The following is a 226,757-nucleotide window of genomic DNA, read 5'->3' on the forward strand; positions in this document are numbered from 1 at the left end:
TTCGATCAGCTCCCACTGAGCATCGGTCAGCACGGCAGAACGCGACATGCATCAACCATCACAGCCGACCGTGCCCACATTCAGGAGACACGCCCTAGTCCACGGCTCCGTCGAAGTCCGACCATCCCGCTGATGGGTGCGTGTCATAGCGCCGACGGCAGCCCTGCGCGAGACCGCGCCATGGGTCCAGTAGCCTGTCCCCGTTGGTCGGCCCGACAGGGCCTCGTTACAGCGAGGGTTAAAGCGACCCTTGCAGCGAGGTTTTCAGCGAGGGTTCCAGCCATGCCCCGCCCTCGTAGCTCAGGGGATAGAGCACCGCTCTCCTAAAGCGGGTGTCGCAGGTTCGAATCCTGCCGGGGGCACCACCAAGAATTTCGCAACCGAGCGGCCATCGCCCAGCTCTCGTCACCGAGCGACCAGGGCGACCGCTAATCCACGGATCCACGAGCCACCCTCACGACAGCACGCCGACCAGCTGCGCCACGGTCGGCGAACCGTCCCGCCCGTCCGGCGTCGTGAACACGCGACAGGCCAGGGCCGGCTGCTCCGTCCCCGAGGCGAACGGGTCCGTGCCGTCGATGAGGATCGTGGGCGAGCCGATGAAGTCGAGTCGCTCGGCGTCCTCGATGGTCTCGATCCGCACTCGCAGAATCGGCTCGTCCCCATGGCCCACTTCGGCCAGTGCCGAGCGGAGCCTCTCCTCGGCCATCACCCAGTTCGGGCACCCGTCGAAGTAGAGCAGCCGCACGTCCATCAGCCCATCATGCGCTCCGTGGACAGCAACGCGGACCGGGCCCGACTCGGTCACCTCGCAGCCGCAGCATCAGCGGCTCCCAGCTGGGTGGACGAAACGCTCGTCACACGACACTCGGTGCTCCTAGAGTCACTGCCATGGCGGGGCGTGGGCGGCTGGACTGCTCCCGACGATGACGACAGGCGTGGGGGCGGTGGAGACCTCGGGCCCTGCAGCCCTGCCCTCCCGCGTCACCCAGGATCTGGACGGCAAGGACACACCGGACATCTCCCCCGCCGCCACCCGGACGCGACGCCTCGTCCGCCTGGCCGCCATCGCCGTCGCCTACTACCTCGGCGCCCGCCTCGGCCTGAGCCTCTCGCTCGTCGGCAACGACGTGACCCCGTTCTGGCCGCCGACCGGTGTCGCCGTCGCCGCGCTCATCGTCTTCGGGCGGTCCTACTGGCCGGCCGTCGCCGTCGCGGCCCTTGCAGTCAACCTGCCGATCAGCGCCAACCCGCTGGCCGCGGCGGTCACGGCCGTCGGCAACACCCTCGCACCCGTCGTCGCGGTCACCCTCCTCCAGCGGGTGGGCTTCCGCCGCCAGCTCGACCGTCAGCGCGACGCCCTCGCGATCGTCTTCCTCGGCGCCCTCGCCAGCATGCTCGTCAGCGCGACGATCGGCGCGGCGACCCTCCTCGCCTCGGGCTCGATCACGACCGGGCAGCTGCCCGCGACCTGGGCTGTGTGGTGGACGGGCGACGCCATGGGCGTCCTCACCGTCGCGCCCTTCCTGCTGTGCCTGCCTCTCTTCTGGGAGCAGCGTCGCTGGCCGCTGCGGCTGTGGCTCGAGGCCATGGCGATCCTCATGGTGGCAACACTCGTCGTGGCGGCCGCCGTCACCACGGGGCTGCACATCTTCTTCCTCACCCTCCCGCTGCTGGGCTGGGCCGCCTGGCGCCTCCAGCTGCGAGGAGCCGCCCCTGCTGCGCTGATCGCCACCCTCCTCGCCACGGCGGCAGCCACCCGGCAGCGAGGTCCCTTCGAGGGCAAGACGCTGCTCGAGCAGATGGTGACGCTCCAGGCCTTCAACGCCTGCGTCGCGCTCACCTCCTTCTTCCTCGCCGCCCTCGTCAGCGAGCGCATGCAGACCGCCGCCGCCCTCGAGAAGGCCGCGTCCGAGCTCGAGCGACGGGTCGAGCAGCGCACCGCCCAGCTGTCGGCGGCCAACACCCGGCTCGTCCAGGAGATCCAGGAGCGCTCCGAGGCCCAGGAGCTGCTGAGCCACGAGGAGGCCCGGGCGCAGCGCGAGCACCAGATCGCCGAAACCCTGCAGCGCAGCCTCCTGCCCGACCGACTCCCCGACGTGCCCGGGGTCGCCCTCGCCGCGCGCTACGTGCCTGCGACGGCCGACGTGCAGGTCGGCGGCGACTGGTACGACGTCGTCCAGCTCCCTGGCGGCCTCATCGGACTCGCCATCGGCGACGTCGCGGGCCACGGCCTCACCGCCGCCGCGACGATGGTCCAGGTCCGGATGGCCCTGCGCGCGTACGCCCTCCAGGACCCGTCGCCACCCGCCGTCATGCGCGGCGTCCACCAGCTCGTCGCCCAGCTCCCGGTCCCCGAGATGGTCACCCTCATCTATCTCGTCTTCGACCCGGCCACGCGCCGCATCCGCTGGACCAACGCGGGCCACCCGCCTGCGCTCGCCTTCGCGGGTGGTCAGGGCACCTACCTCGAGGGCGCCCTCTCCCCTCCCGTCGGCGTCACCGTCGACGGCTCGTTCACCGAGGCCAGCCAGGTCCTGCCACCGGGGGCGACCCTCCTGCTCTACACCGACGGGCTCGTCGAGCGGCGCGGTGTCTCACTCACCGCCGGCCTCGACCGGCTCGACCGCGAGGCCTCCGCCGTCCCCGACGACGACATCGAGGCCCTCTGCGAGCGCCTCATCGACACCTTCCTCGACGAGGACCATATCGAGGACGACGTCGCGATCCTCGCCATGCGCCCCCTGCCGTCGGTCGACGGCGAGCTCGACGTCCGGCTGCCCGCCGAGGCCCGCAACCTCGTGCAGGTCCGCAGCGCCCTGCGCCGCTGGCTCAAGGAGGCCACCGTCTCCGAGGCCGACGTCAACGAGGTCCTCGTCGCCTGCGGGGAGGCCTGCGCCAACGTCGTGCAGCACGCCTACAGCGGGCAGGGGTCGGCCGGTGAGCTCGTCGTCGAGGCCCGGCTCGACGGCGACGCCCTCGAGGTGCGCATCCGTGACCACGGCCACTGGCGCCCCGCCGCCGACCGCGGCGGCGGCTGGGGACTCCAGCTCATGGACGCCCTCATGGACGACGTCGACGTCGAGCACACCCCCGGTGGCACCGACGTCCGCCTGCGCCGTCGCGTCCACGTGGGGGTCGAGGCATGAGCGACCTCGCCCGCGTCGACGCGCGCCGCGCCGGCACCACCCAGCTCGTCCGCATCACCGGCGAGCTCGACCTGTCCAACGCGCGCGAGCTCACCGACGCCCTCGGACACGCGGTCCCCGACGACGTCACGCTCGTCGTCGTCGACCTCAGCGGCACGACCTACCTCGACAGCGGCGGCATCGCCGCGTTCTTCCGCCTCTCCCAGCGACTACGGGACCGCCGACAGGACCTCCGGCTCGTCGTCCCCCACGACTCGCCCATCCGCGCCGTCGTCGAGCTGACCCGGCTGAGCCAGGTGATCCCCGTCGACGAGAGTGCCCCCGACCTCCCCGGCCAGATGGCGTATGCCGCCCTCCCGCCCGACGGCGCGCCCGCCCCGTCCCAGCCCCCACCCACCACAGACCTGCCCGATCCCGGGGACCCTGACCTGGCCGAGCCCGAGGGCGATCAGCGCAACGGGTAGCTGCCCGACCCGGGCAGCGTCGCTCCGGAGCGGTCGGTGAAGCGGGCCACGAGGTCCCCCGAGAGACGGGGCTGCACGCGGGTGACCTCGACGACGACCTCCCCGGCGCGCAGCCGCCCGTCGAACTGCGCCGTCGGCTGGCTCACGTGCTCGACGACCCGGGCGCCGTGCACGTCGCGCACCGAGGTGAGGAGCCAGCCGGCCGGCGCCGTCAGGTGCGCGAGATAGCCGCGGTCGCTCGGCGTGAACGTCAGGCTCGTCACCGTGCCGACCGGAGCGGGAGGCGGCGCGACCTTGGTCGTCGGGGTCGGCCGGCTGCTCGTCGGCGTCGGCGTCGTCGTCGGGCTCGGGCTCGGACGGCTCGTCGAGGTGGCACTCGTGCCGGTGGAGGTCGGTGCGGGGCGCGACGGCGGCCTCGTCTGCCGGTCGGCGCTCCCGCTCCGGCCGCCCGACGACCGGAAACGCGAGACGTTCTCGGCCGTCGCCATGCCGATCACCGGTCGCGGCGCGGTCGACGACGGCACCGACGAGCTCGTCGTCTCGGCCGGGTAGGGCGACTCCGTCCCGTCCACCGGTCCGGCCGACGAGTCCCGGCCCACCGGCGCGTCGGCCGAGACCCGTCCGGCCGGCTGGAGCTGGAGCAGGACGAGCGCCGTCGCGACGACGAGTGCAGCCGCAGCCAGCACCGCGGCCGCCGAGCGACCCGGCACCGACAGCACGCGACCGTTGACCCCGCCCGAGCCACCTCCGGGCCCACCTCCACTGACGTCGGCGGCGAACTCTGACAGGTCGTCGGCCCCGTCCATGAGCGAGGCCACGCCCACGGCGACCGGGATCGTGGCACCGCCCGTCGCTGCGACCGCACCCACGCCCGCTGCACCGGCGCCGACCGTGCCGTCGCCCACCGTGCCGTCGCCCACCGCGTCGGCGACACCGACCCCCGACGCCACCGCGAACGCCCCGGGCAGGAGCACCGGCGCGACGCGCAGCCGGATGGCCGCGTCGACGTCGACGACGTCGAGCACCGCTGCCCGGCACCGGGCGCAGCCGTCGAGGTGCTCGTCGACGCGCTCGCGAGCCTTGACCGGGAGCGAGTCGCGCACGTAGCCACCGAGATGGCGTCGCACCGCCCGACATTCGGCGTCGCCGGCGTTCGCGACGAGCTCGGAGAGGAAGGTCTGGCGCAGCCGCTCGCGTGCCCGCTTGCTCCGGCTCGCGATGCCGTTCGGCGTCGTGCCCAGCCCGGGGGCGATCTGGTGCGGCTTCTCCTCGTGCACGACCAGACGCCAGAGCAGCGACCGGGACTCGTCGGGCAGCGAACGCCAGGCCGCCCAGACGGCGTCGCGCTCCTCGGCGTCGACGGCCTCGTCCTCCGCCGAGGCAGCCGTGCGGGTGTCGACGGTCGTCTCGTCGTCGGTCAGCACGACCCGGTTCGTGTAGCGCCGCGCCACGTCGATGTTGGCGCGGCGCAACGTGCTGAGCAGGTAGGGCCGGAAGGCGGTGTCGGGCCCGCCCCCACCACGGAGGGCATCGAGGGTGCGGGTGAAGCTCTCGCTGACGAGGTCGTCGACGTCGCTCGGCGAGGCGACCCGGGAGGCGAGCCGTCGGGCCGCGGGCTCGTGCCGCGACCACAGCGCGGAGTAGGCGGCGTCGTCGCCCGCCCGAACCCGGTCGACGAGCGCCGCGTCGCTCTCGGGTCCGTCGACGCGTACGCCCTCGTCCGCCCCATCCACGGACTCGCCGCCGTGCTCGTCGTGCGCCCGCTCCACGATCTTCTGTCCCCCACCCGTACGCCGACGTCTCGTCGGCTGTCTCGACCCAAGCTCCAGCAGGGTGCGTGACCGGGCGCCGGGTCCCGTCCCCGACCCGTCGGCGCGTCAGCAACGCACCTCACGCATCCTCCCCCCTGGAGATGCGCGAGGGACCGAATCATGGCGCGACATGCCCGCGGATGTACAGGGTTGACGGCGTGCCGGGTGATTTGCGTGCGTTTGCGACACACCTCGGGCGCCGCTACGTCTTCCCCCGTGAGGCGCCGCGCCGGACGCGTGGGAGGGGACCCGGGCGAGCCGGTGGGGGCGACGACCGGCGCATCACGGACGGCGGCGACGGGCTGCGGTCCGACGGGTGGTGGGTGCTCCCGAGGAGGGGACGGGAGCACCCACCGACGCCCGGGCGGGCTTGCCCAAGATCCGGATCCGACCCGGACCTGCATGCGACGATGGAGACTCCACGACCCGTCACCCCAGGAGCAGCACATGACGGCGACCGACCCGAGCCACGGCTTCCTCAGCGAGCCGGCTCTGACACCGGAGCTCGAGGCCTACTTCGCGAGCGACGTCACCGACCATGGCTACGTCATGAACCTCAGCCGCGTCTGGGCCCAGTCGCCCGCGGCCCACGACACGCTTTTCGCGCTCCTGGCCGACATGGTCTCCGTCGCCGGCCTGAGCTTCCGGCAGCGCGGCATCCTCATCGCCGCGACCGCCTCGACCATCGGCGACTCCTACTGTGCGCTCGCGTGGGGTGGCCGCCTCGCCACCGCAGCCGGCGAGGAGGTCGCAGGCGCCGTGCTCCGCGGAGACGACGAGCCCCTCGACGCCGCCGACGCCGCCCTGGCGACGTGGGCCCGGACCGTGGCGAGCACCCCGAACGCCACCACTCCCGCCGATCTCGAGCCGTTGCGCGCCGTCGGCTTCGACGACCGGCAGATCTTCGCGATCACGGTCTTCGTCGCGCTGCGCCGAGCCTTCTCGACCGTCAACGACGCCCTCGGCCCGCTCCCCGACCACCAGCTTCGCGCCGACGCCCCACCCGCCGTGGACGACGCGGTCTCCTTCGGCCGCCCGGCCGCGGACCAGCCCTCCTGACCGAGGGCGTATGCCGTCCGCCCGGCTCCCCGGGTCGGGCACCCGGCCCGCGCGTTCGCGCTCAGACGGTCTGCGTGGCCACCCCGCGCAGCAGCGCGAGGTAGTCCTCGACCGGGTGGGCTCCGGTCACGGCGGCATACCCGTTGGCGACGACGAACGGCGTCGACGTCACACCCATGGACCGCGCCTGCTGCTCGTCCTCACGCACCTGTTCGGCGTACTCGTCGGAGGCGAGCACGGCCGACACCCGCCGCTCGTCGAGACCGCACTCGCCGGCGAGGCGCTGCAGGACCTCACGGTCGTCGATGGCGAGGCCCTCGCCGAAGTGCGCGGAGTGGAAGCGCTCGACCGCCGCGGAGCGCAGCGCGGGCCCGCCCATCTCGCCGGCGAGGGCGCAGAGCCGGTGCGCGTCGAAGGTGTTGGCGCGCACCGCGCGGTCCCAGTCGAAGACGAGGTCGTCGGCCTCGGCCACCTCGCTGGCCTTGGCGTTCATGAGCCGGCCGGCGCCCGCGTCGCCGCCGTGGCGCACCGAGAGGTGGTCGCTGACGGGCACGGAGCCACCGACCGGGACGTCCGGGTCGAGCTCGAAGGAGCGCAGGCGCACCGTGACGTCGTGCGGCCGCTCGAAGGCGGCAACGGCAGCCTCGACACGGCGCTTGGCGACCCACGAGTAGGGGCAGACCAGGTCGCTCCAGAGGTCGAGCTCGATGATGGTCGTGGACTCGGCAGCAGGCTGATCGGTCATCGACTCAGTCAACCACGGTGGCTGACGGGGCCGGAAAAGCGCTGCGCCCCCACCGGATCCGGTGGGGGCGCAGGGTGTGGCGTGAGAGGTGACCGCTCAGATGCGGCCGTACATCGACGGCGTCGTCCAGATGGAGTGGTTGCCGATGACGGTGCCGGGACGCTGGGCGTCGATCATGCGGCCCGGGCTGACGTAGATGCCCACGTGGTAGATCGGCGAGCCGAAGAAGACGAGGTCGCCGGGGCGCGGGTTGCTGACCGGGGTCGAGGCCGCGGCCTGCGCCGACGCGGTGCGCGGGATCGAGATGCCGGCCTGGCGGTAGACGTAGGACGTGAAGCCGGAGCAGTCGAAGCCGGAGGGCGTCGTGCCGCCGTAGACGTAGGGAACACCGAAGTACGACTGGGCGATGCCGATGATGCCCGTGGCGCTGGGGTTGGGCGCGACGTTGAGGGCGGCCCGGGTGGTCGAGCCGGAGCGCGACGCGCGCTGCTGGGTGGCCTCACGCTCGGCGGCGGCCTTCTCGGCGGCCTTCTTCGCGGCGCGCTCGGACTTGACCTGGACGTCCTCGATGACGACCGGCTTGACCGAGGCCTGCTTGAGGGCGGGCTTGGCGTAACCGATCGCCGACAGGGCGTTGCCGGCCTTGAGCGTGCCGACGGCGGGGCCGACGGCCGCGGGACCGGCGACCGTGCTGGCGGAGCCGTCAGCGGCGTTCGCGGTGCCGGCGAACGAAGCGACGAGACCACCCGAGGCCGCGACGATGGCGGCACCCTTCACGGCGGGCTGGGCCGACTCCTTGGCGATCGTCTTGAGCTCCGAGATCGCGTTGAAGCGACCGGGGGCGCGGTGGCGCCCGGGAACGTTCTGAGCCACGTTTGACCTCTCGACGCCTACGAGGTGAGCTGTCGGGTTCGGGCTGGAGGTACTGCCCGGCCTTCGCTCGGACCGGTCTCGGTCCACGGAGGGCTTCACCCCGAGGGCGTCTCTCGACGCCCGGAGAAAGTGGTTCCCCCGCTCCTGCCATGCGGTTCGTACTGAGCCTCAGGTCGATGGCAGGACTAGGCGGTCCGACCCGGGGCACTCACTCGACGGGGAGAGCAAGTTCGCCCACCGTACCCAAGTAGGAGTGCCTTGTCACCTTCGAGTTCCCGGAAGTCAAAGAAATTTCAGCGACCTCCGGACGGGGCCGGACGAGGTGTGGCAAGGCCTGCCAAAACGACCCGGCAAACCGGGGCATACCCTGCCGGATACGGCGTGTTCAGGCGGCCTGGCAGAAGACGTGGACGGCCACGTCGTCGGGCAGGGAGACGCCCGTGGACGGCTCGCTGCCCTCGCGGACGGCGACGACCCGGCCGCCGTCACGGACGACCTCGACGCGGGCGCCGGGCACGACGCCGGCACTCGTCAGCAGCGCGAGCGCCTCCGGGTCGACCTGGACGGGCTCACCGATGCGACGGATCGTCACGACCGTCGGCGCGGCCCCCACGGCGGCGGTCAGGGTGCTGAGGCCGGTGAGGAAGTCCTCGTCCTGGCGCACCCCGAGCTCCTCGAGACCGGGGATGGGGTTGCCGTAGGGCGACTCGAGCCCCTCGCCGATGAGGCCGAGGATCTTGCGCTCGACCTTCTCGGACATGACGTGCTCCCACCGGCAGGCCTCGTCGTGGGCGTACTCCCACTCGAGGCCGATGACGTCGACGAGCAGCCGCTCGGCGAGGCGGTGCTTGCGCATGACGCGGGTCGCGAGCAGCCGGCCGTGGTCGGACAGCTCGAGGTGACGGTCGCCCGAGACCGCGACGAGCCCGTCGCGCTCCATGCGGGCGACGGTCTGCGACACGGTGGGGCCCGAGTGGCCGAGACGCTCGGCGATGCGCGCGCGGAGGGGCACGATGCCCTCCTCCTCGAGCTCGAAGATGGTGCGCAGGTACATCTCGGTGGTGTCGATCAGGTCCGTCACGGTCATACCTTCTCAGAATCGGAGAGCGGTCAGGGACCGCCCGTCAGTGGCCCCGGCGTCGGCCCGGTCCTCGCGCGTCGGGTCGGGTCGTGCCGTGGCACCCAGATGCGCAGCCAGCCCGCCCCGACCACGGCACCCACGCCGAGCACGACGGCGGAGGCGCCGAGCGACATGATGGCGCTCAGCCCTGACAACGCCAGCGGACCCGCCGCCCTTCCCACGTCCGCGCAGAGCCGCCAACCGCCGAGGAACTGCGCGCGTCCGTCTGCGGGCGAGGCGTCGGCGCCCAGGGTCATGATGAGCCCCGCCCCGAGGCCGTTGCCGAGACCGAGCACGGTCGCCGCGGCCGTCACGGCGACGAGGCTCGTGGCGAGCGGGAGCAGCATCATGCCGAGGCCGAGCACGAGCATGCTGGGCACGGCGGCCGCGACCCGGCCGTGGCGGTCCATGAGCCAGCCCGAGGGGTAGAAGAGCGCCATGTCGAGCGCCCCGGCGACCCCGAAGACGAGCGACGTCTGTGCCGGGGAGAAGCCGACCGACTCGGCCCACAGCGGCACGAGGGCCTCGCGGATGGCGCGCGCCCCGGCCACGCACATGGCCCCGGTGCCGAGCGTCAGGAGGACGTGCCGGTGCTGCAGGAGCACGGATGCCACGCTGCGCGGCGGTCCGCCGCCCCGGATCCGGTGCGCCGAGCCGGTGATGTCCGGCGCGACGAGGACGAGGACGAACGCGGCGATGCTCGCGACGCCGCCGACGGCATACGCCGCCTCGGTGCCCCACCTCGCGATGACGAGCGATCCGATGAACGGGCCGACGAAGTAGCCGATGCGGTGCACGCCACCCAACGTCGACAGGGCCCGCGCCCGCATCGCCACCGGGACCGCCTCGGTGAGGTAGGCCTGCCGGGCCAGGCCGAAGAGCGAGCCGGCGAGCCCGATGACGAACACCCCGACGAAGAGCATGACGAGACCGCCGGCCAGAGCCGCGACGAGCATGCCCATGGCCTCGATCACGGCCGCGACGAGCAGCGCCCGGCGCTCCCCGATACGGGCCGCGAGGGCACCGGACGGCAGGTCGCCGAGCAGCTGACCCACGCCCAGCATCGCGACGAGCAGCGCCGCGACGCCGACCGAGGCGCCGAGCTCACGCGCCGACACGGCGATGATCGGGGACACCGCGCCCGCGCCCGTCGAGCCCAGGAGGGTGGGCCCGTAGGCCGACAGCGCGATGGCACGCAGGCTGCCGCTGCGCCCCTCCGCGCCGTCGCCCTGAATCTCGGTCACGCCACAGGACCCTAACGATCGGGTTACTCGGGTGGCCGGGCCGACCAGCCGACGAAAGCATTGGCCCGTGGCCGGGACTCAGAGGACGAGCAGACCGATGGCGGTGGAGGCGGCGTTGGCGGCGACGACCGCCAGCGCCACCGTCACCGCGTCCTCGCGCGCCCGCACCCGCCAGCCCGCGACGAGGAGCACGGTCTCCACGGCGGCGACGGCGACCTCCGCCCCCACGAGCTGCCACGGTGACCCGAAGCCCGTCGACACGGCATACAGCACGGGGTGGGTCACGACGTTGACGCCGACCGCGCCGACGAGCGCGCGGCCCCACCCGGCCCAGCCTGCCGCGCGCGCGAACGCCACGAGCACGGGCACCTCGACGGCCAGCGTCAGCGCCAGGGCCTGCAGCGCAGCGGGGCTCACCTCGTGACCGCGCGGCCCCGAGCGGGCGGCTCCGTGACCGACGCGCCCGACCCGGCCGTCGCGGTGCATCGTTCGAGCACCATCACGCTCCTCGTGCTGATGGCAGTCTGCCTCGCGCTCGCGATCGCCCTCGGGGCGCCGATCGCGACCGCCGTGATCGGTCTCATCCTCTTCGGCATCCTGCACAACCTCCTCGAGGTCCGCTACGTCGCGGGCCGCTTCGCCGGCCTGCTCGGGCGGCCCTTCCTCGAGCTGCTCGCCGCACTCGTCACCGGCATCGTGGTCTGCCGGCTCCTCGCCGGTGTGGTCGGGCGGCCCGCGCTGCTCGCCGAGATCGTGCTCGGCTACGTCATCCTCGCGGCTGCCGCCCGTCACGGGCTCGACGGCCGGCGGCGCGTCGCCGCCTGGGTCCTCGTCGGTGCCGCGGCTGCCGTCTCGCTGACCTTCCCGACGTACCACTTCGTCGTGCTGACCCACCTGCACAACGTCGTGCCCCTCTTCTTCCTCTGGGAGTGGTCGCGCCGGATCACTTCGCGTCGCGGGCGGCAGGCGTTCCGGGCCGTGCAGCTGCTGTGGGTCGTCGCCATCCCGGCGGTGGTCCTGCTCGGGTTCCTCGACGGGTGGCTCAGCGCCGACCCCGGCATCGTGCGCAGCGTCGTCGGCGACGGCCAGACCGTCCTCGCCGCGAGCGCCCCGCCGAGCGCCGCGGCGACGGTGCTCGGGATGCGCTTCCTCACCGTCTTCGCCTTCATGCAGACGATGCACTACGTCGTGTGGGTGGCGCTGCTCCCCCGCGTCGCTCCGGACGCCTCGGCGGCCTTCGAGGCCCGCGTGCCGTGGGTGACCGGTCCGCGGCTCTGGGCCGTCGGATTCGTCGCCGCCGCACTCTTCGCCGTCCTCTTCGGGCTCGACTTCGCCCAGGGCAAGACGTTGTATGCCGCCCTGGCAAGCTATCACGCCTACCTCGAGCTGCCCGTGCTGCTCGCCCTGCTCGTGGGGGCCCGCAGCCTGTCCTCGCCCTCCCGCTCCGCCGACCGCCGTGACGGCGCCGGCTCGGGGACCGGGACGACCCCGCCGACCCCGCCGACCCCCACACCGCCGACGCCGCTCCCTCCGGCGGGCGGCGGGTCACGCGGCGCCGAGCTGAGGCCCGAGGCCACGGCGGCGGTCGCCCCGGACACCGAGGTGGGGCCATGACGGTGCCCGTGTCTGTGGGACTGGCCGCGGCCCTGCCGGTGGACGCCACGGCACCGCCGGACGCGGCCTGGGGCCCGATGGTCGTCGTGGCGCTGGTCGTCGTCGCAGTCGTGGCCGCGGTCGTCGCCTTCGCCCGGATCAGCCGACGTCGGACCAGCGCCGACGACCCGACCCGCAGCGGTGCCGGCGCCGGTGTCGGTGGCGAAGCCGATGCCGGCGTAGGTGCTGGCGCCACGAGTGGCACGACGACCGACGACCCGCTGCCGACCGACCCGCAGCAGCACCGACCAGGGCAGCCCGGCGGTTCAGACGGCCCCGACGGCCCCGCCGGACAACCCTCGTAAAAGGTCTTGCCGCCCGTCAGGCCCCGACGTACGGTCGTGACATCGAAACCGAAGGGAGGTGATCCGAGAAGTGATTTCTTCCGGAGCGTGTGAGGTGGCCACGCGATAGCCGCGTCCCCATCCACACCATGGATGAAGCAGGGCAGTCCGACTCGTCGGGCTGCCCTGTTCCGTGTCCGGGGTGTGGGCGGGACTCAGGGCTGGAGACGCAGCCGCGTCCACGAGTCGGCGTCGGCGAGGTCGCCGTCGCCCGTGCGGCGGAAGACGATCCGGTCGTGGAGGCGGTTGCGCCGCCCGGCCCAGAACTCGACCTCGTCGCAGACGATGCGCCACCCGCCCCAGAAGTCCGGCACCGGCACGTCGTGATCGCTGCCCGTGTCGGGGAAGCGCTCGAGCACGTCCTGCCACTTGCGCTCGAGCTCGGCCCGGTCGGCGGCCGGGCGCGACTGGTCCGACGCCCAGGCCGACAGCCGCGAGCCGTAGGGCCGGGCGTCGAAGTAGGCCTCGACCTCGTCGCGGCCGACGAGCTCTGCCGTGCCCCGGAAGCGGATCGCGCGGTAGATGGCGGGCCAGGTCAGGGCCGCCGCGACACGAGGGTTGGACTGCAGGTGCTCGCTCTTGGCCGAGCCGAGGTTGGTCACGAAGCCCGGGCCGCGCTCGTCGAAGAAGCGCATGAGGACGGTGCGCACGTCCGGCGCGCCCGTCGCGTCGACGGTGGCCACCGAGATGGCGGTCGGCTCGGGCACGTCGTCGCGGTCCTCGGCGGCCGTGAGCGCGGCATCGACCCAGGCCCTGGCCTGAAGGTAGGGCGATGCGGCCACGTCGGACTCGACGAGGCCGTCGCCGGAGTAGTCGACGCGGCGTACGGCGGCGAGGCCCTCCCGGGCCGGCTCGCGAGATGAGCTGTCCATGACCCCACACTAGGGTTGGCCCGAGAAGGTCCGCGCGGACGTCAGGCCACGGCGCGCGCGGTCCCGGCGACAGCCCCGGCCCGTCCGGGGCGCTGTGAGGAGTCACCAACCATGGCAGGCAAGGGCAAGCTCGTCACCCAGACCGTCAAGCTCGGCATCAAGTACGGCCCCCAGATCTGGGTGGCCACGCAGGCGCTGCGCGAGCCCGCCAAGGAGGCCGCCAACAAGGCGATCTCGAGCGAGCGTGCTCGTCGCCAGGCGATGGCGCACGCGAAGTCGCTCGCCGACGGCAGCATCCTCAAGGTCTACAAGGGCGACGTCGCCCACTGGGTCGTCTTCAGCGGTGACGAGGCGGTCGGCGTCCACCCCGAGACCGACATGCTGCTGACGGCCCTCGTCGAGCGGGCCGACCTGACGAAGCGGATCCGGCCCGACGACAAGGTCAAGGCCACCGACCGCGCCAAGGACGCCGCCACTGCGGCGCTGCGTCGGGCCAAGCCCAACCAGATCAACTGACGCGCGCGCGGGGCGCAGCGTGCTCACGCCGCCCTGCGCTCAGTCGGCGACGAGGATCCCGAGCTCGGCCGCGAACGCGTCGGCGAGGTCGATGACCTGCGGGCGGCTCATCGTCGCGCCCTTGAGCCCGGCGAGACCCACCGGCGAACGGAGCGTGGCCCCAGAGAGGTCGAGCGCGGCATACGTCCCGCGACCGAAGGTCGGTGACACGAGCGTGCACCCCTCGAAGGTCAGGCCGTCGACGGTGGCTTCCTGGAGGTCGAGCTCGACGACGACGCAGTCGACGAAGGCGACGTCCTTGAGCCGGGCGCCGCGCAGGTTGAGGAAGTCGACCTTGCCGCCACGCACCGTGACGTCGCGCCACGTCGAGCCCCAGGCGGAGACGGCGGCCAGCCGGCACCCCTCGATGGTCGTCTCGATGATGCTCGCCTCGGCCAGCGTCACGCCGACGCCGCCCACGCGCTCCCACTCGCACTCCGACCAGCGCGAGCCCTCGAGGTGCGCCTCGTCGAGCGTGCCGCCGAGCACCGAGCACTCGAGGAACGAGTGGCCCTCGGCGTGGGTCCCGGTGAAGTCGGTGCCCTCGAAGCGGACCGCGTCGTGATGTTGGTCTCGGGTGGCGAACACGGCGTCACGAAACACGGTCTGGTCGGCGGCTGACGGCATACGGTGAGTCTGTCAGCCGGGACCGACGCCCACCGTCCGCATCCCGGCTGCGGCCTCCACACCGCGGTGGTACCGCCTGCACAGCAAGGACGCACATGGCAGACAGCACGCCCGACCCCGACTTCAAGCCAGGACTCGAGGGCGTCATCGCCTTCGAGTCGACCATTGCAGAGCCGGACAAGGAGGGTGGGGCGCTGCGCTACCGCGGTGTCGACATCAACGACCTCGTCGGGCACGTCGACTTCGCCCACGTGTGGGGCCTGCTCGTCGACAACGAGTTCGACCCCGGCCTGCCGCCGGCCGAGCCCTATCCCCTGCCCGTGCACACCGGGGACGTACGCGTCGACGTCCAGTCCGCGCTCGCCATGCTCGCACCGGTGTGGGGTTTCAAGCCGACGCTCGACATCGACGCCGACGAGGTGCGCGACAACCTCGCCCGCGCCGCCGTCATGGCCCTGTCGTTCGTCGGGCAGTCGGCCCGTGGGCTCGACAAGCCGATGGTCCCGCAGAGCGAGGTCGACAAGGCCCGCACCATCACCGAGCGCTTCATGATCCGCTGGCGCGGCGAGCCGGACCCGAAGCACGTGGAGGCCGTCGACGCCTACTGGGTCTCCGCCGCCGAGCACGGCATGAACGCCTCGACGTTCACCGCCCGCGTCATCACCTCGACCGGTGCCGACGTCGCCGCCGCGCTCTCGGGCGCCGTCGGGGCGATGTCCGGTCCGCTCCACGGTGGTGCACCCTCGCGCGTGCTCCACATGCTCGACGGGGTCGAGCAGCAGGGCGATGCCACGGCCTACGTCAAGGGCGTCCTCGACAAGGGCGAGCGCCTCATGGGCTTCGGCCACCGCGTCTACCGTGCCGAGGACCCCCGCGCCCGCGTGCTGCGCTCCGCGTGCGAGCGCCTCGGTGCGCCCCGCTACGAGGCCGCGGCCGCCCTCGAGAAGGCCGCGCTCGACGAGCTGCACGCCCGCCGACCCGACCGGGTGCTCGCGACGAACGTCGAGTTCTGGGCCGCCGTCATCCTCGACTTCGCGGAGGTCCCGCCGTCGATGTTCACGCCGATGTTCACGTGTGCGCGCACGGCCGGATGGTCCGCGCACATCCTCGAGCAGAAGCAGACCGGCCGGCTCATCCGGCCGTCGTCGCGCTACATCGGCGAGGGTCCGCGCAAGCCCGAGGACGTCGCCGGCTGGACGCCCGACATCTCCCACTGACAGCAGGCCCACCCCGTCGAGTGGCCCCGTCGTCACACCCGGGACTGGGACCGATGCGACCGCTGGGGCCACGCGGCCACTCGAGTGAGCGCGTCGCACCAGTCGAGCGATCGCGGCGTCCCAGGAGCGTGTGGCAGGTGGGACGACGGGGCCACTCGAGTGGGACCGGGCGCTCACTCGAGTGGGACCAGGCGCTCACTCGAGTGGTGACCGGCACTGAGCGGCGGTCGCCGCACCCGACGTCCCGCTGAGCTCTCGACGCGCGGACCTGCCCGCTCGCGCGTAGCCTCGCGAGCGGAGCCAGCAGGTCACCGAGTCGGGGAGTCAGCATGGTGCAGCGACTGCGAGTCCGAGGATCGATCGCCCTCGTCGGCGCCCTGGTCGCGGGAGGTGCGCTCGCCGTCCAGCCCACGCCCACGGCCGAGGCGGCGCCGACCCTCCAGGCCACGACGGTCGTGTCCGGCCTCAGCTACCCGTGGGACATCACCTGGGTCGGCGACCTCATGCTCTACGACCTGCGTGCCGGACAGGTCTGGAGCAAGCGAGGCGGCAACGCCCCTCGACGCGTCGCCATCTCGGGCTTCCCCTCGCTCTACGTCAACAGCGAGGGCGGCCTGCTCGGCATGGTCTCCGACCCATCCGCGGCGACGAACAAGCGCTTCTACACCTGCCAGGCCGTACGCGACTCGGCGGGCAACCCGCTCGACGTGCGCGTCCTGCGCTGGCGACTGACCGGCGACACCACCGCGGTCTCCGACGGGTCGCCGGTCGTCACCGGGCTGCCCGTCACGAGCGGTCGCCACTCCGGCTGCCGGCTGCGCTTCGGCGGTGACGGCAAGCTCTACGTCGGCACCGGCGACGCGGCCACGGGGACCAACCCTCAGAACCTCGGCTCGCTCGGCGGCAAGGTGCTCCGGGTCAACGCCAACGGCACGGTCCCGACCGACAACCCCTTCTACTCCCGCGGTGGCAACGCCCGCTACGTCTGGAACTACGGGCACCGCAACATCCAGGGACTCGCCGTGCGGCCCGGCACGACCGAGCTGTGGTCGGCCGAGCACGGCACGAGCCGCGACGACGAGATCAACCTCTCGGTCCGCGGCGGCAACTACGGCTGGGATCCCGTGCCCGGCTACGACGAGACCACCCCGATGACCGACCTCGGCAAGTTCCCGACCGCCCGCGTGGCCCTGTGGTCCTCGGGCGACCCGACCGTGGCGACGAGCGGGGCCACCTTCCTGCGCGGCTCGGCCTGGGGTGAGTGGCAGGGTGCTCTCGCCGTCGGCCTGCTCAAGGGCCAGGGCATCTACCTCATGCGCTTCAACCCGTCCCCCACGACGACCCGCCCCGCGACGGTGACCCGGATGGCGATCGCCCAGGGCTACGGCCGCATCCGAGCCGTGCAGCTCGGGCCCGACGGGGCGCTGTGGTTCACGACCTCCAACGGCACCGACGACAAGATCGTCCGCATCACCCCGAGAGCCACGGTGCCGAGACGGTCCGGCGGCAGCCTCATCTCGCCCGTCGGCGTCACCGCCGCGCGCACCGGGTCGCAGGTCACGACCTTCATCCGCGGCACCAACGACGCCGTCTCGTTCAAGCGCAGCACCAACGACGGGGCCTCGTGGGGTTCCTGGATCTCGGCCGGGGTCACCTCCACCGATGCACCGTCGGCGACGAGCTCACGCTCCGGGCGCGTCGACCTCTTCACCCGCAACAGCGCGAGGCAGCTCGTCCACACGTGGTACCAGGACGGCATACGCAAGGGGTCGGCCAACCTCGGCGGCACCGTCGTCGCCCAGCACGGGGCCTCGCTCGGCAACGGGACGATGGACGTCTTCGCCGTCGCGACCACCGGATCGGCCTGGCGCAAGCACTTCGACGGCACGCGGTGGAAAGGCTGGATCTCGGCGGGCGGGGTCTTCACGTCGGGCCTGTCCGCGTCGGCGAACCCCGCGAGCGGCGGCAACCTCGTGACGGGCCGCGGCACCAACGGTGCGACCTACGAGCGGACCTTCTACCCGACGACCGCGACGAGCAGCTGGGTCCAGCGCGGCGACAACCTCGCGGCGTGGTCCGACCGCGCCCTCGGCGACGCCTGGCCCGGTCGAGCCCTCGTCGCCGTCGGCAACGGGGTCGACGGCCGCGCGGTCGTCCAGCGCGGCAGCCTCCTCGTCGGGACACCTCAGGCCTTCACGTCGGCCCCCGACGTCGTGACGCGCGCCGACGGCACCTTCCTGCTCTTCGGCCGGGGCTCGGGCGGCGAGCTGCGGGTCTACGACGGGCGGGTCGGCGCCTTCACGAGCACGTCGCTCGGCGGCATCGTCCGCTGACGCCACCGGACCGGGCGCACCCACGCGTGCGCGCCGGTCTCAGGAGTGCGCGATGCACCGCGCACTCCTGGGGCCGAGGGCCACCTGCGGGACGAGCGCACACCTGCGCTCACGCTGCCCAACGTCGAGAGTCGACGATGGCTGCCTGGGTGCGAGCCCGGATGAGGGCGACGTCGTCGAGCGGGGGCCCAGACGTAGCGCGCGAAGAGCCACCCCTTGCGCCGCATGGCGTCCTCGCGCCGCTTCTCCCCGAAGGCGGCGCGCTTGTCGGCGTACTTCTCGGCGCCGTCGAACTCGACGAGGACCCGCGTGCCCTCGATCCGGAAGTCCGCGTACCGGTCCCCGACATCCGTGGCCACCTCGAACTGCGGCTCGAGCCGGTAGCCGAGGGCCCGCAGCCGGTGGCCGATGACGCTCTCCCCCGGCGACTCGATGCGCGGCGTCGGCCGCCACGAGGGCGCTGAGCGGCACCCCCTCCAACCCGGCCTGCACGACACCGACCGCGGTCGCCACCCGGTCGTCCGAGGTGCCGTGCGCGAGGCCGTATGCCGGGAGCGAGCGGTGGATCTTCACGTCGCGTCCGTGGCGCGTCGGGCCCACGCCGAGGGGTCAGCAGGCCGGCGCGCACGGCTCGCGCGACGGCAGCCGGGCCGTGGCCGGCAGCGCAGAGTCGGGCAGCGCTGACGACGTCGCGGTGGGCGAGCTGGTCGAGATCCATCGCCTCATGGTGGCGCGTCGGACGCCTCCGGCGCTCCGGGCCTGTGGACAGTGGTGACGCAGCACCCCGACGGTGCGGGTTCGTGCCAGAGATGCGCGTTCCGACGCGCACTCCTGGTGCGGGGACGCATCTCCCGAACCACCGCGCACCCCGCCCGCGCGCCGCGTGGGCGTCCACACATCGAGCAGCGATGTCCAAGGGGTGGGCACGTGGGGTTGAATGTCAGCGGTGACAACGGCGTCATCCGACCTCAACACGTCCGCCACGAGACCGTAGCGTGGCCGCACTTCGCAAGGGTGAATCCGTGACCGAAGCACCAGTCGTGACCCAGCCCATCACCATCCCGGCCGAGCTGCTGCCCGCCGACGGACGGTTCGGCTCCGGACCCTCGAAGGTCCGCCCCGAGCAGATCGACTACCTCAGCTCCCTCGGTCGCACGGTGCTCGGCACGTCACACCGCCAGGCGCCGGTCAAGAACCTCGTCGGCGAGGTCCGCCAGGGCCTGCGCGACCTCTTCTCCCTGCCCGACGGCTACGAGATCATCCTCGGCAACGGCGGCTCGACGGCGTTCTGGGACATCGCCGCCTTCGGCCTCGTCCGCGACCGCGCCCAGCACCTCGCCTTCGGGGAGTTCTCGAGCAAGTTCGGCAACGTCACGGCGGCAGCCCCCTTCCTCGGCGACCCGACGATCATCAAGGCCGACCCGGGCACGCTCGCCTCGCCGCGAGCCGAGGCGGGCATCGACGTCTACGCCTGGCCGCACAACGAGACCTCGACCGGCGTCATGGCCCCGGTCCAGCGCGTCGAGGGCGCCGACGACGACGCGCTCGTCCTCATCGACGCGACCTCCGGCGCCGGCGGCCTGCCCGTCGACATCACCCAGACCGACGTCTACTACTTCGCCCCGCAGAAGTGCTTCGCCTCCGACGGCGGCCTGTGGCTCGCGGCCTTCTCCCCCGCCGCGCTCGCCCGCGTCGACGAGATCGCCGCGACGGGCCGCTGGGTCCCCGACTTCTTCAGCCTGCCGACCGCGGTCGACAACTCGCTGAAGAACCAGACCTACAACACCCCCGCGCTGTCCACGCTCGCGCTCATGAAGAGCCAGCTCGACTGGATGAACGGCAACGGCGGGCTCGAGTTCACGACCGGTCGCACCGAGGACTCCTCGAGCCGCCTCTACGGCTGGGCCGAGCAGACCGACTGGACGACGCCGTACGTCGCCGACCCGGCTGCCCGCTCGCAGGTCGTCGGCACCATCGACCTCGACGACTCCATCGACGCCGCCGCGGTGGCCAGCACTCTGCGTGCCAACGGCATCGTCGACGTCGAGCCCTACCGCAAGCTCGGCCGCAACCAGCTGCGCGTGGCGATGTTCCCGGCCGTCGACCCCGAGGACGTCACGAAGCTGACGCAGGCGATCGACCACGTGGTCGCAGCACTCGGCTGACCGCCCGCCCGCGTCCCCAGAGGGCCAGCTCCCGTATGCCGGGCGCTGGCTCTCGGCGCGCACGCCCGCTGTGAGCGCGTGACCTTTGGGTACGTCCCTCGTTGATCCGTGCAGACCGCCAAAGGGGGCGGCCGTCGCTTCCGAGGAGTCACCATGGTCCGCATCGTCCGCGCAGGCACCACCGCGCGCCGGGTCGCTGCAGCCGTGCCGGTCATCGCCCTGGCGACCGCCGGCATCGCGTTCGCCGCCACCCGCGGCAGCGACACCGTCGCACCGACGTCGGCGATCACCGTGCCCGACCAGGCCATCACCGAGGGCAGCCCGCTCTACCCGCAGGCCGGCCCGGCGCCCGCGCCGATGCAGCTGCCCCCGATCTACCAGACCTTCACCCAGGACTACGCCCGCGTGAACGTGGCCGGGCCGGCCAAGGGCGCGATCATGGCGATCGACTCGCTCGCGCCGGTCCGCCTGGACGCGAACGGCATACCCGCGGTGGCCGTCACGGCCTACCAGCGCGCAGCCGGCGTCCTCGGCAGCATCAAGCCCGGGTGCGGCATCGACTGGGCCCTGCTCGGGGCCATCGGCCGCGTCGAGAGCAACCACGCGCGCTTCGGCGGCAACGTCCTCGACGCGAGCGGCATCGCCCGGCCCGGCATCATCGGCATCCCGCTCGACGGGTCCCGCGGCACGGCCCGCATCACCGACACCGACGGCGGTGCCCTCGACCGCGACACGACGTTCGACCGCGCCGTCGGCCCGATGCAGTTCATCCCGACGTCGTGGTCCATGGCGGGCCGTGACGGTGACGGCGACGGGGTCGCCAACCCGCAGAGCCTGACCGACGCGACCACCGGCGCGGGCGTCCTGCTCTGCTCGGGCGGCACCGACCTGCGCAATCCCGGTGCGGCCTACGACGCCGTGCTGCGCTACAACCACTCCGACTCCTACGTGCGCACGGTGCTGTCCATCGCCGACGCGTACCGCCGCGGCGTGGCCGTGGTCCCGATGAGCGCGATCCCCGCCGCCCGCCCCGCTGCCGGGAGTGGCTCGGCCACCCCCGAGGGCTCGGGCTTCGCGTATGCCGGTTCGCCGGCTCCCCGTTCGACGGCTTCGCCGAGCGCACGCCCCACACCGAGCTCCTCGGCGAAGCCGTCACCCGCACCGTCCAGCACCTCGAAGCCCTCGGCGTCACCGAAGCCGTCGGCGTCGCCCAAGCCGGTCCCGAAGCCGAAGCCCGGCGCGCCCGGCCTGCCGATCCCGCTGCCGTCGGTCCCCGCCGTCCCACTGCCGTCGGTGACGGTGCCGCTTCCGCCCGTGCCGAAGGTGCCCGTCCCGACCCTGCCGGCCGAGATCGTTCGGCTGCTCGCCCTGCCGCACCTGCCGCTGCTGAGCGGCGACCCCAAGGACCTCGTCCGGGTGCTCGACCCGCTCACCGCGAAGGTCGTCTGCGTCCTCGACACCAAGGTCGTGACGTGTCCCACCGGAGGTCTGCTCGGCTGAACGACCCCCGTCGGCCGAGCAGCACCCCTTACCGCGAGAGCGGCCGCCCGTCCGGGCGGCCGCTCTCGTCGTCTCGGCGGCAGGCGTCAGCCGCGCGTGACGGGGCGACCGTCAGGCGCCGGCGCCGGCGATGGGCGGCGCGGAGGCGTCGGCCTCCTCGCTGCTGGCCTCGCGGCGGAGGTACTCCTCGATGTTCTCGACGTCGGCGCGGTTGCGCCGGACGACGGTCAGCAGGTCGGACATCGAGCTGACCTCCTCGACCTGCTCCTTGATGAACCACTGCATGAACTGGTCGGACGCGAAGTCGTGCTCCTCGCGGGCGACGGCGGTCAGCGCGTTGATCTGGTCGCTGACGCGCTTCTCCTGGACCAGGGCGAGTTCGACGGGCTCGACGATGTCAGCGAAGGTGTTGGTCGGCGCGGCCACGCCCGGGATCGCCACCGTCGAGTCGGTGTCCAGGAGGTACTGGACCATCATCATCGCGTGGTCGCGCTCCTCGACCGCCTGCCGGTAGAAGAGCGCTGCCATCTGCGGCATCGTCAGGGTGTCGTAGTAGACCGCGATCGCGACGTACTGCTGGTGGGCGGCGTACTCGTGGCCGATCTGCTCGTTGAGCAGGTCGACGAACCTCTGGGCGGCCATGGTGGCTCCTCCGCACTGGTCTCGACGGGTGGGGCAGACGCCCATCCTAGGGACGCGGTCCGGTCCCGTTTGCGCCCGCCCACACGTCGGTCCGCACCGTGGGGAGGGGCCTGGCCCGGGTCGGGCCTCGCCCGACGGCTCAGCGGTTGACGAACGCGGCGATGACGGCGATGGCGATGAAGAGCACGAGCGCCGCGACCGTGATGCGGTGGCGGAACTTGAAGTTCACTTGGTCACCTCGGGGGCCGAGGACACCACCGAGGCGAGCTGGATCCGGAGTCGGGGGCGCCGCTGGGTCTGGATGGTCACCGCGACATTCTGCCGACGTGCGACCCAGAGTCCAACCGCGGCGAGGCTGAGGCCCACCGCGATGGTGCCGATGGCGATCGTCCAGCGGGGCCCCCAGACGTCACCGATCCACCCGATGACGGGCGCGCCGATGGGCGTGCCTCCCATGAAGATCGCCATGTAGAGGGCCATGACCCGTCCCCGCATCACCGGGTCGACGCTGACCTGGACCATGGCGTTGGCCGTGGTGAGCGCGGTCAGGGCGGCGAGGCCGGTCGGCACGAGGAAGACGGCGAACATGACGTAGTTCGGCGCCGTCGAGAGGAAGGCCGTCGACACCGTGAAGCCGGCGAGCGCGACGAGGAGGACCCGCATCCGGGGCCGGGCGCGACGGGCCGAGAGCAGGGCGGCGGTCAAGGAGCCGACCGCCATGATCGAGCCGAGCAGGCCGTACTCCCCCGGACCCTTGTCGAAGACCTTGGTGGCCATGAGCGCCATCGTCAGCTGGAAGTTCATCCCGAACGTCCCGAGGACGAAGACGAGCGCCATGATGAGCACGAGGTCGGGCCGTCCCTTGACGTAGCGCAGTCCCTCACGGATCTGACCCTTGCCTCGGGCGCGCGGTGAGGGCGTCAGCAGGCTGGTGTTCATCCGCAGGAGCGCCACGAGGACGAAGACGAAGGTCGCGGCGTTCACGTAGAGCGCGGGCGCGATGCCGAACCACGCGATGACGAGGCCGGCGACGGCGGGCCCGACGAGGCGGCCGAGGTTGAACGAGGCACTGTTGAGCGCGACGGCGTTGGGCAGGTGCTCGGTGTCGACCATCTCGGAGACGAACGTCTGCCGGGCCGGGTTGTCGACGGCCGTCGCGACGCCCTGGAGGAAGGCGAGGGCGTAGACGTGCCACAGCTCGACGACCCCGGCCGCGGTGAGCACCGCGAGCAGCAGGGCGGTGACGAGCAGCGCCGTCTGGGTGAGGAAGAGGATGCGCCGCTTCGGGAAGCGGTCGACGAGCATCCCCGCGAACGGCGCGAGGATGAGGAAGGGCAGGAACTGCAGTCCCGTGACGATGCCGAGCGCCGTCGACGAGTGGTCGGTGAGGACCGTGAGGACGAGCCAGTCCTGGGCGACGCGCCCCATCCACGTGCCGACGTTGGAGACGATCGCGCCGGAGGCGTAGATGCGGTAGTTCGGGATCGAGAGGGAGTGGAAGGTGGGGCTCATTCGCTGGCCACCTTGGCCAGCACGGCGGCGGCCCGCTGGAGCAGCTCGCGCTCGTCGTCGGTGAGCTGCTCGAAGCGCGAGAGCATCCACTCGTCGCGGTGCTTCCGGATCCGCTTGAGCGCCTTGCGGCCCTCGGGGGTCAGCGACAGGATCACCTGTCGGCCGTCGGTGGGGTCGTCGGCCCGGGCGACGTAGCCGCGCTCCACGAGCATGTTGGTCGTGCGCTTCATGCTCGGGGCGGACACGCGCTCGATGTCGGCCAGCTCGCTGTTGGTGCGGGCCGTGGCCTCGAGGCGGCAGAGCACGGAGAACTGGTGCGGGGGCAGCTCACGGTCGGACTCGAAACGGACCCGCCGCGAGATGCGCATGCAGGCGAGTCGGATGTCGTTGGAGAGTGAGACGAGCTCGGCTCTGGAGAGCCGGATGGTCGGGTTCTTGGCAGTCAAGGGCGGATCCTCGGAAGTGCAGTCTGGTGATGCTTAGCCTAACTCATTACCTCGGCTAACCATTCCCAACCCTGGACAGACCGGGCACGCTCCGATCCGCAGACCCGACGCGTGAAGGCCCCCTCCCGAGCGGGAGGAGGCCTTCACGGCATACGTGCTCTGGTGTGGTGTGGAGCGAACCGCCTTGTGCGGCAGCGTCACTCAGGTGAGCATCGACTCCAGCGGCGCCTTGATGAAGTAGACGACGAAGAACGCGGCGACGATCCACAGCAGCGGATGGATCTCGCGGCGCTTGCCACGAGCCATCTTGACGAGCACCCAGGCGATGAAGCCGGCGCCGATGCCGACGGTGATGTTGTAGGTGAACGGCATGAGCACGATGGTGAGGAAGGCCGGCAGGGCGACCTCCATGTCGTCCCAGTCGATGTTCTTGACCTGGGTCATCATGAGGAAGCCGACGATGACGAGCGCCGGGGCCGCCGCCTCGGACGGCACGACGGCGAAGAGCGGAGCGAGGAAGGTCGCGAGCAGGAAGAGCACGCCCGTCACGACCGACGCGAGGCCGGTGCGGGCCCCCTCCTCGACGCCCGACGCGGACTCGATGTAGGACGTGTTGCTGCTGACGCCACCGGCGCCACCCGCGATCGCGGCGACCGAGTCGACGACGAGGATGCGGTCGGTGTGCGGCGGGTTGCCGTCCTCGTCGAGGAGCTTGGCCTCGGTGCCGATCGCGACGACGGTTCCCATCGTGTCGAAGAAGTCGGCGAGCAGGAGCGAGAAGACGAACATGACGGCCGTGACGACGCCGATCTTCTCGAACGAGCCGAGCAGGCTGAACTGGCCGAGGATCCCGAGGTCCGGGGTGTTGGTGATCGAGTCGGGCAGCTTCGGCACGGTGAGGGCCCACGCCGACGGGTTGGTCAGGGCGCCCTTGTCGTCGAAGACCCGCGGGCCGATGCTGAAGACCGCCTCGAGCAGCATCGCGAGGACGGTCGCCGCGACGATGCCGATGAGGATCGCGCCCTTGACCTTGCGGATGAGCAGGACCGCGATGAGGAAGACGCCGACGACGAAGACGAGGGTCGGCCAGCCGTCGAGGCTACCGCCGATGCCGAGCTCGCTCGGGACCGAGCCGGGGGTCGTGGGACGGCGCGCGAAGCCGGCGTCGATGACGCCGATGTAGGCGATGAAGAGGCCGATGCCGACGGAGATCGCGACCTTGAGCGGCCCCGGGATCGCCTTGAAGACCGCCTTGCGGAAGCCGGTCAGCACGAGCACGAGGATGATGACACCCTCGATGACGACGAGGCCCATGAGGTCGGCGAAGGTGATCTTGTCGGCTGAGTGGGTGATGACCATGCCGGTGATGAGGCCGTTGATGCCGAGCCCCGCAGCCAGCGCGATCGGGAAGTTCGCGACGAGCCCCATGAGGATCGACATGACGCCGGCGATGACCGCCGTGCCGACCGCGACGAGGAGCTTGCTCTCGGTCAGGTCGGTCGTGCCACCGATCATGGTGCCCGAGCCGTCGACGACGCCCGAGAGGATGATGGGGTTGAGGACCACGATGTAGACCATCGTGAAGAAGGTGACGAAGCCGCCCCGGACCTCGCGAGCGACGGTCGACCCGCGCTCGGTGATCTTGAAGAAGCCGTCGAGCCCGGTCAGTGTGGGCGCTTTGCGTGTATCCGTCGACATGGCGCACACCCTAGTGGCGGCGCGTTTCGTGTGTGTGACGAGACCCTAGGCTGTCCACGTGACCGACGAGACCACCCCCGACGTGCCGACCGACGTGCCGTCCGCGGCGTCCGAGCCGACGACGCCGGAGCAGATCGCGCCGCTGCCCGTGCCGATGCTGCGGATCATCGAGGTCGGGCTCGCGGCGTGGGTCGTGGCCCTCGTCGTCATCCTCGCCGTGCCTGCCCTCCACGAGGGTGACCGCGACTGGTGGCCGTGGACGTGCGTGGCCGGCTTCGTGCTCGGCGCCATCGGCTGGGTCTACGTGTGGCGCGGGCGCGGCAACGCGAGCGACGCCGACTGAGCCGCACCCACCCCGGTCCCACCACCTCACCCACCGCCCCCGGGAAACGCACGAACCACCCGGGTATGCCGGGTGGTTCGTCGTGGTCGGGCGCGGTCAGTCGGTGACGGGGTCGTCCGAGCCGTGCGACTCCTCAGCCTGATCGGACTGCTCGGCCTGGTCCTCGTCGTCCCGGTCGACGCGCTCGGCCGGCTCGAGGTCGACCGCGAACTCGTCGACGATCGGCTCCCCGATCGGCGTCGGCTCGGGGTGGTCCAGGTCGGTCTCGGAGTGGGCCCCGCAGCCGTGGTCGAGCGAGACGACCCGGCCGTCGGACGGGCTCCACTCGTTGGCGCACACGCCGAACGTCGCGCGCAGCGCGCCGGCCATCGGCAGGAAGTATCCGCACGTCGTGCAGTGCTCGGTGGCCTTCGTCGCGATCTCGGCGGTCGGGCCGTGGTCGCCGTCGTACCAGCGGCTCGCCGCGACCTCCCGCCCCTCGGCGGAGAGCACGCGCGGGCGTCCGAGCCCGAGCTCGAAGAAGGCCATCTGGTCGACGTCCTCCTCGCCCGTGGCCTCGAAGCCGGCCTCGAGGTTGGGGTCGTCGGGGCGGAAGGGCAGCACGTCGCCGGCGCCGAGGTCTCCGGGAGCGAGCCGGTCGGCATACGGCAGCCACTCGGGCGCGAGGACGGCGTCGGGACCGGGCAGCAGGTTGGTCTCGCAGACCGTCGCCACCTTGGCGCGCGACACCCGGGCGACGCTGACGCCCCAGCGCCAGCCGCGGTAGCCCGGCGACGTGCACTCGAACCAGTGCATGCCGAGGCGCTCCTCGAGCAGGTCCATGCCGAGGTGCGCGCCGATGGTTCCGGGCTCGGCGACGTCCTCGAGGACGCTGCGGGCGAGGTCGGACGCGGCCAGCAGCACGGCGTCCGTCTTGGGGGCGGTGACGGTCATCAGCTCACTTCTCCAGCTCGTCCGCGAGGCCGCGCAGGGCGCGAGCGACGTTGGAGACGAGCTTGCGGTCGGGACGGCGTCCGGAGCGGTAGCCGTTGCCGACGCCGTCGAGGAGCTGCACGACGTCCTCGATGATGACGGTGAGCTCCTCCGGCGTCCTGCGGGTCTGTGCGGTCTTGTTGGCGGCGACGGACTGGACCGGGTCGAGCACCTTGACCGACAGCGCCTGGGCACCCTTGCGGCCCTCGACGATGCCGAACTCGACACGCACGCCCTTCTTCAGGGTCGTGACGCCCGCGGGGAGCGCGTTCGCGTGCAGGAAGACGTCCGCGCCCGAGTCCTCGGAGATGAATCCGAAGCCCTTGTCCGCGTCGTAGAACCTGACCTTGCCAGTCGGCACAGTCCACCTCGTTCAGATCTCGGTCGGCCGCGTCACGGCACGACTCGATGGCGCTCCTTGCGCTCCGCTCCAGCCTAACGGCTCGGGGCAAGCCGGATTCCGCGCCGCGCAGGCGCCGAGGCCCCGACCGCCGGCCGACCGACCTACGCTGGGGCATGCCCACGCCCCTGCACCTCGAGTCGTCCCGCGCCCTGCCCGTCGAGGTCGCCGACGCCTACGACCGCCTGCTCCCCCACCCGCTGACCGACCTCATGTCGCGGCGCTACGGGCTGCTGCCGCCGATCCGCGAGGTGCGCGACCAGACCGGTCCGTGGGGCGAGGTCGGGCAGACCCGGACCATCGCCCTGGCCGACGGCGGGACGATGCGCGAGCGCCTGACCGAGGTCGTGCGGCCCGAGCGCTTCGACTACGTGCTCACCGACTTCACCGGGGCGTTCAAGCCGCTCGTCTCACACGTCGACGGCCGCTGGGCCTTCGCGCCGGAGGGCACGGGCGTGCGGGTGACGTGGAGCTGGACGCTGCACCCGACGAGCACGTATGCCGCCCGCGTCCTACCGCTCGTCGGCCGGATGTGGCGGGGCTACGCACGTCAGGCCCTCGAGCAGACGTCGGACGTGCTGCTCGACCGCTGAGGCGTCACGTGGCCGGTCGGGCTGACGGGGTCAGGCCGGGGAGATGCCCCACGTGCCGGTCCACTCCTCGCCCGGGGCGAGCACGACGAGTCCGTGCCCGGAGTTGAAGGCGTCGGCCGGGCAGCTCATCGGCTCGACGGCGATGCCGACCTCGCCCTTGCGGTCCTCGGCGATCGCGGTGAAGACCTGCAGCCACGGGAAGGCGGCATCGGCCCAGAGCGTCGTCGTGCGGTCGGCGGCCGACACCGTGGCGCGCCACATGCCGTCGGGGTCGCGAAGGACGTCGGTGTAGGCGGTGTCGAGGCGCGCCTCGCCGACTGGGCGGCGATCGCGGAAGTCGTACGGCTCGCCGTCGACCGGACGGTTCGCGGCGGGGAGCAGTCGCTCGTCGACCTCGACCCACGTCGACCCCGGGATGCGCAGCTCCACGTCGGGCAGCAGGGTCTCGCCGATGGCGAGGTAGGGGTGGGCGCCGTAGCCGAAGGGCGCCTCCGACGGGCCGACGTTGCGGGCGGCCGTCGTCACGACGAGGCCCGAGTCGTCGAGCAGGTAGGTGGTGCGCAGGTCGAGGAAGTGGTCCCACCCCGGCTGCGGGTGCAGGCGGTAGCCCACGGTGACGCGGTCGTCCTCGAGCTCGATGAGCTCCCAGAGCGCCCAGCGCACGAGTCCGTGGCTCGCGTTGCCACGGGCGACCTCGGTGACCGACAGCTGGTGCTCGGTGCCTGCGAACGTGAAGCGCCCGTCGCGGATCCGGTTGGGCCAGGGCATGAGCTGCTGCCCTCGGCCGGACGCGCAGGTCTCGTCGGCGGCGTAGCCCGCGACGACGTCGACGCCGTCACGGGTGAACGTGCGCAGGCCGCCCCCGACCTCGACGACGGTCGCCTCGAACGGGCCGTGCCCGATGGTCCACTGCTGCCCGGTCGGGTGCGCCGGGGCGTTCTCGGCGGGTGTCGCCGGTGAGAGCGCGCTCATGGGGGCAACGCTAGCGGGCGCGTCCCAGGCGCGAGTCGGAGGCACGGCGTGCGGGCAGTAGGTTGGGAGGATGGCCACCTCGAGCCGGAGCCTCGCCGACGACATCCGCGGTCGCAGCGACGCAGAGCTCATCGACCTCGTGCTCGCGCGCCCGGATCTCGCGCGCCCCGCCCCGGCCGACCTGACGAGCCTCGCCGCCCGCGCCGGCACCCGGGCCAGCGTGCAACGCGCCGTCGAGGCGCTCGACCGCGGCCACCTGCAGGTGCTCGAGGCCGTCGTCGTCGCGGGCGACGCCGCCGAACGCAGCACGCTGCTGCACCTGCTCGGCACCGACGACGCCGCGACCGTCGACGCGATCGTGCAGGACCTGTGGCAGTCGGCCCTGCTCTGGCGCGGCGCCGACGGCGACCACGTCGTGCGCACCGTGCCCGAGGTCCTCGGCACGGCGGTCGCCGGGCTCGGCGCGCCGATGCGTGAGCTGCGGCCCTCGTCGCTCCCCGAGCACGCCGACCCCGACCACATCCGGGCCGCCGTCGCCGAGGCGCCCGACGACTCGCGGGCGATGCTCGAGCGGATGACGTGGGGGCCGGCCTTCGGCGTGCTGCCCACGGCCACGCCCGGACGCACGACGGCCCGGTGGCTGCTCGAGCACCACCTGCTCGTCCCCGTCTCGACCGACCGCGTCGCGCTCCCCCGCGAGGTCGGGCTCGTGCTGCGGCAAGGCCGCCTGCACCGGTCAGCCGAGCTGACGGCGCCCGACATCGAGGCCCGACCCGTCTCGCTCGTCGACGCAGCTGCCGGCGGTGCCGCGAGCGAGTGCCTGACCCACCTCGACGAGCTGGCCGCGACCTGGGGCGCCGAGCCACCCCGGGTGCTGCGCGCCGGCGGCCTGTCGGTGCGGGACCTCCGCGTCACCCAGATGGCGCTCGACCTCGACCCCGAGCACACCGCCTTCGTCGTCGAGCTGGCGTATGCCGCCGGGCTCGTCGCCGACGACGGCGAGGTCGTGCCGGTGTGGGCCCCCACGTCCGAGATCGACGAGTGGAGCTCGAGCGAGGCCGGGCACCGGTGGTCGACGCTGGCCGTGGCCTGGCTCGGGTCGACCCGAGCACCACACCTCGTCGGTCGGCGCAGCACGGGCACCGGGCCGGCCAACGCCCTCGGCCCCGACGTGCAGTGGCCGGCGATCCGTGCGATCCGCCGCGAGGTGCTGCGCGAGCTGGCGTCCCTCGAGCCGGGCCACGCTGCCGACCACACCTCGCTGCGCGAGCGCCTGGCGTGGCGCCGGCCGAACCGGTCCGCCGCCGTCCTCGACGAGGCCGTCGAGGCGGTGCTGCGCGAGAGCGAGTGGCTCGGCGTGACCGGTCGCGGCGCCCTGTCCGAGGCCGGCCGCGCGCTCGTCGCCCCGCTCCTCCCCCCGCCCGCACCCCCAGTTCGAGGTGGTGGCGCGAGCAAGGCGGGTGTCGCGAACACCTCGAACGGCAGGCGCCCCGCCCGCGGTCGAGGTGATCGCGCGAACGGCAGCGCTGCCGACATCACCTCGAACGGGCAGACGTCGGCCGAGCCGGGAGCCGTGGCCGAGGCCGTCGCCGCGGCGATGTCGGCCCACCTGCCCTCGCCCGTCGACCACATCCTCGTCCAGGCCGACCTCACCGCCGTCGCCCCCGGGCCGCTCGTCGGCGGCCTCGGGTCGTTCATGCGCCTCGCCGCCGACGTCGAGTCCCGCGGCGGCGCCACCGTCTACCGCTTCACCCCCGAGTCGGTGCGCCGCGCGCTCGACGCCGGGTGGACCGCGGCCGACTTCACCGAGACGGTGCGCCGGTCGAGCCGCACCCCGGTGCCGCAGCCGCTCGAGTACCTCGTCGCCGACGTCGCGCGCAAGCACGGCCAGACCCGGATCGGCGGCGCGGCGGCCTACATCCGGTCCGACGACGAGGCCGTGCTCGACACGATGCTCGCGTCGCGCGACCTCACGCCTCTCCGGCTGCGGCGGCTCGCGCCGACGGTGCTCGTCTCGTCGGCGGACCCGCGCGTCCTCGTCGAGCTCTTGCGCGACAACGGTTTCGCCCCCGTCCACGAGGGGCAGGACGGCGCCGTCGTCCACGCCGAGACACCTCGCCGACGGGCGGGTGCACGCCGCCGGGGTCCCGGTCCGATGGTCTCCCCGGTCGACCGGCCCTACACCCAGTCGCTCGTCGACGGGCTGCGCGCGGCCGAGGCGACCGCCGACCAGCGCCGCGTCGAGGACGAGACCCGACCCGGACCGCGCATCCAGGCGATGGACCCCGTCGTGACCCTCTCGCTGCTGCGTGACGCCGTCGCCGACCGGCACGGCGTCTGGATCGGCTACTCCGACGGCCACGGAGCCACGAGCCGCCACCTCATCCACCCGCAGAAGGTCGAGGGCGGCCGCGTCCGAGCCACCGACGAGTCCGGCCACGAGAAGTCGTTCTCGGTCCACCGCATCACCGGCGCGACGCTCGAGAGCTGAGCAGCCTTGGCAGGCAACGACGTCCGCGGGGGTCACCGGCCGGCATACGTGCTCCACGACCACCGGAAGCCGCGGCCGCACTTCGACCTGCGGCTCGAGGAGGAGGGCGTCCTGCGCTCGTGGGCGGTGCCCAAGGGCCTGCCGACGACGAGCCGGCACGACCGCCTGGCCGTCGCGGTCGACGACCACGACCTGGACCACCTGACCTACACCGACGAGCACAAGTCGGTCGCTGACACCGGCTGGTGGGAGGAGGAGTCCCGCGACGACCACCGGATCGTCTTCGTGCTCCACGGGCAGACCGGGTCACGCCGCTACGCCCTGATCCGGACCGACCGCGACTGGCTGCTCCACCTCACCAAGGACCAGCCCTCCGACTGACGCGTGGGCGGGTCAGGCGCCGGCGAGGGCGCGCACGACGTTGCTCGGCGACGGGCGGCCGAGCTGCTGCGCCATCCACACCGACGTCTCGACGAGTGCATCGAGGTCGACCCCGGTCTCGACGCCCGCGCCGTGCAGGGCCCAGACGAGGTCCTCGGTGGCGAGGTTGCCGGTCGCGGACTTCGCGTAGGGGCAGCCGCCCAGGCCCCCCGCGGCCGCGTCGACGACCGAGACGCCGTCGCCCAGGGCGGCCATCGTGTTGGCGAGCGCCTGACCGTACGTGTCGTGGAAGTGCACGGCGATGCGGTCGGTGCCGATGCCGCGGGCGTCGAGCGCCTCGAGGAGCCGGTGGACGTGGCCCGTCGTGCCGACGCCGATGGTGTCGCCGAGGCTCAGCTCGTGGCAGCCGAGGTCCATGAGCCGCTCGGCCGTGTCGACGACCTGCTCGATCGGCACCGGACCCTCCCACGGGTCGCCGAAGCACATCGAGACGTAGGCGCGCACCCACATCCCGTCAGCGAGGGCACGCTTCACGACCGGCTCGAACATGGCGTACTGCTCGCTCACCGACCGGTTGAGGTTCTTCTGCGCGAAGGTCTCGGTGGCCGAGCCGAAGATCGCGATCGCACCGAGCCCGAGCTCCTCGGCGCGGTCGAGGCCTCGCTCGTTGGGCACGAGGGCCGGACGGCGGCGCCCGAGCCCGTCGGCGCCGAGGCCGGCGAGCACCTCCTCGGCGTCACCCATCTGCGGCACCCACCTCGCCGGGACGAACGAGGTCGTCTCGATGGTGCCGAGCCCGGCAGCCTCGAGACGGCGGATGAACTCGACCTTCGTCGCGGCCGGGACGATCGTCTTCTCGTTCTGCAGGCCGTCGCGCGGACCGACCTCGTAGATCGTCACCTTCGGGGGCAGCCCCGTCGCCGCCTCGACCTGTGGGGATCGCATGCGCCCATACTGTCACCAGCACGCCCCGCGCCCGGGCCGAGGTATCGGCTCACGGGGGGCCCGACGGAATACCTCGACCCACGCTCGGAGTTGTCCCCACACGATGAATGACGGACCCCTGATCGTCCAGAGCGACAAGACCCTCCTCCTCGAGGTCGACCACCCGAACGCCGAGGCCGCACGCCGGGCCATCGCCCCGTTCGCCGAGCTCGAGCGTGCCCCGGAGCACGTGCACACCTACCGCATCACGCCGCTCGGCCTGTGGAACGCCCGCGCGGCCGGCCACGACGCCGAGCAGGTCGTCGACGCCCTCATCACCCACAGCCGGTATGCCGTGCCCAACGCGCTGCTCGTCGACGTGGCCGACACGATGGACCGCTACGGCCGCCTCACCCTCACCAAGGAGGGTCTGGCCGACAGCCCCGAGGGCACCCGGCTCGTGCTGCGCACGACCGACCGGCCCGTCCTCGAGGAGGTGCTGCGGCACAAGAAGATCAAGCCGCTGACCGGCGAGCGCCTCGACGACCTCGCCGTCGTCGTGCACCCGAGCGAGCGCGGCACCCTCAAGCAGGAGCTGCTCAAGGTCGGCTGGCCCGCCGAGGACCTCGCCGGCTACGTCGACGGTGAGGCCCACCCCATCGACCTCGACCAGGCCGACTGGCACCTGCGCCCCTACCAGCAGCACGCCGTCGACGGCTTCTGGCACGGGGGCTCCGGCGTCGTCGTCCTCCCCTGTGGCGCGGGCAAGACGCTCGTCGGCGCGGGCGCCATGGCCGCGGCCAAGGCTACGACCCTCATCCTCGTCACCAACACGGTCAGCGCGCGGCAGTGGAAGGACGAGCTGATCAAACGCACGACCCTGACCGAGGAGGAGATCGGCGAGTACTCCGGTGCGCGCAAGGAGATCCGCCCGGTCACGATCGCGACCTACCAGGTGCTGACGACGAAGCGGAAGGGTGCCTACGCGCACCTCGACCTGCTCGACGCCCGCGACTGGGGCCTCATCGTCTACGACGAGGTGCACCTGCTGCCGGCCCCGATCTTCCGGATGACCGCCGACCTGCAGGCGCGCCGCCGCCTCGGCCTCACCGCGACCCTCGTGCGCGAGGACGGCCGCGAGGCCGACGTCTTCAGCCTCATCGGCCCGAAGCGCTTCGACGCGCCGTGGAAGGACATCGAGGCCCAGGGCTACATCGCTCCCGCCGACTGCGTCGAGGTGCGCGTCACGCTGCCCGAGGGCCAGCGCCTCGCGTATGCCGTGAGCGAGCCCGAGGACCGCTACCGCCTCGCGTCGTGCTCCGACGCCAAGCTCCCCGTCGTCGAGACGCTGGCCGAGCAGCACGCCGGCGAGCCGACGCTCGTCATCGGGCAGTACCTCGACCAGCTCCACGAGGTGGCCGAGCGGCTCGGTGCCGAGGTCATCACCGGAGAGACGACGGTCAAGGAGCGCCAGCGCCTCTACGACGCCTTCCGCACGGGCGAGATCACGACGCTCGTCGTCAGCAAGGTCGCCAACTTCTCCATCGACCTGCCCGAGGCGAGCGTCGCGATCCAGATCAGCGGCACCTTCGGCTCGCGCCAGGAGGAGGCCCAGCGCCTCGGACGCGTCCTGCGCCCCAAGGGTGACGGGCGCACCGCGCACTTCTACACGATCGTCAGCCGCGACACGGTCGACGCCGACTTCGCCGCGCACCGACAGCGCTTCCTGGCCGAGCAGGGGTACGCGTACCGCATCGTCGACGCCGACGACCTCTGAGCCTCGGGGGCCGTCTCAACCCGTGACTCAATGAGGTCAGGCAAGCCTTACCTTTTTAGCATCGACGGCGTGGGCAAGCTCAAGGCCAAGGACGTGGCGAAGCTCAAGCCGAAGTCCACGTGCTGCAAGGACATCCCGCGGTGCACGAGGTGCCCCGTGGTGATCAAGCGACTGTGCGCGCAGGACTGCGCCTCGATGTGCGGCAAGGACTTCAAGAAGGCCCTCGCCAAGGCCCGCAAGCGCTGACCCGGCGCGCACCCACGAAAGGAATTCGCGACTCCCAGCGAACTCCCAGCGAACACCCTGACACTGGGACCGTGGACACCCAGACAGCTGCGGCACCCGAGGCTCGCCTGCTCGTCGTCGAGGACGAGCCGAACATCCGCGAGCTCCTCGCGACCTCACTCCGCTTCGCCGGCTTCGAGGTCGAGACGGCCGGTGACGGCACGACCGCCCTCGCCATGGCCGCCGAGTCCGAGCCCGACCTCGTCGTGCTCGACGTCATGCTCCCCGACGTCGACGGCTTCGAGGTGACCCGTCGCCTGCGCGACCGCGGCCGACAGCAGCCGATCGTCTTCGTCACCGCTCGCGACGCGACGGGCGACAAGATCCAGGGCCTCACCGTGGGCGGGGACGACTACGTCACCAAGCCGTTCAGCCTCGAGGAGGTCATCGCCCGCATCCGGGCGGTCCTGCGCCGCACCCGCGGGCAGGCCGACGACGGCGCCACGCTGCGCTTCCACGACCTCGAGCTCAACGAGGACAGCCACGAGGTGCGCCGCGGTGGCCGCATCATCGACCTGTCCCCCACCGAGTTCAAGCTGCTGCGCTACCTGCTGCTCAACCCCAACCGGGTGCTCTCCAAGCTGCAGATCCTCGACCACGTCTGGGACTACGACTTCCGCGGCGAGTCCGGCATCGTCGAGTCCTACATCTCCTACCTCCGGCGCAAGATCGATGCCGACGGCCCCTCGCTCATCCACACCAAGCGCGGCGTGGGTTACGTTCTCCGGGTGCCCCCAGAGCTGACCGCCTCCTGACCGGATGGCCGACCTGACCGCCCCGGCGGCCGACGCGACCGTCCCCGGCGCCGCGCTGCGCGGACGCTCCCTGACCCGGCGCCTGCGGGCCATGCCCCTGCGTTGGCGCCTGCTGGCCGTCACCCTCGGGCTCATCGCCGTGGCCCTTGCCGTCACCTCACTCGTGGTCAGCGCACTGCTGCGCGCCTACCTCGTCAACCAGACGGAGCAGGAGCTCGACGTCTACGCGGCAAGCCTGGCCTCGGTCGACCTCGCCGAGCTGCAGGTCACGGGCTCGCAGCTGCCGTCGAACTTCACCGCGAAGGTGCTCGACCTGGCGACCGGCAAGGTGACCAACCTGCGCGATGCCGCCCTGCTGGAGCCGACGACCCCGGCGCTGCCGATTCCCAGGATCACCGACGCGAACGTCCTCGAACCGTCGACCTTCCAGGTCGACTCCGCCACCGGTGACGGCCAGTGGCTCGCTCTCGCCAAGGTCAACGACGAGGGCACCGGGATCGTCGAGGTCGCGTTGCCCCTGCGGCCGCTCGAGGCCACCGTCGACCAGTTCCTGCTCTACGCCGGCGGGATCGGCGCCATCGCCCTGCTCGCCATCGCCCTGCTCGGCTGGTACCTCATCGCGCGCACCTTCCGGCCGCTGACCCGCATCGAGGACACCGCGGCCAAGATCGCCGTGGGCGACCTGACGCAGCGCATCGACGTGCCGGACACCGACGACGAGGTCGCGTCACTCTCCCGGTCGCTCAACGCGATGCTCGCCCGGATCGAGCAGAGCTTCGCCGTGCGCGAGGCCAACGAGGAGAAGATGCGCCGCTTCATCGCCGACGCCTCCCACGAGCTGCGCACGCCGCTCGCAGCCGTCGGCGGCTACGCCGAGCTCTACCGACAGGGTGCCCTGCCCACGACCGACGCCGTGACCGGCGCCATGGGGCGCATCGAGTCCGAGGCGCACCGGATGAGCGGGCTCGTCGAGGACCTGCTGACCCTCGCGCGCCTCGATGGCGAGCGCCCGCTCGAGCTGCAGACCGTCGACCTCGCCGTCCTCGCGGCCGACGCGGCCCAGGACGCGCGCACCATCGCGCCGGGCAGGCACATCGTCGCGACCGGCATCAACGGACCGATCGAGCCGACGGAGCTGCGGGCCGACGAGCACCAGCTGCGGCAGGTGGTGACCAACCTCGTGACCAACGCGCGCGTGCACACGCCCGACGGCACCCCCATCGAGATCCTCGTCGGACGGGTCGACGCCCAGCACGTCGCGCTCCACGTGCGCGACCACGGACACGGCATACCCGTCGACGCCCGCGCCGACGTCTTCGAGCGTTTCTACCGCGCCGACCGCAGCCGAAGCCGTGGCCAGGGCGGTGGCAACGGGCTCGGGCTGGCCATCGTCCACGCGATCATCGAGGCCCACGACGGCACGGTCCGGGTCGACGAGACTCCCGGCGGTGGAGCCACCGTCGTCGTCGAGCTCCCGATCACCCGGGCCACGAGTGAGCCACGTCACCATCGGTCGTCCCAAGGCACAGCGGATTCCTAGGAACACCACAACGTCATCCAAAGCTGGGCCGATGTCATGGAGACAACAGACCAGAGCGAGGAGGAGCCATGACCCTGGCACCTGAGGACCACACCCAGCAGATCCCGCAGGGCAGCTACTACAGCCAGTCCGCACCACCCGCGCCGCCGGCCCCGCCGACGCCGCCCCTGGGTGAGGGCAGCCGTCCGGCGCCCAAGCGCGAGAGCCGCGTCGGCCAGACCATCGGCGTCGCGCTGCTCGCAGCCGTCCTCGCGAGCGGTGGCACGTATGCCGTCACGCAGCTCGGCGACCAGGGCACCGCCGCGGCGACGACGTCCACCACGTCGACGACGAACCAGAACCAGGGCTCCTCGCCGACGGTCGTGCAGGGCAACGCCACCGCTCCCGACTGGACCGCGGTCTCCGCCGCCGTGACGCCGAGCGTCGTCAGCATCAACGTCACGACCCAGCAGGGGTCGGGCGCCGGCTCCGGCGTCGTCTTCGACAAGAGCGGCCACATCCTGACCAACAACCACGTCGTCGGCGACGCGACCGGCAACGGCGCCATCACCGTGACGCTGAACGACGGGCGCACCTACGGCGCGACCATCGTCGGCACGGACCCCTCGACCGACCTCGCCGTCATCACGCTGACCAACGGACCGAGCGACCTGACCCCGATCACCCTCGGGGACTCCGAGGCCCTCAAGGTCGGCGACCCGGCGATGGCCGTCGGCAACCCGCTCGGCCTGTCGGGCACCGTCACCACGGGCATCGTGTCGGCGCTCAACCGTCCGGTCAGCACCGGGACGGCGAGCGAGTCGCCCCTCGGTCAGCAGCAGACGTCCGGCGACGAGGTCGTGACGAACGCCATCCAGACGTCGGCCGCGATCAACCCGGGCAACTCCGGTGGCGCGCTCGTCAACGCCAAGGGCGAGCTCATCGGCATCAACAGCTCGATCGCGTCGCTGGGCCAGAGCTCGAGCGGCAGCCAGAGCGGCAACATCGGCATCGGCTTCGCCATCCCCGTCAAGGAGGCCAAGTCGATCGCCGACCAGCTCATCAAGAGCGGCAAGGCCCAGCACGCGTTCCTCGGGGTCAGCACCCGCGACACGGTGGTCTCCGACGGCAGCGCCAAGCGTGCCGGCGCCCAGGTCGTAGCCGTCAACGGCGGGACGCCCGCCGCGAACGCCGGCATCAAGAACGGCGACGTCATCATCGCCGTCGACGGTCAGCGCATCGACTCCGCGACGGCCCTCGTCGCCCAGATCCGCGAGATGACGGCCGGCGACAAGACCACGCTCACGGTGATCCGGGGCGGCGCCCGCCAGGACGTCCCCGTGACGCTCGCGGTCAAGCCGGCCAGCTCGAACTGACCCCTCCACTTCGCGCCGGGTCACGGACAGGGTGACGACACGCTGGACGTGACCCGGGCGAGGCCAACCTCCCCGGTCTCGTATGCCGTCGGGCTCGCGCCCGTCCCCACCACCACGCTCCTGGTGGCTCGGACGGTCGCCGGCCCGGCGGCATACCCTGTCTCCGGGCCGGGACCGCGGATTGGGGGCGGAGCGAGCCGCCCGCGTACCCTTGCGCGGTGAGTGAGACCGAGAACGAGCTGGACCCCGCTGCCGTCGTGCACCTCGACCCCGAGGACGTCGCGACTGCGGTGCGTGTGCTGGCCCTGGCGCCCTCGCTCGAGATCGACGACCCGGACTTCGAGACCCTGAAGCGGGCCGCTTCGCTGATGTACAAGCGGCTCAAGAAGGACCGGCGCAACGCGAAGACGTGGGCCGAGCGCAAGGCCGACCGGCAGGTCATCGAGTCGACGGCCACCGGATCCCCCATGCGGATCGACGATGAGACCAAGGGAATCCCCTTGGTCTCCAACGCAACCGGCGCCTTCGCCGGTGAGCTCATCAACCCGCGCGGGTGCTACATCTGCAAGACCGACTACACGCTCGTCGACGCGTTCTACCACTGGCTCTGCCCGGACTGCGCGGCTCGCTCGCACGCGAAGCGTGACCAGCGCACCGACCTCACGGGCAAGCGCGCCCTGCTCACCGGGGGCCGCGCGAAGATCGGGATGTACATCGCGCTGCGCCTGCTGCGCGACGGCGCCCACACGACGATCACGACGCGCTTCCCCAAGGACGCGATGCGCCGCTTCGCCGCCATGGAGGACTCGGCGGACTGGATCCACCGGCTCAAGATCGTCGGCATCGACCTGCGCGACCCCACCCAGGTCGTGGCCCTGACCGACGAGGTCAGCGCGGCCGGCCCGCTCGACATCCTCATCAACAACGCCGCCCAGACGGTGCGCCGCTCCCCCGGCGCCTACAGCAACCTCGTCGAACTCGAGTCGGCTCCGCTGCCCGACGGCGTGGCCCTGCCCGAGATGGTGACCTTCGACCGGATCAGCGAGGCGCACCCCGCCTCGATCGCCGGGGCGCTCGGCACCCACGCGATCGCCCACCACGACAGCGAGTCGGTCGAGCACGCGATCGCGGCCCAGACGGCCGCGTCGATGACAGCCCTGGCCCTGACCGCCGGGCACGCGAGCCTCGAGGCCCACCGGGCCGGCACCGCCGTCGACGCCGGCGGTCTGCTGCCCGACCTCCAGCGCACCAACTCGTGGACGCAGAAGGTCGAGGAGGTCGACCCGCTCGAGCTGCTCGAGGTGCAGCTGTGCAACTCGACGGCGCCCTTCATCCTCGTCTCGCGTCTGCGGCCGGCGATGCGGGCCGCGGTCGCGGGCGGCGCACGGCGGGCTTACGTCGTCAACGTGTCCGCCATGGAGGGGCAGTTCTCCCGCCGCTACAAGGGGCCCGGCCACCCACACACGAACATGGCCAAGGCCGCCCTCAACATGATGACCCGCACGAGCGCGGGCGAGATGTTCGAGACCGATCGCATCCTCATGACGGCCGTCGACACCGGCTGGATCACCGACGAGCGCCCGCACGACGAGAAGCTGCGCATCGCCGCCGAGGGCTGGCACGCCCCGCTCGACCTCGTCGACGGCGCCGCCCGCGTCTACGACCCGATCGTGCGCGGCGAGGCCGGCGAGGACCTCTACGGCTGTTTCGTCAAGGACTACGAGCCCAGCCCCTGGTGACCTCGGGCACCCCTAACCCCGCTATCGCGGTGGTTCGCCGGCGCCTGGTGCCGGGAGTCCACCGCGGAGTGACAGGGGAGGCCCCGTCACGGGCGGAGGCACAAACGCGACCCTCGGCCACCGCGGACACGGGTATGCCGTCGCGTGCCTCATCGGCGTAGCGTCCCGTCCATGATCACTGCCGTGCACAACCTCGTGTACTCCGACGACGCAGCGGCGACGCGCGCCTTCTTCCGCGACGTCCTCCAGTGGCCCTGCGTGACCGACGACGGCTCGGACGGCGCCGACGACACGAACGCCTGGCTCATCTTCGGGACCGGCCCGAGCGAGCTCGGGGTGCATCCGACGCGCGGGCCTGAGGGGTCGACGTGGTCGGCGCCGCGGCACCATGCGATCTCGCTCATGTGCGACGACCTGCGCTCGACGATGGACGAGCTCACCGCGCGCGGAGCGGTGTTCACGACCGAGCCCACGGACCACGGCTACGGCCTCGTCGTCATGCTGGCGATCCCGGGAGCCGACGAGATCCAGCTCTACGAACCACACCACACGACGGCCTACGACCGCTGACCGGCCGGCCCCGGCGTCCGGGGCACCTGTTCGTGGAGATCCTTCGGCACCTGGTGCCGGAAGATCTCCACGAACCAGCGGTCAGCGGAGAGGCTTGGCGTACCAGACCTCGGCGTAGTCGCCGTCGTTGAACGCCGGCACCTCGACGTAGCCCCGCCGGAGGTAGAGCGCGCGGGCCTCGACGAGGTCGAGGCGCGTGTCGAGCCGGACCGTCGTCGCACCGAGGTCACGCGCGGCCTCCTCCGCCGCGGCCAGCAGCGCCGCGGCCAGTCCGGACCCGCGCGCCTCGGGTCGCACGAACATCCGCTTCAGCTCCACGACGTCGGACCGGCCCGGGACGAGTCGGACACCGGCGCAGCCGACGAGCCGCGCCCCGGACCGGGCGACGACGAAGGCTCCCGTCGGTGGCGCGAGGTCGTCGCTCGGCATCTCCGCGAGGCTCCGCTCGATCTCCTCGGGCGTCGAGTCGCGGTCCTCGTGCAGCCGGAACCACCGGTCGCTGACGTCGACGAGGTAGTCGCGCAGCAAGATCGCCGACGCGGCCGACGTGACGTCGGCCCGCTCGACGACCCACCCGCCCCGGGACACCCGGCTCACCGATCGGCGGGCTCCGTGAGTGCGACGCCGTCGGCGATGACCTCCGTCATGAACGCGATGAGGTCACGGCGACGACGACCGGGGTCAGTGGCATACGTCGACGGGTCGTCGGGACGCTCCCGCACCCGGAGGCCCTCCTCGACGATCTCGCGGTGGTGCGGGTATGCCTCGCGTGCCCACCGACCCGCCCCCGACTTCGACGTGGGCTGCCCGGTGACGAGCAGGTGGACGAGCCGCGGCGCCCCCAGGGCACCCCACTCGGCGGCCTGGGGCAAGGACGCCTCCCGCGGGTGGTGCTCCATCGCCTCGAGCTGCGGGCGCCAGAAGGTGTCGAGGTTCTCGCGGGTGGAGTCGTGCAGCGCGGTGTCGTCACTCGCGATCGCGATGTCACGGATGTGCTTGCCGCGCAGCGTGATCCCGTGGTCACGCAGCTCGCGCCACGTGATCTCCTTGAGGTCGCAGTGGGTGCCGACGTCGAACCACTGGTGCAGGACGCCAGGTCCTTCGGGCACGTCGCCCGGAGCGCCGGCCAGGTCGCTCTCGAGAACGTAGAAGCCGTCGTAGTCGGGCTCGGGCCAGCGCTGGGCCAGCTCGCCGTGGACCTCCCGGAGCACCTCGACGTCCGCCTCGGTGGGGCGGCGAGTGGTGACCGCGACGAAGTCGATGTCGCTGCCGCCGTGGAACTCGCCGTCGAACCCGATCGAGCCGTGGAGGTGGAGACCGTCGAGCAGCCCCGGCAGGCGTTCGTCGAGGAGCGCGAGATGAGAGCCGCACACGTCGCGGACGACGTCCGGGAGCTCGTCGCGGGTCGGGACGCCCACCGCGGTCAGACGGCCGCGCCGAACGTCGCCCGCGACGCGAGGGCCTCACGCAGCTCGGCGTCGGCGTCGACGAGAGAGCGGTGGACCGCGGGGGTGAGGTCGTCACGCGCGATGGCCGCGGCGCTGAGCCGTGCCGTCTCGTCGTCGAAGACCCGCGGGAAGGCGACGAGGACGACGCGCGACAGGGCGTCCTCCCCGACCCAGGCCGACATCGCCGGGACGTCCGTGAAGTAGCGCGGCACGTAGTCGGCGACGAGGGCCGCGCCGGGCGCGACCCAGAAGCCGCGCGCGAGATGGACCATCTCGTAGTTGGAGCGGCCCTCGCGGCCGGTCAGCTGCTCCCACGCCCAGGCCTTGGCCTCCGCATCGGGCAGGCTCGCCCGGCACATCAGCGCGTTGAGGCCGCCCTGGAGGGTGTCGTCCTTGGCGCGGAACGCCTCCACCTCCGAGACCCCGATCAGCCCGCGCGCCGCGAGGTTGCGCACGACGATCCAGCGGAAGTCACCGTCGTCCTCGAGTCCGGCCGGCAGACCCTGACCGTCGGCCCACGCGCGCAGCAGGGCCTCGTCGTCGCTCGTGCCGGCGACGAGGCGGGCCGCGGCGAGCGACTCGGTCGTGCCGGCCGTGGCCCGCTCGAGCAGCCCCACCGCAGCCCGGTTGAGACGGGCCATGGCCGCCTCCTGCGACTCGCGCGGCACGAAGTACGGCACGATCCGGTGCTCGGCGTAGGCCGCGACCCGGGTCAGGATCGAGGAGTTCGCCTCGAGCGGCCACGCGGCGTCGAAGACGTCGAGGAAGGCCTCGGGCGAGACCGTCGCGCCGTGCACGCCGTCGATGAGCGCGGACCACACGACGGCGCGGGCCTGCTCGTCGGGGATCTGGCCGAGCTGGGACGGCAGCGCGGCCACGGTGGCGTCGGACAGGCGTACGCGAGCCCACGTCAGGTCGGACGCGTTGGGCACGACGACGGCGGGCTCCGGGGTCCCCTCGAGCCCGGCGAGGGTGGTCTCGGGTCCGGTGACGGTGGCCATGACACGACCGAGCTCGCGTCCGTCGGTCCACCCCGCGACGTCGAAGGCGTGCGGGCGGTCGGCCGGCCGGTCCGCCGGCGCCTCGCGGCGCACGACGGCCGACTCGACGACGCCTGCCTGCTCCTCGACGTCGACCGAGATCGTGTCGCGGTCGGCCGTCAGCAGCCAGGCCCGCGACCAGGCCTCGAGGTCCTTGCCGCTCGCGGTCTCGATCGCGGCGAGGAAGTCGGCGAGCGTGCCGTTGCCGTAGGACTTGTCGTTCAGGTAGGCGCGGACGCCGGCGATGAACTGGTCGTCACCGACGTACGCGATGAGCTGGCGCAGCGTGGCCGCGCCCTTGGCGTACGAGATGCCGTCGAAGTTCTGCAGCGCGCTCTGCGCGTCGAGCGCCTCGACGCCGGCGACGGGGTGGGTCGACGGGGAGCGCTCGGCGCCGTAGCCCCACACCTTGCGCACGATCGAGGAGTCGACCCAGGCGTCGGTGTACTCGGTGGCGTCGACGAGGCACCGGTGCGACATGTACTCGGCGAACGACTCGTTGAGCCAGAGGTCGTCCCACCACTTCATCGTCACGATGTCGCCGAACCACATGTGCGACATCTCGTGGCTGACGGTGTTGGCCCGGGTCAGCAGCTCGTCGCGCGTCGCTGCACCGCGGTAGAGGTACTGGTCGCGGAAGGTCACGCAGCCGGGGTTCTCCATCGCGCCGGCGTTGAACTCCGGCACGAAGACCTGGTGGTACTCGCCGAACGGGTAGCGGATGCCGAAGAGCCCGTGGAAGTAGTCGAACGACCGCTTCGTCACGTCGAAGAGCTCGGCCGCGTGCCGCTCGAGCGGCTCGCGCAGCGAGGCCCGCGCGTGGAGGCCCAGGGGTATGCCGTCGTGCTCGTCGTGGACGGAGACGTACGGTCCCGCGCACACGGTCATGAAGTACGTCGCGAGCGGCTTCGTCGTGGCGAGGCTCCACGTGCCGGCGCCCGCCTCGGAGGCGGCGCCGTTGCCGATGACCGTCCAGTCGAGGGGCGCGTGGACCATGACGTCGTAGGGCGCCTTGAGGTCGGGCTGGTCGAAGCAGGCGTAGACGCTCGGCGCGGCGTCGAGGAAGAGGTGGCCGTAGACGTAGTCGAGGTCGTCGGCGGGGTCGGTGGCCCGGTGCAGCCCCTGCCCGTCGTGGCTGTAGGCCATGGTCGCGGCCACGACGAGCTCGTTGTCGGCGGCCAGTCCCGCCAGTGGGAGGCGGCCGTCGACGACGCCGGCCGGGTCGAGCGACTCGCCGTTGAGCGAGATCGTCTCGACCGAGCGGGCCTTGAGGTCGATCCACGAGTCCGCGCCGGGCTCGGCGCACGTGAACCGGACGCTGGTGCGCGAGCCGAAGACCTCCGACCCCTGGTCGAGGTCGAGCTCGACGGCATACGACGTGACGGTGATCAGCGAGGATCGCTCGCGGGCTTCGGCAAGGGTGAGACTGCGCATAGGGGCGAGCCTGCCAGATCGACGGGCCCGCCGTCGCCGGGGTTGCCCCCTCGTCGTGTCGACCCCGCCCGGTCAGCGGTGGAGCGGACCGCCGGCCATGCTCTCGAGGCGCGCGATGCGCTGGTCCATCGGCGGGTGCGTCGAGAGGAACCGGGTGACGTCCTGCGCCCGGAAGGGGCTCGCGATCATCATGTGGCTCGCGTTGACGATGTCCTGGGAGGGTGCGAGCGGTGCGCGGGCGACGCCGGACTCGAGCTTGCGCAGGGCCGAGGCGAGAGCGAGCGGGTCACCGGTCAGCTTCGCGCCGTCCTCGTCGGCGTCGTACTCGCGGGTGCGGCTGATCGCCATCTGGATCATCATCGCGGCCATCGGCGCGAGCAGGCTCATCGCGAGCAGCGCGAACGGGTTGGGGCGGTCCTCGTCGGAGCCACCGCCGCCGAAGATGCTCGAGAACATCAGCATCTGGCCGATCGAGGTGATGACGCCGGCAACCGCGGCGGCGACCGAGCTGGTGAGGATGTCGCGGTTGTAGACGTGCATGAGCTCGTGACCGAGCACGCCGCGCAGCTCGCGCTCGTCGAGCAGGCCGAGGATGCCCTCGGTGCAGCAGACCGCGGCGTTCGACGGGTTGCGGCCCGTCGCGAAGGCGTTCGGCGCCTGGGTGGGGCTGATGTAGAGGCGCGGCATCGGCTTGCCGGCTGCCGTCGAGAGCTCGCGCACGATGCGGTACATCGCCGGCGCCTGCGCCTCGGAGACCGGGTAGGCGTGCATGGCCCGGATCGCGAGCTTGTCGCTGTTCCAGTAGCCGTAGAACGTCATCGCGACGCCGATCAGCGCGAAGAACCAGATGAAGCGCCCGCCACCGACGAGCGCGCCGATCCCGAGCAGCAGGGCCCAGATGCCGCCGAAGAGCGCGGCCGTCTTGAGCCCGTTGAAGTGGTTGTGCATGTCGGGTGAACGAGCGGCCTGGAGCGCGTGTTCCCACTGTGAATCCCCTGAGAGGTGACTGGGATCCACCTCGACGACCTCTGTGACCCAGATCTCGGTCAGACATCGTTGAACCGGCAACTTATCTACTACATGCGGTAGTAGTTTGGCGGTGTTGGGGAAACCGACATCCCATCCGATGAAAGAAGCACATGATGCGCAAGACACTCGACCGGCTGATCTCGTGGACGGGCCTCATCATGGCCGTCGTGCTGGCGGTGGCCGGCGCGCTTCTGATCTACGCGAGCAGCTTCGTCGCCAACAACGTCAAGGAGCAGCTGAGCCAGCAGAACATCACGATGCCGGCCGCCGCCGCGCTCGAGACCCAGGACCAGAAGGACGCCCTGCTGCAGTACGCCGGCCAGAAGATGGAGAACGGCGCCCAGGCCAAGGCCTTCGCCGACCACTACATCCTCGTGCACATGAACACCCAGGCGAACAACAAGACGTACTCGGAGGTGTCCGCCGAGTACATGTTGGCCGTCAAGGACCCGAACGCGGACCCGGCCCAGGTCACGGCCCTCGGCGACCTCCGCCAGAGCCTCTTCATGGGCAACACGCTCCGGGGCCTGCTGCTCAACGCCTACGCCTTCGGCACTATGGGCACGATCGCCCTCTGGGCCGGCATCGCCTCCTTCGTCGGAGCGGCCCTGCTGCTCGTGCTCTCGCTGCTCGGCCTGCGCCACGCCAAGACCGTCGAGGACGAGGCGACCGGTCTCGCGAAGCCGACCGAGCCCACGGGTGACGCCCGGGCGGTGCCCCAGACCGCCTGACCGCTCCACCGCTGACGACGACCCCGAGGCCCACGGCCTCGGGGTCGTCGTCAGCCGAGGAGGCGCAGGAGCAGGTCGGGCTGGACGCTGACGACGACGAGGATGGCCGACGCGAGGACGAGCCCGGCGACCATGACCGGTCGCCGCCGCGCGACGGCCACCGGGGCGGGACCCGGGCCTTCCGAGCCCGCGGCACCGGCCACCACGTCGGGGGCGGTGATCACGGCACGCAGCCAGCGCAGGTAGACGGCGACGCCGACGACGGCGTTGACCGCCGCGACGACCGCGAGCCAGACCCAGCCCTCGGCGACGACCGGCCGCAGGGCCGTGATCTTGCCGACGAGGCCGATGATGCCGGGCGGCAGTCCCGCGAGCGAGGTCAGCGCCAGGGCGAGCGCGCCGGCCCGCCACGGGCTGCGCTGCCACAGACCCTCGTAGGCCGCGATGGACCGCCCCTCCCCGGGCCGGTCGCGCAGGGTGACCGCGACGACGGCGAAGGCGACGAGCGTCGCGATGACGTAGGTGAGCAGGTAGGTGGCGCTGGCGCCGACGCCGAGCGCGGAGATGCTGACGAGCGGCAGCACGACCCACCCGGCCTGCGCGACCGTCGACCACGCGAGCAGGCGCACGACGTCGTCCTGGCGCAGCGCCATGAGGTTGCCGAGCGTCATGCTCAGTGAGGCGAGCAGCGCGATCGACACCAGGGCGGGCGTCCCGAGAGCGGCGACCGCGCGGAGCACGACGAGCAGTGCCGCGAGCGCCGCGATCTTGGAGACCGTCGCGAGGAACGTCGCGACGGGCACCGACGAGCCGGCGTATGCCGTGGGCGTCCACGCGTGGAACGGCACGAGCGAGAGCTTGAAGCCGACCCCGGCGACGACGAGGACCGTCGCCAGCGCGACGACGCCTCCCGAGACCGACGGGAAGACGACGGACGTCGGGGCGCCCGACGCGGCCGAGAACGCGCCACCGGAGGACAGCGCGGCGTCCGGGGTCAGGAACGGGCTTCCCGTCGCGGCGAACCAGAGGGCGACGCCGAGCACGAGCAGGGCGAAGGACACGAGGGACGTCACGAGCAGCTGGGTGGCGCCGGCCACGGCCGACCGGCGCCCGGAGAGGGCGACGAGCGCGATGACGGGCAGGGTCGCGAGCTCGAGGGCGACGAGCCACGTGCCGACGTCGCGGCTCGCTGCCACGACGATCGTGCCGGCGAGGGCCGCGAGGAGCAGTACGGCCTCGACCGGCTCACGGGTGCTGTCGGTCGGGCGCCGACGGCGGGTGCGGGGCCAGGCCAGGGCGATGCAGACGAGGGCGGAGACGGCGGCTGCGAGCTGGAGGGTGCTGCCGAGCGCATCGGCCTGCCACAGGCAGACCTGCGGCAGGCCGTCGACGCCGGCCGCCGTGGCGCCGCCCGTGGCCTGTCCGGTCCGACCGGTCAGGCAGAACGTCTCGCGCGTCGACCCGCCGCCGAGCGCGAGCCCGGGCACCGTGGCCACGGCGGACCCGAGCGCGGCCAGGGCGGCGACGGCATAAGGCACCTGGCGCAGGCGCGGGTTGACGAGATCGAGCACGAGCACGAGCACGAGCCCGGCGACCGGCAGGATCGCCGGAAGCAGGATGCTGTAGTCGATGGCGAGGCCCTTCACGGCGAGACCCCCAGTCCGGAGAGCAGGCCGGACGTCGCGGCGTCCGAGAGGCCGAGCAGCAGGTGCGGGAGCAGGCCGAGCGTGATGATGACCACGACGAGCGTCATGACGACCGCCCAACGGGCGCCACGGGCGTCCGCCACGGGCTCGGCCGCAGCCCCCTGCGCGGCGTCGCTGCCCTCACCCGCCCAGACGATGCGGGCGACCCGGAGCGCGTAGGCCGCCGCCAGCGCGAGCCCCACGGCACCGAGCACGACGCAGACGCGCAGGAGCGCGACGGGCCGGTCGGGGGCGGGCGACCACGCGGCGTACAACGCGAGGAACTCACCCCAGAAGCTGACGAGGCCCGGGAGCCCGAGCGCGGCCGCCAGGCCGACGACGAGGGCGAGGCCGAAGCGGGGAGCCTTGTCACGCAGGGCGGCCCGGGCGACGTGGAGGTCGGAGGACCCCCACTGCTCCTTGAGGTCGCCGACGATGAAGAAGAGGAGGGCCGCGACGACGCCGTGGGCGATGTTGCCGAAGAGCGCCGCCTGCAGTCCCGTCTCGCTGCCCGACGCGATGGCGAGGGCGACGAAGCCCATGTGCGCGACCGAGCTGTAGGCGATGAGGCGCTTGAGGTCGCGCTCGACGAGGCAGGCGAGCCCTCCCCAGAGGATGCCGACGACGCCGAGGATCGCGAGGACCGGACTCAGCTGCGCGACTCCTGCGGGCACGGTGCCGACCGCGAGCCGGACGATGCCGTAGGTGCCCATCTTGAGCAGGACGGCGGCGAGGAGCACCGAGCCGGCGGTGGGGGCGATGGTGTGCGCCGAGGGCAGCCACGTGTGCAGCGGCCACAGGGGCACCTTGATGCCGAGCCCGAGGAGCAGGATCGCGGCGATCGCGACCTGGAGCGGCCGGGACAGCCCGGCTCCGTGGCGCTCGGCGAGGACCGTGAGGTCGCTCGTGCCCTGGTGGTGGACGAGGAAGAGGATGCCGACGAGCATCAGCGTCGAGCCGAGCACCGTGAAGAGCACGAAGCGGCCGGCGGCGTCGGCGCGGGTCTCGTCGCGCACGTGGTCGTCGCCGAAGCGGCGGACGAGCACCCACATCGGCACGAGGACGACCTCGAAGGCGATGAAGAAGAGGATCGCGTCGCGCGCCATGAACGTGGCGAGCGCCCCCGCCTCGACGAGCAGGATGCAGCCGAGGAAGGTCGACCCGGTGCCTCCCTTGGGGATCGGCCCGGACAGGGCGTGCGCGACGACGGCGACGGTGAGCAGCGCGGTGAGGAGCACGAGGGCCGCCGAGATCCCGTCGACGCCGAAGTGCCACCGGACGCCGAGCGATCGGATCCACGGCACGTCCACCTCGTGGCGGCCCCACACGACGACGACGGCGAGCACCGCCGTGACGACGGTGGATCCGAGCGCGATGCCGCGCTCGACGGTGGACTCGCCGGGGATCGCGATGAGCGCGATCGCCGCGAGGAGCGGCAGCAGGAGCACGAGGGTCAGCGCCATGCGGCCACCCCCAGGACGGCGACGACCACGACGCCGACGAGCAGGCTGAGCAGCGACAGCGAGGGCACGGCGCGATGGCTCCGCTCCCCCGCCCGGCCGGCGGCCCGGGCGACGACGGCGGTCGCCCGCGGGTAGGCGTCGACGACGTCACGGTCCAGCGCCACGACGAGACGCGCGACCGCGGTGACCGCCCGGCCGAAGCCGACGTATGCCGTGTCGACGCCGAAGCCGCGCACCGCCGGCTCCCGGACGCGGCTGGGGATCCGGTCGGCGACGTCGAGCCGGCCGCGGTCGCTGAGGGACCACACGGCATACGCGGCGCCGGCGACGAGCAGGACGGACAGCAGGGCGCTGAGGAGCCCGACGTGCACACCACCGCGGAGGCTGGCGAGGAAGAGGGTGCCGACGACGGTGAGGGCGGCCAGGACGGACACGACGAGCGCGGCCGGGAGCGTGATGGGGGCGTGGCCGTGGGCGTGGACGCGCTCGACCTCGGCGTCGTCGGCGCTGTCGGTGGTGGTCACGACGGCGACGTCCTCCTCGGCGACGACGGCGGGCTCGACGTCGGGCAGACGGCCCGTCGCGGCCACGGGGGTGTCGAGCAGCAGCCAGGCGCGGGTGCAGTAGGCCGCCGTGAGGACGACGGTGACGAAGAGGGCGACGACGACGAGCCAGGCGCGGAAACCGCCACCACCCGTCGCGCCCTCGAGCGCGGCGTCGATGACGGTGTCCTTGGTGAAGAAGCCGATGAGCGGCGGTACGCCGGCGAGGGCGGCGAGGCCGATCCCCATCGACCAGCGCAAGGCGCCGGTCGGACGCAGTCGACCGCGCAGGGCGGCGACGGCGGTCGCGCCGGCGAGCACCGAGAGCCAGCCGGCCCCGAGGAAGAGCAGCGCCTTGAAGAAGGCGTGGCCGACGAGGTGCGCGATGCCGGCACCGGGCCCGAGCTCGGCCGGTGCCGCGGCGAGCGCCGAGAGCATGATCGCGATCTGGCTCAGGGTCGAGTAGGCGAGCATCCGCTTGAGGTCGGTCTGCACGAGCGCGAGCAGGGCGGCGTAGACCATGGTCACGGCTGTCAGGACGGCGAGCAGGGTGCGCGCGCCGTCGTGACCGGCGTAGAGCGAGAAGAGGCGGGCGATGACGTACGTGCCGGCTGCGACCATCGTCGCCGCGTGGATGAGGGCCGACGCCGGGGTCGGGCCCTCCATGGCGTCGGGGAGCCAGTCGTGGAACGGCACGAGACCCGACTTGCCGGCCACACCGATGACGATGCCGACGAGACCGATCGTGAGCAGCGTGCCGTCCCCGCCGGCCGTGAGCACGGCCATGAGGTCGGTCGACCGGGCCCGCACCGAGAGCGCGACGATGCCCACGACCATGGCGATGTCGGCCACGCGGGTGACGATGAAGGCCTTGTAGGCCGCTCGCCTCGCCGCCGCACGCTCGCTGTCGTGGCCGATGAGCAGCCACGAGCACCAGCCCATGACCTCCCAGCCGACGAGCATGAGCACGAGGTCGCCCGACTGGACGAGGAGCAGCATGCCGGCCGCGAAGAGCGAGACGGTCGCGGCGAACTGGCCGTAGCGGGGGTCGTCGCGGAGGTACCACGCGGTGAAGACCTGGATGCCGAGGACGACGAGGGCGACGACGAACGCCACGAGGCCCGAGACACGGTCGGAGAGCAGGTGCAGCGGCACGGAGAGGTCGCCGAGCGGGAGACTGCCGATCGACTCGATGTCGGCCGTGCGCGACGGTGCGACCCACTGGATGAGCCCGAGCACCGCGACGTAGGCCGACACCGACACGGCGACGGCCGCCGCGAGCCCGCGCCGGCGCCGCGTGAGCAGCCCCACGAGGGCCGCCAGCGCCGGGAGCACGATGATCATCCGAACGATCCAGCTCATGCGACGCCCTCCCCCGCTGCCGCCGGCTCACGCGTCGCGTCGTGCGGGTGGCCGTCCCGGTCCTCGGCGCGCGGGTCCTCGGCGTCGTCGGCGTCGCCGGTGTCGCCGGTGTCGTCGGCGTCCCCGGTGTCGTCGGTGTCGGCCCCGTAGCCGTCGCCGGCGTCGTCCGGCCCGTCGGTGAGGTCGGGAACCGCCGTGAGGTCGATGTGCCCCGTGCGGCGGAACATCACGAGGATGATCGCGAGCGCCACCGTGATCTCGGCGGCGGCGATCGTGATGACGAAGAGGGTGAGCACCGGACCGGCCGAGAGCGGCGCGCCCGGGCGGGACCCCGCCGTGACGAGCAGCAGGTTCGCGGCGTTGAGGATGAGCTCGACACCGATGAGGACGAGCACGGCGTTGCGGCGTGCGAGGACCCCGTAGACGCCGATGCCGGCCAGGAGCGCCGACAGGGCGGCCGGCAGCGAGAGGTGGATCATCCGCGACCGTCCGCCCGTGCTCCCGACGGGACGGTGGCCGGCCGGCGCGCGCCGTGGCCGCCGTCGCGGTGCAGGACCAGACGCGACACGGCGAAGGCGCCGATGAGCGCGACGAGGAGCAGCACCGAGAGCAGCTCGAAGGGCCAGACCCACGTGCCGAAGACCGCCTGTGCCACCTGCGGCGTGGTCGTCGTCGGGGTGTCGAGGTCGGCGGTCGCGCCGGAGAAGAGCGGGAGCAGGAGCGAGGCGAGCAGTGCGGTCGTCGCGGCGCCGAGGAGGGCCCCGGCGAGGCGCTGCCGCCACGGGGTGTCGATCTCGGCGTGGGGACCGATCGGCGCACGGGTCAGCATGAGCGCGAAGAGGACGAGCACGACGATGGCGCCGACGTAGACGAGCAGCTGGACGAGGCCGACGAGCTCCTGCCCGAGGACGAGGTAGGCACCCGCGAGTGAGCCGAGCGACACGAGCAGCCACAAGGCGGCGTGGACGACCTGCTTCGTCGTCACCGACAGCAGCGCCGACAGCGCCGTCACGGCGCCGACCGCGGTGAAGACGATGTCGCGGGTCGTCACTCGCTCCCCTCCTCGTCGGTCGACACCGTCGGCAGGACCTGGGTCGAGTCTCCTTGTGCCGCAGCCTGGTCCGCGGCCCGCTCGGCCTCGGCACCGTCGGCGGGCGGGAGGACCGAGGTCTGCTCGGCAGCCGAAAGGCTCTCGGTGGGCTCAGCGGCGGGCAGCGCGGCCGTCCGCTCGACCGCCGGCATGACCCGGGTCTGCTCGGCCGCCGGCTGAGCCGCCGGCTCGGGCGCGGCGAGCGGCGGCGGGGTCGTGGTCTCCCGGCGCACCCGCGTCGGTCGGGCCGCGGCCCCGGCACCGCGCGTACCTGCAGCGGCAGCGGCTGCTCCGGCGGACCCCCGGGCGGGCTTCGCCGCGGCCGTGACCTCGGCAGGGTCGGCACTGCCCGGGTCGAGAGCGGGCGGCGCCGGGACGGTGGCCATCCACGCGCCGAGGCGGTCCTTCTCGTGGAGCAGGTCGCGGATGTCGGTCTCGGCGTACTCGAACTCGGGGCTCCAGTGCAGCGCGTCGAACGGGCAGACCTCGATGCAGATGCCGCAGTACATGCAGAGCGAGAAGTCGATGGCGAAGCGGTCGAGGACGTTGCGCTGGCGGGCGCGGCCGCCGGGCGTCGTCGGCGGCAGCTCCTCCTTGTGCGAGTCGATGTAGATGCACCAGTCGGGGCACTCGCGCGCGCAGAGCATGCACGAGGTGCAGTTCTCCTCGGTCAGCGCGATGACGCCGCGTGACCGGGGCGGCAGCGCGGGTGAGACGTCGGGGTACTCGGCCGTGTGCGTGTGCCGGGTCAGCGACTTCGCCGTCGTCGCGAGTCCCTTGACGAGCCCCGGAATGATCCCTTCAGCCATGTCGCTCCACCCTCGATCGGTCGTCGGTCACGAGAAGACCACCACCCCGACGGCGGTCAGGGCGAGCTGGACGAGCGCCATCGGCACGAGCCACACCCAGGCGAGGCGCTGGAGCTGGTCCTCGCGCATGCGCGGCCACGACACGCGGAGCCAGATGACGACGACCGCGACGAGGAAGCCCTTGAGGACCGTCCACACCCAGCCGAGCCACTGCTCGAACGGCCCTGCCCAGCCGCCGAGGTAGAGCACGGCGAAGAGCAGCGACATGACGACGATGCCGGCGTACTCGGCGAGCAGGAAGAAGGCGAACCGCAGGCCGGTGTACTCGGTGAAGGCGCCGAAGACGATCTCGGAGTCGGCGAGCGGCATGTCGAACGGCGGGCGCTGCAGCTCGGCGAGGGCCGCGACGAGGAAGACGACGGCGCCGGGCAGCTGCCAGAGCAGCCACCACGGGTTCCACGCCTCCGCGATGGAGACGAGCGACAGGCTTCCGGCGGCGAGGGCGACCGAGGCGACCGCGAGGACCATCGGCAGCTCGTAGGACACGAGCTGCGCGGCGGCGCGCATCGCCCCGAGCAGGGAGTACTTGTTGGCCGAGGCCCACCCGGCCATGAGCGTGCCGATGACGCCGACCCCGATCACGGCGAGCACGAGCACGACGCTCGCGTCGACGTCGGCCCCGACGACCCGTGGCGAGAGCGGGATGACGGCGAGCGCCACGAGGTAGGGGATGAGCGCGACGAAGGGGGCGAGGCGGAAGACCCAGCGGTCGGCCCGGGCCGGAGTGATGTCCTCCTTCTGGACGAACTTCACCCCGTCGGCGACGAGCTGGGCCCACCCGTGGAAGCCACCGGCATACATCGGCCCGAGGCGACCCTGCATGTGCGCCATGACCTTGTGCTCGGTCTGGCCGACGAGCAGCGGCAGCACGAGGAAGGCGGCGAGCACCGCGACGGCGCGCAGCACGACCTCGAGCCAGGGAGCGAGGTCGCTCATCGCGGCCCCCACTCGGGTCCGGGCACGCCGGGCGCCTGGACGCGCCGGCGGCCGGGTGCACGGGCGGAGTCGTGGCCCTCGCCGGGCTCCTTGGCACCGGGCCAGGCCTTGCTGGCGCGAGCCGCGAGGACGAAGGACTTGCGCAGCGGCGTGCCCTCGAAGCCGTCCGGCAGCAGGAGCGGGCGCAGGCCGAGGCCGCTGCCGTCGTCGAAGCCGTCGAAGTCGATGCCGAACATCTCGTGGGTCTCGCGCTCGTGCCACGCCGCGCCCCGGAAGATCCCCGTCAACGACGGGACCGGCAGACCCCCGGTGACGCGAGTGCGCAGCAGCACCGACCTCAGCGCGCCCGGCGTGCGGGTGTCGAGCAGGTGGCAGACGACGTCGAAGCCCGCGTCGTCGCCCTCGCGGTCGGTCTCGTCGACGGCCGTCAGCCAGTCGAAGTACGCGTAGCCCTCCTCACGGAGCGAGAGCACCGTGCTCGACCACTCCCCGAACGGCACGTCACGCACGTCGGTGACCTTCACCGGCCGTCCTCCCCCGGCTTCGCGCCACGGCGCAGGAGGGGACGGCGGAGGTCGCCGGCGCTGCCGACGCGGGTGCCGGCATACCTGCCCTTGAGCTTCTGCGTCGACAGGCGCTCGGCGGCGATCTGCTCCTGGAGGCGGATGATGCCGTGCAGCAGCGCCTCGGGGCGCGGCGGGCAGCCGGGGACGTAGACGTCGACGGGCACGATCTGGTCGACGCCCTTCGTCACGGAGTAGGAGTCCCAGTAGGGGCCGCCGGAGTTGGAGCAGGCGCCGAAGGAGATGACGTACTTCGGCTCGGGCATCTGGTCGTAGAGGCGGCGGATCGCCGGGGCCATCTTGTCGGTGACGGTGCCCGAGACGACCATGAGGTCGGCCTGGCGCGGGCCCGGCGCGAAGGGGATGACGCCGAGGCGGATGAAGTCGTGACGACCCATCGAGGCCGCGATGAACTCGATGGCGCAGCAGGCGAGCCCGAAGTTGAAGACCCAGAGGGAGTAGCGGCGGCCCCAGTTGAGGACGACCTTGATCGGCTTGGGCGCGTGGGCGCCGAGGACGCCCATCGACGCCGGTCCGATGGTCGGCATCGGCAGGCTGACCGGCTGGCTCGCCGACTGGCCGGGCTGGCTCGGCGGCTGATCCATCACACCCACCTCAGCAGACCGCGGCGGCCCGCGTGGGCCAGGCCGAGCACGATGACGCCGATGAAGATGCCCATCTCGACGAGGCTCGCGCGGCCGAGGTCGGCGTCGCGGATGACGGTCGCCCACGGGAAGAGGTAGACCGCGTCGACGGCGAAGACGACGTAGAGGAAGGAGAAGACGAAGTAGCGGACCTTCGTCTGCGCCCAGCCCTCGCCGACCGGGTCGACACCGGACTCGTACGTCGCCAGCTTGGCCGCGTGGGGTGCGCGCGGGGCGAGGAGCCGTCGCACGAGCATCGCCGCCGTGACGAGCAGGACGCCCGCCCCCAGCACCGCTGCGACGGCCACGTACCCGGACATGACGGCCAGCCTATCCATGCCGGTACGCGAGTGGCACGGAGTGGTCAGCCGCATCCGGGCTACCCTGCGGCGCATGGTCGACAGGGGTGGACAAGACCGGGTGGGCTCGCCGCACGAGGCGACGACCCAGGTGCCCGACGACGTGCCCGACGACGCGCCGCTCGACGTGACGGACCCGGGCGTGGACCCGGACGTGGACCCCGGCCTGGACCCCGGCCTGGACCCGGGCGTCGACCCGGGCGTCGACCAGCTCGGCTGGGACGCCACCGCCCTCGTCGTGGCGCACGTGGTCCTCGCCCTCGGCATCGGGGCGGCGGTCGGCGCCGTCGGGGGGCGCTACCTCCGCGGTCGGCACGTCCCGGTGGGCGCCTCGGTGCGTTGACCGCGGCTCACCCTGTGTCGGCACCGCGTCGACCCGCGTCGTCCACGTTGTGGCAGGTGCACGATCTGAGGCCCGACGAGACATAGCATGGAAAGTGCCCGCCGCACAGGGCCCCGGGCAGTGAATCGTATGGAAGTTCGAGGACGTCGCAGAGCATGAGCGCCAAACTGGTCCAGAAGCTCGATCGCGTGGTCATCCGATTCGCCGGGGACTCCGGCGACGGCATGCAGCTCACCGGAGACCGCTTCACGTCGCAGACCGCACTGCTCGGCAACGACCTGTCGACGCTGCCGAACTTCCCCGCCGAGATCCGGGCGCCCCAAGGCACGCTGCCCGGCGTCTCGAGCTTCCAGCTGCACTTCGCCGACCACAACGTGCTGACGCCGGGTGACGCCCCCGACGTCCTCGTCGCGATGAACCCCGCCGCCCTCAAGGCCAACCTGCGCGACCTGCCGCGGGGCGCCGCGATCATCGTCAACACCGACGAGTTCACCAAGCGCAACCTCTCCAAGGTCGGCTACGTCGAGAACCCGCTCGACGACGGCTCGCTCGACAGCTACGACGTGCACCCGGTGGCCCTGACCTCGATCGCCGTCGAGGCCCTCGTGTCCTTCACCGACCTGACCCGCAAGGAGAAGGAGCGCGCGAAGAACATGTTCGCGCTCGGCCTGCTCTCGTGGCTCTACACCCGGCCCATGGACGGCACCGAGGCGTTCCTCAAGGCGAAGTTCGCCGACAAGCCCGAGATCCTCGAGGCCAACCTCGCCGCCCTGCGCGCGGGCTTCAACTACGGCGAGACCACCGAGGACTTCGCGGTCGCCTACGAGGTGGCCCCGGCCGCGATGCCGGCGGGCACCTACCGCAACGTCACCGGCAACGTCGCGCTGTCGCTCGGCCTCGTGGCCGCTGCGCACCGCGCACACCTGCCGCTCTTCCTCGGGAGCTACCCGATCACGCCGGCCTCCGACATCCTCCACACGCTCGCCGGGCTCAAGCGCTACGGCGTCGCGACGATGCAGGCCGAGGACGAGATCGCCGGTGTCGGCGCCGCCCTCGGTGCCAGCTTCGGCGGCGCGCTCGGTGTGACGACGACGTCGGGGCCCGGCCTCGCGCTCAAGGCCGAGACGATCGGCCTCGCCGTGTCGCTCGAGCTGCCGCTCATCGTCTGCGACATCCAGCGCGGCGGCCCCTCGACCGGCCTGCCGACCAAGACCGAGCAGGCCGACCTGCTCCAGGCGCTCTTCGGCCGCAACGGCGAGTCGCCGGTGGCCGTCGTCGCACCCGCGACGCCGGCCGACTGCTTCGACGTCGCCGTCGAGGCCGTGCGCATCGCGACGACCTACCGCACGCCCGTCATCGTGCTGTCCGACGGCTACCTCGCCAACGGCTCCGAGCCGTGGCGGCTGCCCCGCACGGCCGACCTGCCCGACATCGCCGTGGAGTTCGCGACCGAGCCCAACGCCGTGGACGACAAGGGCCAGCCGACCTTCCACCCCTACCTCCGCGACCCCGAGACGCTCGCCCGGCCGTGGGCGATCCCGGGCACACCGGGCCTCGAGCACCGGGTCGGGGGCATCGAGAAGGCGGACGTCACGGGCAACATCTCCTACGACCCCGACAACCACGACCACATGACGCGCCTGCGTCAGGCCAAGATCGACGGGATCGCCGACACCATCGAGCCGCTCGTCGTCGACGACCCGACCGACGACGCCGACGTCCTCGTCCTCGGCTGGGGCTCGACCTTCGGCCCCATCGCCGCGGGCGTCCGCCTGGCGCGGGCCACCGGAGCCCGCGTCGCCCAGGCGCACCTGCGCCACCTCAACCCCTTCCCCGCCAACACGGGCGACGTGCTCCGCTCCTACCAGCGCGTCATCGTGCCCGAGATGAACCTCGGCCAGCTCGCGATGCTGCTGCGGGCGAAGTACCTCGTCGACATCGAGTCGCACACCTCGGTGCGCGGCCTGCCGTTCCAGGCGGGCGAGCTCGCCGACGTCATCGCCACCGCGGTGGCGTCCGTCTCGGACGTGCCCCTGAAGGAGGCCGCCAAGTGACCACCGACCTGGGTATGCCGTCCAGCGGGCCAGGCGCCCCCGGTGCCCACGGCACCGCCGGCGTCCCACGCCTCACCGACGGCACCGCGCTGACGAAGAAGGACTTCACGTCCGACCAGGAGGTGCGCTGGTGCCCCGGGTGCGGGGACTACGCGATCCTCGCCGCCGTGCAGGGCTTCCTCCCCGAGCTCGGGCTCAAGCGCGAGAACATCGTCTTCGTCTCGGGCATCGGGTGCAGCTCGCGCTTCCCCTACTACCTCGACACCTACGGCATGCACTCGATCCACGGCCGTGCCCCGGCCATCGCGACCGGCCTCGCGGCGACGCGAGAGGACCTCTCGGTCTGGGTCGTCACCGGCGACGGCGACGCCCTGTCGATCGGTGGCAACCACCTCATCCACGCCCTGCGCCGCAACGTCAACCTCAAGATCCTGCTCTTCAACAACGAGATCTACGGCCTGACGAAGGGGCAGTACTCCCCCACCTCGCACGTCGGCCAGGTGACGAAGTCGACGCCGCTGGGCTCGCTCGACACGCCCTTCAACCCCGTGTCGCTCGCGCTCGGCGCCGAGGCGAGCTTCGTGGCCCGCACGATGGACTCCGACCGCCAACACCTGACGTCGGTGCTGCGTGCCGCGGCCGAGCACCGTGGGTCGGCGCTCGTCGAGATCTACCAGAACTGCCCGATCTTCAACGACGGCGTCTTCGACGTGCTCAAGGACCGCACCGAGGCGGCCGCCCGCATCCTGCACCTCGCCGACGGCGAGGAGGTCGGCACCGCCGAGACGGTCGTCGTGCGTGACGACCGCGGGTCGCTCGCCGTCGTGCCGCGCGCCGAGGCCGACCCGGCCCGAATCGTGCGCCACGACGAGTCGGCCCACGACCCGTCCGCGGCGTTCGCGCTCTCGCGGCTCGACAGCCCCGACCTCGGGCACGTCCCGATGGGGATCTTCCGCAACGTCCAGCGCCCGACCTACGACGACTCGCTGCGCGAGCAGATCGCCTCGGCCCGCACGGGTGAGGTCACGGACGCCGACATCGACGCCCTGCTCGCCGGTCGGGACACCTGGACCGTGGGGGCGTGACCGCGCGCGAGACCGCTCCGTCCCTCGCGCCGAGCGAGTCCGGCACGCGCGGGACGGGGTCGACGGCACCCCACGGCGAGGTCGGGCGGGGCACCCTGCTCGGCTTCGCGGCCTACGGCCTCTGGGGGCTCTTCCCGCTCTACTTCGACGCGCTCAAACCCGCCGGGCCGTGGGAGATCCTCGCCCACCGCATCCTCTGGACGCTGCTCTTCTGCGTCGTCGTGCTGCTCGTCGTGCGCGACCTCGGCTGGATCAGGCCGCTGCTGCGTCGGCCGCGGCTGCTCGCCGGCACCGCGGTGGCGGCGGTGCTCATCGCGGTCAACTGGGTCGTCTACGTCGCGGCCGTGACGTCGGGCAACACGTCCGAGGCCGCGCTCGGCTACTTCCTCAACCCCCTAGTCACGGTCGCCCTCGGCGTCGTCGTGCTCGGTGAGCGCCTCCGCGTCCTCCAGTGGGTGGCCGTCGGCATCGGTGTCGTCGCGGGCGTCTACCTCGGCGTCTCCGGCGGACGCGTGCCGTGGGTGGCCCTGACGCTGGCGGTGTCCTTCGCGCTCTACGGGCTGACGAAGAAGAAGGTCGGCGTCAGCCTCGACGCCATCCACGGGCTCACGGTCGAGACCGTCGTGCTCGCCCCCGTCGCCGTCGTGCTGCTGCTCGTCGTCGGCGCGCAGGGCGGCCTCGAGTTCGGCCTGCACGGTGGCGTGCACACGTCGCTGCTCGTCCTCTCCGGGCTGGTCACCGCGGTGCCGCTGCTGTGTTTCGCCGCCGCGGCGCGCCGCATCCCGCTCGTGTCGATCGGGCTCATCCAGTTCATCACCCCGGTCATGCAGCTGCTCTGCGCGGTGGTCCTGCTCGACGAGCACATGCCGTCCGAGCGGTGGATCGGCTTCGGCATCGTCTGGCTCGCGCTCGTCGTCCTCACCGTCGACTCGCTCCTCAGCCTGCGTGGCGCCCGGGCCGCGCGGCGCGACCTGCCCGTCGACGACTGCCCGCGCTGAGGAGCCATTCGTCGCACCCGCGGTGACAGACTGCCGGTGTGAGCGACGTCGTCCTGGGCTCCCGCACCGGTCGGTTCGTCATCGCCGCTGCCGTGCTCGGCTCGGGGATGGCCCTGCTCGACGGGACCGTCGTCAACGTCGCGCTCGTCCGGATCGGCGAGGAGCTCGGCGCGAGCCTCGCCGAGCTGCAGTGGATCACCAACGGCTACCTCCTCGCGCTCGCCTCGCTCATCCTCCTCGGCGGGTCGCTCGGTGACCGCTTCGGCCGCCGACGCGTCTTCGTCATCGGGGTCGTGTGGTTCACGGTGGCCTCCGCCGCCTGCGGTCTCGCGCAGTCACCCGTCCAGCTCATCGTCGGCCGGGTGCTCCAGGGCGTGGGAGGGGCGCTGCTGACGCCGGGCAGCCTGTCGATGATCCAGGCGTCCTTCCGTCCCGACGACCGCGGCAAGGCCATCGGCACGTGGTCCGGACTCGGCGGCATCGCCTCCGCCCTCGGGCCCTTCGTCGGCGGGTGGCTCGTGCAGTACGCGAGCTGGCGCTGGGCCTTCCTCGTCAACCTGCCCCTCGGCGCCGCGACCGTCTGGATCGCGCAGCTGCACGTCCCCGAGACCAGGGACGACCGTGCCGACCACCACTTCGACGTGACCGGCGCGGTGCTCGCGACGCTCGCCCTGGGAACGACGACCTTCGCCCTGATCCAGCACGAGTCGCTCGGAGCGACGGCGGCCACCGGGGTCGGGCTCGTCGGCCTCGCCATCGGCGCGGCGTTCGTCGTCGTCGAGCGCCGTATCTCACACCCGATGGTCCCGCCCGCTCTCTTCGCGTCGCGCCAGTTCAGCGCGGCCAACGCGATGACCCTGCTCGTGTATGCCGCCCTGGGCGCCGTCTTCTTCTTCCTCACCCTCCAGCTCCAGACCGTCCTCGGCTACGGCCCGCTGCTCGCCGGCATGGCCTCGCTGCCGGTCACCGTGCTCATGCTGCTCTTCGCGGCGCGGGGAGGTGCGCTCGCCTCCCGCATCGGGCCACGCCTGCCGATGACGGTCGGCCCGGTCGTGTGCGCGGTCGGCGCCCTCCTGCTGTCGGGTGTCGGCGCCGGCTCGACCTACTGGACCGGCGTCCTGCCCGGCATCTCCGTCTTCGGCCTCGGGCTCACCCTGCTCGTCGCGCCGCTGACGGCGACGGTCCTCGCCGCGGCTCCCGACCGCTACGCCGGCGTCGCCAGCGGGGTCAACAACGCCGTCGCGCGCGCGGGCAGTCTCCTCGCCGTCGCCGCACTGCCGGCCGTCGTCGGGCTCAGCGGCTCGGACTACGCCGTCCCCGAGGCCTTCTCGTCGGCGTACCGGACCGCGATGCTCCTGTGCGCCGGGATGCTCGCCGCCGGAGGTGTCGTGTCGTGGCTGCTCATCCGCAACCCCGCACCCGCGCCGTCCGGCACCGACGAGACGGGTGCCGAGCGGCAGGGGCGCGCCGCCGCAGCGGGGGCGACACGGCATACGCGAGCGGTTCCGGCCGGCTGGTCGTGCGCCGGCTCGGAGGGGTGCCCGGGGACGGCGCACCACCACGACGAGGACCTGCCCGCGCTGGGCGGGGCGCCGACCGGGCGCTGACGCAAGTCCGCCCCGCCCGGTCGGCCGCACTGTCAGGGCGTCGGGTCGGCCCAGCTCCCACCACGGATGTCGCTGTTGCCGAAGGTCGCCGGGCACGCCGCGAGGACGTCGGGCGGCGGCTTGGGGCTCGCCGTGTAGAGCGAGGCGCGGTACGAGTCGATCGCCGGGCAGTCGGCGGCGTGCGACGCGTCGTTCCAGACGCCGACCACGCCGTCGCGGGTCGCGGCCGCATAGACGTAGTCGCCGAGGAACTCGGCGGTCAGGCCGTTCTGGCTCGTCGCGCGCGGGTCGCCGACGGCGCTGCGGTCCAGTGACGACCACCCGCTCGGCACCCCGGCCACGATGTTCGCGTGCCAGACCTGACCGACGAGACCGCGGGACGACGCCGTGTCGTGCCGGTAGGGCGTCGTGAAGGCGTTGTCGACGACGTAGAGGTCGGTGCCGTCGGGAGACAGCGCCGGCGCGGTGTAGAGGGGGCGGTCCCCCGTCGGCAGCTCGAGCGCGGCCGGAGCGGTCCAGCTGGCGCCCGCCGTGGTGGAGCTCGTCCACAGCAGGCTCTCGTGGTCGAGTCCGGAGGCACCGTCTGCCCAGGTCATGACGATCTGGTTCGTGGCGCCGGCCCCGCTCGGGGCCCCGTTGGCGATGTCGACGCTCGGGCCTGCCGCCAGGTCGACGCGAGCTCCTGCGATCCCGTCCATGGTCGGGCGACCGAGCACGGGGTCGGTGACACCGGGCTCGGTGACCCGGGCGACGACCGTCGGGCCTGCCCAGTGGGCGCCGCCGTCGGTCGAGCGGTACATGAGCTGGAGATCGGTGCCCGCACGCCTGCCGATGCCGAAGACGTACACGTTGCCGTGGCTGTCCGTGCGGACCGTGCAGCCGTCAGGTTGCCCGTTGATCCCGTTGTCGGTCGCGGGGCCGACCTGCTTCGTCGTCCACGTGCCTCCGCCGTCCGTCGACCGCGCGACGATGAGGGGCGTCGGGAGGGCGTTGCCGCGGCTGTTGCTCCTGAACGAGGCCCAGCACACGTAGACGTTGCCGAAGAACCGACTCGACTCGGCGTTGTCGGCCCACACCTGCTCCTTGTCGGAGAACGTCGTCGACGACTGCTTGGAGATGATCACCGGGTCCTTCCACGCCGTGGCGTCACCCGCGGCTGCCGCGTGCGGGTCGTCGGTCCTCGACACCGCGATGGCCTCGAAGCCCTTGAAGGTCGCGGACTCCTTGTCCGCCGAGACGTTCGAGGTGAGGTTCGCGTAGTAGAGGCGCGAGCCGTTGACCCACGAGAACGTCCCGTCCGACGCCGGACGCGGGCCGAACGCGACCGCCGGGTCACCGTCCGAGACGAGTCCCTTCGCGGCGTAGCCGGGGAGCGTGCCGATGGGGCCGGGGTGCGCGGTGCAGGCCGCGGGTCCGAGGCAGTCACGGGCCGTGAGGCCGGTGTAGGTCGGCTGCGTCCACCCGCTGCCGCCGGTGAACGAGAAGTACACCCCGGAGACACCCACGCCGTCCGTGAAGGGGCAGGTGGTCGGGTCCCCGGCCGCGCACGACTCGTCGTCGATCTCGTCGTTGGCCCCGGCCGCGACGACGCTCGGGTCGTGGGCGTCGATCGCGACGGCGGGTTCGTTCTGCTTGTTCTGCGAGAAGGGGGTGGGCGGACTGGCGACGCTGACGATCTCGTCGGGTGGGGAGGCCACCGCGACCGCGGCTCCGGCGAGGGCGGTCGCGACGGACACGATGCACGCGGTGAGAACTCGACGGTGAGCCATGGCCTCTCCTCAGGGTGGTACGTCAAAGGATCGCGTCGGCGCCCGCACCGTCCAGCGTGCGCCCGCGACCCGGCATCCGACAAGGTCTACGGCGCGGATCTCGTCGGCGAGACGTGGATGATGGGGACATGAGCGACGTGTCAGCGCCAGGCTTCCGGACCGAGCACGACTCGATGGGCGAGGTACAGGTGCCCGCCGACGCGTTGTGGGGCGCGCAGACGGCGCGGGCCGTCGAGAACTTCCCGATCAGCGGGCAGCCGGTGCCGCCGGGCGTCGTCCACGCCCTCGCTCGGCTCAAGGCCGCCGCCGCCGACGTCAACGCCGAGCTCGGGGTCCTCGACGCCGATCGGGCCCGAGCCATCGCGGCGGCAGCCGGTGAGGTCGCGGACGGCGACCACGACGACGAGTTCCCGATCGACGTCTTCCAGACCGGGTCGGGCACCTCGACGAACATGAACGTCAACGAGGTCGTGGCACGGATCGCACACCTCGCGAGCGACCTCGACGTGCACCCCAACGACCACGTCAACGCCGGCCAGTCGAGCAACGACACGTTCCCCAGCGCGCTGCGCATCGCGGCGACGACGGCGAGCGTCCTCGACCTCGTGCCGGCGCTCGAGCACCTCGCGCTCGCCCTGGGCCGCAAGGAGACCGAGTTCGCCGACGTCGTCAAGGCCGGACGCACCCACCTCATGGACGCCGTGCCGGTGACGCTCGGGCAGGAGTTCGGCGGCTACCGGCGCCAGGTCGAGCTCGGCGCCAGCCGGGTGCGCAGCGCGGCGGAGGCGACGAGCGAGCTGCCCCTCGGTGGCACGGCCGCCGGAACCGGTCTCAACGCGGCACCCGGCTTTGCCCGCAAGGTGATCGAGCGGGTCTCGGGGGTCACCGGCATCCCGTTCCGCGAGGCCGCGAACCACTTCGAGGCGCAGTCGGCGCAGGACGCCGTCGTCGAGCTGTCCGGGGCGCTCAAGGTCGTGGCCGTGAGCCTGACGAAGATCTGCAACGACCTGCGCTGGATGAGCTCCGGGCCCCGCACGGGCCTCGGCGAGATCCACCTGCCCGACCTCCAGCCCGGGTCGAGCATCATGCCCGGCAAGGTGAACCCCGTCGTGCCCGAGGCGACCCTCATGGCGTGCGCGCAGGTCATCGGCAACGACGTCGTCATCACGACGGCCGGCGCTGCGGGCAACTTCGAGCTCAACGTCATGCTGCCGGTCATGGCCAAGAACGTCCTCGAGTCGATCGGGCTGCTCGCCTCGACGAGCCGCCTGCTCGCCGACCGCTGCGTCGACGGCATCACGGCCGAGGTCGAGCACGCGCGGGCCCTCGCCGAGGGCTCGCCCTCGATCGTCACGCCGCTCAACCGCTACCTCGGCTACGAGGCGGCGGCCGCGGTCGTCAAGCAGGCGGTCAAGGAGCGGCGCACGATCCGCGACGTCGTCATCGCGCAGGGTCACGTGGCCGACGGCAAGCTCACCGAGCAGCAGCTCGACGAGGCCCTCGACGTCCTCTCGATGACCCGCCCCGAGGACTGACGTCGAGGTCCCTGTGCGTTGAGTCATCCAGCGACCCAGCGTCCACCCGGCCACCGGCCGACCCGGCTGCCGGGGCGCTGAGTCACCTCACGGTGCAAGGCACAGGGCGCACGGCGCAACCCGGCCACGTCGGCCGTGTGCACGGTGAAGGTCCACGGCTGACGCGACCCCGCTCGCCGAGCAGCGGGAGGTCCCGCGATCAGCCGAGGAACTGGCTGACCGTGAAGACGGCGCCCTGCGGGTCGCGCACGACGGCGGTGCTCGTCCAGTCGCTGTCACCGGTGCGGATGACGGACCCGCCGAGCCGCGCGACACGCGCGGCCGCCGCGTCGCGCTCGGCGACGGTGAACGTCACGTGCCAACCCGGCTCGGCGGCCGGTGCGACGGGCACGACCCAGCCGATGGCGTCGGCAAAGCCCGGTGGCACCCTCGCCCCGGACTGTCGCTCGTGGATGTCGGGGTCGACCGTCGAGGCGAGGTGGTCGCCGTAGCCGGGCACACGGATCATCGTGGCGAAGCCGACGTCGGCGAACTCCCAGCCGAAGGCCCGGGCGTAGAACTGCTGCGCGGCCGCGGGCTCGTCGGTGTGCAGGTCGCTGAAGTTCCAGGCACCCGGGACGTTGGTCACCTGCGAGCCCAGACGTCGCCTAGCCTCCCAGAGGCGCACCTCGAGTCCCTGCGGGTCGCGCACGACGGCCGACCGGCCACCCTCGCCGGCAGCCGTCGGCGGTTGGACGACCGCTCCCCCGGCCTCCTCGACGCGGCTGGTCGCGGACTCGGCGTCGTCGACCGCGACGTAGGTGTGCCACCGGGGCGCTCCACCGCCATCACCACCGGCGTCCTCGGCCGCGGGTGTCGCGGGGCCGCCGAGCCCACCGACGTCCTGGCCGTCGAGCTGGGCGATGAGATAGCGGAACGGCACCCCCGGCGGGGTGGCCTCGGTGAACGTCCAGCCGAAGAGCCCGCTGTAGAAGTCGGCGGCGGCATCGACGTCGTCCTGCTCGGTGTCGACCCACGAGGTCACGCCCTCGGGGTAGGTCCTCTGCTCGGTCACGGCATCCTCCTCGGCGTCGGTGTGCGTCGTTCTCCACCGTAGGTGGGCCCGCCGACAGCCGTCGACGCACACGACGGTCGTCACCAGGTGCCGCCGAGCGGGAGCGCACGCCCCGCAGGCGGGCCCGTGCGGTCTACCGTCGGTGGATGACCCTGGACGACGTCGACGAGTACCTCCGGACGCTCGACGGGGTCCGCGCCAGACGCACCGACGGGCGCCGCGCGTGGTACGTCGACGGGCTGCTCGTGGCCCGAGCCGACGTTGCCGGCACGCTGCTCGTCCGCCTCGGCGGCCGCGACCGCGAGCAGCTCGTCAGCGCCCACCCCGACACCTTCGGCGTGCCGCCCCGGTGGGAGGCGCACGCCAAGCTGCAGGCCGACCTCACGGGCGACGAGGACGCCATCAGGCGCTCGCTGCGCCTCGCCTGGGAGCGACAGCGCTCGGCGCGCGCCGGCGCCTGAGTGGCGGACACGGCATACGCCATCGCTCGCCGGGACGGCGGCGCTCAGGCGCCGAGGACCCGCTCGAGGTAGGGATTGCCGAAGCGGCGCTCCGGGTCGACCCGGTTGCGGACCGCGAGGAAGTCGTCGAAGCGCGGGTAGACGCCGCGGAGGTAGTCGGCGTGGCGCGTGTGGAGCTTGCCCCAGTGCGGGCGACCGCCGTGGTTGACGGCGATGGCCTCGAAGGCGTCGAAGTAGGCACCTCGCCCCTGCCGGTGGTACTTGTGGATCGCGATGTAGCAGCTCTGGCGCTCGTAGGCCGTCGAGAGCCAGACGTCGTCGGCAGCGGCGACGCGGCACTCGACGGGGAAGGAGATGCGCTCGTCGTGGGTGTCGACCCACTCGCGCAGCTCGAGCAGCACCTCGGACAGGCTCGCGCGCGGGAAGGCCCACTCCGACTCCATGAAGCGCACCTCGCGCGCGGTGACGAAGACCTTGCGCGAGCTGTCGGTGAACTGGCGCTCGCTCAGGGCACGCGACGCGATGGCGTTGATGCTCCTCGTCGAGCGCGGCATCCGGGTGGCGACACGGTTGGTCAGCTCGAAGAAGCGGTTGCTCAGGAGGTCGTCGTCGAGCTTCTCGCGCCAGGCCGGCAGCGGGCGCCTCGCCGTGCCCTCGGGCACGCGGTTGTTGCGCTTGGTCAGGGCCCGGTCGGTGTGTGGGAACCAGTAGAACTCGAAGTGGTCGTTGGCCTCCGCCGAGACGTCTGCGTGGGCCAGCACGTCGGTGAGGGACTCGGGACGCTCGACGGCGTGGAGCAGGAAGGCGGGCACGACGGCGACGGTGATCTCGGTGACGATGCCGAGAGCTCCGAGCCCGAGACGGGCAGCCTGGAAGAGCTCGGGCTCGTGCGTCGGGGAGCACTCGACGAGAGACCCGTCGGCGAGGACGATGCGCAGCGCCCGGATGCCCGCGGACAGGCCCGTCAAGCGCAGACCGGTGCCGTGCGTCCCGGTGCCGGTGGCGCCGGCGAGGCTCTGCCGGTCGATGTCGCCGAGGTTGGGCAGCGCGTAGCCGAACGCCTCGAGCTCCTCGTTGAGGACGTGCAGCGGGGTGCCGGCGCGCACGGTGGCCTCGCCGCGCGTCGAGTCGATCGAGGTGACCCCGCTCAGGGCGCCGAGGCGCAGCTGCACCCCGTCGGTCACGGCGACGCCGGTGAACGAGTGACCGGCGCCGATCGCCTTGACCCGCAGCCCCCGGTCGGCAGCTCGCACGACCTCCTCGACGACCTCCGCCTCGCTGCGCGGCGTCGCCACGCGCGCGAGCTTCGAGGACTCCGTGCCGGCCCAGTTGGACCAGTCGATGCTGCGTACGACGCGACGCTTCACGCCACCCACGCTGTCAGCCAAAACACTGCCCTTCCCCACGATAGGTCGCGGCCCGTCCGACGACCCGGTCGCCTCCGTCGCTGCTGACGAGCGCGAACTCCGTGAAGCGCTCGGCCAGCTCCCCTGCCTTGGCGTGCCGGAACCATATCCGATCACCCAGTGAGAGCCGGTCGGCGCCCGGACCCTCGAGAGGCGTCTGCACCTCGCCCGCCCCCTCCCGCCGGAGCAGCGCGACCTCGTGCTCGGGCAGCGGGCTCGGCACGCGGGACCACCCGGGCGGCCCCGACGCGACGTAACCGCCGCCGTATGCCGTCACCATCCCTGCGCCGGGCCGGCGCACCACCGGGGCGGCGAAGTAGGCGGCCGGACGCAGCGACAGCGCGTCGTAGCCGTCGAAGAGGGTCGGCGCGAAGAGACCCGACCCCGCAGCGAGCTCGGTGAGCGACGGGTCGTGGTGCGTGACGTGCAGGCTGCCGGTCCCACCGCCGTTGACGAGCTCGAGGTCGGCGAGGGCGCGCGCGGCCGCGACGACCTCGGCCCGGCGGGTGCGCAGCTCGGCGTCGGACGCCTTCTTCATCCGGCGCACGACGGGCGAGGAGTCGGGCAGACCGGCGATCTGGGCGTCGTAGAACATGAGGCCGGCGACGACGAGGCCCCGCTCCTGGGCCCGACGGATGACCGCCTCGACGTCGGCCGGCGTGCGGGTGGGTGACCGGCGGACCCCCATGTGTGCGGGGCCGACCCGGAGCGACGCGTCGACGTCGATCGCCACGCGCAGACCCTCGTGGCCGGGCACCTCGCGGGCGATGAAGTCGACGTGCTCGACGCTGTCGACCATGACGACGACGGCCCGGGTCAGGGCGGGGTCGGCAGCGAGCTCGGCCAGAGCGGGGACGTCGACGCTCGGGTAGGCGACGAGGAGGTTGTCGTGACCGTCGCGGGCCCACCAGAGGGCCTCGCGCACGGCGTAGCACATCAGGCCCTCGAAGCCGCCGCGCCCGAGGGCCCGCTCGATGAGGGGTCTGCTGCGCAGCGACTTCGTCGCGATGCGGATCGGCACGCCCGCGGCGAGGTCGACGAGGGTCGCGGCGTTGGCGTCGAAGGCGTCGAGGTCGACGACGGCGAGCGGGCCGTGCAGGTCGGCGGTCGCCGCCGAGAGGCGCGCCGCGACGGGCGGCGACAGGCGGCGATGCATGGTCTGCACCCTACCCAGCGTCACCCCACCCCGTGACCCCCCGATCTCACTCGAGTTGGGGTGAGGGTGGTCGCGAGGGGACGTCAGCCGACGCGGTCGACGACGCTCATCGCCAGAGCCTGTAAGGCTGCCTTGGCGTCGCTGTCGGGCAGCGGGTCGAGCAGGGCCTGCGCCTCGCGGGCGACGGCATACGTCTCGTCGCGCGCGACCGCGAGGGCCGGGTGGGCCCGGAGGAGCCCGAGGGCCTCCGCCAGGGCCGCGTCGTCGTCGGTGAGGTCACCGTCGAGGAGCTCGAGCAGACGTGCGTCCGACGCATCGGCGGGATCGGCCGTGGCGCGAAACCGCAGCACGGCCAGGGTGTCGACGCCCTCGCGCAGGTCGGTGCCGGGGATCTTGCCGCTGTCGTCGGCGTCGGACGCGATGTCGATGAGGTCGTCGGCGAGCTGGAAGGCGATGCCGAGCTTCTCGCCGTAGGAGCGCATGATCTCGACCGACTCGGGCGAGCCGCCGCTGAACATGACGCCGTAGCGTCCGGCCGTCGCGATGAGCACGCCGGTCTTGTCGGCGAGGACACCGAGGTAGTAGTCGACCGGGTCGACGCCCTCGGGGCAGGGACGGTCGTCGCGGATCTGCCCGTTGCAGAGGCGGACGAACGTCTGGGCCTGGATGAGAACGGCCTCGGCGCCGAGACCCGCGACGAGCTCGGACGCCTTGCCGAAGAGCAGGTCGCCCACGAGGATCGCCGTCGAGTTGTCGTAGGCCGCGTTGACCGACGCGACACCACGCCGCACGCTCGCCTCGTCCATGACGTCGTCGTGGTACAGCGAGGCGAGGTGGGTCAGCTCGACACCTGCCGCAGCCGCGACGACGTCGTCGTTGATGCCCTCACCGAGCTCGGCCGCGAGGAGCGTCAGCAGCGGCCGGAACCGCTTGCCGCCCGCCGCGACGAGGTGCCCCGACGCGGCCGCGATGAACGGGTCGTCGTGGTCGACGACCTGCGTCAGCAGGGCGTCGACCCGGGCCAGGCCGTCACGCAGGCGTGCCGACAGGTCCGCAGTCGCCCCGGGGATCCCGAGGACCGGCGGGGTGGCGTGCGTCGTCATCGAGCCCCGTGACCGGACGGACGACCCTGCAGCCGTGGCTGAGCCGTCATCGGACGAACTGCGAGGCGCGGTCGGCCAGGTCGAGCAGCGCCGACGGCAGGACGCCGAGGGCGAGCGTGGCCAGGGTGCCGATGGCGATCGAGAACGTCGTCGAGACCGACGGGATGACGACCTCGACGGCGTCGTCGGGGGCGTCGCTGAAGAACATCAGGACGATGACCCGGGCGTAGACGAAGACCGTGATCGCGCTGCACAGGACACCGACGATCGCCAGGACCGTGCCGGTCGCGCCACCCGTGCCGATCGCCGCCGAGAAGACGCCGAACTTCGAGACGAAGCCCGAGGTCAGCGGGATGCCGGCGAAGGCGAGCATGAGGAAGGCGAACGCGCCGGCCACGACCGGGTAGCGCTTGCCGAGGCCGGCCCACTGCGACAGGTGCGTGGCCTCGGCGCCGTTCTGGCGCACGAGCGAGACGATGGCGAAGGCCGCGATCGTCGAGAAGCCGTAGGCGACGATGTAGAAGAGCACCGCGCCGACGCCCTTGCGGTCGAAGGCGAGGACACCGACGAGGATGAAGCCCGCGTGCGCGATCGAGGAGTAGGCGAGCAGGCGCTTCATGTCAGTCTGCGTCACCGACAGCACCGAACCGACGACCATGGTGAGCAGGGCGACGAGGACGAGCGCGTTGGTCCACTCCCAGCGGCCGGTGTCGAGGCCGACGTAGCCGAGGCGCAGGATCGCGCCGAACGCGGCGGCCTTGGTGCACGCGGCCATGAAGCCGGTGACCGGCGTCGGAGCGCCCTGGTAGACGTCGGGCGTCCACGCGTGGAACGGCACCGCGCCGACCTTGAAGAGGAGTCCGACGAAGACGAGGAACGCACCGGGCACCAGCAGGCCGTTCATCGCGAGCGGTCCGGCCGCGATCGCCTTGGACAGGTCACCGAAGTAGACCGAGCCGGCGTAGCCGTAGAGCAGGGCCGTGCCGAAGAGGAAGAAGGCCGAGCTGAAGGCACCGAGCAGGAAGTACTTCAGGGACGCCTCCTGCGAGAGGAGGCGGCGACGACGCGCCAGGCCCGAGAGGATGTAGAGCGGCAGCGAGAGCACCTCGAGGGCGACGAACATGCCGATGAGGTCGTTCGTCGTCGGGAAGAGCATCATGCCGAAGATCGCGAACATCGTCAGCGGGAAGACCTCGGACGTCAGCGCGCCCGCGCGGGCCGCCGCCGTCTCGGTGGCCGAGCCCGGCGTCGACGCACCGCTCGGGGTGAAGGCGTCGGGACCGACGCCGCCGAACCGCTCGGCCATCGTCAGGACGCCCAGGACACCCAGGAGCAGGATCGTGGCCTGCATGAACAGGGCCGGTCCGTCGATGGCCAGGGCGAAGAGCTGGCGGTTGGTCGAGCCGTCCGTCAGACCCATCGTCAGGCCCTGGTGCTTGGCCGCGAGGATGATCGCCGCGGCGGCCGCGAGCAGGCCCGCGACGGCGAGCGTCACCTGGATGGCGTGGCGACGCTCCCGCGAGGCGAACGCCTCGACGAGGACGCCGATGAGCGCCGTGCCGAAGACGATGAGCAACGGCAGGATCGCGAGGTAGTCGACGTTCGACTGCTGGAACGCTGCGGGAAGCGTGGGCAGCGCCAGCGGAGCGACGGCGGTCACTTCGAGCTCCCTTCGGCCACGGTGCCGGCCGGGTTGAGGTTCGGAACGGCTTGCTGGACGTGCGACAAGGTCTTGTCGACGGCCGGGTTGATCACGTTCAACGCGAGGTTCGGCAGGAAGCCGAGCACGACGAAGGCGGCGATCAACGGGGCGGCGACGAGCTTCTCGCGCGTCGTCAGGTCACGCACGGCGGTGAGGCCGCGACGGCCGCGCTCGTCGAGCCGGTCGTGCTCGCGCTCGCCCACGAGGCCCTCGGGCTTCGGGCCGGTCATGACCTTCTTGTACATGAGCAGGATGTAGAGCGCGGCGAGGATGATGCCGGACGTCGCGATGACCGTGGCCACCGGCTGCGTGGAGAAGCTGCCGACGAGCACGAGGAACTCCGAGACGAAGCTCGACAGGCCCGGGAGGGCCAGACCTGACAGGCCCGCGACGAGGAAGATGCCCGCGAGCGCAGGGGTGATGCGCTGCCACCCACCGAAGTCGGGGATGCGCTTGCTCCCCCTGCGCCGGACGAGCATCGCGGCGAAGAGGAACAGCGCCGCCGTCGAGAAGCCGTGGTTGACCATGTAGAGCGTCGAGCCGCCCTGGCCCACCGTCGTGAAGGCGAAGATCCCCAGCACGATGAAGCCGAAGTGGCTCACCGAGGTGTAGGACACGAGGCGCATCATGTCGGTCTGGCCGATCGCGAGGAGCGCACCGTAGATGACCGAGAGCACCGCGAGGGCCACGACGACGGGCGTCGCCCACGTGCTCGCCTCCGGGAAGAGCTGGAGGCAGAAGCGGATCATCCCGAACGTGCCGACCTTGTCGAGCACGCCGACGAGCAGCGTCGCCGTCGCGGGCGAGGACTCGGTGGCGGCGTCGGGCAGCCACGTGTGGAACGGCACCATCGGCGCCTTCACCGCGAAGGCGAAGAAGAAGCCGACGAAGAGCAGCCGCTCGGTGGTCGGGTCGAGCGAGAGACCCGTGAGGCGCTCGATGAGGAAGCCGTCGGTGCCGCCGGGGCCCTGCAGGTAGAGGGCGATGACGGCGACGAGCATGATGAGCCCGCCGGCCAGCGAGAAGAGGAGGAACTTCATCGCGGCGTACTGCCGGCGCGGCCCGCCGAAGCGGCCGATGAGGAAGTAGACCGGGATGAGCATGGCCTCGAAGAAGACGTAGAAGAGGAACACGTCGGTGGCGGCGAACACCCCGACCATGAACGTCTCGAGCACGAGGATGAGCGCGAAGTACGTCTTGACCCGCTGGCCGCCCCGGGGGCCAGCCTCCTCGGGCACGTCGTGCCAGGCGGCGAGCAGGCAGATCGGGGTCAGCACGAGCGCCATGAGGATGAGCACGAGCGCGATGCCGTCGACGCCGAGCGAGTAGCTGACGCCGAACTGCGGGATCCACGAGTGCTGCTCACCGAGCTGGAACTGCTTGCCGGAGGCACGGTCGAACTGCGTCGCGGCGATGATGCCGACGACGAGCGTGACGACGGAGAACCCGATCGCCATCCGCTTGGCGTTCTCGGCGCTCCCCGGCACGAAGGCGACGACGAGCGCGCCCACGAGAGGGATGAGGCCGAGGATCGTCAGCCAGGGGACGGTGGACATTGCGGTCATCAGGACATCACCCAAAGAGCACCGAGGATGGCGACGACACCAGCGAGCATCGTCAGGGCATAGGAGCGCGCGAAGCCGTTCTGCAGCTTGCGCAGGCGGGAGCTCGTCCCGCCGACGAGGGCGGCGAGGCCACCGGCCGCACCGTCCACGCCCTTGCTGTCGGCGAAGACGAGCGAGCGCGTGAGGTGGATGCCGGGCCGCATGAGGAGGGCCTCGTTGACCTGGTCCTGGTAGAGGTCCTTGCGCGCCGCCTGCGTGATCAGCGAGCCCGCCGGGGCCGTGACCGGCACCTCGTCACGCCAGTAGCGCAGCCACGCCAAGGCGCCACCGGCGGCGACGAGGACGAGCGTCAGGGCCATGAGGACCGGCACCGGGATGACCGGGTGGGCGCCCTCGGGCTCGGCGCCGGTGACCGGCTCGAGCCAGGAGGTGAAGAGTCCCGTCGGGCCGAGGATCAGACCGAGGAAGGCGGAGCCCACCGCGAGGACGATCATCGGGACCGTCATGAGCTTGCCCGACTCGTGCGGGTGCACGTCGTCGGTCCAGCGCTTCTTGCCGTGGAAGGTCATGAAGAACAGGCGCGACATGTAGAAGGCCGTGATGCCGGCACCGAGGAGGGCGGCCAGACCGAAGACCCACGGGCGCCAGCCCTCGCCGATGAAGGCGGCCTCGATGATCTTGTCCTTGGACCAGAAGCCCGAGAACGGGGGCACGCCGAGGATGGCGAGCCAGCCGACGGCGAACGTCGCCCACGTGATCTTCATGGCGCCGGACAGGCCGCCGAAGCGGCGCATGTCGACCTGGTCGTTCATGCCGTGCATGACCGACCCGGCCCCGAGGAACATCCCGGCCTTGAAGAACCCGTGCATGAGCAGGTGGAAGATCGCGAACGCGTAGCCGACCGGGCCGAGGCCTGCGGCGAGCATCATGTAGCCGATCTGGCTCATCGTCGAGGCCGCGAGGGCCTTCTTGATGTCGTCCTTGGCGCAACCGACGATCGCACCGAAGAGCAGCGTGATCGCGCCGACGATGACGACGACGAGCTGGGCCGTGGGCGCCGCCTCGAAGATCGGCGCCGAGCGCACGACGAGGTAGACGCCGGCGGTGACCATGGTCGCGGCGTGGATGAGCGCCGAGACCGGCGTCGGGCCGGCCATGGCGTCACCGAGCCAGCTCTGGAGCGGGAACTGCGCCGACTTGCCGCAGGCGCCGAGCAGGAGCATCAGGCCGATGGCCGTCATGAAGCCCTGGTTGGCGTTGCTGCCGGCCGCGCCGAGCACCGTCGCGAAGTCGACCGCACCGAAGTGGAAGAACATCACGATGATCGCGATGGACAGACCGAAGTCACCGACGCGGTTGGCGACGAACGCCTTGTTGGCCGCGGTCGCGTAGGCCGGGTTGTAGTTCCAGAAGCCGATGAGCAGGTAGCTCGCGAGGCCGACGCCCTCCCAGCCGACGTAGAGCAGCAGGTAGGAGTTGGCGAGGACGAGCAGCAGCATCGCCGCGACGAACAGGTTGAGGTAGGCGAAGAAGCGCCGCTTGTCGGCGTCGTGCTCCATGTACCCGATCGAGTAGACGTGGATGAGCGAGCCGACGAAGGTGATGAGCAGGACGAAGACCATGGACAGCTGGTCGACGAGCAGCCCCGCGCTCACCTTGAACGAGCCGGCGGCGATCCAGTCGAAGAGGTTGATGCCGACGGCGCGGTCCTCGGCACCACGGCCGAGCATCGCGAGGAAGACGAGCGCGCCGACGACGAACGCGCCCCAGGAGAGGGCGGTCGCGAGCACGGGCCCGAACCTGTCGGTGCGGCGGCCGCCGAGGAGAAGCACGGCGGCACCGAGCAGCGGCAGCGCGACGAGCAGCCACGCGTATGCCGTCACCCCGGTGGCGGCGTGCGCCTCACCTTCGTGCGTGGCGAGGCCCGCGGCATACGTGCTCAGCGTGCTCGACGAGCTCGCGAGCGTCTGGACGAGAGTTCCCATTCTGGCCGGCGCTCCTTACAGCTTCAGCAGGTTGGCGTCGTCGACCGAGGCCGAGCGGCGGGCGCGGAAGATCGCCATGATGATGGCGAGTCCCACGACGACCTCCGCGGCTGCGACGACCATGACGAACAGGGCCATGACCTGCCCGTCGAGGGCGCCGTGCATCCGGGAGAAGGTGACGAGGGCGAGGTTCGTCGCGTTGAGCATGAGCTCGACGCCCATGAAGACGATGATCGCGTTGCGTCGCACCAGCACTGCAGCCGCGCCGATGGCGAAGAGCAGCACCGAGAGGTAGACGTAGTGCATCGGGCTCACTTGGACCGACCTTCCTCGATCTCGCGCTCCATGTGGCGCTCGACGTCCTTGAAGCCGTCGGTCGTCGCGACCTGGTCACGGGCCACGAGGACGCGCGAGACGGACAGGTCGCTCGGCGTGCCGTCGGGCAGCAGCGCCGGGGTGTCGACCGCGTTGTGGCGGGCATAGACACCCGGCGCGGGCAGGCCCGCGACGTTCTTGTTGTCGCGGACGCGCTTGGCGGCCCACTCGGCCTGCGTGATGCGCGGCGTCAGGCGCTCGCGGTGCGCGAGCACCATGGCGCCGAGGGCGGCCGTGATGAGCAGGGCCGAGGTGACCTCGAAGATCCAGACGTACTGGCCGAAGATCAGCTCGGCGAGGCCCGTCACGTTGCCGGTCTCGGCGTTGGACGAGACGAGCTTGTCCATCCCGGCCTGCACCGTCTGCTCGTCCATGACGACGCGGCCCAGCGAGAAGACGAGGATGCCGGCGAGACCGATGACGAGCAGCAGCGCAGCCCAGCGCTGACCCTTGATCGTCTCGACGATCGAGTCGGACGAGTCGACGCCGACGAGCATGAGGACGAAGAGGAAGAGCATCATCACGGCGCCGGTGTAGACGAAGATCTGCACGATCCCGAGGAAGTCGGCCTTCTGCATGATGTAGAAGACGCCGAGGATGCACATGACCAGGGCCATGCCGAGGGCGGCGTGGACGGCCTTCTTGGCGAAGAGCAGGCCCAGCGCGGCGAGGACCGCGATCGGGGCGAGCACCCAGAAGCCGACGGCTTCGGCGGTGGAGGTCACGGGTTGGCCCCTTCCCTGGTCTCGGCTGCGGTCGGGTGGGTGGAGTGCACGAGGTCATGGGCCCCGGGCACCGCCGCCCCGACGTTGCCGGGCCCACCGGCATACGCGTCGTCCTCGTCGTCGGCCGCGTCGCGGGCGTCGACGTAGGCGCGCTGCGCGGCGGTCGGCTCGCTCACCTTGCCCTGGTAGTAGTCGCGCTCCTCGAGCCCGTCGGACATCGGGAACGGCGTCTGGAGCATGCCGCTCTGGAGCGGGGCGAGCAGCTGGTCCTTGGTGAAGATCAGCTTGCCGCGGTCGTTGTCGGCGAGCTCGTAGAAGTTCGTCATCGTCAGGGCGCGCGTCGGGCACGCCTCGATGCACAGGCCGCAGAAGATGCAGCGCAGGTAGTTGATCTGGTAGACGCGGCCGTAGCGCTCGCCCGGGCTGAAGCGGCCCTTGCCACCCTGGTCGAGCGGGGTGTCGTCGTTGTCGGCACCCTCGACGAGGATCGCGTCGGCCGGGCAGGCCCACGCGCACAGCTCGCAGCCGATGCACTTCTCGAGGCCGTCCGGGTAGCGGTTGAGCTGGTGGCGACCGTGGAAGCGCGGCGCCGTGGGGCGCGGCTTCTCGGGGTACTCCTCGGTCGCGACCTTGCGGAACATCGTGGAGAACGACACCCCGAAACCGGCCACCGGCGCGAAGAGCTCGGACAGGAAGCCCTTGCTGCGGTCGTCCTGACCGGGTCGCTGGTCACGGGGCGCGCCGACCTCCGAGCCCCTGCCGGGGCTCTGGGGTGACACGTCCTTGCCGACGGTGTCGTCAGCCATGGTCCTCCTCCTTGACGGCGGTCGAGGTGCTCGAGGTGCCGGCGGTCGTGAGCACGGGCTCGCGGGATGCCGCCAGCTGGTGGCCCGACCGGGTCGGCTCGTTGAGGCGCTGACCCGGCAGCGGCGGGACGGGGTAGCCGTCCTCGAAGGGGTCGATCTCCTCCGGCGGGGTCACGTCCTCGGCAGCGGCACGGGCGGCGCGCTTGTCGTCCCAGATCCACGCCGCGGCGAGGGCGATGACGGCGACGATGCTGACGATGACGACGGTCGCGACGGACAGCTCGCGCCCGGCGAAGGTCAGCTTGCTGTCACCGAGGAAGCCGAGCTGCGCGCCGCGGATGAAGGCGACGGCCACGACCCAGGCCAGGGTGATCGGGATGAGGAACTTCCAGCCGAAGCGCATGAACTGGTCGTAGCGGACACGCGGCAGCGAGCCACGCAGCCAGACGAACATGAACATGAACAGCCACAGCTTGGCGGTGAACCACAGCAGGCCCCACCAACCGCCGCCGAACATGTTGTCGTTGATCGCCGAGATGAACGGCGGGGCCTGCCAGCCACCGAGGAAGAGCGTGGTGGCCAGGGCCGAGACGGTGAACATGTTGACGTACTCGCCGAGGAAGAACATCGCGAAGCGCATCGAGGAGTACTCGGTGTGGAAGCCACCGGTCAGCTCACCCTCGCCCTCGGCGAGGTCGAACGGCAGGCGGTTGGTCTCGCCGACCATGGTGATGACGTAGACGGCGAAGCTGAAGAACGCCGGGAGGATGTACCAGAGCGAGCTCTGCGCCGAGACGATCGCCGAGGTCGACATCGACCCGCTGTAGAGGAAGATCGCGACGAGCGAGAGTCCCATGGCGATCTCGTAGCTGATGACCTGGGCGGTCGAGCGCAGGCCACCGAGCAGCGGGTAGGTCGAGCCGGAGCTCCACCCGGCGAGGATGATGCCGTAGACGCCGACCGAGGCGACGGCGAGCACGAGCAGCACGGCGACGGGGACGTCGGTGACCTGCAGCGGCGTCTCGTGGCCGAACATCGAGACGGTGCCGCCGACCGGGATGATCGCGAACGACACGAAGGCCATCGTCGCGGCGAGCAGCGGCGCGAGGGTGTAGATGAGCTTCTCGGCGTTGGCCGGCGTGATGTCTTCCTTGAGCATCGACTTCATGCCGTCGGCGAGCGTCTGGAGCAGACCGAAGGGACCGTTGCGGTTCGGGCCCGGGCGCTGCTGCATGCGGCCGATGACGCGGCGCTCGAACCAGATGACGAGCAGCGTCGAGACGAGCAGGTAGACGAAGATGCCGACGGCCTTGATCAGGGCCACCCACCACGGGGTGTCGCTGAAGTCGGCCGTGGGGTTCTCGGACACGGGCAGCGTGGCTGCCACCCCGTATGCGGTCAGGCCGAGGCTCATGCCGCACCACCCTTCGTGACGTGGACGCGGCCACCGGCGGCGGTGCCGAGGCCCGAGCGGATCGAGCAGTCCTGGTGGGTCGAGTCGCTGGTGGAACGCGAGTTGGTCGGGACCCAGACGACGCCGTCGACCATCCCCTCGGTGACGACGGCGGGCAGCGTGACGCTGCCGGCCGGGCCGGAGACCGTGACGTGGTCGCCCTCGACGAGCCCGAGCCCGGCGGCCGAGGCCTCGGACAGACGGGCCACGGCGAGCGGTGCGGTGCCGGCGAGGAACGGCTCGCCGTCCTGCATGCGGCCGGCGTCGAGGAGCGTGGCCCAGCTCGACAGGACGAAGTCGCCGCTCCCGTCGGGGGCCGTCGCGACGCGCTGGCCGTCGGGGGCGCTCGTGGCTCGGGCGCCACCCCACGGGCCGAGGGCCTCGAACTGGGCGTGGATCTCGCGCTGGGTGCGGGTCTCGAGGAAGACGCCCATCTCGCTCGCGAGCATGTCGAGGGCGCGGTGGTCGCTGACCGCGTTGGTCTCGAGGGCCTCGTCGAAGGCGCGGACGCGGCCTTCCCAGTTGACGTAGGTGCCGGTCTTCTCGGACTGCGAGGCGACGGGCAGCACGACGTCGGCGACGGCCGTGACCGGCGACTCGCGCAGCTCGAGCGAGACGACGAACGCCTTCTCGAGCGCCGCGGCGGCGGCCGGGTCACCGAGGTCGGACGGGTCGACACCACCGACGACGAGGGCCGCGATGTCGCCGGCCGCAGCGGCCGCGACGATGCCGGCCGTGTCGCGGGCCGGGGTGGCCGGGACCTGGTCGAGGTCCCACACGCGGGCGACCTCGGCGCGCGCCGATGCGTCGGAGACCGGGCGTCCGCCTGGCAGGAGCGCACCGAGCGCACCGGCCTCGAGGGCACCGCGCTCCCCCGCCCGACGCGGCACCCACGCGAGGCGGGCACCGGTGGCGGCGGCGAGGTCGGCCGCGGCGCGCAGGGCACCGGGCGAGGTGGCGAGGCGCTCACCGACGAGCACGACGCCGCCGGCACCGAGGGCCTCGCGGGCCTTCGCGCCGAGCTCGGTCGAGCCGAGGTCGGTCAGGGCCGAGGCCTCGTGGCCGGGGACGGTCGGCAGCAGCGTGCCGCCCACCTTGGTCAGGCCGCGCGTCGGGTGGGACGCGACGGCATACACCTGCGTCCGGTGCTTGCGGAACGCCTTGCGCAGGCGCAGGAAGACGATCGGGCTCTCGTCCTCGGGCTCGAAGCCCACGAGCAGGACGGCCTTGGCGGCCTCGAGGTCGGCATACGTGACGGCGCCGCCATCGGGTCCCGTGGCGGCGACGTGCTCGGCGAGGAAGGCGACCTCCTCGGCCGAGTGCGGTCGCGCCCGGAAGTCGACGTCGTTGGTGCCGAGCACGACGCGCGCGAACTTGCCGTAGGCGTAGGCGTCCTCGGCGGACACGCGTCCACCGACGAGCACGCCGGCCTTGGTGCCGGCGAGACCGGCCGCCGCGGCAGCGAGGGCCTCGGGCCAGCCGACGACCTGCAGCTCGCCGTCGGCGTCACGGACCATGGGCAGCTCGACGCGGTCGGGCAGCGTGGCGTACGTGAACGCCCACCGGCCCTTGTCGCAGTTCCACTCCTCGTTGACGGCCTGGTCCTCGGCCGCCATCCGGCGCAGCACGACGCCGCGGCGGTGGTCGGTGCGGGTCGCGCAGCCGCTCGCGCAGTGCTCGCAGACCGACGGCGTCGACACGAGGTCGAAGGGCCGGCTGCGGAAGCGGTAGGCCGCACCGGTCAGCGCGCCGACCGGGCAGATCTGGACGGTGTTGCCCGAGAAGTAGCTCTCGAACGGCTTCTCCTCGTAGATGCCGATCTGCTGGAGCGCACCGCGCTCGACGAGCGCGATGAACGGGTCACCGGCGACCTGGTCGGAGAAGCGGGTGCAGCGGGCGCAGAGCACGCAGCGCTCGCGGTCGAGCAGGACCTGCGAGGAGATGTTGACCGGCTTGGGGTAGGTGCGCTTGACGTCGTCGAAGCGCGACACCGGGCGGCCGGCGCTCATCGCCTGGTTCTGCAGGGGGCACTCGCCGCCCTTGTCGCAGACCGGGCAGTCGAGCGGGTGGTTGATGAGGAGCAGCTCCATGACGCCCTGCTGCGCCTTGTCGGCGACCTTGGACGTGGCCTGCGTGTTGACGACCATGCCCTCGGACACCGTCATCGTGCACGAGGCCTGCGGCTTCGGCATGGGGCGGACGTTGCCCTCGCGGTCAGGCATCGCGACGTCGACGAGGCACTGGCGGCACGCCCCGACGGGGTCGAGCAGCGGGTGGTCGCAGAAGCGCGGGATCTCGACGCCGATCGTCTCGGCGGCGCGGATGACGAGCGTGCCCTTGGGGACGCTGACGGGAACGCCGTCGATCGTCAGGCTGACGTGGTCGGGCGCCGTGGGCGCCTTCGTCTCCGTCGTGGCGGTCATGCGGACACCATCCCGCTGGACTCCTTGGTCTGGACGTCGAAGAGGACCGACTTCTCGGGCGGGAAGAGCTCGTGGGCCGGCGTGTGCATGCCGGCCTCGAACTCCTCGCGGAAGTACTGCACGGCCGAGGTGATCGGGCTCGTGGCCGCGTCACCGAGGGCGCAGAAGCTGCGACCGAGGATGTTGTCGCAGATGTCGACGAGCTTGTCGATGTCGTCCTGCGTGCCCTGGCCGTTCTCGATGCGGTTCATGATCTGGCGCAGCCACCACGTGCCCTCGCGGCACGGCGTGCACTTGCCGCACGACTCGTGGGCGTAGAAGTCGGTCCAGCGGGCGACGGCGCGCACGACCGACACGGTCTCGTCGAAGACCTGCAGGGCACGCGTGCCGAGCATCGAGCCGGCCGCGGCGACCGAGTCGAAGTCGAGGGGCACGTCGAGGTGCTGGTCGGTGAAGATCGGCGTCGAGCTGCCACCCGGCGTCCAGAACTTCAGCTTCTTGCCGCCGCGCATGCCGCCGGCGAGGTCGATGAGCTCGCGCATCGTGATGCCGAGCGGGGCCTCGAACTGGCCCGGGTTGGCGACGTGGCCCGAGAGGCTGAAGATGCCGAAGCCCGTGGACTTCTCGGTGCCCATGCCCTTGAACCAGTCGGAGCCCTCGAGGATGATCCCGGGCACCGAGGCGATGGACTCGACGTTGTTGACCGACGTCGGGCGGGCGTAGAGACCGGCGGCACCGGGGAACGGCGGCTTGAGGCGCGGCTGGCCGCGGCGACCTTCGAGCGAGTCGAGCAGCGCCGTCTCCTCGCCGCAGATGTAGGCGCCGGCGCCGGCGTGCACGGTGATGTCGACCTTGACGCCCTTGCCACCGACGTTGTCGCCGAGGTAGCCCGCGGCACGGGCCTCCTCGACGGCGCGCAGCAGGCGGCGGTAGACGTGGACGACCTCACCGCGGAGGTAGATGAACGCGTGCTCGCAGCCGATGGCGTACGAGGAGATGGCCACCCCCTCGATGAGCGCGTGCGGGTTGGCCATCATGAGCGGCACGTCCTTGCACGTGCCCGGCTCGGACTCGTCGGCGTTGACGACGAGGTAGCGCGGGCCGCCGTCGGGCGGCGCCATGAACGACCACTTCATGCCGGTCGGGAAGCCGGCACCACCACGGCCACGGATGCTGGAGTCCTTGACGGCGTCGATGATCGCCTGCGGCTCCATGTCGAGCGCCTTGGTCAGGGCCTTGTAGCCGTCGTGGCGCTCGTAGGTCGCGAGGGTCCAGGACTGCGGGTCGTCCCAGAACTTCGTGAGGATCGGGGTCAGGGTGTCGGTCACTGCGATCCGTCCTTCCCGTCGGGCTGCGACGAGTGCGAGCCGTTGCTGCTGTTGGCACCAGGGGCGACCCAGCCGCGGTCGTTGGCGATCTTGAGACCGAGCAGGGACGCCGGACCGGCGCCCACGCCCTCGTCGGCGCGGCCGTCCTCGAAGCCCGCGAGGACCCGCGAGACCTCCTTGAACGTGCAGACCTTGGCGGCGCCGCGCGTCGGGGCGACGTCCTTGCCGGCGCGAAGGTCCTCGACGAGGCCGATCGTGCTCTCCGGCGTCTGGTTGTCGAAGAACTCCCAGTTGGCCATGACGACCGGCGCGTAGTCGCACGCGGCGTTGCACTCGACGCGCTCGAGGGTGATCCTGCCGTCGTCGGTCGTCTCGTCGTGGCCGATGCCGAGGTGCTCGGAGAGCCGGTCGAAGATGAGGTCGCCGCCCATGACCGCACACAGCGTGTTGGTGCAGACGCCGACGGTGTAGTCACCGTTGGGGTGGCGCTTGTACTGCGTGTAGAAGGTGGCGACACCGCTCACCTCGGCCTCGGTGAGGTCGAGCACCTCCGCGCAGAAGCTCACGCCTCGGCCCGCGACGTAACCGTCGACCGACTGCACGAGGTGCAGCAGCGGCAGCAGCGCCGAGCGCTTCTGCGGGTAGCGCGAGATGACCTCGGCGGCGTCGACGTGCAGCTTCTCGAGGACGTCGGCGGCATACGGCGCCTTGGACTCGGGGCTGACGTGCAGGTGGCCTGACGCGTCGTGACCGCTCAACGGTCCACACCTCCCATGACGGGGTCGATCGAGGCCACGGCGACGATGACGTCGGCGATCTGGCTGCCTTCGCACATCGCGGCCACGGCCTGCAGGTTGTTGAAGCTCGGGTCGCGGAAGTGGGCGCGGTAGGGGCGCGTGCCCCCGTCGGAGACGACGTGGCAGCCGAGCTCGCCCTTCGGCGACTCGATGGCGACGTAGGCCTGTCCAGCCGGCACGCGGAAACCCTCGGTGACGAGCTTGAAGTGGTGGATCAGGGACTCCATCGAGGTGCCCATGATCTCGCGGATGTGGTCGAGGCTGTTGCCGAGACCGTCGCTGCCGAGCGCGAGCTGCGCCGGCCAGGCGATCTTCTTGTCGGCCACCATGACCGGGCCCTCGTTCGCCTGGAGGCGGTCGGTCGCCTGCTCGATGATCTTCAGCGACTCGTACATCTCGTCGATGCGGATCCGCAGGCGGCCGTAGGCGTCCTGGCTCGTGCGGGTCTTGATCTCGAAGTCGTAGGTCTCGTAGCCGCAGTAGGGGTCGAGCTTGCGCAGGTCGTGCGGCAGGCCGGTCGAGCGGAGCACCGGGCCGGTGATGCCGAGCGCCATGCAGCCGGCGAGGTTGAGCACGCCGACGTCGACGGTGCGGCCCTTGAGGATGGGGTTCTCGTTGAGCAGCGCCTCGAGCTCGCCGAGACCACGGCGCACCTCTGGGACCATCTCGCGGAGCGCGTCGATGGCGCCGGGCGGCAGGTCCTGCGCCACACCGCCGGGGCGGATGTAGGCGTTGTTCATGCGCAGGCCCGTGATCATCTCGATGACGCGGAGCAGTCGCTCGCGCTCGCGGAAGGCGACGGTCATGACCGTCGTCGCGCCCATCTCCATGCCACCGGTGCCGAGGCAGATGAGGTGGCTGCTGATGCGCGTCATCTCCATCATGAGCACGCGGATGACGTTGGCCCGCTCGGGGATCTGGTCCGTGATGCCGAGGAGCTTCTCGATGGCGAGGCAGTAGGCCGCCTCCTGGAACATGGGCGTGAGGTAGTCCATGCGCGTGCAGAACGTGACGCCCTGCACCCAGGTGCGGTACTCCATGTTCTTCTCGATGCCGGTGTGGAGGTAGCCGATGCCCGCGCGGGCCTCGGTCACCGTCTCGCCGTCGATCTCGAGGATGAGGCGGAGCACGCCGTGCGTCGACGGGTGCTGCGGCCCCATGTTGACGACGATGCGCTCCTCGCCGAGCGAGGTGGCCTCGTCGACGAGGTCGTTCCAGTCGCCGCCGGCGGCGTTGAAGACGTGGGCGCCCTCGCTGGCCTGCTCGTCGGCCACGGACGTGGCGTAGACGTCGTTGGCGCCGGGCTCCGGCACCTCGGTCTGGGTGAACTCGGTGTGCGTGCTCATCAGTTGTACGACCTCCGCTGGTCCGGCGGCGGGACGGTGGCGCCCTTGTACTCGACGGGGATGCCGCCGAGGGGGTAGTCCTTCCGCTGCGGGTGGCCCGGCCAGTCGTCGGGCATGAGGATTCGGGTGAGGGCCGGGTGGCCGTCGAACTCGATGCCGAACATGTCCCACGTCTCGCGCTCGTGCCAGTCGTTGGCCGGGTAGACGGAGACGATCGACGGGATGTGGCGGTCGTCGTCGGGGCACGAGACCTCGACGCGGACCCGCCGGCCGCCGTGGGTGATCGACAGGAAGTGGTAGACCGCGTGCAGCTCCTCGCCGGTGCGGTTCGGGTAGTGCACGCCCGAGACGCCGGTGACGATCTCGAAGCGCAGCGACGCGTCGTCGCGCAGGACGCGGGCGACGGCCAGCAGGTGCTCGCGGCGGACGTGGATCGTCATCTCGCCCCGGTCGACGACGACGCGGTCGACGGCCTCGCCGTAGGAGGCCGTGCCGCCGACGAGGCCACGCTCGAGGTTGTCGGCGATCTCGTCGAAGTAGCCGCCGTAGGGGCGCTCCGAGGCGCCGGCGACGAGGATCGGGCGGACGAGGCCGGAGTAGCCGGTCGTGTCGGCGCCCTGGGTCGCCCCGAACATGCCGTGGCGCACGCCGACGACCTCGGGCTCGGTCGCGCCGCCCGTCTGGGCGAGCTCGATCTCGTGGGGCGTCAGGCCGGAGGCCTGGTCCTTGGTCGTGTCGGCGTTCACGGCGTTCGTGTCGTCCTTCTTCTCCCCGTCGCTCATGCGAGGAGACCCTTCATCTGGTGCGTCGGCGTCGCGGAGAGGGCCGCGACCTCGGCGGCCTTGGCCGCCTCCTCGCGGTTGACGCCGAGCGGCGAGGTCTCGATCTGGTGGTGCAGCTCGATGATCGCGTTGAGCAGCATCTGCGGGCGCGGCGGGCAGCCGGGCAGGTAGATGTCGACCGGGATGATGTGGTCGACGCCCTGGACGATCGCGTAGTTGTTGAACATGCCGCCCGAGCTGGCGCACACACCCATCGAGATGACCCACTTGGGGTTGGGCATCTGGTCGTAGACCTGGCGCACGACAGGGGCCATCTTCTGGCTGACGCGACCGGCGACGATCATGAGGTCGGCCTGGCGCGGGGTCGCCGAGAAGCGCTCCATGCCGAACCGGGCGATGTCGTAGTCGGGCGTGCCCACGGCCATCATCTCGATGGCGCAGCACGCGAGGCCGAACGTGGCCGGCCAGATCGAGGCCTTGCGCATGTAGCCGGCGAGACCCTCGACGGTCGAGAGCAGGAACCCGGCTGGGAGCTTCTCTTCGAGACCCATTGCTTACTCCTTAACCTTTCCTGACGAACCCGGTGGACGCGTACCCGCTGGTGCGGGTGCTCACGTTTGCAACGGGCGTCAGTCCCACTCGAGGCCGCCGCGACGCCAGACGTAGGCGTACGCGACGAACACCGTGAGGATGAACAGGACCATCTCGACCAGCGCGAAGAGGCCGAGCTTGTTGAAGGCCACCGCGAACGGGTAGAGGAAGACGGACTCGATGTCGAAGATGATGAAGAGCATCGCCGTCAGGTAGTACTTGATCGGCACGCGGCCACCACCGGCCGCCTGGGGCGTCGGCTGGATGCCGCACTCGTACGCCTCGAGCTTGGCGCGGTTGTAGCGCTTGGGCCCGACGACGAGCGAGGTGAAGACCGACAGCGCGGCGAACGCGAAGCCGAGCCCCAGCATGAACAGGATCGGGACGTAGGAGTTCATCCGAGGTCACGTGCCTTTCGGTCGTGCTTGACGTGCGAAGCAGGGGCGCAGGTGCGCGGCGCACCCATCCTAGGGGCGTCGGCATCGATTGTGCTCGGCGTCACAATGGCGCCGACGGGCGGGTGGCTCATGCGCTCGGAGCCAGCCGCGAGAGGGTGTTGATGAGGCGGTCGCTCGCGCCCTTGCTCGCGGGGTCGGCGAGGTTGGCCATGATCTTGAGCAGGAGCGGCATGAGCTTCCTGCGGGGCAGGCCGTACTTCGTCGCGAGCCGCATGACCTCGGGGTTGCCGATGGCGTGGGCGAACCAGCGACCGAGCGTGAAGTAGCCGCCCAGCTCGTCCTTCATGACCTTGGGGTATGCCGCGAGCACCCGTTCGCGCGCAGCGTCGCTCGGGCGCGCCATGGCCTGGGCGACGAGCTCCGCGCCGAGGCGCGCGGCCTCGAGGGCGTAGTCGATGCCCTCGCCGTTGAAGGGGTTGACCATGCCACCGGAGTCGCCGACGAGGAGCAGGCCGTCGGCGTAGAGCGGGGTGCGGTTGAAGCCCATCGGCAGCGCGGCGCCGCGGATCGGACCGGCCGACTCGTCGTGCTCGAGCTGCCACTCGGGATTGATGTCCTCGACCCAGCGACGCATGACGTCCTTGTAGTCGGTCTTCTGGAAGGCCGAGGTGGTGTCGAGCGTGCCGAGGCCGACGTTGGTGCGGCCGTCCTCGAGCGGGAAGAGCCAGCCGTAGCCGGGCATGAGGATGCGGTTGCCGTCGTCGTCGCGGCTCCACAGCTCGAGGTGGCTCTCGAGGTAGTCGTCGCGCTTCGGCGTCGTGTAGTAGGCGCGGACGGCCACACCCATGACGCGGTCCTCGCGCTTGGGTCGGCCGACCGCGGTGGCGAGGCGGCTCGAGACGCCGTCGCTCGCGACGACGACGGGCGCACGGTAGGAGACGGTCTCGCCCGTCGCGCGGCCGGCGTCGTCGAGGCGCTTGGCCGTGACGCCGGTGACGCGGCCCGAGGAGTCGCGGAGCGGGGTGGAGACGCTCGTGCGCTCGTGGAGGCGCGCGCCCCGGGCCTCGGCGTGGCGGGCCAGGGTCTCGTCGAGCTGGGCGCGGGTGCGGACCATGCCGTAGCCCGGGAAGGCGTCGGACTCGGGCCAGTCGAGCTGCAGCGTGTGGCCGCCACCCTTGATGCGCAGGCCCTTGGTGCGCTGCCACCCCGTCGTGTCGACGCCGAGGGAGATGAGCTCCTTGGTCGCGCGGGGGGTCAGGCCGTCGCCGCAGATCTTGTCGCGGGGGAAGGCCGACTTCTCGAGGAGGACGACGTCGAGACCGTGGTCGGCCAGGTAGGCCGCCGTCGCGCTGCCGCCCGGACCGGCGCCGACGACGATGACGTCGGCCCGCTCGACGGGTGCAGCACCAGACCCCGAGGGGCTGGGCGCGACGCTCGAACTGGTCATGTCTCCCTGCACGCTTCCGAACCGCTTGTGAAGAACTTCACGAACTAACTTCGGGAGTCTATTCCCGCGATTTCGCGCTTGTCAGATAAGGCATGCCTAACTCTCGACAAGCCGGCGGTCAGCGCTTGGTGCCGTGGTGCAGCGCGACGATGCCGCCGGTCAGGTTGGTCCAGCCGACCTGCTGCCAGCCGGCCGCCTCGACGACGCGGGCGAGCTCGCCCTGCGGCGGCCACGCGCGGATCGACTCGGCGAGGTAGACGTAGGAGTCGGGGTTGCTCGACGTGCGGCGGGCGACCGGCGGGAGCGCGCGCATGAGGTAGTTCGAGTAGACGGTGCGGAAGACCTTGTTGACCGGCTGGCTGAACTCGCAGACGAGGAGTCGGCCGCCCGGCTTGGTGACGCGGAGGAACTCGCGCAGCGCGGTCTCGGCATCGGCGACGTTGCGCAGCCCGAAGCTCATCGTCACGACGTCGAAGCTCTCGTCGGCGAACGGCAGGCTCATCGCGTCGGCGGCCGTGAAGGCCATGTCCGGGCGACGCCGGCGGCCGACCCGCAGCATGCCGAGCGAGAAGTCGGCCGGGACGATCTCGATCTCCTCGTTGGCCCACGGCTCGCTCGACGTGCCCGTGCCCGCCGCGATGTCGAGGATGCGCTCCCCCGGCTTGGCGTCGACTGCCTTGACGACGGCCCGGCGCCACAGCCGGTCCTGCCCGAGCGAGAGCACGTCGTTGGTCACGTCGTACTTCTCGGCGACGGTGTCGAACATCGACGCGACGTCGACCGGCTTCTTGTCCAGCTGCGCACGGGTCATGCGCTCATCCTCGCACCCACGACGGGTGTGGGTCGGGTCGCACCGGCGACCACGCGAGCAGGGTGGCTCGCGATCGGCCGTAGAGTTGCCACCGATGTCCACGCTTCCCGCCCCCGAAGCGCCGTCCCCCGCCGCGGGACCGACGGTCGTCGTCCGCACGGTGCCCCTCGAGGCCGCGGACCCATTGCTGGCCTACCTCCCGGCCGACGTCCCGCACGACGAGCTGCTCTCGTGGGTGCGCCGAGGCGAGGGCCTCGTCGGCTGGGGGTCGGCACTGTCGTTCGAGGCCAACGGCGACAGCCGTTTCCGCGAGGCCGAGGCCTGGTGGCGCGAGGTCAGCCGGCACGCCGTCGTGCGCGACGAGGTGGGCCGCCCGGGCACGGGTCTCGTGTGCTTCGGCTCCTTCCCCTTCGCCTCCGACTCCGCCGAGGCGGCCCGGCTCGTCGTCCCCTCGACGATCGTCGGCCGTCGGGACGGGCAGACCTGGCTCACGACGGTCTCTCTCGAACCGCAGCTCACGCTGCTCGAGAAGCCCTCTGTCGCAAGCGATCCCGAGCCTCCTCGTGACGTCGCCTTCGCCGACGGCCAGGTGTCCCCCGCCGACTACGCCCATGCGGTCGCCGACGCCGTCCAGCGCATCGGGGCGGGTGAGGTCGACAAGGTCGTCCTCGCCCGCGACCTCGTCGCGACGGCCTCCGGCCCCATTGACCCGCGCTGGCTGCTGCGTCGCCTCGCCGAGCGCTACGAGAACACGTGGGTCTTCTCGGTGGCCGGTCTCGTCGGAGCAACCCCCGAGCTGCTCGTGCGCCGCGACCAGGGACTCATCACCTCGCGTGTGCTGGCCGGCACGATCCGCCGCACCGGCGACGACGCCAAGGACCTCGCCCTCGCGGCCTCGCTCGCCCGCTCGTCGAAGGACCTCGAGGAGCACGAGTACGCCGTGCGCTCCGTCGCCGAGGCCCTCGCCCCGCACTGCTCGTCGATGAACGTGCCCGAGGCACCGTTCGTGCTGCACCTGCCCAACGTCATGCACCTCGCGACCGACGTCGCCGCCGTCAGCGCCGACGAGGCCTCGGCCCTGACGCTCGCCGCGTCGCTGCACCCCTCGGCCGCCGTCGGCGGGACCCCCACGGCCCGCGCGGTCGAGCTGATCGGGGAGCTCGAGCACATGGACCGGGGGCGCTACGCCGGCCCGGTGGGCTGGATGGACGCCAGTGGCGACGGCGCGTGGGGCATCGCCCTCCGCAGCGGCGCCATCGATCCCGGCAACCCGTCACAGATCACGCTGTATGCCGGGTGCGGCATCGTCGCGGGGTCCGACCCCGAGTCCGAGGTGGCCGAGTCCAACGCCAAGCTCATCCCGATGCGCGACGCGCTCGCGAGCGACTGATCGGGGCGACGGTGACCGCTCGTCTGAGTGCGCCTGAGATCGCGCTGCACGTGCTCCAGCAGCTGTGGCTCGGCGGGGTGCGCGACGTCGTGCTGGCCCCGGGGTCGCGATCGGCACCCTTCGCCCTCGCCCTCGACGCGGCCGACCGGGCCGGCGACCTGCGCCTGCACGTGCGCGTCGACGAGCGGTCCGCGGGCTTTCTCGCGCTCGGTCTCGCCACCGGGTCACGCCGACCGGTCGCCGTCGTCACGACGTCGGGCACGGCCGTCGGCAACCTGCTCCCGGCGGTCATGGAGGCGCACCACACGGGGCGCCGGCTGGTCGTCGTCAGTGCCGACCGGCCCGACCACCTGCGGGGCACGGGCGCCAACCAGACGACCGACCAGGCCGGCATCTTCGGCACCTTTGCGCCGTGCCACGACCTCACGGCGGCCACGCCCGACGACGAGCTGGCCGGCCTCGTGGCACAGGCGTGCTCGCGACCCGGACCGACCCAGCTCAACGTCCAGCTCGACGGTGACCTGCTGCCCTCGGACGCCGACCCAACGACGTGGTGGCAGCGCCCGGCCGAGGAGCCCTCTCCTCCCTCCCTCCCCACCTCGATCGACCACCACAACTCCGCCCCGGCGGACCTCGGACGCGACACCGGAGCCGAACCTCACGACAAGTCCGCACCGGCGGACCTCCGACGCGAGACCGGAGCCGAACCCCACGACAAGTCCGCCCCGGCGGACGTTGCGCGCGCGGGCCGGGCCGGACGAGGCGTCGAGCCGTCGGTGTCGGTGCCGACCGACGGCGAGGTGCTGCCGCTCGGGCCGCGCACCGTCGTCGTCGCCGGTGACGACGCCGGACCGGCCGCACGCCTGCTCGCCGAGGCGGCGGGCTGGCCGCTCGTCGCGGAGCCCACCTCTGGGGCGCGCATCGGCCGGCAGGCCCTGCGCACCGGGCGGCTGCTGCTCACCACCGACCTGCGCGGGGACGTCGAGCGCGTCGTCGTCGTCGGCCACCCGACCCTGTCCCGCCCCGTCACGAGCCTCATCAGCGACCCGCACGTCGAGGTCCTCTCCGTCCGAGGTCGTGACGGCGTGGCCACCGACCCGGGCCGGGTGGCGCGCGTGCTCGACGTCGTGCCACGGGTCGAGGCCGCCGACGCCCCGGCCTGGTTCGACGCCTGGCGTGGCGCCGACCAGCGACTCGGCGCCCTAATCGATGCGGGACTCGTTGCGCCCGAGGGAGATCCGTCACGAGCCCCCGGGGACGGCGGCCTGTCGCCACTCGCCGTCGCGGCTGTCGTGGGCGCCGCGGTCGCCGCCGACACGACGCTCGTCGTCGGCTCGTCGAACCCCGTCCGCGACCTCGATGTCATGGCCACACCGTGGACGCCGCTCGAGCACCGCTTCGTCGTCGGCAACCGTGGTCTCGCCGGCATCGACGGCATGGTCTCGACGGCCGTCGGCGTCGCCCTCGGTCGCCCACGAGCCGCGCGCAGCATCGCCTACCTCGGCGACCTGACCTTCCTTCACGACACGAACGGCCTGCTCACGGGTCGCGGTCAGCGGCGGCCCGACCTCACCTTCGTCGTGCTCAGCGACGACGGGGGCGCGATCTTCAGCACCCTCGAGCAGGGCGACCGCCGCTACGCGCGTGCCTTCGAACGCGTCTTCGCGACCCCGCACGGCACCGACCTCGAGGCCTTGTGCGCGGCGCACCACACGGCATACGAACGCGTCGACGACCTCGGCCGGCTTGCCGAGGCGCTCGCCGAGTCCCCTTCTGGCACCAGGGTCCTCGAGGTCCCCGTCTCGCGGGCCGACCGCCGGGCCGAGGCCGCCTGGCTGCGCGAGCTGGCTCAGCAGGTCGTGACCCACCGCGACGACCGCCGCTGACCGGACCGGCGTCGGGTCAGCCCGGGGCGTCGGGGACCGGCCACTGGGACGGCGTGCCCGGCTCGGACCGCACCGCTGCTGCGACGAGCTCGGCACTGTCACGCGCCTCCCGCCCGTCGGGCAGGTGGACGGTGTCCTCGAGGCCGATGCGCACGTCGTAGCCCGCAGCCTGCGCCCAGCGCAGCACCCGCCAGGTCCAGCGCCCCTCACCGTGCACGAGGACCGGCACCGGCGACATGCCGAGCGCCGCGAGGATGCGCTCGGCCGCCCACGGCCCGTCGGAGCCGGGGGTCACACCCGGGATGAGCTCGACGAGCACCCGCTCGACCTGCCAGGGCCAGTTCGTCCCCACGTAGCGGCTGGCCGCCATGGGCGTCCAGATCCCCGCCTCGACGCCGGATCCGTTGTCGCGCAGGGCTGCCGCGACGTCCACGGCGCCCTCCTCGTGCCAGTTCACGCTCGCGCAGTCCGGGCCGCCGAGGTCCGGCGACGGCCACTCCGACACGTGGGCGAGCTTGCGGCGGGCGCTGTCGACGATGCCGTCGCGGGTCGAGACGCTGATGCGGAGCCCCGGCGTCGCAGCCCGGATCGCGCTGACGGCGTCGACGACGTGCCGGGTCTCGAGCGTCTCGCGGCCGGACTCGTCACGCGGGTGCACGTGCACCATGACGGCACCCGCCGCCACGGCGTCGGCCGCGGCGCGGGCGAGCTCGTCGGGCGTCTGCGGCACCGTGCGATGCTGGCCGCGGGTGCGGTCACCGTTGAGGCAGGCCTGGATCATCGGGGGCTTCCCTCGGCGAGCACGGTGTGGCAGCGCACGAGCCGGTCACGCCACCACTGCTGCCGGTCAGGTGGAGCCGCGAGGTCCGCGAGCGCGTCGGGGTCGGCCACGGCACGACCGACCCCCAGGAGACCGCCCGACGGACGCCACGGGTCCGCCGAGACGTCGCGCTCGAAGAGACCCACCGTGCCGAGGCCGCACGCGTGGTCGAGCGACGGCAGCGCCGCGGCGAGGGCCACCCCCGCAGCGATGCCGACGCTCGTGTCGAGCGCCGACGACACGACGGCGGGCAGCCCGCAGGCCTCGACGACACCGAGCGCCGACGCCACGCCACCGAGGGGTGCGACCTTGACGACGACGAGGTCCGCGGCACCGAGCCGGGCCACACGGATCGGGTCCTCGGCCTTGCGGATCGACTCGTCGGCCGCGATGAGCACGTCGATCCCGTTGCGTGCCAAGGCGGTTCGCAGCTCGACGAGGTCCTCGACGCTGGCACAGGGCTGCTCGGCGTACTCGAGGTCGTATGCCGTGAGCCGCCGCAGCGCCTCCGTGGCGGTCGCGACGTCCCACCCTCCGTTGGCATCGACCCGGATGTGCGCCGACGGACCCATCGCGGACCGGACTGCCGCGACCCGGTCGATGTCGTCGTCGAGCGTCTGGCCACGCTCGGCGACCTTCACCTTCGCCGTCGTGCACCCGTCGAAGCGCGCCAGGACCTCCGGCACCCGGTCGGGGCCGACGGCCGGCACGGTCGCGTTGACCCCCACGGCGTCGCGCACGGGAGCGGGCCACACGGCATACGCCGCCTCGAGGACCGCGGACAGCCAGCGCGCGGACTCGCGATCGGCGTACTCGACGAAAGGGCTGAACTCACCCCAGCCCGAGGGCCCTTCGAGGAGCAGGGCCTCGCGCACGTCGACGCCGCGGAAGCGCACCCGCATCGGCAGGGCGACGACGTGGGCCCGGGCGAGGAGCTCGTCGGCAGGAGGCAGCGTCGTCATGCCTCCATCATCACCGACGGCGCTTGGCGGGCGGGGAAGGCCTCGTGCCGGTCCTGCGTCGGGTCGGGCTGCGCCGGGACCGGCTGCGTCGGGGCGTGGTCGTCGTGCGGGAGCCCGCGGTCGTGGGAGCGACGGGCCCGACTGCCACAGGCGTGGCCGCGGGTGCGGCCGGCGGCGTGAGGGAGCACCCAGAGGAGCCCGAAGAGCCACCAGAGGCCGTGACCGGACGCACCGAGCGCGACGGCGATGAGCACGACTCCGGCGATGATGAGGTTGCGTGGCGAGAACACGTCGGTCTCCTCCGTCCGCGGGACCGGTCGGCCCCGTACTCCCTCGACGGTAGGCCTGCGAAGCCCGCCGGACCCGGTCCCTCTGTCAGCGCCTCCCCCTGACAGATGTCACCTCCGCCGGCCGGGACGGGGCGCTCACTCGACTGGGGCGGGGCGCTCACCTGAGTGGGAGAGGGGGCCGAGGACGACGTCGCGCGGGTCGTCGACGGCCACGGCGATGCGGTCGCGGAAGACCTGGCGCATCTGCGGGAGGGCGTCGAGGGGGAAGAACCGCGCGTCGGTCGACTCGTCGTCACCCGGTCGGGGCTCGCCCGAGACCCAGCGACACCGGAAGGTGTGGTCGAGGTACTGCCCGAGGTCGCCGTTGACGTGCGTCACGACGCCGCTCGCCGAGACCCAGACGAGCCGCTCGACCTCGGCGACGACGCACGCCTCCTCCTCGACCTCCCGGACGGCGGTGACGTGCGGGTCCTCGCCGGGGTCGACGATGCCGGTGACCGGCGTCCACGCGCCGTTGTCCGAGCGCTTGACGAGCAGCACCTCGTCGGCGCCGTCAGCGCTCGTGCGGAGCACGACCGCCGTGACCCCGGGCATCCAGAGCAGCTCCGTGCCGACCATGGTGCGCAGGTGGGAGACGTAGGGAGGGATCGGCATACGGCCGACCCTAACCCCGCCGATAGGGTCGGTCCGTGAGCAGCGAGCCGGGCCAGAGCGCCGTGTCCGAGACCTTCGACCCGAGTGAGTGGGCACCCGTCGAGGGCTTCGACCTGACCGACATCACCTACCACCGGCGCCGGCCCGTGGCCGGACGCCCGCACGCGGAGTCGGGGGTCGTGCGCATCGCCTTCGACCGGCCCGAGGTGCTCAACGCCTTCCGCCCGCACACCGTCGACGAGCTCTACCGCGCGCTCGACCACGCCCGCATGACGCCCGACGTCGGCGTCGTCCTGCTCACCGGCAACGGCCCGAGCCCCAAGGACGGCAAATGGGCCTTCTGCTCGGGCGGCGACCAGCGCATCCGCGGGCGCTCCGGCTACCAGTACGCCGAGGGCGAGACAGCCGACACCGTCGACGCGGCCCGCACGAAGGCCCAGGGCGGGCGACTCCACATCCTCGAGGTGCAGCGGCTCATCCGCACCATGCCCAAGGTCGTCATCGCCGTCGTGAACGGCTGGGCGGCCGGCGGCGGGCACTCCCTCCACGTCGTGTGCGACCTGACGATCGCGAGCCGAGAGCAGGCCCGCTTCAAGCAGACCGACGCCGACGTCGGCTCGTTCGACGCCGGCTACGGCAGCGCCTACCTCGCCAAGATGGTCGGCCAGAAGTTCGCCCGCGAGATCTTCTTCCTCGGGCGCACCTACTCCGCCGAGGACATGCAGCGGATGGGCGCCGTCAACATCGTCGCCGACCACGCCGACCTCGAGCGCGAGGCCCTGCAGGTCGCGACGGAGATCATGGGCAAGAGCCCGCAGGCGCAGCGGATGCTCAAGTTCGCCTTCAACCTCACCGACGACGGGCTCATGGGCCAGCAGGTCTTCGCCGGCGAGGCGACGCGCCTGGCCTACATGACCGACGAGGCCGTGGAGGGCCGCGACCAGTTCCTCGAGAAGCGCGAGCCCGACTGGTCGCCCTTCCCCTGGTACTTCTGACGCTCAGGGCCCGTCGACCAGGGCGACGGTGGCGGCCACGATCTGGCGCTGCGCCTCGGCCCGGCTGACCGTCGGGGTGCCGTCGCCGGGCTGGTCGCCGTAGTCACCGAAGTAGGAGTGCACGGCCCCCGTGACGGCGGTGTATGCCGTGTCGCCGGGCAGGAGCGGCCGGCTGGCCGCGATGTCGGCGGGCGTCGTGAAGCCGTCGCGGGTGCCGCTCACCGATGCGACGGCGAGGTCGGTGCGCTCGGCCATGGAGTCGACCGGATAGGACGCCCAGAGCACGAGTCCCTTGACGACGCCAGGGTGGTCGTGGGCGAACCCGGCCGCGACGACGCCGCCGAGGCTGTGCCCGGCGATCGTCCACGACGTCACCTCGGGATGACGGTCGATGAAGGCGTGGGGCGCCGTCGTGGCAAGGAAGCCGATGCCGAACGGCTGCTTGACGATGAAGACGATGACGCCCTGCCGGCTCACCTCCGACAGCATCGGCACGTAGGCGCGCGGGTCGACGCGGGCGCCGGGCTGGAAGATCAGGCCGCGGGTCGGCGTGCCGCTCGTCGGCGCGATGACGATGTGGGCCGGCGCGTCCATGACGCGGACGTCGGCGCTGCCGGACATCGCGGCCACGGCCTCGGGGGTCGCCCCGAAGGGCCGCAGCCAGACGAGCGCCCCGAGCACGACGACCGTGACCAGGACCCCGGCCACCCGGCCGACGACACGGAGCACCGGTCGCGCGGTCCGACGTCGCGGGTCCGGCTCCGAGCGGTCCCGCACGAGGAGCACGACGCCGATGAGACCGCTCGCCGCGAGCGCGATGACCTGGGCCGGGTTGCCGGCCAGCAGGACGGAGTGGTCGAGCAGGAAGAGCACGAGCGGCACGACGAGCCAGAGGACCCCGAGCACGACGGTGAACCGCGCGCGAGGGCGCCGTCGGGCCCCGGCCCCGGTCCCCGCCAGTCCCTCGTCCGGCACGGTCGTCACGTGCTGAGGGTAACCACGCCGGCGGGCCCAGCGGCGGCGTGGACGCCGGCATTCCGGAGGACGGACGTCCCGGCCGCGGCGAAGCCGGTGTCGGTCGCCCGCCGGCCCGCGGGACAGGGCAGGATGTTGGAGTGGAACCGAGCGACGACCGCCGCGCCAGCCCTGGCCGTCGTGCGCCCAGTTCCGCGCCACGTGGTCGCGCCGCAGCAGGCGCCCCGCACGGGACCGACGGATCGGCCGCACCCCCTCCCGCTCCCCCTCCCGTACCCGAGACCCCGGACGTGCCCGAGGGCGGCCGGCCCGCGGACTTCCGCCAGCCACCGCGCACGACCGCGGCCAACGCGACGCGCGCCGTCGGGCGCGGGCTCGGACGGGCCGCCACCGGCACCGCTCGCCTGACCGCACGCTCGGGTCGCTTCGCTGCCGCCAAGGCGCATGCGTACACCCACTCCGGCGGAGCCGGCGAGAGCGGTCTGGCCCGGATGACCGAGCTGCACGCGAGCCACACCGCGGGCGACACGATCATGACGCTGGCCCTGGCCGGCACCCTCTTCTTCAACCCGCAGACGGCCCAGGCCCGCGGCGACGTCGCGACGTTCCTGCTGCTCACGATGGTGCCCTTCGTCCTCGTCGCGCCGCTCATCGGGCCGCTCCTCGACCGCTTCTCGCACGGCCGGCGCTGGGCCATCGGCACGACGCTCGCCGTGCGGGCCTTCCTCTGCTGGGTGCTCGCCGAGGCCATCACCCACGACAGCAGCTGGCTCTTCCCCGCCGCGCTCGGGTGCCTCGTCGCCTCCCGGGCCTACACCATCACGCGCGCGGCAGCCGTCCCGCGGCTCCTGCCGCCGGGCACGACCCTCGTCAAGGCGAACTCCCGCGTCTCGATGGCCGGAGTCGTCGGCGCGGTCATCGGGGGCGCCCTGGGCGGGGTGGCGATGCTCGCCGGACCGTCCTGGGCCCTCCGCGTCGGCTTCGTCGTCTTCGTCGTCGCCACCGTCCAGGCGATCCGCCTCCCGGCGCGTGTCGACAGCTCGCTCGGCGAGGTCTCCATCGAGGACACGACCCCGATCCCGGTACGAGGCGCGCACGACGACGCGAGCGCACCCGGGGCCGGCTCGCTCCGCGGCACCCGGCGCGGCTGGGGCGACGACCCGGCCCGGCGGCATACGCCCTCGGACGGCGACGCGCTCACCGTCGACTCGCTGGGACCCCTCGGCCGCTTCCGCCGGCGCAAGCAGGCGATCCCCTGGCCGGTGATGCACGCCATGTGGTCGACGGGTGGCACCCGCGTGCTCACCGGCTTCCTCATCCTCTTCATGGCGTTCCTCGCCAAGGAGCACCCCATCGACGGCATCCGCGGCGAGCTCGTCCTCGCATTCATCGCGGTCGCCATCGGGGTCGGCAACGGCATGGGCAGCGTCGTCGGCAACGTCGTGCGCGACCAGCGGCCCGAGCGCATCGCCATGGTGTCGGTCCTCGCCGCGACGGTCTGCTGCGTCGCGACGGGCATCTGGTACGGCGTGTGGACGCTCGTCGTGCTCGGCTTCGTCCAGGGCATGTCGGCGCAGCTGTCCAAGCTGGGCTTCGACGCGCTCGTGCAGCGCGAGGTCCCCGAGAACGTCCGCACGTCGGTCTTCGCCTGGTCCGAGACGATGCTCCAGGTGCTGTGGGTCGTCGGCGGCACCCTCGGCATCGTGCTCCCGCTCAACCCCTACGTCGGCTTCCCCGTCTGCGCGGTCGCGCTCGTCTGGACCGTCGCCATGGCCGCGCGCCAGCGCCGGCGCGCCGCCCCCACCGCACCCCCGAGAGCGAGACGTGCCTGATGGCCGCGCCGTCCCCCCGCCCGCTGGCGGTCCCCGCCGGACCCGCCGTCCTCGACGTCCTGCCTGCCCTCGAGGCGGCCCTGACCGGCCGCTCCCCCGTGCTGCCGTATGCCGCCGACACCCCGCCGCCGACCGTGCCGTCCCACGACCCGGCCGAGCTCCCCGACGGTCTCGCGGTCGCGATCGGCACGTCGGGCTCGACCGGCCGGCCCAAGCGCGCGCTGCTGACGGCGGACGCCCTCGAGCGGTCGGCGTGGGCCACCCACCAGGTGCTCGGCGGCAGTGGCGCGTGGCTGCTCGCCATGCCGGCCCACCACGTGGCGGGGCTCCAGGTCCTGCTCCGGTCGCTCGCCTCGGGCGTGACGCCGGAGGTGCTCGACCTGCGCGACGGCTTCTCGGTCGCGGGCTTCGCGGAGGCCGCGGCCCTGGTGCGGCCCACGAGCGCGGCGCCCCGGCGCTACACCGCGCTCGTGCCGACGCAGCTGTCCCGTCTCGTCGACGACCCCGTCGGGCTCGACGCCCTGCGCACCTTCGACGGGGTGCTCGTCGGCGGCGCGGCCACGCCGCCCGCCCTCGTCGAGCGCTGCCGCTCGCTGGGCGTCGCGCTGAGCCTGACGTACGGCATGAGCGAGACGGCCGGCGGCTGCGTCTACGACGGCATCCCGCTGCCCGTCAGCAGGGTCCACGTCGACAACGACCGGCACGTCGTGCTCGGCGGCGACACCGTCGCGCACGGCTACCTCGGCGAGGCACGCCTCAGCCGTGACGCCTTCGCCGTCGACCCCGACGGCGTCCGGTGGTTCCGCACCGACGACCTCGGCCACTTCGACGACGACGGTCTGCTCGTCATCGACGGCCGCGCCGACGACGTCATCAACACCGGGGGCCTCAAGATCAACCCGGGAGTCGTCGAGGACGCCATGACCCGGCACCTCGACGACGTGCTCGACGTCGTCGTGCTCGGCCTCCCCGACCCCGAGTGGGGCGAGGCCGTCTGTGCCGCAGTGACGCTCGTCGACCCGACCGGCCACCTGACGACGCGCGCCGTCCGCGAGAGGCTGCGCGGCATCCTCCCCGACGCGGCGCTGCCGCGACGGGTCCTCGTGCTCGCCGAGATCCCCCAGCGCGGGCCCGGCAAACCCGATCGGGCCGCCATCCGACGCGCCGTGCAGGGCCTCGGCTGAGCGGTGGCAAGATGGGGGTGTCCCACCCGTCGCCGAAGGAGGTCGCCGTGCTGCGCGTCGTGCTGATCGCCCTCGTCGTCTTCGCCACGATCTACGCGCTGGTCGACTGCCTCCAGACCGATCGTCGGCTCGTGCGGATCATGCCCAAGACCGTCTGGCTGATCGCGGTGCTCGTGCCCGTGCTCGGCCCGGTCTTCTGGCTCGTCGCCGGGCGCAGCGACGCCCGGGGCGGCCCCGGTCCCGCGTCGCGCGGGCCCGGCCGCCGGCCGCCCGGGCCCCGAGGCCCGATGGGCCCCGACGACGACCCCGACTTCCTCCGCAAGCTGTAGAAGGACCCTCCGGAACTCCATGGCCACCCTGTCCCAGTGGATCGAGGGCGCTCGCCCCCGCACGCTGCCCGCCGCCGTCTCGCCCATCCTCGTCGGCACTGGTGCCGCCTACCAGACCGGTCACGTCGTCTGGGCGTACGCCGTCCTCGCCCTCGTCGTCGCCCTGGCCCTGCAGGTCGGGGTCAACTTCGCCAACGACTACTCCGACGGCATCCGCGGCACCGATGAGGTGCGCGTCGGGCCGGTGCGGCTCGTGGGCCAGCGGCTCGCCGCACCCCGCTCGGTCAAGATCGCGGCCTTCGCGTGCTTCTTCTTCGCCGCGCTCATGGGACTCGCGCTCGTCGGGCTGTCGGAGCTGTGGATCATGATCCCGATCGGCGCGGCCGCCATCGTCGCGGCCTGGTACTACACCGGCGGCACGCGGCCCTACGGCTATCTCGGCCTCGGCGAGGTCTTCGTCTTCGTCTTCTTCGGGCTCGTCGCGACCCTCGGCACCATGGCGACGATGACGCCGCCCACCGCCGCCGGCTGGTGGGGCGCCATCGGCGTCGGGTCGCTCGCCTCGGCGATCCTCGTCGCCAACAACCTGCGCGACATCCCGACCGACCGCGAGCACGGCAAGCGCACGCTCGCCGTGCGGATGGGCGAGTCAGGGACCCGGGCCTTCTACGTCGCGCTGATCGCCGTCGCCTTCGTCATGACGGGCCTCGCCTCGCTCACCTCGCCGTGGGCCCTGCTCGCGCTCCTCGCGGCGCCGCTCGTCGTGCGGCCGATGCAGGCCGTCGTCGGGCGCGCCACGGGGCCCGGCCTCATCCCGGCCCTGGCCGGCACGGGGCAGTTCCAGCTCGCCTGGTCGCTGCTGCTCGCCGTCGGCCTGGCGCTCGGCCGCGTCTGAGCCGGTGAACCGCCCAGCCGCTGAGCCGCTGCGCCGCAGCGGGTCGAGGTGATCCCTCGCGACCGGGCGCGACGGCATACCTCGGCATTCGGCTGACGGGAGCCACGTCCCGGTGCCACCGTGGACGCGTGTCCGAGGAGATCGACGTCGTCGTCATCGGGGCCGGGCAGGCGGGCCTCGCGACGAGCCACGAGCTCGACCAGCGCGGCGTCGAGCACGTCGTCCTCGAGGCGAGCGTGCCCGGGTCGTCGTGGCTCGGCCGGTGGGACAGCTTCACCCTCGTCGGCCCCAACCACACCGTCCGCCTGCCGGGCGCCGCCTATGCCGGCGACGACCCCGGCGGCTTCATGACCCGCACGGAGGTGGCCGGGCACCTGCAGGCGTATGCCGGCCGGCTCGGTCGGGTGCGCGAGGGGGTCCCCGTGCACGGGCTCTGGAGACGCGACGGCGCGTTCGAGCTGCGCACCGACGACGACACGATCCGCAGCCGCATCGTCGTCGTGGCGACAGGCGCCTACCAGCAGCCACTCCGACCGGCAGCGGTCGCCGGTCTCTCGCCGGACGTGCCGTGCATCGACGTGCTCGGCTACCGGAACCCGGGCGCGCTGCCCGACGGCGCGGTGCTCGTCGTGGGCAGCGGACAGAGCGCGTGCCAGATCGCCGAGGAGCTCGCGCTGTCGGGGCGGGACGTCGTCATGGCGTGCGGCAGGGCGCCGTGGTTCCTGCGGCGGGTCGGCGGCCGCGACCTCTTCGAGTGGCTGATGGACTCGAGCTTCTACGAGCAGACGCCCGACCAGCTACCGAGCCCGGCGGCGCGGCACGGCGCCAACGTCCAGGCGAGCGGCGCCGGCGGCGGTCACGACCTGCACTACCGGACGCTCGCCGCGCTCGCGGTGCGCCTCGTGGGACACCTCGTCGACATCGACGGCCACACGGCGCGCTTCGCGCCCGACCTGCCCGAGGTCATCGCCGCCGGCGACGCCGGGTTCGGGTTCGTGCGCGACACCATCGTCGCTGGGTGCCGGGAGCGCGGGATGCCGGCACCCGAGATCCCGGAGCCGGGCCCTCTCGACACGTCGGCGCCCACCGAGCTCGACCTGCGGGGCTTCGGAGCGGTCGTCGTGGCCACGGGCTTCCGCTCGCGCTACACCGAGTGGGTCGACGTCCCCGGGCTCGTCGACGAGCAGGGGTTCCCCGTGCACGTCGACGGCGAGAGCGTCGTGGCCCCCGACCTGCACTTCGTCGGCGTCCACTTCCTGCGCCGGCGCCGCTCGTCCCTGCTCTTCGGCGTCGGGGACGACGCCACGGCCACGGCCACCCGCATCGCCACCCGGCCCGGCCTCCCCACCTGACCCACCCCGCCCACTCGAGTGAGCGCCCCGTCCCACTCGACTGAGCGCTCCGTCACACGATCGTGGGACCGGTGTGACGGCGTACTCACTCGACTGTGGTTGGGCGCTCACTCGAGTGGATGTCGGCGCTCAGCGGTCGGCGTTGCGGGGGTCCTCGGTGGCCGCGGCACCCGTGGTGTCGGCGTCGCGGAGCGGGCGCTCGTCCTCGAGGTCCTCGGCGAACTCGTCGCTCGTCGGGTCGACCGCGTGCTTCGCCTCGAGCTTGGCCTCGTGGCGCTCGACGAGCTTGGCCGTGATCTCGTCGCGCATGCCGCGCAGCAGGATGTAGGACGCGGCCGCCGAGGCGATCGCCGAGGCACCGAGCAGGAGCACGGGGTTGTTGCGCAGGCCGATGAGCCAGAAGAGGAAGAGGAACCCGAAGAAGATGAGGATGCGGAGCAGGGAGTAACGGACCATGTCAGATCACCGTCACATGCCCGAGTAGTTGTGCATGCCCACGAAGGTCGAGACGAGGTTGACCAGCGTGAAGTTGATGATGACGGCGACGTAGCCCGCGAGCGCGATGTACATCGACTTGCGGTGGTCGACGCCGGCCGTCGCGCGGCCGTGCATGTAGGCGGCGTAGACCGTCCAGATGACGAAGGTCCAGACCTCCTTGGGGTCCCACTGCCAGTAGGCGCCCCAGGCCTGCTTGGCCCAGATGGCTCCCGCGATGAGCGTGAACGTCCAGAGGATGAAGGCCACCATGTTGAGGCTGTATGCCGTCCGCTCGAGCGAGGCGGACGACGGCAGCGACTCGATGAAGTTCGGCTTGGCCGGCGGCTTCTCCTCACGGCGCAGGCGCACGAGGTAGAGCAGGCCGACCGCGAAGGCCAGCGTGAAGAAGGCGACGGCGAGGAAGGCCACGGAGACGTGGATGCCGAGCCAGTAGGACTTGAGGGCCGGCATGAGCTCGCCGGCCTCGGTGTAGAGCACCGTCAGGGCGAGACCGAGGACGAGGAGGATGGGCGTGACGATGAAGACGCCGAGCCACTGCCAGTTGTTGCGCTTGGCGAGCACGCTGTAGGCGGCACCGACCGCCGCCGTGGCGGCCGTCGCGAACTCGAACATGTTGCCCCACGGCGGGCGGCCCACGGCGAGGCCGCGCATGAGCACCGACGCGACGAGCAGCGCCGACGCGAGGTAGGTGAGCATCAGGGCGATGCTGCCCCGCTGGCGGCTCTTGAGGCTCTCCTCGAAACCCGGTCCGGCAGCGTACGGCGTTGCCGGACGTCGCTCGGCCGGGGTCGGGGCGCCGGCACCGACGAGGACGCCCTCGCGCTCGTTGGCGGCGACCTCGGCACGGGACTCGGCGACGGCCTTCGAGTCGGCCACCTTCGGTGCTCGCGCGGCCAGGTGCCAGGTGAAGGCGAGCATGGCGAGCGTGTAGACGATCATCGACGCGTAGAGCGCGGCGTTGGCGTTGGCTGCGAGGTTCACGAGCGGTCGGTCCGTTCTGCAAGGCGGTCGTGCACGCCGGTCGTGATCGCGGAGACGATCGCGGCGAGCCCGGGGTCGGAGTCCTTCGAGAGGCCACCGATGGTGACCACGGTAGCCGGTCGCCCGTCGGCGCCGGCAGGGCTGTCGAGCGTGCCGCCGTCGGGGCCGTCGCCCGTGGTGGCGGGGGCCGGCCGCACGCGGACGAAGACGCGGCGGCGCTTGATCGTGAGCCCGAGGATCAGGCCGAGCGTCGCGAGGATCGCGCAGACGAGGCTGATCGGGGCGCCGGGGTCGGTGCGCACGGACAGGCCGGCGAAGCGCTTGACGCTGTCGAAGGTGATCGAGCCGCGGTCGCCCGGGAGCTGGTAGGTCTGGCCGGGCTTGAGGCGGATCAGCGCGGGCGAGCCGTCGGCCTTGGTGACCTGCTTCATCTCGTCGGTGTTGAGCGTGTAGACCGACTGCGGCGCGCCACCCGGGAAGAGGTTGCCCTCCCAGACCGAGAGCGCCACCTCGGGGTTGTTGGTGTCGGGGAAGATCGACACCGGCCCGTTGGTGAAGCTCGGCTCGGCGGTCGGCAGGAAGAAGCCGGTGAAGCCGAGCTGCTTCGGCGAGGCCGACGGCACCTTGATGACGCCGACCGAGCGGTAGTTGCCGTCCTGCGGCAGGAACGGCGTCGCCTCGCGGTAGAGCACGGAGCCCTTGGCGTCCTTGACCGTGATGACGGGCGTGTAGCCGTTGCCGAGCAGGAAGATGTCGGCGCCGTCGACGGTGATCGGGTGGTTGACCGAGACGTTCTCGCTGCTCTTCGGGGCGCCGGGCGAGCTCTGCAGCGTCGTCTGCGCGTCGAAGAGGCGCGGCGTGCCGAACGAGCGGCCGGGCGTCTCGTTGAACTCGACGTGGAGCTTGTCGAGCGAGAGGACGAAGGGCGGCAGCGTCTCGGTGTCGACCCACGGGCCGGGCGAGATCGTGTTGTAGGTGCCCGCGGACGACGCGAACTTGTCGCCCTCGGCGAGGATGATGTCGCCGCGCCAGCCGAGCAGGTGGCCGACCGCCATGCCGATGATGATGCCGGTCAGGGCCAGGTGGAAGAGCAGGTTGCCGGTCTCGCGGAGGTAGCCGGACTCGGCGGAGACGCTCGTCGCGTCGTGCGAGTGCAGCCGGAACCGCTTGCGCTTCAACACGGCCCGCGCAGCCGAAAGCGCCTCGTCGGGCGAGAGGGTCGTCGTGATCTCGGCGTGCTCGTCGAGACGCTTGAGCCGGGCGGGGGCGCGCGGCGGCCGCGAGCGCAGGGCCGACAGGTGCACCTTCGTGCGCGGCACGATGCAGCCGACGAGGGAGACGAAGAGCAGCAGGTAGATCGCCGAGAACCACGGCGACGCGTAGACGTCGAAGAAGCCGAGCTTGTCGAGCCACGGCGAGCTCGTCGGGTTCTGGGCGATGTAGTCGGCGACCCGGCCGGCGTCGATGTTGCGTTGCGGGAAGATCGAGCCCGGGACGGCGGCGATGGAGAGCAGCAGGAGCAGGAAGAGCGCCGTGCGCATGCTCGTCAGCTGGCGCCAGCCCCAGCGGAGCATCCCGATCGCGCCGAGGGTGGGAAGCGTCGGCTCCTGGCGGTCGGGACGCATCCCCGTGCGTATGCCGTCGCTGGGCGTCGCGCCGGCCGTGGCCTTCCGGGTTGCGGCCGCGTCGACGGACGTGTCGGCCGTGGCGGTGGCCTCGCCGGTGGTGGGGTCGGTGTCGGTGCTCATGTCAGATCGCCACCCGGAAGCCGTTGACGAGCCGCACCTGGAGCCAGACGATGACGTCCTCCCAGACCCCGGTCAGCATGAGCAGGCCCACGGCGACGAGGAGCAGGCCGCCGACGTTCTGAAGGGCGCGGCGGTGCCGACGCAGCCAGTCGCTCGCCGTGCCGGCGCGCTCCCACAGCGCCGCCATGAGCACGAACGGCAGACCCAGCCCGATCGAGTAGACGGCGGCGAGCGCGAGGCCGCGTCCGATCGAGCCGGACTCGGCCGAGATCGGAGCAGCCATGGCCTGGATGGCCCCGAGCGTCGGGCCCATGCACGGCGACCAGCCGATGGCGAAGGCGGCGCCGAGCAACGGTGCCCCCGCGAGTCCGGCACGCGGTCGCCAGCTCACCGGGGCGGCATACGACCGGCCGAGCCCGAGGAAGAGCAGACCCATGAGCAGGACCACGGCACCGCCGACGCGCAGCAGCGCGCTCTGGTGCTCGCGGAAGGCGAGGCCGACGGCAGAAACGGCAGCGGCCGCGATGAGGAAGACGACCGTGAAGCCGAGGACGAAGAGCAGCGCCCCGACGACGAGCCGCCCGCGCGACCGCTTCTCCAGCGACACGTCGGACAGACCGGTGACGTAGCCCAGGAAGCCGGGCACGAGAGGCAGCACGCACGGCGAGGCGAACGAGACGAACCCGGCCACGAGGGCGACGAGCCCCGCGGCGAGGAGTGACCCGGAGGCGAGCTCGGTACCCACGAGGACCTCAGGCCTTCTCGGCGAGGACGTCGTCGATGAGGCCGAGCAGGGTCGTCGTCGAGACAGGACCGGAGACACGCGCCGCGATGCGGGCCTGGTGGTCGAGCACGAGCGTCGTCGGGGTGGCGGAGGCCTTGCCCTGGAGGGAGAGGATCGGGACGCCGCCGTCGTAGGCCAGCGACGGGTAGGTCACCTTGTTGGCGGTCTGGAAGGCGAGCCCGGTCTCGGGGCCCTCGAGCTTGTCGAGGCCGATGAACTCGACCTTCTTGCCCTTCGACTGCACGGTCTCCCAGGCCTTCTGCAGCGCGGGCGTCTCCTCGATGCAGGGTGGGCACCACGAGCCCCAGACGTTGACGACGAGGACCGTGCCGGCGCGCTCGGCGCTGCTCCACGGCTTGCCCTCGAGGGTCGTGCCGTCGAGCTTCACCGGCTCGCCGCGGTCGGTGGCGGGCAGCTGCTCGATGGAGCCGTCGCCGGCGACGTAGCCCTTGCGGTCACCCGAGCGGGCTTGGTCCGCAACGGAGTTCGGGTCGGACGAGCAGGCGGCCGCGAACGTCACGAGGCCCCCGGCCATGGCCACGGCGCCCCACCGCAGTGCGGTGCGTCGGTCGAGGTGGTCCATCAGGCGCCCACGCTCTTGCTCGCCCTCGCGAGCAGCTCGGCGGCCGGCTCGGAGTACGTGATCGAGGCGAGCTCGTCGCCCCGGTAGGTCAGCGACGTCAGCGAGGCGAGCGTGCACTCGCGCTTGCGCGGGTCGTGCCAGAGGCGCCGTCCCTCGAGCTTGTTGCGCACGGTCCAGACCGGCAGCTGGTGGCTCACGACGACGGCCTCGTGTCCGCGGGCGGCGGCGCGCGCGTCGGCGACGGCCGCGAGCATGCGGGTCGCGATGTCCTCGTAGGGCTCGCCCCAGGAGGGCTTCGTGATGTCGCGGAAGAGGTGCCAGTTGCGCGGGTGGAGCAGGTCCTTGGGGCTGACCGACCGGCCCTCGAACTGGTTCTCGGACTCGATGACGCGCGCGTCGGTGGCGATCTCGACGTCGTGGTCGGCCGCGATGGGGGCCGCGGTCTCCTGGGCGCGTTCGAGCGGTGAGGCGACGACGTGGGTGATGTCATTGGCTCGGAGGTGGGCCGCGACGAGACACGCCATCTCCCGGCCGAGATCGGAGAGGTGGAAGCCGTCGAGGCGCCCGTAGAGCACGCCGTCGGGGTTGTGGACCTCACCGTGTCGCATGAGGTGCACGACCGTGAGGTCGTCGGCGCCCGGCGCCACCCCGCTCGTGCTCTCACCCATGGGCGACAGTCTCTCAAACGTCGTGCTCAGGACCGAATCCGCACCCGAGCCTGTGCACCCCCTGTGACGTGCAGCGACACCGAGCGGTGCCCCGCTGACGCGGCCCCACGCGTACGCCGTCGGTGGCGGTCCCCGACACCCGTGGCCGAGGTCACGCCGTCCGTGGGACGACCGGCGCCACGGACGGGGGCCGACCTACACTCCGTGACGTGTCGTGGTCACTCTGGCTGACGCTCGTCGCGACGGGCGCGCTCATCTCCTTCACCCCCGGGGCCGGCGCCGTCAACACGATGGCCAACTCGCTCGGGTCCGGCTGGACCCGCTCGATCTGGGGCATCCTCGGCCAGCAGGTCGCGCTGCTCGCCCACATCGCCGTCGTGGCCGCCGGCGTCGGCGTCCTCGTCGCGGGCTCACCGGTGCTCTTCAACCTCATCCGGTATGCCGGCGCCGCCTACCTCGTCTACCTCGGGATCCGCCAGTTCCGGTCGCGCGCCGCGGCGGCACGGGTGGGTGAGGTGCAGCGGGAGCCGGCGTGGTCGATGTTCCGCCGCGGTCTGCTCGTCAACCTCACCAACCCGAAGGCCGTCGTCTTCTTCCTCGCGTTCACGCCGCAGTTCATCCGGCCGGAGCAGCCCCTGCTGCCGCAGTACGCCGTGCTCGCCGCGACGGTGATCGCCATCGACGTCATCGTCATGTGGTTCTTCTTCGCCGCGGCGGCACGCGGGCTGGGGCGGCTGACCCAGCGCGAGTCGGGCCAGCGCACGCTCAACCGCGTCTTCGGCGGGCTCTTCGTCGGCGTCGGGGTGCTCCTCGCCGCCGTCCACTAGCGCCCGGACGACCGGCGTCAGACGAGCTCGGGCACGTCGAGGTGCGCGATGGCGAGGGAGAACTCGCCGATCTGGGTGATCCTCATGCCGGTCTCCTGCACGAGGTCGGCCCGCAGGCCCATCGCCGCGTTGCGGGTCGCCATCATCGCCTGCGGTGAGTCGTACGTCGCGGTGACGCACGTCCGTCCCGCGGCCCGGTCGACGAAGAGGCTGGCGCTGCAGAAGCCCTCGAGCTGCTCGACCCGCGGCATGATGCCCATCCGGAAGGCGTCGAGCATCCGGTCGACCATGGCCGGGTCGCCGTCGGTCCACGTCACCCGGGCGGCGCAGCCGTCGGCCACGCGGTGGTCACGGTGGAGGTAGGCGATCTCCCACTCCTCGACGGTGGCCTCACCGCCGAGCAGGTCGGCCGCCTGCCGTCGGAGCGGGACGACGGTGTCGGCGGTGGCGCGCATCGCGGCATCGTCACGCCAGGCCGTCGTGACGATGCACTGGCCGCTGATGCGGTCGGCGACCATGGACAGGCCCACGCAGCCGTCCATCGCCCTGACCTGCGGCATCACCACGTCCTGCACGTGTGCGATGCCGCTCTCGATCATGCCGGGACGGCCCAGGACCGTCGTGGAGCGTGCGTGCACGACCCCACCTCCCTCGGTCGGGGCGGCACCCCGACGGCGCCGCCGTCACCGACCAGCGTCCTCCTCGTGGGTCGAGCCCACAATCCCCGCTTGCCGTATGCCGTGTCGCCCGGTCCCCGCGCCCGTTCGAGGTGATCGCGGGCTCGCCCGTGGCGGCCGCGATCACGTCGAACCGGGGTCGCGCGAGGCGCCGGGTCGGCGGTCCGCAGGTCAGTCCGAGGTCGCGGCGGCCCGCGCTGCGGCCGGTAGGGCCGCGAGCACGTGGTCGACGGCCTCGTCGTCGTGCGAGGCCGAGACGAACCACGACTCGAAGGCGCTCGGCGGGAGGTGCACGCCCTGGCTCAGCATCGAGTGGAAGAACCGGCGGAAGGCGTCGCTGTCCTGGTCCCTGGCGTCGTCGTAGTTGGCGACGGCCCCGTCGCGGAAGAAGACCGAGAACATCGAGCCGGCCCACTGGATCCTGTGCGGCACCGAGGCCGCGGAGAGCTCGCTCGCGACGGCGTCGGCGATCGCGTGCGAGACGACGTCGAGGCGCTCGTACACGGCAGGCGTGCAGCCCTGGAGCGTCGCGAGGCCGGCAGCGGAGGCGACGGGGTTACCGGACAGAGTGCCGGCCTGGTAGACGGGCCCCTGCGGGGCGAGGAGCGCCATGACGTCGGCACGACCGCCGAAGGCCGCGGTCGGGAAGCCGCCGCCCATCACCTTGCCGAAGGTGAAGAGGTCGGGCGCCCCTGCGGCATAGGGTCCCTCGAGGCCGTAGAAGCCTGACGCGCTGCACCGGAAGCCCGTCATCACCTCGTCGGAGACGAGGAGGGCGCCGTGCGCCCTGGTGACGCGGAGCAGTGCCTCGGTGAAGCCGGGAGCCGGCGGGACGACGCCCATGTTGCCGGCCGCGGCCTCCGTGATGACGGCGGCGATCTCGTGGCCGCGCTCGGCGAACGCGGCCTCGAGGGCCGGGACGTCGTTGTAGGGCAAGACGATCGTCTCGCCGGCGCTCGAGCGCGGCACACCGGCGGAGTCGGGGAGGGCGAAGGTCGCGACACCCGAGCCCGCCGAGGCGAGGAGGGCGTCGACGTGACCGTGGTAGCAGCCGGCGAACTTGACGATGACGTCGCGGCCGGTGAAGCCGCGGGCGAGGCGGATGGCCGACATCGTCGCCTCGGTGCCGGAGTTGACGAGGCGCACCTGCTCGACGGGCTCGACCCGCCGGACGATCTCCTCGGCGAGGCGCACCTCGTTCTCGCTGGGCGTGCCGAACGAGAAGCCGTGAGCGGCCGCCTCGGTCACGGCGGCGAGGACGTCGGGATGCGCGTGGCCGAGGATCATCGGGCCCCACGAGCAGATCAGGTCGACGTAGCGCTTGCCGTCGACGTCGGTCAGCCACGGACCGGTCCCGCTCGCCATGAAGCGCGGCGTGCCGCCGACCGCCCGGAAGGCGCGCACCGGCGAGTTGACCCCACCGGGGATCACCTCGCTGGCCCGTGCCAGGAGCGCGGCGGACGCCGGGGCGTCGGTGGTCGTCTGGACGGTGACGGGCTGCGAGCTCATGCACCCAGTCTCTCAACCGATGCTGGGTGCGCCCCGCCGGGTCGTCAGTGGCCGCTCGTGCCGTTCGGGTCGAGGTGGTCACGCACGATGGCCATGGCGTCGCCGATCGCCGTGAACTGCGTCGCCGTCATGATGTCGACGAGGTTGGCGCGCACGCTCTGCACGTGGACGCGCGCGATGTCGCCGACCGCAGCCAGACCACCGGTCGTCAGGACGAGCTCGACGCCGCGCTTGTCGTCGGAGCACTGCTCGCGCGTCACCCAGCCGCGGTCCTCGAGCCGCTTCGCCGTGTGCGTCAGCCGGCTGCGCGACTGGACGACCATGGCCGCGAGCTCGGACATCCGGAGCCGGTGGTTCGGGCTCTCGGAGAGCATCGAGATGATCTCGTACTCGCTCAGCTGCAACCCGGCGTCGCCGAGCGCGTCGTCGAGCGCGCGCTCGAGCAGCCTCGTGCCGCGCAGGATGGCCCGCCACGACGCCTGCTCGGCGTCACTGAGCCACCGCACGCCGTCATCCCCTGTACCTGACATGTCAACCTCCTGCGATTGCACAGATGGTAGTGGTGTCAGGCGGTCCATTCGGCCACGTCGAGCGCGAAGTACGTCAGCACGACCTGCGCACCGGCGCGGCGGATCGAGGTGAGGGACTCGATCGCGGCGCTCCGGAGGTCGATCCAGCCGTTGGCCGCGGCCGCGTGGATCATGGAGTACTCGCCCGACACCTGGTAGGCCACGACCGGCACCGACGCCCGCTCGGCAGCGGCCGCGACGACGTCGAGGTAGGACATCGCCGGCTTGACCATGACCATGTCGGCGCCCTCGGCGATGTCGAGGTCGATCTCGCGGAGGGACTCCACGATGTTGGCCGGGTCCTGCTGGTAGGTGCGGCGGTCGCCCTGCAGGCTCGACTGGACGGCCTCGCGGAAGGGCCCGAAGAAGGCCGAGGCGTACTTGGCGGAGTAGGCGAGGATCACGGTGTCGGTGAGGCCTTCGGCGTCGAGCGCCTCGCGGATGACGGCGACCTGCCCGTCCATCATCCCGGAGGGCGCCACGACGTGGGCGCCCGCGCGAGCCTGCGCGACGGCCATCTCGGCGTAGAGGAGGTTGGTGGCGTCGTTGTCGACGCGACCGTGCTCGTCGAGCACGCCGCAGTGCCCGTGGTCGGTGAACTCGTCGAGGCACGTGTCGGCCATGACGACGAGGTCGTCACCGACGGCGTCGCGGACGGCACGCAGGGCGACGTTGAGGATGCCGTCGGGGTCGACGGCGCCCGAGCCGGTCGCGTCCTTCTCCTGCGGCACCCCGAAGAGCATGATCCCGCCGAGTCCGGCCGCGACGCAGCGGTGGGCGACCTCGACGACGCTCTCGAGCGTGTGCTGGTCGACGCCCGGCATGCTCGTGATCGGGCGCGGCTCCGTCAGGCCCTCGCCGACGAAGACGGGCAGCACGAGGTCACGCGGGTGCAGCCGGGTCTCGGCGACGAGGGATCGCAGGACGGGGGTCTGGCGCAGGCGACGGGGACGCTCGATCATCGGGGCCTCGTCTCAGCGGGCGCGGCGGCGCGAGGCCGGACGCTTGTCGCTGGGACGCTGCACCGACTGGCCCGCCTCGGCCGCCGCGACGGCGAGCCCGACGCCGTGGCCGGCGAGCGCGTCGACGAGGCTGAGGGCCGAGGCCTCGGGCGCGAGGACGTCGACCCGAAGGCCGTGCTCCTGCGCCGTCTTGGCCGTGGCCGGCCCGATGCATGCGACGACCGTTGCGGCGTGGGGCTTTCCGGCGATGCCGACGAGGTTGCGCACGGTCGAGCTCGACGTGAAGAGCACGGCGTCGTAGTCGCCGCCCTTGATGGCGTCGCGGATCGACGCGGCCGGCGGGGCGGCGCGGACCGTTCGGTAGGCCGTGACGTCGTCGACCTCCCAGCCCATGTCGCGCAGGCCGGCGACGAGCGTCTCGGTCGCGATGTCGGCGCGGGGCAGCAGCACGCGGTTGATCGGGTCGAGGACCTCGTCGAACTCGGGCCACGACTCGAGCAGGCCGGCAGCGGACTGCTCGCCCGCGGGCACGAGGTCGGGGTTGATGCCCCACTCGCGGAGAGCGGCGGCGGTGACGCCACCGACCGCGGCGACCTTGAGGCCGGCGAAGGCCCGGGCGTCGAGCCCGAACTCCTCGAAGCGCTCGCGCACGGCGCGTACGGCGTTGACCGAGGTGAAGCCGACCCACTCGTAGCGTCCGGTGACGAGGCCCTTGACGGCCTTCTCCATCTGCTGCGGCGTGCGCGGCGGCTCGACGGAGATGGTCGGCACGACGTCGGCCGTCGCGCCGTAGCCGGCGAGCCGGTCGACCATCGAGCCGGCCTGGGCCTGGGTGCGCGGCACGAGCACCTTCCAGCCGAAGAGCGGCTTGGACTCGAACCACGAGAACTCGTCACGCAGCCCGACGTTGGGAGACACGACGGCGAGCGACACCTGCAGCGGCTCCTTGCCACCGAAGATCCCGTCGGCGTCGCCGAGGGTCGTCGCGACCGAGGACTGGCGCACCGTGGTGCCGTATGCCGTCAGCGCCACGAGGGCGTCCGCCGGACGTCCTGCAGCGCGCAGCGCAGCGAGGGCGGCCCGGATGCCCTCGGTGCCGCCGAGCAGCACGAGGGTGTCGGTGTCGGCCGCGTAGGCGGACCAGTCGACGCCGGAGCGGTCGACGCCGACGACGTGGACGGCCCCGGTCGACTTCGAGGTCAGGGGCACTCCGGCATATGTGGGCCCGGCGGTGAGCGCCGACACCCCCGGCACGACGTCGTAGGTGATGCCGGCCTTGCGGCAGGCACGCACCTCCTCGACGAGGCCGTTGAAGGTCGCGGGGTCACCGTCCATGAGGCGCACGACGAGACCGCCGGGTGCGACCGACTTCGCGGCCTTGACGACGAGCTTGGCGCGCACCGCGTGGGTGAGCTCCTGGCCCTGCTCGCCGTGGCCGGCGTCGATGATCTCGACGTCGGGGCGGGCGTGCTCGAGCACGACGTCGTCGCGGGCGATCCGGTCGAGGATCACGACGTCGGCGGCAGCGAGCAGGTCGCGGCCGCGCAGCGTCATGAGGCCGGGATCGCCCGGTCCGGAGCCGACGAAGGCGACACACGCCGGCGTCGTCGCGTGGGTGGGAGTCGAGTCCGTCTGCTCTGACGGCTGGCGGGAAGGAGTCACGAAACTTGCTCCGGTTGGTGTGGGGCGTGGTCTGGGACAGGTCCAGCTGACGTGGCGACCTGGAGGTCGGCGGCGCCGTCCTCCAGCAGGATCCGGGCGAGGCGCGAGCCGAGAACCACCGGCTCGTCGTAGGGCCCGACGAGCGAGCGGCGCAGCGGGGCGGTGCCGTCCTCCGCGCCGGCGAAGGCACGCAGCGACAGCTCGAGGCCGTCGTCGCCCTCGACGACCTCGGCGAGCGCCCCGACGGGTGCGGTGCAACCGGCCTCGAGCGTCGCGAGCAGCGAGCGCTCGGCCTCGACGCAGGCTCGCGTGTCGGGGTCGTCGAGGACGGACACTGCGGCCACGACGTCGTCGCGGTCGGACCGGCACTCGACGGCGAGGGCGCCCTGACCCGGTGCCGGCAGCACCTGGATCGGGTCGATGACCTCGGTGGCCTCGTCGAGACGGCCGAGCCGGGCGAGACCGGCGCGTGCCAGCACGACGGCGTCGAGCGCACCCGAGGAGACGAATCCAATTCTGGTGTCGACGTTTCCGCGGATCGGCCGGATCTCGATGCCGAGCCCGAGCGCCGCGATCTGTGCCGTGCGACGCGGCGAGCCGGTGCCGACGACGGAACCGGCGGGCAGCTCGCCGAGCGTCAGCCCGTCGCGCGCCACGAGCACGTCGCGGCTGTCCTCGCGCACCGGCACGGCGGCGACGACGAGACCCGGCTCGGGCGCCGTCGGGAGGTCCTTGAGCGAGTGCACGGCGACGTCGATGCGACCGTCGAGCAGGGCTCGTCGGATGGCCGCGGCGAAGACGCCGGTGCCACCGATCGCGGTGAGCAGCTCGCCCGAGACGTCGCCCTCGGTCGTGATCTCGACGAGCTCGACCTCGTGGCCGGCCTCGCGGAGGCGGTCGGCCACCCACCCGGACTGGGTGGTGGCGAGGGCCGATCGGCGCGTGCCGAGACGCAGGGCGGTCATGGCTGGGCCCGCTTCGGCGGCGTGGACACGTTGGCGACGTCCTTGGGCTCGAGGTCGAAGAGCTCGCGCAGGGCGGCGGCGTAGTCGTCGCCGCTGCCCTCCATCGCGAACTCCTTGACCCGCATGGTCGGCGTGTGGAGCAGCTTCTCGACGATGCGGTGCACGGCGAGGCCGACCTCGGCACGGGTGGCCTCGTCGAGGCCGGGCAGCCGCTGGTCGAGCCGCTCCATCTCGGTCGCGACGAGGGCGGCGGCACGCGCGCGCAGCGCGGCGACGGTGGGCGCGACGGACTTCTCCATGCGGCGCGTCAGGTAGTCGGCGACCTCACCGGTGACGAGCTCGCGCACGCGGACGACCTGGGTCGTGTCGGCGCGGCCCTCGAGCAGGAGTCCCAGCGACTGGAGGTCGACGAGCGAGACGCCCGGGACGGCGTGCGGCCAGGAGACGACGGGCTCGACGTCGCGCGGGAGGGCCAGGTCGACGACGACCTGGGGTCGACCCCCGCGGCGGCTCGCGCTCGCGGCCAGCATGTCGGCCGTGATGACGTGGCCGACCGCCCCGGTGCACGTGACGACGAGGTCGCTCTCGGCGAGGACGTCGGTCAGGTCGTCCCAGGGACGGGCCACGCCGGACGTCGTGGCCGCGAGGCGCTCGGCACGCTCGGGCGTGCGGTTGACGATGGTGAGGGACCCGATGCCCTGGCGGCGGACGGTCGCGGCGGCGAGGCCGCTCATGCCACCGGCCCCGACGACCGCGGCGGCGACATCCTCGAGCGGGCCGAGGACCGCGGCCGCCTCCTCGAGCGCGATCTGCACGAGCGAGACGCTGTGCTGGTCGATGTCGGTCTCGGTGTGGGCGCGCTTGCCGACGCGCAGGGCGCCCTGGAAGAGCGCGTTGAGCGACTCCCCCACCTGACCCCGGCTCTGGGCCCCGGCGAGCGAGTCGCGCATCTGGCCGAGGATCTGGGCCTCGCCGACGGCCATCGAGTCGAGCCCGCAGGCGACGGTGAAGGCGTGGGCGACGGCGGCGTCGTCGTAGCGCACGTAGAGGTGGTCCGCGAGGGCCTCGGCACGGTCGGCGAGGGCGTCGGCCGGGTCGCCCGGCGGCAGGTCGGAGACGCGGCGCGCCCCCTCGGGCTCCTCGACCCCGGCAGCGAGGGCGAGCGCCTCACCGATGGCGGCGACGGCGGGGTGGAAGGCCGGCACCGACGCGTAGACCTCGAGGCGGTTGCACGTGGAGAGCACGACGGCCTCGGTGGCCGTGGCCGAGCTGAGCACGGAGGCGGCGATGGCCTCGGCACGGCCGGGACGCTCCGAGAGCGCCTCGAGCACCGACAGCGGGGCGGTGTGGTGGGACAGGCCGATGACGAGAAGGCTCATGGGGCGGCCACCGCCGACCGGAGGTCACCCGCGGCCAGCGACTTGCGCTGGGCGTGGAAGGCGAGGATCTGCAGCTCGGTCGAGAGGTCGACCCGGCGTACGTCCACACCGCTCGGGACGGAGAGCACCGCGGGCGCGAAGTTGAGGATCGAGCTGATGCCCGCGCCGACGAGGGCGTCGCAGACGGCCTGGGCGGCGGGGGCCGGCGTCGCGATGACGCCGATGGCGATGGGATCGACGGCGTGGTGCTCGGTGAGCTCGGCGAGCGGGCGGATCGCCACCCCGACGATCTTCTCGTCGGCGAGCGCGGGGTCGTCGTCGTAGAGACCGACGATGCGGAAGCCCTTGGTGACGAAGCCGGAGTAGGAGGCGAGCGCGTGCCCGAGGTTGCCCATCCCGACGATGGCGACGGGCCAGTCCTCGGTCAGACCGAGGGCGCGGGAGATCTCGAGGGCGAGCGTCTCGACGTCGTAGCCCACGCCGCGGACCCCGTAGGAGCCGAGGTGGCTGAGGTCCTTGCGCAGCTGCGCCGAGCGCACTCCGACCTCGGCCGCGAGCTCTTCCGACGAGACCGACAGAACGCCGTCCTCAGCGAGGCGCGAGAGCGTTCGGAGGTACTCGGGAAGCCGCGCGACGGTTGCGTCGGGGATCTCGCGACGCAGTGCTGGGTCGGCGGACACTCTTGCTCACCGGCTCCTCTCGAACGAGGCGTTCTCCCACACGTGGAGCACGTGGGGACCCGATCAGGCTAGACGTTTGTGAACCCATGCACAAAGTTGACTTCGACGGCCTACCACGGCATGGGATGCGCCGGTGAGGCAGGTCACCGGAGCGCGGCGCGCAGGCGTGCCTCGTCGACCCGCCAGAAGTCGTGGCGCCGCCCGTCGACGAACGTCACGGGGATCTGCTCGGCATAACGCCGCAGCAGCTCCGGGTCGTCGTCGACGGACTGCTCCTGCCAGGCCACGCCGAGCTCGCCGGTCACCCGCTCGACGACGGCGCGCGCCTCGTCGCACAGGTGGCATCCGGCGCGCCCGAGGAGGACGACCCGCGGTGGGACCCCGGCAGCCGGGACAGCGGGAGGGTCTGGAGCGTCGAGGGGAGGCTCGCTCGTCATGCCGACCACTGTAGGCACGCTCACGGCGCCGCACGTCGGGTGCACCACAAAACGTCGTCGGGGTCCCATCCGCGGGCGCATTCCGACAGACTGTCCACAATGCGCGCGAACAGGACGTCGGGTCGCCGGCCCCCACCTGTCCTTGCACCGGGAACGACCCCGGGGCGGGCGTCGATGACGCCTGCCTGCCCGGCACTGCCGGGCACGGTCCCGGCGATCCTCGCGCCCACGGCATACGCCCCGCCGACGTGGCGCTCGGCGCTCGACGCCATCTGGTCGGCCCTGGCCGATGCAGGCGCCGAGGGTGGCGGACTGACCCGCACCTCCCCGGGCTCCCCCGGCTCTGCCGGGTGGCGGCGGCACCCGGAGCGCGACGCCGACGAGCAGGCCCGCATCGCGGCCCTCGTCGAGCTCGCCCAGGGCGGCGACAAGGAGGCGTACGCCCAGCTCTACGACGTCTACGTCGACACGGTCTTCCGCTACGTGCTCGTCCGGGTCGCCAACCGCGCGCTCGCCGAGGACCTCACGTCCGAGACCTTCCTCCGGGCGATGCGCCGGATCGACTCGTTCACGTGGCAGGGCAAGGACATCGCGGCGTGGTTCGTCACCATCGCGCGCAACCTCATCGCCGACCACGTGAAGTCGGCGAAGTTCCGGTTCGAGGTGGCGACCGCCGACATGCGTGACGCCGACGAGCGGGTCGACGCCCCCGACACCGAGGTGCTGACCCGGCTGCGCGACGAGCGCCTCGTCTCGGCGATCAAGGAGCTCGGCTCCGACCAGGCCGAGTGCATCACCCTGCGCTTCCTCCAGGGACTCAGCCTCGCCGACACCGCGAAGATCCTCGACAAGTCCGAGGGTGCCGTCAAGCAGCTCCAGCTGCGCGCCACCCGGGCGCTGCGCAAGGCCCTCGAAGGAGCCGAGCTGTGATCCGCGTAACCCCACCGGCCCCCTCGTCGTTCTCATGGCGTAGGGACGGTGCGTGTGGGCCCGGACCGACGCTCGGCGCGCTGACCGGCGCGACCGTGGAACGTGTGAACGCAGGCGGCGGGGTGGCAGCGATGGCGGTGCTCCGGCCCCTGACGAACGACCCGCACCACCCACCCCTCGCCGCACCACGTGTCGTATGCCGTGCCGTGTCGTCCCAGCCGGGGCCGCCGGGTCGGGCGAGGGCACCCGGCACCCCCTGACGGGACGACCGACGAGGGGACCAGCACGACCAGCCAGCACACCGGCACCACGAACCAACGGACTCGAGAGACGGAGGAGGGACATGGACCTCGGTGCGAACGCCGATGGCGAGCTCCTCCAGCGCGCCCTCGAGGGCGAGCAGGTCTCCGAGCCCGGCATCCTCGAGCTCGTCGCGGTGCTGCACGCCGTGCAGGCCGTCGACCAGGCCGGCCTGGCGCCGCGGGCCGAGTTCGTCTCCGACCTGCGCGCCCGACTGCTGGCCGACGACGCCACCGCGGTCACTCCCCTCGTCCCCCTCGCACCCGCAGACCCGGTCGACGGCGACGAGGACGGACCCGCCCGAGCCGACGCCGCCGACGCCGCCGACGACGGTCCGCGCGACGGCGGCACCGTGTCGATCCTCCGCGTGGCGGCGCGGCCGCTGAAGTTCATCGCCGCCGCGGCCGCCAGCATCCTCGTCATCGGCGGCGCCCTCGGCTTCGCGTCCCGCTCGGCCGTGCCCGGCGACGCGCTCTACGGCGTCAAGCAGCTGCTCGACCGGGCCGCCGTCCAGCTGGCGGGCTCCCGCTACGACGAGGGCCTGACCTACCTCGCCCAGGCGCAGGAGCACATCGCCGATGCCCGCGACCTCATCGACGGAGGCTCGCCGTCGACGCACGACCTCGACACGGCCTACGACGCCGCGACGGACGCGACCGGCCGCGCCCAGACCATCCTCATGGAGGTCTACCGCACCGAGCACCGCGCTGACGCGCTGACCGAGCTGGCCGACTTCTACACCCGCGCCATCCCGCAGGTCGACGCGATGCGACCCCGGGTGCCCGCCGACTCGCTCGCGTCCTGGCAGCGTCTGCGGGACCTGCTCGGCGCGGGCCAGGTGGCGACCCTGAGGGAGCTGGCCGCCTGCGGCGTGTGCGGCGACCGAGCCACCCAGGCCCGACAGGCCCTGGCACGACTGCCCGGTGCGGTCCGGCCCAGCAGCCCGGTGAGCGGCACGTCCGCCCCGGGCACCGCGCCATCTCGACCCGGGGCCACAACGACCCCACGGCCCACCGGCTCGGCGCCGCGGCCCCCGGTGGTCACGGTGCCCGTCCCTGGCGGCGTGCCGGTGCCCGGCGTCTCCGTGCCCGGCGTCACCGTCACCGGCGGCGTCACCCTCCCCGGCGGCACGATCAACCTGCCCGGCGTCGGGGTCACGAGCTCGTCCGTCGCTGTCGGTGGCGGCGGAGTCACGCTCCCGGGTGCCACGGTCAGCCTGCCGGGGGTGGGCGTCACGTCCTCGACGATCAGGGTCGGCGGCGGTGGCGTCACGCTGCCCGGCGCGACGATCCCGCTGCCGTCGGTGACCCTCGGCGCCCCCACGGTGCCGGTGCCGCTACCGACGAAGATCCTGCCCTGACCTGAACGCGTGTCGGTCTCCTCGCGGTTCCGTCGCGACCGGCGGTCACGGGCGGGCGCCGGTCAGAGGAAGACGGACTTGCGCTGCATGAGCAGGCTGTAGAGCGTCTGCTGGATCGTCTCGCGCACCTGGTCGGTGAGGTCGAAGACGAGCATGGGGTCGTCGGCGGCGTCGGGCCCGAAGCTCGTGGTCTCGATGGGCGGCCCGAACTCGATGAGCCACTTGCTCGGCAGCGGCACCATGCCGAGGGGGCCGAGCAGCGGGAACGTCGGCGTGATCGGGGCGTAGGGCAGCCCGAGCAGCCGGGCGACGGCGGGCATGTTGCCGAGGATCGGGTAGATCTCCTCGGCCCCCACGATCGACACCGGCACGATCGGCACGCCGGCGCGCAGCGCGGCCGAGACGAACCCACCGCGGCCGAAGCGCTGCAGCTTGTAGCGCTCGCTGAACGGCTTGCCGACACCCTTGAAGCCCTCGGGCCAGACGCCGACGAGGGCGCCGCTGCTGAGGAGGCGCTCGGCGTCGGAGTTGGCCGCAAGGGTCGTGCCCGAGCGCCGGGCCATGGTGCCGATGAAGGGCATCTGGAAGACGAGGTCGGCGCCGAGCATCCGCAGGTGCCGGTTGCGTGGGTGCTCGTCGTAGACGGCCACCTGCGTCATGAGGGAGTCCATCGCGATGGTGCCGGAGTGGTTGCCGACGACGAGGGCTCCGCCGACGTCGGGGATGTTCTCGATGCCGCGCACCTCGACCCGGAACCACGAGCGGTAGAGCGGGCGCAGCAGCGGCAGGTGGACGTTGACGGTGTAGTCCTCGTCGAAGCCGAACTCGTCGACGACGTAGTCGCCCGTGAGCCGGCGCCGGAGGTAGGCAAGGGTCTCGGCGACCTGGCGCTCGACCTCCTCGGCGGGCACCCCGGCCGAGGTGGCGGCGGCGCGCAGCACGTTGACGGCGAGCTCCACGAGCTCGGCCGGGCCCGGGCGGGACTCCGAGCTGAGCTCGGCCCCGTCGAGCACCGCGCCGACGAGCTTCTCGGCCCGCGACTGCAGCCCCGACGTCAGCGCGTGCTCCCAGCCGCCTCCGTCTCCAGCGGGCGTATGCCGTGTCTCCGGCTCGGTCTCGGGGCGGACGCCGCGCTGGGCGACCTCCTCGACCGGCGGGACGGCACGCAGCCGGGCAGGCTCGCCCGCGCCCGCGCGACGGGGCGAACGCATCGACGCGCGGCTCGGCCTGGTCCGTGGCGGTGTCGGCTCGGCCGGAAGGGTGTCGGCGGGGTCCCCGGGCTCGGTGATGTCGGCGACCTCGAAGGCTTCGTCGGGCTCGGCGGACTCGAAGGCTTCGGCGGGTCCGGCGGCGTCACCCCCGTCGCTCGGGACCTCGTCGCGCGCGGACCGGCTCGACGGCGTCCGGACGGGGCGGGACTCGGGCTCGGTCGGGCCCTCGGTCACCGCTGCCTCGATGAGGTCGTCGGCGACGGTGTCGGCGCCCGCGCCGGTCGCGAGGCGTCGCGCGGCGCTCACCTCGACCGGCGCCGTGGGGATGAGGGGCGTCCCCGCGCGGCGCCGACGCTCGCCCGAGGCACGGGCCGCTCCGGCCGCGAAGGCTCCCCGGGCCGGGCGGCCCGAGGTCGCGACAGGCCTCTCGCTCGTGACCGTGGCCGGCTCGGCCTTCGTGGCCGGCGCGGTCCTCTTCGTCGTTTTCGGGGCCTTCGGGGTCTTAGGCGTCTTCGCCTTGGCCGGCTTCGCGGGCTTCGTCTTCGCCGACTTCGTCCCCGTCGGCTTCGTCCCCGTCGGCTTCTTCGGTGCGCCCGTCGTGGAGGTCGACGGCGCGGCCGTGGCCTTCGTCGTCTCAGCCGCGTCGGACGTCGTCGAGTCGGCGGCCTTGCTCGGGTCGGCGCTCACGGCTGGATCCTGTCGAAGACGCGGGAGAGGGCTGCGGCGGTGCCACCGGCGGCGTCGCTGACGACCTCGCCGACACCTTCGACGCCGGGCACGGCGGGCCGCAGGTGACGCGCGTAGTCCTCGAAGGCCTCTCGCGTGGTGAAGTGCGGCTCGAACTCGAGGACGGAGCGCATCCGGGTCGTGTCGAGACCCCGGCCGAAGGCGAGGAAGGTCAGCTGGTCTGACGAGAAGTCGGCGAAGCCGCTGCGCTTGACGATGGTGCCGATGAGACCGGCGGCCGAGAGCGGCACCGGGACGACGGGGCGCCGCGCGATGGCGGTGCACTGCGTCACGGTGAGGAAACCGTCGCCGGCGACGTTGACGATCCCGGCGGGCGGTCCGGTGGTCGCGAGGATCATGGCCGCCGTGGCGTCGTCCTCGTGGATGAACTGGAAGCGGGCGTCGTAGCCCAGTGGGATCGGCACGAGTGGCAGCGAGAAGTAGTCGGTGATGGCCGTGTGGATGCTCGGTCCCACGACGTTGGCCAGGCGCAGCATCGTGATCTCGACGTCGGGCCGGCGCCGCGAGAAGCCCCTGACGTAGCCCTCGACCTCCACGGAGTCCTTGCCGAATCCCGTGCGCGGCAGGGTCTTGGGGTTCATGTCCTCGCTGAACATCGCCGGGTCGCGGGGCGAGGAGCCGTAGACGGCAGCGGACGACTTCACGACGAGTCGCGAGACCGACTCGGACTTCTGGCACGCGGCGAGCAGCTGCATCGTGCCGATGACGTTGATCTCCTTCTGCGTCACCCGACCGCCGGAGTCCTTGGGCGTCGCGATGACGTTCATGTGCACGACCGTGTCGACCTCGGCCTGCGCCATGATGCGCCCGATCATCGGGTTGCGGATGTCGGCGCGCACGAACTCGGCCCGGCCGATGGAGTGCTTGGGCGGCACGACGTCGACGCCGAGGATGCGCTCGATCGACGGATCCGTCGAGAGCCTTCGGGCGTAGAGGCCACCGAGGTAGCGGGACACCCCCGTGACCAGGACGACCTTGGCCATCGGATCCTCCTGTCGTCGGTCGGTGCGGACGTCGTGCACGGGCGCTGCTCGATCGGGCTCGAGGATGGCGCGCGCTGCGGAGGAGTTCTCGCTCCCCCGCCCTCGCAGCCTACCGAGACCCTGCTCGATCCGTACCCGGGCGTGGCACCTGTTGGTCGGATGTGTCGAGGCTCTCCATCGGCGCTCCCGTCGGCCCTCGTCGAGGCTCGGTGTCCGACTGACCCCGGGAACGCGAACGACCCCCACCGGAGGTGAGGGTCGAGAGCGTGCGGGGCGATCCCGCCGGTATACCTGAGCTGGTCAGGTCACTTCTTGTTGCGACGCTGGTGGCGCGTCTTGCGCAGCAGCTTGCGGTGCTTCTTCTTCGCCATCCGCTTGCGGCGCTTCTTGATGACAGAACCCATGTTTGTCCTTGTCGTGAGACGTGTCCTCGAACTGAGCTGGTGCCGACCTGCGTCGACACCCCTCGGAGAAGGGTAGGTCGAACTTCACGAGCCGAACAGGCTCACAGGGTAGCGCGTGCGGGCTCCCTAACCCAAAAGCGCGTCGACGCGCCCACCTGCGCCAACGCCGAGGGGGCGGCCGGACCGGGTGGTCGCGGCCGCCCCCTCGGGTGCGTGGTGACGCTGCTGTCACGCGGTGTCGATGAAGGATGTCTGGAGGTACTTGTGCACCGCATCCTCCGGAACCCGGAAGGAGCGGCCGACGCGTACGGCCGGAAGGTCTCCGCCGTGGACGAGCCGGTAGACGGTCATCTTCGACACGCGCATGATCGAGGCGACCTCGGCGACGGTCAGAAACCGCACCTCGGCGAGCTGGCGCTCATTCGACATGTGTTACCCCGATCTTCGGTGGGTTTGCACCCGCGCGTCGACGGCTTCCCCTCCGGCGAAACTGCACGCAGGTGCAAGAAGCAACATTAGGGGCAGATGTGACTGGAGGGGAAGCGAACGAGAGAACGAATCGATCACGCGCAACTCGACACGCCGGTGAGATCACGTTGGATCTCCCGGCTCGTCATGGCTCCAGACGGTGCAGGTCACGCGGGAAGAGGGTGACCTCGCGGATGTTCTCGGCACCCGTCAGCCGCCCGACCCACCTTTCCAGACCGATGGCGAACCCGCCATGCGGAGGCATGCCGTGGGCGAAGGCGTCGAGGTAGCCGGCCAGGACCTCGGGGTCGGTCCCGGTGCGCTCCATCGCCGCGGCGTAGTCCGAGGGCCGGTGCAGGCGCTGCCCTCCGGTCGTCAGCTCGAGCCCGCGGAAGAGCAGGTCGAAGCTGTTGCTCCACCGCTCGTCGCCCGGCTGAGGGTGCGTGTAGAAGGGCCGCTTGCCCATCGGATAGCCCTCCACCGCAAGGAAGTCCGAGCCGTATGCCGTCTTGGCCCACTCGCTGAGCGCGCGTTCGTGCGCGGGGCTGAGGTCGGGCTCGTCCGGGTCGGCGCCGACCTTCGCGAGGGCGTCGCTGAAGTGGAGGACGGGGAACTGCTCCGGCACCTGCGGCAGCTCCACGCCCAGGAGCGCAGCGGCGTCGGCGGCATACTCCCGGATGCCCTCGACCATGCCCGCGATCGCCTCGCGCAGGACGGCGAGCACGTCGTGGTGGTCACGGATGAAGCCCAGCTCGGCGTCGAGCGAGGTGTACTGCGCGAGGTGGCGCACCGTGTCGTGCGGCTCGGCCCGGAAGACCGGACCGACCTCGAAGACCCGCTCGAAGACCCCGACGAGCATCTGCTTGTAGAGCTGCGGGCTCTGCGCGAGGTAGGCCGTGCGTCCGAAGTAGTCGACGGTGAAGACGTTGGCCCCCGACTCGGTGGCCGTGCCGACGAGCTTCGGGGTCGCGATCTCGGTGAACTCGAGGCTTCCGAGCGCAGCGCGGAAGCCTCGCATCGACGCGCTCGCGAGCTGCCAGGCAGCCCGGTGGCGCGGGTGGCGCAGGGTCACCGCCGCGTGGTCGAGGTGCGTGGGCAGCCCGGCGCCGAAGGTCGGGCGCCACAGCTCGGTGGGTGGCGCGACCGCCGGCTCGGTGAGCGCGGTGATCACCGGTTCCACGAGCTCGGCACCGCCGGGGGCCGACTCGTTGGCCGACACGGTGCCGGTCACCTCGACGACGGTCTCCTCGGGCAGACCCGAGAGCTGGTCGACGGTCTCGCGGTCCTTGACGACGACCTGGGCCAGGCCCGAGCGGTCGCGCAGCACGAGGAACGTGACGCTCGCGAGGACGCGGCGCCGGTGGATCCAGCCGGCGAGCGTGACCCGCTCGCCGGGTTCGACGGACGCGAGGTCCCGCGCGAGCACGCGCGGAGCAAGGGTCGTGGGTTGGGTTGGTTGCATTCCGTTCACCTCCAGAGGGTTGGTGCCCCGGAGGTGTGGGCGATGGGGAATGTCGCTGTGCCACCACACCTTCGCCGCCGCGGATCGCGGACGGCCTCTGGTCGTGCTCGGCTCAGGATCGTCAGGCCCGTCGTCGCCGTGCGCCAAGGGTAGGCGCTCAGCCCGCCGCCCACCAACCCGATTGTCAGGCCACGCCCGGCGCCGGCGTCCTCCCGGAGACAAGCAGCTACACGAGACGCAGACAACAGAGCCGCGGCGCCGACGTTGCCTGGACGCAGCGCAGCGAGCGAGGAACGAGCGAGCGAAGCGGAGGAAGGCAACGTCAAAGGGGCGCCGCGGCACGCGCCGCAGCGAAGCGAGGCGCCAAAGGCGCAGCGCAGCGAGCGAGGAACGAGCGAGCGAAGCGGAGGAAGGCGACGCCTGAAGGGCGCCGAGGCACGCGCGAAGCGAAGCGGAGCGCCAAGAACTCAGTCGAAGTGGACGTCGAGCCCGTGCAGCGGGAAGACGGCCGTGCGCGTCGCCATGACGGCGCGGTCGACCTCGCTCGCGGGGTCGTAGCCCATCTCCCACGAGCGCCACCAGAGCGGCCCGTCCTCGGCGGTCAGGTCGCCCATCCGTCGCGGACCCGGACGGCCGAAGATCTGCTCGACGTGGGCACGCCAGTCCTCGGGGACCGGGGTGCTCGTCGGGATCGGGGCGTGGGCGGCGATGGCCGTCAGGTGCGTCCACGTGCGGGGCACGACACCGATCACCTCGTAGCCGCCACCTCCGAGGGCGACCCAGCGGCCCTCGCACACCTCGTGCGAGAGGCGGTGGAGCGCGTCGGCCGCGGCCCGCTGCGCGTCGACCGTGACGGCGAAGTGCGCGAGGGGGTCCTCCGCGTGGGTGTCGCACCCGTGCTGGGTCACGAGCACGTCGGGCTTGAAGGCGCGGATGAGTGGCATGGCGACGGCGTGCAGGGCGCGCAGCCAGCCGGCGTCGCTGAGGCCGGGCGGCAGCGCGACGTTGACGGCGGTGCCCTCCGCGTCGGGACCACCGATGTCACTGGGCCACCCGGTGCCCGGGAAGAGGGCCCGGCCGGTCTCGTGGACCGAGATCGTCAGCACCCTGGGGTCGTCCCAGAAGATCCGCTCGACGCCGTCGCCGTGGTGCACGTCGACGTCGACGTAGGCGACACGTTCGGCGCCGTGGTCGAGGAGCCACTGGATGCCGACGGCGATGTCGTTGTAGACGCAGAAGCCACTCGCCTTGCCCCGCATCGCGTGATGCAGGCCGCCCGTGAAGTTCACGGCGTGCTCGGCCTCGCCCTCCCAGACGGCGCGACAGCTGTCGACCGTGCCGGACACGACCCGGGCGCTGGCATCGTGCATGTCGACGAAGGCCGGGTCGTCCTCGGTGCCGAGGCCGTACGCGTCGTCGGCAGCGGAGGGGTCGGTCGAGGCGGCCTTGACCGCGGCGACGTAGTCGTCGTCGTGGACGGTGGCCAGCAGCTCGTCGGTGGCCACCTCGGCGCCGACGACCTCGACGCCGTCGACGTCGAAGACACCGAGGGCGTCGCAGAGCCGGGCCGTGAGGTCCAGGCGAGCGGGCGCCATCGGGTGCGTGGGGCCGAAGTCGTACCTCGTGAAGGAGGAGTCCCAGACGACCCGGGCCTGAGTTGGCATGATTGAGACGCTATCGCGGAAACGCGCCACGGACGACGGAGGTAACACCCATGGGCCGCAACCGGCTCTTCGACGACGACGTCATCGTCATCGGGCTGGGACGCTTCGGCTCGGCCGTCGCTCTCGAGCTCACCAAGCTCGGCCACCGGGTCATCGCCGTCGAGCGCGACAACGCCATCGCCGAGAGCTACGTCAACAAGGTGGCCAAGGTCGTGCACGCCGACATGGCGCAGTCGACGGCACTCGACATGATCCGCCACGCGCAGCCGCGGATCGCGATCGTCGGCATCGGCTCGTCCGTCGAGTCGTCGGTCCTCGCAGCGGCCAACCTCGTCGACGCCGGCGTCCCCTCGATCTGGGCGAAGGCCCTCTCACCCGAGCACAAGCGCATCCTCGACCGCATCGGGGTGCACCACGTCATCTCGCCCGAGGCCGACTCCGGTCGCCGCGTGGCCCACCTCGTCAACGGCAAGATGCTCGACTACATCGAGTTCGACGACGGCTTCGCCATCGTCAAGCTGAAGCCGCCGGCCGAGACGATCGGCTTCACGCTGGAGCAGAGCCAGATCCGCCGCAAGTACGGCGTCACCGTCGTCGGCGTCAAGGCACCGGGCGAGGACTTCACGTACGCCGTCCCGCAGACGAAGATCTCGGCGCACCACATGCTCATCGTCAGCGGGCCCGTCGAGCTCATCGAGCGTTTCGCCGCGCGCCCCTGACGCCGGGCTCGTTTCCGGCACAGACGAACCCACCGTCCCGAGCGCGGGGACGGTGGGTTCGTGAAACGCATTGCGGCCGGAGCGCGCCGCCGGCTCAGAGGCGAAGCGTCGGTCCGTGGTCGACGCCGAGCGGCAGGACCATGGCGATCTCCTCCTCGCCGTCCTCCTCGCTGACGACACCCATCGGCCGGCGGTAGTCGGTGGGGCGGAAGCCCATGCCGCTCGCGAAGGCGACGGCACGGCCGTTCTCGGTGCCGACCCAGTAGACGAGGTGGGAGTGACCGCGCTCGGCGGCGAGGGAGGCGCCGTCCTTGACGAGGTGGGTGGCGACGCCCGAGCCGCGGGCCTCGGGGCGCACCCACAGCCCGAAGAGCTCGCCGGCCGTGCCGTCGCTCTCCTTGGCGGTGCCGATGCTCACCACGCCGACGGCGCGGCCGCCACGCTCGGCCACGAGCCGTGCGGAGCGCTGCATGCGTTCACGCCAGAAGTCCTCGCCATAGGACTCTTCCTCGTCGACCGAAGCCACGAACGCCTCGGGCGATTCACGCAGTGCGGCGAGGCGGACGGAACGGTAGTCCTCCCAGTCGTCCTCGCCGAGGGGACGCACGGTGATGTCGCTCATGGGTCCACCTTCGCACGACAGCCTGTCGGACCGCACCCGCGGGGCGGTGAACGTTCGGGTGCACCTCGGGACCGACTGGCCGACAGGGTGACTCAGAAGCGGTGGACCATCTCGATCTCGCGCAGGTCCGGGCGCCGCGGGTGGTCGTGGACCGCGCCGCTGCGCACGAACCCGCACCGCGCGTACAACCCCTCGGCGACCACGTTGGAGCTCGTCACCTCGAGCACGACCTCGGTCTTGCCGAGGCGCCTCGCCTGCTCGAGGACGGCTCGGACCAGGGCCTCGCCGACACCACGCCCGCGGGCCTCCGGGGCGACGTACATGCCGAACAGCGTTGCGGTCGTGGCCCGCTCGGGCTCCCAGTGGGAACCGAGCCCCGCGCTGCCGAGCACCCCCGAGGCGTCACGGGCCTGCACGAGCCAGGCGCCCTCGATCCGCTGGCGCCAGTCGGCCTCGTCGTAGGCGGCCTCGTCGGCATAGGTGAACCAGAAGGCGTCGGGGGCCTCCTGGAGCATCGCGAGCCGGACGTCGCGGTGCGACTCCCAGTCCTCCGGCGAGACGGGGTGCAGGTGGAGGCGCTGGTCGTGGGTGTGGGGCTCGGCCATCACCCCACGATGCCCTCAGACCTGCCCGGACGCCAGCTGTTTCGAGCGGGCCGCTGCGGCCTCGATGGCCGTGACGAACGCGGCCCGGACCTTGTGGTCGTCGAGCTGGCGCAGGGCCGCCACCGTCGTGCCGCCGGGCGAGCTGACCTGCTCGCGCAGGACCGTCGGGTGCTCCCGGGTCTCCTTGAGCATCGTCGCCGCCCCGTAGAGCGTCTGCACGACGAGCTCGGTGGCCGTGGCCCGCGGCAGACCGAGCACGACGCCGGCCTCGATCATCGCCTCGACGACGTAGAAGATGTAGGCGGGGCCGCTGCCGGAGATCGCCGTGACGGCGTCGAGGTGCTTCTCGGCGAGCCGGACGACCCGGCCGCACGAGCTGAGCAGCGCCTCGGCCTCGGCGAGGTGGTCGTCGGTGCAGTGGCTGCCGGGCGAGATGCCGGCCATCCCCTGGTCGACGAGCGCCGGGGTGTTGGGCATGACGCGGATGACCGACGTGCCCTCGGGCAGCCGCGACTCGAGGAACTCCGTCGTGATGCCGGCAGCCAGCGAGATGACGGCGTTGCCGGGGGCGACGTGGTCGTGGATCTCGTCGAGCAGCGCCGCCATGTCCTGCGGCTTGACGCACAGCACGAGCGTGTCGGCGACGTCGGCCGCCTCGGCGTTGGCCAGCACCCGCACCCCGTGGCGCTCGGCGAGGGCGTTGACCTTCTCCGGCGTGCGTCCGGTGACGACGAGGTCGCCGGGCGTGCGGCCCGAGCGGATGAGGCCGGAGACGAGGGTCTCGCCCATGACCCCCGCGCCGAAGATGGCCGTCGTCGTCATCGTGGGTCTCCGCTCAGCTCTTGGTCGCGACGCCGCGCAGGAAGAACATGACGTTGGCGGGCTTCTCGGCCATCCGGCGCATGAGGTAGCCGTACCACTCCTGGCCGTAGGGGATGTAGACGCGCATCTGGTCGCCGCGGTCGGAGATCCGCTTCTGCTCCTCGGGGCGGATGCCGTAGAGCATCTGGTACTCGAACGACCTCGGGTCGCGACCGGCCTGGCCCGCGAGCGCGCCGGCGATCTCGATGAGCCTCGGGTCGTGCGAGGCCACCATCGGGTAGCCCTCGCCCTGCATGAGGATCTTGAGGCACCGGACGTAGGACTTGTCGACGTCGGCTCCGGACTGGAAGGCGACCGACTCGGGCTCCTTGTAGGCGCCCTTGCAGAGCCGGACACGGGACCCGGCGTGGGCGAGGTCCCGGCAGTCGGCCTCGGTGCGGTAGAGGTAGGCCTGGACGACGGCGCCCACGGTCGGGAAGTCGGCCCGCAGCTCGCGCAGGGCGTCGAGGGTCAGGTCGGTGGTCGTGTGGTCCTCCATGTCGAGGGTCACGGTCGTGCCGCCCTGCTTGGCCAGCTCGCAGATCTCACGAGCGTGGTCGAGGGCGATGGCGTTGCCGTCGCCCGGCAGCGCCTGCCCGAGCGCGCTCAGCTTGAGCGATACCTCGACGGAGCCGCCCTCGGTGAGGCCCTGGTCGCGCAGCGCCGCCAGCAGCGAGAGGTAGGCGTCGCGCGTGTGCCGGGCCTGGGCGAGGTCGGTCGTGTCCTCGCCGAGGTAGTCGATCGTCGAGAGGCGGCCGGACGCCGCGATCTCGGAGGCGGCCCCGACGACGTCGGCACGCTCGGCACCGGGCACGAAGCGCTTGACGACCGAGCGCGACACGGGCGCCTTCTCGATGACGTCTCGGATCTTCTCCTGCTTGGACAGCTGCAGGAGCGAGTTGCGCAGCAGGTCGCTGGCGTCCACGGGGGCCTCCGGGTGGTGCTCGGGATGTCGCTCGGGTCACGGCGGCGGACGGTGGTGACCGTCCCGCCGGGCAAATCTACCGCCGCCGGCAGCCAGCGCCCGCCGGTCCCCTCCGCTCCTGCGGCACGCACGCCGCCCGCCCGGTCCCTCGGGGTCCTCCTCGGGGCATGCGGCAGACTCGCTGCCATGGCTCGCCCGACCGCCACCCGACGACCCGCGCCCGCCGCCCTCGCGGCCGCAGCGCTGCCTCTCGTGCTCGCCGCGTGCGGCCAGCCGGTCGCGACGCCGTCCGCCGCCACCAGCCCGGCAGGCGCGACCGGAACGGCAGGCGCCACCGGCGCCTCGACGAGCCCAGCCGCTGACGACGCGCCGCTCACGCCGCCCTCGAGCGTCGTGCCACCCCGCGTGCACGCCACCGCCGTCGTCACCTCCTACCTCCGTGGCCACGACCTCAGGGGGCTCACCCGCACGGACGACGAGTCGGTGACGGAGGCCGTCCTCACGTCGTGCCCGAACGGGCCCACCGTGGCCCGGGACGTCGGCCCGACGGCATACGCCCGCTCCTGGGAGGGGCCCGGAGGAGTCCGCGCCGACGTCGCCGCGATCACCTTCCCCGACCTCTCGTCGGCCGCGAAGGCGGCCGAGCCGCTGCTCGTCGCGGCGCAGGTGTGCCGGGCGCCCCGGCCGGCCAAGGGCGTCACGACGACCATCGCCAACCAGCGCCGCGACGTGGCGGAGGGTATGCCGCTCGGCCGGGTCGACGTGACCCGGACGTCCCCGGACGAGACGCGCCACGACTACGTCGGCGTCGTGCAGGTGGGCAACGTGCTCGTGCGCCTCACCTACTCGTCCGGCGACGCGAAGGTCGCCACCGACAAGGGCTCGACGGCGCTCGCGCTGCTGGCCCGGGACGTGCAGGGACTCTGATGTCCACGATCGACGACGCCGCCCTCGCCGCGCCCGGACCACTCGGCCTGAGCCTCGACGACCTCGGCGAGGCCCTCGGGGGTGCCGCGACCGTGCTGCGCGCCAACGCGATGGCTGCTGGCCTCGACGCACCCGTCCCCACGTGCCCCGACTGGACGGTGCTCGACCTCGTCGCCCACCAGGGCATGGTCCACCGCTGGGCCGCGAGCCACCTGCGCGGCGAGCCCGTCGAGCCGGAGCCGCTCGAGCGCGAGGGGCGCCGGTCCGCCGACGTGCTCGGCTGGTTCGACGACGGGGCGACGGCGCTGCTGCAGGCGATCGTCGATGCGCCGGACGACCTCGACGCGGTCGTGTTCCTCAAGGACGCGCCTGCCCCGCGGCTCTTCTGGACGCGCCGGCAGTGCCACGAGACGACGGTCCACGCCGTCGACGCGCTCGGGGCCCGGCTCGGACGGCCCGCGCGCGCCGACGAGACGTGGATCCGGCCCGCCGTCGCGCTCGACGGTATCGACGAGCTGCTCGTCGGCTTCGTCACCCGCCGCAAGGAGGGAGCCTCGCCCGGCGCCCCGACCCGGCTGCTCGTGCGCCCCGACGGCGCCGACGTCGCCTGGCTCGTCGACCTCGACACCGGCCGGCCGATCCGGACCAGCCGGGTCCGCTCGGGGTCCGGTGGTTCGGGTGGGGCCGACGCCGACCACGTCCTGGCCGGCGACCCCGTCGACCTCTACCTGCGGCTGTGGAGCCGCGGCGCTGCCGAGCCGGTCGAGCCCACGCGGCCCGTCACGGAGCTCGAGCGCTGGTGGCGCGAGAACATCTCGATCTCGTGGTGACCCCCGGGTCGACCACATAGCAGGATGGGCGCAGCACCCGGACCGCACCGTCGCGGCCCGGGGCCGTGCGACCAGAGGAGCTCGTATGCCGCAGGAGGGCATCGGACGGACCGTCCAGTCGGCCATCTACCGGGCCGGTGCCTTCGGCCGCCGCCCGGCGGTCCCGACCGACGGCACGCAGCTCGAGGCGGCGGCCCGCAAGGTCATGTCGAAGCGCGGGTTCGCCTACGTCGCAGGCTCGGCCGGCTCCGAGGCGAGCGCCGACGCGAACGTCTCAGCCTTCTCGAGGTGGCGCGTCGTGCCCCGGATGCTCGTCGACACGACCGAGCGCGACACGTCCGTCGAGCTCTTCGGGCGTCGCCACGAGAGCCCCTTCCTCGTCGCCCCGGTCGGGGTCCTGTCGATGGCCGACGACGAGGCCGACCTCGCCGTCGCCCGCGGCGCCCGCGAGCAGCGCGTCACCCAGATCCTCAGCACCCAGGCCTCGGTGCCGATGGAGGACGTCGCGCGCACCCTCGCCGGCTCGGGGCACTGGTACCAGCTCTACTGGAGCAGCGACGACGACCTCGTCGAGAGCCTCGTCTCGCGCGCCGAGGCGTGCGGCAGCGACGCCCTCGTCGTCACCCTCGACACGGCATACCTCGGCTGGCGTCCACGCGACCTCGACCTCGGGCACCTGCCGTTCGCCCGCGGCGAGGGCATCGCCCAGTACACGTCGGACCCCGTCTTCCAGCGGCTCGTCCGCGAGCGGGTGGCGGCCGCCGGGCCGGCGGTCCGACCGCGACCCACGCCGGCCGCGGTCGCGACGCTCGTGTCGATGAGCCGCAACCACCCGGGCGACACCCGGCACAACCTCACGGCGCCCGAGCCGCGCGCCGCGGTCGAGACGTTCCTCGACGTCTTCAGCCGACCCTCGCTGACGTGGGACGACCTACCGCGGCTGCGGGCCATGACGAGCCTGCCGATCGTGCTCAAGGGGATCCTGCACCCCGACGACGCCCGACGCGCCGTGGACGCCGGGGTCGACGGCGTCTACGTCTCCAACCACGGCGGCCGGCAGGTCGACCGGTCGGTCGCCGCGCTCGACGCCCTGCCCGGCGTCGTCGAGGCCGTGCGCGGTGCAGGGTCGGATGCGCCGATCGTCTTCGACAGCGGGATCCGTTGCGGCGCAGACGCGTTCGTCGCCCTGGCGCTGGGCGCGTCAGCCGTCGGCGTCGGGCGACCACACGTCTACGGTCTGGCCCTCGCCGGCGCCGACGGGGTGTCGGAGGTGCTGCGCAACCTGCGCGCCGAGCTCGACCTCCAGCTGGCGCTCACGGGGTGCACGTCGCTCGCCGACCTCACCCCGGAGCGCCTCGTGGCCGCGCCCTGACGCGACAAGGCGCCGCGCCGACCGTCGACGGGCCACGTGTGGCAGCCCGGTCACGGTCGAGAGGCCGCTTCTCGCCGCATGGAACCGGGTCGACGCCATCGGGGTTCGTCCCGGAGGATCGGGTCATGCCAGCCCTCGACCACCTGACCCGCGACGCCTACCCGAAGTCGAACGGCTACGACGCGAAGTGGCTCGTCGACCTCGACATGGGCCCCCACCCGCTGTGGCTGCTCGAGGACCTCGCCGCCGACCTCGACCTCCGGCCCGGCATGCGCGTCCTCGACCTCGGCTCGGGGCTGGGCGCGACGTCGGTCTTCCTCGCGCGGGAGTACGGCGTCAGCGTCGTGGCCGCCGACCTGTGGGTCGACCCCACCGAGGCTGCCGCGGTCTTCCGCAAGGAGGGCGTCGACGACCGCGTCCTCGCGATGCGGGTCGACGCGCACGCGCTCCCCTTCGGCCGGGGCTCGTTCGACGCCGTCCTGAGCATCGACGCGTGGGAGTACTTCGGCACCGGCGACCACTACCCGCCCTACCTCGCGACCTTCCTCAAGCCGGGCGGCCAGCTCGGGGTCGCGACGCCCGCCCTGACGACCGAGGTGCGCGAGCTGGGCGAGATCCCCGAGCACATCGACCGCGTCGTCGGCGCCGAGTCCGCGGCCTGGCACACGGCGGACTGGCTGCGCAGCCAGTGGGAGTTCAGCCGCGCCTTCACGACCGTCACGGCCCGCAACCAGCCGGACGCGTGCGCGAACTGGCTGCTGTGGGAACGTGCCGTCATGGAGCTCAAGGGACAGGCCAGCTCGCCGGTGCAGGGGATGCTCGAGGCCGACGGCGGCGCGTTCGTCACGTTCGCCCTCGTCACCGGGAGGGTCGCATGAGCCTCGACGCCACCGACCTCGAGCACCTGCGCCGGGCGGTCTCGCTCGCACGCCTCGCCCTGGAGCGCGGGGACGAGCCGTTCGGCTCCGTCCTCGTGTCGGGCGACGGCGAGGTGCTCTTCGAGGACCACAACCACGTCGTCGCGCTGGAGGCCACCCAGCACCCCGAGTTCGCCATCGCCCGCTGGGCGGGTGCCCACCTGACCGCCTCGGAGCGGGCGGCCGCGACGGTCTACACCTCGGGTGAGCACTGCCCCATGTGCTCGGCCGCGCACGCCTGGGTCGGCCTCGGCCGGATCGCGTATGCCGTGGGCTCGGCCCAGCTGACCGCGTGGCGGTCGGCGTGGGGCTCGGCCCCGTCCCCGGTCGCGGCGCTGTCGATCCGCGACGTCGTGCCGGGCGCGGTCGTCGACGGGCCGGCCCCCGAGCTCGAGGCCGAGGTCCGCGACCTCCACGACCGTTTCGCCCACCGAAAAGCCTGACCCCGCCACGAGGCGTACGCCAACCCAGCCAAGGCGCAGCTCTCGCGCCGACCCCCACCTTCGGGCGCCGCGGCCCCCAAACCGACGGGGTCAGGCGCCAAACCCCGCACCCTCGGGCGCCGCGGCCCCCAAACCGACGGTGCTGTGGAGAGCGCGGGCAGGGGTCCTCGCCCTTGGGAGATGGTCGGGCCATGACCCTGAACGAGGGACGGCCGTTTCTTCGGTCCGAGGCGAGACACCTGTCGGACGGCCAGCTGCGCCGCGGCTACCGGGCGCTCTTCCACGGGGTCTACGTCCGACATCGAACCCCGGTGGGCGACCTCGAGCTCGCCGAGGCCGCATTGCTGGTCGCCGAGCAAGGAAGCTACGTCTCGCACCACACGGCTGCCCGGCTCCTGGGGGCAGTGGCGCCCGACCACCCCGACGTCCATGTGACCTCGCGTCGGTTGCGGGTCAAGGGAGCCGGGTTGACGGGGCACCGGGCGAAGGCGGAGCAGCAGGTGGTGCTGTGGCGAGGCATCCGGATGACGTCGCCGGTGCAGACGTTCCTGGACCTGGCCCACTGCCTGACCCTCGTCGACCTGGTCGTGCTGGGTGACTCCTTGGTGCGGCGCCGACGGACGACCCCGGATGAGCTCGTGTCGGCTACCCGTGCCCGTCGAGGGCCGTACTCCCGACTGGCCCGCCGGGCAGCGGCGCTCGTCCGCGCGGGTGTCGACTCACCGATGGAGACGCGCCTGCGGCTGCTCATCGTCCTCGCCGGGCTTCCCGAGCCCGAGGTGGACCACCGGGTGCACGACGACGGCGGGACCTTGCTGCGGCGCTACGACCTCTCCTACCTCCCCTTCCGACTGATCATCGAGTACGACGGCAGGCAGCACGCCGAGTCGGACGAGCAGTGGCTCAGCGACATCGGCCGCGACGAGGCGCTGGACGACGAGCAGATCCGCCGGCTCGTGGTCGTGTCCCGGGACATCTACTCGACACCGGCGAACACGCTCGCGAGGATCACGCGGGCCATGCGCCGAGCAGGTATGCCGGTGCCCCGGCTCCGGCACGAGTGGCGCCGACACTTCCCGAGCAGGTCGGGCGACCTCGCCCTGCCGGCATGACCCGACCTCGGCGACCCGTGCGAGACGGAGGTGAAACGCGCCGGCAACAGAGCGGGCGGACACTGGGCGGGTACGACACGGCATACGCAAGGATCACGACACGCCTCACGGCATCTGTCCGCTCACGGCGAACAGCGGCTGAACCTGAGCCGATCACGCTCAGGATGGGGAACAGGAGGGACACCACCGGCGTTGGTCGGGGTGTGCTCGTCCACAGCGGGCACAGATAGCATCGAGATGTCTCTCGATCAGTCAGGAGAAGAACATGTTCGAACGGTTCACCGACAGGGCCCGAAGGGTGGTTGTCCTCGCGCAGGAGGAAGCTCGCCTGCTCAACCACAACTACATCGGGACCGAGCACATCCTCCTGGGTCTGATCCACGAAGGCGAAGGCGTCGCCGCGAAGGCCCTCGAATCGCTCGACATCTCGCTCGAAGCGGTCCGGGCCCAGGTCCAGGAGATCATCGGCCAGGGGCAGCAGGCCCCCACCGGTCACATTCCCTTCACGCCCCGCGCGAAGAAGGTCCTCGAGTACTCGCTCCGCGAGGCGCTCCAGCTCGGCCACAGCTACATCGGCACCGAGCACATCCTGCTCGGCCTGATCCGCGAGGGCGAGGGCGTCGCCGCCCAGGTCCTCGTCAAGCTCGGCGCGGAGCTCAACAAGGTCCGCCAGCAGGTCATCCAGCTGCTCTCCGGCTACCAGGGTGGCCAGGGCGGCGAGAAGGCCGGCGCCGGTGTCGGCCAGAGCCAGGCCGAGGGGACGCCCGCGGGCTCCCTCGTGCTCGACCAGTTCGGTCGCAACCTCACGCAGGCTGCCCGTGAGGGCAAGCTCGACCCGGTCATCGGCCGTGAGAAAGAGATCGAGCGGGTCATGCAGGTGCTGTCCCGCCGCACCAAGAACAACCCCGTCCTCATCGGCGAGCCCGGCGTCGGCAAGACCGCCGTCGTCGAGGGTCTCGCCCAGGACATCGTCAAGGGCGAGGTGCCCGAGACGCTCAAGGACAAGCAGCTCTACACCCTCGACCTCGGCTCGCTCGTGGCCGGCAGCCGCTACCGCGGTGACTTCGAGGAGCGGCTGAAGAAGGTCCTCAAGGAGATCCGCACCCGCGGCGACATCATCATCTTCATCGACGAGATCCACACGCTCGTCGGTGCAGGTGCCGCCGAGGGCGCCATCGACGCCGCGTCGATCCTCAAGCCGATGCTCGCGCGTGGTGAGCTGCAGACGATCGGTGCGACGACGCTCGACGAGTACCGCAAGCACATCGAGAAGGACTCGGCCCTCGAGCGGCGCTTCCAGCCGATCCAGGTGCAGGAGCCGACGCTGCCGCACGCGATCGAGATCCTCAAGGGTCTGCGTGACCGCTACGAGGCCCACCACCGCGTGACGATCACCGACGGTGCGCTCGTCGCGGCCGCCAACATGGCCGACCGCTACGTCAACGACCGCTTCCTGCCCGACAAGGCCATCGACCTCATCGACGAGGCGGGCGCGCGACTGCGCATCCGTCGGATGACGGCTCCGCCGGACCTGCGCGAGTTCGACGAGAAGATCGCCGCGCTCGTGCGCGAGAAGGAGTCGGCCATCGACGGCCAGGACTTCGAGCGCGCGGCCCGCGTCCGCGACGACGAGAAGCGCCTGCGCCAGGAGAAGGCCGCCCGTGAGGCCCAGTGGAAGTCGGGCGACATGGACGTCGTGGCCGAGGTCGACGAGGAGCTCATCGCCGAGGTCCTGGCGGCCAGCACCGGCATCCCGGTCTTCAAGCTGACCGAGGAGGAGTCGAGCCGACTGCTCCACATGGAGGACGAGCTGCACAAGCGCATCGTCGGCATGGACGACGCCGTCAAGGCGCTGTCCCAGGCGATCCGCCGCACCCGTGCAGGCCTCAAGGACCCGCGTCGTCCGGGTGGCTCGTTCATCTTCGCCGGCCCCACCGGTGTCGGTAAGACCGAGCTCGCCAAGACGCTCGCCGAGTTCCTCTTCGGCAGCGAGGACGCGCTGATCCAGCTCGACATGTCCGAGTACTCCGAGAAGCACACGGTGAGCCGCCTCTTCGGCTCGCCTCCCGGCTACGTCGGCTACGAGGAGGGCGGCCAGCTCACCGAGAAGGTGCGCCGCAAGCCGTTCTCCGTCGTGCTCTTCGACGAGGTCGAGAAGGCACACCCGGAGATCTTCAACTCGCTGCTGCAGGTGCTCGAGGACGGCCGCCTCACCGACTCGCAGGGTCGGATGGTCGACTTCAAGAACACCGTCATCATCATGACGACCAACCTCGGCACGCGGGACATCTCCAAGGCCAACATGGGCTTCTCGGCCGGACCCGACAGCCGCTCGGACTACGAGCGGATGAAGGCGAAGGTCACCGACGAGCTCAAGCAGCACTTCCGGCCCGAGTTCCTCAACCGTGTCGACGACACCATCGTCTTCCCGCACCTGAGCCGCGACGAGATCATCCAGATCGTCGACCTCGAGATCGCCAAGCTCGACAAGCGGCTCAAGGACAAGGACATGGGCATGGAGCTCACGCAGTCCGCCAAGGACCTGCTCGCCAAGAAGGGCTACGACCCCGTGCTCGGTGCGCGTCCGCTGCGCCGCACCATCCAGCGCGAGATCGAGGACGCCCTGTCGGAGCGGATCCTGTTCGGGGACTTCGCTTCCGGCCAGTACGTCAAGGTCGACACCGAGGGCGAGGGCAAGGCGGAGACGTTCACCTTCTCCGACATGGCCCACCCGGACGCCGCGCACCGCCCGGCCGACGACCTCCCGGAGCTTCCCGAGGGCGCTGCCCTCGACGAGGCGCTCGGGGTCAACATCACGGCCGGCCCGCCCGTGCCCGACGACCAGGTCTACCCCGACGCGGGGCTGACCGGCACGGAGCGCTGACCGCGGCGATCCGCCAGCACGGCCGAAGGGGCCGGGGACACACGTCCCCGGCCCCTTCGTCGTACGCCCGCGTCCCGGTCGTCATACCGGGGTCGTATGCCGTCCCGCCCGGGAGGCGACCACGGCCCGATGTGGGACCCGGCCCACCGCGGCGAGGCTGGGTCCATGAGCTACTACGACCCAGCCCGTACGCCGTCCGGTGCGCCCGAGCGCCCAGCCTTCCCAGCCTCCCCCACCCTCGCCCCACCTGTCAGCCCCACCGTCGGCCTCACCGGCGCCCAGGCCCCCTCGCGTCCGGCAGGGGCGCCGTCGCCCGACCCGGCCCGCGACCTCGTCGCCCGGGACCTCGTCATGACCTACGGCCGCTCCGGGGCCTCCGCCGGGCCGCCCGCGCTCGGCGGCGTCGACCTGACGATCCGCGCCGGCGAGAGCCTCGCCGTCATGGGGCCGTCCGGCTCCGGCAAGACGACGCTGCTGCACGTGCTCGCTGGGATCCTGCGACCGACCGGCGGCCAGGTGCTGTGGCGCGGCCGGGACATCGCACGGATGTCGGACCGCGAACGCACCGTGCTGCGCCGCGAGGACTTCGGCTTCGTCTTCCAGCAGGGAATGTTGCTGCCCGAGCTGCCGGCGATCGAGAACGTGGCCCTGCCGCTCATGCTCGGCGGGGTCAGGCGGTCGGAGGCGACGGCGCGGGCCGCGACGCTCTTCCACCCGCTCGGCCTCTCGGGGCTGGAGAAGCGCCGTCCGGGCGAGCTCTCGGGCGGCCAGGCGCAGCGGGTCGCCATCGCCCGCGCCCTCGTGGCCCGACCCGGGGTCGTCTTCGCCGACGAGCCGACCGGTGCGCTCGACCAGTCGACCAGCGCCGAGGTGATGCACCACCTGACGCAGCTCGCGGCGCACACCGGAGCCTCGCTCGTCGTCGTGACCCATGACGAGAACGTCGCCCGCTGGTGCCACGGCGTCGTGCGGGTCCGCGACGGTCGGATCGCTGGTGCAGACGCCGACGACCACGTCGCGGCCGGCCCGGTCCAGGCTGCGACCGCGGTGGCCAGGTGAGGGCCGCGACCGAGCTGTGGTGGCGCCTGCGGCGTGCGGGCGCGGCCGACAACCGGGTGCCCGGCATCCTCGCGGTGGTCTCGTTCGCCGTCGCGACGGCGGCCCTGGTCGTCTGCGTCGCCGGGCTCCACGCGTTCGAGGCGCGCAACCCCCTGCCGCCAGGCGGGCTCGAGGGCCACCTCAGCGACGAGGCGGCGCTCGGCAACCTCTATGTGACCCTCGCCTGGATCGCGACGACGTGCATGGTGATCCCGATCCTCACCCTCGGCGGCGTCGCCGCGCGTCTCGCGATCGCCCGCCGCGACCAGCGTCTGGCCGCGCTCCGTCTCGCCGGTGCGACGTCGGGGCAGGTCACCCTCATGACGCTGGCCGAGGCGGCCGCCCAGGCCGTCGTCGGTGCGCTGACAGGCGTCGTGCTCTACCTCGCCGTCCTCCCCCTCGTGGCCCGGCTGAGCTTCCAGGGCCGCCCTTTCGAGCTGCGCGAGCTGGTGCTGCCGCTGTGGCAGACGCTTGCCGTCGTCGCGGCAGTCGTCGTCGTGGCGGTCGTGTCCGGCGCGTCGAGCCTCGCCCGGGTGGCGATCAGCCCGCTCGGCGTGGCTGCCCGCACGAGCCCGAAGCGCCTGAGCGTCCTGCGGCTGCTCGTCGCCCTGGCCGCCGGAGCTGCGTGGGTGCTCGTCATCACCCCGATGAAGGAGCCGCAGCGGATGACGATCGTGCTCGTGCTCGGCGCGATGATCCTCGCCGTCAACACCGTCGGGCCGTGGGTGGTCATGGTGGCCGGCAGGGTCGCGGCCCGTCTCGCCCCGACCGCCGCGACGCTGCTGGCGGCCCGGCGCATCGCCGACGACCCGAAGAGCACGTGGCGCGCGGTCGGCGCCCTCGGCCTCGCCGTCGTCGTCGTGGGCTTCACGAGCCTCGCGCAGGTCGACGACCCGACGACTCCGCTCGAGCGCTACCTCGCCGACGACCTCGGCACGGGCGCGCTCGTCACCCTCGTGATCATCACCATCGTCGGCGCCACGTCGACGGGGGTCGTCCAGGCGGCCCGGGTGCTCGACCAGCGCGAGCAGTACCGCGCGCTGGCGCTCGCCGGCACGAGCGAGCGCTCGCTCCACCGGGCCCGCGCGCTCGAGGTCGCGCTCCCGCTGTCGATGACGATCGTGCTGTCGGCCGGCTTCGTGCTCGTGCTCATGCTGCCCTTCACGAGCGCCCTCGACAGCGGCCTCGTCGTGCGTTTCGTCGTGACCTCGGCCGTCGCCGGGGCGGTCGTCCTGGCGTCGGTGCTGGCGTCCCGGTCGCTCGTGCGGACGGCCTCCCGCGTCGCCTGAACCGGTCGTCTACGGTGGGGCGGTGACCTCCCCGCACCGCCCCACCGACGTCCGCCAGCGGCCTGCGATGCCCGCCGACACCCGTCGTCCGGCCCGCACGCGACGGTCCGTGGTGGCGCGCGCCGGGGCCGTTTCGGCGGTCGCAGCGGTGGCCCTCGCCGGCTGCTCGACGGGTGCGCCGAGCGGGACCGGCTCGCCGGCCGGAGCGTCCGCCTCGGCCGACGGCGCCGCGTCCGGGTCCGCCCCCTCCGAGGGGGTCCGCGTGAGCGGGGCGCCAACGCCCTTGGCTGCGCTGGTCTCGACGGTGTATGCCGGGGGCGACCTCACGCGTACGTCCTCCCCCTCCGCCGCGGCTGCCCTGAAGACGCGCAAGGCGGCCCCCGGCCCGGTCACGGCCAAGGCCCAGGTCGGCTCGTGGATGGGCACGCCCGTCGCCGTCGTCACCGCCGGCGACGACGTGACGCTCGCCGTCGGGCCGACGTGGAAGGTCGTCGGCGGCTGGTGGCCGTCGCTCGGGGTCGCGAAGCCGAGCCTCGGCGGCGGGCCGCGCTGGGTGCTCGCGATCGGGTCCGACGCCCGCAAGGGCCAGCCCCTCGAGCGCACCCGCGCCGACGTGCTCCAGGTCATCGGCATCGACGGCAAGGGTGGCGGCGGCGTCATGGGCATGGCCCGCGACCTGTGGGTCCCACTGGCGACCGGCGGCAAGGGCAAGATCAACTCGGCCATGGTGTTCGGCGGCCCCCGCGCGCAGGTGAGCACCGTCAGGTCCGTGACCGGCCTTCCCGTCGAGGGCTACGTCGTGCTCGGCTTCAGTGGCTTCAAGAAGATCGTCGACGACCAGGGCGGCATCCCGATCGTCATCCCCAAGACCGTCGTGGCCTCGCATGCCAAGAACCTCGTCATCAAGGCCGGGGCCCAGACCCTGTCCGGCGCCGAGGCCCTCGCCTACGCCCGCGAGCGTAAGACGTTGCCGGACGGGGACTTCGGCAGGTCGCGCCACCAGGGAGAGGTCATCCTCGCCGCCGCGATCAAGGCCAAGCTCGCCGGGCCGATCGCCATCCCGTCGGCGCTGACGAGCTTCAGCACGGTCGGCCGGAGCAACCTCTCGGCCGAGCAGATCCTCACCTTCACCGCCGGTCTCCATCAGCTGAGCCCGCTCCAGGTCGGCCGGGGCGTCGCCCAGGGCGCCTTCGGGTGGGCCGGCCAGCAGTCGATCGTCGTTCTCGGCAGGCAGGCCCGCACCCTCTTCGCCGAGTTCCGCGACGGGAACCTCTCGTGAGCGGCGGCGCGCCCGTCCTCCGGCGGGCCCGAACGTCCGACGTCCGCGCCATCCGGGCCCTCGTCGCGCCGCTGGCCGAGCGTCGGGTGCTCGTCAGCAAGGAGGCGGTCACCTACTTCGAGAGCCTCCAAGAGTTCCGCGTCGCCGACCTCGACGGCCGCGTCGTCGGCTGCGGCGCGCTTCACGTGATGTGGGAGGACCTCGCCGAGATCCGCACTCTCGCGGTGGCTCCCGACCAGCTCGGCACCGGTCTGGGCGGGCGCCTGCTCGAGGCGCTCGTCGAGGACGCGCGCGAGATCGGCGTCGAGCGACTCTTCTGCCTGACCTTCGAGACGGACTTCTTCGTCCGGCACGGCTTCGACGTCATCGAGGGCCAGGCCGTCCCGATGGACGTCTACGCCGAGCTGCTGCGCTCTTACGACGAGGGCGTCGCCGAGTTCCTCGACCTCGAGCGCGTCAAGCCCAACACCCTCGGCAACACCCGGATGCTCCGCACCCTCTGACCCCGCCCGCCGCTCCAGCACCCCTGCCGGGCGACGACCTCACTCGAGTGGCCACCCGGTCCCACCCGTCACACGACTGAAGTGGCACCTGAGGTCACGGGGCCACTCGACGGGTGGGACGGCATACGCCCCGTGGGCCGGGAGTATCCACGGGGCCACTCGACGGAGGGGGTCTGGTGTCAGGCGCGGCCGGAGGCGGCGTAGATGCGGCGCACCACGTCCTCGATGTCGGGCTCCTCGATCGTCAGGTCGCGCACCTCGTGGCGTGAGGAGACGTGGGCGAGCACGGCCGCGACCGTCGTGGCCTCGGCGTCGAACGAGAGCCGCTGTCGCAGGCCGTCCGACTCGCTCTCGACGAGGGTCGCTCCCGGGACGTCGTGCAGGTCCGGCGTGGGCTGGGCGAGGTCGATGACGAGGATGCGCTGCGCGCCGACGGTGCCCGCGAGCCCGGTCAGGGTGCCGTCGAAGGCGAGCCGGCCGCGGTCGACGACGAGGACCCGGTCACAGAGCCGTTCGATGTCGCCCATGTCGTGGGTGGTCAGCAGCAAGGTCGTGCCCTGCTCGCGGCGCTCGGCGACGAGGAACTCGCGCAACCGCTGCTTCGAGAGCACGTCGAGGCCGATCGTCGGCTCGTCGAGGATGAGCAGCTCCGGCGAGTGGAGCAGGGCGGCGGCGATCTCGGCACGCATCCGCTGGCCGAGCGACAGCGAGCGCACCGCCGTGCCCAGCTGCGGGCCCATCTCGAGCTGCTCGACGAGCAGGTCGGTGCGCGCCCGCGTCGCCGCCTCGTCCATCCGGTGGATCGCCCCGAGGATCGCGAAGGAGTCGCGCAAGGGCAGGTCCCACCACAGCTGCGAGCGCTGGCCGAAGACGACTCCGACCCGGCGCGCGACCTCCACCCGCTGTCGCATCGGGTCGAGCCCGCACGTGCGCACGTGACCGGAGGTCGGCTTGAGGATGCCGGTCAGCATCTTGATCGTCGTCGACTTCCCGGCACCGTTGGCGCCGATGTATCCGACCGCCTCGCCGGGCTCGACCGAGAAGGTCATCCGGTCGACGGCGCGCGTCTTCTTGAAGTCGCGCACGAGGTCGCGCGTCTCGATGATGCTCATCCGCCTGCTCCTTGGTAGTGACGAGTGCCGAGGCGCCAGCACGTGGCGGCGATGCCCCAGGCCAGCAGCCCGGCGACGGGGGTGAGCCACGCGAGCCAGGTCGGCGCGAGCGGGTCGTCGAGGCCGAGGATCGCGACAGCCGGGATGTAGGCGACGAAGGCCGTCGGCACGACGAACGTCCAGAAGATCCGCAACGGGTCGGGGAAGACCTGCTGGCTCTGCTGGGCGGCATACGACCCGCCGTAGGTGAAGGCGTTGGTGAACTCGGCACCGTCGACGAGGAAGAACTGGAGACCGCCAGCGGCCGTGAACAGGGCCGAGAAGATCGCGGTGCCGCTGACGACGGTGAGCACGATGAGCGCCACGGTGGCCGGCGACCAGGCGATGTCGGCGGTCGTCAGGGCGACGCCGAGGGCGACGAGGGCGACGGACAGCCGGCCGACTCTCCGGAGCGACAGGTCGCTCGTCATGAGCTGGGCCAGCAGCGGCAGCGGACGCACGTAGAAGGCATCGACCTGGCCGGCCCGGATGTAGCGCGGCAGCTGGTCGAGGTGACCGACGAACATGTCGGCGAGCGAGAAGGACAGGTTGGACAGGGCGAAGACGAGCAGGGCCGCCGTGAAGTCGAGCCCGCCGAGCACGTCGACGTTGTGGAAGATCACCCACACCTCGGCGAACTCGGCGAGGCCGACGCCGACGGTGCCGAGGATGTCGGTGACGAACGAGGCGCGGTACTGCATCTGCGCCCGCGCGCGGGACGCGAGCAGCACCCGGTAGGGGCGCAGCCGTTGGGAGAGGGTCGTGTCAGCCACCCTGCACCTCCAGCCGCCGACGGCCCGCGCGCAGCACGACCTGACCGAGGGCGAGCAGCGCGACGGCCCAGAAGACCTGCACCCCGACGGCCGACGCGATGTCGTCCCCGACGACGCGTCCGGCGAGGATGTCGATGGGGTTCTGCAGCATCGACGGGAAGGGCGACCAGTTGGCGATGGTGCGCAGCCAGTCCGGGAACCACGGCACCGGCAGGTAGAGACCGCAGAGCAGGCCACCGGTGATCATCCACAGCAGCGTGATGCCACGGATCTCGACGAGCCAGAACGCGAGCAGGTTGATGACGAAGTTGCCCGAGAAGGCCACGACCACGGCGAGCAGGATGGACACGGCGCCCGCGACCCAGCTGACGGCGGACGGTGGCCACGCCATGTCGAAGAGGAGGGCACCGAGCAGCAGCGCGGGCACTCCGCGGCCGATGAGGTTGATGCCCGCACGTCCGAGATCGCCTGCGAGATAGGCGATCTGCGGGTCGACCGGCCTCAGGAAGTCGACGGCGATGTCACCGGTGCGGACCCGGTCCTTGACCTCGGCGAAGCCCCAGAGGTTGACCGTGCCGAGCAGCGCCTGACCCCACCAGACGAACGCGATCGTCGTCGGGGCGTCGTAGCCGCCGATGGCCGTCCCGGCCGACGCGAGGGCGGCGAGCAGGATCGAGGCGCGGATGAAGCCGAAGACCGAGTTCGTCGTCATCCCGGCCAGCAGCGCCAGCCGGTACGTCGAGTGCCTCCTGAAGCCGGCTCGGACGAGCAGCCAGAAGGTCTTCACGACGCACGGACGGGGGCAGGCACAAGGGGCCACGCTACCGACGAGGCGGCCCGGGATCAACGCGAGGCGCCGGTGACATGCCGGCTCTCGTAGTCTGTCGCCCGTGGCCACCCTTCCCCGCGACCTCTCCCCCGAGGCCCTCGAATTCATGTCGGTGCGTCACCTCGCGACGCTGACGACCCTGCGGCCGGACGGCTCGCCCCACGTCGTGCCGGTCGGCTTCACGTGGGACCCCGAGATGTCGGTCGCCCGCGTCATCACGAGCCGCGGCAGCCGCAAGGCCCGCAACGCGCTCGCCGGGTGTGCCGCCGTGCTGTGCCAGGTCGACGGGCGCCACTGGCTCTCGCTCCAGGGCACCGCCCGCATCCTCGACGACCCGGCCTCGGTCACCGACGCCGAGCAGAGGTATGCCGCCCGCTACCGCGAGCCTCGCCCCAACCCCGAGCGCGTGGTGATCACGATCGACGTGCGCTCCGTCCTCGGCAACGTCTGACCCCGTCGCCCGCCCCACTCGAGTGAGCGCCCCGTCCCACTCGAGTGGCCGCCACGTCCCACGCGTCACACCCGTGCTGTGACCACGGGGCCACTCGACGATGAAAGGTGTGGGCGGTTGGGGCTCGTGGGACGGAGGGGCCACTCGAGTGGGGTTGGGCCCTCACTCGACTCGGCGGGTGGGGCGGGTGGAGTCCCTCAGGCGGGGAGGCGGAACCTCCGCCGCGACAAGGGCTCCACGAGGCCGTCGGCGACGAGCGAGTCGAGGCAGCGCATCACCTGCACGCGGTCGTCGGCGGAGTCCTCGAGACGGGTGAGCGGCAGGGCCGCGTGCGCGGCGCGCAGGCGGCGCAGCAGCTCACCGCGCACCTGCCGGTCGGTGCCGTGCCAGGCCTGGCCCCGCCGGGGCGGTCCGTCGTAGGCCGGCCGGCCCGCGACGTTCCAGGCGCACAGGTCGGCGACCGGGCACTCGTCGCAGCGTGGCCCACGGGCGACGCAGACGAGAGCCCCGAGCTCCATCACGGCGACGTTCCACGTGTTCGCGGCACCGCGGTCCGCCGGCATCGAGTCGGCGGCGAGTAGGGCCTCGGCGCGGTTGAGCGTGAGGTTCGGGAAGGCCTTGCCCTCGACCGTGCGGGCCAGCACGCGCCGGACGTTCGTGTCGACGACGACCTCGGGGATGCCGAAGGCGAAGCACGACACGGCGGCAGCCGTGTAGGCACCGACCCCGGGGAGCGCCAACAGGCCCTCCGGTGTGTTCGGCACCTCGCCACCGTGACGCTCGACCATGACCCGGGCCGCCTCGTGCAGCCGCAGAGCGCGCCGGGGGTAGCCGAGCCGCCCCCAGGCGCGCACCGCGTCACCCGGCGCAGCGGCCGCGAGGTCGGCCGGTGTCGGCCACCGCTCCATCCACTCGCGCCAGATCGGCTCGACGCGGGCGAGCGGGGTCTGCTGCGACATCACCTCGGAGAGGAAGACGCCCCATGGGCTGGCGTCCGGCGCCCGCCACGGCAGCTCCTTGCGCCCGGACTCGGCGTACCAGGCGTTGACGCGCTCGTGGAGCAGCGACAGCGGGACCTCGCGGGACGGCATACGGAACGATGCGGCGGCGGAGCCGGTCAGACGTAGCGCTCGAGGATGCTCGACTCGGCGAGCCGCGACAGGCCCTCGCGCACGGCGCGGGCACGGCCCTCACCGACGCCCTCGACGAGCATGAGGTCCTCGATGCCGGCGGCGAGCAGGCGCTGGAGCGACTCGAAGTGCGACACGAGCCGGTCGACGATCGCGGTGGGCAGGCGCGGCACCTTGGTCAGGAGGCGGTAGCCCTGCGGCGACACTGGGGCGTCGAGGCTGTCGCCGACGACCGAGAAGCCGACGGCGCGGGCACCTGCCGCGAGGTCGAGCAGCTCGACGGAGTTGAGGGCCTGGAGGTTGGCGAGCGCGTCGGCGACTGTGAGGCCCGACTTGGTCGCCGGGAGGTAGTCGCGGATGACGAGCTCGCGGTCGTTGCCGAGCCCGCCGACGAGCTCCTCGAGCTGGAGGCTGAGGAGGCGACCGTCGGTGCCGAGCTCGACGACGTAGTCCTGGATCTCGGCCGAGATGCGCCGCACCATCTCGAGGCGCTGGAGCACGGCGGTGACGTCGCGGATGGTGACGAGGTCCTCGATCTCGAGCGCGGACAGCGTGCCGGTGACCTCGTCGAGGCGGGCCTTGTAGCGCTCGAGGGTCTGGAGGGCCTGGTCGGCGCGCGAGAGCGTCGTGGGCGAGCCCTCGATGACGTGCCGGAGGTCGCCGACGTAGAGCGCGACGACGCCCATCGACTGGCTGACGGAGATGACGGGGAAGCCCGTCTGCTTGGCCACGCGCTCGGCCGTGCGGTGACGCGTGCCGGACTCGGTGGTCTCGATGCGGGAGTCGGGCACGAGCTGGGTGGCGGCGCGCAGGATGCGGGTGCCCTCGCGGTCGAGCACGACGGCGCCGTCCATCTTGCACAGCTCGCGCACGCGGGTCGCCGAGAACTCCATGTCGAGCACGAAGCCGCCCGTGCAGATCGAGTCGACCACGCGGTCGAAGCCGAGCACGATGAGGGCTCCGGTGCGTCCACGGAGGATGCGTTCGAGGCTGTCGCGCAGCTCCGTTCCGGGTGCCACGGCGGCGAGGGCCGCACGCAGCAGCAGCTCGTCGTTCCGGTCCATCACTTCCCTGTTCGCAATGGGGGCGCCGAGCGCGTCCACCCCGGTCGGTCGCAGTCTAGACGGTGCCGACGGCCGGTGCGCTCGTTGACCGTCCACCGGCGAGGCGTCCCATCGCCTCGATGGCCCGTGGGACGTCGGCGACCTCGACGGCACGGATCCCGGCGGGCACGGAGGAGTCGGACAGGCTGCCCGCGGGCACGAGGGCGTGGCGGAATCCGAGGCGGGCCGCCTCGGCGAGACGGCGGTCCAGACCGGTCACCCGACGGACCTCGCCGGCGAGGCCGACCTCGCCGAAGGCGACGACGTCGCTGGCGAGGGGCTTGTCGATGACGGACGACGCGACGGCGCAGACGATGGCGAGGTCGGCAGCGGGCTCGGTGATGCGCACCCCTCCGACGGTTGCCGCGAAGATGTCGCGCGAGCCGACCGGCGCCCCGGCCCGCTTGTCGAGGACGGCGATGATCATCGCGAGCCGCGAGGCGTCCAGACCGCTCGAGGTGCGTCGCGGCGACGGCAGCGTGGACGGTGCGACGAGCGCCTGCACCTCGGCGACGAGCGGTCGGCGACCCTCGAGGGTGACGGTGACGCACGTGCCAGGCACCGCGTGGTCACGCGTCGACAGGAAGAGCCCGCTCGGGTCGGCCAGCCCGGTGATGCCGACGTCGGACAGGTCGAAGCACCCGACCTCGTCGGTGGGGCCGAAGCGGTTCTTGACGGCGCGTACGAGGCGCAGCCGCGAGTGCCGGTCGCCCTCGAACTGGATGACGACGTCGACGAGGTGCTCGAGGACCCGGGGGCCGGCGATCGAGCCGTCCTTGGTCACGTGGCCGACGAGGAGCACGGCGGTGCCTCGCGCCTTGGCCGCCGCGATGAGGGCACCGGCGACCTCGCGGACCTGCGAGACGTTGCCGGCCTGGCCCTCGACGTCGGCACTCGCGATGGTCTGGACGGAGTCGACGACGAGCAGGCCCGGCGAGCGGGCCTCGACGTGGCCGAGCACGGTCGCGAGGTCGGTCTCGGCTGCGAGGTAGAGCGTGTCGGCCATCGCCGAGATGCGTTCGGCGCGCGTGCGCACCTGCGCGGCCGACTCCTCGCCGCTGATGTAGAGGACCTCGGAGCCCGACCGGGCCGCCCGGGCGGCGACGTCGAGCAGCAGCGTCGACTTGCCGACGCCGGGCTCCCCCGCGACGAGGACGACCCCGCCGGGGACGAGGCCACCGCCGAGCACGCGGTCGAACTCCGCCACGCCGGTGGGTCGCGCGGCCGCCCGGGTCACGTCGACGTCGGCGATGCGCAGGGCCGGGGTGACGACGGAGGCCGCCGTGGTGCGGGCGGCCGTGGGCGCACCCGTCTCGGCCACGGTGCCCCACGCCTGGCACTCGCCGCACCGACCGACCCACTTGGCGGTGGTCCACCCGCACTCACCGCAGCGGAAGCCGGGGGTGCGTCGGGTCGTCGTCCTCGTAGCCATGGCACGACCGTACGGTGGCGGTGCGACAGCGCTCGTGAGGGGCGGCCGTGGCGCCGTGAGAAAATGTCGGCATGGAATCGGTCATGCCCTATCTGCTCGCCATCGTCCCGACGGTCGGTGTGGGCGCGCTCTTCTACTTCGTCATCAAGAGCATCCTCGAGGGAGACCGTCGCGAGCGCCTCGCCCAGGCCAGGTGGGAGGCCGAGCACGACCGCCGCGAGGCTGCCGCGAACGAGGCGTCGCAGGCCGCCGCGCCGGGCGCCGAGGCCACCCCGACGACGGAGCGCTGAGCCCCGGAGCGCCGAGCGTCGAGCGCGTGTCGACGACCGCGCGTCGACAAAGGACCCGCCACGGCAGGAACACCGCCTTTCCGTCATTCCTGCACGCGTCGGTGCATCTCTTTAGCGGTCGACCGCGCCATTGTTTCGATGGAAATGCATTTACGGAGTCTTCGCGCTAAATTGATCGTGCCCCGCGAGTCGCGTATTCGCGGAATCCCCTCCGAATTAGCGAACAACTTCAGATGGAGAAACATGGCTCAGCGTGTCGAAGTGGTGTTGATCGATGACATCGACGGTGGAAAGGCTGCCGAGACGGTGACCTTCGCGCTCGATGGCGTCACCTACGAGATCGACCTGTCCGACAAGAATGCCCGCAAGCTTCGCGACGACCTCGCGACGTGGACCGGTCACGCACGTCGGGCGGGTTCGGCCAAGGCCGCCTCGCGTCGTCGCGCGGGCGCCGCCTCGGCCAAGCGCAGCGACCTCGGCGCGGTCCGTGAGTGGGCCCGCGCCAACGGCCACACCGTCTCGGACCGGGGCCGCATCTCGGCCGACGTCCAGGCGGCCTACGACAAGGCGCACTGACCCCGGTCGGCGACGCAACCGAGAGGGCCCGGCACTCCGACGTGCCGGGCCCTCTCGCACGCCATGGGGAGGGCGTATGCCGTCACGGCCTCGCGCGAGCGGGCCCCCTCGCCTCCCGGCTCGCCCACCGCAGCGGTCAGCCCGTGATCTCGGCTGCCAGGTCGCCGTCCCGGGCCACGCGGTCGAGCACCTCGTCGGCGGTCAGCTGCTCGAGCTCGCCGCCGTCGGCGCCCGCCTCGATCTCGTCCCACGACCGGGGCGCCGCCACGGTCGGGCGGTCACGGCCGCGCAGGGAGTAGGGACAGACCGTCGTCTTGGCGGCGACGTTCTGGCTCCAGTCGAGGAAGATCTTGCCCGGGCGCAGCTCCTTGGCCATCTTCCACACGACGAGGTCGGGGTGGGCCTTGGTCAGCTCCTGCGCGAGCTGCTGGACGGTGTCGCGGATCTCGTCGCTCGTGTGCGCGCCGGGCAGGACGGCATACAGCTGGAGTCCCTTGCTGCCACTCGTGACCGGGACGGTGTCGAGCCCGATGCGGCCGAGACGTTCGCGCACGACGAGCGCGACGCGGGCGCACTCGCGCAGACCGGTACCCGGCCCGGGGTCGAGGTCGATGACGAGCCGGTCGGGGCCCCGCGGCACGGCATCACGCCCCTCCCCCTCGTAGCGCCACTGGTGCACGTGGAGCTCGAGCGAGTTGAGGTTGGCGAAGAACGTCAGCCCGGCGAGGTCGTCGATGAGCGGGAAGACGGGGTCGCGCCCAGCGCGCCGGATCCACGCGGGCGTGCCGGCCGGGATGTTCTTCTCGAAGAACTGCATGTCGCCGACCCCGTGCGGGAAGCGGATCCGCGTCACTGCGCGGTCGCGGAGGTGGGGAAGGATCACCGGCGCGATGCGCGCGTAGTAGTCGATGACCTGGGCCTTGGTCGTGCCGGCCCTCGGGTACATCACCTTCTCGAGGCTCGACAGCTTCATCCGTCGGCCGTCGACCTCGACGGTCACCTTGGTCGGCACGTACGCCATCACTCACCGTCCCCGTGGTCGTCGACGTCACCGGGCGTGAGGTCGCTGCGCAGGCCCTTGTATGCCGGCTGGCGCAGTCTCCCCTGAGCGCTGAGTCCCAGCGACTGCACGTCGGCCACAAGCACCGGGTGAACCCACGTCGCGCCGTTCGAGTCCTCGGCGGGGACGTCTGTGGCGAAGGGCGACTCGGCCGACGTGAGAGCCTGGAGGTCGCGCATGAGGGCCTGCCCCGTCTTGCCGGCCAAGCCGGACCCGACGCGCCCTAGATAGCGCAGGCCGCCCGGCCCGGGGACCCCGACGAGGACGGCACCGAGACGGTTCGACACGGTCTGCGTGGCCTCGGGCCGCCAGCCGCCGATGACGACCGAGACGGTGCCGCGGTGGGGCGACTTGAGCCAGTGGGGAGAGCGGAGCCCGGGCACGTAGACGGAGTCGACGCGCTTGGACACGATGCCCTCGAGGCCCTGCTCCTTCGTCGCGGCGTGCAGCGTCGTCCCGTCGGCGAACGTCGGCGGCGTCTGCCAGCGCGCGGCGGCGAGCTCGAGTCGCTCGAGCGTGGCGCGCCGGTCGGTCCACGTGCGCGGCATGAGGTCGACTCCGTAGAGCCGCAGCAGGTCGAAGGTCATCAAGGTGACCGGCGCAGCCTCGGCGAGCATCGCGGCCCGGCGGGCGTCGGTGACGTGGAACCGCTCGGCCATCGCGGCGAACGACGGCACGCCGTCGCGCATCGAGACGATCTCGCCGTCCAGCAGCATGTCGGCGTACTCGTTCGCGAGCCCGCGCAGCTCCGGGAACGCGACGGTGACGTCGCGTTCCGTGCGGGAGAAGAGGCGCATCTCGCCGTCCACGACGTCGGCCAGCACCCGCATGCCGTCCCACTTGACCTCGTGCTGCCAGCGGTCGCCGACCGGAATCGTCGTCGTCGGCGTCGCGAGCATGGGGCGCATGGGTGCATTCTTGTTCTCATGCGAGCCATCTGGAAAGGCGCCGTGTCGTTCGGCCTCGTCAATGTGCCGGTCCGACTCTTTTCGGCGACCGAGAACCACGACGTGCAGTTCCGGCAGGTCCACGAGAAGGACGGCGGCCGCATCAAGTACCAACGCGTCTGCTCGATCGACGGCGAGGAGGTGCCCTACTCCGACATCGCCAAGGGCTACGAGGCCGCCGACGGGCAGATGGTCGTGCTGACCGACGAGGACCTCAAGAGCCTTCCGACGCGGTCGACGAAGGAGATCTCGATCGAGAAGTTCGTGCCGTCCGAGCAGATCGACCCGCTGCTCTTCGACAAGAGCTACTACCTCGAGCCCGACAAGACGGGCCTCAAGCCCTACGTGCTGCTCCGCGACGCGCTCGAGAAGGCCGACCGGATGGCGCTCGTCACCGTGTCGGTGCGCACCCGGATGACGCTCGCCGTGCTCCGCGTGCGCGACGGCGTCATCGTGCTCCAGACGCTGCTGTGGGCCGACGAGGTCCGCGCCCCCGAGTTCGAGTCCCTCTCGGAGGAGACGCACGCGACGGCCAAGGAGCTCGCCATGGCGTCGTCGCTCGTCGACTCGCTGTCGGGCGACTACGAGCCCGACGAGTTCGAGGACGACTACTCCGAGGCCGTGACCCAGCTCGTCGCGACGAAGATCGAGGGCGGCGACATCACCGAGATGCCCGAGGCCAAGGGCGAGGAGACCGAGGTCGTCGACCTGCTCGCGGCCCTGCAGCGCAGCGTCGACAAGGCCAAGGCCGCCAAGACCGGCGGCTCGAGCGCCTCCGACGCCGACTCCGACTCCGAGAAGCCCGCGAAGAAGACCGCTGCGAAGGCCACGGCCACGAAGGCCACGACGCAGAAGAGCGCGGCGAAGAAGACGACGGCCAAGAAGTCGACGGCCAAGACCACGGCGAAGAAGGCGGCCACCAAGAAGGCCAGCTGACCCGCCGGCTCCGCCCCGTCGCCGACCGCCCCGACCCCCGCCACGCGCGAAGGGTCGGGGCGACGTTCGTCACGCCGGACGGCATACGCCCTCGCGGTGGCGCGCGCTGCGCGAGGATGAAGGAGTGCGGACGGCGACGATCGACGAGCTCACCCAGCGGCTTCGAGCGCTCCCGGAGAACCCCCGTGTCGTCGTCAGCGGCAACATGGCGGTCCCCTGGGAGGCGGTCCGGGCGCTCGACGCGGCCCAGCCGAGCTACGTGCTCCACGCGCTCAACGCTCCCGCCGGGCTGCCCGACCGCGACGGCGTGACCGTCGAGACGTGCTTCGTCGGACCGGGTATGCGTCGGCACCCCCGGCTGCGCTACGTGCCCTCGCGCCTGTCGCTCGTGCCGCTGCTCTACGGCCGGGCGCTGCCGCCGGACGCCGTGCTGCTCCACTGCGCGCCGCCGCGCAACGGCCAGGTCAGCATGGGACTCGAGGTCAACGTCCTGCCCGCGGCCCTCGAGGCGTGCCGGGCCCGGGGCGGGCTCGTCGTCGCGGTCGTCAACCCGCAGATGCCCTACACGTTCGGCGACGCCCAGGTGCCGCTCGAGCACGTCGACCTCGTCGTCGAGGTCGACGCACCGCTGCCCTCGCACGCAGCGACCGAGCCCGACCCCGAGAGCCGGCTCATCGGCGAGCGCGTGGCGGCCATGGTCCAGGACGGCGCGACGATGCAGCTCGGCATCGGCGCGGTGCCCGACGCGACGCTGTCCGCGCTGACCTCGCGCCGCGGCATCCGGATGTGGACGGAGATGTTCTCCGACGGCGTGCTCGCCCTCGACGAGGCCGGCGCCCTCGACCCGGACCACCCGCTCGTCACGTCGTTCAGCTTCGGCTCGACCGACCTCTACGCGTGGCTCGACGGCAACCCACGCGTGCGGATGATGCGCACCGAGAAGACGAACGACCCCGGCCTCATCGCCTCGCAGCGGCAGATGACCTCGGTCAACACCGCCCTCGAGGTCGACCTCTTCGGCCAGGCCAACGCCTCGCGCATCAACGCGCGCATCCACTCCGGCTTCGGCGGGCAGACCGACTTCATCGTCGGCGCGCTGCACTCCGCGGGCGGCCAGTCGTTCATCGCGCTCCGCTCGTGGCACCCCCGCGCCGACGTGTCGACGATCGTGCCGCTGCTCGACGAGCCGGTCACGAGCTTCCAGCAGAGCGCGATCGTCACCGAGCAAGGGGTGGCGCCGCTGTGGGGTCGCAGCGAGACGGACCAGTGCCACGACATCATCGAGAACTGCGCCCACCCGCGGGTCCGCGACGACCTCTGGGAGGAAGCCCAGGCCCTCGGCCTCGCCTGAGCCCGCGCCTGCCCGACCGAGCCGTATGCCGGCCCCCACCACACTCGAGTGAGCGCCCCCACCGTCCCCGTCGAGTGAGCGCCCCGCAACAGTCGAGTGAGCAGCCCGCCACACCAGCCCCGCGGATCGTGGGACGGAGCGCTCCCTCGAATGGGACTGAGCGCTCACTCGAGTGAGGGCGGGGTGGCGCTCGTAGGGTGGCGGGATGAGTTCTGCGCCCCCGCCTGACGCCCCCGCTCCCGCCACCGACCCGGACCGGCGGCCGGTCGCGGTCGTCACCGGCGGCACGCGCGGCATCGGGCTCGCCCTCGTGCGCGACCTCGCCCCGACGCACCACCTCGTCGTCGGCGGGCGCAGCGCCGAGTCGGTCGCGGAGGTCGTCGCCTCGCTCCCGTCCGCCGAGGGGCTCGTCGCCGACCTCGCCGACTGCTCCCCCGGCGGGTCGCTCGACACCGCCCTCGCGGCGCTCCTCCCACGCCTGCCTCGGGTCGACGTGCTCGTCCACTCGGCCGGCGTCCTGCGCAACGGCACCGTCGCCGGCTCGCCCGTGCAGGACTGGGCCGACTCGATGACCGTCAACGTCGTCGCCGTCGCTGCCGTCACCCGAGCGCTCCTGCCTGCCCTGCGCGTCGCCCACGGCCTCGTCGTCACCGTGAACTCGGGCTCCGGCCTGACGGCGACCCCTGCCTCGGGCGCCTACTGCGCCTCGAAGTTCGCCCTCCGAGCGCTCACCGACTCGCTGCGGCAGGAGGAGCGCGAGCACGGCGTCCGCGTCACCTCGCTCCACCCCGGCCGGGTCGACACCGACATGCAGCGCGAACTCGTCGAGTTCGAGGGCGCCGAGTACGACCCGGGCTCCTACCTCGACGTCTCCTCGGTCGTCCGGGCCGCGCGCCTGGCCATCGACGCCGGCCCTGACGCGAGCGTCGACATGGTCTCGGTGCGCCCTCGTGGCTGGCGCCCCGCGACCGCCTGATCCTCCCGACGTCCCCGGAGAGGCCCCTTCCGGGCAACACACCGAGCAGGTCACAACCCACCGGGATCGGATCGCGGTGGGTTGTTACCTGCACGGTGTGTTGCCGGGTGGAGGCGGTCAGATGCGGCTGGCGCCTCGGGTCGGGACGAGGGAGAGCCGGGCGAAGGCCAGCGCCTCGGCGAGATCGACCTCGCGCTGGTCCCGCCCCACCTTGCGCGTCGACACCTCGACGACGACGTCGCCGCCCCAGCCGCTGTCGGCGAGGTGCTCGAGCACGGCTCCGCACGGCTCGCCACCGCGCCCGGGGACGAGGTGCTCGTCGAGGAACGAGCCGAGTCCGTCGGCGAGGTGCAGGTGCGCGAGTCGCGACCCGAGCGACTGCGCCATGAGCAGCGCGTCGGAGCCGGCGGTCGCCGTGTGCGAGAGGTCGAGCGTCACGTTGTCGTAGGGCTGGCCCACCGGGTCCCAGTGCGGGAGGTAGGCCATGACCTCGCGCCGCGCCGTGCGCCACGGATACATGTTCTCCACCGCGAGCCTGATCCCCGACTCGTGCTCACGCAGCGCCACCCCGTCGACGAACCCGGCGGCATACTCCCGCTGCCAGCGGAAGGGAGGGTGCAGCACGACGGTGCCGGCACCCACCTCGAGCGCGAGGTCGATGGAGCGGTCGACCTTGCCCCACGGGTCGGTCCCCCACACGCGCTGGGTCAGCAGCAGGGTCGGCGCGTGGACGGAGACGATCGGCAGGGCGTGCAGCTCCGACAGCGCCCGCAGGGCACCGGCCTCCTGCGTCACGGGGTCGGTCCAGACCATGACCTCGATCGCGTCGTAGCCGAGCCGCGCCGCGGTCGCGAAGGCGGTCGCCGCGTTGTCGGGGTAGAGCGAGGCGGTCGACAGTGCGACCCGGATGGTCATGCGGCCATTCTGCGCCACGCACCCGGGGCGGGTTCGGGCCGGGCCGTGCGTCCGCTGTGGATCCGGTGCGTCACGACGTCAGGTGGTCGAGGCGACGGAGGATGAGGCCCTCGCGCAGGGCCCACGGGCAGATGTCGAGCTGCTCGACCTGGAGCAGGTCGAGCGCGGCCTCGGCAACGAGCGCCCCCGCGTAGAGCTGGCGGGCGCGACCCTCGGAGACCCCGGGCAGGTTCGAGCGTGCGGCGGTGTCGAGCCGTCCGACGCGAGCCACGATCTCGTGGAGGTCGTCGCGCGAGAGCGTCCGCGGCACGAACGGGCCCTCGGCGCGCGGCGCGGCACCCGCGATGCGGGCGAGCGAGCGCATCGTCTTGGAGGTCCCGACCGCTCGGTCGGGGCTCCCGGACGTCAGCAGCGGTCGCACGTGCTCGGCGAGGCTCGACCGGACGTGTGCGCGCAGCTCGCGAGCGGCCAGCTCCGAGGGCGGGTCACCGGGCAGCCGCTCGCGGGTCAGGCGTCCGGCACCCAGCGGCAGGCTGAGGGCCACGTCGGGCTCCTCGTCGAGACCGCACGCCAGCTCGAGCGAGCCGCCGCCGATGTCGACGACGAGCAGGCGCCCGCTCGACCAGCCGAACCAGCGACGCACGGCGAGGAACGTCATCCGCGCCTCGTCCGCGCCGCTCAGGGCCTCGAGCTCGACGCCGGTCTCGGTGCGCACCCGCTCGATGATCGCCTCGCCGTTCGGCGACTCGCGCAGCGCCGACGTCGCGAAGGCGAAGAGGTCGCTGACGCCCTGGTCCTCCGCGACGTCGAGGCACTCGCGGATGAAGGCGACGAGCCGGTCGGCCGTCGCGTCGCTGACCCGGCCGTCGGCCTCGAGGCTCTCCGAGAGGCGCAGCTCGGTCTTGTGCGAGAAGGCAGGCAGCGGCTGCGCGCCGGGGTGTGCGTCGACGACGAGCAGGTGGACCGTGTTGGACCCGATGTCGATGACGCCCAGGCGCATGCCCCAACCCTAGTGCCGGGGCCGGCCGCGCCCTCACCCTCGGCCCTCCCCCGCCGAACGCGGCGTTCGACGGCGAACGCGCTGGCAGAACACTGAGTTCGCGACCGAACGCGGCGTTCGGTCGTGGCCGAGGGGGCGTCTTCCGTCGACCGAGGGGGCGTATGCCGTCAGGCGGAGCGGCGGCTCAGCGTGAGCGAGGCGAGGGCGAGGGCTCCGGCGATGAAGGCCGCGACGATGCCGAGGTCGCCGAGCACCGCGGTCACAGGGTCGGCATTGCGCGCGATCTCCTTCATCGCATCGACGGCGTAGGAGAGCGGCAGGACGTTGCTGACCCACTCGAGGACGGTCGGCAGCTGGTCGCGCGGGATGAGCAGCCCGCAGAGCAGGAACTGCGGCAGGAGGAAGGCGGGCATGAACTGCACCGCCTGGAACTCGGTGCGCGCGAAGCCGCTCGCGAGCAGGCCCAGCGCCGTGCCGAGGACGGCGTCGAACACCGCGACGACGACGAGCAGCCACACCGGCCCGGCAACGCCGAGACCGCACACCCAGACCGCGAATCCCGTTGCGATCACAGCCTGCACGACGGCGAGCGCTCCGAAGGCACCGGCATACCCGAGCATGAAGTCACCCTTGCCCATGGGCGTGGTCAGGAGACGCTCGAGCGTGCCGGACTGGCGCTCACGCAAGGTCGCGACGGAGGTGACGATGAACATCACGACCATCGGGAAGACGCCGAGCAGGGCCGGGCCGATCGCGTCGAAGACGGGCGTGCCGGTGTAGATCCACGCGAGCAGGCCGAGCAGGACGCACGGCACGACGATGATGAGGCCGATGGTGCGGTGGTCGGTGCGCACCTGGCGCAGGACGCGGCCGGAGGTGGCCGCGGTGAGTCCGGCGTTCACGACGAGCTCCTCTCTCCGGACCGGGCGGTCTCGGCGTCGATGAGGGCGAGGAAGGCGGCGTCGGCATCGACGGCGCCCGTCTGCTGGAGCAGCTCGGCAGGCGTGACGTCGGCGAGGACGCGACCCTCGCGGAGCAGCACGAGCCGGTCGCAGCGCGTCGCCTCGTCCATGACGTGGCTCGACACGACGAGCGAGTGTCCGCGGTCGGCGAGGTGGCGGAAGAGGTCCCACAGGTCACGGCGCAGGACCGGGTCGAGGCCGACGGTGGGCTCGTCGAGCACGAGCAGGCTCGGCCGGCCGACGAGCGCGGCGGCGAGGGAGACGCGGGACTCCTGACCACCCGAGAGGTCCTGGACGAGCTGGTCGGCGTAGGACACGAGGTCCACCTCGGCGAGGGTGCGGTCGACGGCCTCGCGCAGGGAGGCGCCGCGCAGACCGATGGCCCGACCGAAGTAGGTGACGTTGTCGCGGACGCTGAGGTCGGCATAGACGCTGGGACTCTGCGTGACGTAGCCGACGCGGTCGCGCAGCGTGGGCGAGCCCGCCGGATGGCCGAGGACCGTGACGGTGCCCGACTCGAGGATCTGCACGCCGACGATGCAGCGCATGAGCGTCGACTTGCCCGAGCCGGACGGCCCGAGCAGGCCGACCACCTGGCCAGCGGGGATCTCGAGGTCGAGGCCCGGGATGACCCGCCGCTTCCCGCGCACGGCCTGCAGGCCGCTCACGGCGACCGCCGGACCACTGTTATTCATCATGTGATGAAATCTACTCCTGCTCGGGCACCCTGTCCACGAGATGGTGCTGGAGGACGGGTCCGATGCGCTCGACGAGCTGCTCGCGCGTCGCGTCGGCCAGCGCCGGCACCCGGATGACGTAGCGCGCCACGACGAGCCCGATCATCTGCGACGCGGCCAGGGCCCCGCGCAGCTGCGGGTCCGAGGCCCCGGTGCTCGCGGCGATGCGGCCGAAGACCTCGCGCCCGAGGAACTCCCGCAGCATGCGCGCGGCCTCCTCGCTCGTCATGCTCGACCGGACGAGCGCCACGAGGGCGTCACGCCGCTCCGGCGGCTCCCAGACCGTCAGGAAGGTCTCGACGATCCGCCACCCGAGCCGGTCGACGTCACCCGACGTGATGCGCGCGATGAGCTCGGCCGGGTCGACCGGCACGTCGAGCGTGGCCGCGAAGAGGCCCGCCTTGCCCTCGAAGTAGTGGTGCACGAGCGCAGGGTCGACGCCGGCCTCACGGGCGATCCCGCGCATGCTCGCCTTGTCGTATCCCTTGGCCGCGAACGACTTTCGAGCGGCGTCGACGATCACCGCGCGCGTGTCGGTGCCGCCGGGACGGCGTCCGCGCCCCTTCGGCGTCGTCTCGCTGCCGGCTCTCGACGTCATGCCCACACGCTAGTCCTCGCCCGCGTCGACCCCTGGCGTATGCCGTCCGGCGGCGTCGCGCAGCACCGCCGCGGCCCGCTCGCCCCTGGCCCAGAGCGCCCAGCGGTAGGGCGTCGTGCCGTGCATCGCGTCGACGACGGTCGGGTCGGCGCCGACCTCGAGCAGCGCGGTGACGAGATCGACGTCGTCCATGAACGCCGCCCGGTGCAGAGCCGTGCGCCCGTCGCGGAGGCTATCGACGCGAGCACCGGCGGCGACGGCGGCGCGGACGGCTTCGGGCGTGGCCGCTCGGTGGATGTCAGGCACCCTCGGGTCACCCGGCCACGGGCCGGTGACCGGGATGCCGTCGCCCACGACATCGCCCGGTGCAAGGTGCTCGGAGCCCTCTGTCGCCAGACCGTGGGCGACGAGGAGCTCGAGGCGGTCGACGAAACCATGGGCGCGCGCCCAGTCGACCTGACGAGCGACCATCTCCTCGAGGGTCTCGGCGGGCTCGCCCGTGCGGCGGGCCCAGACGTCGGAGGAGGGCCGGCCGAGCCCGTGCTCGAGGAGCAGCTCGAGGTGGCTGTCGTCGCGGTTGAACATCCGGTTGTAGAGCGCCTGCCGGTCGTTGGGGTCGGCGCCGCGCTCGAGGAGCAGCTCGCCGAGCGCCCGCCACTGCGGGTGCCGGGGCTGGCGGCCCGGCCCCTGCTCGCCCTCACCGAAGACGCCGGTCAGCGCGGTGAAGGCGGTGGGCAGCCCCTGCCAGAGGTAGCCGCTGTCGGGGTCGGCCCCGGCATCGAGCAGCACCCGCACAGAGGAGACCGCGTCGCCCTGCGGCATCCGCGAGTAGACGACGTAGAGCAGGGGCGGCCATCGGAAGGGGCCGCCCTCTCGGGTCGCCGCTCCGCGGTCTGCGGCGACGTGCGATCGCAGGGCCTCCGCGTCGCCGGCGGCCGCCGCGACGAAGACGTCGCGGTTCACGAGTTCCGGATCGTCCGCGAGCAGCCGCGCTGCACGGGACCAGCGCTCGGGCTCGTCACGCTCGGTGTACGTCAGACACGCGAGCGCCGCTGCGAGAGACGCGAACTCGCCGGCGTCGACTGCGGTCGATGCCTCCGGCGCCGGGTCGAGAGCGGCGGGGTCGCGGCTCAGGTCCGCGGCCGCGGCGAGGTACGCGCGAAGCCGCGGCCAGCTCGCGAAGCCGAGCCGTCGCGCCACGACGAGCTGCGCGTCGGCCAGGGCGAAAGACGCCGTCTCGGCGGGCAGCCCCTCGGGATGAAATCGGGACACCAGGCTCAGTGCGACCGGTTGGGCGGACCGGACGGCGCGCTGCAGGCTGCGTGCATCGCGCCGCAGGTGCTCGAGGTCGGGGTTGGCGGGCAGGGACAGGGCCATGACGGCCTCCTCTCGTCGTGCCCGCGTGCGCTCGTCGGGCCGAAAGGAGGTCGGACCGCATTGCTGCCGTGCCCCAGGGAGGCTGAGCCCCTTCCCGCGCACCGGTGGCGACCTGGACGCCACGGTCAGCGTACGCCGCCGCCCGCACCCGGGGAAGCACACGGCATACGCACGCAGGGCCCGCTCGCGACGCACCATCCACGGGGTGGGCGTCGTCGGCGCGGTGGAAACGTCGGCGGCATAGGGTGAGCCGGTGGCTGAAGCACCTCTGGACCTCCCCCGCGTCTGGGTCGAGTTCACCGACCCCGCCGACACGAACCAGCGCTACCGGTGTGACCTGACCTGGCTGACGAGCAGCTGGACGTGCATCTTCGGCAGCGGCTGCCAGGGCATCTACGCCGGCCGGCCAGACGACGGGTGCTGCACCCTCGGCGCCCACTTCACCGAGAAGGACGACTGGAAGCGCGTCGCCAAGGCTGTCGAGGACCTCGGCGAGGACGAGTGGGAGTACCACTCGGTCGGCCGCGCCACGGGGAGCAAGGACGACTGGACCGAGAAGGAGGACGGCGCGCGCAAGACCAAGGTCGTCGACGGCGCCTGCATCTTCCTCAACCGACCCGGCTTCCCGGCAGGCGCCGGGTGCGCGCTGCACCAGCACGCGGTCCTCACGGGCGTCGAGCCGCACACCCTCAAGCCCGACGTGTGCTGGCAGCTGCCGATCCGCCGCACCTTCCGCACCGTCGAGCTGCCCGACGACTCGAGCTACCTCGAGGTGACGATCACCGAGTACGACCGCCGCGGCTGGGGCCCCGGCGGCCACGACCTCGACTGGTACTGCTCCGGCAACTCCGAGGCGCACGTCGGCCGCGAGCCGGTCTACCGCTCCAACGCGCCCGAGCTCACCGAGCTCATGGGACCGCTCGCCTACGCCGAGCTGGCGATCCGCGCCGAGGCGCACCTCGCCCAGGTCAAGGCTGTCCGCGCGCGCGGCGTGCGCAAGCTGCTGCCGCTGCTCGTGCACCCCGCCACGATCGAGGCACAGCGCAACCCATGAGCGACGAGTCCGGGATCATCCCCTCCCCCAACATCTGGGAGACGCCCGACGTCTACGAGGTCGAGAACCGCGGCGTCGACCGCGCCCACGTCATCGAGGACGCGATGCGGTCGGTCCTCGACTGGTTGGGTCTCGACGTCGTCGACATCGGGTGCGGCACGGGCTACCACCTGCCGTTCTTCGCCCGCGATGCACGCTCGGTCGTCGGCGTCGAGCCACACCCACCGCTCGCTTCGCTTGCGGCACAACGCATCTCGAGTATGCCGTCCGTCTCGGTCCGTGAGGAGGGCGCGGCTGCGATCGGGGTGGCCGACCGGTCGTTCGACGTGGCGCACGCACGGTGGGCGTACTTCTTCGGGCCCGGGTGCGAGCCCGGTCTCGCCGAGCTCGACCGCGTCATGCGGCCGGGCGGAGCGGCGTTCGTCGTCGACAACGACGCGACCCGCTCGACGTTCGGTCAGTGGTTCCGCCGGGCGCTGCCGGGCTACGACCCGCGCGCGGTCGAGCGCTTCTGGGAGCGGCAGGGCTGGCAGCGCGAGCGCCTCGACATCCGGTGGGACTTCGACTCGCGCGAGGACTTCGAGGCCGTCGTCGGCATCGAGTTCGCACCCGAGCACGCCGACCTCATCCTCGCCGAGCATCCCGACGCCACCGGCGTCGACTACGCCGTCAACCTCTGGCACCGACGCTACTGACGCCCGTCGAGAGGCCGGCTCGGGCCGCCCCCGACCCGTCGAGAGGCCGGACCCGGCGTGGTCATTCCTACCCATGCCCTGCGTCGGGGATGGGCACCGCTGCCGACGCGGTGACCGCCCTGCCCTTCCTACCGTCGAGACATCGACCACCGGGAGGACACCATGGAGACCATCGAGACCGTCATCGTCGGCGCCGGCCAGGCAGGGCTGGCCATGGCGCACGAGCTCGCCGAGCGGGGGCGCGAGTGCGTGCTCCTCGAGCGCAACGAGGCCGTCGGGGACGGCTGGCGCCAGCAGTACGACTCGCTCCGGCTCTACTCCTCCGTCCGGCACGACTCCCTGCCCGGGATGCCGTTCCCGGGCGACCCCCGGTCGTTCCCCGGCAAGGACGAGGTCGCGGCCTACCTCCAGTCGTATGCCGCCCGCTTCCGTCTGCCCGTTCGCCTCGGCGTGCGGGTGGAGCGGCTTGCAGCCGCGCCAGCGGGTGACGGATTCGTCGTCACGACCGACCGCGGCAGCATCGCCTGTCGCAACGTCGTCGTCGCGACAGGGACTTTCGGGCGGGCGCCGCACGTGCCGGCCTTCGCGGCCGACGTCGACGCGTCGATCCTCCAGCTGCACTCGAGCCAGTACCGGCGGCCCAGCCAGCTGCGCGAGGGGTCGGTGCTCGTCGTCGGCGCCTCGCACTCCGGCTGCGACATCGCCTACGAGCTCGCCGAGGGCCGGCGTACCGTGCTGGCCGGGCGTGACTGCGGCCAGATCCCCGTGCGCTGGGACACCCCCGCCGTGCACGTGGCGTTCCCCTTCCTGCTCTTCGCGTGGCGCCACGTGCTGACGCGCCGGACCCCGGTCGGCCGGAAGATGATGGCCGAGATCCGCCACCACGGCGGACCGATGCTCCGGGTCAAGCGGGAAGACCTCGCCGCGCGTGGTGTCGAGCGCCAGGTGCAGCGCGTCACCGGCGTGGCCGACGGACGCCCGACCCTCGACGACGGGACGGTCCTCGACGTCGCCAACGTCGTCTGGGCCACGGGGTTCGAGCAGCGCTTCGACTGGATCGACCTCCCCATCATCGGCGAGGACGGCTGGCCGCGGGAGTACCGCGGTGTCTCCACGGACGTGCCCGGCCTCTTCTTCTGCGGACTCGCCTTCCAGTATGCGTTCGCCTCGATGGTGCTGCCCGGCGTCGGTCGCGACGCGGCTCACGTGGCGGCCCACATCGCCAGGAGGTCGGCCGCACCCACCACGCCGATCGAGGTGGGCGCCGCTGCCGGGTGAGACCACCAGGGAGGTGCGGTGCCGGACCGGTCGAGGGCCTCGACCGGTTCGGTTCTCAGTGGTTCGGCGAGGTCAGGGCTGACGGCGTACGAGGTCGTGCTCGAAGGCGAAAGCCGCTGCGGCCGTGCGGCTCCCGACGTCGAGCTTGGTGAAGATGTTGCTCAGGTGGCGGGCCACGGTCCGGTCGCTCAGCACGAGCGCGGTCGCGATCTGGGCGTTGCTCCGGCCCTCGGCGACGAGGCCGAGCACCTCGACCTCGCGCTCGGTGAGGCCCGCGGGTCGCGTCCCGGGTGAGCCCAGCCGGTCGAGCGCGTCGACGTCGGGTCGGGCCCCGAGCGCCACGAGCACCTCGCGCGCCGACGCCAGTGACCGCCGGGCCGACTCGTCGTCGCCCAGCGCGAGGAGCGCCCGCCCGCCGGCCGCCTGGGCGAGCGCGGCCTCGTGCGGCACGTCGAGGCGCACCCAGGCCTGGTGCGCCTTGCGCAGGTAGGGCAGCGCACCCGCCGGGTCGCCGGCAGCCAGCTCGACGCGGCCCCAGGCCGTGGCCGCCGTCGCGGCGAGCACCTCTGACCCGAAGGACTCCGCGAGGCCGTCGAGCTCGCGAGCACCGTCCCGGGCTGCGTCGACGTCGTTCGCGGCAAGCAGGACGTCCACGGCGGCCGGCAGGATCCGGCTGCGTCGCACCGCCGGTCCCGGCTCACCGAGCAGCCTGCGCACCGCCGCGAGCGCGGCAGCCGTCCTCCCCCGGGCCAGCCAGAGCAGGGCCGACCCCGGCTGTGGGTCGTAGCCGTGCTCCGCACTCAGCTGGTAGGCCGCGTCGGCGGCCTCGAGGTCGCCGCGTAGGCGCAGCAGGTCGCCGCGTTCGCAGGCGGCCTGCCCGACGGCGTCGGTGGCACTCGCCAGCCGATAGCGCTCGATGGCCGCCGTGAGCTCGTCGAGCGCGGCGTCCCAGGCGCCGTGGGCGCGCATCACTTGGGCGCGGTGCAGGCTGCACTGCCCGGTGAAGGTCACGAGGCCTGGCTGGTCGGTGCACCAGCGGTGCAGCAGCTGCGTCCACTCGACGACGCGACGTAGGTCGGAGACCTCCTGACAGCCCTCGATGGCCGTGCAGTACACGTGCCCGAGCATGACCGGGGCCAGGGTCCGGGTCGTCGCCTCGAGCATCGACTCGTCGAGGAGGGAGAGACCATCGGTCACGCGGTCGCCGTAGATGGCCATCCGACCCTGAGCGCACAGCCCGGTCGCCAGCAGGCCTGCGTCGTCATGGCGTCGTCCGGCCTCGGTCGCCTCGAGCGCGCACGCGTGGGCCTCCGCGAAGCGACCCGCACCGAGGTGCGTGAACATCCGCGCGAACGCGACGTAGCCGGACTCCAGGCTCCCGTCGGGCAGTGCCGCGACGAGGCGCTCACCGCGGCTGAGCCACGCAGCTGCCGCAGAGTGGTCTCCGCTCGTGCGGCCGATCATCGACAGGTGGAAGGCGCACCGAGCGGCCCCTGCGGTGTCGTGCTCGGAAAGCCTGCCGTCGAAGGCCCGCCGATAGCGTTCGACGGCGTCCGTCATGCGTCCGAGCAGGTGCGCTGCCGCGGCGGACGACTCGAGGTCGTCGGCCGTCAGCCCCTCGGGCTCGACCGCGGACCACCGGTCGAGGGCGGCCGACCACTCACCGCGCTCGAACTCGGCTCTGGCGCGCACCAGCTCGTCGACGACACCCACGGCACCCTCCTGCCCCGCAGGCTACGCCCGCCGACGTGGCCTTTCGACGGGTTCAGTCGGTGAGGTCGAGGGCGATGTCGACGATGGGTGAGCTGTGCGTCAGGCCGCCGACCGACACGAAGTCGACCCCGGTCCCGGCGTACTCCCGCACGACGTCGAGCGTCAGACCACCGGTCGCCTCGATCTCGACGGGCTCGCCGGCGGCGCGGAGCAGGCCGACCGTCTCGCCGAGCACGTCGACGCTCATGTTGTCGCACATGATGAAGCGCGCCCCGGCGTCGTAGGCCTCCTGCGCCTCGGCCGGCGTCGTCACCTCGACCTGCACGTCGACGTCGGGGAAGCGCCCGCGGACGAGCGCATACGCCGCCGCCACCGAGCCGGCCGCGAGCTTGTGGTTGTCCTTGATCATCGCGACGTCGTAGAGACCCATGCGCTTGTTCGTGCCGCCGCCGCAGCGCACGGCGTACTTCTCGAGCCAGCGCATGCCCGGCGTCGTCTTGCGCGTGTCGAGGACCATCGTCGACGTGCCCTCGAGCGCGTCCGCCCAGCGACGGGTGTGGGTGGCCACGCCCGACAGCCGGCTCAGGATGTTGAGGATCGTCCGCTCGGCCACGAGGATCACCTGGGTGGGCCCGGACAGCCGCGCGATGACGTCGCCGCGCTCCAGCCGCGAGCCGTCGTCGCCCACGACCTCGACCGTCGGCACGTCACGGCCGAGCTGCTCCGCGACCGCCCCCAGCACGAGGCCGATGACCGGCACGCCTGCGACGACGCCCGGCGCCCGCGCGACGATCTCGGCCGTTCGCGTCTGGTCGAAGGGGATCGTCGCGAGCGTCGTCACGTCGACACCCTCGGGACCGAGGTCCTCACGGAGCGCGACCGTGACGAGCTCACGCGCCCACTCGTGCGGGAACCCGCTCAGTCCGTCGCCGCTCACTGCGTCTCCTCCGTCGATCCCACCCGTTGCGTATGCCGTCCAGCCCCGTTCGCGGGTCGCGCCCCGTCCGCGCGGTCCTCGTCGAGCACGTCGAGCGGCACCGAGCCGTCGAGGTCGAGGCCGTCGAGGTTCGAGCGGGGCACGGGCACGACCGTCGCCTCGAGCACGCCAGAGCCGGATCGCTGGAGGTGCACGTGGTGCAGGAAGTGCGCGTCGTCGCGGGCCGGGAAGTCCTCGCGCACGTGACCGCCACGGGTCTCGTCACGCAGCGCGGCGGCATACGTCAGCGCGCGCCCGAGGTGGAGCAGGTTGGTCGTCTCCCAGCTCTTGGGACCGCCCTGCTTGTCGGCGTCGTCGGCGACGGCGCGCGCCGCGAGCGCCGCGAGCGTCTCCTGCGTCGCGGCGAGCGACGCGGCTGAGCGCACCGTTCCGGCCCCCGACGTCATGGCGCGCTGCACGTCGAGGCGGCGCTTGCCGCGGATCAGCTCGGGCTCACCGACCGGTGCGACGGGCGTCGTCTCGGGGAGCTCGCCGGCGCCGAGCCGGGCCGTGAGGTCGTCGGCGATGCGGCGCGCGAAGACGAGCCCCTCGAGGAGCGAGTTGCTGGCGAGGCGGTTGGCGCCGTGGACGCCGGTGCACGAGGTCTCGCCGCACGCGTAGAGGCCCTCGAGCGAGGAGCGGCCGCGCAGGTCGGTGCGCACGCCACCGCTCGCGTAGTGCTGCGCGGGTGCGACCGGGAGCAGCTGGGTCGCAGGGTCGAAGCCGAGCTCGCGGCAGCGCTGGACGATCGAGGGGAAGCGCTGCTCGAGGAACTCGGCGCCGAGGTGGCGGCAGTCGAGGTAGACGTGGTCGGTGCCGGTCTCGCGCATCCGGGCGATGATGGCGCGGGCCACGACGTCGCGCGGCGCGAGGTCGGCGAGCGGGTGCTGGCCCTGCATGAAGCGCTCTCCCGCCTCGTCGACGAGGAAGGCGCCCTCGCCGCGGACCGCCTCGGAGATGAGCGGCTGCTGGCCGCGCGAGCCCTCGCCGAGCCACAGGACCGTCGGGTGGAACTGGACGAACTCGAGGTCGGCGAGCACGGCGCCGGCCCGCAGTGCGGCCGCCATGCCGTCTCCGGTCGCGACGGACGGGTTCGTCGTCGAGGCGTAGATCTGGCCGAGTCCACCGGTGGCGAGCACGACGGCACGGGCGTGGGCCGCGCCGACCCCGTCGACCTGCCCCTCGCCGATGACGTGGAGCGTCACGCCGCACACCCGGGCGTCCGCGTCGGTCAGCAGGTCGACGACGAGGGCGTGCTCGATCACCTCGATGCCGGGGTCGTCGCGCACGCGGTCGAGGGCGGCGATGAGGGCGCGGCTGATCTCGCGGCCCGTGGCGTCACCACCGGCATGGAGGATGCGGTCGCGGTGGTGCCCGCCCTCCCGGGTCAGGGACAGTCCGCCCGTGTCGCCACGGTCGAACTCGGCCCCGAGGGCGATGAGGTCCCAGACGGCGTCGGTGCCCTCGCGCACGAGCGCCTCGACGGCGTCGACGTCACAGAGGCCGACACCGGCGACGAGGGTGTCGTGGATGTGCTCGGCGGCACTGTCCTCGGGCGACATGACGGCGGCGATGCCGCCCTGCGCCCAGGCCGTCGAGCCCTCGTCGAGGACGGTCTTGGTCACGAGGAGCACGCGGTCGACGCGGCGCCTCAGCCGCAGGGCCGTCGTGAGGCCGGCGACGCCGGAGCCGACGACGATGACGTCGGCGGTGGCCGTCCAGCCGGGCGCGGGCGCACGCAGCCGCCGGGGGACGGTCACGTCGGGGAGCCCGCTCTGCGGCATACGGCTGGCCTCTCAGTCCTGGTACTCGTGGTGTCGCCCGGTGACGGCGGAGGTCAGCAGACCGAAGCCGTCGGGCACGTCACCTGCATCGTGCCCCACCTCGACGACGCGGTTGTCGTCGTCGACGAAGACGACCTGCGGCTCGAAGGTGCGTGCCTCGGCATCGTCCATCGCGGCGTACGCGATGATGATGACCGTGTCACCGGGCGAGATGAGCCGGGCCGCCGCGCCGTTGATGCAGACGATGCCGGTGCCGCGCTCGCCCTCGATCGCGTAGGTCGTCAGGCGGTTGCCGTTGTCGACGTCGACGACGTCGACCTGCTGGCCCGGCCACAGGTCGGCGGCGTCGAGCAGGTCGCGGTCGATCGTCAGGGAGCCGACGTAGTGCAGGTCGGCCTGCGTCACCGTGGCCCGGTGGATCTTCGAGTGGAGCATGAAGCGCTGCACGGCAGGGTTCCTCGGAATCGTCTGTGGTGGAGGGGGACTCAGGGCTGGGAGAAGGTCTCGAGCGCGCCGCCACCGGGGCCGACGAGCACCGGCAGGTTGTCGATGAGACGAGTCGTACCCACTCGGCCCGCCACGGCGAGGAGAGCCTCGCCGCGATACCACTCCGGCACGTCCTCGAGCGTGTCCGGGTGGACGAGCACGAGGTAGTCGACGAGCGCGAGCGGCTCGCGCACGAGCACGGCCCGGGCGGCACGACGGACGGCCGACGGGCCCTCGGGAGCGGCGTCGGCTCCCGCCCGCAGCGCGGCCGACAGGCACAGGGCCGTCTCGCGGTCGGAGTCGGTGAGGTAGGTGTTGCGGCTCGACATCGCGAGGCCGTCGGGCTCGCGGACGGTCGGCACCGCCACGACCCGCACCGGGAAGTCGAGGTCGCGGCACATCCGGCGGATGAGGAGCAGCTGTTGGGCGTCCTTCTGCCCGAAGTAGGCGGCGCTGCACCGGGTCAGGTGCATGAGCTTGCCGACGACGGTGAGCATGCCGTCGAAGTGGCCGGGACGCGACTGGCCCTCGAGGACGTCACCGAGCGGGCCGGCGGAGACGCGGACGCCCGGGTCGCCGTCGGGGTAGATGACGTCGGGAGTCGGGGCGAAGACGACGTCGACGCCCGCGGCCGTGCAGATCTCGAGGTCGGCGTCGAAGGTGCGCGGGTAGCGCGAGAGGTCCTCCTTGGGCCCGAACTGGAGCGGGTTGAGGAAGATCGTCACGACGACGTGGCGGTGGGTCTTGCGTGCCTGGTGGATGAGCGTCGCGTGCCCCTCGTGCAGCGCGCCCATCGTCATGACGACGGCGACGTCGTCGTCGTCGAGCGCCGACCGGGCCTCGTTCAGCTCGTCCCTCGTCCGCGCCACCACGGGCGACGCGGGGCGCGTGTCGGTGATGACGGCGGAGTCGGCGGTGTGGTCGCCGGCGCCGGTGGTCTCGCCGGTGGTCGTGCCGGGTGTCGTGCCGGTGGCGGTGGTGTCAGTCACGGTTGGTCCTCCTCGTGCGCGAGCAGCTCGAGCAGCGGGCCGGCGTCGGAGGCGCGGAGGCGTCCGCTGAGCAGCGCTCGCTGCGCCGTCGCGCGGGCCAGGGCGAGGTAAGTCGGGCGAATGTCCGGGGCGACCTTGCGCAGCATCGCGACGTGCCCGGCCACGGTACCGGCATCGCCGCGCGCGACCGGACCGGTGAGGGCTGCGTCACCCCGGCGGAGGGTGTTGGAGAGCGCGGCGGTCAGGAGCGGTTCGAGCACGCGCGCCGGGTCGTCGACGCCGGCCTCGCCGAGCAGCTGCATCGACTGGGCCACCAGTGTCACGAGGTGGTTCGAGCCGTGCGCGAGGGCCGCGTGGTAGGTGACGCGGTCCTCCTCGGCGATCCACACCGGGTCGCCGCCCATCTCGATGACGAGCGCCTCGCCGAGGGGCCGCGCGAGGTCGAGGGTCGTCACCCCGAAGCAGCAGTCGTGGAGCCGGTCGAGGTCGAGCTCGGTGCCGGTGAACGTCATCGCCGGGTGGATCGCGAGGGGCACGATGTCGCTGCCTGCCGCCGCCTCGAAGACCGAGATGCCGTGCGCTCCCGACGTGTGCATGACGAGCTGTCCGGGCGTGAAGGTGCCCGTGGTGCTGAGACCCGCGACGAGGTCGGCGAGGGCGTCGTCCGGCACGGCGAGGACCACGAGGTGGGCACCCGAGACGACCTCGGGGATCGGCTTGACCGGTACACCCGGCAGCAGCGTGGCCGCCCGTTCGCGGCTCTCCTCGCTCACGGCCGAGACGCCGCTGACGACGTGACCGGCTCGTGCGAGGGCGGCTCCGAGGACGGCGCCGACGCGACCGGCGCCCACGACGCCGACGTCGAAGCGCGCGGGACGCTCGTGCGGGGTGCTCACCCACGGCACGCTATCGCCTACAGTCGGCGGTCGTGGATCCCCTTCCCTGGCGCGAGGCGTGGCACGCGGCGTTGTATGCCGCCGGGCAGGGTTTCTACGTCACGCGCGGTGGGCCGGCGGCGCACTTCACGACGGCCGCGCACGGTCCGACGGGCGCGGCCCTGGCCCGGGCCCTGCTCAGACTCCCCGAGCACCCCGTCCGAGTGGTCGTGGACCTCGGCGCCGGACGCGGCGAGCTGGCCACGCACCTCGTCGAGGCCATGGACCCGACCGAGCCCCGCGCTCGGCGCACCCCCGACACCACGAGGGTGGTGGCGGTCGACGTCGTCGACCGCCCGGACGGGCTCGACGACCGGGTGGACTGGGTCCGCTCCCCCGGGGGCTCGGTCCTGCCGCCCGAGCTGACCGGCCTGCGCGACGCCCTCGTCATCGCCCACGAGTGGCTCGACGTCGTGCCGTGCACCGTCGCCGAGGTCGACACCGACGGCGTCCTGCGCGAGGTGCTCGTCGACCCGACGACCGGCGTGGAGTCGCTCGGCCCCCGGCTCCGCGACGCCGACCGGCGCTGGGCCGAGGCCCACTGGCCCACGAGCACGCCGGGCGACCGCCTCGAGATCGGCCTCGCCCGCGACGAGGCGTGGGCCGACCTCGTCTCCCGGGTCGAGGACGGGACGCTCATCGCCGTCGACTACGGCCACACGGCGACGGAACGTCCGTCCGGGGGGACGCTCACGGCATACGCCAGCGGTCGCCTGACGACGCCCGTGCCCGACGGCTCGTGCGACGTGACGGCCCATGTCGCGATGGACACCCTCGACGCCGACGAGGTGCTGAACCAGCGCGAGGCGCTGCAGGCGCTCGGGCTCACGGGCACCACGCCGCCGCACACGGTCGCGACGACCGACCCGCTCGCCTACCTCGCCGCGCTCGAGCGGGCGAGCATCGAGGCACGGCTGCTCGACCGGGACGGCTTCGGCGGCTTCCGGTGGGCGGTGAAGCGCGTCCGCGGGCACGACGTAACCTGAACGGCATGCGTCGTCTCGCCTCCGCGCTGCTCGCCCTCGGACTCCTCGTCGCCGTGCCGACCACCGCCTTCGCGCACGACGTCCTCGAGCGCACGAACCCCGCCGACGGCACGAGCGTCACGCAGCTGCCGGGCACCGTGGTGCTCACCTTCTCCGAGGCCCCGCTCGAGATCGGCACCCAGGTCGCCGTCAGCGGGCCGGCGGGACCCGTGTCGTCCGGCAGCCCGACGATCGAGGGCCGCGACGTGACGCAGGCGCTCGCGCCGAACGCGCCCGGCGGCGACTACACGGTGTCCTACCGCGTCACCTCCGACGACGGCCACCCCGTCACCGGCACGTTCTCCTTCCACGCGGCGATCGGGCTCGACGGGTCGACCGCCACGGCCGGTGCGACCGTGCACGTCAAGCCCGCCGCCGGCACCGACGACGCCCAGGGCTCGCCCCTCGTGCCGATCCTGCTCACCATCGTGGGCACCGTCGTGCTGCTCGGGGTCGGTGGCTTCCTCGTGCTGCGTGGCCGCGAGGCCGACCGCGCCTGACGCGGCCTGACGCGGCCGGTGAGCCGTCAGTCGGGTTCCGGCAGCGACTCCGGCAGCGACTCCGGCACCGGCTCGTGCTCGGGCAGGGGCTGGTTGAGGAACCAGCGGTGCCCGAACGGGTCGTGGAAGACGGCGAGCCGGCCGATCGGCGGGTTGTCCTCGGGTGCGCGGTCGACGGTGGCTCCCGCGTCGTGCACCCGGCGGCAGAGGGCGTCGACGTCGCTCACCGTGAGGTGCAGCGTGACGGCGTTGCCACGGCCCGGGTCCGGCGGGGCGACTCCCGCGGACTCGAACGCGTCGGACATCATCCACCGGGCGCCGTCGACAGCCAGCTCGCAGTGCCCGACGTGCCCGTCGTCCATGACGATCGGGTCGACGACGACCTCCGCGTCGAGGTGAGCGCGGTACCACTCGATCGCGGCCCGCGAGTCGGCCACGCAGATGTACGGCGTCAGCTCAGCCATGTCGTTCTCTCCTTCGGTCGGTGATCCGGTCAGGTCCTGCGCTCGGCGCGACGACGAGCCGCTCGTAGCCGCGCAGCACGAACGTCGGTCGCCGCACCGCGTCGACGACCTCGATCGGCCCGAGCCGTTCGAGGAGGGCTCGGGTCGAGATCTGCAGCTCCATCCGTGCCAGCGGCGCCCCGAGGCAGAAGTGGATGCCGGCGCCGAAGGCCAGGTGCGGGTTGGGCTCGCGCGATGCGTCGAAGTGGTCGGGGTCGGCGAAGACGGCGGGGTCGCGGTTGGCGGCCCCGAGCAGCGCCGCCACCTTCTGGCCGGCCCGGACCGTGACCCCGTGGAGCTCGACGTCGGCCGTGGCGGTGCGCTCGAAGAGGTGCAGCGGTGAGTCGTGCCGGAGCATCTCCTCGACGAGCCGCTCGACGGAGGCCTGGTCGTCGAGGGCGTTGAGCACCTCGTCACGCTCCCCCGCGTCGGCGAGCAGCGACGCCAGACCGTTGCCGAAGCCGTTGACGCTCGCCTCGTGCCCGGCGTTGAGCAGCAGCACGACCGTCGCGACGAGCTCGCGCGGCGAGAGGCGGTCGCCGCCGTCCCGCTCCTGGACGAGCGAGGTCAGCAGGTCCTCGCCGGGCGCGGCCGCCCGCTCCGCCGCGAGCGCGTCGACGTACGAGGCGAACTCGTCGCAGGCGCGCTGGGCGTCCCGCTGGGACTCGGGGTCAGGGTGGATCTCGTACATCCGGACGATGGCTTGGGACCAGTCCCGGAGCACCTTCCAGTCCGCGGTCGGCGCACCGAGCAGCTCACAGATGACGAGGACGGGCAGCGGCTCGGCGTAGGTGGAGATCACGTCGACCCGGCCGTCCCGGTCGAGGACCCGCTCGACGTCGTCGAGCAGCCCTGCCGCGATCTCCTCGACCCGCAGACGCAGCCGCGCGACGTGCCCCCGGGCGAACGCGCCGGCCACGAGGCGGCGCAGCCGCGTGTGCTTCGGCGGCTCCGAGTCGAGGATCGAGTCGGCGTGCAACCAGTCGAACGTCGTCCACGCGTCGTCACCCTCGGAGCGCGGCCGCAGGATCCGCCCGAGCCGCCGGTCACGCAGGACGTCGTTGGCAGCCGCGTGGGTCGTCGTCACCCAGAGGCCCAGACCCTCGTGCCACAGGACGGGCGCCTGCTCACGGGCGGCGGCGAGGGGCCCGTAGGGCTCGGTCACGAAGGCGGGGTCGCGCAGGTCGAACAGGTCGGTCACCCCCACACTCTGCCCGACCGGGCGTGCCCCCGGGAGGGGCCACACGGCATACGCCCTCCGCATGGGCCGTAGGCTCGGGCCCATGACGGAGACCACCGCCTCGTCGCCGAGCCGGCGTCAGGCCCTGACCGTCGGCATCGGCGCGGGCGGGCTCGCGACCGCCGACATGGTGCTCAACATCGGGCCTCAGCACCCCGCGACGCACGGCGTCCTCCGCCTGCGCATCGTCGTCGACGGCGAGCGGATCATCAGCGCCGAGCCGATCGTCGGCTACATGCACCGGGGCGCCGAGAAGCTCTTCGAGGTCCGCGACTACCGCCAGATCATCGTGCTCGCCAACCGGCACGACTGGCTCAGCGCCTTCTCCAACGAGCTCGGCGTCGTGCTCGGCGTCGAGCAGATGCTCGGCATGGAGGTGCCGGAGCGGGCCGTCTGGGCGCGCACCGCACTCGCCGAGCTCAACCGCGTGCTCAACCACCTGATGTTCCTCGGCTCCTACCCCCTCGAGCTCGGCGCCATCACGCCGGTCTTCCACGCGTTCCGCGAGCGCGAGGAGCTCCAGGCCGTCATGGAGGAGGTCTCCGGCGGGCGCATGCACTACATGTTCAACCGCGTCGGCGGGCTCAAGGAGGACCTCCCTGCCGGCTGGATGGGCCGCGTCGACAAGGCGATCGCCAACGTCCGCAAGCGCCTTCCCGACCTCGAGCGGCTCATCGTCGGCAACGAGATCCTCGAGGCCCGCACCCGGGGCGTCGGGGTGCTGCCGCTGGCCACCGTCCAGGCCTACGGCGTCTCGGGCCCCATCGCACGCGCCAGCGGCCTCGACGTCGACCTGCGCCGCGACGCGCCCTACCTCGCCTACGGGGAGCTCTTCGGCGACAAGGGCCCCGGCCGCGTCGTGACCCGCACCGCCGGCGACTGCCTCTCGCGCCTCGAGGTGCTGCTCGAGCAGGTGCACGTGTCGCTCGACCTCGCGCAGGCCTGTCTCGACCGGCTCGTCCAGCTGCCGCAGGGCCCGATCAACGTCAAGCTCCCCAAGGTGCTCAAGGTGCCCGAGGGCGAGATCTACTGCGCGACCGAGAACCCCCTCGGCTTCAACGGCTACTACCTCGTCTCGCGCGGCGAGAAGACCCCGTGGCGCCTCAAGCTGCGCTCGGCGTCGTTCAACAACGTCAGCGTGCTGAGCGAGATGCTGCCCGGCCAGCTCATCGCCGACATGGTCGCGATCCTCGGTTCGATGTTCTTCGTCGTCGGGGACGTCGACAAGTGAGGGGTCGTATGCCGTCCGCCCGGGTCTCGCGCGCGACGCTCCTCCGCGCCGCCGCCGTCACCGTCATCACCGCGACGGTGACGCTCGCGGCGGCCTGCTCCGACGAGGACACCGTGGACACGATCCCGCCGCCGTGGCCCGTCCGGACGACGACACCGGACGGGCCGCCCCGGCCGCCGTCGGTGTCGACCACGACGCCGGCACCCACCTCGACGATCACCGTCGCCGGCACCACGTAGGGCCCGGCCGCTCAGAAAGCCGGCACCCCGAGCACCCGCGGCCTGCCCGAGGCGATGTCGATGACCGGCCGCGTGCCGAGCGGCTGCGCCAGGTGCAGCCGTGCGGGGCGCGACGCGTAGTCGGCGGTGCAGGCCGTGTCCTTCGGCAGCGGCGGCGTCGTGCCGCCGACGACCACCATGTCGTCGAGCTCGACGACCTGCGCGACGAGACCCTCGTCGCAGCCTCCCCCGGCGATGCCGACGTCGACGGTCGCGCCCTCGACGCGCCTGAGCGAGTCCGCTCCGTGCAACCCGACCGGCACGTCGGGCAGACCGGGCAGCGGCCCTAGGTGCTGAGGCTGCGCGAACACCCCGTCGGCGACGGCGATCACCGAGATGGGGTGAGCGAGGCCGTCGACGGTGAGGCGCCAGACCGGCACGGTCGCGTCTCCCCCGCTCGTGCGCACCGCGGCCTCGACCAGTACCGCCTCGGACACGACGAGCCGGCACTGCGCGGCGGGGATGCCGTCACAGTCCCTGGGCTTGCTCAGAGCACCCTCGAGAGCACGGTCCAGGGCCGGGCGGACTCCGACGAGGTCGACCGGTCGAGACGAGCCGTCGGGCAGCCGGAGGGTCCCGGAGCCTGCGACAGCCTGGTCGACGGCCGGCGCGAGCGTGACGTGCCCGTAGGTCCACGCGACCTTCTGCTCGCCCGTGTCGAAGCCCTCGAGGAGCGCCCAGCTCGACAGGAGCACGGGTTGGGTGGGGACCGGCGGCGGGCCGGCGCGGCGTACGGCATCGGCGACCACCTTGGCGCGGTCGGCGAACTCGGCCGACGGAGCACGGACAGGCAGCATGCCGGGGTCCGGGCTCGGCAGGGGCGGCACCGGTGCCGAGGCCGTGGCATCGTGTGCCGGCACGCTGGTGCCGACGCCACCGTCCGCACGACCCGGAGCATCGGCCGAGCCGCATCCCGTCAGCAGCACGAGCCCCAGGGCCAACGTGCCCATCCTCGATACCGCGCGACGAGAGCCCCGTGACGTCATACCTGTGATGACAGCACGGGAACGCCGATCGTTGCATCCAAACCCGTCACGATCCGGCCACGCGTCACGCGTCAGCGGCGGGTGTCCGCCTCGCGCTCGTCCTCGTCCTCGTCGTCTCGCGGGCGGAGGCGGCACCAGTTCTGCACGACCATGCCGGCGACGGCGAGCAGCAGCGCGACGACGGCGTGCAGCACGAACGGCAGGATGCGGCCGCGCTGGGAGTCGACGTCGGCGTCGGGCAGCAGGACGAGGGCGTTGGCGAGGTACCAGCCGACGAGCACCGAGCCCGTGAGCGCGCCGGCCTGTCCGAGCACGAGCGTGCGGGCCGCGCGGAGCGGCGTGACGGCGGGGTTGGGCGCGCCGTCGCGGACCTTGCGCACCTGCCAGCCGGCGAGGACCAGCCCGCCGGTCAGGAAGAGCATCGCAGCGGCGCCGACCCAGCCGGGCTCGGGCACGGCGCTGCCGCCGGACATCATCCAGCGCAGCGCGAGCCACGCGACCACGGTCATGGCCAGTCCCGCGAGCACGAGAGTCGTGACGCGGATGCCGGAGTGTGGTCTCACTGCTGCTCCCATCGGGGACCGGGACGCACGCCCGATCGGTCGAGGTCGGCCAGCAGGTCGACCACTGGGCGTATGCCGTGGACACCCTCACCGACGCGCAGCGTGGCTCGCGGGTCGGCGTCGAGCCACGGCACGAGCACGAACGCCCGCTCGTGGGCCCGGGGGTGGGGCAGCGTGAGGCGCTTGTCGTCGCTCGTGACCTCGCGGTGGCCGCCGGGGTGGCCGTACTGGACGAGGTCGAGGTCGAGCGTCCTGGCGCCCCAACGCACCTCACGCGTGCGACCATGATCGGCCTCGATGCGGTGCAGCTCGGCGAGCAGGTCGGTGGGATGCAGCAGCGAGCGGCCCACGACGACGGCATTGAGGTACTCGGGCTGCTCGGGGCCACCGACGGGGTCGGTGGCCACGATGTCGGACACGCGGGTGAGGGTGAGCCCCGGTAGGGCGGTGAGGGCTGCGATGGCGTCGGTCAGCGTCTGGCCGCGGTCGCCGAGGTTGGTGCCGAGCGCGATGACGACATGGGCGGCGTTGCTGCGTGAGACCTGCACCTGGACGTCCGTGAACGGGTGACCGACCGGCGCTTCGGGCTTGTGCACGACGACCTCGACAGCGTCGACGAGGTCGTAGCGCAGGACGTCGTCGGCGATGACCTCGGCGAGGCGCTCGATGAGGTCGAACGAGGGACCCGTGATGCGGGCGACGACGTCGCTCGCGACCGCGGCGTAGTTGACGGTGGCGGCGAGGGCGTCGGTGCGACCGGCGGGCTCGAGGTCGAGCGTCATCGTGACGTCGACGAGGAACGTCTGCCCGTCGCGCTTCTCGGCGTCCAGCACGCCGTGGGTGCCGCGGGCGGAGACGCCCTGCAGCACGATGCGGTCGGTCATCGGTGAAGGCCTTCCGGGTCTGCAGAGTCGTCTGATTCGGGGTCGTCGGCCAGGTCGTCGGGGGCGTGCTCGAGTGCGGCCTGGACGACGGTCAGCGCGCGCACCGTGGAGGCCACGTCGTGGACGCGGACGCACCAGAGCCCCGCCATGGCGGCCATGACCGACGTGGCCGTCGTCTCGATGTCGCGCGCGGCCGCAGGCCGAGGGGCCTCACCCTCGTCGCGTCCCAGCCGTCCGAGGAAGGTCTTGCGCGAGGCGCCGAGCAGGATGGGCTGGCCGAGGTCGTGCAGCGCAGGGAGCGCGGCCATGAGGGTCCAGTTGTGGTCGGAGTTTTTGGCGAAGCCGAGACCCGGGTCGAGGACGAGGTGCTCCTCGTCGATGCCCCCTTCGAGGAGGGCGTCGCGCCGCTCCCCCAGCTCGTGCAGGACGTCCTCGACGACGTCGTCATAGACGGCGCGCGACTGCATCCCGGTGCTGTGCCCGCGCCAGTGCATCGCGATGTACGGCAGGCGGTTGGCGGCCACCCACGGGACCATGTCGGGGTCGGCGAGGCCACCCGAGACGTCGTTGACGATGGAGGCACCGGCGTCGACCGCAGCACGCGCGACCGAGGCGCGCATCGTGTCGACGGAGACCACGGCGCCGTCGGCGGCGAGGGCGGTCACGACGGGCACGACCCGGCGCAGCTCCTCCTCGACCGACGGGCGTTCGGCGCCGGGGCGGGTGGACTCGCCACCCACGTCGACGATGTCGGCGCCGGCCGCGAGCACGTCACGTCCGTGCGCGATGGCGGCGTCCTGCTCGAACCACTCCCCACCGTCGGAGAAGGAGTCGGGCGTGACGTTGACGACCCCCATGACGATCGTGCGGTCGCGCACGCCGAGCAGGGAGGTCGCGTCGAGGTCAGGACGGCGCGCGGTCATGGCCGCCATTGTGTCGCGGTCGGTGGTTCGGGTGTCGGGCCGTCGGTCACTTGTTGCCCTCGAGCATGAGCGCCATGGCCTCTGCTCGAGTGGCCGGGTCGCGCAGCTGGCCGCGCACCGCCGAGGTGATGGTGCTCGCGCCGGGCTTGCGGATGCCGCGCATCGACATGCAGAGGTGCTCGGCCTGGACGACGACGATGACGCCCTGCACGTCGAGGTGCTCGACGAGCGCGTCGGCGATCTGCGTCGTGAGCCGCTCCTGCACCTGCGGGCGCCGGGCGAAGACGTCGACGAGACGAGCGAGCTTGGACAGTCCGGTGACCCGCCCGTCCTTGCTCGGGATGTAGCCGACGTGCGCCACCCCGTGGAAGGGCACGAGGTGGTGCTCGCACGTGCTGTAGAGCTCGATGTCCCGCACGATGACGAGCTCCTGGTGGTCGATCTCGAACGTCGTGCGGAGCACGTCGGCCGCCGTCATGTCGAGGCCGGCGTAGATCTCGGCGAACGACCGGGCCACCCGGCCCGGGGTGTCGAGCAGGCCCTCGCGGTCGGGGTCCTCACCGATGGCGAGGAGCAGCTCCCGGACGGCCGCCTCGGCGCGCGGCTGGTCGATCGACACGCGTCAGCTCTTCTCGGTGGGGTTGACAGGGCGGTCGTCCGGCACCTCGATGACCTGCTCGGCGGGGTGCTCCTCGGCGAGGGGGTGCGCGCCGACGGCGGCCGCCTCGTCGATCTTGTCCTCGATGACGCGGTCGGCGGGCACCGGCGGGGGCAGGTGGCCGTTCTGGCCCGAGCCGTTCTGCGCGGCGATCTCGGCCGGCGTCAGGACCGGCGGACGGTCGCCGAGCTGGCGCGTCTGGGACGAGAGCCACGTCGGACGGGACGGCTGCTTGACGACCGGCTTGAAGAGCTCGGCGAGCTCGTGGACGTTGAGCGTCTCCTTCTCGAGCAGCTCGAGGACGAGGTGGTCGAGCAGGTCGCGGTTGGCGTTGATCGCCGCATACGCCTCGTCGTGGGCCGCGTCGATGAGCGAGCGGACCTCCTCGTCGACGATGCGGGCGACCTCCTCGGAGTAGTCGCGCTGGTGCCCCATGTCGCGACCGAGGAAGACCTCGCCGGTGCTCTGGCCGAGCTTGATGGCGCCGACCCGCTCGGACATGCCGAACTCGGTGACCATCTTGCGGGCCATGCCGGTGGCCTTCTCGATGTCGTTGCTGGCACCGGTGGTCGGCTCGCGGAAGACGATCTCCTCGGCGACGCGGCCACCGAGGGCGTACGCGAGCTGGTCGAGGATCTCGTTGCGCGTCGTGGAGTACTTGTCGTCGATCGGCATGACCATCGTGTAGCCGAGGGCCCGTCCACGCGGGAGGATCGTCACCTTCGTCACCGGGTCGGTGTGGTTGAGCGACGCGGCGACGAGGGCGTGGCCACCCTCGTGGTACGCCGTGATCTTGCGCTCCTTGGCCGACATGATGCGGGTGCGCTTCTGCGGGCCGGCGATGACGCGGTCGATGGCCTCGTCGAGGGCCTCGTTGTCGATGACCTTCTTGTCACCGCGGGCGGTGAGCAGGGCGGCCTCGTTGAGGACGTTGGCGAGGTCGGCGCCGGTGAAGCCGGGCGTGCGGCGGGCGACGGCGAGCAGGTCGACGTCGGCCGTGACGGGCTTGCCCTGGGCGTGCACCTCGAGGATGCGGTGCCGGCCGATCATGTCGGGCGCGTCGACGGCGATCTGGCGGTCGAAGCGGCCCGGACGCAGCAGAGCCGGGTCGAGGATGTCGGGGCGGTTGGTCGCCGCGATGAGGATGACGTTGGTCTTGACGTCGAAGCCGTCCATCTCGACGAGCAGCTGGTTGAGCGTCTGCTCGCGCTCGTCGTGACCGCCGCCCATGCCGGCGCCGCGGTGGCGTCCGACGGCGTCGATCTCGTCGACGAAGACGATGGCGGGCGCGTTGGCCTTGGCCTGCTCGAAGAGGTCGCGGACGCGGCTCGCGCCGACACCGACGAACATCTCGACGAAGTCGGAGCCGGAGATCGAGTAGAACGGCACGCCGGCCTCACCCGCGACGGCGCGGGCCAGGAGGGTCTTGCCGGTACCGGGCTGGCCGTAGAGCAGCACGCCCTTGGGGATCTTGGCGCCGACGGCGAGGAACTTCGCCGGCTCCTGGAGGAACTCCTTGATCTCCTGGAGCTCCTCGATGGCCTCGTCGCAGCCGGCGACGTCGGCGAAGGTGACCTTCGGGGTGTCCTTGGTGGCGAGCTTGGCGCGCGACTTGCCGAACTGCATGACGCGGTTGCCGCCGCCCTGCATCTGGCCCATGAGGAACCAGAAGAGGCCGAGGATGATGATGATCGGCAGGATCGAGAAGAGCAGCGAGCCGAACCAGCTGGGCTCGTCGATCTGGTCGTCGACGCCCTGTGCCGGCGGCTTGGCGTTGAGGGCCTCGACGACGTCGGTGCCGCGGGCGTCGACGTAGTAGGCGTAGACCGACTTCGCGTCCTTCACCGTGCCGTCGGGCGAGGTGTAGGGGGTCTTGAGGGTCAGCTCCATGCGCTCGTTGTTGAGCAGCTTGGCCGACTCGACGTTGCCGTCGGTGATCTGCTTCATGGCAGCCGAGGTGTCGATCCGGGGCGGGCCGGACTCGGAGAACATCATGCCGAAGACGAGCGCGCTGATGAGGACCAAGATCCACAACAGTGGTGTGCGCAGAATCCGCTTAGCGTCCATGTACGTGCGGGGCCTGTGGGGCCCCGGTCCTCCTGCTCGTCCGGTGAGTTTGTCCACCGGCACAACGTCCGGCGGACTACCAGTGTTCCGCATGCGGCGGGCCGGTGACGAACCAGCCCACGCAGGGTTGGACGCTCCCGTCCGCGGGCGGGCGCCGCTCGCGTATGCCGTGTGCCGTGCTCCCGGCCCAAAACCGGTTGCCGCACGCTCCTCCGCCTTGCTGCACTGGAGCGGTCGACGGTCCCGTCGACGTCAGGCACGGCCGAGGAGAGAGGCACCGGGATGCGCCGCAGCTTCATGTCACCCGAGCAGGTCACCCACACCTACGCACAGGACATGGAGCACCTTGGACACCCCACCCACCCCACCCCTGCGTCCCGGACGCACCCTCGGCCTCGGGATCCTCGCCCACGTTGACGCGGGCAAGACGAGCCTGACCGAACGTCTGCTCCTGCACGCCGGAGTCATCACCGAGCTCGGCAGCGTCGACGACGGCAGCACGCAGACCGACACGCTCGCGCTCGAGCGCGCCCGCGGGATCACGATCAAGGCCGCCGTCGTCTCCTTCGAGCTCGGCGGCCCCGACGACCCGGTCACGGTCAACCTCGTCGACACCCCGGGCCACTCGGACTTCATCGCGGAGGTCGAGCGCTCGCTGGCGGTGCTCGACGGAGCCGTGCTCGTCGTCTCCGCCGTGGAGGGCGTGCAGGCCCAGACCCGCGTGCTCATGCGGGCCCTGCAGCGGCTGCGCATCCCGACGGTGCTCTTCGTCAACAAGGTCGACCGCTCCGGCGCCCGCACCGACGCGGTCCTGCAGGAGGTCGTCGACCGGCTCGGCGTCACGCCGGTGCCACTCGTCCGGGTCGTCGACGAGGGCACGCGCGGCGCCGCCGTCGTCCCGGACGGCCTCATGGCCCTGGGCCTGGCGGCGCGGGGCCCGGTCGAGCGCGAGGGCGCGGACCGGGCCACCGCAGCTGCCCGCGAGCGCGTCGTCGAGGCGTTGAGCCGGGAGGACGACCGCCTGCTCGCGGACTGGCTCGATGCCCCGCACCGGGTCGACGGCTCTCGGCTGCGAGCAGGCCTCGGTGAGCAGACGGGCCGAGGTCTCGTGTGCCCCGTGCTCCACGGCTCGGCGATGACGGGGGCCGGCGTCGAGGAACTCGCCGTGGCCCTGCCGCACCTGCTGCCGGCGCGGACACCCGACCCCGAGGCGCCGCTCGCGGCCACCGTCTTCGCGGTCCAGCGCGGCGGCGCCGGTGAGAAGGTGGCCCTCGTCAGCGTCACGTCGGGCTGCCTGGCGGTGCGCGACCGGGTGCTCGTCCACGACGGTCGCACCGTCGGGACCATTGCATCGGACCCGGGCACACGGCATACGCCCTCGGTCTCCGGCGACGACGACGCGCGGTGCCGCGAAGAGCGGATCACCGGTCTCTCGGTGCACGCGCGCGGCGGGGTGCAGCGCGTCGCGCGGGTGCCCGCGGGGCGCATCGCGCGGGTCGTCGGGCTCGAGCTGGCCCGGATCGGCGACCTCGTCGGCGACGCCGCCCTCGCGCGGCCCCTCGTCCACGAGTTCTCGCCGCCCACCCTGGAGACGGTCGTCGAGGCGTGCGACGCCGCCGAGCGCGCGACCCTGCACACGGCGCTGACCCGGCTGGCGGAGCAGGACCCGCTCATCGACCTGCGGCACGACGAGGTGCGCGGCGAGACCCACGTGTCGCTCTACGGGGAGGTGCAGAAGGAGGTCATCGGCGCGACGCTCGAGGCGGAGTACGCCGTGACGGCGAGGTTCAGCACGACGACGGTCATCTGTCGCGAGCGGGTCACCGGTTCGGCGGCCGCGTTCGAGGTCATCGACGTGGCGCCGAACCCGTTCCTCGCGACGGTCGGTCTGCGCGTCGACCCCGGCCCTCCGGGCAGCGGCGTCTGCTTCGCCCTCGAGGTCGAGCTCGGCTCGATGCCGGCGTCGTTCTTCACCGCCGTCGAGGACACCGTCCGGGCGACGCTCGGACAGGGGCTGCACGGGTGGCCGGTCAACCACTGCGTCGTCACGATGACGCACTCGGGCTACTGGCCGCGGCAGAGCCACATGCACCAGAAGTTCGACGCGTCGATGTCGAGCACGGCCGGCGACTTCCGTGCCCTGACGCCGCTCGTGCTCATGGAGGCGCTGCGTCTCGCGGGCACGGCGGTCGAGGAACCGGTGCACCGATTCGACCTCGAGGTGCCGAGCGACGTGCTCGGTGCGGCGCTCTCGATGCTCGGCCACGTGCGGGCGACCCCACGCGAGACGGCCGTGCTCGGCCCGGTGACGCGGCTGCAGGGCGAGGTGCCGGCCGGGCGGTTGCACGAGCTGCAGCAGCGGGTGCCCGGCCTCACGAGCGGGCTCGGCGACCTCGTGACGGCGTTCGACGGCTACCGGCCCGTCGTCGGACCGGCGCCGACCCGGTCACGCACCGACCTCGACCCGCTCCACCGTCGGGAGTACCTCCTCCGCCTCGCCGGCAAGCTCTGACCCGCCGCGCCTCCCTCGACCGAACGCCGCGTTCGGTGCCGAACTCAGCGTCCTGACCGTGAGTTCGAGATCGAACGCGGCGTTCGGTCGAGCTGGGTGGGGTCAGGGGGTGGCGGCGCGGAGGGCCTCGAGGACCCGGCGGTCGATGCCGTCGGGGCTCAGGCGCGCCTCGTAGTTCGCGTTGCCCGCCCAGTCGGCGAGAGCCGTCGCGACGTCGGCGTCGGTGAACCCGGCCTGCGCCAGCCTGCCGCGCACCTCGTCGGCGAGCTCGCCCTCGAGCGGCGCGACGTCCTCGGGCCTGCCGAAGTACATGTCCCAGTCGGAGAGCAGGCGCCCGAGCTCGGTCACGGGGTCGGCGTGGTCGTCGACGCGCAGGTCGGCGAGCACCCCGCACGCGTCGTAGCCGGAACCCGGCTCGACGGCATACATGGCTGCGCTCTGGCGTCCGCGGGAGTCGCCACCGGCGGCGTCGCCGGCCACGAGGGCGGCGAGCAGACGCCGGGCGAGCGGCTGCCCTGCCGTCTCGTGCCAGGCGCGCTCCATCTCCTCGACGACCTCGGGCCCGGTGAGGATGTTGCCCTGGATGGCGTATGCCGTGTGGCCGTCGTCGCGGGCGACGCCGCCCGCCCAGTCGTTGCACTCCGAGCCCGTGAAGGTCGCGGCCGAGGCGAGCCCGACGACGCCCACCTGGCGGGTCTCGCGACCCTCGTCGAGCGCGGTCGCGGCCGCGAGCGCCTCGTCCGCGGGCTCGCCGGCAGCGAGGCGGCCGAGGAGCTCGTCGAGGTAGGCGACCCGGGCGAAGGACTGCGTCGCGACCGCGCCCACGCCGAGACGGGCGGCCGGGACGACCGCCCCGACCGCGAGGAACTTGCTCGCGACGGCGATGCCGTGGGCGTCACCCTGACGGGCGACGATCGAGAAGGTCACCGGAGGCCGCCGCGGTCAGGCGTAGACGTGCGGGGCGAGGGTGCCGACACAACGCAGGTTGCGGTACTTCTCGGCGTAGTCGAGGCCGTAGCCGACGACGAACTCGTTGGGGATGTCGAAGCCGACGTACTTGACCGGGATGTCGACCTTGACGACGTCGGGCTTGCGCAGCAGCGTGCAGATCTCGACCGAGGCGGGCTTGCGCGACTCGAGGTTGGACTTGATCCACGAGAGCGTCAGGCCGGAGTCGATGATGTCCTCGACGATGAGCACGTGGCGGCCGCTGATGTCGGTGTCGAGGTCCTTGAGGATGCGCACGACGCCCGAGGACTTCGTGCCGGAGCCGTAGGACGAGACCGCCATCCAGTCCATCGGTGCGGTGCCGGGCAGGGCGCGCATGAGGTCGGCCATGACGACGACGGCGCCCTTGAGGACGCCGACGAGGAGGAACTCCTTGCCCTCGTAGTCCCGCCAGATGTCGGCGGCGAGCTCGGAGAGGCGGGTCTGGATCTGCTCCTCGGTGAGCAGGACCTTGGCCAGGTCATCTCCCATGTGCTCGTGGTCCACGAAGGCTCCTCAGTGCGTTGCGGGGGGTGGTGCAGGGTCGTGCGGGGCGGGTCCATTCAACCGCACGCGGCTGGGTGCCGTCGCCGCCGGGGAAGCAGGCCGGGCCTGTCAGCCGAGCGGCCGCTCGAGCCACTCCTCCAGGCGGGCGTATGCCGTCGGCTCCGTCACGACGACGCCGCGGTCGCGCGCCACGGCCCCCCACACCGTCGGGTGGTGACGGGGCGGCCCAGCGGCTCTCGCGCACCGGGCTCAGGCGTTGGCGGTCTGTCGCAGCGGGCTGAAGACGATGGCCCCACCGGTGCGCGCGACGGCGATGCCGCCGGGCACGTGGAGCGGGCCCTGTCCGTGCCACGAGGTGAGGAGCGCGTCGAGCGACTCGACATGGGCGGCGCTGACGTCGGCGAGCGGTGCGCCGGCCTCGGCGGCGAGGATCCGCCAGACGCGCGTGCGGATCGCCCGTGGCAGGGCCGCGAGCGCGTCGAGGTCGACGCCCTCACCGCCAGGACCGCCGGGCAGGTCGGCCCGGGCCCGGACGGCCAGGCTCTCGAGGTAGTCGGCGTCCTCGCGCAGCAGGTCGGCACTGCGGGCCAGGGCTGCCCCGAAGCCGGGGCCGAGGTCGGACTCGAGGGTGGCGAGCAGCCGGCGGGCGCGGACCCTGCGGAACGAGTCGTCGCTGTTGTGCGGGTCGTCCCATGGGTCGATGCCGTAGGCCGCGCAGGCGGCCAGCGTCGTGGCGCGCGGCAGGCCGAGGAGGGGACGGACGAAGCGGTCGCGGCGCACCGGCATACCGCTCAGCGACCGCGCACCCGACCCGCGGGACAGGCCGAGGAGCACCTGTTCGGCCTGGTCGTCGCGGGTGTGGCCGATGAGCACCATGGACGCGCCGACGCGGTCGGCCGCGCCCTCGATGGCGGCGTAGCGGGCCGACCGGGCGTCGGCCTCGAGTCCGGCACCGCTCGTGCGCACGTCGGCGCGGACGACCTCGACGGGGTCGAGACCGATCTCGCGGCACAGGGCTGCGGCGTCCTCGGCGACCTGGGCCGAACGGTCCTGGAGGCCGTGGTCGACGACGACGGCACCGGCACGCACACCGGAGCGCGGCGCCTCGAAGGCGAGGGCCGCGGCGAGCGCCACGGAGTCGGGGCCGCCCGAGCACGCGACGAGGACGACACCGCCCTCGGGCACGTCGGCAAGGTGCTCACGCACCGCGAGCCGGGTGGCGGCGACGGCGGGGTCAGGACCGGGCATGTCTGCGGGACCTCGCATCGCTCACCCGTGGACCCGGCGCACCCAGGCGCCCGGATCGAGGATCTCGGCGGCCCGGGGCAACGTCTCCGGGGAGGACCACACGGCGTTGAAGCCGTCGCGGCCCACCTGGTCGGTGACGGCCCGGACGAAGACGGCGCCGTCGCGGTACTGACGCATCTTGGCCTCGAGACCGAGGAGCTTGCGCAGCAGGCGGTCGATGCCGACCGAGCTGCTGCGGCGCTCGTCGAACTTGCGGCGGATCTCGCCGACGCTCGGGATGACCTGGGGACCGACCGCGTCCATGACGACGTCGGCATGGCCCTCGAGCAGCGACATGACGGCGGTGAGCTCGGCGATCTGGGCCTTCTGCTCCGGGGTCGCGAAGAGCTGGCCGATGCCCTCGCCGGAGCTGAACACCTCGGGGAGGTTCTTCGTCAGCTGCTCGAACCGCTTGGAGAGGTCCTCGGGGGTCGGCGCGAGGTCGACGGCGAGCGCCTGGGTGCGGGCCACCATGTGGTCGCGCAGCCACGGCACCGCGGTGAACTGCACCCGGTGCGTCTCCTCGTGCATGGCGACCCAGCGGCGGAAGTCGGTCGGGTCGACCTCGAGGCGTCGCTCGGTGGCGACGATGTTGGGGGCGACGAGGAGGAGCCGAGGCGTGCCGCCGGGTGCGAGGTCGTACTGTCCGAGCACCTTGCTCGACAGGAAGGCGAGCAGCCCGCCCATCTCGGCGCCGGTGACCTTGCCGCCGATCGCCGCGGCGGTGGCGTTCGTCGACGACTTCTTCGTCGCGTTGAGCTTGTCGACGACCGGGTCGAGCATCGACTTGAACGAGTCGACGTTGGCGCTGATCCAGCCCGCGCGGTCGACGACGAGGGGCGCCGGCGCGTCGGCGGGCGCGGTCAGCGCGCTCGTCTCGGCAACCGGAGCCACGGCGGACGCGGCGGCTGCACGCAGGTCGGCGACGATCGCCGCGGCCTCGTCGCTCGAGACCTGGGGGCCCGGGTTGACGATCGCCCGACCGGTCCGCTTCGCGAACTCGTAGTCGACGGACGCGGCCGGTGCACCACCCCTCGAGCCATCGGGACGTCCGGCGTCCACGGGAGTCGGGAGGGTCGTGTCGGTCATGCCAGCCCTTTCGGTGCCGTGACGGTGTCGACGTCGCGCGAGGTGTCTGGGAAGCCCAGCCGGCAACACGGAGAGGTCACGACCACCATCGCTCACCAGGACCCCGAGCGGCCCACCGGCCCGTCAGCGGCACCCGCACGAGGCGATCGCCGCTACAAAACGGTCCAACGCCGCTCGCGCGTCGTTGGTTCCCACTCCGGCGACCATACCCACGAAGACGAGGAGCCGACCGTCGTCGTCGACGACGCTCCCGGCGAGGGCGTTGGCCCCGGTCAGGGTGCCCGTCTTGGCCCGGGCGCGGCCTGCGGCGTCGTGCTGCGCGCCGGTGAACCGGTCCGCCAGGGTGCCGGTCAGGCCACCGATCGGGAGTCCGTCGAGGGCTCGCCGCAGCACGGCGTGCTTCCCGTCGTAGCCGAGCACGAGCACGTCGGACAGGAGCGAGGCGCGGACCCGGTTCTCGCGGGAGAGGCCGCTCGCGTCGGAGAGGGTCACTCCGGCCGTGTCGAGGCCGAGCGCGGCCACCTGCGACACGACCCACGCGCCGACCTCGGCGAAGTCGGTGCCGGCGCCGGAGCGGTAGGCCGCTTGGCGGGAGAGGATCTCGGTCAGCGCGTTGTCGCTGTCGGTGAGGGCGAGGGCCAGCTGCTCTCGCACGGGCGCGGACTCGACGCTGCCGAGGACCGCTCCCGGGCCGCTCGCGGGCGCCGTCGGCGTCGCGGCCGCGGTCGTCGGGGCCCGCGCGCCGTCGGGCGTCGCCCCCTCGGGCGGCGTGGCCCCGCCGGACGGTGAGGCCCCGTCGGACGGTGTGGCCCCGTCGGACGGTGCGGCGGACGCTCCAGCGTCGGCAGCCGGCGTCGGCATCGGCGACCCGGGGACGCCGGGTGCCTGACCTCGCGCGGCCAGCCTCACGTCGATCCCGCGCCCCTCCAGCTGCCGGGCGAAGGCCGACCGGACGGAGGCGACGGGGTCGGCCGGGCCGGGCGCCCCACCGTGGGCGCGCTGGCTCGACAGCCCGAGCATCGCGACCGCGCCGGTGATGCCCGAGCTGCGGAAGGTCGACGCCCACGTCGGCGCCGTCGTCGGCCCGGCGGCATACGTCTCGTCGACGTAGAGGGTGACGCTGGTGGTGCCGCTGCCCTTGAGGGCCGTGGCCACCTGCCCGGCCAGGTCGCGCAGTCCGGCTCGGCCGGCGACCGCGTCGGGGTCGCCCGTGCCGGGGTTGAGCAGGGAGTCGCCGCCCGCGACGAGGACGATCTCGTCAGGCGTGTCCCCCTCGCGCACTACGGTGCGCAGCGTCTCGTCGGGTGCGAAGGTCTGGCCGATGGCCGCGGCGGAGAGCAGCTTGGTCGTCGAGGCCGGGATGCGCAGCTCGTCGCCGCCCTGGTCGAGCAGCACGTCGCCGGTCTGCCCGTCACGGACGACGAGGGCTGAGTCGCGCAGCGCCGGGAGCGCACGCACCGACGCGAGCGCCTGCTCGATGCCGGCGGCGGACGGCGCGACGGTGTCGCCGGCGAGTGAGGGCAGCGGCGGCGCGACAGAGGTCGACAGCGTCGGCTGCGGGACCGAGGGCAGCGTCCGCGTCGCGACCGTCTCGGTGGGCGCGGGCGGCGGCAGCGGCCGCACCGTCAGCGCACCGGGCGCGGCGTCGGCGACGTCGAGGACGGCATACCCCAGCACGATCGCGACGACCGACCACACCGCGGCCATGCCGTAGGTCAGGCGGGGACCGCGCCGCCCCGGCTGCGTCTCGTGCGCCACGTCGCGTCACCCCCTGTCCGTCGTCCGTCGCTGTTTCGCGCAAGGACCGCCCTTGCTGACACACTGTCGCGGACGATTCTGTCAGCCGCCGACGGGTGCTCCGGCACCCGAGCCGCACCCGAGACAGCACCCGAAGACCGTGAAGAAGGGGAAGACGTGGAGTTCGACGTCACCATCGAGATCCCGCGCGGACAGCGCAACAAGTACGAGGTCGACCACGAGACCGGTCGGATCCGCCTCGACCGCTACCTCTTCACGCCGATGGCCTACCCCGCCGACTACGGCTACATCGAGGACTCGCTCGGTGAGGACGGCGACCCCCTGGACGCGCTCGTGCTGCTGCCCGAGCCGGTCTTCCCCGGCGTCGTCGTCGAGGCGCGCCCGATCGGTGTCTTCCACATGACCGACGAGGCCGGCGGTGACGACAAGGTGCTCTGCGTGCCCGTCGACCCGCGCACCGCCGACGTCCAGGACATCTCTGACGTCAGCACGTTCACCCTCGACGAGATCCAGCACTTCTTCGAGCGCTACAAGGACCTCGAGCCCGGCAAGCACGTCGAGGGCTCGGACTGGGGCAACCGCGAGGCCGCCGAGAAGATCATCGGCGAGGCCTTCGACCGCGCCAAGGAGCAGGGCACCTCGACCGCCCGCTGGGCGATGCCGCAGGGGCACTGAGCCTCCCGCAACACCTGCCCACACGCGTTCGTATGCCGTGTGCCTGACCCCCGCCGCCCGTCCCGGTCGCGGGGGTCAGCCGTCTCCGGCGGCGGGTGCGGCACCAGGGTGGGCCTGCACGTGAAATGCGCGATGGACCGGCGTCCGGTGGGGTGATCACCCCACCGGACGCCGGTCCATCTGCTGTTCGATCTAACGGGCCGGGCCGGGCCGGGTCGGGTCGGGCCGGGTCCGGCCGGGTCCGGTCAGGCCGCAGGTGCCCTCACTGGGCCTCGGCGCCGTCTGCTGCGGCGACGGCCACCGCCTCTCGAGTCGGCTCACGGGTCGGCTCGGACGATGCGGTCACCACCTGGGCCGGGCGCGGCCGGAGCACGAACGCCGCGACGAGCAGCGCCACGAGGGTGAACGTCGCCGACGTGAGGAACGCCGGCTCGACGCCCGGCACGAACTGGCCCGGGACGGCCTGCGACGCATAGACGCTGACGATCGCGGCGAGCCCCACGGCGCCACCGAGCTGCTGCGCGGTCTGGAGCAGCCCGGAGACCGTGCCGGCCTGGGCGCGGTCGACGCCGCCGAGGACGACGACCGTGACCGGCATGAAGACGAGCGCGGCCGACACGCCGTTGAGCACCAGCGCACCCAGGAGGTGCGCGGCATACGTGCTCGTCGTCGACATGGTGCTCAGCCACACGAAGCTGGCGGTGAGGCCCAGCGTGCCCACGAGGAGCATCGGCCGGGGGCCGACCTTGGCGACGAGGCGGGCGCTGACCCGCGACGTCGCGAAGATCGCGAGGCTGAGCGGGAGGAACGCGGCGCCGGTCGCGACCGGGCTGAAGCCGAGGACGAGCTGGAGGTACTGCGTCACGAGGAAGAACGTCGAGAACTGCGCGCCGACGACGAGCGCCATGAGCACGAGGGCTCCCCCGCGGGTGCGGTTGCGGACGAGCGCGAGCGGCAGCAGCGGGGAGCTGACCCGACCCTCGGTGCGCACGAAGAGCGCGATGAGGAGCACGCCGACGACGAACGAGCCGATCGTCACGGGCGACGCCCAGCCGCGGTCGGCCGCACTGATGAAGCCGTGCACGACGGAGACGGAGCCGAGGGTGGCGGTGATCGCGCCGACCACGTCGAAGCGGCCTCGGATCCTCGGCGTCTCGGTCACGTAGCGGCGCGCGAGGACGAGCACGACGGCCCCGATCGGGACGTTGACGAAGAGCGTCCAGTGCCAGCTCACGTAGTCGGTGAGGATCCCACCGAGGAGCAGGCCGATGGACGCGCCGGCGGACGACACGGCCGTGAAGAGCGCCAGCCCGCGGTTGCGCGCGGCCTCGTTCGGGGCGCTCGTCGTGACGAGGGCGAGGACGCTCGGCGCGGCGAGCGCGGCACCGACTCCCTGGAGGGTGCGCGCGGCGATGAGCCAGGCGGGGGACGTGGCGAGGCCACCGAGCAGGCTCGCGACGGTGAAGATCGCCAGGCCGATCTCGAAGATGCGCAGTCGCCCGAAGACGTCGCCGAGGCGCCCGCCCAGGAGCAGCAGTCCGCCGAAGGCGAGGGTGTAGGCGTTGAGCACCCAGGAGAGGCCCGCGGGCGTGAACCCGAGGTCGGTCTGGATGTGCGGGAGCGCGACGTTCACGACGGTCGCGTCGAGCACGAGCATGAGCTGGGCGACGAGGACGACGCCGAGGCCGATGGCGCCGCGTCTGGCGGCCCGCTCCCTCGTGGAGCGCTCGGGTTGTCGGGTGACGGGTGATGCGGTGGTGCTGGTCGACATCTCTGACCTCAGGATTCGTGGTGCGTGAACGGGCGGTGCGAGCTCTCGTCGGTGAGGTCGCGGGCCATGGGCGTGAAGGAGGTGGCGCGGGTGCGGCGTCGGCGCTCGCCGTCGCTGGCACCCTGCGTGCCGTGCGTGCCCTCGGCTCCGTGGGTGCCGCGGGGCACGAGCGGGGCACGGTGGGTCGTGGCGAGGTGCGACAGGTGGACGCGTCGGGCCTGTCGGGTGGGCTGGATCGTGGTGGTCATGGGTGCCGGACTCCTCTGTGACGACGATCGGCGCTACGATTAGCGGAGAACCACTCCGGTTCTGCCTGACCCACAATACGGAGACTGTCTCCGTTTTAGCAAGGGAGATTTCTCGTGAGGCCTGCCGACGCTGGCAGTGCGACGCTCGAGTCGTCGCCGGGATCTGTTGCCACCCAAGGGGATTCGGCTGACGGACCGGCTCAGGAGAGCCCCGAGAACATGCCTCGCCCGATGCGCGCCGACGCCAGGCGCAACTACGACAAGATCCTCGCGACCGCCCGCATCGTCTTCACCGAGCGCGGCACTGACTCCTCGCTCGACGAGATCGCGAAGCGGGCCGGGGTGGGCCCCGGCACGCTCTACCGCCACTTCCCCACCCGCGAGGCCCTCGTCGACGCCCTCATGCAGGACTGGACCGACCGCGTTTCCGCCGACGCCGACGCCGCCATCGCCACGGGGCAGCCCGCCCGGGAGATGCTGCTCGGCTGGTTCGAGCACTTCATCGACCACATCACGCTGCACCGGGGCGCGGCCAGCAAGATCTGCGCCGCCATGGACGACCCCGCGTCCCCGATGTACCGCAAGTGCCGCGTCATGGGCGAGGCCAACCGCCGCGTCATCGACCACCTCGACGTCGGGGGGCAGCTGCGCCCGGGCGTCGACGCCGCCAACGTCATGCGCCTCGTCAGCGGCGTCGCGAGCGTCGCCGACACGAGCCACGCCGACCTCGACGTCAGGCCCATGCTCGAGGTCGTCGTCGACGGGATCGTCCGCGGCTGACGCGTCGTTGCAGGGGCAGGACCGTCGACCAGGCGCGTGAGACGTCGACGATCCGGCTCGGCACGTTCGTCACGTCCGCCACCTTCCGCCTGCCCGGCAGGTCGCGGTGATCACCGGACCCTGGACTGCCGAGCCCGGGAAGACCTTCAGCCACAACGGAACCCACTACCCCGTCATCGACTCCCCCGCTCTCGCGACGCCGGTGCAGGCTGGTGGCGTGCTGATCATCATCGGCGGTGGCGGCAAGAGGCGCACCCCGGCACTCGCCGTGAGGTATCCCGCCGAGTTCAACGCGCCGCCGACGGCGTGCTCCGCCAGCCCAGCTGAGTCCCAGTCGAGTGAGCGCCCCGCCCCACTCGAGTGAGCGCTCCGCCCCAGTCCCGTGAGCTCGACTTGATATGCATAGGTTGTCTATGTAAATTGGAGCGAGTGACCGAACCGACCACCCTGGGCAACGACCTGCTGCGCTCGGCCGCGCGACTCTCGCGCTGGGCCAGCCGCCACGCGTCGTTCGACGTGCCCTTCGCGCAGGCCCGCCTCCTCGCCCTGCTCGACGAGCTCGGACCCTCCCGCGTCAGCGCCCTCGCGGCCGCCGATCACAGCAGCCAGCCGACGATCACCACCCAGCTCCAGCGCCTCGAGGCGTCGGGCTGGGTGCACCGCGCGTCCGACCCCGACGACGCGCGCGCCACGGTGATCTCCCTCAGCGACGAGGGCCACGCCGCGCTCGAGACCGTGCGTCGGGCCCGACTGGCCGTCCTGTCCCCCGCCCTCGACCAGCTCGACGGACCGGCCCTCGACCGCGTCCGCGTCGCCATCGACGTCATGGACGAGCTGCTGGCCGCCGCGGCGGACGCCCCTGTCCCGCACCCCACCCGAAAGGACGGATGACCACCACCATGTGGCGCCAACCCAAGACCGTCTGGTCGATCGCCTTCGCCTGCGTGATCTCCTTCATGGGCATCGGCCTCGTCGACCCCATCCTCAAGCCGATCGCCGACGAGCTCGGCGCAGGCCCGTCGCAGGTCTCGCTCCTCTTCACCAGCTACCTCGCCGTCATGGGCATCGCGATGCTCGGCACCGGCTGGGTCAGCAGCCGCGTCGGTGCCAAGCGCACCCTGCTGCTCGGCCTCGCCCTCATCATCGTCGGCGCCGCCTTCGCCGGCAGCCAGGACACCGTCGGCGGCATCGTCGCCTTCCGCGCCCTTTGGGGCCTCGGCAACGCGCTCTTCATCGCGACCGCCCTGGCGACGATCGTCAACGCGGCGTCCGGCTCGGTCAAGCAGGCGATCATCCTCTACGAGGCCGCTCTCGGTGTCGGCATCGCGACCGGCCCGCTGCTCGGCGGCTGGCTCGGCGGCATCTCCTGGCGCTGGCCGTTCTACGGCGTCGCCGTGCTCATGGCCGTCGCGTTCATCGCGACGCTGACCACGCTGCCGAAGACCCCGCCGGCCGAGAACCCCACCTCGATCACGGCGCCCCTGCGTGCCCTCGGCCACCGTGGCCTGCTCACGGTCGGCATCACGGCGCTGCTCTACAACTTCGGCTTCTTCACCCTGCTCGCCTTCACGCCCTTCCCGCTCGCCATGGGGGCGCACGAGATCGGGTTCATCTTCTTCGGCTGGGGCGTGCTGCTCGCCATCACGTCGGTCTTCGTCGCCCCGATGATCCAGCGCCGCTTCGGCACGCTGGCCGGCATCGTCGGTGCGCTGCTCGGCTTCGCGGTCATCCTCGCCGCCATGGCGATGTGGACCGAGAACAAGACCGTGCTGGTCGTCGGCGTCATCCTCGCCGGCGCCTTCCTCGGCGTGAACAACACGCTCATCACCGAGACGGTCATGAAGGTCTCCCCCGTCGAGCGCGGGGTCGCGTCGGCGGCCTACTCCTTCGTCCGCTTCAGCGGCGGCGCCGTCGCCCCGTGGCTCGCCGGCAACCTCGGCGAGAAGTCGATCCACCTGCCCTTCTGGGTGGGCTCGGCCGCGGTCGTGCTGGCCGTCCTCGTGCTCCTCACCGCTCGCCGGATCATCAGCGCGCTCGACGAGGCGCCCGGACACGGCGTCGAGGAGGTCACGTCCCGCACCGAGGCCGAGGCCCTCACCGTCGGCGACGCCTGAGGCCCCAGCCTCTCCAACCGTCGAAAGGCCACGAACCGGGCCGCCCCCGCAGGGCGAGAACCCGGTTCGTGGCGTTTGGACGGTTCAGCCCAGGAGGTCGGCCAGGTCGGTGTCACCCCGCCGGCGGCGCCCGCCGCGGATGTCATAGGAGTCGACGAGCAGCTCCGCGAGCTCAGCCCGGTCGAGGCGGTCGAGGCGCGCCCACACCGTGACGCGGTAGCGGAACGTGTCGATCCGCACGAACGTGTCGCGCCGGTCGGCGAGCGCCTGCTCGGTGTCCATCTCGCCGGTCCACACCTGGACGAGCTCGCGCCCGTCGTCGTCCCAGCGCAGACGAGCGAACGTATGCCGTCCGGCGTGCCAGGCGGGAGAGCCCTCGTGGGCGACCCCGAGCACCGCGCCGGGCAGGCGCCCGGCCAGCTCGTCCACGTCCGCCCACGTCGCCATCGCTCCTCCTCCCGAGCAGGCTAGACCGCAGAACGTGGCCTTTCGACGGGGCGGCACCCACGAAACGTGGCCTTTCGACGGGTGCGGACCCGCAGAACGTGGCCTCTCGACGGTTGAGAGGGGGTCCGTCAGTGGAAGGTGACGGAGCGGCCGGCCTGCATGGCGGCGTACGCGTCGGGGTCGGCCTCGAGGGCCGCGCGCCGCGCCCTGTGCCGGTAGCGCAGGATCTGCACGATCCCGAGCGCCCACACGGGGTACTGCACCGTCATCGCGACCCGGAACGCGTCGACGTCCCAGGTCGGCGGCCCGCCCGGAGCGACCCGGTCGAGGACGACGCCGACGAGGGCCACCGCCGTCAACGTCGCGATGAAGCCGCCGGTGTTGACGATGCCCGAGGCGCTGCCGATGCGGGTCGGCGGGTTGAACGTGCGCGCGAGGTCGAAGCCGATCATCGAGCCCGGACCGCCGATGGCGATGAGCACGACGAGGACGACGAGCATCCACAGCGGCGCGCGTCCGGGCCAGAGCAGGACCACCGTCCAGGCGGCGATCGCGGCGGCCACGATCCACAGCACGAGGGTGCTGCGCGAGAACGGGTAGCGCATCGTCAGCGTGCCGATGACAGGGCTCGACACGACCGTCGTCACGACCATGAGCATGAGCAGCACACTCGCCGTCGACGCCGAGACTCCTTGTCCTGCAACGAGGAACGGGAAGCCCCACAACATCGTGAACATGTTGGCGGCGAACTGCGACGTGAAGTGCGACCACAGCCCGAGCCGGGTGCCCGGCACGAGCCACGCCGCCCGCAGGGTGCGCGCGATGGCCCGCAGCCGCAGCTCGTCGCGGTGGTGGTCGACGTAGGGGCTGTCCTTGACGACGACGACGAGCGCGACCCCCGTGAGCACGCCGACCGACGCCGCGACGGCATACGACGGGGTCCAGCCGAAGTGGTCGAGCGCGGCCGCGAGCGGCCCGGCGGCGGCGAACGCCCCGAGCTGCCCGAGGACGCCGGTCAGCTGCGTCACCATCGGCGTGCGGCGCGGTGAGAACCACAGCGCGACGAGGCGCAGCACCGAGATGAACACCATGGCGTCGCCCATGCCGAGCAGCACCCGGCAGAGCAGGGCGGCGGGGAAGGCGTGGACGAACGCGAAGCCGAACTGGGCCACCGTCAGCAGGGTGAGCCCGACCCCGAGCATCCGCTTGCTGCCGTAGCGGTCGAGCAGCGCCCCGACCGGCAGCTGCATCGCCGCGTAGACGAAGACCTGGACGATCGTGAAGGTCGACAGCTGCGAGCTGCTGATGCCGAAGCGGTCGGCGGCCTCGAGACCGGCGACACCGAGCGAGGTGCGGTGGAAGACGGCGAGGACGTAGACCGAGATGGCGGCCGCCCACACCGCCCAGGCGCGGCGGCCGTCGAGCGGGTAACGCTGTCCGGGATGGGTCGTGCTCGTCATCCGGTGGGTCGTGCTCCTCAGTTGGCGCCGGTCATCGGGATGTTCTTCGCCGGGGCCTTGGGCACGCAGTCGACGATCGCCTTGGCGACGGTCTTGCTCATGTCGGGCTGGAAGACGCTCGGGATGATGTAGTTCGGGTTGAGCTGCTCGTCGGTGACGACCGAGGCGATGGCGTCGGCGGCCTTGATGAGCATCTCGGTCGTGACGTCGGTCGCCCGGGCGTCGAGCAGACCGCGGAAGACGCCGGGGAAGGCCAGCACGTTGTTGATCTGGTTCGGGTAGTCGCTGCGGCCCGAGGCCACGACGGTGGCGCGCTGCGTCGCCTCGTAGATGTCGACCTCGGGGTCGGGGTTGGCGAGCGCGAAGACGATGCGCTTCTCGGCCATCTCGTCGATCCACTCGGGCGCGAGGATGTGGGGTGCGCTCACGCCGATGAAGACGTCGGCGCCCTGGAGGCCGTCACGCAGCGTGCCGGTGAGGCCGCGCGGGTTGGTCTTCTCGGCGAGTTCGCGCCACGCCGGCGTCAGGGACTCGTCGTCCTGGTTGAGCAGGCCCGGACGGTCGGAGACGGTCACGTCGACCGCACCCGCGGCGAGCAGCAGCTGGACGATCGCCGAACCGGCCGCGCCGCCACCGGAGACGACGATGCGCGCGTCGGGCAGCTGCTTGTCGATGCAGCGCAGCGCGTTCTTCAGCGCGGCGAGCACGACGATGGCCGTGCCGTGCTGGTCGTCGTGGAAGACGGGGATCGACAGGCGCTCACGCAGCTTGGCCTCGATCTCGAAGCAGCGCGGGGCGGCGATGTCCTCGAGGTTGATGCCGCCGAAGCCGGGTGCGATGAGCTCGACGGTGCGCACGATCTCGTCGACGTCGGTCGTGTCGATGCAGATCGGCCACGCGTCGATGTCGGCGAAGCGCTTGAAGAGCGCCGCCTTGCCCTCCATGACCGGAAGCGCCGCCATCGGGCCGATGTTGCCGAGCCCGAGCACGGCCGAGCCATCCGTGACGACGGCGACCGAGTTGCCCTTGATCGTCAGGCGCGGCACGTCCTCGGGGTGCTCGAAGAGGGCCTGGCTCACGCGGCCGACGCCGGGCGTGTAGGCCATCGCGAGGTCCTGGCGGTTGCGCAGGTTGACCTTGGACTCGACGGAGATCTTGCCGCCGAGGTGCAGCAGGAAGACGCGGTCGGAGACCTTGTGGACGCGGACGCCCTCGAGCGTCTCCACGGCGTCGACGACCTCGGTCGAGTGCTCGGCGTTGCTGGCGGAGCAGGTGAGGTCGATGACGAGCCGGTCGGGGTGCGAGTCGACGATGTCGAGCGCCGTGGTGATGCCGCCGCTCTCGGCGACCTTCACCGCGAGGGCCCCGATGACCGCCGGGTCGGTGCCGGCGTGGATCCGCATCGTGATCGAGTAGGAGGCAGTGGTGGCGCGGGCACGTTGGATCGACTCAGTCACGCGCCCCATCGTCCCACGACCGGAGAAGCGACCCGGACCTCGTCCGAAGACCGATCAGTAACCTTTGTCCACCGCCGCGCGACGACGGTCGTATGCCGTCGCGCCGCCTTCCCGAGACGCCTCCGCAGCGCTCGCGCGCGTTCCACCGCGGAGGCGAGCACCCGGCATACGACAATGGGCCGGTGACGACAGACGGGGCGACACACGGCCCGACGCACGGGACGACGGACGGCAGGACCCCTGGCGGGGCGACCCTGACCCGGCCCGAGGGGCTGACGGGTGCCGAGGTGGCCGAGCGCGTCTCGCGTGGCGCCGTCAACGCGCTGACCGAGCGGACGTCGCGCTCGATCGGCGAGATCGTCCGGGCCAACGTGCTGACCCGCTTCAATGCGATCCTCGGCGCCCTCTTCGTCCTCGTCATGGTGACGGGGTCGTTCGCCGACGGGCTCTTCGGGATCGTCCTCGTCGTCAACTCCGCCATCGGCATCGTCCAGGAGTACCTCGCCAAGCGGAAGCTCGACCGGCTCGCGCTGCTCAACGCCCCGACGACGCGGGTCGTGCGCGACGGCGAGGTGCGGGTGGTGCCGACGACCGAGGTGGTGCAGGACGACCTCATCGAGCTGCGCACGGGCGACGAGGTGCCCGCCGACGGCACCCTCCTGGCGAGCGCCGGTCTCGAGCTCAACGAGGCGAACCTCACCGGCGAGTCCGATCCGGTGCCGCACGGCGAGGGCGACGACATCATGTCGGGCACGAGCGTCGTCGCGGGGTCGGGCCGCTACCACGCGAGCCAGGTCGGTGCCGACGCCTACGTCAACCGGATCGCCGCTGACGCAAGGAAGTTCACGCGCACGCGCTCGGAGATCCAGGACTCGATCAACACCCTGCTGACCTACATCACCTGGGTCATCGTCGGCGCCCTGCCCATCGCCATCTGGTCGCAGTGGCGCACCGTCGGCGACCAGGGCTGGCGCGAGGTCGTCCTCCGCTCGGCGGCGGGCGTCGTCGGCCTCGTGCCCGAGGGTCTCGTGCTCCTCACCTCGGTCGCGTTCCTGCTGTCGGCGGTGCAGCTGACGCGCCGCAACGTCCTCGTCCAGCAGCTCCCGGCCGTCGAGGGCCTCGCCCGGGTCGACGTCGTCTGCCTCGACAAGACGGGGACGTTGACCGCGGGCGAGATCGCCTTCGAGTACGCGCACACCCTCGACGGGCAGGACGCCGACGAGATCCGTTGCGCGCTGGGGGCGCTCGCCGACGACCCGAACGCCAACGGCACCCTGACCGCCGTGGCCGCGGTCATCGAGGCGCCCGGCTGGGAGCGCACGCAGACGATCCCGTTCAACTCCTCCCGCAAGTGGAGCGCGGCGTGCTTCGCCGAGCGCTCGACGTGGGTGCTCGGCGCGCCGGAGGTGCTGCTCGCCGCGGACCCGCAGCCGTCGCCGCCTGAGGTGCTCGAAACGATCCGGGCACGGGTCGCCGCGCTCGCGGACTCCGGGCGACGCGTCGTCCTGCTCGCCCGGAGCGAGGCGCACCTCACCGAGGCGACGCTGCCGGCCGACATCACCCCGGCCGCCCTCGTGACCCTCACCGAGCAGGTGCGCCCGGACGCCAAGGCGACGCTCGACTACTTCGCCGAGCAGGGGGTCGCCATCAAGGTCATCTCGGGCGACAACCCCGTCACCGTCGCCGCCGTGGCCCGGACCGTGGGGCTCGACGTCGGTGAGCCCGTCGACGCGCGCACCCTGCCCGACGACGAGGACGCCCTGAGGGAGGTCCTCGCGACGCACACGGTCTTCGGCCGGGTCACCCCCGAGCAGAAGCGCGCCTTCGTGCACGCGCTCCAGGCCGACGGTCACGTCGTGGCGATGACCGGAGACGGCGTCAACGACGCGCTCGCCCTCAAGGACGCCGACATCGGCGTGGCCATGGGCAACGGCGCCCAGGCCACCAAGGCGGTGGCCGAGCTCGTCCTGCTCGACGGGCGGTTCTCGCACCTGCCCGACGTGCTCGCCGAGGGACGCCGCGTCATCGGCAACGTCGAGCGCGTCGCCAACCTCTTCCTCGCCAAGAACGCGATGAGCCTCGTCGCCATCCTCGCTGCAGCGCTCATCGCCGTTCCCTTCCCGTTCCTGCCGCGCCACCTGACGCTCGTGTCGGCCGTGACCATCGGCATCCCGGCGTTCTTCCTCGCCCTCGGACCCAACAAGCGCCGCTACCTCTCCGGCTTCCTCGGACGCATCCTGCGTTTCGCCGTGCCGTCCGGCGCCGTCGCGGGCGTCGCCGTCATCACGTCCTACCTGCTCGCGGGCAGCAGCTACGGCGTGCCGCCGGACGAGTTCTCGACCCGGTGTGCCGTCGAGACCGGCGCGAAGACCGTCGCCGACGTCGCGTGCTGGCAGCCGGGCAGCGGAGCGACGATCACGCTCCTCACCGTCTTCTTCTGGATCCTCGTCGTGCTCGCCCGCCCCTTCCGGCTGTGGAAGGCCGTCCTCGTCGCGGCGATGGTCGGGCTCGCCGTCACGGCGTTCGTCTGGCCGTTCGCCGCCACCTTCTTCAACCTCGACGCGCCCCTGCCGCTCGTCTGGCAGTCGCTCGCGGTCGGTGCCGTCGGCGCGGGGCTGGTCGAGGTGATCTACCGGCTCTCGCCGTCGGTGCGCCAGGCCCACCACATGCGCGACTGACGCACCTGGGCGGATCGTCGCCGCCCTCCGCCCGCCGCCCTCCGCCCGCCCCGGCCGGTGAGCAGCGACCGGGCTCCGGTCCGCGACGCCCTACACTGGGAGCTGCACAGGGATCTGGCGTGACCTGTTGGGCGGGTAGGCACGCACCCGTTGTCGCGTACCCCGCGACCAGATCCGGAGCTGCTCACGTGTCACCCATCGACTCCTACCGCCACCTCTTCGGCCTCACCGGGCGCACCTACATCGTCGTCGCCTTCCTGGCTCGTATGCCGCTCGCGATGAGCCAGCTGGGCACCCTCCTGCTCGTGTCGTCCGCCACCGGCAGCTATGGCGCGGGCGGCTTCTGCGCCGGTGCCCTCGCCGTGGCCAACGCCGTCGGGGCGCCCTTCTGGGGTGCCCGGGCCGACCGGCTCGGCCAGCGCCGGGTCGTCGCCTTCCAGTCGCTCGCCGGGGCGGCCGGCCTCGTCGGCATCCTCCTCGTGGTCAACGCCGGACTCCCTTGGGGCGTGGCCGCGGTCGCCAGCGCGGTCGCGGGTCTCCTTCTGCCGCAGATCGGTCCGCTGGCCCGCGTGCGCTGGCGCCCCATCACCGCCGAGACCGGTGCCCGCCAGCACCGGCTCGTCGACGCCGCCTTCTCCTACGAGGGCGCGGCCGACGAGGCCTCCTTCGTGCTCGGCCCGGCGCTCGTCGGGCTCGGCGTCTCCGTCGCCAGCCCCACGGCGGCCTTGGCGCTGGCGGCCGCGGGCCTCGCCGTCTTCGGCACGTGGTTCGCCCTGCACGAGACCGCAGCGGTCACGCACGCCGCGACGTCGCGGACGACCGGCGCCGTCGGCCGGCTGATGACACCCGCCGTCGTCGTCCTGTGCGCCGCCCAGCTGCTCGTCGGCACCGTCTTCGGGTCGGTCCAGACCGGCACGTCCGTCCTCGCCACCGCTGCGGGCTCCCCCGGCCTCACGGGCTACTTCCACGCCCTGCTCGGCGTCGGCAGCGTCATCGCCGGTCTCGCCGTCGCAGGACTGCCCGCGCGGTTCGCGCTGTCGGCACGGCTGCGGTGGTTCGCCGTCGGCCTGCTCGCCCTCTCGGCGCCGCTCCTGCTCGTCGGGTCGCTGCCCGCTCTCGTCCCCGTCCTGCTCGTGCTCGGCCTCACGGTCGCGCCCTACATGATCACGACGTTCACCCTGGGCGAGCGCGTCACTCCGCCGTCACGCACCGGCGCCGCGATGACGGCCCTCGCCGCGGCCACCGGGCTCGGCTACGCGCTCGGAGCCGCGCTGGCCGGGCGCCTCGCCGACTGGGGCGGGCACACGCCGGCGTATGCCGTCACGGTCGGTGCCGGCGCCGCAGCCGTCCTCGTGTCGTGGGGATTCCGGCGGGTCCTCGAGCGCGCCCAGCCCCACGAGGCCGCGCCAGCGCCCGTCCCCTGAGCCGGGAACGGACCGGTGCGCGGTCGCACCACGAGTGCGCCCTCGACGTGCAGGTGCGCGGTGCACCGCGCACCCCTGCGGCGAGGGCACACCCCTGGCGCCAGCCAGCACCCCCGGCCACCCCGGCGCCGCGGCCCCCGATCCGGCGGCGCGTCAGCGGTCGAGGCGGAGGCGCATCGCGGGCCAGGCCGTCGGGGTGAAGCCGAGCTCCTCGTAGAGCCCTGCCCCCTCCCCCGTCGCGAAGAGCTCGACGACCGTCGCCTCCGTCTCGTCGCGCAACCAGTCGAGGACGCCCACGACGCACGCCCGGGCCAGCCCCTGCCGGCGCGCCCGAGGGTGGGTCGCGACGTTGTTGACGAGACCCCAGACACCGTTCGGGTTGACCGGCGAGGGGGTCTCGAAGCGGAGCCCCGCCATCGCCCCGGCCACGACCTCACCGTCGGCGTCCTCGGCGACGACCACGCAGGCACGTCCGCCGTCGAGCTCCCGCTCGAACCACGTGGTGGCCGCCTGCTGCCAGCCCGGGTCGTCGACGCCCGGCACGCCCATCGCCGAGAACATCAGCGCCCGCAGCCCGACCACGACCACAGCATCGGCGGCGGTCGCCCGCCGGGTCGTCCAGGCGGTCACCGGAACGCACCACCGGTGAACGCGGGGGCGAGCGGCACGTCGGTGGCGGCATACGTCGTCTCGACGGCACGCGCCAGGCGCAGCGCGACCTCGGCGAGCTCGGGCAGCGCCCGACCGGCCGCCGCGGTGCGCAGGAAGCGGAGCACGCGGTCGGGCATGCGCGGCATCGGCTTGACCGGGTTGACCCGCTGCGGCTCCCCGTCGACGAGTCCGGCCAGGCACCAGCTGCCGGCGAGCCAGGCCCAGGCCTCCGTCGCGAGGTCGAGGTCGTGGTCGAAGTCGGAACCCAGCACCTCGGGCCACTCCACCGCCACGGCGTCCCGCCATCGCCCCAGTGCCACCTCCGCGGCAGACGTCTCGAGCGACCAGGCGCACCAGCACGTCGGCCACGGCACCCTGAGGTAGGCCGCGTCCCAGACGATCGGTCGCCACAAGGCGAACTCGAAGTCGAGCAGGACGAGGCGGGTGTCGCGGACGAGGTTGTTGTCGGGGCACATGTCGGCTGCGGACAGACTGCAGGCGTCGACCCGGAAACGTTCCGGCACGCTCGCGAGCACGTCGAACGTCCCGTCAGGCACAGCGACGTCGAGGGCAGCGGCGAGGCGGTTCCACACCGAGACGGCCTCGGCGAGATGTGCCGGCAGGTAGTCGACGTCGACCGGCTCCGACGAGCGGGCCAGCACACCGGCCTCGAAGGTGTCGCGCACCTGGTGCCCGGCCCGGTGCAGACCGGCCACCGCTGTGGCCCACCCGGACAGCGTGGCCGCGGCCCGGTCGGCGTCGTCACCGAGGAGCGCGTCGGCCAGGTGCGTGCCGTCCCCGAGGTCGCCCATGACGACGAGGCGCGGGTCGCTGGACTCGGCCACGAGCGTCGGCGTCTGAGCGACCCCGGTCAGCGCCTCGAGCGCGGACGCCTCGCGGGCATACGCCTCCCGCCCCTCCTCGCTGAGGTAGCGCTTGACCACGAACGAGCGGCCCGACGGGTCGACGGTTCGCACGACGAGCGTGCGACGACTGCCGGGGAAGGGCTGACCCACCGCTCGCAGCGGGCCCCCGAGGAGGCGGGCCGCGACGGCCAGCGTCTCGGCCAGGACGTCCTGGTCCACGTCTGCCGGGGTCGCGCTCACCGGGTCACTGTGCCAGATCGACGACGGCCCGGGCTCTGCCGGGGATTGTCGACAAAAGCCCCACGACCCACCATTCCAAAACTTCTCGGCACAAATTTGTCGAAAGTCCGTACACGTGGCTACAGGTTCATTACTGTCACACCTGTAACACCCCCACGGCTGGCACGCACCCCCCCATCCGCACCAGCCTCGAAGGAGCCCGTCCTGCGCGCGCAGGTGGGCTCCTTCGTCATTCCCGGGAGTATGCCGTCCCGCGGGCCATGGGGCTCGGCGCCGTCGCGTGTCGGGGCACGGAGAAGGCCCCGCCTCCTGCGACGAACGCAGGTGACGGGGCCTCGAGCCGAGCCGCTTATCGGAATCGAACCGATGACCTATTCATTACGAGTGAATCGCTCTGGCCGACTGAGCTAAAGCGGCTGGTCGTGAGGGCCGCGACGAGCGCGACCGGACACGGAGGTTGAGTATACGCACGACCCCTGCCGGAGAAAAATCGTGTCCCGAGAAGGCCTTCGGCACGTCGTCACCGGCCGCGCCCGTGCCGTTCGCGACCCTCGGGAATGCCGCGCCGACCCCGTGGCCTTGACCTCCAGGAGACCGCGTAAACCCCCACCGGCCACTCCCCCAGGAAGGACCACGATGACCGAGTCGAACGCCTCGACCCCGACCATGCGCGCCATGACCTACGACACCTACGGCGGACCCGAGGTGCTCGCCCTCACCGAGCAGCCGCGCCCCAAGGTCGGGCCCGGAGAGGTGCTCGTGCGAGTGCGGTCGGCGTCGGTCAACCCCGTCGACTGGAAGCTCATGTCGGGCGGCCTCGACGCCGTCATGGACGTGCGGTTCCCCGTCGTCCCGGGATGGGACGTGTCCGGGGTCGTCGAGGCCGTCGGCTTCGACACCCCTGAGTTCTCGCCCGGCGACGAGGTGCTGGCCTACGCCCGCAAGGACTACGTCCACGGCGGCACCTTCGCCGAGCTCGTCAACGTGCCGGTGCGCGCCGTCGCCGCCAAGCCCGCGTCGATGTCGTGGGACGAGGCGGCCGGCCTGCCGCTCGCAGGCCTCACCGCCCTGCGCCTGCTGACGCGCCTCGAGGTCGGCGAGGGCGACACCGTGCTCGTGCACGCAGCGGCCGGTGGCGTCGGCTCGCTCGCGGTGCAGATCGCCCGGTCGCTCGGTGCCCGCGTCATCGGGACGGCGTCGGAGCGCAACCACGACCGCCTGCGCGAGCTCGGTGCCGAGCCGGTGACCTACGGCGACGGCGTGGTCGAGCGCGTCCGCGCGCTGGCTCCTGACGGCGTGGACGCCGTCGCGGACTTCGTGGGCGACGTGCTCGACGTGACGACGGCCGTGCTCGCCGACGGTGGACGCCACGCCTCGATCGCCGATGGGTCGGTCACCGAGGCCGGCGGCCACTACGTCTGGGTGCGGCCGGACGGCGCCGAGCTGGCCCGCCTGACCGCGCTCTTCGAGGGAGGCACGCTGACGGTGCCGGTCGCGCAGACCTTCCCGCTCGAGGATCTGGCGGACGCCTTCCGGCTCAACCAGGAGGGGCACACCGCCGGCAAGATCGTGGTCCGGGTCTCGACCGACTGACCGAGCCGGCACACGCCATCACGACGTCGAGGGGCACTCTCCGCGTCGGAGAGTGCCCCTCGACGTATGGTCCTGGGCCCTGCGGCGTCAGGCGTCGCAGAGCTCGCCGTTGCGGGGCGCGAGCCCCTGCACGATGTAGTCGTCGACGATCCCGTCGGCGCAGTCGTTGCCGTTGGCGTAGACCCCGTGGCCGTCCGCGTCGACGAGCACGAGGCGCGACCCGAAGATGCCGTGACCCATCTCGCGCGTGCCGTCTGGAGGGGTCGTCAGGTCGCGCTCGTTGGCGAGGACGAGGACCGGCGAGGTGGCGTCCACGGTGAGGATGAGGTTGGTGCGCTGGGTGCCCACCCAACCCTCGCAGGAGTCCGTCGCCACGCCGTGGAGGTGCGCGTAGACCGGGTGCTCGTCGAGGACGGAGGCACTCGGCTCCATCTGCGACGTCGCGTCGAGCGGCCAGTCCGCGCAGTGGATCGGCAGGTGGCTCGCCTCGTAGCCACCGACGTACGACCCGTCGTCGTCGCGCATGACCGTGTCCATCGCGGCCCACACGAGGTCGGTGCCGTCACCGTCCTCGAGCGCCCCGTGGAGCGCATCCTCGACGTCCTCCCACGAGTCCGGATAGAGGAGCACCGAGTTGACGGCCGTCACGGCCCAGCCCTCGGTGAGGCGCGGGATGCCCTGTGCGTCGCTCGGGAGCGGCTTGCGGTCGAGCCGGTCGAGGAAGGCGAGGAGCCGGGTGCGTGCCGTGTCGACGTCGTCACCGAGAGCACAGTCACCCTGGTCGACGCAGTCCTCCAGGAAGGCGTCGAGCCCGTCCTCCACCGTCGCGGCCTCCTCCTCGGCCCAACCGTCGACGTCGCCCTGCGACGCCGAGTCCGCCGCGACGTAGTCGGGCGAGACGGCCGAGTCGATGACCATGAGCCCGATCCGGTCGGGGAACTGGGCGCCGTAGAGCGCCCCGATGAGCGTGCCGTAGCTGATGCCGTAGTAGTTGAGATGGGCGTCGCCGACGGCATCGCGCATGACGTCGAGGTCGCGCGCCACCTGCTCGGAGCCCATGTTGCGGGCGAGCGCACCGCCTCGGGTCAGGCAGCCCTGGAGCCGAGCGGTCCGTGACGAGGCGGCGGCCGCCTTCTCGGCCTGGGTGTCCGGGGTGGGGTCGGCGGCGTACATCGCGTCGAGGTCCTTGCTGCGCAGGCAGGCGAAGCCGCCCGACTCGCCGATGCCGCGCGGGTCGAAGCCGACGACGTCCCAGACCTCGCGGACGTCGTCGGAGAAGAAGTCCCGGGCCTCCATCGCGAACTCGAGGCCGGAGGCGCCGGGACCACCCGGGTTGATGAAGAGCGTGCCCTTGCGTGCCACGGGGTTGCCGGCCGGAACCTTGCGCAGGGCGATCTCGACCGTCTCACCGCGAGGGGCCAGGTAGTCGACGGGGACGCGCACCGTGCCGCACCGGTCGTCGGCTGAGCCCCGGCCGTCGCCCGTGACGTCGCAGGGGCGCCAGCTGATCGTCTGGTCGTAGAAGACGTCGAGACCCTGGGCGGGCTTCGACGTCGGTGTCCCGAGCTCGACTCGGTCACGCGGCGGCGCGTCGCCGTCCGCCCCGGCGGGCAGGTGCGAATCCGTGCCCGACGACCCTGGCTCCGGGGAGGCCGGCGAGCCGGCGGCGACCGCGCCACCGGGCACCGTCTCACCCGGCCCGTGGGCCGGGCTCGCGGCGAGCAGAACGAGTGCCGCGAGGACCGCGACGGAGACGAGGGAAGCGAGCAGTCGGCTCAGCAGGTCGTGCCGTCGGCCGGCGCCGTTCCCCTGAGCAGGTACCCGTCCACGGCGGAGTCCACGCACGAGTTGCCAGCGTAGTAGGTGCCGTGCCCGTCGTGGTCCGAAGTGAGCAGAATGCCCGAGGCGAGGTCCTTGGCGAGCTGCTTCGTGCCGCCGATGGGCGTCGCGGGGTCACGCTCGTTGCCGATGACGAGGATCGGGTCGGCGCCGGCCGCGAGCGTCGCTCCCTTGGGAGTGCGCCCAGCCGTCGGCCACGTGCGGCAGTTGTCGTAGAGCTCACCGGTCATCCGGGCCCACAGCGGGTGCGCGGCCTTCGCCTTCTTCTGATCCGCCGCCAGGGTGGGGTCGGCCGTCGACCGTGGCCAGTCCGCACACCGCACCGGGATCATCGCCTGCAGGTAGGTGCTCGGCGCGTAGTCGCCGCCGATGCCGCGCTCCACGACCGACATTCCCTTGGCGAGGAGGATGTCGCCCTTCCCGGTGAACGCCTGCGCGAGCCCCTTGTCGAGCGTCGGCCAGGACTGGTCCGAGTAGAGGCACATGAAGATCGCAAAGCCGACCCAGCCCTCGCCGATCCGGGTCAGACCCGGCTTGGTCGTCGTCAGGCCGTTCTTCTCGACGCTGTCGAGCAGGTCGACGATCTTCTGGCGGGCGCCGGCCTTGTCGCTGCCGAGTGCGCAGTCGGGCCGGCCGACGCACCAGTCGATGAAGGCGTCGATCGAGGACTCGAAGCCCTGGATGTCGTAGGTCATCTCCTGCTGCTCGGTCTGGTTCGGCGACATCGCTGAGTCGAGCACCATCCGGCCGACCTTCCTCGGGAAGGTGTCGGCGTAGATCGCGCCGAGGAACGTGCCGTAGGAGCCGCCGAAGAAGTTGAGCTTCTCGTCGCCGAGGAGCACCCGCAAGACGTCCATGTCGCGGGCCACCTCGGTCGTGCTCATGTGCATCGCCCGGTCGCCGCCGCGCGCCGCGCAGCGCTTCGTCACCCCGTCGACGTCGGCGAGCAGCGTCCAACGCTCGGCCGCCGAGTCGGGTGTCGGGTCGGCGCTGAAGAGCAGGTCCATGTCGGAGTTGCTCAGGCACCGCACGGGGCTCGACGCCCCGATCCCCCGCGGGTCGAAGCCGACGATGTCGTATGCCGCTCGCACCCCGGGAGAGAAGACGAACGACGAGTACTGGGCGTACTCCACCCCGGAGCCGCCGGGCCCCCCGGGGTTGATGACGAGCGAGCCGAGCCGCTTGGACGGCTGGGTCGCCGGGGCCTTGCGCAGCGCCAGGGTGAAGCGGTCGCCGGTCGGCTTGGCGTAGTCGACGGGCACCTCCATCGTGGCGCACTGGTGCTTGGCGTTGTCGGCGCACGGCGACCAGCCGAGCTGCTGGGTGTAGAAGGGCGCGAGGGCGGCCGGATAGTCCGCCGTGACGGTGCTGTTCGGCGCCGGCGTCGCGGGCGCCGGGTCCGTGGCGCTCGGTGCCGGCGAGCCCGACGCCGGTGCCGTGACCCGGGGCTGGGCGACGGTCGGCGGGTTGCCGATGCGCCAGACGGCGAGGACCAGGGCTGCGACGACGGCCACCACGGCGACGGCCGCGAGCACCGGTCGCACCGACGACCGGCGCGGCCGGCCCGTCCCGGAGCCCCCAGAGCCCCAGGCCCCTCCAGAGCCCCGGGCCCCTCCGGATCCCCAGGACCCGCCGGGCCCGCCCGCGTCACCGCTCCGGGCACCCGGCGCGGGCGCCGGGTAGGAGGGCGGCAGGGCGGCATACCCCGTCGGTGCGTCCGGAAGGTCGTCGGGACGCGGGTCCTCGTTCAGCACTTGAGTCCGTCCTTGGGCACGCGCCCCTGCACGTAGTAGGCGTCGATGGCGCTGTCGACGCACGTGTTGCTCCGACCGTAGGCGGTGTGGCCGTCGCCGTCGTAGGACACGAGCACGGCGTTGTCGAGCTGGTCACGCAGCCGCTTGGACCACTCGTAGATCGTGGCGGGGTCGCGCGTCGTGCCGACGACGACGATCGGGTCGCTGCCGGGGGCCGCCACCGTGTGCGGGCCCACGGCGGACTTCACCGGCCACACGCCGCAGGGCAGGGCGCCCCACGCGAGGTTGGCGCCCCACGTCGGCGCCTTGGCCGAGAAGTCCTTGGCGTAGGTCTCGTAGGCGGACACGTCGGGGCTGTCCGGTCGGTCGAGGCAGTTGACGGCGTAGATCGACTCCATGAGGTTGCCGTCGTAGCCGCCACCCGGACGTCGGCCTGCGTAGGCGTCGGCCAGCTGCATGAGGGACTGGCCGTTGCCGGACTTGGCCTCCCGGAGGGCGTCGGTGAGGAAGCCCCACGAGCCCTGGTCGTAGAGCGCGACGGCGACGCCGAGGCGGGCCCAGCCCTCGGTGAGCAAGGGGGCGCTGGGGTCGCCGGTCGGCAGGGGCTGGCGGTCGACCTGGCGGAAGAAGTCGTCGAGGCCCTTGAGTGCGGCCTGCGGGGTCGAGCCGAGGGGGCACTCCTCGGTGACGCAGTCCTCGACGTAGGCCTGCGTCGCGATCTGGAAGCCCCGGGCCTGGCCCTCGCCGAGCTCGGCGCTCGTCAGGTCGGGCGGCACGACGCCGTCGAGGACGACACGGCCGACGCGCTGCGGGAAGAGGTCGGCGTACGTCGAGCCGAGGAACGTGCCGTAGGACTTGCCGAGATAGTTCAGCTGGGTGTCGCCGACCGCGGCCCTGAGGATGTCCATGTCGCGGGCGGCGTCGGCGGTCGAGAGGTGCTTGACGAGGTCGGGGTTGTCCTGCTGGCAGCCGTCGGCCATGGCCTTGGCCTGCGTGAGGAGCGCCTGCTCCTCGGTGGCGTCGTCGGGCGTCGGGTCGGCCGCGAGGAAGCGGTCGAGGTCCTTGTCGTCGAGGCAGTCGATCGGGTCGGAGCTCGCGACGCCGCGCGGGTCGAAGCCGACGAGGTCGTAGTAGCGGCGCACCTCGGGGCCGCCGATCGTCTCGGCTCCACCGCGGACGTAGTCGATCCCCGACGCGCCCGGGCCGCCGGGGTTGACGAGCAGCGAGCCCAGGCGCTTGGCCTGGTCGCGGGCCTTGACCCGGGCGACCTTGATCGTCAGGTCCTTGGACGGGTCCGGGGCCGCGTGGTCGAGCGGGACCCGCAGGTCGGCGCACTCGAGGTCGCCGCACTTCTTCCAGTCGAGCTTCTGGGTGTAGTAGGGGGCGAGCGCCGCGCTCGGCGCCGCCGTGGCCGGCGGGAGACCGGTCTTCGAGGTGGGCCCGACCGGTGGCTCGCTCGTCGTGCAGGCCGCAGCAGCCAGCACCAGCGCCAGGGTCGCCACGGTGGTGGTGAGGGCGCGGGAGATGGCGGCAGGGCGTGTCGTCATGCCCGAAACCGTAACCGGTCGACCTGTAGGCGGCCGCCACGGACGACAGGTCGTGACCGCATCGAGGCCGTATGCCGTGTCGCCCGACCCGTCGGCCGCGCGGGCTGCCGCACGGGGCGGCTCGCGGGCCCGCCGGGCGCTCCCCCGCCACGCATGAAGAACCTCACACCGACGCCGCGCGCGAGTGGGTCAGATGCCGAGGTCGCGCGGGACCCGGAGCTGCAGGGCCATCGCCTCGAGCGCGAGCAGCGGCGACACGTTGGCGTTGATGCGGTCGCGGGCCTCGTTGATGGCGTCCATGGCGGCGAGCAGCTGCTCGGGGCCGAAGACGCCGGCGAGCGCGCGCACCTTGTCGACGGCGTCGGGGTTGACGAGGTCGACGTCGGATCGCAGGCGCAGCACGAGCGCGTCGCGGTAGATCGAGGTGAGGTCGATGAGGGCCCGGTCGACGACGTCGCGGGCCGATCGGGTGGCGCGCGTCTTCTGCTCGCGCTCGAGCGCGGCGACCTGCGAGCGGATGTGGGGCGGCTGGGTGCGCGCCGTCGGGTCGGCGCCGAGCGTCTCCATGAGGTGCGCCCGCTCGGCGGCGTCGCGCTCGGCGCTCGAGGCGGTCGACTCCTCGTCGGCGATCTGGGCGAGGTCGGCGGCCGCGCCGATGGCGTCACCGACCCCGAGGATCTTCGTGGCCATGGCGATGACGTCACGACGGCGGATGCGGGCCTGCTCGTCGCGAGCCAGCCGGCGCGCGAGGCCGACGTGCGACTGGGCGGCGCGAGCGGCATACAACGCCATGGCGGGGTCGACCCCGTCGCGTCGCTGGAGCAGCTCGGCGACGGCCTCGACCGGGGGTGTGCGCAGACGGACGTGTCGCGACCGCGAGCGGATCGTGACGATGACGTCCTCGAGGCTCGGCGCGCAGAGCATCCAGACGGTGCGCGGCGTCGGCTCCTCGAGGGCCTTGAGCAGCGCGTCGGCCGGGGCGTCTGTGTAGGCGGTGAGACGGTCGGCGTCCTCGATGATGATGATGCGCCAGCGGCCGACCGACGGGCGCAGCGCGGCCTCCTGGACGAGCGCCCGGGCCTCGGCGACCTTGATCGACAGGCCCTCGGTGGCGACGACCTTGACGTCCGCGTGGCTGCCGTCGAGGGCCGTGCGGCACTCGCGACACTGACCGCAGCCACCGTCGGGGCACTGGAGGGCGGCGGCGAAGGCGCGGGCTGCGGTCGAGCGACCCGAGCCCGGCGGACCGGTGAAGAGCCACGCGTGCGTCATCGCCGACTCGTCGCTCACGGCTCGAGAGAGCGTCTCGATCGTGGGCTCCTGGCCGACGAGGTCGGCCCAGACGGTCATCGGCGGCCCGCCATGACGCGGTCGACGCCGTCGACGACGCCGCCGTGGAGCCGCTCGACCGACTCGGTCGCGTCGAGGACGAGGTAGCGCTCGGGGTCGGCCGCGGCGAGCTCGAGGTAGCCGCGGCGGACCGCGGCGTGGAAGGCGTCGGCCTCGGACTCGAGCCGGTCGTGCACGGTGCCGCGACGCGCGCGACCCACCTCGGGCGAGACGTCGAGGACGATGGTCAGGTCGGGCAGCAGGCCGCCGACGGCCCAGTGCTGCAGGGCGGTGATCTCGTCGCGGCCGAGCTCGCGGCCGGCCCCCTGGTAGGTGATCGAGCTGTCGACGTAGCGGTCGGTGATGACGACGGCACCGCGCACCAGCGCCGGCTTGATGAGCTGGTCGACGTGGTGGGCCTTGTCGGCCGCGAAGAGGAGCGCCTCGGCGCGCGCCGCGACGTGGTCGCCGTGCAGCACGAGCTCGCGGATCTGCGCGCCGAGCGGGGTGCCTCCGGGCTGGCGGGTCACGACGACCTCGCGCCCTTGCTGCTCGAGCGCCTCGGTGAGCAGGCGCACCTGGGTCGACTTGCCCGCACCGTCGCCGCCCTCGAAACAGACGAAGAGCCCGGGGGCGGTGCCCTGTCGATGGGTCGCGGCCGCGAGGTTCTCCGTCACGCCCCGACCCTATGCCAGCGTCCGGACACCAGCCCCGCGTCCCCGATCCCTCACACCGCAACACACCGAGAAGGTCACAACCCACCGCGATCGGATCGCGGTGGGTTGTGACCTGCACGGTGTGTTGCGCGGTGGAACGGGCGCCCACGTCTCAGCGACGGGCGACCAGGGCCTCGGCGATCTGGACGGCGTTGAGGGCCGCGCCCTTGCGGAGGTTGTCGCCGACGACGAAGAGGACGAGCCCCTTGCCCTCGGGCGCCGCCTGGTCCGCGCGCACGCGGCCGACGAAGACCTCGTCCCGACCGGCGGCCTCGAGCGGGTTGGGCACGTCGGTGACGATGACGCCCGGGGCGTTCTTGAGCAGGTCGAGCGCCTCCTCGGGCGAGATGTCCTCGGCGAACTCGGCGTGGATCGCGAGGCTGTGCCCCGTGAAGACGGGGACGCGCACGCACGTGCCCGAGACCCGGAGGTCGGGGGCGTGCAGGATCTTGCGCGACTCGTTGCGCAGCTTCTGCTCCTCGTCGGTCTCGAGCGAGCCGTCTTCGACGATGGACCCCGCGAGGGGCACGACGTTGAAGCCGACCGGGACGGCATACAGCTGCGCCTCGGGGACGGCCACCGCGCGCCCGTCGAGGGCGAGCCCGGTGGGGTCGCCCGCGGCATACGCACCCTTGAGCTGGCGGTCGAGCTCCTGGACGCCCACGCCGCCGGAGCCGCTCACGGCCTGGTAGCTCGAGACGTGCAGGCGCACGAGGCCCGCCCTGTCGTGGAGCGGCTTGAGGACCGGCATCGCGGCCATCGTCGTGCAGTTGGGGTTGGCGACGATGCCCTTGGGGATGTCGTCGAGGTCGGCGGCGTTGACCTCGGAGACGACGAGCGGGACCTCGGGGTCCTTGCGCCAGGCGCTCGAGTTGTCGACGACGGTCGCGCCGGCGGCGGCCACCTTCGGCGCCAGCTCTCGGCTCGCGGCGCCGCCGTTGGAGAAGAGGGCTATGTCGATGCCGGCGAAGTCGGCCGTCGCCGAGTCCTCGACCGTGACGTCCTCGCCCTTGAACGGGAGCGTCGTGCCGGCCGAGCGCGCGGACGCGAAGAACCGCACCTGCGTGACCGGGAAGTCCCGCTCCTCGAGAAGGGCGCGCATGACGCCGCCCACCTGACCCGTTGCACCGAAGACACCAACTCGCATGGCCCAAGGTTACGGCGGGCGGCGACCGGGCACCGGGCCCCGTTCAACTGGTGGGCGCCCGGACCTCGCGGGCTGGGAGGTGGCTGTGATTCCCCCGTTCCACCCACCTGCCCTGCGGAGTGGGAGCACCCTCGACAGGGGGCCACAGTCCCTCTCGGGGGCCACAGGAACACATCTTCAAGGGAGAGTCGTATGAGCCGACTCAGCATTCGGGCCACCTGCGCGATGGCCGCCGTCGCACCACTTCTCGTCGTCAGTGCCGTGTCCGCCGGTGCCGGCGGCAGGGGAGCCGTCACGTTCACCGACAACCAGCACTCGGTCGTCGACGTGTTCCACGACATGAACCCGTGCACCGGGGACCCGGGCACGGTCAGTGCCGTGGAGAACCAGATCTTCCACGGCACCATCAACAAGACCGGCTCGTGGTTCACGGGCACGGTCGAGGGCAAGTTCACGTTCACGCCGGACGACCCGTCGAAGATCACCTACACGGGACACTTCGCCACGTGGTTCGGCGACGAGAACAACCTGCGCAACGGCGTGGAGCACAGCACGTTCAACGTCAACGCGACGGGCACGGACGGGTCCCACCTGCAGTTCCACGACAACGCCCAGGCCACGCTCAACGCGAACGGCACCGTGACGGTCTCGTTCGACCACATGTCCTGCGCCTGAGCGGGTGCGTCGCGCACCACCGGGCACAGCGGCACACCGGGCCCATCGGGCCGGGCGGCGCAGCGGTCGCCCGGCCCGGTGGGCCCCCGGCGTCACTCGCGGTGGCGGTCGGCGTTGGCGTGGATGGCGTCGCGGACGTATGCCGCGAGCCCGGGTGCGAGGTCCTCGTACGTCTTCGTGAAGCGGGGGTCGGCGACGTACATGTCGGCGAGCCCGCGGTGGAAGGTGTGGTCGAGGTCGTAGAAGCGGTCGTCGATGTGTCGGCGGTGCTGCTCGGCGGCGTCCATGGCCGCCTCGCTCGTCGCGGGCGCGCCGGAGTGCAGGGCTGCGACGAAGGCGGCGTTGACGGCGTCGGCCTCCTGCTTGACCTGCTCCCAGTCGGCCTTCGTGTAGCGCTTGGTGCGCGAGCGCGACTGCTTCCAGGCGTCGGTCTCACCCCAGCGCTCCTGGGCCTCCTGCTCGTACTCGTCCGTGAAGCCGTCGCCGAAGAGGTCCTTGAGGTCCTCGGTCGAGGCGGGCTGGTCGTTCATCGCTCTCTCCAGTGCTCGGTCGATGGCCGAGACGAGCTCGCGCAGCTCGTCCAGCCGGGTCATGACGGTGGCGCGCTGCCGGCGCAGGTGGTCGGCTGCGTCCTCATTGCCGCGCAGCAGGGTCGCGATCTCGTCGAGCGGCATCTCGAGCCGTCGGTAGACCACGACCTGCTGCAGGCGCGTGAGGTCCTCGTCGGTGTAGAGCCGGTAACCCGCCCGCGAGCGCTCGCTCGGGACGAGCAGCCCGATCTCGTCGTAGTGGTGCAGTGTGCGCACCGTCACGTCGAGGAGCTCGGCGACCTGCCCCACCGTCCAGGTGGTCATCTCCTGCGTCCTTCCGGTCATGGGATCGAGCGTGACGCCTCACGCGACGTGAGGGTCAAGCCCATTGAAGCGCCGATGGGCGCGGAAAGTGCCGGGAGGTGCTGAGGTGCCGGGAGGCGCCGGACGTCCCGGGTGGCGCCGTCGGGCGTGCGGCCTACTCTCGATACGTGGAGCTCGAGGTCCGTCACCTGCGCGTCGTCGCGGTGGTCGCGCAGCAGGGCAGCATCCCTGCCGCCGCGGCTGCTCTCGGGGTGTCCCCGGCGACCCTGGGGTCCGAGGTCGGCCGCATCGAGCGCGCCCTCGGCTGCGCGCTGTTCCGGCCGAGCGGTGACCGGGTCGCGTGCACCGCGATCGGCGAGCGCGTCGTGTCGCGGGCCCGCACCGTCCTCGACGAGGTGGCGGCGCTGCGTGAGGACGTGCGCACGCACCGCGCGAGCGACGCCCCACTGCGCATCACGTCGGACTCGATGCGCTACTTCACGTCGTTCGTCAGCGCCGCCTACGCGACGGACATGAGCCGGCCGCTCATGCCGGTGCCCCCGCTGGCCGGAGGCACGACGACCGAGGCGATCAGTGACGGCCGGGTCGACGTCGCGGTCGTCATCGCGCTCGTCGCCGACCGGCGCGAGGAGCGGGCGCGGTCGATGATCGGCGAGCGCGTCATCGTCGAGCGCGAGCCGCTGCTCGTCGCACTGTCGGCGTCGCATCCGCTGGCGGCGCAGCGGTGCGTCGACATCAGGGAGCTCGCCGGCGAGGACTGGATCCTGCCGCCGACCGAGGTCGACCCCGGGTCCGAGGCGACGAGCACCGTGCTCGCCCGCCTCGGCGTCACCCTCCGCTCGTCCTACGGACCGCACGACCTCGGGCCGCTGTGGCCGGCGGTCGTCGCCGGCCGGGCCGTGTCCTTCGCCGTGCCCACGGCGTCCGCGCCGCCGGGCGGGGTGCTGCGGCCGCTCTGCGACCAGCCGATCACGGCCCGACGCCTGCTCCGTTGGCGGCTGGGGGCGCTCGACGACGAGGACGTCGAGCGGTGCGTGCGCGCGGCGGGCTCGGCCTACCGGGAGCAGCTGACCCACACGGCGCAGACCCAGGGCTGGTGGCCGACGGCGCGCTCCGACGAGAAGCCGATCCTCGCGCCCTGACCGGCCGCGACCTCCGACCGGTGGGCGCCGCGACCCTAGAGTGAGCGCGTGCACCGTCGCCTCGCCCTCGTCCGTCGACCCTCCCCTCGTCTCGCGGACGGGATCGTGACGCACATCGAGCGCTCGGCATCCGTCGACGGCGAGCTGGCCCTGCGGCAGTGGCAGGAGTACGTCGACGTGCTCCGTCGTCGAGGCTGGTCGGTCGTCGAGGCACCTCCGGTCGACGACTGCCCCGACGGCGTCTTCATCGAGGACCAGGTCGTCGTGCACGGCGACGTCGCGGTGCTGTGCCGCTCCGGCGCCCCCGGACGCCGCGGCGAGCGCGCGGGGGTGGGCGAGGCCGTCGAGGCACACGGCTACCGGGTCGTCGAGGTCGAGGAGCCCGGCACGCTCGACGGTGGGGACGTGCTCAAGCACGGGCACGTCGTGTGGGTCGGTGTCGGCGGCCGCACGAACCTCGCCGGCATCGAGCAGCTGCGGCGTGCGTGGGAGGGCCATCGCGTCGAGGTGGTGGCGGTGCCCGTGTCGAAGGTCCTGCACCTCAAGTCGGCAGTCACCGCGCTGCCCGACGGGACCGTCCTGGGCTACCCGCCGCTCGTCGACGACGTGAGCACGTGGCCCCGGTTCCTCGCTGTGCCAGAGGAGTCCGGCGCCCACGTCGTGCTGCTCGGTGGCATGTCGGTGCTCATGTCGGCGTCCGCGCCGCGCACCGCGCAGCTGCTCGCCGCCCGTGGTCACGACGTGACGACCGTCGACATCTCCGAGTTCGAGAAGCTCGAGGGCTGCGTCACCTGCCTGTCGGTGCGCCTGCGGGGATAGACCCGTAGCGGCGCCACCCTGTTAGGGTCGCTAACTGGATGAGCAATCTCCCGAGCGACTGAGGTGATCGACATGCCCGGATCCACCACCACGCCGGCGGCCGCCCTGACCAGCAGCGACCAGGTGCGTCGCGTGGCCGTCATCGCCGCCGAGATCTTCTGCGTGGTCGGCACACTCGTCGGCGTCGGCGTCCTCGGCACGCGCGTCGAGGAGTCCTCGGGAGGAGCCCTGGCCGCGACCGCGACCCTCATCGCGCCCGCCGGCCCGGCCTTCTTGATCTGGACCCCGATCTACCTCGGCCTCCTCGCGTATGCCGTGTGGCAGGCCCTGCCTGCCAACGCCGTCCGCGAGCGGGTGCGCAGCACCGGGTGGCTCGCCGCTGCGTCGATGGTGCTCAACGCGACGTGGCTCCTCGTCACGCAGCAGGGCTGGATCTGGGCGAGCGTCGTCGTCATCGTCGTGCTCGCGCTGACCCTCGGCGTCCTCCTGCGCCGCCTGACCCGTGAGCCCGCCAGGTCGACGTGGGAGCAGGTCATCCTCGACGGCACGTTCGGCCTCTACCTCGGCTGGGTCGCCGTCGCCACGTGCGCCAACATCACTGCGGCACTGGTGGACTCGGGCGTGGACCTCGGCGCCACCGCCAACCAGGCGGCGGCGGGGGTCGTCCTGGCCGTCGCGGCCGGACTCGGCATCGTCTTCGCCCGTCGCCTCGGTGGCCGCTGGTCGATCGCCGCCGCGATGGCCTGGGGGCTCGCCTGGATCGCCGTCGGCCGCCTCGGGGACGAGCCGAGCTCCGTCGTGACCGGCATCGCGGCGGTCGTCGCCGCCGTGGTCGTCGTCGTCGCCGCCCGGCGCTGGCACACCCGACGGCCGGCGACGCCGGAGACGTCGCGACGGCTGCACACCGTCTGACGGGCCTCGGCGCCGCGCCGTCGGAACGGCGTGTCGCGACGGTCCCGCGGCGCGTCGCGAACCGGCCGGGTGCCCGCCTCGGATACGGCCCTCGCAGCCACCCCGCGACCGACCCGTGAGGTCTACGCTGCGACGGGGGCCGGACTCGAGCAGTGGGGTGATCCTTCGTGGACGCTGACGTCGTCATCGTCGGGGCAGGGCTGGCAGGGCTGCGGTGCGCGCGACGACTGACCGAGCTCGGTCACGAGGTCGTCGTCCTCGAGTCGAGCGACGGGGTCGGCGGGCGCATCCGCACCGACGTCGTCGACGGCTTCCGCTGCGATCGTGGCTTCCAGGTGCTCAACCCCGCCTACCCGGCGGTGCGACGGTGGGTCGACGTGTCGACGCTCGATCTCAAGCCCTTCGGCTCCGGCGTGCTGGTCAGACGCACGAACGGCCTGCAGGTGCTCGCCGACCCGATGCGCGAGCCACGCCTGCTCGCCCAGACGATGCGCAGCGGCTACCTTCACCCGCGCGAGCTCGCGGGCGTCACACGGTGGACTGCACGCGTCATGGCTGACCCGAAAACCGTTCTGGCCCAGAAGGACTCGACCCTCGCCGAGTCTCTCGACGAGGCCGGCGTCACGGGTCGGCTGCGCCGAGAGGTGCTCGACCCCTTCCTCGCCGGCGTCCTCGTCGACAGCCACGGCGGCTCGTCGGCCAACTTCACGAAGCTGCTCGTGCGGATGTTCGCGCTGGGCCGCCCGGCCGTCCCGGCGACGGGCATGCAGGCGCTGCCCGAGCAGGTCGCGAAGCCGCTCGGCGACCGCGTGCGGCTGAACAGCCACGTCGAGTCGATCACGCCCGTGCCCGGGGGCGTGGACGTCATGGTCGACGGTCAGTGCCTGAGGGCCCGCAGCGCCGTCGTCGCCACCGACCCGATCGGCGCGGCCACCCTCACCACCTTGCCCGAGCCGCCGACCAAGGGCCTCGTCACGTGGTGGTTCGACGCACCGGAGCCGCCCCACTCCCTACCGCTCGTGGCCGTCGACGGACGCCGCCACGACTCCGTCCCGCCCGGCCCGGTGTGGAACACCGCCGTCATGACGGCCGCGGCCCCGAGCTATGCCCCGCCGACGAAGCACCTCGTCGAGGCGACGTGCCTGCTCGACCGTCCCGACGGCGACGCGTCCGAGGCCGACGTCCTGCGCCACGTCGGCGAGATCTACGGCTGCGACACGACGGACTGGCGCGTCGTGACACGACACCGCGTCGACGCGGCGCTGCCCGCCATGACACCGCCGCTCGAGGTGCGGTCACCGGTCACGCTCGGCGACGGCGTCTTCGTCTGCGGCGACCACCGCGACACCGCGTCGATCCAGGGCGCGCTCGTCTCCGGCCAGCGCGCGGCCGAGGCGGTCAACGCGCACCTCTGACGCGGCACGCCCCCCAGCGCGAGAAGAAAGTTCGCGGCAGGTGCATCCCTGCCCGGCACGTCCTCGGAAGTAGGGGCAGACGGCACACGACGCCGTCGCTCCCGAAGAGAGGACAGACCGTGAAGAAGCGTCATCTCGTCCCCGTCGTCGCGGCCCTGGCCGGCGCCCTCGCCGTCCCTGCCGCTGTCGCCGCCCCTGCTGCATCGAGCGCATCGAGCGCATCGCGCACCCAGGCATCGGTGGTCGCCGCAGCCGCCCCGATCGGAACGACGAGCCTCGCCGACGTGCTGCTCGCGGACGGCAACCAGTTCGACGGCAACTGGTACGACTACGACATCGTCACCGAGGCGGTCCTCGCCGTGCTCGCGGCCAAACCGAGCAGCCCTGTCGGCCTGCTGACCAAGGGCGATGTGGCACTGACGGCCTTCATCCCCAACGACCGGGCCTTCCAGGTCCTCGCCGCCGACGTGACGGGGCGCTGGTACGGATCCGAGACGAAGGTCTTCCAGGCGCTCGCCGGCGCCGTCGGCATCGACGCCCTGGAGCGGGTCCTGCTCTATCACGTCGTCCCCGGCGGCCCCGTCACCTCGTCGCAGGCCCTCCGGTCCGACGGCGCGATGCTGGCGACGGCACTTCCCGGCAAGAGCATCAAGGTCGACGTGCTGTCGCGCTGGCTCAAGCTCGTCCGCCTCGTCGACGGCGACCGCAACGATGCTGACCCGCTGCTCAACCCGCGGGCGCTCGACATCAACAAGGGCAACCGGCAGATCGCGCACGGCATCGTCCTCGTCCTGCGACCCGCCGACCTCTGACGCCCTCTGACGCCCTCTGACGCCCTCCGTGCGGCCCCCGAGGTCCGCACCGCACACCACCGCTTCCCCTCCCGGATTCACCTCCACCCGAGCGCGGCCCCGTCGCACTCGAGCACTCACCCCTCTGGAAAGGAACGACCATGAAGTCGCTTCGCATCGCCGCCGCCACGACCCTCGCCCTCGCCCCGGCCGCCTTCCTGGCGGCCCCGGCCCACGCGGCCGACGCCACGGTCTCGATCCTCCACGCCGTGCCCGGCGCGACGGTCGACGTCTACGCCAACGGCAAGGCCCTCCTGACGGACTTCAAGCCCGGCACACTGACCGATCCGCTGATGCTCCCCGAGGGCACCTACGACCTCAAGGTCACGCAGGCCGGCGCGGGCGCCGGTGGTGCAGCCGTCATCGAGGCCAACGACGTCAAGGTGCCGGGCGGCGCCAACGTCACCGTCGTCGCGCACCTGTCCGAGGCCGGCAAGCCGGTCCTCACGCCCTTCGTCAACGACACGTCCAAGATCGATGCCGGCAAGGCGCGGATCACCGTGCGCCACACGGCCGCCGCCCCCGCGGTCGACGTCCGGGCCAACGGCACGGTGGCCTTCAAGAACCTCACCAACCCGAACGAGGCCAAGGCCGACCTGCCGGCCGGCACGATCTCGGCCGACGTCGTCCTCGCGGGGACCGACACCGTCGCGATCGGCCCAGCCGACCTCGACCTCAAGGAGGGCACCAACACGATCGTGTACGCGTGGGGCAGCGCCGCCGACAAGAACCTCGAGCTCGCGGTCCAGACCCTCTCCGGCATGCACTCGGCCCCGGGTGGCGTCCCGGCCGGGGCGGGCGGCCAGGCCGCCGCGGCCCGGGAGTCCTCGGAGGTGGCTCGCTACGCGGCCGTCATCGGTGCCGCTGCCGCCGCGGGCGGGCTCGTCCTCGTGTCGCGCCGGCGCGCCACCGGGGTCCGCTGACCCGCTACGCACCCGTCGCCAACGACCGAGATGAAACGCACCGTCGACCCCGGACCGGGTCGCTCCCGGGCCCGGGCGTCGAGCCCGTCCAGGGGGGTGGTCGCCGCGCTCGCGGCCGCCCTCCTGGCGGGCGTGGGCGTGGCGTGGCTGACGCGCGCCTCGGACACCGCCCTCCCCGCGGCGTCCGGGGCGGGCGTCACCAGCACCGCCGCACCCGCAGCCGGCGCCCCCACGACCCCTGCCCCGCAACCGGGGTCGCCGGGGTCGCCGGGGTCGCCGGCCGGGACGGACGGCTCGGCCGGTCCGGCACAACCGGGGGTCCGCCCGGCGACGCAGCAGGCGGGCCCGACCGCGGCGGCCCCCGACCGCCTGACGATCCGCCGTCTCGGCATCGACATGCGGGTCGTTCCGGTGGGCGTCGCCCGTGACGGCGAGATGGCGCTGCCGGAGACGCCGGCGCAGGTGGGCTGGTACCGCTACGGCCCGCGGCCCGGCGACGACGCCGGGTCGACGGTCCTCGCGGCGCACCTCGACATGCCGGGCTACGGGATCGGCCCCATCGCGGCCGTCGAGGAGCTGCGCACGGGCGACGTCATCACGGTGCGGTCGGGCGAGGTGAGCAGGAGGTATGCCGTGACGTCGGTGACCCAGGTCCGCAAGACGACGCTGGACCTCGCCGCCCTCTTCGCCCGCGACGGACCTGCACTGCTCCACGTCGTGACCTGCGGGGGCGACTTCGACCGCGAGCAGCGCCGCTACGACGAGAACGTCGTCGTGACCGCCGAGCCGCTCGCGTGAGCAGGACGTGGTTAGGTGGGTCCGTGCACGTGCACGACGACCCAGACGTCGAGTCCGCCGAGCTCGCCGTCCGGTTGGTCGGTGGGGACCGCGAGGCCCTCGCCGAGATGTACCGCCGCTGGTCCCCCCTCGTGCACACCATCGCCCTGCGCGCCCTCGGCACCAGGGAGGACGCCGAGGACGTCGTCCAGCAGGTGTTCGTCGCCGCCTGGCGGGGACGCGCCACTCTCCGACCCGACCGTGGGTCGCCGGCGGCGTGGCTCGTGGGCATCACGAAGCACCGCGTCGCCGACGTGCGCACGCAGCGCTACCGCGCCCACCGCAACCTGCAGGCGCTCGCGTCCGAAGTGGTCACCGAGCCGACGACCACGCACGACTCCGACTGGGCCGAACGACTGCTCCTCGTCCACGAGCTGGAGCGCATGGGCGATCCGCGGGCGACCGTGCTCCGAATGGCTTTCATCGAGGACCGCACGCACGATGACATCGCCCGCATGCTGCAGATGCCCCTCGGCACCGTGAAGAGCCACGTCAGGCGGGGACTGCTCGAGCTGAGAGACCGACTCAAGGAGGTGGAACGTGTCGCATCCGACTGACGACGAGCTCGTCGACCTCGCCCTGGGCGAGCCCGTCGACGCGAGTCGTTCTGCCCACGTCGAGGAGTGTGCCGTCTGCTCCGCGTCGGTGGAGCAGCTGCGCCGCACCCTGCGCCTCGCCTCAGGACCGCTGGCGTATGCCGGCTGGCAGGCTCCCGACGACGCCGTCTGGGCGCGCGTGACCGCCCAGATCGACGCGGAGCCCGACGCCCCGGTCGATGCCGGGCCGCCCCCCGCGACCATGGCGGGTCCCGACGCCGGACCTGACGCCGGACCCGCGCCCACTCCTCCGGAGACCCCCCTGCCTCGCGACGAGCGACCGTCAGGGACGGACGCCGCCGACCGACCTGACCGACCTGACCGACCCGCGAACCCGACCGGTCCCGCGGCGACGGCGGGGACGGCATACCCCCCCGAACCCGTCCCCGCGGACGCGACGGTCACGCCGATCACGGCGGGCGCCGCTCGTGCGACGCGCCGACGTGCCGCGGCGTGGGGCGCCGCTCTCGTGGCGGCCAGCCTCGTCGTGGGACTGCTCGCCGGGCGGGCCATCTGGAGCCCGAACGAGAGCGGGAGCGTCTCGCAGGTCGCCCTGAAGACCCTCGACACGCGCCAGCGCGAGGGAGAGGCCTCGGTCGTGCGGGCCGGGGACGGGCTCGACCTCAACGTCGTCACCGATCGTCCGCTCGACGCCGGCGACGGCTACCTCGAGGTCTGGCTCATCAACGCCGACGGCAAGCGGATGGTCTCCGTCGGGGTGCTGCGACCCGGCGAGACGGGCACCTTCCCGATCAGCCAGGCGCTCATCGACCAGGGCTACGTCGTCGTCGACATCTCCAAGGAGCAGTTCGACGACAAGCCGGCGCACTCGGGCGACAGCCTGCTGCGGGGCCAGCTGCCCGCCTGAGACTCAGGTCATGAGGTTCTTCATCGCGGCGGTCGCGCCCCTGAGGTAGCGCTCGACGACGTCGCGGTCCCCCTCCGACAGGGTCGCGTCGAGGGCGGCGAGGCTCTCGAACATCGGCGTCATCCGGGCGAGCACCTCGGCGCGGCCGCTGTCGGTGATGACGACCTCGGTGCGGCGGCCGTCGCCGGGGTGTGAGCGACGCTCGGCATGACCGTGGCCGACGAGACGGTCGACGACGCCCGACGAGGCGGCCGACGTCACGCCGAGCACCTTGGCGAGATCGACCGGGCCGATCGGGCCGCGCATGAGGTGCCGGAGCGAGTGCAGCTCAGACGTGCTGAGGCCCGCCTTGCGGGCCACGACCGACGGGACGGCCTCCGAGACCTCGACGAGCTCCTGCAGGGCCGAGAGCGTGGCGGTCGTGCGCCATCCGGGCACCCCGGGCACGAGGCCCACCTCGGGCGGCCCGTCTCCCCGAACGGGCTGCCCTTCATCGACGGACGCATCCTTCGGGGCGCGGGCACGCCTTGGGGCCGGCTGTTGGCCGACGGTCTGTTTGCTGCTAATGTCACTCACCAACTTAGTAATCTACTGAGTAACCCGATGAACCATCTTAACTGGAGGTGTGGCGTGCGTTCGGTGACCGACAGGATCACGCGCAAGTGGTGGGCCGTGGCGATCGTCGTCCTGGCCCTGGCCGGAGCGATGGGCGTCGTGAGCGCCGTGGGCGAGGCGCAGCGCACCTCGGCCTCGACCGACGCCCTGCCGATCGGCTCAGACAGCGCAGCGGCGC

General features: G+C 72.3%; 216 protein-coding genes, 2 tRNA genes and 1 riboswitch (1 of these 219 running past the window's edge). Of the genes, 86 read left to right on the forward strand and 132 right to left on the reverse strand.

All coding sequences use genetic code 11. The features are described from left to right. Positions 1–289 precede the first annotated feature (289 nt). Positions 290–365, forward strand: a tRNA-Arg gene (locus tag ASE25_RS14320). Positions 366–454: 89 nt separating this feature from the next. Here the strand turns inward: ASE25_RS14320 and ASE25_RS14325 are convergent. Further along, on the reverse strand, positions 455–754 hold the full coding sequence (locus ASE25_RS14325; RefSeq protein WP_056826302.1) for a hypothetical protein: 300 nt from the start codon (positions 752–754) through the stop codon (positions 455–457). Between the two features lie 172 nt (positions 755–926). Here ASE25_RS14325 and ASE25_RS14330 point away from each other — a divergent pair, with 172 nt between their 5' ends. Further along, positions 927–3,149 carry an MASE1 domain-containing protein gene (locus ASE25_RS14330; protein WP_235508694.1) on the forward strand — a complete coding sequence of 741 codons (2,223 nt, stop codon included), beginning with the start codon at positions 927–929 and terminating at the stop codon, positions 3,147–3,149. Next, a complete protein-coding gene (locus tag ASE25_RS14335) occupies positions 3,146–3,613 on the forward strand; it encodes an STAS domain-containing protein (protein ID WP_056826306.1) in 468 nt (155 codons plus the stop codon). Before ASE25_RS14330 ends, ASE25_RS14335 begins: the two co-directional genes overlap by 4 nt. Here the strand turns inward: ASE25_RS14335 and ASE25_RS14340 are convergent. Continuing rightward, positions 3,598–5,382 (reverse strand): sigma-70 family RNA polymerase sigma factor, encoded by a 1,785-nt coding sequence (locus tag ASE25_RS14340; protein ID WP_056826308.1) that lies wholly within the window; start codon positions 5,380–5,382, stop codon positions 3,598–3,600. The genes ASE25_RS14335 and ASE25_RS14340 overlap by 16 nt on opposite strands. A gap of 489 nt (positions 5,383–5,871) precedes the next feature. Between ASE25_RS14340 and ASE25_RS14345 the strand changes: the two genes are divergently transcribed. Further along, positions 5,872–6,483 carry a hypothetical protein gene (locus ASE25_RS14345; protein ID WP_056781350.1) on the forward strand — a complete coding sequence of 204 codons (612 nt, stop codon included), beginning with the start codon at positions 5,872–5,874 and terminating at the stop codon, positions 6,481–6,483. Between the two features lie 61 nt (positions 6,484–6,544). Here the strand turns inward: ASE25_RS14345 and ASE25_RS14350 are convergent, their stop codons facing one another. The 5 genes from ASE25_RS14350 to ASE25_RS14370 all read right to left on the reverse strand — a co-directional run bounded on the left by ASE25_RS14350 (position 6,545) and on the right by ASE25_RS14370 (position 10,882). Next, the gene (locus ASE25_RS14350; protein ID WP_056781353.1) at positions 6,545–7,228 is read right to left on the reverse strand and encodes a DsbA family protein; all 684 of its coding nucleotides are present in this window, start codon (positions 7,226–7,228) and stop codon (positions 6,545–6,547) included. Between the two features lie 96 nt (positions 7,229–7,324). Beyond that, on the reverse strand, positions 7,325–8,101 hold the full coding sequence (locus ASE25_RS14355) for a C40 family peptidase (protein WP_056781356.1): 777 nt from the start codon (positions 8,099–8,101) through the stop codon (positions 7,325–7,327). Between the two features lie 2 nt (positions 8,102–8,103). Beyond that, positions 8,104–8,268, reverse strand: a riboswitch (cyclic di-AMP (ydaO/yuaA leader). Between the two features lie 218 nt (positions 8,269–8,486). Continuing rightward, positions 8,487–9,182, reverse strand: coding sequence for a metal-dependent transcriptional regulator (locus ASE25_RS14360; protein ID WP_056781582.1), 696 nt, complete (start codon positions 9,180–9,182; stop codon positions 8,487–8,489). A gap of 29 nt (positions 9,183–9,211) precedes the next feature. Then, complete coding sequence (locus ASE25_RS14365) at positions 9,212–10,465, reverse strand: MFS transporter (RefSeq protein ID WP_056826310.1); 1,254 nt, start codon at positions 10,463–10,465, stop codon at positions 9,212–9,214. 78 nt (positions 10,466–10,543) lie between these two features. Then, complete coding sequence (locus ASE25_RS14370) at positions 10,544–10,882, reverse strand: hypothetical protein (protein ID WP_157623445.1); 339 nt, start codon at positions 10,880–10,882, stop codon at positions 10,544–10,546. A 33-nt stretch (positions 10,883–10,915) separates the two neighbouring features. Here ASE25_RS14370 and ASE25_RS14375 point away from each other — a divergent pair, with 33 nt between their 5' ends. Together ASE25_RS14375 and ASE25_RS14380 are read left to right on the forward strand one after the other, a co-directional pair. Continuing rightward, positions 10,916–12,079 (forward strand): hypothetical protein, encoded by a 1,164-nt coding sequence (locus ASE25_RS14375; protein ID WP_200959128.1) that lies wholly within the window; start codon positions 10,916–10,918, stop codon positions 12,077–12,079. Further along, positions 12,076–12,423 (forward strand): hypothetical protein, encoded by a 348-nt coding sequence (locus tag ASE25_RS14380; RefSeq protein WP_157623446.1) that lies wholly within the window; start codon positions 12,076–12,078, stop codon positions 12,421–12,423. The genes ASE25_RS14375 and ASE25_RS14380 overlap by 4 nt, the downstream gene beginning before the upstream one ends. A gap of 194 nt (positions 12,424–12,617) precedes the next feature. Here ASE25_RS14380 and pdxH read toward each other — a convergent pair whose 3' ends face one another. Further along, on the reverse strand, positions 12,618–13,334 hold the full coding sequence (gene pdxH, locus ASE25_RS14385) for a pyridoxamine 5'-phosphate oxidase (RefSeq protein ID WP_056781371.1): 717 nt from the start codon (positions 13,332–13,334) through the stop codon (positions 12,618–12,620). A 111-nt stretch (positions 13,335–13,445) separates the two neighbouring features. Here pdxH and ASE25_RS14390 point away from each other — a divergent pair, with 111 nt between their 5' ends. Beyond that, complete coding sequence (locus ASE25_RS14390; protein ID WP_056781374.1) at positions 13,446–13,850, forward strand: hypothetical protein; 405 nt, start codon at positions 13,446–13,448, stop codon at positions 13,848–13,850. A 39-nt stretch (positions 13,851–13,889) separates the two neighbouring features. On the opposite strand, the gene ASE25_RS14395 is transcribed toward ASE25_RS14390, so the two are convergent. Next, positions 13,890–14,516, reverse strand: coding sequence for a pentapeptide repeat-containing protein (locus tag ASE25_RS14395; RefSeq protein WP_056781377.1), 627 nt, complete (start codon positions 14,514–14,516; stop codon positions 13,890–13,892). Between the two features lie 95 nt (positions 14,517–14,611). On the opposite strand from ASE25_RS14395, the gene ASE25_RS14400 reads away from it, so the two are divergent. Both ASE25_RS14400 and ASE25_RS23510 read left to right on the forward strand, forming a co-directional pair. Further along, a complete protein-coding gene (locus ASE25_RS14400) occupies positions 14,612–15,733 on the forward strand; it encodes a citrate synthase 2 (protein ID WP_020145632.1) in 1,122 nt (373 codons plus the stop codon). 329 nt (positions 15,734–16,062) lie between these two features. Then, complete coding sequence (locus ASE25_RS23510; protein ID WP_082622888.1) at positions 16,063–18,066, forward strand: PQQ-dependent sugar dehydrogenase; 2,004 nt, start codon at positions 16,063–16,065, stop codon at positions 18,064–18,066. Here ASE25_RS23510 and ASE25_RS14410 read toward each other — a convergent pair. Then, on the reverse strand, positions 18,009–18,563 hold the full coding sequence (locus ASE25_RS14410; protein WP_056826316.1) for a hypothetical protein: 555 nt from the start codon (positions 18,561–18,563) through the stop codon (positions 18,009–18,011). The two genes, ASE25_RS23510 and ASE25_RS14410, sit on opposite strands and share 58 nt — an antisense overlap. A gap of 543 nt (positions 18,564–19,106) precedes the next feature. Between ASE25_RS14410 and serC the strand changes: the two genes are divergently transcribed. Together serC and ASE25_RS14425 are read left to right on the forward strand one after the other, a co-directional pair. Then, positions 19,107–20,231 (forward strand): phosphoserine transaminase, encoded by a 1,125-nt coding sequence (serC, locus tag ASE25_RS14420; RefSeq protein ID WP_056826320.1) that lies wholly within the window; start codon positions 19,107–19,109, stop codon positions 20,229–20,231. A gap of 153 nt (positions 20,232–20,384) precedes the next feature. Further along, positions 20,385–21,731 carry a lytic transglycosylase domain-containing protein gene (locus ASE25_RS14425; protein ID WP_056826322.1) on the forward strand — a complete coding sequence of 449 codons (1,347 nt, stop codon included), beginning with the start codon at positions 20,385–20,387 and terminating at the stop codon, positions 21,729–21,731. A gap of 111 nt (positions 21,732–21,842) precedes the next feature. Here ASE25_RS14425 and ASE25_RS14430 read toward each other — a convergent pair whose 3' ends face one another. The 4 genes from ASE25_RS14430 to ASE25_RS14445 all read right to left on the reverse strand — a co-directional run bounded on the left by ASE25_RS14430 (position 21,843) and on the right by ASE25_RS14445 (position 26,029). Next, positions 21,843–22,373 carry a ferritin gene (locus ASE25_RS14430; protein ID WP_056781388.1) on the reverse strand — a complete coding sequence of 177 codons (531 nt, stop codon included), beginning with the start codon at positions 22,371–22,373 and terminating at the stop codon, positions 21,843–21,845. 225 nt (positions 22,374–22,598) lie between these two features. After that, a complete protein-coding gene (locus ASE25_RS14435) occupies positions 22,599–23,885 on the reverse strand; it encodes an MFS transporter (RefSeq protein ID WP_056826324.1) in 1,287 nt (428 codons plus the stop codon). After that, positions 23,882–24,331: a MarR family winged helix-turn-helix transcriptional regulator gene (locus ASE25_RS14440; RefSeq protein WP_056781393.1), complete on the reverse strand. Its 450-nt coding sequence runs from the start codon at positions 24,329–24,331 to the stop codon at positions 23,882–23,884. The genes ASE25_RS14435 and ASE25_RS14440 overlap by 4 nt, the downstream gene beginning before the upstream one ends. 201 nt (positions 24,332–24,532) lie before the next feature. Continuing rightward, positions 24,533–26,029 carry an NCS2 family permease gene (locus ASE25_RS14445; RefSeq protein ID WP_056826327.1) on the reverse strand — a complete coding sequence of 499 codons (1,497 nt, stop codon included), beginning with the start codon at positions 26,027–26,029 and terminating at the stop codon, positions 24,533–24,535. Between the two features lie 58 nt (positions 26,030–26,087). Between ASE25_RS14445 and ASE25_RS14450 the strand changes: the two genes are divergently transcribed. Next, positions 26,088–26,372 carry a DUF2530 domain-containing protein gene (locus tag ASE25_RS14450; RefSeq protein WP_056826329.1) on the forward strand — a complete coding sequence of 95 codons (285 nt, stop codon included), beginning with the start codon at positions 26,088–26,090 and terminating at the stop codon, positions 26,370–26,372. Between the two features lie 96 nt (positions 26,373–26,468). On the opposite strand, the gene ASE25_RS14455 is transcribed toward ASE25_RS14450, so the two are convergent. Then, entirely contained in the window at positions 26,469–27,305 is an 837-nt protein-coding gene (locus ASE25_RS14455; RefSeq protein ID WP_056781400.1) for a DUF3027 domain-containing protein, read from the reverse strand. A 4-nt stretch (positions 27,306–27,309) separates the two neighbouring features. Beyond that, positions 27,310–27,705: a cold-shock protein gene (locus tag ASE25_RS14460; RefSeq protein WP_056781403.1), complete on the reverse strand. Its 396-nt coding sequence runs from the start codon at positions 27,703–27,705 to the stop codon at positions 27,310–27,312. A 155-nt stretch (positions 27,706–27,860) separates the two neighbouring features. Between ASE25_RS14460 and ASE25_RS14465 the strand changes: the two genes are divergently transcribed. Beyond that, positions 27,861–28,337 carry an SRPBCC family protein gene (locus tag ASE25_RS14465; protein WP_056826331.1) on the forward strand — a complete coding sequence of 159 codons (477 nt, stop codon included), beginning with the start codon at positions 27,861–27,863 and terminating at the stop codon, positions 28,335–28,337. Between the two features lie 30 nt (positions 28,338–28,367). Here ASE25_RS14465 and ASE25_RS14470 read toward each other — a convergent pair whose 3' ends face one another. Further along, positions 28,368–29,309 (reverse strand): aldose 1-epimerase family protein, encoded by a 942-nt coding sequence (locus ASE25_RS14470; RefSeq protein ID WP_056826332.1) that lies wholly within the window; start codon positions 29,307–29,309, stop codon positions 28,368–28,370. A 70-nt stretch (positions 29,310–29,379) separates the two neighbouring features. Between ASE25_RS14470 and ASE25_RS14475 the strand changes: the two genes are divergently transcribed. Next, positions 29,380–31,800 carry a helicase-associated domain-containing protein gene (locus ASE25_RS14475; RefSeq protein ID WP_056826334.1) on the forward strand — a complete coding sequence of 807 codons (2,421 nt, stop codon included), beginning with the start codon at positions 29,380–29,382 and terminating at the stop codon, positions 31,798–31,800. A gap of 6 nt (positions 31,801–31,806) precedes the next feature. Further along, entirely contained in the window at positions 31,807–32,181 is a 375-nt protein-coding gene (locus ASE25_RS14480) for a DNA polymerase ligase N-terminal domain-containing protein (RefSeq protein WP_056826336.1), read from the forward strand. 12 nt (positions 32,182–32,193) lie between these two features. Here ASE25_RS14480 and ASE25_RS14485 read toward each other — a convergent pair whose 3' ends face one another. Continuing rightward, positions 32,194–33,126 carry a hydroxymethylglutaryl-CoA lyase gene (locus tag ASE25_RS14485; RefSeq protein WP_056781420.1) on the reverse strand — a complete coding sequence of 311 codons (933 nt, stop codon included), beginning with the start codon at positions 33,124–33,126 and terminating at the stop codon, positions 32,194–32,196. Between the two features lie 103 nt (positions 33,127–33,229). On the opposite strand from ASE25_RS14485, the gene ASE25_RS14490 reads away from it, so the two are divergent. From ASE25_RS14490 to ASE25_RS14515, 7 genes are all read left to right on the forward strand, one after another. Continuing rightward, positions 33,230–34,882 carry a DNA repair helicase XPB gene (locus tag ASE25_RS14490; RefSeq protein WP_056781424.1) on the forward strand — a complete coding sequence of 551 codons (1,653 nt, stop codon included), beginning with the start codon at positions 33,230–33,232 and terminating at the stop codon, positions 34,880–34,882. 69 nt (positions 34,883–34,951) lie between these two features. Next, a complete protein-coding gene (locus ASE25_RS23245) occupies positions 34,952–35,128 on the forward strand; it encodes a hypothetical protein (RefSeq protein ID WP_200959130.1) in 177 nt (58 codons plus the stop codon). Positions 35,129–35,199: 71 nt separating this feature from the next. Beyond that, positions 35,200–35,922 (forward strand): response regulator transcription factor, encoded by a 723-nt coding sequence (locus ASE25_RS14495; RefSeq protein WP_056781427.1) that lies wholly within the window; start codon positions 35,200–35,202, stop codon positions 35,920–35,922. 4 nt (positions 35,923–35,926) lie between these two features. Beyond that, a complete protein-coding gene (locus ASE25_RS14500) occupies positions 35,927–37,462 on the forward strand; it encodes a HAMP domain-containing sensor histidine kinase (RefSeq protein ID WP_056781430.1) in 1,536 nt (511 codons plus the stop codon). 68 nt (positions 37,463–37,530) lie between these two features. Next, on the forward strand, positions 37,531–38,817 hold the full coding sequence (locus tag ASE25_RS14505; RefSeq protein WP_056781433.1) for a S1C family serine protease: 1,287 nt from the start codon (positions 37,531–37,533) through the stop codon (positions 38,815–38,817). Between the two features lie 218 nt (positions 38,818–39,035). Next, the gene (locus tag ASE25_RS14510) at positions 39,036–40,556 is read left to right on the forward strand and encodes an SDR family NAD(P)-dependent oxidoreductase (RefSeq protein ID WP_056826338.1); all 1,521 of its coding nucleotides are present in this window, start codon (positions 39,036–39,038) and stop codon (positions 40,554–40,556) included. A 171-nt stretch (positions 40,557–40,727) separates the two neighbouring features. Next, complete coding sequence (locus ASE25_RS14515) at positions 40,728–41,126, forward strand: VOC family protein (RefSeq protein WP_056781440.1); 399 nt, start codon at positions 40,728–40,730, stop codon at positions 41,124–41,126. A gap of 81 nt (positions 41,127–41,207) precedes the next feature. Here the strand turns inward: ASE25_RS14515 and ASE25_RS14520 are convergent, their stop codons facing one another. From ASE25_RS14520 to htpX, 4 genes are all read right to left on the reverse strand, one after another. Further along, a complete protein-coding gene (locus ASE25_RS14520; RefSeq protein ID WP_056826340.1) occupies positions 41,208–41,723 on the reverse strand; it encodes a GNAT family N-acetyltransferase in 516 nt (171 codons plus the stop codon). Further along, positions 41,720–42,544, reverse strand: a complete 825-nt coding sequence (locus tag ASE25_RS14525; RefSeq protein WP_056826342.1) for a hypothetical protein — start codon at positions 42,542–42,544, stop codon at positions 41,720–41,722. The genes ASE25_RS14520 and ASE25_RS14525 overlap by 4 nt, the downstream gene beginning before the upstream one ends. Positions 42,545–42,549: 5 nt before the next feature. After that, on the reverse strand, positions 42,550–45,048 hold the full coding sequence (gene pepN, locus ASE25_RS14530) for an aminopeptidase N (RefSeq protein WP_056826343.1): 2,499 nt from the start codon (positions 45,046–45,048) through the stop codon (positions 42,550–42,552). A gap of 72 nt (positions 45,049–45,120) precedes the next feature. After that, the gene (gene htpX, locus ASE25_RS14535) at positions 45,121–45,996 is read right to left on the reverse strand and encodes a zinc metalloprotease HtpX (RefSeq protein WP_056826345.1); all 876 of its coding nucleotides are present in this window, start codon (positions 45,994–45,996) and stop codon (positions 45,121–45,123) included. Positions 45,997–46,190: 194 nt separating this feature from the next. Here htpX and ASE25_RS14540 point away from each other — a divergent pair, with 194 nt between their 5' ends. Further along, the gene (locus ASE25_RS14540) at positions 46,191–46,808 is read left to right on the forward strand and encodes a hypothetical protein (RefSeq protein ID WP_235508695.1); all 618 of its coding nucleotides are present in this window, start codon (positions 46,191–46,193) and stop codon (positions 46,806–46,808) included. A gap of 50 nt (positions 46,809–46,858) precedes the next feature. On the opposite strand, the gene ASE25_RS14545 is transcribed toward ASE25_RS14540, so the two are convergent. The 10 genes from ASE25_RS14545 to ASE25_RS14590 form a co-directional block, all read right to left on the reverse strand. After that, the gene (locus ASE25_RS14545; protein ID WP_056826349.1) at positions 46,859–48,454 is read right to left on the reverse strand and encodes an NADH-quinone oxidoreductase subunit N; all 1,596 of its coding nucleotides are present in this window, start codon (positions 48,452–48,454) and stop codon (positions 46,859–46,861) included. Beyond that, positions 48,451–49,956 carry a NuoM family protein gene (locus ASE25_RS14550; protein ID WP_056781456.1) on the reverse strand — a complete coding sequence of 502 codons (1,506 nt, stop codon included), beginning with the start codon at positions 49,954–49,956 and terminating at the stop codon, positions 48,451–48,453. The genes ASE25_RS14545 and ASE25_RS14550 overlap by 4 nt, the downstream gene beginning before the upstream one ends. Continuing rightward, positions 49,947–51,860 (reverse strand): NADH-quinone oxidoreductase subunit L, encoded by a 1,914-nt coding sequence (locus tag ASE25_RS14555; RefSeq protein ID WP_056826351.1) that lies wholly within the window; start codon positions 51,858–51,860, stop codon positions 49,947–49,949. The genes ASE25_RS14550 and ASE25_RS14555 overlap by 10 nt, the downstream gene beginning before the upstream one ends. Then, positions 51,857–52,339, reverse strand: coding sequence for an NADH-quinone oxidoreductase subunit NuoK (gene nuoK, locus ASE25_RS23710; protein ID WP_056826354.1), 483 nt, complete (start codon positions 52,337–52,339; stop codon positions 51,857–51,859). The genes ASE25_RS14555 and nuoK (ASE25_RS23710) overlap by 4 nt, the downstream gene beginning before the upstream one ends. Then, entirely contained in the window at positions 52,336–52,911 is a 576-nt protein-coding gene (locus tag ASE25_RS14565) for an NADH-quinone oxidoreductase subunit J (RefSeq protein WP_056826356.1), read from the reverse strand. The genes nuoK (ASE25_RS23710) and ASE25_RS14565 overlap by 4 nt, the downstream gene beginning before the upstream one ends. Continuing rightward, entirely contained in the window at positions 52,908–53,759 is an 852-nt protein-coding gene (locus ASE25_RS14570) for an NADH-quinone oxidoreductase subunit I (protein ID WP_056826358.1), read from the reverse strand. Before ASE25_RS14570 ends, ASE25_RS14565 begins: the two co-directional genes overlap by 4 nt. Before the next feature lie 27 nt (positions 53,760–53,786). Further along, complete coding sequence (nuoH, locus tag ASE25_RS14575) at positions 53,787–54,755, reverse strand: NADH-quinone oxidoreductase subunit NuoH (RefSeq protein ID WP_056826638.1); 969 nt, start codon at positions 54,753–54,755, stop codon at positions 53,787–53,789. Continuing rightward, the gene (locus ASE25_RS14580; RefSeq protein WP_056781474.1) at positions 54,752–55,279 is read right to left on the reverse strand and encodes an NADH-quinone oxidoreductase subunit C; all 528 of its coding nucleotides are present in this window, start codon (positions 55,277–55,279) and stop codon (positions 54,752–54,754) included. The genes nuoH (ASE25_RS14575) and ASE25_RS14580 overlap by 4 nt, the downstream gene beginning before the upstream one ends. Continuing rightward, a complete protein-coding gene (locus ASE25_RS14585; protein ID WP_235508711.1) occupies positions 55,276–55,842 on the reverse strand; it encodes an NADH-quinone oxidoreductase subunit B in 567 nt (188 codons plus the stop codon). Before ASE25_RS14585 ends, ASE25_RS14580 begins: the two co-directional genes overlap by 4 nt. Before the next feature lie 80 nt (positions 55,843–55,922). Then, the gene (locus tag ASE25_RS14590; protein ID WP_056781480.1) at positions 55,923–56,282 is read right to left on the reverse strand and encodes an NADH-quinone oxidoreductase subunit A; all 360 of its coding nucleotides are present in this window, start codon (positions 56,280–56,282) and stop codon (positions 55,923–55,925) included. A gap of 73 nt (positions 56,283–56,355) precedes the next feature. On the opposite strand from ASE25_RS14590, the gene ASE25_RS14595 reads away from it, so the two are divergent. The 5 genes from ASE25_RS14595 to ASE25_RS14615 all read left to right on the forward strand — a co-directional run bounded on the left by ASE25_RS14595 (position 56,356) and on the right by ASE25_RS14615 (position 62,408). Beyond that, a complete protein-coding gene (locus ASE25_RS14595; protein WP_157623447.1) occupies positions 56,356–56,664 on the forward strand; it encodes a hypothetical protein in 309 nt (102 codons plus the stop codon). A 155-nt stretch (positions 56,665–56,819) separates the two neighbouring features. Continuing rightward, the gene (locus ASE25_RS14600; protein WP_056826361.1) at positions 56,820–58,718 is read left to right on the forward strand and encodes a 2-oxoacid:acceptor oxidoreductase subunit alpha; all 1,899 of its coding nucleotides are present in this window, start codon (positions 56,820–56,822) and stop codon (positions 58,716–58,718) included. After that, positions 58,715–59,803 (forward strand): 2-oxoacid:ferredoxin oxidoreductase subunit beta, encoded by a 1,089-nt coding sequence (locus ASE25_RS14605; RefSeq protein WP_056781489.1) that lies wholly within the window; start codon positions 58,715–58,717, stop codon positions 59,801–59,803. Before ASE25_RS14600 ends, ASE25_RS14605 begins: the two co-directional genes overlap by 4 nt. After that, a complete protein-coding gene (rarD, locus tag ASE25_RS14610; RefSeq protein WP_082620096.1) occupies positions 59,800–60,801 on the forward strand; it encodes an EamA family transporter RarD in 1,002 nt (333 codons plus the stop codon). The genes ASE25_RS14605 and rarD overlap by 4 nt, the downstream gene beginning before the upstream one ends. Positions 60,802–60,839: 38 nt before the next feature. Next, entirely contained in the window at positions 60,840–62,408 is a 1,569-nt protein-coding gene (locus ASE25_RS14615; RefSeq protein ID WP_056781493.1) for an MFS transporter, read from the forward strand. A gap of 32 nt (positions 62,409–62,440) precedes the next feature. Here the strand turns inward: ASE25_RS14615 and ASE25_RS14620 are convergent, their stop codons facing one another. Next, complete coding sequence (locus ASE25_RS14620) at positions 62,441–64,177, reverse strand: sialidase family protein (RefSeq protein WP_056826364.1); 1,737 nt, start codon at positions 64,175–64,177, stop codon at positions 62,441–62,443. 128 nt (positions 64,178–64,305) lie between these two features. Between ASE25_RS14620 and ASE25_RS14625 the strand changes: the two genes are divergently transcribed. Continuing rightward, positions 64,306–65,712: an aspartate ammonia-lyase gene (locus ASE25_RS14625; protein WP_056826366.1), complete on the forward strand. Its 1,407-nt coding sequence runs from the start codon at positions 64,306–64,308 to the stop codon at positions 65,710–65,712. A gap of 199 nt (positions 65,713–65,911) precedes the next feature. On the opposite strand, the gene ASE25_RS14630 is transcribed toward ASE25_RS14625, so the two are convergent. Then, entirely contained in the window at positions 65,912–66,766 is an 855-nt protein-coding gene (locus tag ASE25_RS14630; RefSeq protein ID WP_056826368.1) for a VOC family protein, read from the reverse strand. Positions 66,767–66,912: 146 nt separating this feature from the next. Between ASE25_RS14630 and ASE25_RS14635 the strand changes: the two genes are divergently transcribed. Continuing rightward, a complete protein-coding gene (locus ASE25_RS14635) occupies positions 66,913–67,227 on the forward strand; it encodes a hypothetical protein (RefSeq protein WP_056781504.1) in 315 nt (104 codons plus the stop codon). A gap of 44 nt (positions 67,228–67,271) precedes the next feature. On the opposite strand, the gene ASE25_RS14640 is transcribed toward ASE25_RS14635, so the two are convergent. From ASE25_RS14640 to ASE25_RS14730, 19 genes are all read right to left on the reverse strand, one after another. Beyond that, positions 67,272–68,603 (reverse strand): D-arabinono-1,4-lactone oxidase, encoded by a 1,332-nt coding sequence (locus ASE25_RS14640; RefSeq protein WP_082622890.1) that lies wholly within the window; start codon positions 68,601–68,603, stop codon positions 67,272–67,274. A gap of 4 nt (positions 68,604–68,607) precedes the next feature. Beyond that, positions 68,608–69,789, reverse strand: a complete 1,182-nt coding sequence (locus ASE25_RS14645) for an alanine racemase (RefSeq protein WP_056826642.1) — start codon at positions 69,787–69,789, stop codon at positions 68,608–68,610. Positions 69,790–69,872: 83 nt separating this feature from the next. Next, entirely contained in the window at positions 69,873–70,892 is a 1,020-nt protein-coding gene (locus ASE25_RS14650) for a polyprenyl synthetase family protein (RefSeq protein ID WP_056781508.1), read from the reverse strand. A gap of 46 nt (positions 70,893–70,938) precedes the next feature. Further along, a complete protein-coding gene (nuoN, locus tag ASE25_RS14655; RefSeq protein ID WP_056826370.1) occupies positions 70,939–72,552 on the reverse strand; it encodes an NADH-quinone oxidoreductase subunit NuoN in 1,614 nt (537 codons plus the stop codon). After that, positions 72,549–74,150 carry an NADH-quinone oxidoreductase subunit M gene (locus ASE25_RS14660; protein ID WP_056826372.1) on the reverse strand — a complete coding sequence of 534 codons (1,602 nt, stop codon included), beginning with the start codon at positions 74,148–74,150 and terminating at the stop codon, positions 72,549–72,551. Before ASE25_RS14660 ends, nuoN begins: the two co-directional genes overlap by 4 nt. Before the next feature lie 8 nt (positions 74,151–74,158). Next, the gene (nuoL, locus tag ASE25_RS14665) at positions 74,159–76,144 is read right to left on the reverse strand and encodes an NADH-quinone oxidoreductase subunit L (RefSeq protein WP_056826374.1); all 1,986 of its coding nucleotides are present in this window, start codon (positions 76,142–76,144) and stop codon (positions 74,159–74,161) included. A 15-nt stretch (positions 76,145–76,159) separates the two neighbouring features. Further along, positions 76,160–76,450: an NADH-quinone oxidoreductase subunit NuoK gene (nuoK, locus tag ASE25_RS14670; RefSeq protein ID WP_369791903.1), complete on the reverse strand. Its 291-nt coding sequence runs from the start codon at positions 76,448–76,450 to the stop codon at positions 76,160–76,162. Between the two features lie 5 nt (positions 76,451–76,455). Further along, positions 76,456–77,244: an NADH-quinone oxidoreductase subunit J gene (locus ASE25_RS14675; protein WP_056826375.1), complete on the reverse strand. Its 789-nt coding sequence runs from the start codon at positions 77,242–77,244 to the stop codon at positions 76,456–76,458. Further along, the gene (nuoI, locus tag ASE25_RS14680) at positions 77,241–78,050 is read right to left on the reverse strand and encodes an NADH-quinone oxidoreductase subunit NuoI (protein ID WP_082622891.1); all 810 of its coding nucleotides are present in this window, start codon (positions 78,048–78,050) and stop codon (positions 77,241–77,243) included. The genes ASE25_RS14675 and nuoI overlap by 4 nt, the downstream gene beginning before the upstream one ends. Further along, complete coding sequence (nuoH, locus tag ASE25_RS14685) at positions 78,043–79,464, reverse strand: NADH-quinone oxidoreductase subunit NuoH (protein WP_056781521.1); 1,422 nt, start codon at positions 79,462–79,464, stop codon at positions 78,043–78,045. Before nuoH (ASE25_RS14685) ends, nuoI begins: the two co-directional genes overlap by 8 nt. Further along, positions 79,461–81,926: an NADH-quinone oxidoreductase subunit G gene (locus tag ASE25_RS14690; RefSeq protein ID WP_056826377.1), complete on the reverse strand. Its 2,466-nt coding sequence runs from the start codon at positions 81,924–81,926 to the stop codon at positions 79,461–79,463. Before ASE25_RS14690 ends, nuoH (ASE25_RS14685) begins: the two co-directional genes overlap by 4 nt. After that, complete coding sequence (nuoF, locus tag ASE25_RS14695; RefSeq protein ID WP_056781526.1) at positions 81,923–83,254, reverse strand: NADH-quinone oxidoreductase subunit NuoF; 1,332 nt, start codon at positions 83,252–83,254, stop codon at positions 81,923–81,925. The genes ASE25_RS14690 and nuoF overlap by 4 nt, the downstream gene beginning before the upstream one ends. Continuing rightward, a complete protein-coding gene (nuoE, locus tag ASE25_RS14700) occupies positions 83,251–84,012 on the reverse strand; it encodes an NADH-quinone oxidoreductase subunit NuoE (RefSeq protein ID WP_056781529.1) in 762 nt (253 codons plus the stop codon). The genes nuoF and nuoE overlap by 4 nt, the downstream gene beginning before the upstream one ends. Then, entirely contained in the window at positions 84,009–85,397 is a 1,389-nt protein-coding gene (locus ASE25_RS14705; protein ID WP_056781533.1) for an NADH-quinone oxidoreductase subunit D, read from the reverse strand. The genes nuoE and ASE25_RS14705 overlap by 4 nt, the downstream gene beginning before the upstream one ends. Continuing rightward, positions 85,397–86,179 carry an NADH-quinone oxidoreductase subunit C gene (locus ASE25_RS14710; protein ID WP_056781538.1) on the reverse strand — a complete coding sequence of 261 codons (783 nt, stop codon included), beginning with the start codon at positions 86,177–86,179 and terminating at the stop codon, positions 85,397–85,399. The genes ASE25_RS14705 and ASE25_RS14710 overlap by 1 nt, the downstream gene beginning before the upstream one ends. Further along, entirely contained in the window at positions 86,176–86,730 is a 555-nt protein-coding gene (locus ASE25_RS14715) for an NADH-quinone oxidoreductase subunit B family protein (protein WP_056826380.1), read from the reverse strand. The genes ASE25_RS14710 and ASE25_RS14715 overlap by 4 nt, the downstream gene beginning before the upstream one ends. Positions 86,731–86,808: 78 nt before the next feature. Continuing rightward, positions 86,809–87,168, reverse strand: coding sequence for an NADH-quinone oxidoreductase subunit A (locus ASE25_RS14720; protein WP_020145018.1), 360 nt, complete (start codon positions 87,166–87,168; stop codon positions 86,809–86,811). 127 nt (positions 87,169–87,295) lie between these two features. Next, positions 87,296–88,615 carry a geranylgeranyl reductase family protein gene (locus tag ASE25_RS14725; protein WP_056826381.1) on the reverse strand — a complete coding sequence of 440 codons (1,320 nt, stop codon included), beginning with the start codon at positions 88,613–88,615 and terminating at the stop codon, positions 87,296–87,298. Between the two features lie 118 nt (positions 88,616–88,733). Next, entirely contained in the window at positions 88,734–89,426 is a 693-nt protein-coding gene (locus tag ASE25_RS14730; protein ID WP_056826383.1) for a demethylmenaquinone methyltransferase, read from the reverse strand. Positions 89,427–89,520: 94 nt separating this feature from the next. Between ASE25_RS14730 and ASE25_RS14735 the strand changes: the two genes are divergently transcribed. Both ASE25_RS14735 and menD read left to right on the forward strand, forming a co-directional pair. Further along, positions 89,521–90,816 (forward strand): isochorismate synthase MenF, encoded by a 1,296-nt coding sequence (locus ASE25_RS14735; RefSeq protein WP_056781548.1) that lies wholly within the window; start codon positions 89,521–89,523, stop codon positions 90,814–90,816. An 11-nt stretch (positions 90,817–90,827) separates the two neighbouring features. After that, entirely contained in the window at positions 90,828–92,702 is a 1,875-nt protein-coding gene (gene menD, locus ASE25_RS23250; protein WP_056826385.1) for a 2-succinyl-5-enolpyruvyl-6-hydroxy-3-cyclohexene-1-carboxylate synthase, read from the forward strand. A gap of 16 nt (positions 92,703–92,718) precedes the next feature. On the opposite strand, the gene ASE25_RS14745 is transcribed toward menD, so the two are convergent. From ASE25_RS14745 to ASE25_RS14760, 4 genes are all read right to left on the reverse strand, one after another. Then, positions 92,719–93,483 (reverse strand): 3-keto-5-aminohexanoate cleavage protein, encoded by a 765-nt coding sequence (locus ASE25_RS14745; protein WP_056826387.1) that lies wholly within the window; start codon positions 93,481–93,483, stop codon positions 92,719–92,721. Continuing rightward, positions 93,480–94,484: an o-succinylbenzoate synthase gene (locus tag ASE25_RS14750; RefSeq protein WP_056826389.1), complete on the reverse strand. Its 1,005-nt coding sequence runs from the start codon at positions 94,482–94,484 to the stop codon at positions 93,480–93,482. The genes ASE25_RS14745 and ASE25_RS14750 overlap by 4 nt, the downstream gene beginning before the upstream one ends. Further along, positions 94,481–94,774, reverse strand: a complete 294-nt coding sequence (locus ASE25_RS14755) for a hypothetical protein (protein ID WP_056781560.1) — start codon at positions 94,772–94,774, stop codon at positions 94,481–94,483. The genes ASE25_RS14750 and ASE25_RS14755 overlap by 4 nt, the downstream gene beginning before the upstream one ends. Before the next feature lie 135 nt (positions 94,775–94,909). Beyond that, positions 94,910–95,428, reverse strand: coding sequence for an NUDIX domain-containing protein (locus ASE25_RS14760; RefSeq protein ID WP_056781563.1), 519 nt, complete (start codon positions 95,426–95,428; stop codon positions 94,910–94,912). A gap of 35 nt (positions 95,429–95,463) precedes the next feature. On the opposite strand from ASE25_RS14760, the gene ASE25_RS14765 reads away from it, so the two are divergent. Then, positions 95,464–96,423, forward strand: a complete 960-nt coding sequence (locus ASE25_RS14765; protein WP_056781566.1) for a 1,4-dihydroxy-2-naphthoyl-CoA synthase — start codon at positions 95,464–95,466, stop codon at positions 96,421–96,423. A 3-nt stretch (positions 96,424–96,426) separates the two neighbouring features. Here ASE25_RS14765 and ASE25_RS14770 read toward each other — a convergent pair whose 3' ends face one another. Beyond that, a complete protein-coding gene (locus ASE25_RS14770) occupies positions 96,427–97,407 on the reverse strand; it encodes an alpha/beta hydrolase (protein WP_082622892.1) in 981 nt (326 codons plus the stop codon). A 281-nt stretch (positions 97,408–97,688) separates the two neighbouring features. Here ASE25_RS14770 and ASE25_RS14775 point away from each other — a divergent pair, with 281 nt between their 5' ends. From ASE25_RS14775 to ASE25_RS14795, 5 genes are all read left to right on the forward strand, one after another. Next, positions 97,689–99,230: an MFS transporter gene (locus ASE25_RS14775; RefSeq protein ID WP_056826390.1), complete on the forward strand. Its 1,542-nt coding sequence runs from the start codon at positions 97,689–97,691 to the stop codon at positions 99,228–99,230. Then, positions 99,230–100,414, forward strand: a complete 1,185-nt coding sequence (gene menE, locus ASE25_RS14780; protein ID WP_056826392.1) for an o-succinylbenzoate--CoA ligase — start codon at positions 99,230–99,232, stop codon at positions 100,412–100,414. Before ASE25_RS14775 ends, menE begins: the two co-directional genes overlap by 1 nt. A gap of 11 nt (positions 100,415–100,425) precedes the next feature. Continuing rightward, positions 100,426–100,743, forward strand: coding sequence for a PLD nuclease N-terminal domain-containing protein (locus ASE25_RS14785; protein ID WP_056826394.1), 318 nt, complete (start codon positions 100,426–100,428; stop codon positions 100,741–100,743). Positions 100,744–100,762: 19 nt separating this feature from the next. Then, positions 100,763–101,638 carry a 1,4-dihydroxy-2-naphthoate polyprenyltransferase gene (locus ASE25_RS14790; RefSeq protein WP_056826396.1) on the forward strand — a complete coding sequence of 292 codons (876 nt, stop codon included), beginning with the start codon at positions 100,763–100,765 and terminating at the stop codon, positions 101,636–101,638. 128 nt (positions 101,639–101,766) lie between these two features. Continuing rightward, positions 101,767–102,990, forward strand: coding sequence for an NAD(P)/FAD-dependent oxidoreductase (locus ASE25_RS14795; protein ID WP_056826399.1), 1,224 nt, complete (start codon positions 101,767–101,769; stop codon positions 102,988–102,990). A gap of 129 nt (positions 102,991–103,119) precedes the next feature. Here ASE25_RS14795 and ASE25_RS14800 read toward each other — a convergent pair whose 3' ends face one another. Genes ASE25_RS14800 through ASE25_RS14825 form a run of 6 tightly spaced genes read right to left on the reverse strand, consistent with a single transcriptional unit; the run spans position 103,120 to position 108,252 of the window. Then, the gene (locus ASE25_RS14800) at positions 103,120–103,446 is read right to left on the reverse strand and encodes a DUF4229 domain-containing protein (RefSeq protein WP_056773450.1); all 327 of its coding nucleotides are present in this window, start codon (positions 103,444–103,446) and stop codon (positions 103,120–103,122) included. A 12-nt stretch (positions 103,447–103,458) separates the two neighbouring features. Further along, positions 103,459–104,469, reverse strand: a complete 1,011-nt coding sequence (gene ccsB, locus ASE25_RS14805; protein WP_056773453.1) for a c-type cytochrome biogenesis protein CcsB — start codon at positions 104,467–104,469, stop codon at positions 103,459–103,461. Next, positions 104,466–106,217: a cytochrome c biogenesis protein ResB gene (locus ASE25_RS14810; RefSeq protein ID WP_082622894.1), complete on the reverse strand. Its 1,752-nt coding sequence runs from the start codon at positions 106,215–106,217 to the stop codon at positions 104,466–104,468. Before ASE25_RS14810 ends, ccsB begins: the two co-directional genes overlap by 4 nt. A gap of 1 nt (position 106,218) precedes the next feature. Then, positions 106,219–106,962 carry a cytochrome c biogenesis CcdA family protein gene (locus ASE25_RS14815; RefSeq protein WP_056773456.1) on the reverse strand — a complete coding sequence of 248 codons (744 nt, stop codon included), beginning with the start codon at positions 106,960–106,962 and terminating at the stop codon, positions 106,219–106,221. A gap of 7 nt (positions 106,963–106,969) precedes the next feature. Continuing rightward, positions 106,970–107,584 carry a TlpA disulfide reductase family protein gene (locus tag ASE25_RS14820; protein WP_056826401.1) on the reverse strand — a complete coding sequence of 205 codons (615 nt, stop codon included), beginning with the start codon at positions 107,582–107,584 and terminating at the stop codon, positions 106,970–106,972. Further along, a complete protein-coding gene (locus ASE25_RS14825; protein ID WP_056826403.1) occupies positions 107,584–108,252 on the reverse strand; it encodes a histidine phosphatase family protein in 669 nt (222 codons plus the stop codon). Before ASE25_RS14825 ends, ASE25_RS14820 begins: the two co-directional genes overlap by 1 nt. Positions 108,253–108,461: 209 nt before the next feature. On the opposite strand from ASE25_RS14825, the gene ASE25_RS14830 reads away from it, so the two are divergent. After that, positions 108,462–109,079: a LysE family transporter gene (locus ASE25_RS14830; protein WP_056773467.1), complete on the forward strand. Its 618-nt coding sequence runs from the start codon at positions 108,462–108,464 to the stop codon at positions 109,077–109,079. Between the two features lie 17 nt (positions 109,080–109,096). Here ASE25_RS14830 and ASE25_RS14835 read toward each other — a convergent pair whose 3' ends face one another. The 9 genes from ASE25_RS14835 to ASE25_RS22440 all read right to left on the reverse strand — a co-directional run bounded on the left by ASE25_RS14835 (position 109,097) and on the right by ASE25_RS22440 (position 117,928). Continuing rightward, positions 109,097–109,717, reverse strand: a complete 621-nt coding sequence (locus ASE25_RS14835; protein ID WP_056773470.1) for a hypothetical protein — start codon at positions 109,715–109,717, stop codon at positions 109,097–109,099. Between the two features lie 210 nt (positions 109,718–109,927). Continuing rightward, entirely contained in the window at positions 109,928–111,265 is a 1,338-nt protein-coding gene (hemL, locus tag ASE25_RS14840; protein WP_056826405.1) for a glutamate-1-semialdehyde 2,1-aminomutase, read from the reverse strand. A gap of 44 nt (positions 111,266–111,309) precedes the next feature. Further along, on the reverse strand, positions 111,310–111,795 hold the full coding sequence (locus ASE25_RS14845; protein ID WP_056773476.1) for a MarR family winged helix-turn-helix transcriptional regulator: 486 nt from the start codon (positions 111,793–111,795) through the stop codon (positions 111,310–111,312). Positions 111,796–111,830: 35 nt separating this feature from the next. After that, entirely contained in the window at positions 111,831–112,796 is a 966-nt protein-coding gene (gene hemB / locus ASE25_RS14850) for a porphobilinogen synthase (protein ID WP_056773478.1), read from the reverse strand. Between the two features lie 12 nt (positions 112,797–112,808). Continuing rightward, positions 112,809–114,458 carry a uroporphyrinogen-III synthase gene (locus ASE25_RS14855; protein WP_056826406.1) on the reverse strand — a complete coding sequence of 550 codons (1,650 nt, stop codon included), beginning with the start codon at positions 114,456–114,458 and terminating at the stop codon, positions 112,809–112,811. After that, complete coding sequence (hemC, locus tag ASE25_RS14860; protein ID WP_056773483.1) at positions 114,455–115,423, reverse strand: hydroxymethylbilane synthase; 969 nt, start codon at positions 115,421–115,423, stop codon at positions 114,455–114,457. Before hemC ends, ASE25_RS14855 begins: the two co-directional genes overlap by 4 nt. Then, positions 115,420–116,802: a glutamyl-tRNA reductase gene (gene hemA / locus ASE25_RS14865; RefSeq protein ID WP_056826408.1), complete on the reverse strand. Its 1,383-nt coding sequence runs from the start codon at positions 116,800–116,802 to the stop codon at positions 115,420–115,422. Before hemA ends, hemC begins: the two co-directional genes overlap by 4 nt. Then, positions 116,799–117,482: a redox-sensing transcriptional repressor Rex gene (locus ASE25_RS14870; RefSeq protein ID WP_020145048.1), complete on the reverse strand. Its 684-nt coding sequence runs from the start codon at positions 117,480–117,482 to the stop codon at positions 116,799–116,801. The genes hemA and ASE25_RS14870 overlap by 4 nt, the downstream gene beginning before the upstream one ends. Positions 117,483–117,625: 143 nt before the next feature. Then, a complete protein-coding gene (locus ASE25_RS22440; protein ID WP_082619579.1) occupies positions 117,626–117,928 on the reverse strand; it encodes a glutaredoxin family protein in 303 nt (100 codons plus the stop codon). Positions 117,929–118,093: 165 nt separating this feature from the next. On the opposite strand from ASE25_RS22440, the gene ASE25_RS14880 reads away from it, so the two are divergent. Together ASE25_RS14880 and ASE25_RS14885 are read left to right on the forward strand one after the other, a co-directional pair. Next, complete coding sequence (locus ASE25_RS14880) at positions 118,094–118,849, forward strand: RNA polymerase sigma factor (protein ID WP_056826410.1); 756 nt, start codon at positions 118,094–118,096, stop codon at positions 118,847–118,849. A 343-nt stretch (positions 118,850–119,192) separates the two neighbouring features. Continuing rightward, entirely contained in the window at positions 119,193–120,509 is a 1,317-nt protein-coding gene (locus ASE25_RS14885) for a DUF5667 domain-containing protein (RefSeq protein ID WP_056826411.1), read from the forward strand. A 62-nt stretch (positions 120,510–120,571) separates the two neighbouring features. Here the strand turns inward: ASE25_RS14885 and ASE25_RS14890 are convergent, their stop codons facing one another. The 6 genes from ASE25_RS14890 to ASE25_RS14910 all read right to left on the reverse strand — a co-directional run bounded on the left by ASE25_RS14890 (position 120,572) and on the right by ASE25_RS14910 (position 127,448). Continuing rightward, a complete protein-coding gene (locus ASE25_RS14890) occupies positions 120,572–122,407 on the reverse strand; it encodes a lysophospholipid acyltransferase family protein (RefSeq protein WP_056826413.1) in 1,836 nt (611 codons plus the stop codon). After that, positions 122,404–123,450 carry an NAD-dependent epimerase/dehydratase family protein gene (locus tag ASE25_RS14895; RefSeq protein WP_056826649.1) on the reverse strand — a complete coding sequence of 349 codons (1,047 nt, stop codon included), beginning with the start codon at positions 123,448–123,450 and terminating at the stop codon, positions 122,404–122,406. Before ASE25_RS14895 ends, ASE25_RS14890 begins: the two co-directional genes overlap by 4 nt. Positions 123,451–123,755: 305 nt before the next feature. After that, entirely contained in the window at positions 123,756–123,854 is a 99-nt protein-coding gene (locus ASE25_RS22445; protein WP_003792170.1) for a 30S ribosomal protein bS22, read from the reverse strand. A 228-nt stretch (positions 123,855–124,082) separates the two neighbouring features. Beyond that, positions 124,083–124,283, reverse strand: coding sequence for a helix-turn-helix domain-containing protein (locus tag ASE25_RS14900; protein ID WP_056773495.1), 201 nt, complete (start codon positions 124,281–124,283; stop codon positions 124,083–124,085). 184 nt (positions 124,284–124,467) lie between these two features. Continuing rightward, entirely contained in the window at positions 124,468–125,748 is a 1,281-nt protein-coding gene (gene aspS, locus ASE25_RS14905) for an aspartate--tRNA(Asn) ligase (RefSeq protein WP_235508696.1), read from the reverse strand. A 503-nt stretch (positions 125,749–126,251) separates the two neighbouring features. Then, a complete protein-coding gene (locus ASE25_RS14910; protein ID WP_056773502.1) occupies positions 126,252–127,448 on the reverse strand; it encodes an acetoin utilization protein AcuC in 1,197 nt (398 codons plus the stop codon). A gap of 50 nt (positions 127,449–127,498) precedes the next feature. On the opposite strand from ASE25_RS14910, the gene ASE25_RS14915 reads away from it, so the two are divergent. Beyond that, on the forward strand, positions 127,499–128,167 hold the full coding sequence (locus ASE25_RS14915; RefSeq protein WP_056773504.1) for a TrkA family potassium uptake protein: 669 nt from the start codon (positions 127,499–127,501) through the stop codon (positions 128,165–128,167). 94 nt (positions 128,168–128,261) lie between these two features. Here ASE25_RS14915 and ASE25_RS14920 read toward each other — a convergent pair whose 3' ends face one another. The 4 genes from ASE25_RS14920 to ASE25_RS14935 form a co-directional block, all read right to left on the reverse strand. Further along, on the reverse strand, positions 128,262–128,789 hold the full coding sequence (locus ASE25_RS14920; protein ID WP_056826417.1) for a GNAT family N-acetyltransferase: 528 nt from the start codon (positions 128,787–128,789) through the stop codon (positions 128,262–128,264). Positions 128,790–128,881: 92 nt separating this feature from the next. Beyond that, entirely contained in the window at positions 128,882–129,394 is a 513-nt protein-coding gene (locus tag ASE25_RS14925; RefSeq protein ID WP_056773511.1) for an N-acetyltransferase, read from the reverse strand. A 15-nt stretch (positions 129,395–129,409) separates the two neighbouring features. Continuing rightward, a complete protein-coding gene (gene proC / locus ASE25_RS14930) occupies positions 129,410–130,216 on the reverse strand; it encodes a pyrroline-5-carboxylate reductase (protein WP_056773514.1) in 807 nt (268 codons plus the stop codon). 13 nt (positions 130,217–130,229) lie between these two features. Next, positions 130,230–131,180, reverse strand: a complete 951-nt coding sequence (locus ASE25_RS14935) for a proline dehydrogenase family protein (RefSeq protein WP_157623449.1) — start codon at positions 131,178–131,180, stop codon at positions 130,230–130,232. Positions 131,181–131,366: 186 nt separating this feature from the next. On the opposite strand from ASE25_RS14935, the gene ASE25_RS14940 reads away from it, so the two are divergent. The 11 genes from ASE25_RS14940 (at position 131,367) to ASE25_RS14995 (ending at position 143,834) form a co-directional block, all read left to right on the forward strand. Continuing rightward, entirely contained in the window at positions 131,367–132,107 is a 741-nt protein-coding gene (locus tag ASE25_RS14940) for a hypothetical protein (protein WP_056826419.1), read from the forward strand. Beyond that, positions 132,107–132,937, forward strand: coding sequence for a maleylpyruvate isomerase N-terminal domain-containing protein (locus ASE25_RS14945; RefSeq protein ID WP_056773520.1), 831 nt, complete (start codon positions 132,107–132,109; stop codon positions 132,935–132,937). Before ASE25_RS14940 ends, ASE25_RS14945 begins: the two co-directional genes overlap by 1 nt. Before the next feature lie 85 nt (positions 132,938–133,022). Beyond that, positions 133,023–134,309, forward strand: coding sequence for a lactate 2-monooxygenase (locus ASE25_RS14950; RefSeq protein WP_056826421.1), 1,287 nt, complete (start codon positions 133,023–133,025; stop codon positions 134,307–134,309). 125 nt (positions 134,310–134,434) lie between these two features. Further along, positions 134,435–135,187 carry a cyclopropane-fatty-acyl-phospholipid synthase family protein gene (locus ASE25_RS14955; RefSeq protein WP_056826423.1) on the forward strand — a complete coding sequence of 251 codons (753 nt, stop codon included), beginning with the start codon at positions 134,435–134,437 and terminating at the stop codon, positions 135,185–135,187. After that, positions 135,184–135,669, forward strand: coding sequence for a nucleoside deaminase (locus ASE25_RS14960; RefSeq protein WP_056826425.1), 486 nt, complete (start codon positions 135,184–135,186; stop codon positions 135,667–135,669). Before ASE25_RS14955 ends, ASE25_RS14960 begins: the two co-directional genes overlap by 4 nt. A 191-nt stretch (positions 135,670–135,860) precedes the next feature. Continuing rightward, positions 135,861–136,781, forward strand: coding sequence for a hypothetical protein (locus tag ASE25_RS14965; RefSeq protein WP_235508697.1), 921 nt, complete (start codon positions 135,861–135,863; stop codon positions 136,779–136,781). 265 nt (positions 136,782–137,046) lie between these two features. Further along, on the forward strand, positions 137,047–139,665 hold the full coding sequence (locus ASE25_RS14970; protein ID WP_056773529.1) for an ATP-dependent Clp protease ATP-binding subunit: 2,619 nt from the start codon (positions 137,047–137,049) through the stop codon (positions 139,663–139,665). 165 nt (positions 139,666–139,830) lie between these two features. Continuing rightward, positions 139,831–140,724 carry an ABC transporter ATP-binding protein gene (locus tag ASE25_RS14975; protein WP_082619580.1) on the forward strand — a complete coding sequence of 298 codons (894 nt, stop codon included), beginning with the start codon at positions 139,831–139,833 and terminating at the stop codon, positions 140,722–140,724. Continuing rightward, positions 140,721–142,052 (forward strand): FtsX-like permease family protein, encoded by a 1,332-nt coding sequence (locus ASE25_RS14980; protein WP_056826427.1) that lies wholly within the window; start codon positions 140,721–140,723, stop codon positions 142,050–142,052. Before ASE25_RS14975 ends, ASE25_RS14980 begins: the two co-directional genes overlap by 4 nt. 22 nt (positions 142,053–142,074) lie before the next feature. Beyond that, positions 142,075–143,331 carry an LCP family protein gene (locus ASE25_RS14990; RefSeq protein WP_157623450.1) on the forward strand — a complete coding sequence of 419 codons (1,257 nt, stop codon included), beginning with the start codon at positions 142,075–142,077 and terminating at the stop codon, positions 143,329–143,331. Continuing rightward, positions 143,328–143,834 (forward strand): amino-acid N-acetyltransferase, encoded by a 507-nt coding sequence (locus ASE25_RS14995; protein ID WP_056826433.1) that lies wholly within the window; start codon positions 143,328–143,330, stop codon positions 143,832–143,834. Before ASE25_RS14990 ends, ASE25_RS14995 begins: the two co-directional genes overlap by 4 nt. A gap of 179 nt (positions 143,835–144,013) precedes the next feature. On the opposite strand, the gene ASE25_RS15000 is transcribed toward ASE25_RS14995, so the two are convergent. Genes ASE25_RS15000 through ASE25_RS15010 form a run of 3 tightly spaced genes read right to left on the reverse strand, consistent with a single transcriptional unit; the run spans position 144,014 to position 146,545 of the window. Then, entirely contained in the window at positions 144,014–144,946 is a 933-nt protein-coding gene (locus ASE25_RS15000; protein WP_056773541.1) for an ATP-binding cassette domain-containing protein, read from the reverse strand. Next, positions 144,943–145,758 carry an ABC transporter permease gene (locus ASE25_RS15005; protein WP_056773542.1) on the reverse strand — a complete coding sequence of 272 codons (816 nt, stop codon included), beginning with the start codon at positions 145,756–145,758 and terminating at the stop codon, positions 144,943–144,945. Before ASE25_RS15005 ends, ASE25_RS15000 begins: the two co-directional genes overlap by 4 nt. Next, positions 145,751–146,545 carry an ABC-2 family transporter protein gene (locus tag ASE25_RS15010; RefSeq protein WP_056773545.1) on the reverse strand — a complete coding sequence of 265 codons (795 nt, stop codon included), beginning with the start codon at positions 146,543–146,545 and terminating at the stop codon, positions 145,751–145,753. Before ASE25_RS15010 ends, ASE25_RS15005 begins: the two co-directional genes overlap by 8 nt. 103 nt (positions 146,546–146,648) lie before the next feature. Between ASE25_RS15010 and ASE25_RS15015 the strand changes: the two genes are divergently transcribed. Continuing rightward, a complete protein-coding gene (locus ASE25_RS15015; protein ID WP_056773548.1) occupies positions 146,649–147,038 on the forward strand; it encodes a PPOX class F420-dependent oxidoreductase in 390 nt (129 codons plus the stop codon). Positions 147,039–147,235: 197 nt separating this feature from the next. Here the strand turns inward: ASE25_RS15015 and ASE25_RS15020 are convergent, their stop codons facing one another. From ASE25_RS15020 to radA, 3 genes are read right to left on the reverse strand one after another with little or no spacing between them, the layout of a single operon-like run. Next, a complete protein-coding gene (locus tag ASE25_RS15020) occupies positions 147,236–148,129 on the reverse strand; it encodes an A/G-specific adenine glycosylase (RefSeq protein ID WP_056826435.1) in 894 nt (297 codons plus the stop codon). A gap of 26 nt (positions 148,130–148,155) precedes the next feature. Beyond that, positions 148,156–149,232 (reverse strand): DNA integrity scanning diadenylate cyclase DisA, encoded by a 1,077-nt coding sequence (disA, locus tag ASE25_RS15025; protein WP_056826436.1) that lies wholly within the window; start codon positions 149,230–149,232, stop codon positions 148,156–148,158. Positions 149,233–149,287: 55 nt separating this feature from the next. Continuing rightward, on the reverse strand, positions 149,288–150,703 hold the full coding sequence (gene radA, locus ASE25_RS15030) for a DNA repair protein RadA (protein ID WP_056773554.1): 1,416 nt from the start codon (positions 150,701–150,703) through the stop codon (positions 149,288–149,290). A gap of 71 nt (positions 150,704–150,774) precedes the next feature. Between radA and ASE25_RS15035 the strand changes: the two genes are divergently transcribed. Next, a complete protein-coding gene (locus ASE25_RS15035; protein ID WP_056773556.1) occupies positions 150,775–150,993 on the forward strand; it encodes a hypothetical protein in 219 nt (72 codons plus the stop codon). Positions 150,994–151,236: 243 nt separating this feature from the next. Beyond that, the gene (locus ASE25_RS15040) at positions 151,237–151,569 is read left to right on the forward strand and encodes an Lsr2 family protein (RefSeq protein WP_056773559.1); all 333 of its coding nucleotides are present in this window, start codon (positions 151,237–151,239) and stop codon (positions 151,567–151,569) included. Positions 151,570–151,705: 136 nt separating this feature from the next. On the opposite strand, the gene ligD (ASE25_RS15045) is transcribed toward ASE25_RS15040, so the two are convergent. Together ligD (ASE25_RS15045) and ligD (ASE25_RS15050) are read right to left on the reverse strand one after the other, a co-directional pair. Then, positions 151,706–152,590 carry a non-homologous end-joining DNA ligase gene (ligD, locus tag ASE25_RS15045; RefSeq protein ID WP_056826439.1) on the reverse strand — a complete coding sequence of 295 codons (885 nt, stop codon included), beginning with the start codon at positions 152,588–152,590 and terminating at the stop codon, positions 151,706–151,708. Beyond that, on the reverse strand, positions 152,590–153,537 hold the full coding sequence (ligD, locus tag ASE25_RS15050) for a non-homologous end-joining DNA ligase (protein WP_056826441.1): 948 nt from the start codon (positions 153,535–153,537) through the stop codon (positions 152,590–152,592). Before ligD (ASE25_RS15050) ends, ligD (ASE25_RS15045) begins: the two co-directional genes overlap by 1 nt. 18 nt (positions 153,538–153,555) lie before the next feature. On the opposite strand from ligD (ASE25_RS15050), the gene ASE25_RS15055 reads away from it, so the two are divergent. From ASE25_RS15055 to ASE25_RS15065, 3 genes are all read left to right on the forward strand, one after another. Then, a complete protein-coding gene (locus tag ASE25_RS15055) occupies positions 153,556–154,512 on the forward strand; it encodes a Ku protein (protein ID WP_056826443.1) in 957 nt (318 codons plus the stop codon). A 124-nt stretch (positions 154,513–154,636) separates the two neighbouring features. Continuing rightward, positions 154,637–155,863: an acetyl-CoA hydrolase/transferase family protein gene (locus ASE25_RS15060; protein WP_056826445.1), complete on the forward strand. Its 1,227-nt coding sequence runs from the start codon at positions 154,637–154,639 to the stop codon at positions 155,861–155,863. Positions 155,864–156,068: 205 nt separating this feature from the next. After that, positions 156,069–156,839: an SDR family oxidoreductase gene (locus ASE25_RS15065; RefSeq protein WP_056826447.1), complete on the forward strand. Its 771-nt coding sequence runs from the start codon at positions 156,069–156,071 to the stop codon at positions 156,837–156,839. A 117-nt stretch (positions 156,840–156,956) separates the two neighbouring features. On the opposite strand, the gene ASE25_RS15070 is transcribed toward ASE25_RS15065, so the two are convergent. From ASE25_RS15070 to ASE25_RS15095, 6 genes are all read right to left on the reverse strand, one after another. Beyond that, positions 156,957–157,754, reverse strand: coding sequence for a sugar phosphate isomerase/epimerase (locus ASE25_RS15070; protein ID WP_056826450.1), 798 nt, complete (start codon positions 157,752–157,754; stop codon positions 156,957–156,959). A gap of 70 nt (positions 157,755–157,824) precedes the next feature. Continuing rightward, positions 157,825–158,754 (reverse strand): Ppx/GppA phosphatase family protein, encoded by a 930-nt coding sequence (locus ASE25_RS15075; protein ID WP_056826452.1) that lies wholly within the window; start codon positions 158,752–158,754, stop codon positions 157,825–157,827. Between the two features lie 167 nt (positions 158,755–158,921). Beyond that, on the reverse strand, positions 158,922–159,656 hold the full coding sequence (locus ASE25_RS15080) for an ABC transporter permease (RefSeq protein WP_056773583.1): 735 nt from the start codon (positions 159,654–159,656) through the stop codon (positions 158,922–158,924). Beyond that, on the reverse strand, positions 159,653–160,414 hold the full coding sequence (locus tag ASE25_RS15085) for an ABC transporter ATP-binding protein (protein WP_056826454.1): 762 nt from the start codon (positions 160,412–160,414) through the stop codon (positions 159,653–159,655). The genes ASE25_RS15080 and ASE25_RS15085 overlap by 4 nt, the downstream gene beginning before the upstream one ends. Before the next feature lie 10 nt (positions 160,415–160,424). After that, positions 160,425–161,051: a TetR family transcriptional regulator gene (locus ASE25_RS15090; RefSeq protein WP_056826654.1), complete on the reverse strand. Its 627-nt coding sequence runs from the start codon at positions 161,049–161,051 to the stop codon at positions 160,425–160,427. Positions 161,052–161,060: 9 nt separating this feature from the next. Continuing rightward, complete coding sequence (locus ASE25_RS15095) at positions 161,061–162,428, reverse strand: hypothetical protein (protein ID WP_056826456.1); 1,368 nt, start codon at positions 162,426–162,428, stop codon at positions 161,061–161,063. 253 nt (positions 162,429–162,681) lie between these two features. On the opposite strand from ASE25_RS15095, the gene ASE25_RS15100 reads away from it, so the two are divergent. The 3 genes from ASE25_RS15100 (at position 162,682) to ASE25_RS15110 (ending at position 165,455) form a co-directional block, all read left to right on the forward strand. After that, a complete protein-coding gene (locus ASE25_RS15100) occupies positions 162,682–163,482 on the forward strand; it encodes a hypothetical protein (protein WP_020145095.1) in 801 nt (266 codons plus the stop codon). Continuing rightward, positions 163,479–164,177: a class I SAM-dependent methyltransferase gene (locus ASE25_RS15105; RefSeq protein WP_056826458.1), complete on the forward strand. Its 699-nt coding sequence runs from the start codon at positions 163,479–163,481 to the stop codon at positions 164,175–164,177. The genes ASE25_RS15100 and ASE25_RS15105 overlap by 4 nt, the downstream gene beginning before the upstream one ends. Before the next feature lie 162 nt (positions 164,178–164,339). Next, on the forward strand, positions 164,340–165,455 hold the full coding sequence (locus ASE25_RS15110; protein WP_056826460.1) for an NAD(P)/FAD-dependent oxidoreductase: 1,116 nt from the start codon (positions 164,340–164,342) through the stop codon (positions 165,453–165,455). Positions 165,456–165,527: 72 nt separating this feature from the next. On the opposite strand, the gene ASE25_RS15115 is transcribed toward ASE25_RS15110, so the two are convergent. The 6 genes from ASE25_RS15115 to ASE25_RS15140 all read right to left on the reverse strand — a co-directional run bounded on the left by ASE25_RS15115 (position 165,528) and on the right by ASE25_RS15140 (position 172,308). Further along, positions 165,528–167,168 carry a LuxR C-terminal-related transcriptional regulator gene (locus tag ASE25_RS15115; RefSeq protein WP_056773600.1) on the reverse strand — a complete coding sequence of 547 codons (1,641 nt, stop codon included), beginning with the start codon at positions 167,166–167,168 and terminating at the stop codon, positions 165,528–165,530. Between the two features lie 52 nt (positions 167,169–167,220). After that, on the reverse strand, positions 167,221–168,105 hold the full coding sequence (gene nadC, locus ASE25_RS15120; protein WP_056826462.1) for a carboxylating nicotinate-nucleotide diphosphorylase: 885 nt from the start codon (positions 168,103–168,105) through the stop codon (positions 167,221–167,223). Beyond that, positions 168,102–169,928, reverse strand: a complete 1,827-nt coding sequence (locus ASE25_RS15125; protein WP_056826464.1) for an L-aspartate oxidase — start codon at positions 169,926–169,928, stop codon at positions 168,102–168,104. The genes nadC and ASE25_RS15125 overlap by 4 nt, the downstream gene beginning before the upstream one ends. A 12-nt stretch (positions 169,929–169,940) precedes the next feature. After that, on the reverse strand, positions 169,941–170,375 hold the full coding sequence (panD, locus tag ASE25_RS15130) for an aspartate 1-decarboxylase (RefSeq protein WP_056826466.1): 435 nt from the start codon (positions 170,373–170,375) through the stop codon (positions 169,941–169,943). Between the two features lie 38 nt (positions 170,376–170,413). Next, a complete protein-coding gene (gene panC, locus ASE25_RS15135) occupies positions 170,414–171,313 on the reverse strand; it encodes a pantoate--beta-alanine ligase (protein ID WP_056826655.1) in 900 nt (299 codons plus the stop codon). Positions 171,314–171,399: 86 nt separating this feature from the next. Continuing rightward, complete coding sequence (locus ASE25_RS15140) at positions 171,400–172,308, reverse strand: Rossmann-like and DUF2520 domain-containing protein (protein ID WP_056773613.1); 909 nt, start codon at positions 172,306–172,308, stop codon at positions 171,400–171,402. A 23-nt stretch (positions 172,309–172,331) separates the two neighbouring features. Between ASE25_RS15140 and ASE25_RS15145 the strand changes: the two genes are divergently transcribed. Together ASE25_RS15145 and ASE25_RS15150 are read left to right on the forward strand one after the other, a co-directional pair. Beyond that, positions 172,332–173,324, forward strand: coding sequence for an SAM-dependent methyltransferase (locus ASE25_RS15145; protein WP_056826468.1), 993 nt, complete (start codon positions 172,332–172,334; stop codon positions 173,322–173,324). Between the two features lie 5 nt (positions 173,325–173,329). Then, positions 173,330–173,863, forward strand: coding sequence for a copper resistance CopC family protein (locus ASE25_RS15150; RefSeq protein WP_056826471.1), 534 nt, complete (start codon positions 173,330–173,332; stop codon positions 173,861–173,863). Between the two features lie 26 nt (positions 173,864–173,889). Here ASE25_RS15150 and ASE25_RS15155 read toward each other — a convergent pair whose 3' ends face one another. Together ASE25_RS15155 and ASE25_RS15160 are read right to left on the reverse strand one after the other, a co-directional pair. Next, positions 173,890–174,327: a glyoxalase/bleomycin resistance/extradiol dioxygenase family protein gene (locus tag ASE25_RS15155; RefSeq protein WP_056826473.1), complete on the reverse strand. Its 438-nt coding sequence runs from the start codon at positions 174,325–174,327 to the stop codon at positions 173,890–173,892. Continuing rightward, positions 174,320–175,567 carry a cytochrome P450 gene (locus tag ASE25_RS15160; protein ID WP_082622899.1) on the reverse strand — a complete coding sequence of 416 codons (1,248 nt, stop codon included), beginning with the start codon at positions 175,565–175,567 and terminating at the stop codon, positions 174,320–174,322. The genes ASE25_RS15155 and ASE25_RS15160 overlap by 8 nt, the downstream gene beginning before the upstream one ends. A gap of 82 nt (positions 175,568–175,649) precedes the next feature. Here ASE25_RS15160 and ASE25_RS15165 point away from each other — a divergent pair, with 82 nt between their 5' ends. Further along, a complete protein-coding gene (locus tag ASE25_RS15165; RefSeq protein ID WP_056826475.1) occupies positions 175,650–176,837 on the forward strand; it encodes an NADH-quinone oxidoreductase subunit D in 1,188 nt (395 codons plus the stop codon). Between the two features lie 8 nt (positions 176,838–176,845). Further along, positions 176,846–177,076: a hypothetical protein gene (locus tag ASE25_RS15170; protein ID WP_056773630.1), complete on the forward strand. Its 231-nt coding sequence runs from the start codon at positions 176,846–176,848 to the stop codon at positions 177,074–177,076. Positions 177,077–177,087: 11 nt separating this feature from the next. Here the strand turns inward: ASE25_RS15170 and ASE25_RS15175 are convergent, their stop codons facing one another. From ASE25_RS15175 to ftsH, 6 genes are all read right to left on the reverse strand, one after another. Further along, positions 177,088–178,065, reverse strand: coding sequence for a hypothetical protein (locus tag ASE25_RS15175; protein WP_056826476.1), 978 nt, complete (start codon positions 178,063–178,065; stop codon positions 177,088–177,090). A gap of 107 nt (positions 178,066–178,172) precedes the next feature. After that, complete coding sequence (locus ASE25_RS15180; RefSeq protein WP_056773635.1) at positions 178,173–178,664, reverse strand: DUF3180 domain-containing protein; 492 nt, start codon at positions 178,662–178,664, stop codon at positions 178,173–178,175. Continuing rightward, positions 178,661–179,548: a 2-amino-4-hydroxy-6-hydroxymethyldihydropteridine diphosphokinase gene (gene folK, locus ASE25_RS15185; RefSeq protein ID WP_056773639.1), complete on the reverse strand. Its 888-nt coding sequence runs from the start codon at positions 179,546–179,548 to the stop codon at positions 178,661–178,663. Before folK ends, ASE25_RS15180 begins: the two co-directional genes overlap by 4 nt. Beyond that, the gene (gene folP / locus ASE25_RS15190) at positions 179,545–180,471 is read right to left on the reverse strand and encodes a dihydropteroate synthase (RefSeq protein WP_235508698.1); all 927 of its coding nucleotides are present in this window, start codon (positions 180,469–180,471) and stop codon (positions 179,545–179,547) included. Before folP ends, folK begins: the two co-directional genes overlap by 4 nt. Positions 180,472–180,517: 46 nt before the next feature. Beyond that, entirely contained in the window at positions 180,518–181,090 is a 573-nt protein-coding gene (folE, locus tag ASE25_RS15195; protein WP_056773646.1) for a GTP cyclohydrolase I FolE, read from the reverse strand. Between the two features lie 3 nt (positions 181,091–181,093). After that, the gene (gene ftsH, locus ASE25_RS15200; RefSeq protein WP_056773649.1) at positions 181,094–183,196 is read right to left on the reverse strand and encodes an ATP-dependent zinc metalloprotease FtsH; all 2,103 of its coding nucleotides are present in this window, start codon (positions 183,194–183,196) and stop codon (positions 181,094–181,096) included. 370 nt (positions 183,197–183,566) lie between these two features. Between ftsH and ASE25_RS23660 the strand changes: the two genes are divergently transcribed. Beyond that, entirely contained in the window at positions 183,567–185,708 is a 2,142-nt protein-coding gene (locus ASE25_RS23660) for a translation factor GTPase family protein (protein WP_056826659.1), read from the forward strand. 102 nt (positions 185,709–185,810) lie between these two features. On the opposite strand, the gene ASE25_RS15210 is transcribed toward ASE25_RS23660, so the two are convergent. The 5 genes from ASE25_RS15210 to ASE25_RS15230 all read right to left on the reverse strand — a co-directional run bounded on the left by ASE25_RS15210 (position 185,811) and on the right by ASE25_RS15230 (position 191,336). After that, complete coding sequence (locus ASE25_RS15210; RefSeq protein ID WP_056826480.1) at positions 185,811–186,635, reverse strand: DUF1028 domain-containing protein; 825 nt, start codon at positions 186,633–186,635, stop codon at positions 185,811–185,813. Between the two features lie 15 nt (positions 186,636–186,650). Next, positions 186,651–187,202: a hypoxanthine phosphoribosyltransferase gene (gene hpt, locus ASE25_RS15215; RefSeq protein ID WP_020145118.1), complete on the reverse strand. Its 552-nt coding sequence runs from the start codon at positions 187,200–187,202 to the stop codon at positions 186,651–186,653. A gap of 249 nt (positions 187,203–187,451) precedes the next feature. Next, positions 187,452–188,450 (reverse strand): tRNA lysidine(34) synthetase TilS, encoded by a 999-nt coding sequence (gene tilS, locus ASE25_RS15220; protein ID WP_056773658.1) that lies wholly within the window; start codon positions 188,448–188,450, stop codon positions 187,452–187,454. Positions 188,451–188,471: 21 nt separating this feature from the next. Further along, positions 188,472–189,578: a zinc-dependent metalloprotease gene (locus ASE25_RS15225; RefSeq protein ID WP_056773660.1), complete on the reverse strand. Its 1,107-nt coding sequence runs from the start codon at positions 189,576–189,578 to the stop codon at positions 188,472–188,474. A gap of 123 nt (positions 189,579–189,701) precedes the next feature. Next, a complete protein-coding gene (locus ASE25_RS15230; RefSeq protein ID WP_056826481.1) occupies positions 189,702–191,336 on the reverse strand; it encodes a D-alanyl-D-alanine carboxypeptidase/D-alanyl-D-alanine-endopeptidase in 1,635 nt (544 codons plus the stop codon). Positions 191,337–191,492: 156 nt separating this feature from the next. Here ASE25_RS15230 and ASE25_RS15235 point away from each other — a divergent pair, with 156 nt between their 5' ends. After that, positions 191,493–192,011, forward strand: a complete 519-nt coding sequence (locus tag ASE25_RS15235) for an inorganic diphosphatase (RefSeq protein ID WP_020145122.1) — start codon at positions 191,493–191,495, stop codon at positions 192,009–192,011. Between the two features lie 262 nt (positions 192,012–192,273). Here the strand turns inward: ASE25_RS15235 and ASE25_RS15240 are convergent, their stop codons facing one another. Together ASE25_RS15240 and ASE25_RS15245 are read right to left on the reverse strand one after the other, a co-directional pair. Beyond that, positions 192,274–193,782, reverse strand: coding sequence for an MFS transporter (locus tag ASE25_RS15240; protein ID WP_056826482.1), 1,509 nt, complete (start codon positions 193,780–193,782; stop codon positions 192,274–192,276). Between the two features lie 8 nt (positions 193,783–193,790). Beyond that, the gene (locus tag ASE25_RS15245) at positions 193,791–194,030 is read right to left on the reverse strand and encodes a hypothetical protein (RefSeq protein ID WP_056773671.1); all 240 of its coding nucleotides are present in this window, start codon (positions 194,028–194,030) and stop codon (positions 193,791–193,793) included. Between the two features lie 219 nt (positions 194,031–194,249). Between ASE25_RS15245 and ASE25_RS15250 the strand changes: the two genes are divergently transcribed. The 4 genes from ASE25_RS15250 to ASE25_RS15265 all read left to right on the forward strand — a co-directional run bounded on the left by ASE25_RS15250 (position 194,250) and on the right by ASE25_RS15265 (position 196,924). Further along, positions 194,250–194,810, forward strand: a complete 561-nt coding sequence (locus ASE25_RS15250; protein WP_235508699.1) for a TetR/AcrR family transcriptional regulator — start codon at positions 194,250–194,252, stop codon at positions 194,808–194,810. Between the two features lie 106 nt (positions 194,811–194,916). After that, positions 194,917–195,174 carry a hypothetical protein gene (locus ASE25_RS15255; RefSeq protein WP_056826484.1) on the forward strand — a complete coding sequence of 86 codons (258 nt, stop codon included), beginning with the start codon at positions 194,917–194,919 and terminating at the stop codon, positions 195,172–195,174. Between the two features lie 65 nt (positions 195,175–195,239). Further along, positions 195,240–195,701 (forward strand): MarR family winged helix-turn-helix transcriptional regulator, encoded by a 462-nt coding sequence (locus ASE25_RS15260; RefSeq protein WP_056773679.1) that lies wholly within the window; start codon positions 195,240–195,242, stop codon positions 195,699–195,701. Then, positions 195,698–196,924 carry an MFS transporter gene (locus ASE25_RS15265; RefSeq protein WP_056826485.1) on the forward strand — a complete coding sequence of 409 codons (1,227 nt, stop codon included), beginning with the start codon at positions 195,698–195,700 and terminating at the stop codon, positions 196,922–196,924. Before ASE25_RS15260 ends, ASE25_RS15265 begins: the two co-directional genes overlap by 4 nt. An 84-nt stretch (positions 196,925–197,008) precedes the next feature. Here the strand turns inward: ASE25_RS15265 and ASE25_RS15270 are convergent, their stop codons facing one another. The 3 genes from ASE25_RS15270 to ASE25_RS15280 form a co-directional block, all read right to left on the reverse strand. Next, on the reverse strand, positions 197,009–197,371 hold the full coding sequence (locus ASE25_RS15270) for an MmcQ/YjbR family DNA-binding protein (RefSeq protein WP_056826486.1): 363 nt from the start codon (positions 197,369–197,371) through the stop codon (positions 197,009–197,011). A gap of 128 nt (positions 197,372–197,499) precedes the next feature. Continuing rightward, positions 197,500–198,831 carry a nitrate/nitrite transporter gene (locus ASE25_RS15275; RefSeq protein WP_056826487.1) on the reverse strand — a complete coding sequence of 444 codons (1,332 nt, stop codon included), beginning with the start codon at positions 198,829–198,831 and terminating at the stop codon, positions 197,500–197,502. A gap of 17 nt (positions 198,832–198,848) precedes the next feature. After that, positions 198,849–200,297, reverse strand: a complete 1,449-nt coding sequence (locus ASE25_RS15280) for an NAD-dependent malic enzyme (RefSeq protein WP_056826488.1) — start codon at positions 200,295–200,297, stop codon at positions 198,849–198,851. Positions 200,298–200,470: 173 nt separating this feature from the next. On the opposite strand from ASE25_RS15280, the gene ASE25_RS15285 reads away from it, so the two are divergent. Continuing rightward, positions 200,471–202,966 carry an HAD-IC family P-type ATPase gene (locus ASE25_RS15285; protein WP_056826661.1) on the forward strand — a complete coding sequence of 832 codons (2,496 nt, stop codon included), beginning with the start codon at positions 200,471–200,473 and terminating at the stop codon, positions 202,964–202,966. Positions 202,967–203,154: 188 nt separating this feature from the next. After that, positions 203,155–204,390 carry a hypothetical protein gene (locus ASE25_RS15290; protein ID WP_056826489.1) on the forward strand — a complete coding sequence of 412 codons (1,236 nt, stop codon included), beginning with the start codon at positions 203,155–203,157 and terminating at the stop codon, positions 204,388–204,390. 153 nt (positions 204,391–204,543) lie between these two features. Here the strand turns inward: ASE25_RS15290 and ASE25_RS15295 are convergent, their stop codons facing one another. The 3 genes from ASE25_RS15295 to ASE25_RS15305 form a co-directional block, all read right to left on the reverse strand. Next, positions 204,544–205,020: a GNAT family N-acetyltransferase gene (locus ASE25_RS15295; protein WP_056773702.1), complete on the reverse strand. Its 477-nt coding sequence runs from the start codon at positions 205,018–205,020 to the stop codon at positions 204,544–204,546. Then, entirely contained in the window at positions 205,017–206,147 is a 1,131-nt protein-coding gene (locus tag ASE25_RS15300; protein WP_056826490.1) for a hypothetical protein, read from the reverse strand. Before ASE25_RS15300 ends, ASE25_RS15295 begins: the two co-directional genes overlap by 4 nt. 343 nt (positions 206,148–206,490) lie before the next feature. Then, a tRNA-Thr gene (locus ASE25_RS15305) sits at positions 206,491–206,564 on the reverse strand. A gap of 249 nt (positions 206,565–206,813) precedes the next feature. On the opposite strand from ASE25_RS15305, the gene ASE25_RS15310 reads away from it, so the two are divergent. Further along, positions 206,814–207,740 (forward strand): NADP-dependent oxidoreductase, encoded by a 927-nt coding sequence (locus ASE25_RS15310; RefSeq protein ID WP_200959145.1) that lies wholly within the window; start codon positions 206,814–206,816, stop codon positions 207,738–207,740. An 87-nt stretch (positions 207,741–207,827) separates the two neighbouring features. Here the strand turns inward: ASE25_RS15310 and ASE25_RS15315 are convergent, their stop codons facing one another. The 6 genes from ASE25_RS15315 to ASE25_RS15340 all read right to left on the reverse strand — a co-directional run bounded on the left by ASE25_RS15315 (position 207,828) and on the right by ASE25_RS15340 (position 216,072). Then, entirely contained in the window at positions 207,828–209,585 is a 1,758-nt protein-coding gene (locus ASE25_RS15315) for an alpha/beta hydrolase (protein ID WP_056826491.1), read from the reverse strand. Next, the gene (locus tag ASE25_RS15320) at positions 209,516–211,333 is read right to left on the reverse strand and encodes an alpha/beta hydrolase (protein WP_056826492.1); all 1,818 of its coding nucleotides are present in this window, start codon (positions 211,331–211,333) and stop codon (positions 209,516–209,518) included. Before ASE25_RS15320 ends, ASE25_RS15315 begins: the two co-directional genes overlap by 70 nt. Further along, on the reverse strand, positions 211,327–212,880 hold the full coding sequence (locus ASE25_RS15325) for an alpha/beta hydrolase (protein WP_056826493.1): 1,554 nt from the start codon (positions 212,878–212,880) through the stop codon (positions 211,327–211,329). The genes ASE25_RS15320 and ASE25_RS15325 overlap by 7 nt, the downstream gene beginning before the upstream one ends. Positions 212,881–213,069: 189 nt before the next feature. Next, the gene (locus tag ASE25_RS15330) at positions 213,070–214,230 is read right to left on the reverse strand and encodes a DNA polymerase III subunit delta' (protein ID WP_056773724.1); all 1,161 of its coding nucleotides are present in this window, start codon (positions 214,228–214,230) and stop codon (positions 213,070–213,072) included. Then, positions 214,227–214,886: a dTMP kinase gene (gene tmk, locus ASE25_RS15335; RefSeq protein WP_056773727.1), complete on the reverse strand. Its 660-nt coding sequence runs from the start codon at positions 214,884–214,886 to the stop codon at positions 214,227–214,229. The genes ASE25_RS15330 and tmk overlap by 4 nt, the downstream gene beginning before the upstream one ends. Before the next feature lie 151 nt (positions 214,887–215,037). After that, positions 215,038–216,072: an aspartate-semialdehyde dehydrogenase gene (locus ASE25_RS15340; protein WP_056826494.1), complete on the reverse strand. Its 1,035-nt coding sequence runs from the start codon at positions 216,070–216,072 to the stop codon at positions 215,038–215,040. A gap of 192 nt (positions 216,073–216,264) precedes the next feature. Here ASE25_RS15340 and ASE25_RS15345 point away from each other — a divergent pair, with 192 nt between their 5' ends. Continuing rightward, complete coding sequence (locus tag ASE25_RS15345; protein ID WP_156415485.1) at positions 216,265–216,747, forward strand: hypothetical protein; 483 nt, start codon at positions 216,265–216,267, stop codon at positions 216,745–216,747. Positions 216,748–216,839: 92 nt separating this feature from the next. Here the strand turns inward: ASE25_RS15345 and ASE25_RS15350 are convergent, their stop codons facing one another. Next, positions 216,840–217,601 (reverse strand): MerR family transcriptional regulator, encoded by a 762-nt coding sequence (locus tag ASE25_RS15350; protein ID WP_056826495.1) that lies wholly within the window; start codon positions 217,599–217,601, stop codon positions 216,840–216,842. A 167-nt stretch (positions 217,602–217,768) separates the two neighbouring features. On the opposite strand from ASE25_RS15350, the gene ASE25_RS15355 reads away from it, so the two are divergent. The 9 genes from ASE25_RS15355 to ASE25_RS15395 all read left to right on the forward strand — a co-directional run bounded on the left by ASE25_RS15355 (position 217,769) and on the right by ASE25_RS15395 (position 225,964). Next, on the forward strand, positions 217,769–218,743 hold the full coding sequence (locus tag ASE25_RS15355) for a LysR family transcriptional regulator (protein WP_056773742.1): 975 nt from the start codon (positions 217,769–217,771) through the stop codon (positions 218,741–218,743). Positions 218,744–218,791: 48 nt separating this feature from the next. Further along, complete coding sequence (gene ddaH, locus ASE25_RS15360) at positions 218,792–219,562, forward strand: dimethylargininase (RefSeq protein WP_056826496.1); 771 nt, start codon at positions 218,792–218,794, stop codon at positions 219,560–219,562. 72 nt (positions 219,563–219,634) lie between these two features. Further along, entirely contained in the window at positions 219,635–220,474 is an 840-nt protein-coding gene (locus ASE25_RS15365) for a TspO/MBR family protein (RefSeq protein WP_056826663.1), read from the forward strand. A 167-nt stretch (positions 220,475–220,641) separates the two neighbouring features. After that, entirely contained in the window at positions 220,642–221,889 is a 1,248-nt protein-coding gene (locus ASE25_RS15370) for an NAD(P)/FAD-dependent oxidoreductase (RefSeq protein WP_056826497.1), read from the forward strand. Positions 221,890–222,008: 119 nt separating this feature from the next. Beyond that, complete coding sequence (locus ASE25_RS15375) at positions 222,009–222,701, forward strand: fasciclin domain-containing protein (RefSeq protein ID WP_056826498.1); 693 nt, start codon at positions 222,009–222,011, stop codon at positions 222,699–222,701. Positions 222,702–222,841: 140 nt separating this feature from the next. Beyond that, the gene (locus ASE25_RS15380; RefSeq protein WP_056773755.1) at positions 222,842–223,663 is read left to right on the forward strand and encodes a DUF4397 domain-containing protein; all 822 of its coding nucleotides are present in this window, start codon (positions 222,842–222,844) and stop codon (positions 223,661–223,663) included. A 30-nt stretch (positions 223,664–223,693) separates the two neighbouring features. After that, complete coding sequence (locus ASE25_RS15385; RefSeq protein WP_157623452.1) at positions 223,694–224,461, forward strand: class F sortase; 768 nt, start codon at positions 223,694–223,696, stop codon at positions 224,459–224,461. Positions 224,462–224,484: 23 nt separating this feature from the next. Continuing rightward, positions 224,485–225,057 (forward strand): RNA polymerase sigma factor, encoded by a 573-nt coding sequence (locus ASE25_RS15390; protein ID WP_056826500.1) that lies wholly within the window; start codon positions 224,485–224,487, stop codon positions 225,055–225,057. Then, positions 225,041–225,964 (forward strand): anti-sigma factor, encoded by a 924-nt coding sequence (locus ASE25_RS15395; RefSeq protein ID WP_056826501.1) that lies wholly within the window; start codon positions 225,041–225,043, stop codon positions 225,962–225,964. Before ASE25_RS15390 ends, ASE25_RS15395 begins: the two co-directional genes overlap by 17 nt. 3 nt (positions 225,965–225,967) lie before the next feature. Here the strand turns inward: ASE25_RS15395 and ASE25_RS15400 are convergent, their stop codons facing one another. Beyond that, positions 225,968–226,411, reverse strand: a complete 444-nt coding sequence (locus tag ASE25_RS15400; protein ID WP_235508700.1) for a MarR family winged helix-turn-helix transcriptional regulator — start codon at positions 226,409–226,411, stop codon at positions 225,968–225,970. A 192-nt stretch (positions 226,412–226,603) separates the two neighbouring features. Here ASE25_RS15400 and ASE25_RS15405 point away from each other — a divergent pair, with 192 nt between their 5' ends. Next, on the forward strand, positions 226,604–226,757 hold the start of the coding sequence (locus ASE25_RS15405; protein ID WP_235508701.1) for an MMPL family transporter. The gene runs 1,967 nt beyond the window's last position; the window shows 154 of its 2,121 coding nt (coding positions 1–154); its start codon is at positions 226,604–226,606; its stop codon lies beyond the right edge, outside the window.

The sequence above is a fragment of the Terrabacter sp. Root85 genome, from assembly GCF_001429185.1.
Classification (GTDB): domain Bacteria; phylum Actinomycetota; class Actinomycetes; order Actinomycetales; family Dermatophilaceae; genus Terrabacter.

Coding starts and splice junctions, on each gene's coding strand:
- ASE25_RS14325 (WP_056826302.1), bottom strand. CDS start 754: ATGGACGTGCGGCTGCTCTACTTCGACGGGTGCCCGAACTGGGTGATG.
- ASE25_RS14330 (WP_235508694.1), top strand. CDS start 927: ATGACGACAGGCGTGGGGGCGGTGGAGACCTCGGGCCCTGCAGCCCTG.
- ASE25_RS14335 (WP_056826306.1), top strand. CDS start 3,146: ATGAGCGACCTCGCCCGCGTCGACGCGCGCCGCGCCGGCACCACCCAG.
- ASE25_RS14345 (WP_056781350.1), top strand. CDS start 5,872: ATGACGGCGACCGACCCGAGCCACGGCTTCCTCAGCGAGCCGGCTCTG.
- ASE25_RS14350 (WP_056781353.1), bottom strand. CDS start 7,228: ATGACCGATCAGCCTGCTGCCGAGTCCACGACCATCATCGAGCTCGAC.
- ASE25_RS14380 (WP_157623446.1), top strand. CDS start 12,076: ATGACGGTGCCCGTGTCTGTGGGACTGGCCGCGGCCCTGCCGGTGGAC.
- pdxH (WP_056781371.1), bottom strand. CDS start 13,334: ATGGACAGCTCATCTCGCGAGCCGGCCCGGGAGGGCCTCGCCGCCGTA.
- ASE25_RS14390 (WP_056781374.1), top strand. CDS start 13,446: ATGGCAGGCAAGGGCAAGCTCGTCACCCAGACCGTCAAGCTCGGCATC.
- ASE25_RS14395 (WP_056781377.1), bottom strand. CDS start 14,516: ATGCCGTCAGCCGCCGACCAGACCGTGTTTCGTGACGCCGTGTTCGCC.
- ASE25_RS14400 (WP_020145632.1), top strand. CDS start 14,612: ATGGCAGACAGCACGCCCGACCCCGACTTCAAGCCAGGACTCGAGGGC.
- ASE25_RS23510 (WP_082622888.1), top strand. CDS start 16,063: ATGGTGCAGCGACTGCGAGTCCGAGGATCGATCGCCCTCGTCGGCGCC.
- ASE25_RS14425 (WP_056826322.1), top strand. CDS start 20,385: ATGGTCCGCATCGTCCGCGCAGGCACCACCGCGCGCCGGGTCGCTGCA.
- ASE25_RS14430 (WP_056781388.1), bottom strand. CDS start 22,373: ATGGCCGCCCAGAGGTTCGTCGACCTGCTCAACGAGCAGATCGGCCAC.
- ASE25_RS14435 (WP_056826324.1), bottom strand. CDS start 23,885: ATGAGCCCCACCTTCCACTCCCTCTCGATCCCGAACTACCGCATCTAC.
- ASE25_RS14445 (WP_056826327.1), bottom strand. CDS start 26,029: ATGTCGACGGATACACGCAAAGCGCCCACACTGACCGGGCTCGACGGC.
- ASE25_RS14455 (WP_056781400.1), bottom strand. CDS start 27,305: ATGACCGTCACCGCCCCCAAGACGGACGCCGTGCTGCTGGCCGCGTCC.
- ASE25_RS14465 (WP_056826331.1), top strand. CDS start 27,861: ATGCCCACGCCCCTGCACCTCGAGTCGTCCCGCGCCCTGCCCGTCGAG.
- ASE25_RS14470 (WP_056826332.1), bottom strand. CDS start 29,309: ATGAGCGCGCTCTCACCGGCGACACCCGCCGAGAACGCCCCGGCGCAC.
- ASE25_RS14475 (WP_056826334.1), top strand. CDS start 29,380: ATGGCCACCTCGAGCCGGAGCCTCGCCGACGACATCCGCGGTCGCAGC.
- ASE25_RS14485 (WP_056781420.1), bottom strand. CDS start 33,126: ATGCGATCCCCACAGGTCGAGGCGGCGACGGGGCTGCCCCCGAAGGTG.
- ASE25_RS14490 (WP_056781424.1), top strand. CDS start 33,230: ATGAATGACGGACCCCTGATCGTCCAGAGCGACAAGACCCTCCTCCTC.
- ASE25_RS14500 (WP_056781430.1), top strand. CDS start 35,927: ATGGCCGACCTGACCGCCCCGGCGGCCGACGCGACCGTCCCCGGCGCC.
- ASE25_RS14505 (WP_056781433.1), top strand. CDS start 37,531: ATGACCCTGGCACCTGAGGACCACACCCAGCAGATCCCGCAGGGCAGC.
- ASE25_RS14515 (WP_056781440.1), top strand. CDS start 40,728: ATGATCACTGCCGTGCACAACCTCGTGTACTCCGACGACGCAGCGGCG.
- pepN (WP_056826343.1), bottom strand. CDS start 45,048: ATGCGCAGTCTCACCCTTGCCGAAGCCCGCGAGCGATCCTCGCTGATC.
- htpX (WP_056826345.1), bottom strand. CDS start 45,996: ATGCACAACCACTTCAACGGGCTCAAGACGGCCGCGCTCTTCGGCGGC.
- ASE25_RS14540 (WP_235508695.1), top strand. CDS start 46,191: ATGCGCAAGACACTCGACCGGCTGATCTCGTGGACGGGCCTCATCATG.
- ASE25_RS14550 (WP_056781456.1), bottom strand. CDS start 49,956: ATGGCGCTGACCCTCGTGCTCCTGCTGCCGCTCCTCGCGGCGATCGCG.
- ASE25_RS14555 (WP_056826351.1), bottom strand. CDS start 51,860: ATGAGCTGGATCGTTCGGATGATCATCGTGCTCCCGGCGCTGGCGGCC.
- nuoK (WP_056826354.1), bottom strand. CDS start 52,339: ATGATCCACCTCTCGCTGCCGGCCGCCCTGTCGGCGCTCCTGGCCGGC.
- ASE25_RS14570 (WP_056826358.1), bottom strand. CDS start 53,759: ATGGCTGAAGGGATCATTCCGGGGCTCGTCAAGGGACTCGCGACGACG.
- nuoH (WP_056826638.1), bottom strand. CDS start 54,755: ATGAGCGACCTCGCTCCCTGGCTCGAGGTCGTGCTGCGCGCCGTCGCG.
- ASE25_RS14585 (WP_235508711.1), bottom strand. CDS start 55,842: ATGGGCGTCCTCGGCGCCCACGCGCCCAAGCCGATCAAGGTCGTCCTC.
- ASE25_RS14590 (WP_056781480.1), bottom strand. CDS start 56,282: ATGTCCGGGTACGTGGCCGTCGCAGCGGTGCTGGGGGCGGGCGTCCTG.
- ASE25_RS14595 (WP_157623447.1), top strand. CDS start 56,356: ATGGTCGACAGGGGTGGACAAGACCGGGTGGGCTCGCCGCACGAGGCG.
- ASE25_RS14600 (WP_056826361.1), top strand. CDS start 56,820: ATGAGCGCCAAACTGGTCCAGAAGCTCGATCGCGTGGTCATCCGATTC.
- ASE25_RS14620 (WP_056826364.1), bottom strand. CDS start 64,177: ATGGCTCACCGTCGAGTTCTCACCGCGTGCATCGTGTCCGTCGCGACC.
- ASE25_RS14625 (WP_056826366.1), top strand. CDS start 64,306: ATGAGCGACGTGTCAGCGCCAGGCTTCCGGACCGAGCACGACTCGATG.
- ASE25_RS14635 (WP_056781504.1), top strand. CDS start 66,913: ATGACCCTGGACGACGTCGACGAGTACCTCCGGACGCTCGACGGGGTC.
- ASE25_RS14645 (WP_056826642.1), bottom strand. CDS start 69,789: ATGCATCGCCGCCTGTCGCCGCCCGTCGCGGCGCGCCTCTCGGCGGCG.
- ASE25_RS14650 (WP_056781508.1), bottom strand. CDS start 70,892: ATGACGACGCACGCCACCCCGCCGGTCCTCGGGATCCCCGGGGCGACT.
- ASE25_RS14660 (WP_056826372.1), bottom strand. CDS start 74,150: ATGTCCACCGTCCCCTGGCTGACGATCCTCGGCCTCATCCCTCTCGTG.
- nuoL (WP_056826374.1), bottom strand. CDS start 76,144: ATGGGAACTCTCGTCCAGACGCTCGCGAGCTCGTCGAGCACGCTGAGC.
- nuoK (WP_369791903.1), bottom strand. CDS start 76,450: ATGCACTACGTCTACCTCTCGGTGCTGCTCTTCGCCATCGGCGCGGCT.
- nuoI (WP_082622891.1), bottom strand. CDS start 78,050: ATGGCTGACGACACCGTCGGCAAGGACGTGTCACCCCAGAGCCCCGGC.
- nuoH (WP_056781521.1), bottom strand. CDS start 79,464: ATGAGCCTCGGCCTGACCGCATACGGGGTGGCAGCCACGCTGCCCGTG.
- ASE25_RS14690 (WP_056826377.1), bottom strand. CDS start 81,926: ATGACCGCCACGACGGAGACGAAGGCGCCCACGGCGCCCGACCACGTC.
- ASE25_RS14705 (WP_056781533.1), bottom strand. CDS start 85,397: ATGAGCACGCACACCGAGTTCACCCAGACCGAGGTGCCGGAGCCCGGC.
- ASE25_RS14710 (WP_056781538.1), bottom strand. CDS start 86,179: ATGAGCGACGGGGAGAAGAAGGACGACACGAACGCCGTGAACGCCGAC.
- ASE25_RS14715 (WP_056826380.1), bottom strand. CDS start 86,730: ATGGGTCTCGAAGAGAAGCTCCCAGCCGGGTTCCTGCTCTCGACCGTC.
- ASE25_RS14720 (WP_020145018.1), bottom strand. CDS start 87,168: ATGAACTCCTACGTCCCGATCCTGTTCATGCTGGGGCTCGGCTTCGCG.
- ASE25_RS14725 (WP_056826381.1), bottom strand. CDS start 88,615: ATGACCAGTTCGAGCGTCGCGCCCAGCCCCTCGGGGTCTGGTGCTGCA.
- ASE25_RS14730 (WP_056826383.1), bottom strand. CDS start 89,426: ATGACCCGTGCGCAGCTGGACAAGAAGCCGGTCGACGTCGCGTCGATG.
- ASE25_RS14735 (WP_056781548.1), top strand. CDS start 89,521: ATGTCCACGCTTCCCGCCCCCGAAGCGCCGTCCCCCGCCGCGGGACCG.
- ASE25_RS14745 (WP_056826387.1), bottom strand. CDS start 93,483: ATGATCCAGGCCTGCCTCAACGGTGACCGCACCCGCGGCCAGCATCGC.
- ASE25_RS14750 (WP_056826389.1), bottom strand. CDS start 94,484: ATGACGACGCTGCCTCCTGCCGACGAGCTCCTCGCCCGGGCCCACGTC.
- ASE25_RS14760 (WP_056781563.1), bottom strand. CDS start 95,428: ATGCCGATCCCTCCCTACGTCTCCCACCTGCGCACCATGGTCGGCACG.
- menE (WP_056826392.1), top strand. CDS start 99,230: ATGGCCGCGCCGTCCCCCCGCCCGCTGGCGGTCCCCGCCGGACCCGCC.
- ASE25_RS14785 (WP_056826394.1), top strand. CDS start 100,426: ATGGGGGTGTCCCACCCGTCGCCGAAGGAGGTCGCCGTGCTGCGCGTC.
- ASE25_RS14790 (WP_056826396.1), top strand. CDS start 100,763: ATGGCCACCCTGTCCCAGTGGATCGAGGGCGCTCGCCCCCGCACGCTG.
- ASE25_RS14800 (WP_056773450.1), bottom strand. CDS start 103,446: ATGGTCCGTTACTCCCTGCTCCGCATCCTCATCTTCTTCGGGTTCCTC.
- ASE25_RS14810 (WP_082622894.1), bottom strand. CDS start 106,217: ATGAGCACCGACACCGACCCCACCACCGGCGAGGCCACCGCCACGGCC.
- ASE25_RS14820 (WP_056826401.1), bottom strand. CDS start 107,584: ATGGACCACCTCGACCGACGCACCGCACTGCGGTGGGGCGCCGTGGCC.
- ASE25_RS14825 (WP_056826403.1), bottom strand. CDS start 108,252: ATGGGTGAGAGCACGAGCGGGGTGGCGCCGGGCGCCGACGACCTCACG.
- hemL (WP_056826405.1), bottom strand. CDS start 111,265: ATGAGCTCGCAGCCCGTCACCGTCCAGACGACCACCGACGCCCCGGCG.
- ASE25_RS14845 (WP_056773476.1), bottom strand. CDS start 111,795: ATGTCAGGTACAGGGGATGACGGCGTGCGGTGGCTCAGTGACGCCGAG.
- hemB (WP_056773478.1), bottom strand. CDS start 112,796: ATGATCGAGCGTCCCCGTCGCCTGCGCCAGACCCCCGTCCTGCGATCC.
- hemC (WP_056773483.1), bottom strand. CDS start 115,423: ATGACCGCCCTGCGTCTCGGCACGCGCCGATCGGCCCTCGCCACCACC.
- hemA (WP_056826408.1), bottom strand. CDS start 116,802: ATGAGCCTTCTCGTCATCGGCCTGTCCCACCACACCGCCCCGCTGTCG.
- ASE25_RS14880 (WP_056826410.1), top strand. CDS start 118,094: ATGACGCCTGCCTGCCCGGCACTGCCGGGCACGGTCCCGGCGATCCTC.
- ASE25_RS14885 (WP_056826411.1), top strand. CDS start 119,193: ATGGACCTCGGTGCGAACGCCGATGGCGAGCTCCTCCAGCGCGCCCTC.
- ASE25_RS14895 (WP_056826649.1), bottom strand. CDS start 123,450: ATGGCCAAGGTCGTCCTGGTCACGGGGGTGTCCCGCTACCTCGGTGGC.
- ASE25_RS22445 (WP_003792170.1), bottom strand. CDS start 123,854: ATGGGTTCTGTCATCAAGAAGCGCCGCAAGCGGATGGCGAAGAAGAAG.
- ASE25_RS14900 (WP_056773495.1), bottom strand. CDS start 124,283: ATGTCGAATGAGCGCCAGCTCGCCGAGGTGCGGTTTCTGACCGTCGCC.
- ASE25_RS14910 (WP_056773502.1), bottom strand. CDS start 127,448: ATGCCAACTCAGGCCCGGGTCGTCTGGGACTCCTCCTTCACGAGGTAC.
- ASE25_RS14915 (WP_056773504.1), top strand. CDS start 127,499: ATGGGCCGCAACCGGCTCTTCGACGACGACGTCATCGTCATCGGGCTG.
- ASE25_RS14920 (WP_056826417.1), bottom strand. CDS start 128,789: ATGAGCGACATCACCGTGCGTCCCCTCGGCGAGGACGACTGGGAGGAC.
- ASE25_RS14925 (WP_056773511.1), bottom strand. CDS start 129,394: ATGGCCGAGCCCCACACCCACGACCAGCGCCTCCACCTGCACCCCGTC.
- proC (WP_056773514.1), bottom strand. CDS start 130,216: ATGACGACGACGGCCATCTTCGGCGCGGGGGTCATGGGCGAGACCCTC.
- ASE25_RS14940 (WP_056826419.1), top strand. CDS start 131,367: ATGGCTCGCCCGACCGCCACCCGACGACCCGCGCCCGCCGCCCTCGCG.
- ASE25_RS14945 (WP_056773520.1), top strand. CDS start 132,107: ATGTCCACGATCGACGACGCCGCCCTCGCCGCGCCCGGACCACTCGGC.
- ASE25_RS14950 (WP_056826421.1), top strand. CDS start 133,023: ATGCCGCAGGAGGGCATCGGACGGACCGTCCAGTCGGCCATCTACCGG.
- ASE25_RS14955 (WP_056826423.1), top strand. CDS start 134,435: ATGCCAGCCCTCGACCACCTGACCCGCGACGCCTACCCGAAGTCGAAC.
- ASE25_RS14960 (WP_056826425.1), top strand. CDS start 135,184: ATGAGCCTCGACGCCACCGACCTCGAGCACCTGCGCCGGGCGGTCTCG.
- ASE25_RS14965 (WP_235508697.1), top strand. CDS start 135,861: ATGACCCTGAACGAGGGACGGCCGTTTCTTCGGTCCGAGGCGAGACAC.
- ASE25_RS14970 (WP_056773529.1), top strand. CDS start 137,047: ATGTTCGAACGGTTCACCGACAGGGCCCGAAGGGTGGTTGTCCTCGCG.
- ASE25_RS14975 (WP_082619580.1), top strand. CDS start 139,831: ATGAGCTACTACGACCCAGCCCGTACGCCGTCCGGTGCGCCCGAGCGC.
- ASE25_RS15000 (WP_056773541.1), bottom strand. CDS start 144,946: ATGAGCATCATCGAGACGCGCGACCTCGTGCGCGACTTCAAGAAGACG.
- ASE25_RS15020 (WP_056826435.1), bottom strand. CDS start 148,129: ATGCCGTCCCGCGAGGTCCCGCTGTCGCTGCTCCACGAGCGCGTCAAC.
- disA (WP_056826436.1), bottom strand. CDS start 149,232: ATGGACCGGAACGACGAGCTGCTGCTGCGTGCGGCCCTCGCCGCCGTG.
- radA (WP_056773554.1), bottom strand. CDS start 150,703: ATGGCTACGAGGACGACGACCCGACGCACCCCCGGCTTCCGCTGCGGT.
- ASE25_RS15035 (WP_056773556.1), top strand. CDS start 150,775: ATGGAATCGGTCATGCCCTATCTGCTCGCCATCGTCCCGACGGTCGGT.
- ASE25_RS15040 (WP_056773559.1), top strand. CDS start 151,237: ATGGCTCAGCGTGTCGAAGTGGTGTTGATCGATGACATCGACGGTGGA.
- ligD (WP_056826439.1), bottom strand. CDS start 152,590: ATGGCGTACGTGCCGACCAAGGTGACCGTCGAGGTCGACGGCCGACGG.
- ligD (WP_056826441.1), bottom strand. CDS start 153,537: ATGCGCCCCATGCTCGCGACGCCGACGACGACGATTCCGGTCGGCGAC.
- ASE25_RS15055 (WP_056826443.1), top strand. CDS start 153,556: ATGCGAGCCATCTGGAAAGGCGCCGTGTCGTTCGGCCTCGTCAATGTG.
- ASE25_RS15065 (WP_056826447.1), top strand. CDS start 156,069: ATGAGTTCTGCGCCCCCGCCTGACGCCCCCGCTCCCGCCACCGACCCG.
- ASE25_RS15070 (WP_056826450.1), bottom strand. CDS start 157,754: ATGACCATCCGGGTCGCACTGTCGACCGCCTCGCTCTACCCCGACAAC.
- ASE25_RS15075 (WP_056826452.1), bottom strand. CDS start 158,754: ATGCGCCTGGGCGTCATCGACATCGGGTCCAACACGGTCCACCTGCTC.
- ASE25_RS15085 (WP_056826454.1), bottom strand. CDS start 160,414: ATGATGAATAACAGTGGTCCGGCGGTCGCCGTGAGCGGCCTGCAGGCC.
- ASE25_RS15090 (WP_056826654.1), bottom strand. CDS start 161,051: ATGACGTCGAGAGCCGGCAGCGAGACGACGCCGAAGGGGCGCGGACGC.
- ASE25_RS15095 (WP_056826456.1), bottom strand. CDS start 162,428: ATGGCCCTGTCCCTGCCCGCCAACCCCGACCTCGAGCACCTGCGGCGC.
- ASE25_RS15105 (WP_056826458.1), top strand. CDS start 163,479: ATGAGCGACGAGTCCGGGATCATCCCCTCCCCCAACATCTGGGAGACG.
- ASE25_RS15110 (WP_056826460.1), top strand. CDS start 164,340: ATGGAGACCATCGAGACCGTCATCGTCGGCGCCGGCCAGGCAGGGCTG.
- ASE25_RS15125 (WP_056826464.1), bottom strand. CDS start 169,928: ATGCCGCAGAGCGGGCTCCCCGACGTGACCGTCCCCCGGCGGCTGCGT.
- ASE25_RS15150 (WP_056826471.1), top strand. CDS start 173,330: ATGCGTCGTCTCGCCTCCGCGCTGCTCGCCCTCGGACTCCTCGTCGCC.
- ASE25_RS15155 (WP_056826473.1), bottom strand. CDS start 174,327: ATGGCTGAGCTGACGCCGTACATCTGCGTGGCCGACTCGCGGGCCGCG.
- ASE25_RS15165 (WP_056826475.1), top strand. CDS start 175,650: ATGACGGAGACCACCGCCTCGTCGCCGAGCCGGCGTCAGGCCCTGACC.
- ASE25_RS15170 (WP_056773630.1), top strand. CDS start 176,846: ATGCCGTCCGCCCGGGTCTCGCGCGCGACGCTCCTCCGCGCCGCCGCC.
- ASE25_RS15175 (WP_056826476.1), bottom strand. CDS start 178,065: ATGGGCACGTTGGCCCTGGGGCTCGTGCTGCTGACGGGATGCGGCTCG.
- folK (WP_056773639.1), bottom strand. CDS start 179,548: ATGACCGACCGCATCGTGCTGCAGGGCGTCTCCGCCCGCGGCACCCAC.
- folP (WP_235508698.1), bottom strand. CDS start 180,471: ATGACCGCGCGCCGTCCTGACCTCGACGCGACCTCCCTGCTCGGCGTG.
- ftsH (WP_056773649.1), bottom strand. CDS start 183,196: ATGGACGCTAAGCGGATTCTGCGCACACCACTGTTGTGGATCTTGGTC.
- tilS (WP_056773658.1), bottom strand. CDS start 188,450: ATGCCCGGTCCTGACCCCGCCGTCGCCGCCACCCGGCTCGCGGTGCGT.
- ASE25_RS15225 (WP_056773660.1), bottom strand. CDS start 189,578: ATGACCGACACGACCCTCCCGACTCCCGTGGACGCCGGACGTCCCGAT.
- ASE25_RS15240 (WP_056826482.1), bottom strand. CDS start 193,782: ATGTCGACCAGCACCACCGCATCACCCGTCACCCGACAACCCGAGCGC.
- ASE25_RS15245 (WP_056773671.1), bottom strand. CDS start 194,030: ATGACCACCACGATCCAGCCCACCCGACAGGCCCGACGCGTCCACCTG.
- ASE25_RS15250 (WP_235508699.1), top strand. CDS start 194,250: ATGCCTCGCCCGATGCGCGCCGACGCCAGGCGCAACTACGACAAGATC.
- ASE25_RS15265 (WP_056826485.1), top strand. CDS start 195,698: ATGACCACCACCATGTGGCGCCAACCCAAGACCGTCTGGTCGATCGCC.
- ASE25_RS15270 (WP_056826486.1), bottom strand. CDS start 197,371: ATGGCGACGTGGGCGGACGTGGACGAGCTGGCCGGGCGCCTGCCCGGC.
- ASE25_RS15275 (WP_056826487.1), bottom strand. CDS start 198,831: ATGACGAGCACGACCCATCCCGGACAGCGTTACCCGCTCGACGGCCGC.
- ASE25_RS15280 (WP_056826488.1), bottom strand. CDS start 200,297: ATGGGGCGCGTGACTGAGTCGATCCAACGTGCCCGCGCCACCACTGCC.
- ASE25_RS15310 (WP_200959145.1), top strand. CDS start 206,814: ATGCGCGCCATGACCTACGACACCTACGGCGGACCCGAGGTGCTCGCC.
- ASE25_RS15325 (WP_056826493.1), bottom strand. CDS start 212,880: ATGACGACACGCCCTGCCGCCATCTCCCGCGCCCTCACCACCACCGTG.
- ASE25_RS15330 (WP_056773724.1), bottom strand. CDS start 214,230: ATGACCGTCTGGGCCGACCTCGTCGGCCAGGAGCCCACGATCGAGACG.
- ASE25_RS15340 (WP_056826494.1), bottom strand. CDS start 216,072: ATGCGAGTTGGTGTCTTCGGTGCAACGGGTCAGGTGGGCGGCGTCATG.
- ASE25_RS15345 (WP_156415485.1), top strand. CDS start 216,265: ATGAGCCGACTCAGCATTCGGGCCACCTGCGCGATGGCCGCCGTCGCA.
- ASE25_RS15350 (WP_056826495.1), bottom strand. CDS start 217,601: ATGACCACCTGGACGGTGGGGCAGGTCGCCGAGCTCCTCGACGTGACG.
- ASE25_RS15365 (WP_056826663.1), top strand. CDS start 219,635: ATGCCCGGATCCACCACCACGCCGGCGGCCGCCCTGACCAGCAGCGAC.
- ASE25_RS15380 (WP_056773755.1), top strand. CDS start 222,842: ATGAAGTCGCTTCGCATCGCCGCCGCCACGACCCTCGCCCTCGCCCCG.
- ASE25_RS15385 (WP_157623452.1), top strand. CDS start 223,694: ATGAAACGCACCGTCGACCCCGGACCGGGTCGCTCCCGGGCCCGGGCG.